This window comes from Streptomyces sp. NPDC055140 (genome assembly GCF_053607285.1).
Window position 1 is genome coordinate 1 of sequence record NZ_JBSGTG010000008.1, and the last position, 222,517, is coordinate 222,517.

The 222,517-nt window shown below is 70.8% G+C and carries 221 protein-coding genes, 1 tRNA gene, 1 rRNA gene, 2 pseudogenes and 1 riboswitch (1 of these 226 cut by a window edge); of the genes and pseudogenes, 114 read left to right on the top strand and 111 right to left on the bottom strand.

Annotated features, from left to right (window positions below):
* Nucleotides 1-86 (top strand): 5S ribosomal RNA (rrf, locus tag ACWFR4_RS17020); the annotation flags it as partial.
* Between the two features lie 77 nt (nt 87-163).
* On the opposite strand, the gene ACWFR4_RS17025 is transcribed toward rrf, so the two are convergent.
* Genes ACWFR4_RS17025 through ACWFR4_RS17040 form a run of 4 tightly spaced genes read right to left on the bottom strand, consistent with a single transcriptional unit; the run spans nt 164 to nt 3,809 of the window.
* Nucleotides 164-826 (bottom strand): response regulator, encoded by a 663-nt coding sequence (locus ACWFR4_RS17025; RefSeq protein WP_453464442.1) that lies wholly within the window; start codon nt 824-826, stop codon nt 164-166.
* Nucleotides 823-2,073 carry a sensor histidine kinase gene (locus ACWFR4_RS17030; RefSeq protein WP_453653089.1) on the bottom strand — a complete coding sequence of 417 codons (1,251 nt, stop codon included), beginning with the start codon at nt 2,071-2,073 and terminating at the stop codon, nt 823-825. Before ACWFR4_RS17030 ends, ACWFR4_RS17025 begins: the two co-directional genes overlap by 4 nt.
* A 36-nt stretch (nt 2,074-2,109) precedes the next feature.
* Nucleotides 2,110-2,883: an ABC transporter permease gene (locus tag ACWFR4_RS17035; RefSeq protein ID WP_453653091.1), complete on the bottom strand. Its 774-nt coding sequence runs from the start codon at nt 2,881-2,883 to the stop codon at nt 2,110-2,112.
* Nucleotides 2,880-3,809 (bottom strand): ABC transporter ATP-binding protein, encoded by a 930-nt coding sequence (locus ACWFR4_RS17040; protein WP_453653093.1) that lies wholly within the window; start codon nt 3,807-3,809, stop codon nt 2,880-2,882. Before ACWFR4_RS17040 ends, ACWFR4_RS17035 begins: the two co-directional genes overlap by 4 nt.
* A gap of 104 nt (nt 3,810-3,913) precedes the next feature.
* Here ACWFR4_RS17040 and ACWFR4_RS17045 point away from each other — a divergent pair, with 104 nt between their 5' ends.
* Nucleotides 3,914-4,471: a GNAT family N-acetyltransferase gene (locus tag ACWFR4_RS17045; protein WP_453464430.1), complete on the top strand. Its 558-nt coding sequence runs from the start codon at nt 3,914-3,916 to the stop codon at nt 4,469-4,471.
* A 6-nt stretch (nt 4,472-4,477) separates the two neighbouring features.
* On the opposite strand, the gene ACWFR4_RS17050 is transcribed toward ACWFR4_RS17045, so the two are convergent.
* The 9 genes from ACWFR4_RS17050 to ACWFR4_RS17090 form a co-directional block, all read right to left on the bottom strand.
* Nucleotides 4,478-6,001: a TraM recognition domain-containing protein gene (locus ACWFR4_RS17050; protein WP_453464445.1), complete on the bottom strand. Its 1,524-nt coding sequence runs from the start codon at nt 5,999-6,001 to the stop codon at nt 4,478-4,480.
* An 86-nt stretch (nt 6,002-6,087) separates the two neighbouring features.
* Nucleotides 6,088-7,518: an ATP-binding protein gene (locus tag ACWFR4_RS17055; RefSeq protein WP_453464427.1), complete on the bottom strand. Its 1,431-nt coding sequence runs from the start codon at nt 7,516-7,518 to the stop codon at nt 6,088-6,090.
* Between the two features lie 15 nt (nt 7,519-7,533).
* The gene (locus tag ACWFR4_RS17060; protein WP_453653095.1) at nt 7,534-9,093 is read right to left on the bottom strand and encodes an SCO6880 family protein; all 1,560 of its coding nucleotides are present in this window, start codon (nt 9,091-9,093) and stop codon (nt 7,534-7,536) included.
* The gene (locus ACWFR4_RS17065) at nt 9,090-10,445 is read right to left on the bottom strand and encodes a hypothetical protein (protein ID WP_453653097.1); all 1,356 of its coding nucleotides are present in this window, start codon (nt 10,443-10,445) and stop codon (nt 9,090-9,092) included. Before ACWFR4_RS17065 ends, ACWFR4_RS17060 begins: the two co-directional genes overlap by 4 nt.
* Nucleotides 10,435-11,247 (bottom strand): hypothetical protein, encoded by an 813-nt coding sequence (locus ACWFR4_RS17070; protein WP_453653099.1) that lies wholly within the window; start codon nt 11,245-11,247, stop codon nt 10,435-10,437. Before ACWFR4_RS17070 ends, ACWFR4_RS17065 begins: the two co-directional genes overlap by 11 nt.
* Before the next feature lie 143 nt (nt 11,248-11,390).
* Nucleotides 11,391-11,699 carry a hypothetical protein gene (locus ACWFR4_RS17075; RefSeq protein WP_116512240.1) on the bottom strand — a complete coding sequence of 103 codons (309 nt, stop codon included), beginning with the start codon at nt 11,697-11,699 and terminating at the stop codon, nt 11,391-11,393.
* A gap of 374 nt (nt 11,700-12,073) precedes the next feature.
* Nucleotides 12,074-12,298 carry a DUF397 domain-containing protein gene (locus tag ACWFR4_RS17080; protein ID WP_453653101.1) on the bottom strand — a complete coding sequence of 75 codons (225 nt, stop codon included), beginning with the start codon at nt 12,296-12,298 and terminating at the stop codon, nt 12,074-12,076.
* A complete protein-coding gene (locus tag ACWFR4_RS17085) occupies nt 12,291-12,476 on the bottom strand; it encodes a DUF397 domain-containing protein (RefSeq protein ID WP_453464412.1) in 186 nt (61 codons plus the stop codon). Before ACWFR4_RS17085 ends, ACWFR4_RS17080 begins: the two co-directional genes overlap by 8 nt.
* A gap of 11 nt (nt 12,477-12,487) precedes the next feature.
* On the bottom strand, nt 12,488-13,339 hold the full coding sequence (locus tag ACWFR4_RS17090; RefSeq protein ID WP_453464410.1) for a helix-turn-helix domain-containing protein: 852 nt from the start codon (nt 13,337-13,339) through the stop codon (nt 12,488-12,490).
* A gap of 176 nt (nt 13,340-13,515) precedes the next feature.
* On the opposite strand from ACWFR4_RS17090, the gene ACWFR4_RS17095 reads away from it, so the two are divergent.
* The 3 genes from ACWFR4_RS17095 (at nt 13,516) to ACWFR4_RS17105 (ending at nt 15,991) form a co-directional block, all read left to right on the top strand.
* Nucleotides 13,516-13,977 carry an ATP-binding protein gene (locus tag ACWFR4_RS17095; RefSeq protein ID WP_453653103.1) on the top strand — a complete coding sequence of 154 codons (462 nt, stop codon included), beginning with the start codon at nt 13,516-13,518 and terminating at the stop codon, nt 13,975-13,977.
* Nucleotides 13,978-14,013: 36 nt separating this feature from the next.
* Nucleotides 14,014-15,036 (top strand): C40 family peptidase, encoded by a 1,023-nt coding sequence (locus tag ACWFR4_RS17100; RefSeq protein ID WP_453464405.1) that lies wholly within the window; start codon nt 14,014-14,016, stop codon nt 15,034-15,036.
* A 235-nt stretch (nt 15,037-15,271) separates the two neighbouring features.
* Nucleotides 15,272-15,991, top strand: coding sequence for a phosphatase PAP2 family protein (locus ACWFR4_RS17105; protein ID WP_453653105.1), 720 nt, complete (start codon nt 15,272-15,274; stop codon nt 15,989-15,991).
* A 354-nt stretch (nt 15,992-16,345) separates the two neighbouring features.
* On the opposite strand, the gene ACWFR4_RS17110 is transcribed toward ACWFR4_RS17105, so the two are convergent.
* Nucleotides 16,346-17,914: an FAD-binding oxidoreductase gene (locus ACWFR4_RS17110; protein WP_453653107.1), complete on the bottom strand. Its 1,569-nt coding sequence runs from the start codon at nt 17,912-17,914 to the stop codon at nt 16,346-16,348.
* A gap of 326 nt (nt 17,915-18,240) precedes the next feature.
* Between ACWFR4_RS17110 and ACWFR4_RS17115 the strand changes: the two genes are divergently transcribed.
* Together ACWFR4_RS17115 and ACWFR4_RS17120 are read left to right on the top strand one after the other, a co-directional pair.
* Nucleotides 18,241-19,098: a hypothetical protein gene (locus ACWFR4_RS17115; protein ID WP_453464397.1), complete on the top strand. Its 858-nt coding sequence runs from the start codon at nt 18,241-18,243 to the stop codon at nt 19,096-19,098.
* Nucleotides 19,099-19,189: 91 nt separating this feature from the next.
* Nucleotides 19,190-19,381 carry a hypothetical protein gene (locus ACWFR4_RS17120; RefSeq protein ID WP_453464394.1) on the top strand — a complete coding sequence of 64 codons (192 nt, stop codon included), beginning with the start codon at nt 19,190-19,192 and terminating at the stop codon, nt 19,379-19,381.
* Between the two features lie 89 nt (nt 19,382-19,470).
* On the opposite strand, the gene ACWFR4_RS17125 is transcribed toward ACWFR4_RS17120, so the two are convergent.
* Complete coding sequence (locus ACWFR4_RS17125; RefSeq protein ID WP_453464392.1) at nt 19,471-19,821, bottom strand: metal-sensitive transcriptional regulator; 351 nt, start codon at nt 19,819-19,821, stop codon at nt 19,471-19,473.
* Nucleotides 19,822-20,009: 188 nt separating this feature from the next.
* On the opposite strand from ACWFR4_RS17125, the gene ACWFR4_RS17130 reads away from it, so the two are divergent.
* Nucleotides 20,010-20,630 (top strand): DUF47 domain-containing protein, encoded by a 621-nt coding sequence (locus ACWFR4_RS17130; RefSeq protein ID WP_453464390.1) that lies wholly within the window; start codon nt 20,010-20,012, stop codon nt 20,628-20,630.
* 9 nt (nt 20,631-20,639) lie between these two features.
* On the top strand, nt 20,640-21,638 hold the full coding sequence (locus tag ACWFR4_RS17135; RefSeq protein WP_453464387.1) for an anion permease: 999 nt from the start codon (nt 20,640-20,642) through the stop codon (nt 21,636-21,638).
* 107 nt (nt 21,639-21,745) lie between these two features.
* On the opposite strand, the gene pstB is transcribed toward ACWFR4_RS17135, so the two are convergent.
* The 12 genes from pstB to mshD all read right to left on the bottom strand — a co-directional run bounded on the left by pstB (nt 21,746) and on the right by mshD (nt 34,401).
* Complete coding sequence (gene pstB / locus ACWFR4_RS17140; RefSeq protein ID WP_453464382.1) at nt 21,746-22,522, bottom strand: phosphate ABC transporter ATP-binding protein PstB; 777 nt, start codon at nt 22,520-22,522, stop codon at nt 21,746-21,748.
* Between the two features lie 37 nt (nt 22,523-22,559).
* Nucleotides 22,560-23,630 (bottom strand): phosphate ABC transporter permease PstA, encoded by a 1,071-nt coding sequence (gene pstA / locus ACWFR4_RS17145; RefSeq protein ID WP_453464377.1) that lies wholly within the window; start codon nt 23,628-23,630, stop codon nt 22,560-22,562.
* Nucleotides 23,627-24,634, bottom strand: coding sequence for a phosphate ABC transporter permease subunit PstC (gene pstC, locus ACWFR4_RS17150; protein WP_326712289.1), 1,008 nt, complete (start codon nt 24,632-24,634; stop codon nt 23,627-23,629). The genes pstA and pstC overlap by 4 nt, the downstream gene beginning before the upstream one ends.
* 99 nt (nt 24,635-24,733) lie before the next feature.
* Nucleotides 24,734-25,864: a phosphate ABC transporter substrate-binding protein PstS gene (gene pstS, locus ACWFR4_RS17155; RefSeq protein ID WP_453469634.1), complete on the bottom strand. Its 1,131-nt coding sequence runs from the start codon at nt 25,862-25,864 to the stop codon at nt 24,734-24,736.
* Between the two features lie 238 nt (nt 25,865-26,102).
* Complete coding sequence (locus ACWFR4_RS17160; protein ID WP_453469633.1) at nt 26,103-26,564, bottom strand: NUDIX hydrolase; 462 nt, start codon at nt 26,562-26,564, stop codon at nt 26,103-26,105.
* Nucleotides 26,561-27,628, bottom strand: a complete 1,068-nt coding sequence (locus tag ACWFR4_RS17165; protein WP_453653109.1) for a CHAD domain-containing protein — start codon at nt 27,626-27,628, stop codon at nt 26,561-26,563. The genes ACWFR4_RS17160 and ACWFR4_RS17165 overlap by 4 nt, the downstream gene beginning before the upstream one ends.
* On the bottom strand, nt 27,609-29,981 hold the full coding sequence (locus tag ACWFR4_RS17170; protein WP_453466800.1) for an RNA degradosome polyphosphate kinase: 2,373 nt from the start codon (nt 29,979-29,981) through the stop codon (nt 27,609-27,611). Before ACWFR4_RS17170 ends, ACWFR4_RS17165 begins: the two co-directional genes overlap by 20 nt.
* Nucleotides 29,982-30,115: 134 nt before the next feature.
* Nucleotides 30,116-31,060: an ABC transporter permease gene (locus tag ACWFR4_RS17175; protein ID WP_453466802.1), complete on the bottom strand. Its 945-nt coding sequence runs from the start codon at nt 31,058-31,060 to the stop codon at nt 30,116-30,118.
* On the bottom strand, nt 31,057-32,052 hold the full coding sequence (locus ACWFR4_RS17180) for a hypothetical protein (protein WP_453466804.1): 996 nt from the start codon (nt 32,050-32,052) through the stop codon (nt 31,057-31,059). The genes ACWFR4_RS17175 and ACWFR4_RS17180 overlap by 4 nt, the downstream gene beginning before the upstream one ends.
* Nucleotides 32,049-32,969 carry an ABC transporter ATP-binding protein gene (locus ACWFR4_RS17185; protein ID WP_453466806.1) on the bottom strand — a complete coding sequence of 307 codons (921 nt, stop codon included), beginning with the start codon at nt 32,967-32,969 and terminating at the stop codon, nt 32,049-32,051. Before ACWFR4_RS17185 ends, ACWFR4_RS17180 begins: the two co-directional genes overlap by 4 nt.
* Nucleotides 32,966-33,352 carry a GntR family transcriptional regulator gene (locus ACWFR4_RS17190; protein ID WP_266569342.1) on the bottom strand — a complete coding sequence of 129 codons (387 nt, stop codon included), beginning with the start codon at nt 33,350-33,352 and terminating at the stop codon, nt 32,966-32,968. Before ACWFR4_RS17190 ends, ACWFR4_RS17185 begins: the two co-directional genes overlap by 4 nt.
* 116 nt (nt 33,353-33,468) lie before the next feature.
* Nucleotides 33,469-34,401: a mycothiol synthase gene (mshD, locus tag ACWFR4_RS17195; protein WP_453466808.1), complete on the bottom strand. Its 933-nt coding sequence runs from the start codon at nt 34,399-34,401 to the stop codon at nt 33,469-33,471.
* Between the two features lie 173 nt (nt 34,402-34,574).
* On the opposite strand from mshD, the gene ACWFR4_RS17200 reads away from it, so the two are divergent.
* Both ACWFR4_RS17200 and ACWFR4_RS17205 read left to right on the top strand, forming a co-directional pair.
* On the top strand, nt 34,575-36,386 hold the full coding sequence (locus ACWFR4_RS17200; RefSeq protein ID WP_453466810.1) for a bifunctional metallophosphatase/5'-nucleotidase: 1,812 nt from the start codon (nt 34,575-34,577) through the stop codon (nt 36,384-36,386).
* A 90-nt stretch (nt 36,387-36,476) separates the two neighbouring features.
* Entirely contained in the window at nt 36,477-37,742 is a 1,266-nt protein-coding gene (locus ACWFR4_RS17205) for an LmeA family phospholipid-binding protein (RefSeq protein WP_453466812.1), read from the top strand.
* 6 nt (nt 37,743-37,748) lie between these two features.
* On the opposite strand, the gene ACWFR4_RS17210 is transcribed toward ACWFR4_RS17205, so the two are convergent.
* The 3 genes from ACWFR4_RS17210 to ACWFR4_RS17220 all read right to left on the bottom strand — a co-directional run bounded on the left by ACWFR4_RS17210 (nt 37,749) and on the right by ACWFR4_RS17220 (nt 41,107).
* On the bottom strand, nt 37,749-39,179 hold the full coding sequence (locus ACWFR4_RS17210; protein ID WP_453653111.1) for a HAMP domain-containing sensor histidine kinase: 1,431 nt from the start codon (nt 39,177-39,179) through the stop codon (nt 37,749-37,751).
* Complete coding sequence (locus ACWFR4_RS17215) at nt 39,176-39,910, bottom strand: response regulator transcription factor (RefSeq protein WP_453653113.1); 735 nt, start codon at nt 39,908-39,910, stop codon at nt 39,176-39,178. Before ACWFR4_RS17215 ends, ACWFR4_RS17210 begins: the two co-directional genes overlap by 4 nt.
* Before the next feature lie 99 nt (nt 39,911-40,009).
* Entirely contained in the window at nt 40,010-41,107 is a 1,098-nt protein-coding gene (locus ACWFR4_RS17220) for a S1C family serine protease (RefSeq protein ID WP_453466816.1), read from the bottom strand.
* Between the two features lie 343 nt (nt 41,108-41,450).
* On the opposite strand from ACWFR4_RS17220, the gene ACWFR4_RS17225 reads away from it, so the two are divergent.
* Nucleotides 41,451-43,205, top strand: a complete 1,755-nt coding sequence (locus ACWFR4_RS17225) for a trypsin-like serine protease (RefSeq protein WP_453653115.1) — start codon at nt 41,451-41,453, stop codon at nt 43,203-43,205.
* Between the two features lie 64 nt (nt 43,206-43,269).
* Here ACWFR4_RS17225 and ACWFR4_RS17230 read toward each other — a convergent pair whose 3' ends face one another.
* Nucleotides 43,270-44,292: a LacI family DNA-binding transcriptional regulator gene (locus ACWFR4_RS17230; protein ID WP_453469027.1), complete on the bottom strand. Its 1,023-nt coding sequence runs from the start codon at nt 44,290-44,292 to the stop codon at nt 43,270-43,272.
* A 23-nt stretch (nt 44,293-44,315) separates the two neighbouring features.
* Nucleotides 44,316-45,188, bottom strand: coding sequence for a winged helix-turn-helix transcriptional regulator (locus ACWFR4_RS17235; RefSeq protein ID WP_453653117.1), 873 nt, complete (start codon nt 45,186-45,188; stop codon nt 44,316-44,318).
* 247 nt (nt 45,189-45,435) lie between these two features.
* Here ACWFR4_RS17235 and ACWFR4_RS17240 point away from each other — a divergent pair, with 247 nt between their 5' ends.
* The 11 genes from ACWFR4_RS17240 (at nt 45,436) to ACWFR4_RS17290 (ending at nt 53,375) form a co-directional block, all read left to right on the top strand.
* Nucleotides 45,436-46,269 (top strand): alpha/beta hydrolase, encoded by an 834-nt coding sequence (locus ACWFR4_RS17240; protein WP_453469030.1) that lies wholly within the window; start codon nt 45,436-45,438, stop codon nt 46,267-46,269.
* Between the two features lie 36 nt (nt 46,270-46,305).
* A complete protein-coding gene (locus ACWFR4_RS17245; protein WP_453469031.1) occupies nt 46,306-46,560 on the top strand; it encodes a MoaD/ThiS family protein in 255 nt (84 codons plus the stop codon).
* A gap of 5 nt (nt 46,561-46,565) precedes the next feature.
* The gene (locus ACWFR4_RS17250; RefSeq protein WP_453653119.1) at nt 46,566-47,789 is read left to right on the top strand and encodes a hypothetical protein; all 1,224 of its coding nucleotides are present in this window, start codon (nt 46,566-46,568) and stop codon (nt 47,787-47,789) included.
* A gap of 125 nt (nt 47,790-47,914) precedes the next feature.
* Nucleotides 47,915-48,643, top strand: a complete 729-nt coding sequence (locus ACWFR4_RS17255) for an LmeA family phospholipid-binding protein (protein WP_453468762.1) — start codon at nt 47,915-47,917, stop codon at nt 48,641-48,643.
* A gap of 191 nt (nt 48,644-48,834) precedes the next feature.
* Entirely contained in the window at nt 48,835-48,915 is an 81-nt protein-coding gene (locus ACWFR4_RS17260) for a putative leader peptide (protein ID WP_351257108.1), read from the top strand.
* 145 nt (nt 48,916-49,060) lie between these two features.
* On the top strand, nt 49,061-49,900 hold the full coding sequence (locus ACWFR4_RS17265; protein WP_453468761.1) for a sulfurtransferase: 840 nt from the start codon (nt 49,061-49,063) through the stop codon (nt 49,898-49,900).
* Nucleotides 49,901-49,947: 47 nt separating this feature from the next.
* Nucleotides 49,948-50,235 carry a DUF1416 domain-containing protein gene (locus tag ACWFR4_RS17270; RefSeq protein ID WP_100595620.1) on the top strand — a complete coding sequence of 96 codons (288 nt, stop codon included), beginning with the start codon at nt 49,948-49,950 and terminating at the stop codon, nt 50,233-50,235.
* Between the two features lie 228 nt (nt 50,236-50,463).
* Nucleotides 50,464-50,847, top strand: coding sequence for a hypothetical protein (locus ACWFR4_RS17275; protein ID WP_453468760.1), 384 nt, complete (start codon nt 50,464-50,466; stop codon nt 50,845-50,847).
* Nucleotides 50,848-50,861: 14 nt separating this feature from the next.
* Nucleotides 50,862-52,433: a peptidoglycan-binding protein gene (locus tag ACWFR4_RS17280; protein ID WP_453653121.1), complete on the top strand. Its 1,572-nt coding sequence runs from the start codon at nt 50,862-50,864 to the stop codon at nt 52,431-52,433.
* A 31-nt stretch (nt 52,434-52,464) separates the two neighbouring features.
* On the top strand, nt 52,465-52,935 hold the full coding sequence (locus ACWFR4_RS17285) for a protease inhibitor I42 family protein (RefSeq protein ID WP_453468758.1): 471 nt from the start codon (nt 52,465-52,467) through the stop codon (nt 52,933-52,935).
* A 29-nt stretch (nt 52,936-52,964) separates the two neighbouring features.
* Complete coding sequence (locus ACWFR4_RS17290) at nt 52,965-53,375, top strand: hypothetical protein (RefSeq protein ID WP_453468757.1); 411 nt, start codon at nt 52,965-52,967, stop codon at nt 53,373-53,375.
* A 77-nt stretch (nt 53,376-53,452) separates the two neighbouring features.
* On the opposite strand, the gene ACWFR4_RS17295 is transcribed toward ACWFR4_RS17290, so the two are convergent.
* Both ACWFR4_RS17295 and ACWFR4_RS17300 read right to left on the bottom strand, forming a co-directional pair.
* Nucleotides 53,453-53,728, bottom strand: coding sequence for a DUF3099 domain-containing protein (locus tag ACWFR4_RS17295; RefSeq protein WP_453468756.1), 276 nt, complete (start codon nt 53,726-53,728; stop codon nt 53,453-53,455).
* A 25-nt stretch (nt 53,729-53,753) separates the two neighbouring features.
* Nucleotides 53,754-54,116, bottom strand: a complete 363-nt coding sequence (locus ACWFR4_RS17300; RefSeq protein WP_382609702.1) for a DsrE family protein — start codon at nt 54,114-54,116, stop codon at nt 53,754-53,756.
* Between the two features lie 102 nt (nt 54,117-54,218).
* Here ACWFR4_RS17300 and ACWFR4_RS17305 point away from each other — a divergent pair, with 102 nt between their 5' ends.
* The 6 genes from ACWFR4_RS17305 (at nt 54,219) to ygfZ (ending at nt 59,029) form a co-directional block, all read left to right on the top strand.
* Nucleotides 54,219-54,965 carry a hypothetical protein gene (locus ACWFR4_RS17305; protein ID WP_453653122.1) on the top strand — a complete coding sequence of 249 codons (747 nt, stop codon included), beginning with the start codon at nt 54,219-54,221 and terminating at the stop codon, nt 54,963-54,965.
* Entirely contained in the window at nt 54,962-55,777 is an 816-nt protein-coding gene (locus ACWFR4_RS17310; RefSeq protein WP_453653124.1) for a hypothetical protein, read from the top strand. Before ACWFR4_RS17305 ends, ACWFR4_RS17310 begins: the two co-directional genes overlap by 4 nt.
* The gene (locus ACWFR4_RS17315) at nt 55,774-56,712 is read left to right on the top strand and encodes a hypothetical protein (RefSeq protein ID WP_453653126.1); all 939 of its coding nucleotides are present in this window, start codon (nt 55,774-55,776) and stop codon (nt 56,710-56,712) included. The genes ACWFR4_RS17310 and ACWFR4_RS17315 overlap by 4 nt, the downstream gene beginning before the upstream one ends.
* A 232-nt stretch (nt 56,713-56,944) precedes the next feature.
* Nucleotides 56,945-57,517, top strand: coding sequence for an FABP family protein (locus ACWFR4_RS17320; protein WP_266671960.1), 573 nt, complete (start codon nt 56,945-56,947; stop codon nt 57,515-57,517).
* A 35-nt stretch (nt 57,518-57,552) separates the two neighbouring features.
* Complete coding sequence (locus tag ACWFR4_RS17325; RefSeq protein WP_453459156.1) at nt 57,553-58,029, top strand: Fur family transcriptional regulator; 477 nt, start codon at nt 57,553-57,555, stop codon at nt 58,027-58,029.
* A 34-nt stretch (nt 58,030-58,063) separates the two neighbouring features.
* Nucleotides 58,064-59,029, top strand: coding sequence for a CAF17-like 4Fe-4S cluster assembly/insertion protein YgfZ (gene ygfZ, locus ACWFR4_RS17330; protein WP_453459159.1), 966 nt, complete (start codon nt 58,064-58,066; stop codon nt 59,027-59,029).
* An 11-nt stretch (nt 59,030-59,040) separates the two neighbouring features.
* Here ygfZ and dtd read toward each other — a convergent pair whose 3' ends face one another.
* Complete coding sequence (gene dtd, locus ACWFR4_RS17335; RefSeq protein ID WP_453459162.1) at nt 59,041-59,478, bottom strand: D-aminoacyl-tRNA deacylase; 438 nt, start codon at nt 59,476-59,478, stop codon at nt 59,041-59,043.
* Nucleotides 59,479-59,617: 139 nt separating this feature from the next.
* Between dtd and ACWFR4_RS17340 the strand changes: the two genes are divergently transcribed.
* The 3 genes from ACWFR4_RS17340 to ACWFR4_RS17350 all read left to right on the top strand — a co-directional run bounded on the left by ACWFR4_RS17340 (nt 59,618) and on the right by ACWFR4_RS17350 (nt 62,615).
* On the top strand, nt 59,618-60,238 hold the full coding sequence (locus tag ACWFR4_RS17340; protein ID WP_453459165.1) for an RsiG family protein: 621 nt from the start codon (nt 59,618-59,620) through the stop codon (nt 60,236-60,238).
* Nucleotides 60,239-60,322: 84 nt separating this feature from the next.
* Nucleotides 60,323-61,285 carry an asparaginase gene (locus ACWFR4_RS17345; RefSeq protein WP_453459168.1) on the top strand — a complete coding sequence of 321 codons (963 nt, stop codon included), beginning with the start codon at nt 60,323-60,325 and terminating at the stop codon, nt 61,283-61,285.
* A 76-nt stretch (nt 61,286-61,361) separates the two neighbouring features.
* Nucleotides 61,362-62,615 (top strand): GNAT family N-acetyltransferase, encoded by a 1,254-nt coding sequence (locus tag ACWFR4_RS17350; RefSeq protein ID WP_453653128.1) that lies wholly within the window; start codon nt 61,362-61,364, stop codon nt 62,613-62,615.
* Between the two features lie 132 nt (nt 62,616-62,747).
* Here the strand turns inward: ACWFR4_RS17350 and ACWFR4_RS17355 are convergent, their stop codons facing one another.
* Nucleotides 62,748-62,933, bottom strand: a complete 186-nt coding sequence (locus ACWFR4_RS17355; RefSeq protein WP_100595631.1) for a hypothetical protein — start codon at nt 62,931-62,933, stop codon at nt 62,748-62,750.
* A gap of 175 nt (nt 62,934-63,108) precedes the next feature.
* Here ACWFR4_RS17355 and ACWFR4_RS17360 point away from each other — a divergent pair, with 175 nt between their 5' ends.
* Entirely contained in the window at nt 63,109-63,999 is an 891-nt protein-coding gene (locus ACWFR4_RS17360) for a winged helix-turn-helix domain-containing protein (protein ID WP_453653130.1), read from the top strand.
* Nucleotides 64,000-64,024: 25 nt separating this feature from the next.
* Here the strand turns inward: ACWFR4_RS17360 and ACWFR4_RS17365 are convergent, their stop codons facing one another.
* The gene (locus ACWFR4_RS17365) at nt 64,025-64,213 is read right to left on the bottom strand and encodes a hypothetical protein (protein WP_453459177.1); all 189 of its coding nucleotides are present in this window, start codon (nt 64,211-64,213) and stop codon (nt 64,025-64,027) included.
* A gap of 126 nt (nt 64,214-64,339) precedes the next feature.
* Here ACWFR4_RS17365 and ACWFR4_RS17370 point away from each other — a divergent pair, with 126 nt between their 5' ends.
* The gene (locus ACWFR4_RS17370; protein ID WP_453459180.1) at nt 64,340-65,218 is read left to right on the top strand and encodes a GntR family transcriptional regulator; all 879 of its coding nucleotides are present in this window, start codon (nt 64,340-64,342) and stop codon (nt 65,216-65,218) included.
* Nucleotides 65,218-65,958, top strand: a complete 741-nt coding sequence (locus ACWFR4_RS17375; RefSeq protein WP_453653132.1) for an HAD family hydrolase — start codon at nt 65,218-65,220, stop codon at nt 65,956-65,958. Before ACWFR4_RS17370 ends, ACWFR4_RS17375 begins: the two co-directional genes overlap by 1 nt.
* 13 nt (nt 65,959-65,971) lie before the next feature.
* Here the strand turns inward: ACWFR4_RS17375 and ACWFR4_RS17380 are convergent, their stop codons facing one another.
* A complete protein-coding gene (locus tag ACWFR4_RS17380; protein WP_453653134.1) occupies nt 65,972-66,154 on the bottom strand; it encodes a hypothetical protein in 183 nt (60 codons plus the stop codon).
* Between the two features lie 171 nt (nt 66,155-66,325).
* Here ACWFR4_RS17380 and ACWFR4_RS17385 point away from each other — a divergent pair, with 171 nt between their 5' ends.
* From ACWFR4_RS17385 to ACWFR4_RS17405, 5 genes are all read left to right on the top strand, one after another.
* Nucleotides 66,326-67,198 carry a GntR family transcriptional regulator gene (locus ACWFR4_RS17385; RefSeq protein ID WP_453653136.1) on the top strand — a complete coding sequence of 291 codons (873 nt, stop codon included), beginning with the start codon at nt 66,326-66,328 and terminating at the stop codon, nt 67,196-67,198.
* Between the two features lie 120 nt (nt 67,199-67,318).
* A complete protein-coding gene (locus ACWFR4_RS17390; RefSeq protein ID WP_453653138.1) occupies nt 67,319-69,565 on the top strand; it encodes an aminoglycoside phosphotransferase family protein in 2,247 nt (748 codons plus the stop codon).
* A gap of 120 nt (nt 69,566-69,685) precedes the next feature.
* Nucleotides 69,686-70,489 (top strand): hypothetical protein, encoded by an 804-nt coding sequence (locus ACWFR4_RS17395; RefSeq protein ID WP_453653140.1) that lies wholly within the window; start codon nt 69,686-69,688, stop codon nt 70,487-70,489.
* A gap of 29 nt (nt 70,490-70,518) precedes the next feature.
* Nucleotides 70,519-71,160, top strand: a complete 642-nt coding sequence (locus ACWFR4_RS17400) for a TetR family transcriptional regulator (RefSeq protein ID WP_453459194.1) — start codon at nt 70,519-70,521, stop codon at nt 71,158-71,160.
* Between the two features lie 32 nt (nt 71,161-71,192).
* Nucleotides 71,193-71,378 (top strand): hypothetical protein, encoded by a 186-nt coding sequence (locus ACWFR4_RS17405; RefSeq protein ID WP_453653363.1) that lies wholly within the window; start codon nt 71,193-71,195, stop codon nt 71,376-71,378.
* Between the two features lie 9 nt (nt 71,379-71,387).
* Here ACWFR4_RS17405 and ACWFR4_RS17410 read toward each other — a convergent pair whose 3' ends face one another.
* The 4 genes from ACWFR4_RS17410 to ACWFR4_RS17425 form a co-directional block, all read right to left on the bottom strand.
* Nucleotides 71,388-71,852: a TIGR03618 family F420-dependent PPOX class oxidoreductase gene (locus ACWFR4_RS17410; protein ID WP_453459197.1), complete on the bottom strand. Its 465-nt coding sequence runs from the start codon at nt 71,850-71,852 to the stop codon at nt 71,388-71,390.
* A 74-nt stretch (nt 71,853-71,926) separates the two neighbouring features.
* Entirely contained in the window at nt 71,927-73,375 is a 1,449-nt protein-coding gene (locus ACWFR4_RS17415) for an MFS transporter (protein WP_453653142.1), read from the bottom strand.
* A gap of 135 nt (nt 73,376-73,510) precedes the next feature.
* The gene (locus ACWFR4_RS17420) at nt 73,511-73,996 is read right to left on the bottom strand and encodes a MarR family winged helix-turn-helix transcriptional regulator (RefSeq protein WP_453459203.1); all 486 of its coding nucleotides are present in this window, start codon (nt 73,994-73,996) and stop codon (nt 73,511-73,513) included.
* 81 nt (nt 73,997-74,077) lie between these two features.
* Nucleotides 74,078-74,848: an SDR family oxidoreductase gene (locus ACWFR4_RS17425; RefSeq protein WP_453653144.1), complete on the bottom strand. Its 771-nt coding sequence runs from the start codon at nt 74,846-74,848 to the stop codon at nt 74,078-74,080.
* Between the two features lie 104 nt (nt 74,849-74,952).
* Between ACWFR4_RS17425 and ACWFR4_RS17430 the strand changes: the two genes are divergently transcribed.
* From ACWFR4_RS17430 to ACWFR4_RS17450, 5 genes are all read left to right on the top strand, one after another.
* Nucleotides 74,953-75,912 carry a sigma-70 family RNA polymerase sigma factor gene (locus ACWFR4_RS17430; protein WP_453459208.1) on the top strand — a complete coding sequence of 320 codons (960 nt, stop codon included), beginning with the start codon at nt 74,953-74,955 and terminating at the stop codon, nt 75,910-75,912.
* A gap of 71 nt (nt 75,913-75,983) precedes the next feature.
* Nucleotides 75,984-76,448, top strand: a complete 465-nt coding sequence (locus ACWFR4_RS17435; protein WP_376538934.1) for a helix-turn-helix transcriptional regulator — start codon at nt 75,984-75,986, stop codon at nt 76,446-76,448.
* Between the two features lie 85 nt (nt 76,449-76,533).
* Nucleotides 76,534-76,962: a helix-turn-helix domain-containing protein gene (locus ACWFR4_RS17440; protein ID WP_453459211.1), complete on the top strand. Its 429-nt coding sequence runs from the start codon at nt 76,534-76,536 to the stop codon at nt 76,960-76,962.
* Between the two features lie 28 nt (nt 76,963-76,990).
* Nucleotides 76,991-77,587, top strand: coding sequence for a hypothetical protein (locus ACWFR4_RS17445; RefSeq protein ID WP_453459214.1), 597 nt, complete (start codon nt 76,991-76,993; stop codon nt 77,585-77,587).
* 128 nt (nt 77,588-77,715) lie between these two features.
* Entirely contained in the window at nt 77,716-78,057 is a 342-nt protein-coding gene (locus ACWFR4_RS17450; protein ID WP_116512297.1) for a DUF2516 family protein, read from the top strand.
* 46 nt (nt 78,058-78,103) lie between these two features.
* Here ACWFR4_RS17450 and ACWFR4_RS17455 read toward each other — a convergent pair whose 3' ends face one another.
* The 3 genes from ACWFR4_RS17455 to ACWFR4_RS17465 form a co-directional block, all read right to left on the bottom strand.
* A complete protein-coding gene (locus tag ACWFR4_RS17455; RefSeq protein ID WP_453653146.1) occupies nt 78,104-79,402 on the bottom strand; it encodes a PP2C family protein-serine/threonine phosphatase in 1,299 nt (432 codons plus the stop codon).
* A gap of 272 nt (nt 79,403-79,674) precedes the next feature.
* The gene (locus ACWFR4_RS17460; RefSeq protein ID WP_453653148.1) at nt 79,675-80,736 is read right to left on the bottom strand and encodes an NlpC/P60 family protein; all 1,062 of its coding nucleotides are present in this window, start codon (nt 80,734-80,736) and stop codon (nt 79,675-79,677) included.
* A 222-nt stretch (nt 80,737-80,958) separates the two neighbouring features.
* Entirely contained in the window at nt 80,959-81,753 is a 795-nt protein-coding gene (locus tag ACWFR4_RS17465) for a class I SAM-dependent methyltransferase (RefSeq protein ID WP_453653150.1), read from the bottom strand.
* Nucleotides 81,754-81,940: 187 nt separating this feature from the next.
* On the opposite strand from ACWFR4_RS17465, the gene mshA reads away from it, so the two are divergent.
* The 3 genes from mshA (at nt 81,941) to ACWFR4_RS17480 (ending at nt 85,606) form a co-directional block, all read left to right on the top strand.
* Complete coding sequence (gene mshA, locus ACWFR4_RS17470; protein ID WP_453459225.1) at nt 81,941-83,290, top strand: D-inositol-3-phosphate glycosyltransferase; 1,350 nt, start codon at nt 81,941-81,943, stop codon at nt 83,288-83,290.
* Nucleotides 83,283-83,792 (top strand): YbjN domain-containing protein, encoded by a 510-nt coding sequence (locus ACWFR4_RS17475; protein ID WP_453653152.1) that lies wholly within the window; start codon nt 83,283-83,285, stop codon nt 83,790-83,792. The genes mshA and ACWFR4_RS17475 overlap by 8 nt, the downstream gene beginning before the upstream one ends.
* A 140-nt stretch (nt 83,793-83,932) precedes the next feature.
* Nucleotides 83,933-85,606: a glycoside hydrolase family 55 protein gene (locus tag ACWFR4_RS17480; protein WP_453653154.1), complete on the top strand. Its 1,674-nt coding sequence runs from the start codon at nt 83,933-83,935 to the stop codon at nt 85,604-85,606.
* A gap of 3 nt (nt 85,607-85,609) precedes the next feature.
* On the opposite strand, the gene ACWFR4_RS17485 is transcribed toward ACWFR4_RS17480, so the two are convergent.
* Entirely contained in the window at nt 85,610-86,884 is a 1,275-nt protein-coding gene (locus tag ACWFR4_RS17485; RefSeq protein WP_453459231.1) for an MDR family MFS transporter, read from the bottom strand.
* Between the two features lie 210 nt (nt 86,885-87,094).
* Here ACWFR4_RS17485 and ACWFR4_RS17490 point away from each other — a divergent pair, with 210 nt between their 5' ends.
* The gene (locus ACWFR4_RS17490) at nt 87,095-87,856 is read left to right on the top strand and encodes a phosphoglyceromutase (protein ID WP_116512303.1); all 762 of its coding nucleotides are present in this window, start codon (nt 87,095-87,097) and stop codon (nt 87,854-87,856) included.
* A 445-nt stretch (nt 87,857-88,301) separates the two neighbouring features.
* Here the strand turns inward: ACWFR4_RS17490 and ACWFR4_RS17495 are convergent, their stop codons facing one another.
* Nucleotides 88,302-88,508: a hypothetical protein gene (locus tag ACWFR4_RS17495; protein WP_327577971.1), complete on the bottom strand. Its 207-nt coding sequence runs from the start codon at nt 88,506-88,508 to the stop codon at nt 88,302-88,304.
* A 198-nt stretch (nt 88,509-88,706) separates the two neighbouring features.
* On the opposite strand from ACWFR4_RS17495, the gene ACWFR4_RS17500 reads away from it, so the two are divergent.
* Nucleotides 88,707-88,958, top strand: coding sequence for a YozE family protein (locus tag ACWFR4_RS17500; protein ID WP_453459233.1), 252 nt, complete (start codon nt 88,707-88,709; stop codon nt 88,956-88,958).
* 94 nt (nt 88,959-89,052) lie between these two features.
* The gene (locus ACWFR4_RS17505; RefSeq protein WP_453653156.1) at nt 89,053-90,006 is read left to right on the top strand and encodes a magnesium transporter CorA family protein; all 954 of its coding nucleotides are present in this window, start codon (nt 89,053-89,055) and stop codon (nt 90,004-90,006) included.
* Nucleotides 90,007-90,094: 88 nt separating this feature from the next.
* Here ACWFR4_RS17505 and ACWFR4_RS17510 read toward each other — a convergent pair whose 3' ends face one another.
* The 5 genes from ACWFR4_RS17510 to ACWFR4_RS17530 form a co-directional block, all read right to left on the bottom strand.
* Nucleotides 90,095-91,378, bottom strand: coding sequence for a serine hydrolase domain-containing protein (locus ACWFR4_RS17510; RefSeq protein ID WP_453653158.1), 1,284 nt, complete (start codon nt 91,376-91,378; stop codon nt 90,095-90,097).
* A 196-nt stretch (nt 91,379-91,574) separates the two neighbouring features.
* Nucleotides 91,575-92,111: a hypothetical protein gene (locus ACWFR4_RS17515; protein ID WP_453459242.1), complete on the bottom strand. Its 537-nt coding sequence runs from the start codon at nt 92,109-92,111 to the stop codon at nt 91,575-91,577.
* Nucleotides 92,112-92,128: 17 nt separating this feature from the next.
* Complete coding sequence (locus ACWFR4_RS17520) at nt 92,129-93,559, bottom strand: hypothetical protein (RefSeq protein ID WP_453459245.1); 1,431 nt, start codon at nt 93,557-93,559, stop codon at nt 92,129-92,131.
* Between the two features lie 38 nt (nt 93,560-93,597).
* Complete coding sequence (locus ACWFR4_RS17525; protein WP_383001840.1) at nt 93,598-94,059, bottom strand: hypothetical protein; 462 nt, start codon at nt 94,057-94,059, stop codon at nt 93,598-93,600.
* Between the two features lie 252 nt (nt 94,060-94,311).
* Nucleotides 94,312-95,745, bottom strand: coding sequence for a purine-cytosine permease family protein (locus ACWFR4_RS17530; RefSeq protein WP_453459248.1), 1,434 nt, complete (start codon nt 95,743-95,745; stop codon nt 94,312-94,314).
* A gap of 169 nt (nt 95,746-95,914) precedes the next feature.
* Here ACWFR4_RS17530 and ACWFR4_RS17535 point away from each other — a divergent pair, with 169 nt between their 5' ends.
* Complete coding sequence (locus ACWFR4_RS17535; protein ID WP_453459250.1) at nt 95,915-96,823, top strand: LysR family transcriptional regulator; 909 nt, start codon at nt 95,915-95,917, stop codon at nt 96,821-96,823.
* Between the two features lie 367 nt (nt 96,824-97,190).
* Here ACWFR4_RS17535 and ACWFR4_RS17540 read toward each other — a convergent pair whose 3' ends face one another.
* Nucleotides 97,191-97,805, bottom strand: a complete 615-nt coding sequence (locus ACWFR4_RS17540; RefSeq protein WP_453653160.1) for a TetR/AcrR family transcriptional regulator — start codon at nt 97,803-97,805, stop codon at nt 97,191-97,193.
* A gap of 115 nt (nt 97,806-97,920) precedes the next feature.
* Between ACWFR4_RS17540 and ACWFR4_RS17545 the strand changes: the two genes are divergently transcribed.
* The 4 genes from ACWFR4_RS17545 (at nt 97,921) to ACWFR4_RS17560 (ending at nt 102,668) form a co-directional block, all read left to right on the top strand.
* Entirely contained in the window at nt 97,921-99,384 is a 1,464-nt protein-coding gene (locus ACWFR4_RS17545) for an aldehyde dehydrogenase (RefSeq protein WP_453653162.1), read from the top strand.
* A gap of 83 nt (nt 99,385-99,467) precedes the next feature.
* Entirely contained in the window at nt 99,468-100,820 is a 1,353-nt protein-coding gene (locus ACWFR4_RS17550) for an aminotransferase family protein (protein WP_453653164.1), read from the top strand.
* 86 nt (nt 100,821-100,906) lie between these two features.
* Nucleotides 100,907-102,448, top strand: coding sequence for an APC family permease (locus ACWFR4_RS17555; RefSeq protein WP_453653166.1), 1,542 nt, complete (start codon nt 100,907-100,909; stop codon nt 102,446-102,448).
* Nucleotides 102,449-102,509: 61 nt separating this feature from the next.
* Complete coding sequence (locus ACWFR4_RS17560; RefSeq protein WP_326712359.1) at nt 102,510-102,668, top strand: hypothetical protein; 159 nt, start codon at nt 102,510-102,512, stop codon at nt 102,666-102,668.
* Nucleotides 102,669-102,746: 78 nt separating this feature from the next.
* Here the strand turns inward: ACWFR4_RS17560 and phoU are convergent, their stop codons facing one another.
* Entirely contained in the window at nt 102,747-103,430 is a 684-nt protein-coding gene (gene phoU, locus ACWFR4_RS17565) for a phosphate signaling complex protein PhoU (protein ID WP_100595662.1), read from the bottom strand.
* A 189-nt stretch (nt 103,431-103,619) separates the two neighbouring features.
* Between phoU and ACWFR4_RS17570 the strand changes: the two genes are divergently transcribed.
* Both ACWFR4_RS17570 and ACWFR4_RS17575 read left to right on the top strand, forming a co-directional pair.
* Nucleotides 103,620-104,897 (top strand): sensor histidine kinase, encoded by a 1,278-nt coding sequence (locus ACWFR4_RS17570; protein WP_453469406.1) that lies wholly within the window; start codon nt 103,620-103,622, stop codon nt 104,895-104,897.
* On the top strand, nt 104,894-105,574 hold the full coding sequence (locus ACWFR4_RS17575; protein ID WP_018527980.1) for a response regulator transcription factor: 681 nt from the start codon (nt 104,894-104,896) through the stop codon (nt 105,572-105,574). The genes ACWFR4_RS17570 and ACWFR4_RS17575 overlap by 4 nt, the downstream gene beginning before the upstream one ends.
* Nucleotides 105,575-105,667: 93 nt before the next feature.
* Here ACWFR4_RS17575 and ACWFR4_RS17580 read toward each other — a convergent pair whose 3' ends face one another.
* On the bottom strand, nt 105,668-106,312 hold the full coding sequence (locus ACWFR4_RS17580) for a DUF461 domain-containing protein (protein WP_453468478.1): 645 nt from the start codon (nt 106,310-106,312) through the stop codon (nt 105,668-105,670).
* Between the two features lie 676 nt (nt 106,313-106,988).
* Here ACWFR4_RS17580 and ACWFR4_RS17585 point away from each other — a divergent pair.
* The 7 genes from ACWFR4_RS17585 to ACWFR4_RS17615 all read left to right on the top strand — a co-directional run bounded on the left by ACWFR4_RS17585 (nt 106,989) and on the right by ACWFR4_RS17615 (nt 113,749).
* Nucleotides 106,989-107,471 carry a CarD family transcriptional regulator gene (locus ACWFR4_RS17585; RefSeq protein WP_003953493.1) on the top strand — a complete coding sequence of 161 codons (483 nt, stop codon included), beginning with the start codon at nt 106,989-106,991 and terminating at the stop codon, nt 107,469-107,471.
* Between the two features lie 292 nt (nt 107,472-107,763).
* Entirely contained in the window at nt 107,764-108,507 is a 744-nt protein-coding gene (gene ispD, locus ACWFR4_RS17590; protein ID WP_453468477.1) for a 2-C-methyl-D-erythritol 4-phosphate cytidylyltransferase, read from the top strand.
* The gene (gene ispF / locus ACWFR4_RS17595) at nt 108,497-108,991 is read left to right on the top strand and encodes a 2-C-methyl-D-erythritol 2,4-cyclodiphosphate synthase (protein ID WP_405480223.1); all 495 of its coding nucleotides are present in this window, start codon (nt 108,497-108,499) and stop codon (nt 108,989-108,991) included. The genes ispD and ispF overlap by 11 nt, the downstream gene beginning before the upstream one ends.
* A 75-nt stretch (nt 108,992-109,066) precedes the next feature.
* Nucleotides 109,067-109,471, top strand: coding sequence for a PPOX class F420-dependent oxidoreductase (locus ACWFR4_RS17600; RefSeq protein WP_227295574.1), 405 nt, complete (start codon nt 109,067-109,069; stop codon nt 109,469-109,471).
* 105 nt (nt 109,472-109,576) lie between these two features.
* Nucleotides 109,577-110,977: a cysteine--tRNA ligase gene (gene cysS / locus ACWFR4_RS17605; RefSeq protein ID WP_453468476.1), complete on the top strand. Its 1,401-nt coding sequence runs from the start codon at nt 109,577-109,579 to the stop codon at nt 110,975-110,977.
* An 85-nt stretch (nt 110,978-111,062) separates the two neighbouring features.
* The gene (gene rlmB / locus ACWFR4_RS17610; protein ID WP_453468475.1) at nt 111,063-112,007 is read left to right on the top strand and encodes a 23S rRNA (guanosine(2251)-2'-O)-methyltransferase RlmB; all 945 of its coding nucleotides are present in this window, start codon (nt 111,063-111,065) and stop codon (nt 112,005-112,007) included.
* Between the two features lie 92 nt (nt 112,008-112,099).
* Nucleotides 112,100-113,749, top strand: a complete 1,650-nt coding sequence (locus tag ACWFR4_RS17615) for a DoxX family membrane protein (RefSeq protein ID WP_453468479.1) — start codon at nt 112,100-112,102, stop codon at nt 113,747-113,749.
* A 76-nt stretch (nt 113,750-113,825) separates the two neighbouring features.
* Here ACWFR4_RS17615 and ACWFR4_RS17620 read toward each other — a convergent pair whose 3' ends face one another.
* From ACWFR4_RS17620 to ACWFR4_RS17630, 3 genes are all read right to left on the bottom strand, one after another.
* On the bottom strand, nt 113,826-114,578 hold the full coding sequence (locus ACWFR4_RS17620) for a nucleotidyltransferase family protein (RefSeq protein ID WP_453469402.1): 753 nt from the start codon (nt 114,576-114,578) through the stop codon (nt 113,826-113,828).
* A gap of 44 nt (nt 114,579-114,622) precedes the next feature.
* Nucleotides 114,623-115,078 (bottom strand): hypothetical protein, encoded by a 456-nt coding sequence (locus tag ACWFR4_RS17625; RefSeq protein WP_453469403.1) that lies wholly within the window; start codon nt 115,076-115,078, stop codon nt 114,623-114,625.
* Nucleotides 115,079-115,303: 225 nt separating this feature from the next.
* On the bottom strand, nt 115,304-116,443 hold the full coding sequence (locus ACWFR4_RS17630) for an ABC transporter ATP-binding protein (RefSeq protein WP_453469404.1): 1,140 nt from the start codon (nt 116,441-116,443) through the stop codon (nt 115,304-115,306).
* Nucleotides 116,444-116,662: 219 nt separating this feature from the next.
* Here ACWFR4_RS17630 and ACWFR4_RS17635 point away from each other — a divergent pair.
* A tRNA-Thr gene (locus ACWFR4_RS17635) sits at nt 116,663-116,740 on the top strand.
* Between the two features lie 45 nt (nt 116,741-116,785).
* On the opposite strand, the pseudogene ACWFR4_RS17640 reads toward ACWFR4_RS17635, so the two are convergent.
* A pseudogene (locus tag ACWFR4_RS17640) lies at nt 116,786-117,187 on the bottom strand (tyrosine-type recombinase/integrase); the annotation flags it as partial.
* Nucleotides 117,188-117,195: 8 nt separating this feature from the next.
* Between ACWFR4_RS17640 and ACWFR4_RS17645 the strand changes: the two are divergent.
* From ACWFR4_RS17645 to ACWFR4_RS17655, 3 genes are all read left to right on the top strand, one after another.
* Entirely contained in the window at nt 117,196-117,582 is a 387-nt protein-coding gene (locus tag ACWFR4_RS17645; protein ID WP_453469564.1) for a UTRA domain-containing protein, read from the top strand.
* A 1,103-nt stretch (nt 117,583-118,685) separates the two neighbouring features.
* Nucleotides 118,686-120,113: a PA14 domain-containing protein gene (locus ACWFR4_RS17650; protein WP_453653168.1), complete on the top strand. Its 1,428-nt coding sequence runs from the start codon at nt 118,686-118,688 to the stop codon at nt 120,111-120,113.
* Between the two features lie 572 nt (nt 120,114-120,685).
* Complete coding sequence (locus tag ACWFR4_RS17655; RefSeq protein ID WP_453468792.1) at nt 120,686-120,853, top strand: BBE domain-containing protein; 168 nt, start codon at nt 120,686-120,688, stop codon at nt 120,851-120,853.
* A 424-nt stretch (nt 120,854-121,277) separates the two neighbouring features.
* Here ACWFR4_RS17655 and ACWFR4_RS17660 read toward each other — a convergent pair whose 3' ends face one another.
* Together ACWFR4_RS17660 and ACWFR4_RS17665 are read right to left on the bottom strand one after the other, a co-directional pair.
* Nucleotides 121,278-121,694 carry a YeeE/YedE thiosulfate transporter family protein gene (locus tag ACWFR4_RS17660; RefSeq protein WP_327245234.1) on the bottom strand — a complete coding sequence of 139 codons (417 nt, stop codon included), beginning with the start codon at nt 121,692-121,694 and terminating at the stop codon, nt 121,278-121,280.
* Complete coding sequence (locus tag ACWFR4_RS17665) at nt 121,694-122,350, bottom strand: YeeE/YedE family protein (RefSeq protein ID WP_453653353.1); 657 nt, start codon at nt 122,348-122,350, stop codon at nt 121,694-121,696. The genes ACWFR4_RS17660 and ACWFR4_RS17665 overlap by 1 nt, the downstream gene beginning before the upstream one ends.
* A gap of 2,263 nt (nt 122,351-124,613) precedes the next feature.
* Here ACWFR4_RS17665 and ACWFR4_RS17670 point away from each other — a divergent pair.
* The 3 genes and pseudogenes from ACWFR4_RS17670 to ACWFR4_RS17680 all read left to right on the top strand — a co-directional run.
* A pseudogene (locus tag ACWFR4_RS17670) lies at nt 124,614-124,754 on the top strand (TetR family transcriptional regulator); the annotation flags it as partial.
* Nucleotides 124,755-124,859: 105 nt separating this feature from the next.
* A complete protein-coding gene (locus ACWFR4_RS17675) occupies nt 124,860-125,459 on the top strand; it encodes an RNA polymerase sigma factor (RefSeq protein WP_453468136.1) in 600 nt (199 codons plus the stop codon).
* On the top strand, nt 125,456-126,430 hold the full coding sequence (locus ACWFR4_RS17680) for a CU044_5270 family protein (protein ID WP_453653170.1): 975 nt from the start codon (nt 125,456-125,458) through the stop codon (nt 126,428-126,430). The genes ACWFR4_RS17675 and ACWFR4_RS17680 overlap by 4 nt, the downstream gene beginning before the upstream one ends.
* Nucleotides 126,431-126,594: 164 nt before the next feature.
* Here ACWFR4_RS17680 and ACWFR4_RS17685 read toward each other — a convergent pair whose 3' ends face one another.
* On the bottom strand, nt 126,595-128,016 hold the full coding sequence (locus ACWFR4_RS17685) for an NAD(P)/FAD-dependent oxidoreductase (RefSeq protein WP_453653172.1): 1,422 nt from the start codon (nt 128,014-128,016) through the stop codon (nt 126,595-126,597).
* 11 nt (nt 128,017-128,027) lie between these two features.
* Nucleotides 128,028-128,759, bottom strand: a complete 732-nt coding sequence (locus ACWFR4_RS17690; protein WP_453467476.1) for a rhomboid-like protein — start codon at nt 128,757-128,759, stop codon at nt 128,028-128,030.
* Nucleotides 128,760-128,785: 26 nt separating this feature from the next.
* Between ACWFR4_RS17690 and ACWFR4_RS17695 the strand changes: the two genes are divergently transcribed.
* Entirely contained in the window at nt 128,786-129,667 is an 882-nt protein-coding gene (locus ACWFR4_RS17695; protein ID WP_453467478.1) for an aminoglycoside phosphotransferase family protein, read from the top strand.
* Between the two features lie 100 nt (nt 129,668-129,767).
* Complete coding sequence (locus ACWFR4_RS17700) at nt 129,768-130,241, top strand: N-acetyltransferase family protein (RefSeq protein ID WP_453653174.1); 474 nt, start codon at nt 129,768-129,770, stop codon at nt 130,239-130,241.
* A gap of 24 nt (nt 130,242-130,265) precedes the next feature.
* Here the strand turns inward: ACWFR4_RS17700 and ACWFR4_RS17705 are convergent, their stop codons facing one another.
* Both ACWFR4_RS17705 and ACWFR4_RS17710 read right to left on the bottom strand, forming a co-directional pair.
* Nucleotides 130,266-131,270, bottom strand: coding sequence for a zinc-binding dehydrogenase (locus tag ACWFR4_RS17705; protein WP_453653176.1), 1,005 nt, complete (start codon nt 131,268-131,270; stop codon nt 130,266-130,268).
* Between the two features lie 89 nt (nt 131,271-131,359).
* Nucleotides 131,360-132,535, bottom strand: a complete 1,176-nt coding sequence (locus ACWFR4_RS17710) for an FAD-dependent oxidoreductase (protein WP_453653178.1) — start codon at nt 132,533-132,535, stop codon at nt 131,360-131,362.
* Nucleotides 132,536-132,677: 142 nt separating this feature from the next.
* Between ACWFR4_RS17710 and ACWFR4_RS17715 the strand changes: the two genes are divergently transcribed.
* The gene (locus ACWFR4_RS17715) at nt 132,678-133,379 is read left to right on the top strand and encodes a pentapeptide repeat-containing protein (protein ID WP_405480241.1); all 702 of its coding nucleotides are present in this window, start codon (nt 132,678-132,680) and stop codon (nt 133,377-133,379) included.
* Between the two features lie 25 nt (nt 133,380-133,404).
* Here the strand turns inward: ACWFR4_RS17715 and ACWFR4_RS17720 are convergent, their stop codons facing one another.
* From ACWFR4_RS17720 to ACWFR4_RS17730, 3 genes are all read right to left on the bottom strand, one after another.
* A complete protein-coding gene (locus ACWFR4_RS17720) occupies nt 133,405-133,914 on the bottom strand; it encodes a hypothetical protein (RefSeq protein WP_227295543.1) in 510 nt (169 codons plus the stop codon).
* A gap of 121 nt (nt 133,915-134,035) precedes the next feature.
* Nucleotides 134,036-134,677 (bottom strand): response regulator, encoded by a 642-nt coding sequence (locus ACWFR4_RS17725; RefSeq protein WP_453653180.1) that lies wholly within the window; start codon nt 134,675-134,677, stop codon nt 134,036-134,038.
* Nucleotides 134,674-135,807: a sensor histidine kinase gene (locus ACWFR4_RS17730; RefSeq protein ID WP_453653355.1), complete on the bottom strand. Its 1,134-nt coding sequence runs from the start codon at nt 135,805-135,807 to the stop codon at nt 134,674-134,676. The genes ACWFR4_RS17725 and ACWFR4_RS17730 overlap by 4 nt, the downstream gene beginning before the upstream one ends.
* A 285-nt stretch (nt 135,808-136,092) precedes the next feature.
* Between ACWFR4_RS17730 and ACWFR4_RS17735 the strand changes: the two genes are divergently transcribed.
* Nucleotides 136,093-136,647, top strand: coding sequence for a GlcG/HbpS family heme-binding protein (locus tag ACWFR4_RS17735; protein WP_453653182.1), 555 nt, complete (start codon nt 136,093-136,095; stop codon nt 136,645-136,647).
* A 134-nt stretch (nt 136,648-136,781) separates the two neighbouring features.
* Nucleotides 136,782-138,170: a M1 family metallopeptidase gene (locus tag ACWFR4_RS17740; RefSeq protein WP_453653184.1), complete on the top strand. Its 1,389-nt coding sequence runs from the start codon at nt 136,782-136,784 to the stop codon at nt 138,168-138,170.
* A gap of 38 nt (nt 138,171-138,208) precedes the next feature.
* Here the strand turns inward: ACWFR4_RS17740 and ACWFR4_RS17745 are convergent, their stop codons facing one another.
* Together ACWFR4_RS17745 and ACWFR4_RS17750 are read right to left on the bottom strand one after the other, a co-directional pair.
* On the bottom strand, nt 138,209-139,780 hold the full coding sequence (locus tag ACWFR4_RS17745; RefSeq protein WP_453653357.1) for a M4 family metallopeptidase: 1,572 nt from the start codon (nt 139,778-139,780) through the stop codon (nt 138,209-138,211).
* A 595-nt stretch (nt 139,781-140,375) separates the two neighbouring features.
* On the bottom strand, nt 140,376-140,951 hold the full coding sequence (locus ACWFR4_RS17750; protein ID WP_266562876.1) for a TerD family protein: 576 nt from the start codon (nt 140,949-140,951) through the stop codon (nt 140,376-140,378).
* A 180-nt stretch (nt 140,952-141,131) separates the two neighbouring features.
* Here ACWFR4_RS17750 and arfB point away from each other — a divergent pair, with 180 nt between their 5' ends.
* Nucleotides 141,132-141,569: an alternative ribosome rescue aminoacyl-tRNA hydrolase ArfB gene (arfB, locus tag ACWFR4_RS17755; protein ID WP_383086342.1), complete on the top strand. Its 438-nt coding sequence runs from the start codon at nt 141,132-141,134 to the stop codon at nt 141,567-141,569.
* A 28-nt stretch (nt 141,570-141,597) separates the two neighbouring features.
* Here the strand turns inward: arfB and ACWFR4_RS17760 are convergent, their stop codons facing one another.
* The gene (locus tag ACWFR4_RS17760) at nt 141,598-142,152 is read right to left on the bottom strand and encodes a flavin reductase family protein (RefSeq protein WP_453455923.1); all 555 of its coding nucleotides are present in this window, start codon (nt 142,150-142,152) and stop codon (nt 141,598-141,600) included.
* A 426-nt stretch (nt 142,153-142,578) separates the two neighbouring features.
* On the opposite strand from ACWFR4_RS17760, the gene cdgB reads away from it, so the two are divergent.
* Together cdgB and ACWFR4_RS17770 are read left to right on the top strand one after the other, a co-directional pair.
* Nucleotides 142,579-144,291: a diguanylate cyclase CdgB gene (cdgB, locus tag ACWFR4_RS17765; protein WP_453455912.1), complete on the top strand. Its 1,713-nt coding sequence runs from the start codon at nt 142,579-142,581 to the stop codon at nt 144,289-144,291.
* 98 nt (nt 144,292-144,389) lie between these two features.
* Nucleotides 144,390-145,349 (top strand): carbohydrate-binding protein, encoded by a 960-nt coding sequence (locus tag ACWFR4_RS17770; protein ID WP_453653186.1) that lies wholly within the window; start codon nt 144,390-144,392, stop codon nt 145,347-145,349.
* Between the two features lie 50 nt (nt 145,350-145,399).
* Here the strand turns inward: ACWFR4_RS17770 and ACWFR4_RS17775 are convergent, their stop codons facing one another.
* The 3 genes from ACWFR4_RS17775 to ACWFR4_RS17785 form a co-directional block, all read right to left on the bottom strand.
* Nucleotides 145,400-146,332 (bottom strand): 1-phosphofructokinase family hexose kinase, encoded by a 933-nt coding sequence (locus tag ACWFR4_RS17775; RefSeq protein ID WP_453455906.1) that lies wholly within the window; start codon nt 146,330-146,332, stop codon nt 145,400-145,402.
* A gap of 84 nt (nt 146,333-146,416) precedes the next feature.
* On the bottom strand, nt 146,417-147,562 hold the full coding sequence (gene nagA, locus ACWFR4_RS17780; RefSeq protein ID WP_453455903.1) for an N-acetylglucosamine-6-phosphate deacetylase: 1,146 nt from the start codon (nt 147,560-147,562) through the stop codon (nt 146,417-146,419).
* Entirely contained in the window at nt 147,562-148,509 is a 948-nt protein-coding gene (locus tag ACWFR4_RS17785) for an ROK family protein (RefSeq protein WP_453455901.1), read from the bottom strand. Before ACWFR4_RS17785 ends, nagA begins: the two co-directional genes overlap by 1 nt.
* A 208-nt stretch (nt 148,510-148,717) precedes the next feature.
* On the opposite strand from ACWFR4_RS17785, the gene ACWFR4_RS17790 reads away from it, so the two are divergent.
* From ACWFR4_RS17790 to otsB, 3 genes are all read left to right on the top strand, one after another.
* Nucleotides 148,718-149,980 carry an ABC transporter substrate-binding protein gene (locus ACWFR4_RS17790; protein ID WP_453455898.1) on the top strand — a complete coding sequence of 421 codons (1,263 nt, stop codon included), beginning with the start codon at nt 148,718-148,720 and terminating at the stop codon, nt 149,978-149,980.
* Nucleotides 149,981-150,068: 88 nt separating this feature from the next.
* The gene (locus ACWFR4_RS17795) at nt 150,069-150,287 is read left to right on the top strand and encodes a DUF3263 domain-containing protein (RefSeq protein WP_453455920.1); all 219 of its coding nucleotides are present in this window, start codon (nt 150,069-150,071) and stop codon (nt 150,285-150,287) included.
* Between the two features lie 47 nt (nt 150,288-150,334).
* Complete coding sequence (gene otsB, locus ACWFR4_RS17800; protein ID WP_453653188.1) at nt 150,335-151,189, top strand: trehalose-phosphatase; 855 nt, start codon at nt 150,335-150,337, stop codon at nt 151,187-151,189.
* Between the two features lie 9 nt (nt 151,190-151,198).
* Here otsB and ACWFR4_RS17805 read toward each other — a convergent pair whose 3' ends face one another.
* From ACWFR4_RS17805 to ACWFR4_RS17815, 3 genes are all read right to left on the bottom strand, one after another.
* Nucleotides 151,199-152,596, bottom strand: coding sequence for an alpha,alpha-trehalose-phosphate synthase (UDP-forming) (locus ACWFR4_RS17805; RefSeq protein ID WP_453653190.1), 1,398 nt, complete (start codon nt 152,594-152,596; stop codon nt 151,199-151,201).
* 110 nt (nt 152,597-152,706) lie between these two features.
* A complete protein-coding gene (locus ACWFR4_RS17810; protein WP_453653192.1) occupies nt 152,707-153,465 on the bottom strand; it encodes a hypothetical protein in 759 nt (252 codons plus the stop codon).
* A 37-nt stretch (nt 153,466-153,502) separates the two neighbouring features.
* On the bottom strand, nt 153,503-154,450 hold the full coding sequence (locus tag ACWFR4_RS17815) for a glucosyl-3-phosphoglycerate synthase (RefSeq protein WP_382761323.1): 948 nt from the start codon (nt 154,448-154,450) through the stop codon (nt 153,503-153,505).
* A 180-nt stretch (nt 154,451-154,630) separates the two neighbouring features.
* Nucleotides 154,631-154,762, top strand: a riboswitch (SAM riboswitch).
* 17 nt (nt 154,763-154,779) lie between these two features.
* Here ACWFR4_RS17815 and thrC point away from each other — a divergent pair.
* The 5 genes from thrC to ACWFR4_RS17840 all read left to right on the top strand — a co-directional run bounded on the left by thrC (nt 154,780) and on the right by ACWFR4_RS17840 (nt 159,854).
* The gene (gene thrC / locus ACWFR4_RS17820) at nt 154,780-156,066 is read left to right on the top strand and encodes a threonine synthase (RefSeq protein WP_227295520.1); all 1,287 of its coding nucleotides are present in this window, start codon (nt 154,780-154,782) and stop codon (nt 156,064-156,066) included.
* Between the two features lie 47 nt (nt 156,067-156,113).
* The gene (locus ACWFR4_RS17825; RefSeq protein WP_116512354.1) at nt 156,114-156,389 is read left to right on the top strand and encodes a MoaD/ThiS family protein; all 276 of its coding nucleotides are present in this window, start codon (nt 156,114-156,116) and stop codon (nt 156,387-156,389) included.
* Between the two features lie 451 nt (nt 156,390-156,840).
* Nucleotides 156,841-157,044 carry a cold-shock protein gene (locus ACWFR4_RS17830; protein ID WP_005315736.1) on the top strand — a complete coding sequence of 68 codons (204 nt, stop codon included), beginning with the start codon at nt 156,841-156,843 and terminating at the stop codon, nt 157,042-157,044.
* A gap of 319 nt (nt 157,045-157,363) precedes the next feature.
* On the top strand, nt 157,364-158,989 hold the full coding sequence (gene groL / locus ACWFR4_RS17835; RefSeq protein WP_100595711.1) for a chaperonin GroEL: 1,626 nt from the start codon (nt 157,364-157,366) through the stop codon (nt 158,987-158,989).
* 154 nt (nt 158,990-159,143) lie between these two features.
* Complete coding sequence (locus ACWFR4_RS17840) at nt 159,144-159,854, top strand: DUF6215 domain-containing protein (RefSeq protein ID WP_453455885.1); 711 nt, start codon at nt 159,144-159,146, stop codon at nt 159,852-159,854.
* A gap of 37 nt (nt 159,855-159,891) precedes the next feature.
* Here the strand turns inward: ACWFR4_RS17840 and ACWFR4_RS17845 are convergent, their stop codons facing one another.
* Complete coding sequence (locus ACWFR4_RS17845) at nt 159,892-160,188, bottom strand: hypothetical protein (protein WP_453455882.1); 297 nt, start codon at nt 160,186-160,188, stop codon at nt 159,892-159,894.
* Nucleotides 160,189-160,506: 318 nt separating this feature from the next.
* Between ACWFR4_RS17845 and ACWFR4_RS17850 the strand changes: the two genes are divergently transcribed.
* The gene (locus ACWFR4_RS17850) at nt 160,507-160,800 is read left to right on the top strand and encodes a hypothetical protein (protein WP_453455879.1); all 294 of its coding nucleotides are present in this window, start codon (nt 160,507-160,509) and stop codon (nt 160,798-160,800) included.
* A gap of 22 nt (nt 160,801-160,822) precedes the next feature.
* Here the strand turns inward: ACWFR4_RS17850 and ACWFR4_RS17855 are convergent, their stop codons facing one another.
* The 3 genes from ACWFR4_RS17855 to ACWFR4_RS17865 form a co-directional block, all read right to left on the bottom strand.
* A complete protein-coding gene (locus ACWFR4_RS17855; protein ID WP_453455877.1) occupies nt 160,823-161,059 on the bottom strand; it encodes a hypothetical protein in 237 nt (78 codons plus the stop codon).
* Between the two features lie 84 nt (nt 161,060-161,143).
* The gene (locus ACWFR4_RS17860) at nt 161,144-161,353 is read right to left on the bottom strand and encodes a DUF397 domain-containing protein (protein WP_453455874.1); all 210 of its coding nucleotides are present in this window, start codon (nt 161,351-161,353) and stop codon (nt 161,144-161,146) included.
* Nucleotides 161,328-162,173, bottom strand: a complete 846-nt coding sequence (locus ACWFR4_RS17865; protein ID WP_453455871.1) for a helix-turn-helix domain-containing protein — start codon at nt 162,171-162,173, stop codon at nt 161,328-161,330. Before ACWFR4_RS17865 ends, ACWFR4_RS17860 begins: the two co-directional genes overlap by 26 nt.
* 41 nt (nt 162,174-162,214) lie before the next feature.
* Here ACWFR4_RS17865 and ACWFR4_RS17870 point away from each other — a divergent pair, with 41 nt between their 5' ends.
* Both ACWFR4_RS17870 and ACWFR4_RS17875 read left to right on the top strand, forming a co-directional pair.
* Nucleotides 162,215-162,508, top strand: a complete 294-nt coding sequence (locus tag ACWFR4_RS17870; protein ID WP_453455868.1) for a hypothetical protein — start codon at nt 162,215-162,217, stop codon at nt 162,506-162,508.
* Nucleotides 162,505-162,708 (top strand): hypothetical protein, encoded by a 204-nt coding sequence (locus tag ACWFR4_RS17875; protein ID WP_453455926.1) that lies wholly within the window; start codon nt 162,505-162,507, stop codon nt 162,706-162,708. The genes ACWFR4_RS17870 and ACWFR4_RS17875 overlap by 4 nt, the downstream gene beginning before the upstream one ends.
* On the opposite strand, the gene ACWFR4_RS17880 is transcribed toward ACWFR4_RS17875, so the two are convergent.
* A complete protein-coding gene (locus tag ACWFR4_RS17880) occupies nt 162,709-163,218 on the bottom strand; it encodes a MarR family winged helix-turn-helix transcriptional regulator (protein WP_453455866.1) in 510 nt (169 codons plus the stop codon).
* Between the two features lie 146 nt (nt 163,219-163,364).
* On the opposite strand from ACWFR4_RS17880, the gene ACWFR4_RS17885 reads away from it, so the two are divergent.
* On the top strand, nt 163,365-163,895 hold the full coding sequence (locus tag ACWFR4_RS17885) for a YceI family protein (RefSeq protein WP_453455864.1): 531 nt from the start codon (nt 163,365-163,367) through the stop codon (nt 163,893-163,895).
* A 49-nt stretch (nt 163,896-163,944) separates the two neighbouring features.
* On the opposite strand, the gene ACWFR4_RS17890 is transcribed toward ACWFR4_RS17885, so the two are convergent.
* From ACWFR4_RS17890 to ACWFR4_RS17900, 3 genes are all read right to left on the bottom strand, one after another.
* On the bottom strand, nt 163,945-165,456 hold the full coding sequence (locus ACWFR4_RS17890; protein WP_453455861.1) for a PTS transporter subunit EIIC: 1,512 nt from the start codon (nt 165,454-165,456) through the stop codon (nt 163,945-163,947).
* Nucleotides 165,457-165,548: 92 nt separating this feature from the next.
* Nucleotides 165,549-166,502, bottom strand: a complete 954-nt coding sequence (gene murQ / locus ACWFR4_RS17895) for an N-acetylmuramic acid 6-phosphate etherase (protein WP_453455858.1) — start codon at nt 166,500-166,502, stop codon at nt 165,549-165,551.
* A gap of 59 nt (nt 166,503-166,561) precedes the next feature.
* Nucleotides 166,562-167,482 carry a MurR/RpiR family transcriptional regulator gene (locus ACWFR4_RS17900; protein ID WP_116512367.1) on the bottom strand — a complete coding sequence of 307 codons (921 nt, stop codon included), beginning with the start codon at nt 167,480-167,482 and terminating at the stop codon, nt 166,562-166,564.
* Between the two features lie 124 nt (nt 167,483-167,606).
* Between ACWFR4_RS17900 and ACWFR4_RS17905 the strand changes: the two genes are divergently transcribed.
* A complete protein-coding gene (locus ACWFR4_RS17905; protein ID WP_453455856.1) occupies nt 167,607-167,975 on the top strand; it encodes a hypothetical protein in 369 nt (122 codons plus the stop codon).
* Nucleotides 167,972-168,247 (top strand): DUF4031 domain-containing protein, encoded by a 276-nt coding sequence (locus ACWFR4_RS17910; RefSeq protein ID WP_453455853.1) that lies wholly within the window; start codon nt 167,972-167,974, stop codon nt 168,245-168,247. Before ACWFR4_RS17905 ends, ACWFR4_RS17910 begins: the two co-directional genes overlap by 4 nt.
* Here the strand turns inward: ACWFR4_RS17910 and ACWFR4_RS17915 are convergent.
* The 4 genes from ACWFR4_RS17915 to ACWFR4_RS17930 all read right to left on the bottom strand — a co-directional run bounded on the left by ACWFR4_RS17915 (nt 168,195) and on the right by ACWFR4_RS17930 (nt 170,952).
* Complete coding sequence (locus ACWFR4_RS17915; protein WP_453455917.1) at nt 168,195-169,430, bottom strand: Cmx/CmrA family chloramphenicol efflux MFS transporter; 1,236 nt, start codon at nt 169,428-169,430, stop codon at nt 168,195-168,197. The two genes, ACWFR4_RS17910 and ACWFR4_RS17915, sit on opposite strands and share 53 nt — an antisense overlap.
* A 97-nt stretch (nt 169,431-169,527) precedes the next feature.
* Complete coding sequence (locus ACWFR4_RS17920) at nt 169,528-170,028, bottom strand: GNAT family N-acetyltransferase (protein WP_453455851.1); 501 nt, start codon at nt 170,026-170,028, stop codon at nt 169,528-169,530.
* Nucleotides 170,029-170,059: 31 nt separating this feature from the next.
* A complete protein-coding gene (locus tag ACWFR4_RS17925; RefSeq protein WP_453653195.1) occupies nt 170,060-170,710 on the bottom strand; it encodes an HD domain-containing protein in 651 nt (216 codons plus the stop codon).
* 50 nt (nt 170,711-170,760) lie between these two features.
* Nucleotides 170,761-170,952, bottom strand: coding sequence for a hypothetical protein (locus tag ACWFR4_RS17930; RefSeq protein WP_116512371.1), 192 nt, complete (start codon nt 170,950-170,952; stop codon nt 170,761-170,763).
* 259 nt (nt 170,953-171,211) lie between these two features.
* On the opposite strand from ACWFR4_RS17930, the gene ACWFR4_RS17935 reads away from it, so the two are divergent.
* On the top strand, nt 171,212-173,257 hold the full coding sequence (locus tag ACWFR4_RS17935; protein WP_453455846.1) for a HelD family protein: 2,046 nt from the start codon (nt 171,212-171,214) through the stop codon (nt 173,255-173,257).
* Nucleotides 173,258-173,262: 5 nt separating this feature from the next.
* Here ACWFR4_RS17935 and ACWFR4_RS17940 read toward each other — a convergent pair whose 3' ends face one another.
* Together ACWFR4_RS17940 and ACWFR4_RS17945 are read right to left on the bottom strand one after the other, a co-directional pair.
* The gene (locus ACWFR4_RS17940; protein ID WP_453653197.1) at nt 173,263-173,958 is read right to left on the bottom strand and encodes a copper homeostasis protein CutC; all 696 of its coding nucleotides are present in this window, start codon (nt 173,956-173,958) and stop codon (nt 173,263-173,265) included.
* Nucleotides 173,959-174,093: 135 nt separating this feature from the next.
* Nucleotides 174,094-175,041 (bottom strand): hypothetical protein, encoded by a 948-nt coding sequence (locus ACWFR4_RS17945; protein WP_453653199.1) that lies wholly within the window; start codon nt 175,039-175,041, stop codon nt 174,094-174,096.
* A 181-nt stretch (nt 175,042-175,222) separates the two neighbouring features.
* On the opposite strand from ACWFR4_RS17945, the gene ACWFR4_RS17950 reads away from it, so the two are divergent.
* Nucleotides 175,223-177,499, top strand: coding sequence for a heavy metal translocating P-type ATPase (locus tag ACWFR4_RS17950; RefSeq protein WP_453653201.1), 2,277 nt, complete (start codon nt 175,223-175,225; stop codon nt 177,497-177,499).
* A 56-nt stretch (nt 177,500-177,555) separates the two neighbouring features.
* Here ACWFR4_RS17950 and ACWFR4_RS17955 read toward each other — a convergent pair whose 3' ends face one another.
* Nucleotides 177,556-179,208, bottom strand: coding sequence for a DNA repair helicase XPB (locus ACWFR4_RS17955; RefSeq protein ID WP_453653203.1), 1,653 nt, complete (start codon nt 179,206-179,208; stop codon nt 177,556-177,558).
* A gap of 118 nt (nt 179,209-179,326) precedes the next feature.
* Nucleotides 179,327-181,852 carry a helicase C-terminal domain-containing protein gene (locus ACWFR4_RS17960; protein WP_453455831.1) on the bottom strand — a complete coding sequence of 842 codons (2,526 nt, stop codon included), beginning with the start codon at nt 181,850-181,852 and terminating at the stop codon, nt 179,327-179,329.
* 141 nt (nt 181,853-181,993) lie between these two features.
* Between ACWFR4_RS17960 and ACWFR4_RS17965 the strand changes: the two genes are divergently transcribed.
* Nucleotides 181,994-183,001, top strand: a complete 1,008-nt coding sequence (locus ACWFR4_RS17965) for a hypothetical protein (protein ID WP_453653205.1) — start codon at nt 181,994-181,996, stop codon at nt 182,999-183,001.
* 12 nt (nt 183,002-183,013) lie between these two features.
* Here ACWFR4_RS17965 and ACWFR4_RS17970 read toward each other — a convergent pair whose 3' ends face one another.
* From ACWFR4_RS17970 to ACWFR4_RS17985, 4 genes are read right to left on the bottom strand one after another with little or no spacing between them, the layout of a single operon-like run.
* Nucleotides 183,014-183,991: an ABC transporter substrate-binding protein gene (locus ACWFR4_RS17970; protein ID WP_453653207.1), complete on the bottom strand. Its 978-nt coding sequence runs from the start codon at nt 183,989-183,991 to the stop codon at nt 183,014-183,016.
* Nucleotides 183,988-184,827 (bottom strand): ABC transporter ATP-binding protein, encoded by an 840-nt coding sequence (locus tag ACWFR4_RS17975; RefSeq protein WP_453653209.1) that lies wholly within the window; start codon nt 184,825-184,827, stop codon nt 183,988-183,990. The genes ACWFR4_RS17970 and ACWFR4_RS17975 overlap by 4 nt, the downstream gene beginning before the upstream one ends.
* Nucleotides 184,824-185,885: a FecCD family ABC transporter permease gene (locus tag ACWFR4_RS17980; RefSeq protein ID WP_453653211.1), complete on the bottom strand. Its 1,062-nt coding sequence runs from the start codon at nt 185,883-185,885 to the stop codon at nt 184,824-184,826. The genes ACWFR4_RS17975 and ACWFR4_RS17980 overlap by 4 nt, the downstream gene beginning before the upstream one ends.
* The gene (locus ACWFR4_RS17985) at nt 185,882-186,898 is read right to left on the bottom strand and encodes a FecCD family ABC transporter permease (RefSeq protein WP_453455818.1); all 1,017 of its coding nucleotides are present in this window, start codon (nt 186,896-186,898) and stop codon (nt 185,882-185,884) included. The genes ACWFR4_RS17980 and ACWFR4_RS17985 overlap by 4 nt, the downstream gene beginning before the upstream one ends.
* Nucleotides 186,899-186,963: 65 nt before the next feature.
* Here ACWFR4_RS17985 and ACWFR4_RS17990 point away from each other — a divergent pair, with 65 nt between their 5' ends.
* The gene (locus ACWFR4_RS17990; RefSeq protein ID WP_453455815.1) at nt 186,964-187,611 is read left to right on the top strand and encodes an HAD family hydrolase; all 648 of its coding nucleotides are present in this window, start codon (nt 186,964-186,966) and stop codon (nt 187,609-187,611) included.
* Here ACWFR4_RS17990 and ACWFR4_RS17995 read toward each other — a convergent pair.
* Nucleotides 187,590-187,838, bottom strand: coding sequence for a hypothetical protein (locus ACWFR4_RS17995; protein ID WP_453653213.1), 249 nt, complete (start codon nt 187,836-187,838; stop codon nt 187,590-187,592). The genes ACWFR4_RS17990 and ACWFR4_RS17995 overlap by 22 nt on opposite strands.
* A 187-nt stretch (nt 187,839-188,025) precedes the next feature.
* On the opposite strand from ACWFR4_RS17995, the gene ACWFR4_RS18000 reads away from it, so the two are divergent.
* Nucleotides 188,026-188,409: a cold-shock protein gene (locus ACWFR4_RS18000; protein WP_116512381.1), complete on the top strand. Its 384-nt coding sequence runs from the start codon at nt 188,026-188,028 to the stop codon at nt 188,407-188,409.
* Between the two features lie 6 nt (nt 188,410-188,415).
* On the opposite strand, the gene ACWFR4_RS18005 is transcribed toward ACWFR4_RS18000, so the two are convergent.
* From ACWFR4_RS18005 to ACWFR4_RS18020, 4 genes are all read right to left on the bottom strand, one after another.
* Complete coding sequence (locus ACWFR4_RS18005; protein ID WP_453455810.1) at nt 188,416-189,273, bottom strand: 1,4-dihydroxy-6-naphthoate synthase; 858 nt, start codon at nt 189,271-189,273, stop codon at nt 188,416-188,418.
* A complete protein-coding gene (locus ACWFR4_RS18010) occupies nt 189,270-189,977 on the bottom strand; it encodes a futalosine hydrolase (RefSeq protein WP_453455808.1) in 708 nt (235 codons plus the stop codon). Before ACWFR4_RS18010 ends, ACWFR4_RS18005 begins: the two co-directional genes overlap by 4 nt.
* Nucleotides 189,947-190,423 (bottom strand): DUF2771 domain-containing protein, encoded by a 477-nt coding sequence (locus tag ACWFR4_RS18015; RefSeq protein ID WP_453653215.1) that lies wholly within the window; start codon nt 190,421-190,423, stop codon nt 189,947-189,949. Before ACWFR4_RS18015 ends, ACWFR4_RS18010 begins: the two co-directional genes overlap by 31 nt.
* 102 nt (nt 190,424-190,525) lie before the next feature.
* Complete coding sequence (locus ACWFR4_RS18020; RefSeq protein WP_453653217.1) at nt 190,526-191,923, bottom strand: MFS transporter; 1,398 nt, start codon at nt 191,921-191,923, stop codon at nt 190,526-190,528.
* Between the two features lie 334 nt (nt 191,924-192,257).
* Between ACWFR4_RS18020 and ACWFR4_RS18025 the strand changes: the two genes are divergently transcribed.
* The 3 genes from ACWFR4_RS18025 to ACWFR4_RS18035 all read left to right on the top strand — a co-directional run bounded on the left by ACWFR4_RS18025 (nt 192,258) and on the right by ACWFR4_RS18035 (nt 197,530).
* The gene (locus ACWFR4_RS18025) at nt 192,258-193,181 is read left to right on the top strand and encodes a DUF3027 domain-containing protein (RefSeq protein ID WP_453455802.1); all 924 of its coding nucleotides are present in this window, start codon (nt 192,258-192,260) and stop codon (nt 193,179-193,181) included.
* Between the two features lie 86 nt (nt 193,182-193,267).
* Nucleotides 193,268-196,414: a sacsin N-terminal ATP-binding-like domain-containing protein gene (locus ACWFR4_RS18030; RefSeq protein ID WP_453653359.1), complete on the top strand. Its 3,147-nt coding sequence runs from the start codon at nt 193,268-193,270 to the stop codon at nt 196,412-196,414.
* Between the two features lie 186 nt (nt 196,415-196,600).
* Entirely contained in the window at nt 196,601-197,530 is a 930-nt protein-coding gene (locus ACWFR4_RS18035; RefSeq protein ID WP_453653219.1) for a hypothetical protein, read from the top strand.
* 5 nt (nt 197,531-197,535) lie between these two features.
* Here the strand turns inward: ACWFR4_RS18035 and ACWFR4_RS18040 are convergent, their stop codons facing one another.
* Complete coding sequence (locus tag ACWFR4_RS18040; RefSeq protein WP_453653221.1) at nt 197,536-199,935, bottom strand: HAD-IC family P-type ATPase; 2,400 nt, start codon at nt 199,933-199,935, stop codon at nt 197,536-197,538.
* Nucleotides 199,936-200,057: 122 nt separating this feature from the next.
* A complete protein-coding gene (locus ACWFR4_RS18045) occupies nt 200,058-200,324 on the bottom strand; it encodes a DUF2530 domain-containing protein (protein WP_227295457.1) in 267 nt (88 codons plus the stop codon).
* 191 nt (nt 200,325-200,515) lie between these two features.
* Between ACWFR4_RS18045 and ACWFR4_RS18050 the strand changes: the two genes are divergently transcribed.
* A complete protein-coding gene (locus ACWFR4_RS18050) occupies nt 200,516-201,961 on the top strand; it encodes an NCS2 family permease (protein ID WP_453653223.1) in 1,446 nt (481 codons plus the stop codon).
* 55 nt (nt 201,962-202,016) lie between these two features.
* Here ACWFR4_RS18050 and ACWFR4_RS18055 read toward each other — a convergent pair whose 3' ends face one another.
* Entirely contained in the window at nt 202,017-202,199 is a 183-nt protein-coding gene (locus tag ACWFR4_RS18055; protein ID WP_376539104.1) for a ribbon-helix-helix protein, CopG family, read from the bottom strand.
* A gap of 154 nt (nt 202,200-202,353) precedes the next feature.
* On the opposite strand from ACWFR4_RS18055, the gene ACWFR4_RS18060 reads away from it, so the two are divergent.
* Both ACWFR4_RS18060 and ACWFR4_RS18065 read left to right on the top strand, forming a co-directional pair.
* Nucleotides 202,354-202,791: a MarR family winged helix-turn-helix transcriptional regulator gene (locus ACWFR4_RS18060; protein ID WP_453455792.1), complete on the top strand. Its 438-nt coding sequence runs from the start codon at nt 202,354-202,356 to the stop codon at nt 202,789-202,791.
* A gap of 69 nt (nt 202,792-202,860) precedes the next feature.
* Nucleotides 202,861-204,204 (top strand): MFS transporter, encoded by a 1,344-nt coding sequence (locus ACWFR4_RS18065; RefSeq protein ID WP_453455789.1) that lies wholly within the window; start codon nt 202,861-202,863, stop codon nt 204,202-204,204.
* Nucleotides 204,205-204,221: 17 nt separating this feature from the next.
* Here ACWFR4_RS18065 and ACWFR4_RS18070 read toward each other — a convergent pair whose 3' ends face one another.
* Nucleotides 204,222-204,719 (bottom strand): GNAT family N-acetyltransferase, encoded by a 498-nt coding sequence (locus tag ACWFR4_RS18070; protein ID WP_453653225.1) that lies wholly within the window; start codon nt 204,717-204,719, stop codon nt 204,222-204,224.
* A gap of 17 nt (nt 204,720-204,736) precedes the next feature.
* Between ACWFR4_RS18070 and thpR the strand changes: the two genes are divergently transcribed.
* A complete protein-coding gene (gene thpR, locus ACWFR4_RS18075) occupies nt 204,737-205,315 on the top strand; it encodes an RNA 2',3'-cyclic phosphodiesterase (RefSeq protein ID WP_453653227.1) in 579 nt (192 codons plus the stop codon).
* A gap of 161 nt (nt 205,316-205,476) precedes the next feature.
* Here thpR and ACWFR4_RS18080 read toward each other — a convergent pair whose 3' ends face one another.
* Both ACWFR4_RS18080 and ACWFR4_RS18085 read right to left on the bottom strand, forming a co-directional pair.
* Nucleotides 205,477-206,472, bottom strand: coding sequence for an aldo/keto reductase (locus tag ACWFR4_RS18080; RefSeq protein ID WP_453455781.1), 996 nt, complete (start codon nt 206,470-206,472; stop codon nt 205,477-205,479).
* Nucleotides 206,473-206,502: 30 nt separating this feature from the next.
* Nucleotides 206,503-207,195: an SGNH/GDSL hydrolase family protein gene (locus ACWFR4_RS18085; RefSeq protein ID WP_453455779.1), complete on the bottom strand. Its 693-nt coding sequence runs from the start codon at nt 207,193-207,195 to the stop codon at nt 206,503-206,505.
* Between the two features lie 70 nt (nt 207,196-207,265).
* On the opposite strand from ACWFR4_RS18085, the gene ACWFR4_RS18090 reads away from it, so the two are divergent.
* Entirely contained in the window at nt 207,266-208,240 is a 975-nt protein-coding gene (locus tag ACWFR4_RS18090) for a WD40 repeat domain-containing protein (RefSeq protein ID WP_453653229.1), read from the top strand.
* Nucleotides 208,241-208,379: 139 nt separating this feature from the next.
* Here the strand turns inward: ACWFR4_RS18090 and serC are convergent, their stop codons facing one another.
* Nucleotides 208,380-209,498 carry a phosphoserine transaminase gene (serC, locus tag ACWFR4_RS18095; protein WP_100595761.1) on the bottom strand — a complete coding sequence of 373 codons (1,119 nt, stop codon included), beginning with the start codon at nt 209,496-209,498 and terminating at the stop codon, nt 208,380-208,382.
* 138 nt (nt 209,499-209,636) lie between these two features.
* Complete coding sequence (locus ACWFR4_RS18100) at nt 209,637-210,848, bottom strand: cytochrome P450 family protein (protein ID WP_453653231.1); 1,212 nt, start codon at nt 210,846-210,848, stop codon at nt 209,637-209,639.
* Nucleotides 210,849-210,909: 61 nt separating this feature from the next.
* Here ACWFR4_RS18100 and ACWFR4_RS18105 point away from each other — a divergent pair, with 61 nt between their 5' ends.
* Nucleotides 210,910-213,855 (top strand): FAD-binding and (Fe-S)-binding domain-containing protein, encoded by a 2,946-nt coding sequence (locus ACWFR4_RS18105; RefSeq protein WP_453653233.1) that lies wholly within the window; start codon nt 210,910-210,912, stop codon nt 213,853-213,855.
* Here ACWFR4_RS18105 and ACWFR4_RS18110 read toward each other — a convergent pair.
* The gene (locus tag ACWFR4_RS18110) at nt 213,845-214,774 is read right to left on the bottom strand and encodes a LysR family transcriptional regulator (RefSeq protein ID WP_453455770.1); all 930 of its coding nucleotides are present in this window, start codon (nt 214,772-214,774) and stop codon (nt 213,845-213,847) included. The two genes, ACWFR4_RS18105 and ACWFR4_RS18110, sit on opposite strands and share 11 nt — an antisense overlap.
* Before the next feature lie 177 nt (nt 214,775-214,951).
* Here ACWFR4_RS18110 and ACWFR4_RS18115 point away from each other — a divergent pair, with 177 nt between their 5' ends.
* The 6 genes from ACWFR4_RS18115 to ACWFR4_RS18140 all read left to right on the top strand — a co-directional run.
* Nucleotides 214,952-215,962 carry an EamA family transporter gene (locus ACWFR4_RS18115; protein WP_453653235.1) on the top strand — a complete coding sequence of 337 codons (1,011 nt, stop codon included), beginning with the start codon at nt 214,952-214,954 and terminating at the stop codon, nt 215,960-215,962.
* A gap of 259 nt (nt 215,963-216,221) precedes the next feature.
* The gene (locus ACWFR4_RS18120) at nt 216,222-217,016 is read left to right on the top strand and encodes a TIGR03084 family metal-binding protein (RefSeq protein WP_453467669.1); all 795 of its coding nucleotides are present in this window, start codon (nt 216,222-216,224) and stop codon (nt 217,014-217,016) included.
* Nucleotides 217,013-218,761, top strand: a complete 1,749-nt coding sequence (locus ACWFR4_RS18125) for an acyclic terpene utilization AtuA family protein (RefSeq protein WP_453653237.1) — start codon at nt 217,013-217,015, stop codon at nt 218,759-218,761. Before ACWFR4_RS18120 ends, ACWFR4_RS18125 begins: the two co-directional genes overlap by 4 nt.
* Complete coding sequence (locus tag ACWFR4_RS18130; RefSeq protein WP_453653239.1) at nt 218,758-220,356, top strand: acyl-CoA carboxylase subunit beta; 1,599 nt, start codon at nt 218,758-218,760, stop codon at nt 220,354-220,356. Before ACWFR4_RS18125 ends, ACWFR4_RS18130 begins: the two co-directional genes overlap by 4 nt.
* A gap of 17 nt (nt 220,357-220,373) precedes the next feature.
* Nucleotides 220,374-222,233: an acetyl/propionyl/methylcrotonyl-CoA carboxylase subunit alpha gene (locus ACWFR4_RS18135; RefSeq protein ID WP_453653361.1), complete on the top strand. Its 1,860-nt coding sequence runs from the start codon at nt 220,374-220,376 to the stop codon at nt 222,231-222,233.
* A protein-coding gene (locus ACWFR4_RS18140) for an acyl-CoA dehydrogenase family protein (RefSeq protein WP_453467663.1) crosses the window boundary here: on the top strand, nt 222,230-222,517 show its start. It continues 882 nt past the right edge of the window; only the first 288 of its 1,170 coding nucleotides appear in the window; it begins with the start codon at nt 222,230-222,232; its stop codon lies off the right edge, out of view. The genes ACWFR4_RS18135 and ACWFR4_RS18140 overlap by 4 nt, the downstream gene beginning before the upstream one ends.

The following is a 222,517-nucleotide window of genomic DNA, read 5'->3' on the forward strand; positions in this document are numbered from 1 at the left end:
GTTACATTCCGAACCCGGAAGCTAAGCCTCACAGCGCCGATGGTACTGCAGGGGGGACCCTGTGGGAGAGTAGGACGCCGCCGAACTATTTTTGATAAAAAGCCTCATTCCCCGAGTGAAAACTCGGGGAATGAGGCTTTTTTGCGTTCAGGCACTTTCGGATTCACGCCGGCTCCACCAGCTTCGCGTCGTACGCCACAATCACCGCCTGCACCCGGTCCCTGGCCCCCGTCTTCGCCAGAATGCGGCTCACATGCGTCTTCACCGTCGATTCGGCGAGATGCAGGCGTGCGGCGATCTCCGAATTCGTCCAGCCCTGGGCGATGACCGTGAGGATCTCGCGCTCCCGGTCCGTGAGGGCGGCGATCCGGGGGTCGGGGTCCTGGAGCGCGTGTGTGGCCGGCAAGTGCTGTACGTATGCGTCGAGGAGACGGCGCGTCAGGCTCGGGGCGACCACCGCGTCGCCTGTCGCCACCGCGCGGATCCCGGAGAGGAGCTCCTCCGGCAGCGCGTCCTTGACGAGGAATCCGGACGCTCCCGCCCGCAGGCCGTCGTACGCGTACTCGTCGAGGTCGAAGGTGGTGAGGATCAGGACCCGGGTGCGGTCGCCGGACGCGACGATGCGGCGTGTGGCCTCGATGCCGTCGAGGCCCGGCATGCGGATGTCCATCAGGACTACGTCCGGGTGGAGGCGCGCCGCGAGGCGGACCGCCTCGGCGCCGTCGCCCACCTCACCGGCGACCGTCAGGTCGTCCTGGCTCTCCAGCAGCATGCGGAAACCGAAGCGCTGCATGGGCTGGTCGTCGACGATGAGCACGCTGGTCACGGAGAGGGTTCCTTCGGGAGGTGGAGATGGACGCGCCAGCCGCCCGGGGGCGTGGGCAGCGGGCCTGCCTCAAGTGTGCCGTCGTAGAGGGAAGTTCGCTCGCGCATGCCGGTCAGGCCGCGGCCCGCGCCCGGCTCCGGCGGCGGGCCTCCGCGGCCCGTGTCCGTGACGCTGACGCGTACCCCGTCGTCCCCGTATGTGACGTCGACGGCCGCGGCGGCTCCCGGACCGGCGTGCTTGAGCGTGTTGGTGAGCGCCTCCTGAACGACCCGGTACACCGTCAGTTCCTTTCCGGGGGCGAGGGAGTCGGGGTGGCCGCGCAGCGCGATGCGTACGGGTAGGCCCGCCGCGCGGACCCCGTCGACGAGCCGGTCCAGGTCCGTGAGCGCCGGCTGGGGTGCCAACTCGGCTGTGGGCGCGGCCTCTTCGCGGAGTACGTCGAGGAGGCGGCGCAGTTCCGCGAGGGCCTGGCGGCTCGTCGTCGCGATGGCCTCCAGCGCCTGTCCTGCGCGTTCGGGGTTCTTGGCCGCCGCGTAGGAGCCGCCGTCGGCGAGGCCCGTGATGACAGAGAGGTTGTGGCCGATGATGTCGTGCATCTCGCGGGCGATGCGGGTGCGTTCCGCCGCCGCGGCGAGCTGGGACTGCTGGTCGCGCTCGACTTCGAGTCGGCGGGCGCGCTCGACGAGGGACGACGTGTACTCCTGGCGGCTGCGGACCGCGATGCCGAGCAGCGCCACCAGGGTGATCGCCCACACCTGCGGGACGATCTGCTGGTCCCAACTGCCCTTCGGATAGCGGACGACGCCCACGACGACCGGCACCAGCGTCAGCGCGCAGGCGGCTGCAAGGAGCTTCAGCGGGCGGCGCAGCGCGACGTTGAACACGACGATGAGCTGGACCAGGGCCGCCTGGAGCAGAGCACCCGTCCAGCTGTTGACGACCCCGGCCGTCACCATCAGCGCGAGTGCCGACATCGGGCGCGTGCGGCGCCACAGCAGGGGCACCGTCAGCGTGAGGCTCAGGCACAGGACCAGCGGGCCCGATACGTCGGTGTTGTGGGCGATGTTGCGCCAGCCGCCGCCCGTGTAGTCGACGAGGGCGGCGATCACGAAGAAGCCCGTCAGGACCAGGTCCCAGCCGAGCGGGCGGCGCCGGTCGAAGGCGCGCACCCGCTCGGTGACCCGCTGGACGTAAGCGGTGAGGGGGAAGGGGGCTCGCTCGGGCCCCTGGGTCCTGTCGTCCGTCACCGGTTCATCCTCGTACGGGAAAGGGTTGCGCGGGGGTCATACGTCGCGGCGCCTGAGGAGCAGGGCCGCGGCTGTGAGGACCGCGGCGGCCCACAGGGTCAGGGAGAGGAGGCCCGTCGCGGGGGAGACGGCGCCGGCGAGGTGGGTGGCGGAGCCGAGGGATTCGGCGGACTGGGTCGGGAAGTGGTTCACGGCACTGTCCACGGCGTCGTACGGGAGCATGCCGAGGATCTCGGGGAGGATCAGGACAGCGCCGACGAAGGCGCCGATGGCGGCCGGGACCGAGCGGAGCACGGCGCCGAGGCCGAGGGCGATCAGGCTCATCAAGGTGACCCCGGCGGCGTTGCCCGCGAGGGCGCCGAGGACACCCGGGTCGGTGAGCGAGGTCGCCTTGTCGCCGCCGGAGAGCCAGATCTGCGCGACGAGGAACGTGATCACGTTCGTCAGGAAGCCCAGGGTGAACGCGACGGCCGCGGACACGCCGGCCTTGGACCACAGGACGGGCACCCGGCGCGGGACCGCCGTCAGTGAGGCGCGGATCATGCCCGTCGAGTACTCGCTCGCCGTGACCAGGATGCCGAGGACGGCGATGCAGAGCTGCGAGAGCTGGGTGCCGAGGAGGACGAAGACGACCGTGTCGATCTCGGAGTCGTCGCCGTCGTACGTCGAGCCCATGGTGATGCCGACGGCGAGCACGAGGGCGCTCGCGACGGCGAGGGTGATCCATGTGGAGCGCAGGGTCCAGAACTTGTGCCACTCGGAGCGCAGCACGCGGGGCGTGGTGACGCGGTAGGGGACTGCGGTGGTCATGCTGCTGCTCCCGTCATGGCGGTGGCTTGGTACTCGACCGAGTCGTGGGTGAGGTCCATGAACGCCTGCTCCAGCGAGGCGGTCTGCGGGGTGAGTTCGAAGAGCGGGATGCCGTGCGTCGCGGCCGTGCGGCCGATGTGCGGGGCGTCGGTGCCGCGGACGTGCAGGGTGTCGGGGGACTCGCCGGCGACCTCGACGCCGGTCGCGCCGGACAGGAGCTCGCGCAGGCGTACGGCTTCGGGCGTGACGACCTTGACGTAGGCCGCGCCTGATTCGCGTACGAGGTCGGAGACGGTGGTGTCGGCGAGGAGGCGGCCACGGCCGATGATGACGAGGTGGTCCGCGGTCAGGGCCATCTCGCTCATCAGGTGCGAGGACACGAGGACCGTACGGCCTTCCGCGGCAAGGGACTTGAGGAGGTTGCGGACCCACAGGACACCCTCCGGGTCGAGGCCGTTGACCGGCTCGTCCAGGATGACGGTGGCCGGATCGGCGATGAGCGCGGCCGCGATGCCGAGGCGCTGGCCCATGCCGAGGGAGAAGCCCTTCACGCGCTTTCCCGCGACGTCGGTGAGGCCGGTGAGAGCCAGGACGTGGTCGACGCGGGAGCGCGGCACTCCGTGCGTGTGGGCGAGCGCCATGAGGTGGTGGAACGCGGTGCGGCCCGGGTGGATCGAGCGGGCCTCCAGGAGGGCGCCGACCTCATGGAGGGGTGCGGCATGGGCGGCGTAGGCGCGGCCGCCGACGGTCGCGTGGCCCGCGGTGGGGGCGTCGAGGCCGAGGAGCATGCGCATGGTCGTGGACTTGCCGGCGCCGTTCGGGCCGAGGAAGCCGGTGACGGTGCCCGGGTCGACCGTGAAGGTGAGGTCCTGGACGACGGTCTTGTCGCCGTAGCGTTTGGTGAGTCCGTGTGCCCTGATCGTCATGCTCCGAAGGTAGGGAGAGGGGCGGGGGCGGGGCGTCCGACCGCGGTCCGGAGCTGCCGAAATGCTGTAGTACCCCGGTACGACGGTCCCGTAGGGTCCGCCCCATGGAGCCTGCCGAGAAGTACGTCGTGCGTCGCGTCCGGTCGGAGGAGTGGGAGGCGGTGCGGGAGATCCGGCTCGCCGCCCTGCGCGATCCGGCGGCGCCGATCGCCTTCCTGGAGACGTACGAGACCGCGCTCGCGAGGCCCGAGGAGTTCTGGCGCGAGCGGGCCGGACGGTTCGAACTCGACGGTTCCGGACATCAGTTCGTCGCCGAGGGGACGGACGGCCGGTGGTGGGGGTCCGTGACCGTGCGGGTGGAGGAGGCCGGGGCGCCGCTCGCGTTCGGCGACACGAGCGAGGTGCGGCAGGCGCATCTCGTCGGCGTGTACGTGCGGCCCGAGCACCGGGGGAGCGGCGTGACCGAGGCGCTGTTCCTGGCGGCCGTGGAGTGGGCGCGCTCGCTGGAGGGACTGGAGCGGGTGCGGCTGTACGTGCACCAGGACAACGCACGGGCGCAGGCGTTCTACCGGCGGTTCGGCTTCGGCCGCAGCGGGGCGAGCGTGGCGGTGCCGGGCGACCCGTCGAAGGTCGAGTACGAGATGGTGCTGGAGCACCGGTAACAGGCGTTAGGCGACCGGGAGGTCGGCGTCCGGCCAGCGGGCCCGGCCCTGCTCCCGGGACCGGAGGAGGGCCAGGGTCGGCAGACCCCGGTCCGCTCCGGTGGACAGCAGCTCCGGAAGCTGGGGAAGCGGAGCCACCGCGGCGACGTCGTCGAGGACGAGCGTCATTGGTGGGTCGAGCCGACCGGCAGATGACCGTTCGGCCATGCGCCGGCCGTGCTCGACCACGCTTGAGGCGAGGGCCGTGAGGAGGGGCATCGCGCCCGGGTCCGCCTTGGGATCCTCGATGGCTTCACCCACCACATAAAGCGTGCCCCCTTCGTTCACGAAGGAATCCAGGGTGAGCGCATCAGTTCGGTTTGGGGTGCACGCCTCGCGGATGTGGACGGAGAACAGAGAGGACAGGGCGCGGGCTGTCAACTCCTGTGCCATGTCCCGGCGTTCGGGGTGCGAGGTGAGCGCGGCCTCCAGCTCGCCCGCGGAGCCGGCCGCCGCCTTCGGACCCGTACGCAGGATGCGTACGGCCTCCTGGACCTGGGTGCCCTGCGCCCAGCGGTGCACGTGCCGGAACGGCTTCGCGTCGACGGCGGCGGCGTGCAGAAAGCTCCGCAGCAGCGTCTCCGCCGTGTCGGCGGTGGCCGTGTCCAGTTTGGCGGTGGGCCGGATCGGGGCGAGGAGGGCGGCAGCCCGGGACGCGGCCGTGGGCTTGTCCTCGCAGCCCTGCGCCGGGTTCCAGTGGAGGCGGGCCGGGGTGTCGCACAGGTGGGTGGGGTCGTAGACGAGGACGGGGCCGAGCTTCGACCGGGCGTCCTTGGTCTCCGCCCAGACACTCGCCGACGACGTGACGACGAGGACGGGACCCTCGGCGTCCCTGATGGCCTGAATGGCCCGGGGAGCGCGGGTCTCGGCGGGCCCGAGGACGACGGGACCGCGGGGGGCGGGAACGGTCGTGGGGGCGGCCGGGGCGGCGGGACTCTCGTGACGCTCCTGCTTCTCCTGCTTCTCGTGGTTCTCATGGGGCTCCGGCCCGGCTGCCGGGACCTCGGAGACCGTGGCCCGGGGTGCGGGGGCGGCCACGGGCGCCGGCTCGGCCGAAGGAGCAGCGGCCGCCTCCGTCCGGCCCCGACGCCGTACGGCCCGCCACCGCGCCACCGTCCCCGCGACGAACACCGTGAGCACGATCAGTACAAGCACCTGACCGATGAACAGGCCCCAGAACAGCCCGTACCCGGAGAGCTGTCCGTCCGGGGTGTCCGGCCACGCGCTCGGCAGGTCGTGCGGGCGGCCGATGAGGGAGCGCATCGCCACCGGCGTGTGGCGGATCGTCACGCCGTCCGGCCAGGCGCCCTTGGAGAACAGGCCCGACAGGCCCGTCGCCGTCCACACCATGACGGTCATGCCGAGCAGGAACGCGAGCACGCCGAGGAGCAGCCCGTCGGGAACGCCGCGTTCCCGTTCCCGCGGGGCGGGGCCACCCCGGCCCCGGTCCCCGTACCTGTCGTCCTGCTCGTAGGCGTCGTGCCGCCGCATGCCGCTCTCGCTCTCGCCGAGCCCCACCGGTAACTTCCCAGGCCCCAGACCTCAGGCCTCAGGCCGCAGATCTCAGGCCTCCGGCCTCAGGCCACCGTCGACTCCGAAGAGTCCTTCAGCCGGTCGTTCAGGTGCTGTTCCACGAAGGCGGCCGCCCGCTCCTCCGCCTCCAGGTCGGCGGCGCGCATGGCGTCGTCGTCGCCGAGCGTCTCGGCGGAGGACTCCGTCATGGCGCGGTCGGTGAAGACCAGGGGCCGTTCCGTCTCGGTGATGAGGTGCTTCACGACCTGGACGTTCCCGTTCACGTCCCAGACCGCGATACCCGGCGTCAGCGAGGGGATGATCTCCACGGCCCATCGTGGCAGGCCGAGTACGAGACCGGTGGCCCGTGCCTCGTCGGCCTTCTGGGCGTAGATGGTCCTGGTCGAGGCCATCTTCAGGATCGCGGCCGCCTCCTTGGCCGCGGCCCCGTCGACCACGTCACTGAGGTGGTGGACGACCGCCACGAACGACAGACCGAGGCGCCGGCCGAACTTCAGGAGCCGCTGGAACAGCTGCGCCACGAAGGGCGAGTTGATGATGTGCCACGCCTCCTCCACCAGGAAGATGCGCTTCTTGCGGTCCGGCCGGATCCAGGTGTGCTCCAGCCACACACCCACGATCGCCATCAGAATCGGCATCGCGATGGAGTTGCGGTCGATGTGGGAGAGGTCGAAGACGATCAGCGGGGCGTCGAGGTCGATACCGACCGTCGTCGGACCGTCGAACATGCCGCGCAGGTCACCGTCCACGAGACGGTCGATGACGAGGGCGACATCAAGTCCCCACGCCCGTACGTCGTCTATGGCCACGTTCATCGCTTCCGCCGACTCGGGTTCCGGGTGGCGGAGCTGCTCGACGATGTCGGTCAGGACGGGCTGGCGCTCGACGATGGTCTCGTTGACGTAGGCGTGCGCGACCTTGAGGGCGAAGCCCGAGCGCTCGTCGAGGCCGTGCCCCATGGCGACCTCGATGATCGTCCGGAGCAGGGCGAGCTGCCCGGTCGTCGTGATCGCCGGGTCGAGCGGATTGAGCCGGATCCCCATGTCCAGAGCGGCCGTCGGGTCCAGCCGGATGGGAGTTATACCCAGCTCCTCGGCGATGAGGTTCCATTCGCCGACCCCGTCCTCACCCTGCGCGTCGAGGACGACGACCTGGCGGTCCTTGAACCTCAGCTGCCGCAGGACGTACGTCTTCTCCAGCGCGGACTTGCCGTTGCCGGACTCGCCGAGAACCAGCCAGTGCGGGGCGGGCAGCTGCTGCCCGTACAGCTGGAACGGGTCGTAGATATAGCCCTTGCCGGAGTACACCTCGCGGCCGATGATGACGCCCGAGTCACCGAGGCCGGGGGCGGCCGTCGGCAGGTAGACCGCCTGGGCCTGCCCCGTCGACGTACGGACCGGAAGCCGGGTCGTCTCCACCTTCCCGAACAGGAAGGAGGTGAAGGCGTCCGTGGCCATGGACAGCGGATCCCGCATCTCAGAGCCCTGCCTCTACCGTCGGATGCCGGTCGCGAACGGCAATGTGTTGACGAAGGCCCTGTGGTGCTCGCGGTCGCACCACTCCAGCTTCAGATAGGACTTGCCGGCGGAGGCACGGATCGTGCGCTTGTCGCGCGCGAGGCTCTCCGGCGAGCGGGAGGAGACGGTGATGTAGCCGACGAGGTTGACCCCGGCCGCGCCGCTCGCGAGGTCCTCGCCGCGCTGGTCGAGGCGGGTGTTGGCGGCGACGTCGCGCGGGTCGACCGTCCGGTTCATCTTGGCGGCGCGGCTGGCCTCGGCCTCGTCGTTCGTCTTCTCCGTGAGCATCCGCTCGATGGCGACCTCGGTGGGTTCCAGGTCCATCGTGACGGCCACGGTGCGGATGACGTCGGGGGTGTGGACGAGCAGCGGGGCCAGGAAGTTCACGCCGACCGGCGTCATCGGCCACTCCTTCACCCAGGCGGTGGCGTGGCACCAGGGCGCGCGCGTCGACGACTCGCGCGTCTTGGCCTGGAGATAGGTCGGCTCCATCGCGTCGAGTTCAGCCGGCCAGGCATTGCGCTTGGTCATGGCCTGAATGTGGTCGATCGGATGATCCGGGTCGTACATGGAGTGCACGAGCGAGGCGAGCCGCCCCTGCCCGAGCGGCTGCCGCACCCGGATGTCGGCCTCCTGGAGGCGCGAGCAGATGTCGGTCAGCTCGCGCGCCATGACAACCGCGAGCCCGGCGTCCCGGTCGACCTTGCGGCCGCTGTGAGGACGGGCCGCGCGGGCCATGGCGTGCGCCTCGGCGGCCAGCTCGCGGGTGTAGTGCATGCAGGCCACGAGATAGGCACGGTGCTGCTCGCTGCTCGTCGACACCATCGACTGGAGCTGGTTGTACGACTGCTGCAGCCAGCCCGGCGTCCGGTCGTCCCCGCGCACGGCGACGTCCTTGGCGTGCGCGTCGGGGTCGGCCGGGAGCGTACGGGCGAGCACCTGGAGCCGCGTGACGAAGCCGTCCCCATTGGCGACGTGCTTCAGGAGCGTCCCGAACCGGTCGACCAGCGCCTCCTGGTCCTCACTGTCCCGCAGCCCGACGCCGGGCCCCTCGATCTCGATCGCGGCCGTGACCGTCCGCCGGTCGGCGTGCAGCAGCACGGCGATCTCGTCCGGCCCGAACGGCGCGGCCAGCCACGTCAGCCGGCCGATCCCGGGCGGCGGCCCGATCTCCACCTCGCGCCCGTCCAGCCGCACCCCCGCGTCCATGGCCCGCGAACGGTACGTCGTACCCCTCTTGAGCTGGCGCTTGTAACTGCGGTTGATCTCGAACCACTTGTAGAAGGTGCGGTGCTTGTACGGGATGTAGACGGCCGCGAGCGCGATCAGCGGGAAGCCCAGGAGCAGCATGATGCGCAGGGACAGGGCGGGGACGAGGAGCCCGCACATCATGCCCAGGAAAGCGCCCCCGATGATGAGGGCGATCTCGCCGGTCTCGCGGTTCTTGCCGACGATGGCGTTCGGCCGGGCACGGCCGATCAGATACGTACGGCGGGGCGTGACCGGTGGGGACACATGGGACTGGGTCGTCAACGCCCTGCACCTCCTTGCCGATTGCTGTTGCCGGTGTTCCCGCCGCTACGCGTATTGCGCGCGTGCGGCGTGTTCGTGGGACTCGTACGGGGCGGAGGTGCGGCGGAGGGGACAGATCCGCCGCCACCGCCACTGCCCCCGGAGGAGGGGCGTGTGCTGTGTGCGGCCACGCCTCCCGACACGGGGTTCGCGGGGCGGGCCTGGGACTGGCCGCCACCGCTGCCGCCGCCACCGTCCGCGCGGGCGCTGTGCGTCTTGATGCCCTGCGAGACGAGTGCGGCGGGCGAACTGATGACTGCGGCCGCCTTGCTCTCGGCGCCGCGCATGATGCGGTTGTTACGGCCGTTGGCGATCTCGTCGCCGAAGCCGGGTACGAAGCGGTAGATCATGCCGCTGGCGAAGATCGCGAGCAGCACGATGGCGAGACCGGAGACGACGGCGGCCAGCGAGTCGGGTCCTTCCGACCCCGACAACGCACCCGCGAGCCCCAGTACGATCACGATCACCGGCTTCACCAGGATCACCGCGATCATGACGCCCGCCCACCGGCGGACATGCCCCCACAGGTTCTTGTCGACGAGCCCCGCGTAGACCACGACCCCGAGCAGCGCGCCCACGTACAGCAGCACGGCCCGCAGATACAGCTCCAGGTACAGCACGCCCGCGGCGAGGATCGACACGAGCGAGACGACGATCAGCATGATCGGCCCGCCCCCTATGTCGTCGCCCTTCTTCAGCGCACCGGAGAACGTCCCGAAGAACGCGTCCGTCTGATCCCCCGTCGCCTTCGCCAGCACATCCGAGACACCGTCCGTCGCGGATACGACGGTGTAGAGGATCAGCGGCGTGAACGCGGACGCGATGACCGTGAGCCAGAGGAATCCGATGGCCTCGGAGAGGGCGGTACCGAGGGGGACACCCCGGACGGCCCTCTTGGCCACGGCGAGCAGCCACAGCAGCAACGTGAGAATCGCCGACGCCGCGAACACGATGGCGTACTGCTGGAGGAACTTCGGGTTGGTGAAGTCGACGTTGGCGGTCTCCTTGATGGACTTGCTGAGCATGTCCACGGTCCAGGAAGCGGCGTCGGCACAGCCCTTGGCGAGGGAGGCGAGGGGGTCCAGGGGGTTGGTGGTGCCGGGGGGTGTGAGGGGGGAGTCGCCGCCGGATCCGGATCCGCCTCCGTGGTTCTGTTCGCAATATTTCCTGGCCGGTTGGGTAATCAGGCTGCAGGAGTCGTCCTTCTTGGGATCGGGGTCGGCGACAGCCCGAGTGGCCAAAAGGACCGCACTGGTCTGTGCCGCCGCCAGGATGGCGGTGATTTTCAGGGCGCGGCGTGGGCTACCGGGCATAGGTGAACCCTCCGTACTCCTCAATGGTCTTGCTGATGTCGTCGGAGGTGGAGGTCCGTTCGTCGCCCGGGACAGGTGTCGGGCCGCTCTTCTGCGAGTCCGCCGTGATCTTCCAGTCCCCGTTGGTCCACTGAAGATCGAACGTCCAGGTCTGCCAGGTGGAAGTGACGGGGTTTGTCGAGCCGGCTCCAGAGATGCCGAGAAGCCCCATGTACCAGACGGAGACCTTGGCGCTGTCCCCGCTGTGCTCGAGCACCTTGGAGCCAACGGGGATGGTGCGGGACACGAACGTGCTCCCTTGCGGCGGATTTCCGTCCGCGTCGAGCCCTAGGTTCTTGAGGAAGGCCGTGGAATAGGCCCCATCCATGGGGACCTTGAGCTTGGAGGCAGCTGAAGGCGTGTAGATGCCGTCGACGATGGAGTGCCGAGACGCAACCTTGAACATGCCATCGCCACCCAACAGCACCGCATAATTCGCCGCAGCGCTCTGCGCCCCCTGCTCGTCATGGGCGAACCCCGACGCGACCGCCTTCGTCCCCGTAGGGGCCGTCGCGGAAGCCCCCGGCTTCTTTCCGCCGCCGCCCCCCGAAGAGGACTCGTCCCCACCGCGGTTCGCGAAGGCGATCGCCGCGACGAGGAGGACCACCACTCCGACCACCGTGATGAGGCTGCGCGACGAAGAGCGGGCAGGTCTGCGCGCAGCGCCCCCGTACACGTCGCCCTGACTCCCGTCGGGCAGGCGCGTGCGGGTCTGACCTGTGCCGCCGTAGAGGTCGTCGTCGTTGCCGTCGCCCGGACTCATCCCGCGTACGCCCCCTCAGGCTCGTGCTGAACCGCCACGTACGACGGTAGCCGCGCTGCTTTCCGCGCGGGCGCGGTGTGGTGACTCGACATCAGGGAGTTGCAACCTCAGTGCAGATGAGACCGGAGCGGGCGGAACAGGGGCTAGATCGCCATGCCGTACACGATGGTGAAGAGCGTGCCGAGCGAACCGATGATGAAGACGCCGGTCAGGCCCGCGATGATGAGGCCCTTGCCCTGTTCGGCGCTGAACGTGTCGCGCAGGGCCGTCGCGCCGATCCGTTGCTTGGCCGCGCCCCAGATGGCGATGCCCAGGCACAGCAGGATCGCCACCGCCATCACGACCTCGACCATCACCTGTGCTTCCTTGCCCAGGTTCTGGAATGGTCCCCAGTCGGGGGCGATCCCGCCGATGATGGTGTCGATGTTGCCCTTGCCGGCTGCCAGCAGCATGTGTAACTCACCGCCCCATGTGGGTAGTTCTGTCGCCCCCGCCGCAGCGCAGAGGTCAGGCCCATTCTTGCCCAGATTGCCGTGGATGCCTGCCGACTTGGCGCCATTCCTTGGCCGAGTTCGTACGCCGGCACGTGTTTGCGTATACGAGCCGGCGTATGGTCACTCTGTGTATCACGGAGAGTCACCTGGGGCAATGAACGTCCGGTCTGCGCCGTGACCTGCTGAGTGACGATTCGTTGGCCACTTTTCCGCTGCGCGGCGCCTGCGGATTGTGGGGTGACTGGCGGATTCGGGCCGGGCTCGGCGGGGCCGCCCGCTTCTGACCTGCGGTCACCGAGCGCTCCTGGTGCCCGAATCCGCCAGTCCCGTGGCTACGGGCTCTGGTGGTCGGCGTCCTCGACGAAGTGGTCGAACTCGCCCGCCTGGACGCCGAGCACGAAGGCGTCCCACTTCCTCTGCGTAGTCGTGACGACGGTCTCGGGGGCGGAGGTCTCGCGCAGATGCACGAGGCCGTCCGGGCCGAAAGCGATCTCGATCCAGGGGCCAGGCCCGTCGGCCCCTTCGGGGGCGGCCCGCTCCCAGCGCAGGTCAGACATGAGGCTTCGCCTTGAGCGCCTGGAGGAGGGCGGCGAAGGCGCTGGGGGCGGTGCTGAGTATCGCTCTGCTGGGGTCGGCGCTCTCGGTGACGTGCACTGCGCCGGTGTCCTTGGCGACGTGCACGCAGGAGTTGCCCTGGGCGCAGTAGGACGACTTCTGCCATGTGAGCTGAGGCATCTTGGGCTCCTTCACAGGTCCTGGATGACGTCATGGATGAAGTCCTGGGACTTCGCGGGGGAGAGTGCCGTGGATTCCATGCGGTCGAGAAGCACGCGGTACTTGTCGAGCTGGGCCTCGGCATCGAGGAAGACGGGGCCGTGGGACTGGTCGAGATTCACGGTGTCGAGCTGCGGCACCGCGCCGGCGGAGAAGTAGATCGACTGCCCAGATCCGGGAAACGTTCCGGCGGCGAACGGGATCACGTGAACCGCGATGTGTTCCCGCTCTGTCATGTCGAGGAGATGCTTCAGCTGCGCGCGAGTCACGGCGGAACCGCCGAACCGCATGCGTAGCGCGGCCTCGTGAATGATCGCTTGATGCGGTGTCGGCGGGTCGCGGAAGAGTACGGCCTGCCGCTTGACCCGGAACGAGATGCGGTGCTCGACGTCGGACGGCGGCAGCTGCGGGACGTCCTGGCGGAAGATCTCGCGGGCGTAGTCCGTGGTCTGGAAGAGGCCAGGGATGTGCACGGTCACTGCGGTGCGCAGGAGTGTGGAGTGGTGCTCAACCTCGGCGAGGTCGAGCAGTATGGCGGGCAGGATGTCCCGGTACTCCTCCCACCAGCCGCGTCTGCGGTCGCCCGTCATGCCGACGATGCCTTCGATCAAGTCCTTGTCCGCGCAGTCATACTGACCGGCCATCATGCGGACCCGGTCGCTGCTCACGCCGAGGCGGCCGGTCTCCATGTTGCTGACCTGGGCCTGCTTGAGGCCGAGGAGGCGGGCGGCCTCCGTCGAGGAATGTCCCGCGCGTTCCCGCAGTCTGCGCAGCTCGGCGCCGACCCGTAGCTGACGTGCCGTCGGACTGGTCCTCACGGGCATGCCCGTCGCTCCTCTGTACCGCGAGTCACCCACACAGGTGGATGTTCAAGTTATTGAACAGATTCGGATGAAGAATATATCCATCGGCGCTAGCTTGAATGTCCCCGGAAGAACCCCGCTCGACGGAGCGGCATCGTCACTGGGCACCCAACTCCCCACGCCAACCGGAGACTTCCATGGCCACGGTAACCCCGCCCCCCTGGACCTACGCCCTCCATCTGCCCCACGACCCCCGTGCCCCCGGCATCGCTCGCGCCGCCCTGCGCGTCATCCTCGACGCGCACGGGCTCGCCGACCTCCGTGACGACGCCGAGCTGCTCGCCTCCGAACTCCTCACCAACGCCCACCTCCACACCACCGGCGCGTACGGTCTGCGTCTCGCGCCCCGTTCGCCCGGCGGGGTCCGCGTGTCCGTGTGGGACTCCAGCCCCGAGATCCCTCCCGGGTTCCACGCGGGAGGGATCTCGGCAGGCGCGGCGGAATCCGGTCGCGGGCTGCACCTCGTGCGGGCCTGCGCCGACGCCTGGGGCGCGTACTCGCTCGGTACGACCCGTCGAGGCAAGCTGCTGTGGGCCGAGTGCCGAAACGAGCCAACCGGATCGACTCCCCTCGTATCGACACACCCGCATCTAAACTGACGCGGTGGACTTCGGGGCGGCGAGGGGCGGTTGACGGTGCGTAAGGCGTGGGTCGTCGGGGGAGCGCTCGCCGCCGGGGGGACCGGGTTCGTGACGCTGCTCGTCGTCGGTACGTACATGGCCGCCGGCAGTCTCGCGAGCGGGGTCGGCAAGGGGGCCGTGGGGCTCGCCAAGGGCGCCGTGCCCAGCGCGTACCAGTCGATCGTGCAGGAGTGGGGGAACCTCTGCCCCGCGATCAATCCGGCGCTGCTCGCCGCGCAGCTGTATCAGGAGAGCGGGTTCAACCCGAACGCGAAGAGCCCGGCGAAGGCGCTCGGGATAGCGCAGTTCATCCCGGGGACGTGGGCCGCGCACGGGGTCGACGGGGACGGGGACGGGGACCGGGACATCTGGGATCCGAAGGACGCCATTCCGTCCGCGGCCTCGTACGACTGCTCGCTCGCGAAGTACGTGAAGGACGCGCCGGGCAATCAGACCGAGAACATGCTCGCCGCGTACAACGCGGGCGCGTACGCCGTCATCAAGTACGGGGGTGTGCCGCCGTACCGCGAGACGCAGAACTACGTGAAGACGATCACGAACCTGGAGAAGAGCTTCGCGCGGCCGGTCGGCCGGGTGCAGCCCTCGCAGCAGGCGGCGGGTGCCATCTACTACGCGCAGAAGAAGCTCGGGACCGAGTATCTGTGGGGCGGGAACGGGACCGCCGATCAGGGCGGCCGGTTCGACTGCTCGGGGCTGACGCTCGCCGCGTACCGGGAGGTCGGGATCGAGCTGCCGCGTGTCGCGAACGACCAGTACAACGCCGGGCCGCATCCCAAGCGGGACGAGCTGCTGCCGGGGGATCTCGTTTTCTTCTCGGACGATCTCACCGACAGCCGTGCGATCCGGCACGTCGGGATCTACGTGGGCGGCGGCTACATGATCGACGCGCCGCGTCCGGGTGCCGTGATCCGGTTCGACCCGGTCGACACACCCGACTATTTCGGGGCGACGCGGGTGACCGAAGATGGTGCGAAAGCCGTGCCGAGCGAGAGGCCGGACGGAAACCCCGAAGTGTGACGCGGCCGGAACTCTCCGTCAGAGCCCTGCCCTGAGCTGCGGCTTCGTGTCTCTCTTCGATAACGTCTGCGTGATCATTCGGTGGATTGTGGAACGAAGGAGAGGGGACCGTGCGTTCCTTTTCCTGAGCCGATCGCGGATCGACGAAGACCGCGGATCTATGACCACGGGGGTGGACGAGCGGCGCACGACTGTGTGCGCCCACTGAGCAGCAAGACGAAGGGGCCGCGGCGAGATGGCTGGACTGGCTGGACTCTCGGCACTCGGGGCCTCCGGGTCCAATCCCGACGTCGGTCTGCTCTACGACATCAACGGCCTGGCGAAGGACGCCCCCGGCTGGGTCGACAGCGCCATGGCGTTCGTCGGTGAGTACGGGCTGCTGCTCGCGCTCGTGCTGCTCACGCTGTGGTGCTGGTGGGGGGTGCGGAAGCGGGACTCGCTCGACGACGCCGCCTCGTCCGTCGCCTCCGTCGTGTGGGCGCCGCTCGCCGCCGGGATCGCTGTCCTGGTGAACGTGCCGATCCGCAGTTTCGTCGAACGGCCCAGGCCCTTCACGGACCACGACGGGCTCGACGTCCTGGTCAGCGGCAAGTCGGACTTCTCCTTCGTCAGCGATCACGCGACGCTCGCCATGGCCATCGGAGCCGGCCTCTTCGTCGCCCACCGAAAGTTCGGGCTCATCGGCCTGGGGCTCGCGGTGCTCGAAGGGTTCTGCCGGGTCTTCATGGGCGTGCACTACCCGACGGACGTCGTCGGCGGATTCGCCCTCGGCACGGCGGTGGCGCTGCTCCTGTCGCCGCTCGCGTCCGCGCTGCTCACCCCGCTGGCGCGCGCCGTCGGCCGGACGACGCGGCTGCGGTGGCTGGTGTGGTCGCCTAGCCGTGCCTCGTCGGCTCGGGAGACGGTGGAGATTCCTGAGGCGCGTGAGTCGGAAGAGCGGGATCTGGCCGCTTAGCCTCTTCGGCTGCCCGTCGGGACAGGAGCACGGTGCCGCCGGCGGCGGCGGCGAGCGCCACGGCGCCGGACGTGACCGCGAGGGGGCCCGAAGCGGGGTGGTCCGAGTCGTCGTCGGTGACGGCGGCGGTCGTGACGCCCAGGGCGAACGCGGCGGCGGCGATCGCGAAGACGGCGGCTATGCGGGGTATCCGGGGCTTGTTCATGGTTCCAGCGGAACGCTGCGCTTTGCTTTGGGCCAGTTGAGGGCGTGTTGGGTGGGCCGTATGTGTGGGCTTACCGCTGGAACGGGTGTGCGTTCGCGCAGTTCCCGGCGCCCGTTACGGGGCCCGGTGGGGGCGCGGAGGACGAGGGCTCAGAGTGCCTGCGGGAACGTGAAGAAGCGGTTCGGGTCGTACTGCTTCTTGACCGTCGTCAGGCGCGCGGCCGCGTCGCCGTAGTACGCCTTGCGCCAGTCCGTCAGCGTCGGGTCCGTGTAGTTCTGGTACGCCGCCCCCGACGCGTACGGGCGCATCGCCGCGTGGGTGGAATCGAGCCAGCCGCGGGCCGTGGAGCCGGCCGTTCCGGCCCGCCAGGACACGATGTACTGCGCGAGCATCCGGGAACGCCGGTGCACGAACGCGGTGGCGGTCGGGTCGACGCGGTTGATCGCCCCGCCGAGCGCGATCAGCGCGATGCTGCCGGCGCCCGAGGTGACGTTCTCCATCTTGGCGAACATGGCGCGGATGCCGGCCGAGGAGATGGAGCGGTCGAAGAAGTCCGAGCGGGCCGCGTACGTCTCGCGCCCCAGTGCTCCCTGCGTGCTGCGCCCCGGGGTCGTGCCCGGCAGATGGCACATCGTGTCCTCGGCGAACGCCGAGCAGCCCGCGTACACCTCCATCGACTCCTCGTAGGAGCGTCGCTTGAGCAAGACGTGCGACGCGGGGCCGGGGCCGCCGGGGCCGTCGGCGAGGCGGTCGACGGCGTTCTGGAGCTCGCGGTAGGTGCCGAGGGAGAACGCGGCGATCGAGATGGTCGGCCGGCCGCCCACCGCGTTGGCTATGTGGCAGGACGACCAGATCTCGTCGGGCTGCGAGGGGCCCCACTCCTGCCAGGCCTTGAGGACGGCCGTGGCCTTCGACCAGGGCCAGGTCATGTACGCGGAGACGGCCTGCGGGGCGGGGTGCGTGCGGAAGCGGAGCTCGGTGACCACGCCGAAGTTGCCGTTGCCCGCGCCGCGCAGGGCCCAGAACAGGTCCTTGTTCTCGCTCTTGTTCGCGACGACCTGCTTGCCGTCCGCCGTGATCAGCGTGGCCTGGGTGAGGCTGTCGCAGGTCAGGCCGTAGGCGCGGGAGACGACGCCGTGGCCCCCGCCGAGGGTGAGGCCGGAGACGCCGACGGTGGGGCAGGAGCCGGCCGGGACGGTGACGCCCTTCGCGGCGAGCGCGCGGTACACGTCGATGAGCTTGGCGCCCGCCCCCACCACGGCCTCGCTCCCGGAGGCCCTGATCGCGGAGAGCTTGGACACGTCGAGGATCAGGCGGCCGTCGCCGGACGACCAGCCCGCGTACGAGTGGCCGCCGTTGCGGATCGAGACGGGGACGTGGTGGGCCCGCGCGTAGGCGAGCGTGGTGCGGATGTCGTCGGGGTGGGCGACGTAGGCGACGGCGGTCGGCTTCAGGCTGTCGAAGCGGGTGTTGTAGAGCTGGCGCGCGGCCGCCCACTTGGCCTGGCCGGGGGTGACGAGGGTGCCGTCGAGGTCCTTGGCGAGTGCCCTGAGGTTCGCCGCGGCGGAGGCGCTCGCGCTGGTGGTGCGGATCGGCGCGCTGGTCGTCGCGCTGGGCGTGGTCCGCCCGCCGGCCCCCGCCGCGCCGGTGCTGCATGCCGTGGCCGCGCCTGCTGTGACGGTGGCCGCGCCGACTGCGATGAACGTACGCCGATCCATGGACGCCTCCCGTTGGTTCCCGGGGTACGAGACGTCTTTGGGAAGCGCGGGGTTCCACGCCGGGGGGTTCAGGGGCGGGCCGTGTGCTCCTCGGCGTCGGTTCTCGCCTTCGAGCGGGCTCTGCGGGAAGGGCCGCGCCAGCCGCATGTGCAGCGGGCCAGGCAGAAGCGGCCTTGTTCGGCCGTGGTCGTTCGGTGGGTCCCGGGGAGTTCGGACTGCTCTTGTGCCACAGCCCAACGGTACGCGTGACGGGTGCAGGCAACCGTCGTTATCCGGTCGACAGCGGGGCCGCGGACGCTCGGACAGGGCTTGGGGGCAGACAGGCGATGGTGCAGCACGGACGCGCAGCACGGGCGGTCGCGGCGGCCGCGGCGGTCGGACTGATGGGCCTCGCCTCCGGCTGTTCGGCCGCCGCGGAGGCGGACAACGAGAGCCCGGCCGAGTCCGCCGCCGCCGTGCACGACGCGGCCGACCGCCTGGTCAGGGAGGGCAGTTCCAAGGCCCGTACGTCCATGGAGATGGCGAGCGGCGGGACCCGCGTCACGATCAGGGGCGAGGGCGTATACGACTACCGGGCGTGTGTCGGGCAGCTGAAGGTCGTGCTTCCGCAGGATCCTTCCGGCGCCGAGGAACACCGGCCCATCACCGAACTCCTCGCGCCCGGAGCCCTGTACATGAAGAACCGGGGCGCGGGGGTGCCCGCCGACAAGTGGGTGCGGGTCGACACGGCCACCATGTCGGACGGGAACCTGGTCACGGGCGGGGCCACGGATCCGTTGGCCGCCGCCGAACTGCTGCGGGGCGCGCGCAAGGTGACGTACGTGGGGGAGAGCGAGCTCGCCGGGACGAAGGTCAGGCACTACCGCGGGACCGTCGACATGGCGGCCGCCGCCCGCGCCGCCTCCCCGGCCAGCCGGCCGTCGCTGGCGGCCGCGGCGAAAGGGTTCGCCAAGGACCAGGTGCCGTTCGACGTGTACCTCGACGACGAGGGCCGGATCAGGAAGGTGCGCCTCCGGTTCAGCTTCGTGAATACGAAGGTGACGGCTGCGGTGAAGGGGAAGGGCGGGAGGAGGGAGGTCGTCGATGTGGCGTCCACCACTCTTCTCTACGGCTTCGGGATTTCGGCGAATATCGAACTTCCCGACACAAAGGACATCTTCGCCGGGAAGATTGCCGAGAACTAGCCGTCCGGAAATGGTCCGTCCGTGCCATGCGCAGCACGTAGGCCGCTCCCTACTCTAGGAAGTCGGCTACGGCTTACGGCTGGAAGAGGTGATGAACGTGGCTCCGGTGGGCGGCACGGCGGTTCATGACCACGTCGCCCTCGCCGAGATCGAGCTGTGCGGTGAATTGATCATCGCGGCGTCGGCCGCGGATGGGGACCGGCTCAGTGCGGACCGTATCGACGAGGTGCTGAGGGTCGCCGAGGAGCGGTGGCCCCGGGACGAGGGGTCCGGGGAGTCCTGAACCTGTGAGGGGCGAGCCGGGGCCGGCGCGCCCCGGCTCCGGGTCACGTATCTCACAGGGCAGGGCGCGCGGTGCGCGTCCCGGGCGTCTCAGGTGCGCAGCATCCGCGCGATCGCCTTCGTCGCCTCCTCGACCTTCGCGTCGATCTCGTCGCCGCCCTTGACCGCCGCGTCGGCGACGCAGTGCCGCAGGTGCTCCTCGAGGAGCTGGAGCGCGAAGGACTGGAGGGCCTTGGTGGAAGCGGAGACCTGCGTGAGTATGTCGATGCAGTAGACGTCCTCGTCGACCATGCGCTGCAGGCCCCGGATCTGGCCCTCGATGCGGCGCAGGCGCTTGAGGTGCTCGGCCTTCTGATGGTGGTACCCGTGGATTCCACGGTCGTGGTCCGTCACGTTCTCACTGTCGTGGTCGGTCACGATCTCGGTCGCTTCCGTGGTCATCGCGTCCTCCCGTTGTATACCCCTAGTGGGTATATGGTACCGAATTTCGAGAGGGTCCGACGGGTTCGCGGGACCCCGTGCCGATCACAGTGCCTGATGGGCGACACTGGGGTATTGCCGGTTAGCCGTGGCCGGATGATGCGCCTAGCATCAGCCTGACCGAATCCAAAGCACCCCGAGGACCCCACGTGCGCTTTCGTCTGACCCCCAGGGAGACGAGCTTCTACGACATGTTTGCCGCATCCGCGGACAACATCGTCACGGGCTCGAAACTCCTGATGGAACTGCTCGGGGCGGATTCCTCCGCCCGGGCCGAGATCGCGGAGCGGATGCGGGCAGCGGAACACGCCGGTGACGATGCCACCCACGCGATTTTCCACCAGCTGAACTCCTCGTTCATCACGCCCTTCGACCGCGAGGACATCTACAAACTCGCATCGTCCCTCGACGACATCATGGACTTCATGGAGGAGGCCGTCGACCTCGTCGTCCTCTACCAGGTCGAAGAGCTGCCCAAGGGTGTGGAGCAGCAGATCGAGGTCCTGGCGCGCGCGGCCGAGCTGACCGCCGAGGCCATGCCGAACCTGCGGACGATGGACAACCTCACCGAGTACTGGATCGAGGTCAACCGCCTCGAGAACCAGGCCGACCAGATCCACCGCAAGCTGCTCGCGCAGCTCTTCAACGGCAAGTACGACGCCATGGAGGTGCTGAAGCTCAAGCAGATCGTGGATGTGCTCGAAGAGGCGGCAGATGCGTTCGAGCACGTGGCGAACACGGTGGAGACCATCGCCGTCAAGGAGTCCTGAGGCCTTCTCATGGACACCTTCGCACTGATCGTGACCATTGGCGTCGCGCTCGGATTCACGTATACGAACGGCTTTCACGACTCGGCGAACGCCATCGCCACGTCGGTCTCCACGCGTGCGCTGACGCCCCGCGCGGCACTCGCGATGGCCGCGGTGATGAACCTCGCCGGTGCCTTCATGGGCAGCGGCGTCGCCAAGACGGTGAGTGAGGGGATCATCGCCACGCCCGAGGGCAGCAAGGGGATGGGCATCCTCTTCGCCGCGCTCGTCGGTGCGATCATCTGGAACCTGGTCACCTGGTACTTCGGCCTGCCGTCCTCGTCCTCGCACGCGCTGTTCGGCGGCATGGTCGGCGCGGCGCTCGCCGGCGGGACGGCCGTCCACTGGACCGGCGTGCTCGACAAGATCGTCATCCCGATGCTCAGCTCGCCGGTGATCGGTCTGATCGTCGGCTATCTCGTCATGTGCGCGATCCTGTGGCTGTTCCGGCGGTCCAACCCGCACAAGGCCAAGCGCGGCTTCCGTATCGCGCAGACGGTGTCGGCGGCCGGCATGGCGCTCGGCCACGGTCTGCAGGACGCGCAGAAGACGATGGGCGTCGTGGTGATGGCCCTGGTCATCTCCGGGCACGAGACCTACAGCGATCCGATCCCGGTCTGGGTCAAGCTCGTCTGCGCGCTGATGCTGTCCCTCGGTACGTACGCGGGTGGCTGGCGCATCATGCGCACCCTCGGCCGCAAGATCATCGAGCTGGACCCGCCGCAGGGTTTCGCGGCGGAGACGACCGGCGCGTCGATCATGTTCGGCTCGGCGTTCCTGTTCCACGCGCCGATCTCGACGACGCACGTCATCACCTCGGCGATCATGGGCGTGGGTGCGACCAAGCGCGTCAAGGCGGTGCGCTGGGGCGTCGCCAAGAACATCGTCCTCGGCTGGTTCATCACCATGCCGGCCGCCGCGCTGGTCGCGGCGGCGAGCTACTGGATCGTGAATCTCGCGTTCGGCTAGCAAGGCGCGTAGGACACGAAAAGAGGGCCCGCCCCCCGGGAGCCAGGGGGCGGGCCCTTTGCCTTGCGGTGGCACCGCCATGCAGCACCGCAAGGAGCAGGTGGTGTCTAGCCGAAGCGGCCCGAGATGTAGTCCTCGGTGGCCTGGACCGACGGGTTGGAGAAGATCCGCTCGGTCTCGTCGATCTCGACGAGCTTGCCGGGCTGGCCGACCGCGGACAGGTTGAAGAACGCCGTGCGGTCCGAGACGCGGGCCGCCTGCTGCATGTTGTGCGTCACGATGACGATCGTGAAGCGCTCCTTGAGCTCGCCGATCAGGTCCTCGATGGCGAGGGTCGAGATCGGGTCGAGGGCCGAGCAGGGCTCGTCCATGAGGAGCACCTGGGGCTCGACCGCGATGGCGCGGGCGATGCACAGACGCTGCTGCTGGCCGCCGGAGAGGCCGGAGCCGGGCTTGTTGAGGCGGTCCTTGACCTCGTTCCAGAGGTTGGCGCCCTTGAGGGACTTCTCGACGACGTCGGCGAGCTCGCTCTTCTTGTACGAGCCGTTCAGGCGCAGGCCCGCCGCCACGTTGTCGAAGATCGACATGGTGGGGAACGGGTTCGGGCGCTGGAACACCATGCCGACCGTGCGGCGCACCGCGACCGGGTCGACGTGGGTGCCGTAGAGGTCCTCGTCGTCCAGGAGCACCTTGCCCTCGACGCGGCCACCGGGGGTGACCTCGTGCATGCGGTTCAGGGTGCGCAGGAAGGTGGACTTGCCGCAGCCGGACGGGCCGATGAAGGCCGTCACGGAGCGGGGCTCCACGGTCATCGAGATGTCTTCGATCGCCTTGTGGGAGCCGTAGTAGGCGGTCAGTCCGCTTACGTCGATTCGCTTGGCCATAACTAACTCACTACTTCCGGGTCGCTGATAGGTCGCGTCAGCGACCGGTCTTCGGGGCCTTCCAGCGGGCGATGCCGCGGGCCACCAGGTTGAGGATCATGATGAAGGCGATGAGGACGAGAGCCGCCGCCCATGCACGGTCGTACGCCGCCGGGCTGCCGCCGCTGTTCTGGTACTGCTGGTAGATGTACAGCGGCAGCGAGGACTGGGGGCCCTGGAACGGGTCCGTGTTGATGAGCGGATTGCCCCAGACCAGCAGCAGTACGGGCGCGGTCTCACCGGCGATACGGGCGATGGCCAGCATCACACCGGTCGTGATGCCGCCGATCGACGTCGGCAGGACGACCTTGAGGATCGTGCGCCACTTCGGTACGCCGAGCGCGAGGGAGGCCTCGCGCAGCTCGTTCGGGACGAGCTTGAGCATTTCCTCGGTGGAGCGGACGACGACCGGGATCATCAGGATGGACAGGGCCATCGACCCGGCGAAGCCGGAGTAGCTGAAGCCGAGGATCAGGATCCAGAAGCTGAGGATGAACAGGCCCGCGACGATCGACGGGATGCCCGTCATGACGTCGACGAAGAAGGTGACCGCCTTCGCGAGCTTGCCCCGGCCGTACTCGACCAGGTAGATCGCGGTGAGCAGGCCGATCGGCACGGAGATCAGGGTGGCGAGGCCGACCTGCTCCAGGGTGCCGATGATGGCGTGGTAGATGCCGCCGCCCGGCTCGTAGTCGGTGACGACGCCCATCGAGTGCGTCAGGAAGAAGACGTCGAGGACCTTCACGCCGCGTGAGACGGTCTCCCAGATCAGGGAGACCAGCGGGATCACGGCGAGGATGAACGCGACCCAGACGACGCTGGTCGCGACGCGGTCCTTGGCCTGGCGCTTGCCCTCGACGGCGGTGGCGATGCCGAACGTGCCGAGCACGAACAGGACCGCGGCGATCAGACCCCACTGGATCTGGCTGTCGAGTCCGGCGCCCAGGCCGATCGCGCAGCCGATCGCGACGGAGCCGACGGCGATGGCGTACGGGGACCAGCGCGGCAGGCGCGCGGCGCTCAGCGAGTTGGTGCCGGGGGCCGGCGGGGTGATCGTTGCGTTGCTCATGCGTTGGCCCCCGAGTACTCCTTGCGGCGGGCGATGATCGCGCGGGCCGCGCCGTTCACGACCAGCGTGATGATGAACAGGACCAGACCGGAGGCGATGAGCGCGTCACGGCCCTGCTCGGTGGCCTCGCTGAACTTCGCGGCGATGTTCTGCGCGAAGGTGCCGCCGCCCGGGTCGAGCAGGCTGGCGTTGATCTCGAAGCTGGGGGAGAGGACCGTCGCGACGGCCATGGTCTCGCCGAGCGCGCGGCCGAGGCCGAGCATCGAGGCGGAGATGACGCCGGAGCGGCCGAAGGGGATCACCGACATGCGGATGACCTCCCAGCGGGTGGCGCCGAGCGCGAGTGCGGCCTCCTGGTGCATCAGGGGCGCCTGCCGGAAGACCTCACGGCTGACGTTCGTGATGATCGGGAGGATCATGATCGCGAGCAGGATGCCGACGGCGAGGAGGGTGCGCGGGGCGCCGCCCTGCCACTCGAAGATGCCGGTCCAGCCGAAGTAGTCGTCGAGCCAGCTGTAGAAGCCGGTGAGGTGCGGCACCAGGAAGAGGGCGCCCCACAGGCCGTACACGATGGACGGTACGGCGGCGAGCAGGTCGACGACGTACGCGATCGCGCCGCCGATCTTCTTCGGTGCGTAGTGCGTGATGAACAGCGCGATGCCGACGGCGACCGGGACGGCGATCGCCATGGCGATGACCGAGGAGACGATCGTGCCGAAGGCGAGGACCGCGATGCCGAAGACCGGCGGGGTCGCGTTGGCGTTCCACTCGAAGGTCGTGAGGAAGTTGCCGTCGTTCTTGGACAGCACCATCGAGGCGCGGTAGGTGAGGAAGGCCGCGATGGCGGCCATGATCACCAGAAGCAGGATGCCGGAGCCGCGCGAGAGACCGAGGAAGATCCGGTCACCGGGGCGGGTGGCGCCGCGGGCCCCGCGCTTGTCGAGCGAGGGCGTCGGCGGATCGGTGGGGGCGGGTGGAGCAGTCGTCTTCGTGGATATATCCATGGGGTTCTCCGGTCTGCGGAGCCGCGGTCGGGCGGCTCCAGGCGGCGGTGCACCGGACGGTGCGGCCCACCCCCGATGGGGGACGGGCCGCACGCTGGGTCAGCTCAGGCTCGCGATGGTGTCGCGGACCTTGGTGTTGATCTCGGAGGGGATCGGCGCGTAGCCGAGGGCCGCCAGGGAGTCCTGGCCGTCCTGACTCGCGACGTAGGTGAGGAAGGACTTGGTGGCCTTGAAGGTGTCGGCCTTGTTGCCCTTGTCGCAGACGATCTCGTAGGTGACGAGGGTGATCGGGTAGGCGCCGTCGGCCTTCGTCGCGTAGTTCAGCTCGAGGGCGAGGTCCTTGCCGGTGCCCACGGTCTTGGCCTCGGAGATCGCCTTGGTGGCGTTCTCGACGGTGGCCTTGACCGGCGCGGAGGCGCCCGTGTCGAGGTCGACCGACTTGATGCCGTCCTTGGCGTAGGAGAGCTCGAAGTAGGAGATCGCGCCGGCGGTCTGCTTGACCTGCTGGGCGAGGCCGGAGGAGCCCTGCGCCGACTGGCCGCCCTTGGCCTGCCAGGCCTTGCCGCCCGAGTACTTCCAGTCCGCCGGGGAGGCGGCCTTGAGGTACTTGGTGAAGTTGTCCGTGGTGCCGGACTCGTCCGAGCGGTGGAACGCCTGGATCTTGGTCTTGGGCAGCTTCGCCTTGGGGTTCAGCTTGGCGATGGCCGCGTCGTCCCAGGTGCTGATCTTGCCGTCGAAGATCTGGGCGAGGGTCTTGGCGTCCAGGACCAGGTTGTCGACACCCGGGACGTTGTAACCGACCGCGATCGGGCCGCCGACCATCGGGAGGTCGATGCCCTGGCCGCCGGAGCAGACCTTCTTGGAGGCGGCGACCTCTTCGGGCTTCAGCGCGGAGTCCGAGCCGGCGAAGGCGACCTGGCCCTGGGTGAACGCCGTGACACCGGCGCCCGAACCCTCGGGCTTGTAGTTGATCTGAACGCCCTTGCACTCGGCGGTGTACGCCTTGACCCAGGCCTGAATGGCGTTGGCCTGCGCGGAGGAACCGTTGGCGAGGAGCTGGCCCTTGGCGTCGTCGCACTTGATGCTGCCGGCCTTGGCGGTCGGGCCGCTGCTCGAACCGCCGTTGGCGCTCGTGTCGTCCGAGCCGCACGCCGTGAGGGCCAGGGCGCCGGAGACGGCGATGGCGCCGAGGGAAAGGGCGCGGAGCCGGTTCTTGCGCTGAAGCTTCACTTTCGGATGTTCCTTCCAGGAGCCGCCGGTCGGTGATCCGGGACGGCGTGCGAAGTCTGTTCGTTCCAGGTAGGCGGTGCGGTGTTCGCCCGTGTGAGCGACTCGCACCGTGTAAGGCCGAAATTAGGCAGGACAGGTGAAGCGACCGAAGGGCATGAGTGAACGGAGGGTGAACCTCGGCGGTCGGTGCGGTGAGGCACTGTGTGACGTTTCGTGATGATGCGAGTACGCGCTGCGACTATGCCAGGTGGAGGGCGCTCAGCAGCGCGTCGACGAGCGTCTTGTCGCGGGGCTGGGTCAGACGGTGGCGGGCCGCGGTCGGGGAGAGCCAGGCGACACGGTCGACCTCGCGGTTCGGCGTGAAACCGCCGTCCGTCGCCTCGGCGGCCCAGTAGTCGACGCGCTTGGGGCGGCCGCCTGCGACATAGCGGGTGGTGGGGAGGCGGGCGCCGGGAGCGCACTGGAAGCCGGTCTCCTCCTCGACCTCGCGCAGCGCGCCCGCGAGGGCCTCCTCGCCGCGCTTCAGCTTGCCCTTGGGGTGCGACCAGTCGTCGTACTTGGGCCGGTGCACGAGGCAGATCTCGACCGGGGCCTCCCCTGCTCGGTCGAAGTCGAGAGCTTGGGGAACATCGTCGTACGAGGAGCGGCGCCACAGGACACAGCCGGCGGCGTGGATGACGTCGTTGTCGGCGTTGCTCATGTGGTGCGGACCGTCTCCTTCAGCCAGGCCCGCTGGAACGCGAAACGGGCCGCTTCCACTTCGTGGCGCTGGTCGGCGTGCAGGACGCCGAGCGCGTAGGCCGTCGCCGGGGCGATGCGCGGGGTGCGGGCCGCGTGGGCGGCGGCCGCCGCGGCCTCGGCGGCGTCCCGGTGCCGGTCGAGCGCGGCGGCCGCCTCGGTCTCCGCGTCGGCCGGCCCGCCGCCGGTGCCGGGTCCGCACGGCACGACCTCCTGGGAGTAGCGGTGCAGCCGCAGCAGGAGGCGTACGTGGTGCCAGGGGGCGTCCTGGGACGGGGGTGCCGTGTCGGCGGTGAGGCCCTGGACGAGGGCCTCCGCGTTGTAGGGGTGGCCCGCCCGGTGGAGGGGCAGCGCGGCGACGGCCTCGGCGAGGCGGGACTCGGCGGAGGCGGCCAGCGCGTCGAGGTCGGCCGTGGTGGCGCGCAGCGGGACCTCGCTGGCGAGTACGGCGACGTTGTCGGCGACCGCGTGGAAGCGGGACGAGCCGAGTGCTTGCAGCGCCGTGGAGTGGGCTCTGGTCCGGGCGAGGGTGAGCTGGCGCTCCAGCAGGGCGCCCGCCTTTGCCGCGCCCACGGTCAGGTTCCCCGACGCCGTGTTCTCGGTCCGCTGCAGCTGGGCCGTGCCCACCCGCCCGGGGGGAGCCGCGGGGTTCTGGGCCGGTACCGCGTGTGCGCCGGAGAGCCGGTGCAGCGCCGACAGCAGCCGCTCCAGGCGGCCCGCGTACGCGTGCTCCTGCGCCAACGTGCCCGAGAGCCATGCCAGTTCGGGGCGCAGCGCGTCGGACCACTCGGGGTCGAGCAGGGGACGGAACGTGTGCAGGGTGCCGCTGATGCGGCGGGCCGAGCGGCGCAGGGCGCGCGCCGCTCCGGCCGCCTCCTCGGCGGTTCCCCCGGACGCGGAGCCACCGCTCTCGCGGTGCTGCCGCAGGGAGCGCAGGAACTCCGTGGCCTGCTCGCGCAGATAAGCCGCGACGACCTCGCCCGCGGAACCCTCCGCTCCCGTCGTCTCAAGGTGTTGCTGTGCCACGCCGGCGCCTCCGGGCGTCTATGAGCATCTCCTGTACGTTCCGCAGGGGCCGGCCCTCCGCGTCCTTGGCGTGCCGGACCCAGTTCCCGTCCGGTCCCAGATGCCAGGAGGCGGTGGTGTCGGACATGCCCGTCTCCAGGAGCCGGTTCAGGGCGCCGCGGTGAGCCGGGTCGGAGACCCTGACCAGGGCCTCGATGCGGCGGTCGAGGTTGCGGTGCATCATGTCCGCGCTGCCGAACCAGACCTCTGGCTCGCCGCCGTTGCCGAAGGCGAAGACCCGGGAGTGCTCCAGGAAGCGGCCGAGCACGGACCGTACGCGGATGTTCTCCGACAGGCCCGCGACGCCCGGTCGCACGGCGCAGATGCCGCGGACCCACACGTCGACGGGCACACCGGCCTGAGCCGCCCGGTACATCGCGTCGATGACGGCCTCGTCGACCATCGAGTTGACCTTGAAGCGGACGTAGGCGGGGCGGCCGGCGCGGTGGTGCAGGACCTCGTTGTCGATCCTCGAGATGAGGCCGTCGCGCAGGGACTTGGGGGCGACGAGGAGACGGCGGTACGTCTCGCGGCGCGAGTAGCCCGACAGCCGGTTGAAGAGGTCGGAGAGGTCGGCGCCCACCTGCGAGTCGGCGGTGAGCAGGCCCAGGTCCTCGTAGAGGCGGGCCGTCTTCGGGTGGTAGTTGCCCGTGCCGACGTGGCAGTAACGGCGCAGGGTGTCGCCCTCCTGGCGCACCACGAGCGACAGCTTGCAGTGCGTCTTGAGGCCGACGAGGCCGTACACGACATGGCAGCCGGCCTCTTCCAGCTTGCGCGCCCACTTGATGTTGGCCTGCTCGTCGAAGCGGGCCTTGATCTCGACGAGGACGAGGACCTGCTTGCCGGACTCCGCGGCGTCTATCAGCGCGTCGACGATCGGCGAGTCGCCCGAGGTCCGGTACAGCGTCTGCTTGATGGCGAGGACGTCCGGGTCGGAGGCGGCCTGCTCCAGGAACGCCTGCACGGACGTGGAGAACGAGTCGTACGGGTGGTGGAGCAGCACGTCCCGCTCGCGCAGGGCGGCGAAGATGTCGGGCGCGGACGAGGACTCGACCTCGGCCAGGTCGCGGTGGGTGCCCGCGATGAACTTGGGGTACTTCAGCTCGGGCCGGTCGAGGCCGGAGATGCCGAAGAGGCCCGTGAGGTCCAGGGGGCCCGGCAGCGGGTACACCTCGGACTCGCTGATCTTCAGCTCGCGCACGAGGAGGTCGAGGACGTACCGGTCGATGGTCTCCTCGACCTCGAGCCGCACCGGCGGCCCGAAGCGGCGCCGCATGAGCTCCTTCTCCAGCGCCTTGAGGAGGTTCTCCGCGTCGTCCTCCTCGACCTCCAGGTCCTCGTTCCGGGTCAGCCGGAACATGTGGTGCTCCAGGACCTCCATGCCGGGGAACAGCTCGCCCAGGTGCTTGGGCGCCGAGATGACGTCCTCGATGGGGACGTAGCGCTGCGGGGAGGCCTCCAGGAAGCGGGAGAGCAGCGGCGGCACCTTGACGCGCGCGAAGTGGCGGTGCCCGGAGACCGGGTTGCGCACGACGACGGCGAGGTTCAGGGACAGGCCGGAGATGTAGGGGAACGGGTGCGCCGGGTCCACGGCCAGTGGGGTGAGCACGGGGAAGATCTGCTGCTTGAACAGCGTGAAGAGCCGGGACTGCTCCTTGTCGGTGAGCTCCTCCCAGCGCACCAGGTGGATGCCCTCGTCGGCGAGCGCGGGAGCGACGTCCTCCTGGTAGCAGGCGGCGTGCCGGGCCATGAGCTCGCGCGAGCGGTTCCAGATCAGCTCGAGGACTTCGCGGGGCTGGAGCCCTGAGGCCGAACGGGTGGCGACGCCCGTCGCGATACGCCGCTTGAGTCCGGCCACGCGGACCATGAAGAACTCGTCCAGGTTGGACGCGAAGATCGCCAGGAAGTTCGCGCGCTCCAGGAGCGGGGTGTCGGGGTCCTCGGCCAGTTCGAGTACGCGCTCGTTGAACGCGAGCCAGCTGCGCTCCCGGTCGAGGAAACGGCCCTGGGGCAGCTCGGCGCTGTAGTCCTCGAACTCGTCGGGGTCGGCGTCGATGTCGGAGGTGAGCTCGGGGAGCTCGGGTTCGAAGTCACCGCCTGCGACCGTGTGCGGGCGGTGCGCGGCTATCGAGCCGACGGACGGCTGCGCTTGCCGGTCGGAGGCCTGGTCCTCGGCGTTCTGCTGGCTCATGGACCCATTCTTCCGCGCCCGGACCACGATGGGCGCGTCGGAGAGCGCGGGCGTGAGGCGGAGTCTCCCGTTCGGGGAGTGCTCCGCCGGGGCCCCGGCGGGGTCGGGCGCGGCGGGCTGCATTCTGTGAGGGTGGCAAGCCCGTCTGAATGGTTGGTTACGGCGACATGACGTGCGGGGCATGGCGGGGCGTCCCGCAGAGGTCTGCGGGGACGTCCCGGCCGTACGAAACGATCACGCCGGGCGGTACCGGGCGATCATGCCGTGCGGCGGCGCAACAGGGTGAAGGCCGCGGCCGCCACCAATGCCGTCAGGGCGAGGAGGATTCCCGTTTCGACGAGTTGGAGCTGCCAGAAGTGGGAGGCGGGCTGGAATTCGCGGTAGAAGCCCGTGATGTTGTGCTGGGCCAGGCAGCTCTTGTCACTGACGCACAGGGGGTCGGCGATGCGGGCGCCGCTCGCGGTGACCGCTCCCTCGTCGAGGAAGAGGCCGGTGAAGCCCCGGTAGCCCTGGTGGACGTCGCCCGTGACGGTGGAGGTGGTCCAGAGACGGCCGCGGATCTCGCCGAGAGCGGTGATCACGATGCCGGTGAGGGCGAGCGAGACGCAGGCCGAGGTGATCACGCGCCGGGAGATGAACGCCACCAGCGCGCCGAGTGCCAGGCCGAGCAGCGGGAGCGCGACGGCGGTCGTGCCGAGGGAGCCGTAGACGCCGTCGGTGAACCACTGGTTCTCGGGAAGGCCGCTCGCCCCCGAGGCGACCAGGCGGCGCAGCGCCACGAGGACGCTGGTGCCCACGACGAGGAACGCGGCGGGCGCGGCGAGCTTCGCCGCCAGCCAGCGGGCCGGGGAGACGGACTGCGTCCAGGCGAGGGCGGCCGTGCCGCGCTCCAGCTCGCGGCCGATGAGCGTCCCGCCCGCGAAGGCGGCGGCGATCGCGGGCACGATCGTGATCAGGCTCGTGGTGAGCCCGAGCAGGTTGGTGTATGTGCCCGCGCCCGGCCCCGTGGCGGTGCAGGCGTTCATGACGCCCGCGACGCACTTGCCGGCGATGTGCCACCCGGAGCCGCCCGGACCCAACAGCCACAGCAGCAGCGCCCCGGTCAGCGCGACGTACGCGGCCCACAGCCACAGGGCGAGCCGGTGCAGCCGCAGCACCGTCCAGGTCAGGCCGGTCGAGGGGGCGAGGACGGCGGCGCTCATGCGGCGGTCTCCTTCTTCGGCTGGTATCTGCGCAGGACGAGGAACGCGCCGACGACGGCGAGCGCGGTCAGGGCGAGCAGGATGCCCGTCTCCGTGAGCTGGCGGGGCCAGTAGTCGGGGGAGTGGAGGTAGGCGCGGGTGAAGCCGGTGATGTCGTGCCGGTCGAGGCACTTCTGGCTCAGATAGCAGCCGGGGTCGGGGACCTTGGCGCCCGAGGACGTGATCGCCTTGCTGTACACGGGCAGTTCGGGCTGGAGGCGTGAGAACGGCGAGTGCTGGAACGGCCAGTTGTTGCCGCGCATCGCGCCGGCCAGGAACTGCACGGCACCGGCGGCCACGAGGGCGGGCAGCGTGCGGCGCAGGACCAGCGCGGCCAGCACGCCGACGGCGAGGCCGAACAGGGCGGTCGCGACGGTGGCGGGGCCGATGGAGAAGGAGAACGAGCGGGGGCCGATGCCCGCGACCAGCAGATGGTTGTGCGCGTTCCATACGAGCCGGTACAGGACGACGATCAGGCCCGTGCCGACGGCGACGAACACCGCGGGCACGGCCAGTTTCGCGGTGAGCCAGCGGGCGGGGGACACCGACTGGGTCCAGGCCAGCCTGGCCGTCCCCAGCTCCAGTTCGCGTGCGATCAGCGGTCCGGCGGCGAACACGGCGATGGCGAGCGAGGCCAGGGAGATCAGCGTGCCGGGCTGGTAGAAGAGGGAGTCGAACGAGCCGCTGAACGGCAGGAACATGCCCATGCCGGCGAACGCGTTCTCCTGCGCCCCGCTGTAGCCGAACGTGTCGAACGCCTTCTGTGCCGCGTCCGCGCCCGGGCCCCACAGCCACAGCAGCAGGCCCGCCGTGATGGCGACGTAGGCGGTCCACACCCACAGCGCGGTGCGGTGCAGCCGCAGCACGGTCCATACGAGGCCGTCGGGGCCGGGCAGGCGGCGCCGGGCGTGGCTCTCGGCGGGACGTTCGAGGGTCGGGGTCGTGGAGGTCACGCCGTCACCGCCACGGCGGACGCGGCCGTGCCCGGGGTGATCAGGGCCGGGGCGCCGGGGTTGCGCAGATGGGCGAGGATCAGCTCCTCCATGGACGGCTCCTGCGCCTCCCAGGCGCTGTCGAGCGGTCCGTCACGTCGGATCAGGGCGGTCAGTCCCCGGCCGGCGGCGCGGGACTCGACCACGGTGTGCGGGGCGAGGTCGGCGGCCGTGCCGCGCCCGGTGACCAGGCTGTGCGCGGCCGTCAGGTCGTCGATACCGCCGCCGAGCCGGATGCGGCCGGCGCCCAGGAGCAGCAAGTGGTCGCAGGCGTCGGCCAGTTCGGCGACGATGTGCGACGACATCAGGACGGTGGTGCCGTGTTCGGCGGCGTCCGCCATCAGCGTGCCCATCAGCTCGTGGCGGGCCAGCGGGTCGAGGTCCGCCATCGGCTCGTCGAGGAGCATCAGCTGGGGGCGCTTGCCGAGCGCGAGGGCGAGCGCGACGCGGGTGCGCTGTCCGCCGGAGAGCGAGCGGACCCGGGCCGCGGGGTCGAGGTCGCCCTGCTCGACGATCCTGTCGGCGTACGCGGCGTCCCAGCGGCCGGGGTTCAGCTCGGCGCCCATGCGCAGGGTGTCCGCGATGGACAGCTGGGGGTAGAGCGGCTTGTCCTGCGAGAGGTAGGCGACACGGTCGCGGTGCACGCCGGGGGCGGCGCCGAGGACGGTGAGGTGTCCGGAGGTGGGACGCAGGAGCCCGGCCGCGATCGCGAGGAGGGTGGACTTCCCCGCCCCGTTGGGCCCGACCAGGGCGCTGATCCGCCCGGCGGGCAGCCGGAAGGAGCACACGTCGAGGGCGGCGTGGCCGTGGCGGCCGTAGCGCTTGCCGAGCCCTGTCGCCTCGATGGCGACGGCCGGGGTGGTGCTGGTGGAACTCACTGATCCCCCTTCGGGAAGTTTTCGTCCAGTACGGCGCCGAACAGGGCGGCCGCGTCCTCGCGGTCGAGGCCCGCGGCGCGGGCCCGCCGGGCCCAGTCCGCGAGTTCGGCCCGCAGCGGCGAGTCGGCCGGGGCCGCGCCGAGCGTCCTGCGAACGAAGGTGCCGAGACCTCTGCGGGCCTCGACCAGGCCCTCGCGCTCCAGTTCGCGGTACGCCTTGAGCACGGTGTTCGGGTTGATCGCGGTGGCTTCGACGACCTCGCGGGCCGTGGGCAGCTTGTCTCCGGGCTCCAGCAGTCCGAGGCGCAGGGCCTGCTGGGTCTGCTGGACGATCTGGAGATAGGTGGCGACGCCGCTGCGCCGGTCGATCCGGTACTCGACCACGTTCCTCAACACCACCCTTTCACTAATCAAGTAGTGAAAGGGTGGTGCAAGAGAGGGGCAGTGTCAAGTGACGACTGCCCCTCGGGTGCCTGCCGGCCGCTTTCCGCTCCTGCGGACTACGACTCCGTGCGGTACATCAGGTCCGTCTCGTGGGTGACGAAGCCGAGGCGCTCGTAGACCGTGACCGCCGGCTTGTTGTCGGCGTCCACGTAGAGCATCGCCGTGGGCATGCCCGACGCCTCCAGATGCCGCAGGCCCACCGCCGTGAGCGCCTTGCCGAGGCCGCCGCCCTGGTTGCCCGGCGCGACCCCGACGACGTACACCTCGCCGAGCTGTTCCTCGGCGTGGACCTTGGTCCAGTGGAAGCCGATGACCTCGCCGTCGCTCTCCCGGACGGCGAGGAAGAAGCCGGCCGGGTCGAACCACGGCTCGGCCTTGCGGTCGTCCAGGTCGCGCTGGTTCAGCGAGCCCTGCTCGGGGTGGTGGGCGAACGCCGCCGCGTTCACCGCGAGCCAGGCCGCGTCGTCCTCGCCGGGCACGAAGGTGCGGATGACGACGCCCGCGGGCAGCACCGGCTCGGCGAGCGCGGGGCCCTCGGCCAACGGGCGCCGCATCTGCCGCAGTTCGCGGAACAGGGTCAGGCCGAGGACCTGCGCGAGGTGCCGGGCCGCCGAGTGGCCGCCGTGCGCCCAGACCCGCAGCCGCTTGCCGGACGCGCCGAGCAGCGCCGAGCCGAGCGCCCGCCCGTGCCCGTGCCCGCGGTGAGCGGGGTGCACGACGAGCTCGGCGGCCGGCGCCTCGATCGGGTCGGTGTCCTCCAGCTGGCCGTACCCGATCAGCTTGCCGTCGATGGTCAGCAGGAAGTGGCGCACGCCCTCCCTGGGGCCGCCGCGCAGCTGCAGCCTGCCCTGCTCCGACACCGCCTGCTGCCCGTCGGCACGGGCGGCGTCCGAGAGGATCTCCAGGACGGCTTCCGCCTGGTCGGGAGTGAGGGCGGTGAGCGTCTCGATCTGGCGGTCGGGGGCGGTGGGCATGGCATCGCTGGTCATGGACAAGAGGGTACGGCGACAGGCCCGCGCCGGGCTTCCTGCCAGGTGATGGCAATCAGCTCGTAACCGGCAAACACCTGTCGTGCTACGCGCGTTGACCTTAGGCTGCCGACTTGGTCACGACACACCGCCGGCACCTCCGTCGCACAGCACCCACACAGGGGGACGTACCCATGACTCCGCTGACACCGCACAGGACCAGACGCCGCGCCGCATCGCGGATACTCGCCGCGGCGGCCGGGTTCGCCACCGTCGGCGCGCTCGTCGCGGCGCTGCCCGCGAACGCCACGCAGGACCGGCACCACGGGGGCAAGGGCGGCCGCACGGTCGACGTGCAGCTGCTCTCCTTCAACGACTTCCACGGCAACCTGGAGCCGCCGGCCGGCTCGTCGGGCCAGGTCACGGAGAACCTGCCGGACGGCACCACGAGGAAGGTCGACGCGGGCGGCGTCGAGTACCTCGCCACGTCCCTGCGGACCGCCAGGAAGAACCACCCGTACAGCGTCACCGCCGCGGCCGGCGACCTGATCGGGGCCAGCCCGCTGCTGTCGGGACTCTTCCACGACGAGCCCACCGTCGAGGCGATGAACAAGCTCGACCTGGACGTCACGAGCGTCGGCAACCACGAGTTCGACGAGGGCGCCACGGAGCTGGCGCGCATGCAGAACGGCGGCTGCCACCCCAAGGACGGCTGTTTCGAGGACGGCAAGAAGTTCAAGGGCGCCGACTACCCCTACCTCGCCGCTAATGTGACGAACGAGAAGACCGGCAAGCCGATCCTCGCCCCCTACTGGGTGTGGAAGCACAACGGCGTCAAGATCGGGTTCATCGGCGTGACCCTTGAGGGCACCCCCGACATCGTCTCCGCGGAGGGCGTCAAGGGCCTGAAGTTCCACGACGAGATCGAGACCGTCAACAAGTACGCCAAGATCCTCGACCGGCAGGGCGTGAAGTCGATCGTCACGCTCATCCACGAGGGCGGCGTGCCGGCCTCCGGCTCGTACAACTACGACTGCGACTCCCCGAGCGGCGGCGCCGGCATCTCGGGCCCGATCGTCGACATCGCCAAGGGCATCTCGCCGAAGGTCGACGCCCTGGTCACCGGGCACACGCACAACGCGTACGTCTGCACGATCCCGGACCCGTCCGGCAAGCCCCGCATGGTCACTTCGGCGTCCTCGTACGGGAAGCTCTACACGGACACGACGCTGACGTACGACCGTCGCACCAAGGACATCGTGCGTACGTCGGTGAAGTCGGCCAACCACGTGGTGAGCCGCACGCAGCCGAAGGCCGCGGACATGACCGCGCTCATCGGCCGCTGGAACAAGCTCGCCGCGCCCGTCGCCAACCAGCCCGTCGGGTACATCTCGGCGGACATCCCGGGCCGCGGCGCCGCTTCGCCGGAGGAGCCGCTCGGTGATCTGATCGCGGACGCCCAGCTCGCGCACGCCAAGACCCTCGACCCGAAGACCTCGCTGGCCCTGATGAACCCCGGCGGCGTGCGCTCCGACCTCGTGTACAAGGCGAGCGGCAGTGAGGGCGACGGCGTCGTCACCTACGGCGAGGGCTTCACCGTGCAGCCCTTCAGCAACACCGTGAACCTGGCCGACCTGACCGGCGCGCAGGTCATCGCCGCGCTCCAGCAGCAGGTCAGCGGTTCCAACGAGGCCTCGCCGAAGATCCTCCAGCCGTCGGCGGGCCTGACGTACACGCTCGACATGACGAAGACGGGTGCGGCCCGGGTCCTCGTCGACTCCATCAAGCTGAACGGCGCCGCGATCGACCCGGCGGCGACGTACCGCGTCGCGATGAACTCGTTCCTCGCGGGCGGCGGCGACGGCTTCGCGGCGCTCGGCCAGGGCAAGAACCCGCTGGTCGGCAGCGACGACCTGAAGGCGTTCAACGACTACCTGACGGCCAACTCGTCGGCCGCGTCACCGATCGCGCCCCCGAAGGCGGACCGGATCACGATCGTGAAGTGACGTATCGCACGGCCGGGTTGGGGATCTAAACCGTCCCTTACTGGGAGTAATGCTTAGCGGTGGGGTCGGGACGTGTGGTGAAATCTCACGATGCGTTCCCCCCACCGCATAGCCACGTTCACGTCCGAGTCCGCCGAACTGTCTGATGTACGCACGGAGGAATCCGTTCCATCGGGCACCGTGCCGCACAACCCGTACGACGAGCTGGGCGCCCTCGCGGACCATCCGCTCGACGAGTTCCTGCACGAGGAAGACCCCGAGGCGGGGCCGGACGACCAGCCCTGGTCCAGGCCCAACCACCGTCGCGGCAGCCGCCGCCGCAACCGGTTCGCCGGGCTGCCGCTCGCCACGAAGGCCGTCGTCGGGATCCTCGTCCTCGCCGCCTTCGTCACCCTCGCCGACCGCTGGGCCCTCCTCTACGCCGAGCACCGCGCCGCGGACCGGCTCAAGGACCAGCTGCACCTGAGCGCCGCGCCCGAGGTCGACATCGAGGGCTTCCCGTTCCTCACTCAGCTCGCCGACCGGCGCCTGGACGAGGTGAGGGTCACCGTCCCCGACGTCGCCGCGAGCCGCGTCTCCCTCGCCAAGGTCTCCGCGACCATCCGCGACGTACGCATCGACGGCGACGGGCCCACCGATGTGCGCGGCGCCCGCATCGGCGGCATGACCGGCGAGGTCCTGCTCACCTTCGACGACCTGAACCGTGAACTCGGCGCCTCCCAGGTCACGTTCAGCGGACAGGGCCGCGACCGGGTCCTCGCGCGCGGCACACTGCCCGTCGCGGGACACGACCTGAAGGTGCGCGCCGACGCCACGATCCGGCGCATCGGCGACACCGGCATCGCCACCGACATCGGCGGCATGCGCCTCGACATCGGCGACCTCGCCACGTACCGGCCCGGCACGCGTCCCTCCGAAGGACTGCACCTCAGCCGCCGCTCCGTGGCGCGCCTCGCGACCGAGACCGCGAAGGCGAAGGCGCTGCTGTCCGTGCCGTCCCTCGTGCGCCGGCTCGGCGTGCCCGACTCGGCCGTGCGCGCGGCGCTGCGCAGCGACCGGCGCCTGAGCGAACTCACCGGATCGCCGCGCTTCGTGCACCAGCTGATGTCCCTGAACCTGGTCGACCTCGCGCTCGCGCACCCGGCGCTCCTGAAGAAGTTCGGCCTCGACCCGGCGCTGCTCCAGGGCCTCACCCGGCTCACCCGCCCCGAACTCGCCGACCGCCTCTCGCTGGCGTTCCGGCTGCCGAAACTGCCGGGCGCGGGCACGGGCGAGGTCCGGCTGAGTGACGTGCGGGTCGAGAAGGACGGGATCCGGGTCGGCCTGACGGGGGAGGGCCTCGGCTTCGGGCGGTAGGTCGCCCTAGGCCCCTTCGGGGACCTCCGGCGGGGGCGTGGGCGCGCCCGGCAGCTGCACCGTCGCGACCGTGCCGCCGCCCTCCGCGGCCCCGAGCTCGACGGTCCCGCCGTAGTTCTCCACCGTGCGGGCCACGATCGACAGGCCGAGGCCCGACCCCGGCAGCGCCCGCGCCGTCGGCGAACGCCAGAACCGGTCGAAGACGTACGGGAGTTCATCGGCCGGGATGCCGGGACCGTGATCGCGCACGGTCAGCCGGCCGCGCATGAGGTGGACCTCGAGGGTTCCTTCCGGCGGGCTGAACTTGACGGCGTTGTCGAGCAGATTGACGATCGCGCGCTCCAGGGCGGCGGGCTCGGCCCGCACGTACCAGGGGGCGAGCCCGGACGTGATGGTCAGCTCGGGTCCGCGCAGCCGGGCCCGCTCGATCGCGGTGCGGACCGTGTCGTGCAGCGAGACGACCTTGAGCGGGCCGTCCCCGCCGGCCAGCCCCGTACGTGACAGCTCCTGCAAGTCCCCGATGAGCGCGGCCAGTTCGGTCATCTGGGCCTTGAGCGAGGCCATCAGCGCCTTGCGGTCGTCCGGCGGGATCGCCCGGCCCGTCTCGTCGCTGCGGGTGAGCAGCTCGATGTTGGTGCGCATCGAGGTGAGGGGCGTACGCAGCTCGTGCCCGGCGTCGGCGATGAGCTGCTGCTGGAGGTCACGCGACGAGGCGAGCGAGGCGGTCATGGAGTTGAAGGACGCGGACAGCCGCGCGATCTCGTCGTCGCCCTCCACGGGGATGCGGACGGTGAGGTCTTCGGTACGGGCCACGTGCTCGACGGTGTCGGTGAGTTCGTCGACGGGGCGCAGCCCTGTGCGGGCCACCCAGAGGCCGGCGGCGCCTGCGCCGACTACTCCGATTCCGGAGACCAGGAGAAGCACCCAGGCGAGTGTGGTCAGGGGCTTGGTGACCTCGCTGGTGGGGGTGGCGAGGGAGACGGCCACGTCTGGGACCCGGTTGTTGTCGCCGGCCACAACGGGGAGCGTCAGGACGCGCATCGGTTCGCCGGCCTTGTCCGCTGTGGTGTGCAGCGCGTCGTCGCTCGTGCCTCGCGCGACGGCGAGGTCAATCGCCTGCACCGGGATCTGCGCCGCGTCCGGCGTGGTGCACACCCGGCCGTTGGTGTAGATGACCTGCACGGTCGGGCCCTGGAAGTGGATGAGCCCGGGGACGCGCTGGTTGCAGTTGTTGGCGATGAAGTTGACCTGCTCGCTGCTCACTGAACGGCTCTGGCTGCGCAGGGTGCTGTCCAGCTGGCCGTAGAGCTGACCCTTCACGATGAACCAGCACGTCGTCGCCACCGCCACCGCCGCGACCGCGACCGCCGTCGCGACCAGCAGGGCGAGCCGCGACCGCAGCGGCAGGGCGCGGAACCGCCGCACGAGCCCGATCACTCGCTACCCCCGGCCCGCAGCACATACCCCACACCCCGCACCGTATGAACCAGCCTCGGCTCGCCGCCCGCCTCCGTCTTCCGCCGCAGATACATCACATACACGTCCAGGGAGTTGGAGCTGGGCTCGAAGTCGAAGCCCCACACCGCCTTGAGGATCTGCTCGCGGGTGAGGACCTGACGTGGGTGGGCCAGGAACATCTCCAGGAGCGTGAACTCCGTGCGGGTCAGTTCGACGGTGCGCGCGCCGCGCGTGACCTCGCGGGTCGCGAGGTCCATCCGCAGGTCCGCGAAGGACAGGACGTCACCCGCGTCGTCCGCCGGGCCCGCCGCGGAGGCGTAGGCGCTGCGCCGCAGCAGAGCCCGTACCCGCGCGAACAGTTCGTCCAGTTCGAAGGGCTTGACCAGGTAGTCGTCGGCGCCCGCGTCGAGCCCGGTCACGCGGTCACCGACGGTGTCGCGGGCCGTGAGCATGAGGATCGGGGTGCGGGAACCGCCCGCCCGCAGCCGCCGGGCGGCCGTGAGGCCGTCCATGCGCGGCATCTGGATGTCGAGGACGACCAGGTCGGGCTGGTACACGGCCGCCTTTTCCAGCGCGTCCGCGCCGTCGACCGCGACCTCCGTGCCGTACCCCTCGAAGGCGAGGCTGCGCCGCAGCGCCTCGCGGACGGCGGGTTCGTCGTCGACGATGAGAATGCGCTGGGGTTCGCGGTCGCCTTCGGCGGGGCTCATGGGCGGGATTCCTCGGGGGTGCGGACGGTGGTGGGGGGCGGTATCAGCCTCGCACGGTGGCGCTGCGGGTGGGCGCGGCGCGGCGGTGCGCGGCCGGGGTCAGCTGCCGGAGGCGCCCCCGCTGCGCAGCGAGTCGAGGTCGGCCTTGACGGTGTTGACGGGGATGGCGAAGCCGAGTCCGACGCTGCCCGCGCTCGACGATCCCGACCCGCTGTCCGAACTGGCCGAGTACATCGCGGAGTTGATGCCGATGATGTTGCCGTTCATGTCGATGAGGGCACCGCCGGAGTTGCCGGGGTTGAGGGACGCGTCGGTCTGGATGGCCTTGTACGTCGTCTTGGACGAGCCCGTGTCGCCGTTGAACTGCTGCCCGCCGAACTCGAACGGCCACCGGCCTTCGCTGCCGCCGTCCTGTTGCTGCTGCTGTTCCTCGTCCGTGGAGACGGTGACGTCGCGGTCGAGCGCCGAGACGATGCCGCTGGTGACGGTGCCGGTCAGGCCCTCGGGGGAGCCGATGGCGACGACCTCGTCGCCGACCTTGACGTTGTCGGAGTCGCCGAGGGACGCGGTCTTGAGGCCGGACGCGTTCTTCAGCTTGATGAGGGCGAGGTCCTTCTTGGCGTCGGTGCCGACGACCTCGGCGGTGTAGGTCTTGCCGTCGCTCGTCCGCACCTTGACCGTCGAGGCGCCGGAGACGACGTGGTTGTTGGTGACGATCTCGCCGTCGCTCGTGATGACGACGCCGGAGCCGGTGGAGCTGCCCGCGTTCGAGGTGGCGCTGATCTCCACGATGGCGGGGCTGACGGCCTCGGCGACACCGGAGACGGTGCCCTTCCGGCTGGTGGGCACGACGCTCGTGCCGGCGGAGGCGGACGTGGACTGCTTGCCGGTCAGCTCCTGGAAGGCGTAGGCGGTGCCGCCGCCGACGGCCGCGGCGGCGATGGCGACCGCGGCGAGCAGCCCGAGCGGACCCCTGACCCGACGCCGGCGCGCGGGCGCGGGCGGCGCGGGGGAGCCCTCCGGCGTGGGGGCGGGCCACATCGCCGAACCCGGGGCGGCGTTCACCGGCTGCGGCGGGTCGTACGCGGGCGGGGGCGGAAAGGCGCCGCCCGCCTCGGGGGTCCCCGGATACGAGGACTGCGAGTGCTGCTGCTGGCCCTGGGGGTACTCGCCGCTTCGGCGGAAGCTCTCGGTCATGGCAGCAAGCCTGAACCGCGTTCATGAGAGCCACCTGAGCGTGCCCTGAGAGTCCCGCGAGAACCCTGTTTGCCCGAAATAAAGTCGCCGCCGGAAAACGGCGGGTTGACTGAGGGTGAGGTGCGGGAGGGCGCCGGAACAACTCTCACCTGCCTGCTGTGAAGGCCGTGTGTCGAGGGGCCCGCGGGATCTACGATCCCTGCGCCGGAGGGGGGTCTGCGGTGGTGCCTGGGTCCGAGCCTGAATCCGATGTCTTGTCCGCTCGGTGTCCGGTACCTGCCGTGGTGCGCGCCGTATGCCTCTTCTCGGGCCCTGAAGCCACTCTTCACACCAGGAGCCCTGAGTGATACCTGCCCTGCGCGACCGCTGGAGACGCCCCGTCACGGCGCTGTCCACGGCCGCTCTCGCGCTGGCGCTGAGCTGCGCCGGCGCCCTCGTGGCGCACCCCGCCACCGCGGCCGACGATCCGCCCGGACTGCCCGACGCGAGCATCGCCCGCACCGCGAATCCGGCCCCTTCCGCCTCCGACGCCGAACTGCGCAAGCGGGTCGTCGAGGCCGCTAAGACCCGGGCGACCCCGGAGACGAAGCCCAAGAAGACGCCGTTCATCATCGGCGGCACCGAGACGTCGATCTCCTCCGCGCCGTGGATGGTCCAGCTCTCGTACTACGACCCCGCGTCCGGCGACGGCTACTTCTGCGGCGGCACCCTCGTCGCCCCGAACAAGGTCCTCACCGCGGCCCACTGCGTCGCCGGTCTGGACTGGGTGGACAACGGCGCGGTCGTGGCCGGCGCCACCGGCCTGCTCGACAGCGCCAACGGCACCGTCGCGGGCGTCTGGCGCCAGTGGAACCACCCGCGGTACAACGACGCGACCATCCAGAACGACATCGCGGTCCTCACCCTGGACCGTCCGCTGGAGGACCAGTGGACGAAGCTGGTCCAGAGCAACGACACCGCGTCCTACAAGCCCGGCACCTCCGCCACCGTCTACGGCTGGGGCCTGACCTCGGGCGCGCAGGACGCCGACCTGTCGGCGACCCTGCGCAAGGTGACCCTGCCGCTGGTCTCCGACTCCACCTGCAACACCGCGATGCAGTCCGTCCTCGGCGAGGACGACTTCGTCGAGGGCTCGATGTTCTGCGCGGGCACCCCGGCGACGGGCACCGACGAGGGCACCAAGAGCACCTGCAGCGGTGACTCCGGCGGTCCGGTGGTCGTCGGCGGCCGCGTCGTCGGCGTCGTCTCGTGGGGCGTCTCCGGCTGCACCGCGAAGGGCGCCTACCCCGTCTTCACCAAGGTGTCCTCGTACGTCTGGGCGGCCCAGCCGCGCATCGACGACACGGACCTGAGCTTCGACGGCCGGGCCGACCTGCTGGCGCGCACCCCCTCCGGGGGCCTGTTCGAGCAGGACAGCAAGGGCACGTCGCTCGCCTCGCGCGCCTACCAGAGCGCCGGCTGGCAGACCGCGAGCTGGGCCCTCCAGGCCGACCTGGACCGGGACTTCTTCCAGGACCTGATCATGCGCGACAGCACCGACGGCAAGCTGTACCGCAGCTACTACAACCACGCGTCGGACGCCTTCGAGTGGATGCAGATCACCTCGGTGTGGGGCGGCTACAAGTCGTACGCCATCCCCGGCGACATGACCGGTGACTCCCGCCCCGACCTGGTGGCGGTGGACGCCGACGGCTCGACGTACCTCTACCCGGGCAAGGGCAACGGCGAGTTCTACGGCAAGGTCAAGGTCGTCGACAAGGCCTGGAAGGGCGTCAAGATCTTCGGTCACGGAGACCTGACCGGCGACGGCAAGGCCGACCTCCTGGTCCGCAACAGCTCCGGCGTCCTGTACCTCTACCGGGGCACGCAGGTCGAGAAGACCCCGTTCGCCGCGCGCATCCAGGCGCGTACGGGCTGGAACTTCACCTCGTACGTGACGAGCGGCGACGTGACCGGCGACGGCATCGCCGACGTCATGGCCCGCGACTCGGGCGGCACGCTCTGGCTCTACCCGGGCACCAACAAGGCGTCCGCCGACGTCTTCGGCGCCCGCAAGAGCCTGGGCACGGGGTTCAACCAGTACAACCTGATGTTCTGAGCGACCCGGAACACAGCACGCGCGCCGGTCCGGTGTTCCGGGCCGGCGCGCGTGCTGTGCGAGGTCAGGGGCAGCCGCAGGACTGGCGGACGACCAGCCGCGAGGGGAACACCTTCAGGCGCTCGCGCCGGGAACCGGCGACGCGCAGCGAGTCGTCGAGGACGAGGTCGACGGCGGACCGCGCCATCGCCGAGCGGTCGGACGCGACCGTCGTCAGCGGCGGATCCGTCAGACCCGCCTCCTTCACGTCGTCGAACCCGGCGACGGCCAGCTCGCCCGGCACCTCGATCCGCAGCTCGCGCGCGGCCCGCAGGATGCCGAAGGCCTGGTCGTCCGTGGAGCAGAAGATCGCCGGCGGCCGCTGGGGCCCGGCGAGCAGCTCGAGTCCGATCTTGTACGCGTCGTAGCGGTTGTACGGCGCCTCGAACAGCCGTCCCTCGGTGGAGAGTCCCGCCTCGTGCATGGCCCGGCGCCAGCCCTCGACGTGGTCGGAGACCGGGTCGCCGACGGACGGCGTCTCGGCGGTGCCGCCGACACAGGCGACGTACGGGTGACCGTGCTCGAGCAGATGGCGGGTGGCGAGCTGGGCGCCGCCGATGTCGTCGATGACGACGGCGACGTCGTCGATCGCCTCGGGGCGCTCGTGCAGCAGGACCACGCGCGCGTCCCACGCCTCGATCTCGGCCGCGGCCCGATCGTTCAGGCCGTGGCTGACGAGGATGAGGCCGGAGACCCGCATGCCGAGGAAGGCGCGCAGATAGTGGACCTCGCGCTCCTCGACGTAGTCGGAGTTGCCGACGAGGACCATCTTTCCGCGCTCGGACGCCGCCTGTTCGACGGCGTGCGCCATCTCCGCGAAGAACGGCTGGCGTGCGTCCGGCACGATCATGCCTATGAGGTCGGTCCGCCGCGACGCCATGGCCTGGGCGACCCGGTCGGGCCGGTACCCCAGTTCCTTGATCGCGGCGAGTACACGCTCGCGCGTGGCCGGGGCAACCGGCCTAGGTCCGTTGTTGATGACGTAGCTCACGACCGCGGTCGAAGTACCCGCCAGTCGCGCCACATCATCCCGAGTCACCTTGGCCACGCGCGGAGTCTACGCGGATGGACCTACCGCTGGGCAGGGCGTCCGGCGGCGGCCTGATGAGCGCCCGCCCGGGGCTGCTCGGCCGGCTCCCGCACGGCACGGGAATCCGCCGCGGAGTCCGTGGTGTCGGCGTGTGCCGTGTGCTCCGCCGGTGCCGCGTGCTCCGCGTGGTCCGGCCTCGGAGTCGCCGCCTTGGCCTTCGCCCCGTCCGCCGCCCGCTCGACCTTCTCCGGCGTCACGAAGCGGTAGCCGACGTTGCGCACGGTGCCGATCAGCGACTCGTGCTCGGGCCCGAGCTTCGCGCGCAGGCGCCGCACGTGGACGTCCACGGTGCGGGTGCCGCCGAAGTAGTCGTAGCCCCACACCTCCTGGAGCAGCTGGGCGCGCGTGAAGACGCGGCCCGGATGCTGCGCGAGGTACTTGAGGAGCTCGAACTCCTTGAAGGTCAGGTCGAGGACCCGCCCCTTCAGCTTCGCGCTGTAGGTGGCCTCGTCGACCGACAGGTCGCCGTTGCGGATCTCCATGGGGGAGTCGTCGGTGACGATCTGCTGGCGGCCCATCGCGAGGCGCAGCCGCGCCTCGACCTCGGCCGGTCCCGCCGTGTCGAGAAGTACGTCGTCGATACCCCAGTCGGCGGTGACGGCCGTGAGGCCGCCCTCCGTCACGACGAGGACCAGCGGACAGCCGGGCCCTGTGGAGCGGAGAAGCTGGCACAGGCTGCGTACCTGCGGGAGGTCGCGGCGCCCGTCGATGAGGATGACGTCGGCACCGGGGGTGTCGACGAGAGCCGGGCCCTCGGCGGGGGCGACCCGCACGTTGTGCAGCAGCAGGCCGAGAGCGGGGAGCACCTCCGTCGACGGCTGAAGGGCATTCGTGAGGAGCAGCAATGAACTCATCGCGGCCCACCTGCCTGGGTCGTCCTACGGTCGTGCACGGTTCGCTCGCCCATAACGTCGGTTCCTCCTCGGTCCCTGCGAGGACGTTTACGGCACTGCTTCGTACTGCTTGTTCGTGGTGCTTCGGGCCCCGCGCCCCGGGGCCCTGTGCGCCTCGCGGCCGGCGTTCGTATACAACGCGGTCCGAAAGCACAAAAGGACCCGGGGGCTTCGCTGCCCGGATCCTCTGCCTAGGAGAATAGCCCACATGAGTTCCGGTCCGGCAGGTCAAGACGCACGATCTTCTGTGCAGCCGATCACTGCCCGCTCACGGCGTGTGATGCTGCGCACTCGGGACGGGGTTCCGATCGAGGCCACCCACGACCCTGGGCCGGGCCCCGCCGGCGGCCCGGTGATCGTGGTCGCGCACGGGTTCACGGGCGATCTGGAACGGCCGCACGTCCGGCGTGCGGCGGGGGTGTTCGCGCAGCGTGCCGCCGTGGTCACGTTCTCGTTCCGCGGGCACGGGCGGTCGGGCGGGCGGTCCACCGTCGGCGACCGGGAGGTACTCGACCTGGTGGCCGCAGTGGAGTGGGCGAGGTCACTCGGGCACGGACAAGTGGTGACCGTCGGCTTCTCGATGGGCGGTTCCGTCGTCCTGCGGCACGCCGCGTTGCACAGGGGGCGCACGGAAGCGCGCTCCGACGCCGTGGTCGCGGTGAGTGCCCCGGCCCGCTGGTACTACCGCGGGACCGCGCCTATGCGGCGGCTGCACTGGCTGGTGACGCGGCCCGCCGGACGGATCGTGGGCCGTGTCGGACTCCGCACCCGCATTCACCCGCACGAGTGGGACCCCGTGCCGCTCTCGCCGGTCGAGTCCGTTCCGCTGATCGCGCCGACGCCGCTCCTGATCGTGCACGGCGACCGGGATCCGTACTTCCCCCTCGACCACCCGCGGATGCTCGCCGCGGCCGCGTCCGGCGGGGCCGAGCTGTGGCTGGAACCGGGCATGGGGCACGCCGAGCACGCGGCGGACGACGGGCTCCTCGCGCGGATCGGCGACTGGGCCACGGCATCATGGACGACGGCAACCGCCGAATAGACCGCATGGACAGACCGCATGGGAGGAACGCCGCACATGGCCAACGGGACCATCCGCTACTGGGCCGCGGCCAAGGCGGCCGCCGGTGTCGCCGAGGAGCCGTACGAGGCCGAGACGCTGGCCGACGCGCTGGAGAGCGCGCGTGCGCGACACCCCGGAGACCTGGTGCGCGTCCTGCAGCGTTCCTCGTTCCTGATCGACGGCGATCCCGTCGGCAAGCGCGGGCATGAGACGGTACGGCTTGCCGAGGGCGGCACGGTCGAGGTGCTCCCGCCGTTCGCAGGAGGGTGACCGCGATGAGTAACGAGCCGTACGAAGACGAGTACGGGCAGCAGCAGCCGCCCCAGCAGACCCAGCAGTGGCAGGGCCAGACCTGGGACACCCAGGTCCAGTCGACGTACCCGCAACCCCAGGGATTCGAGCCCGGCCAGACCCCGTACGGGCAGGGCCCGGTGAACCAGACCGGCGGCGACCAGCAGGCGTACGGAGAGCAGCAGGCGTACGGCGGTGACCAGCAGGGTTACGGCTACGGGCAGGTGCCGTACGGGCAGGGGCCGGCGGTGCAGACGCCGGGCGGGCAGACCACGCCGCCGCCCGCGCATGCCGCGTACGGCGAACCTGCCGCGTACGGGCAGGCCCCCCACACCCCCGGTGTCGACCAGCAGACGCAGGTCTTCGGGACGGTGGCGGCGGCCCAGCCGCTGCCCGTCGCCGAGCCGGAGGGCGCCGCTTACGGGCCCGCCACCGTCACCGGCAACCCCCGTGTCACCGACGCGCAGCGCGCCCGTGCCGAGGGGCGGTCGCCGATCATGGAGCCGGGGATGCAGCCCGCCGCGCTGACCGCGCTGCTCGGGCTGCTCCTCGCGGGCGGCGCCGCGGTGGGCCAGTACGCGCTGCTCGTCCCGCTCGTGCTGCTCCAGGCCGTCACGGCCGCCGGCTGGTTCCGGCTCAACGGCATGTGGCCGGCCCGGCAGGGCATCGCGCTCGCCTTCGCGGGCGGCCTCGCCGCCGACGCCGCGCTGCTCGTCACCGGCCGGCAGAACGCGCCCGCCGCGATCCTCGGCACCCTCGGTGTCTGGGTCCTGCTCACCCTCGTCCTCCAGCTCCGCAGCCACGCGGCACCGGACGAGCGCATGTACGGCCTGATGGCGACGGTCGCCTCGGCGGCGCTGGCCATCGTCGCGACCGGACACCTGGCGGCCGACCCGGACGCCGTGACCGTCGGCGCCGTGGCCGTCGCCGTCGCCGTCCTCGCACGGGCGCTCCCGCTGCCCACGCCCGCCTCCGTGGTCGTCGCGCTGCTCGCCGCCGCGGGTGCCGGAATCGCGGCCGGCGGTATGACGGACATGGGGTCCAAGGGCGCGCTCCTCGGCCTCGGCGCCGGTGTCTGCGCGCTGATCGGCCACCGCGTCGCGAGTTACGACTATCCGTCCCGCTTCGTGCACATGACGGCGGGCGTGGCCCTGCCGCTCGCCGCCGCGGCCCCGGCCGTCTACCTGCTCGGGCGGGTCGTGGGCTGAACGTCCGGCGGGCGTACGGCCTGTCACAGCTGATCGACAAGAATCGGGCCGGGCCCCCTTTGCGGGGCCCGGCCCGTACTCTCGCGATCAGGAACTGTCGTCCAGGTAGGGGGAAAAACCGGGCCATGCGTGCTCTGCGGATACTTCTGATCGTCGTTGTGATCCTGGGTGGCCTGTTCGTCATCGCCGACCGGGTCGCGGTGAACTACGCGGAGGGCGAGGCGGCCGACCGCGTGCGCGCCGGCGAGGGCCTGGCCGAGAACCCCGATGTGTCGATCAAGGGCTTCCCCTTCCTGACCCAGGTCGCGGGCGGCACGCTGGACGACGTGGAGATCGGCATCAAGGACTACGACGCGAAGAGCGGCGGCGAGTCGATCCGGATCGCCGATCTGAACGCCGAGATGCACGGCGTGGAGTTCAACAGCAGCTTCAGCTCCGCCACCGCCGACTCGGCCACCGGTACCGCCCGCATCTCCTACGCCGAGCTGCTCAAGGCCGTCAGGAAGCAGGACGCCGCCCAGGTCGCCCCGGGCGTGACGGCGCAGATCGAAGGCCTCTCCTACGGCGGCGGCGACAAGGTCAAGGTCACGGTCACCGTGCACACGCCGTTGGGCACCCTGCACCCCACCGTCCTCAGCTCGATCAAGGTCACCGACGGCAAGGTCTCGGCGCGTGCCGACAGCCTGCCCAAGGCCGGCGCGCTCGACCTGGCCGAGGGCCGGATCCGCGCCGTCACCGACTTCCGGCAGGCGATCGACGATCTGCCGGCCGGGATCAAGCTGGACCGGGTCGAGGCGGTCAAGGACGGCGTCGAGATCTCGGTGAAGGGTTCGAAACTAGACCTCGTCGGGTAGGCCCCGGGAAACGGCGCGTCCGCACTGCGAGACGGCGCCGTCCGCACAGCAGTGATCGGCGGAGCCGCAGCGGCCCCGGAGCCTGAGGAAAGAGGCCCCGGGGCCGCACTCGTCTCGCATCGCGGACGATCGTGTCTCACGATGCGACACGCCGGTGACACGGCCGCCTGTGCCTACCTACGATCGGTGGCATGAAGCGACAGGCGGATCTCACGAAGCGGCGGGCAGTAGACCTGTGCCGCGTCGCCGCCATGCTCTGTCGCACCGCCTGAGCGGGACGGCAACTCCCGCTTCCCCAGGCCCCTTTGAGGCCTCCCCCCGCGCGCGCCGAATGCCGTCCCTGTCCGCATACAGGGACCGTGCCCGCACCGCACCCGCACTCCCGCACCCCGCCGTAACTGCCCCGGAGGAGAAAAAATGAGCCGCAGCGACGTCCTGGTAGACGCCGACTGGGTCGAGGCGAACCTCGACAACCCGAAGGTCGTCATCGTCGAGGTCGACGAGGACGCTTCGGCGTACGACAAGAACCACATCAAGAACGCCGTCAAGGTCGACTGGCAGCAGGACCTCCAGGACCCGGTCCGCCGCGACTTCATCGACCAGGCCGGCTTCGAGAAGCTCCTGTCCGCGCGCGGCATCGCCAACGACGACACGGTCGTCCTCTACGGCGGCAACAACAACTGGTTCGCGTCCTACGCCTACTGGTACTTCAAGCTCTACGGCCACGGCAGCGTCAAGCTCCTCGACGGCGGCCGCAAGAAGTGGGAGCTCGACTCGCGCGACCTCGTCGCCGAGATCGTCCAGCGCCCCGCCACCGAGTACAAGGCCAAGGCCCAGGACACCTCGATCCGCGCCTTCCGTGACGACGTCATCGCCTCGATCGGCAGCCTGAACCTCGTCGACGTGCGCTCCCCCGACGAGTTCTCCGGCAAGCTCCTCGCGCCGGCGCACCTCCCGCAGGAGCAGTCGCAGCGTCCGGGCCACGTCCCGTCCGCGCGCAACATCCCGTGGTCGAAGAACGCCAACGACGACGGCACGTTCAAGTCGGACGACGAGCTCAAGGCCCTCTACGAGGACGAGCAGGTCGACCTGGCCAAGGACACCATCGCGTACTGCCGCATCGGTGAGCGCTCGGCCCTGACGTGGTTCGTCCTGCACGAGCTGCTCGGCCAGGCCAACGTCAAGAACTACGACGGCTCGTGGACCGAGTACGGCTCCCTCGTCGGTGTGCCGATCGAGCTCGGCGCCAACAAGTAACCCTCCCGGACCTCAGACAGACCTGACCGACCTTTTTGGAGAAACACATGTGTGGAGCGAAGGCCGGCGGCCCCGACGCCTCGACGATCAAGCCCGGTGAGACCACCATCCAGGGCCAGGTGACCCGCGACGGTGAGCCCGTCACCGGTTACGTGCGCCTGCTGGACTCGACCGGCGAGTTCACGGCCGAGGTCCCCACCTCGGCGACGGGCCAGTTCCGTTTCTACGCGGCCGAGGGCACGTGGACGCTGCGCGCCCTGGTCCCCGGCGGCTCGGCGGACCGCACGGTCGTCGCCCAGACCGGTGGTCTCTCCGAGGTCGCCATCGCCGTCTGACGCGGCTCGCCGTGTGACGGCGGCGCAGATACGGCCGAGGGGCCGCACCTCCGGGGGTTGGACGCCTACGGAATCGAGGTGCGGTCCCTCGGCTTTGTGCCGAGCCCGCGCTGAAAGGCGTGTACATGGCGGCATTCTGCTAGTTTCTTGAAGGCTGTGACCTGACCCAACTTCCGTGTGCGGAAGGCGCGTCGAGGTCGTGGACTCAAGAAAACCGGGGGACCAGCCATGACCTCTCCGGAGGGCTACCAGGTCGGGCACAAGGGCATGTCGGGCCAGGCCGGCGAACTCGACGGCGCAGGCCGCGACGTCGGCAAGATCGGCAAGGCCGTCGCCAGCACGATGTGCTATTCGCAGGACGCGCTCGGCGGCTCCGACACCGCGCCCGCGTTCAACACGTTCGCGGCCGCCTGGGAGGCCGAGACCAAGGTCCTCGAAGCGGCCCTGCACGAACTCGCGGACAAGGTCCGCCTCTCCAGCCGCGCGTACTCCGGCTCCGACATCGGCGTACGCAACGGGGCGAAGTCCGTATCCGTCGGCTCGGCGGCCGAGGAGCGCGTCAGCACGATGCCGGCCCACGCCGAGCGCCCGTCCGCGCTGTCCGGCTACTGACGGGGCCCGCGACCGTGACGGAATCCACGAACGACCGCAGGCAGAAGCTCAACGGCCTGCGCGACAGGATCTCTTCGGCAGGCAGCAAGAACGACCTGATCGACGCGATCGACGACGCCCTCGGCGTCTCGGGTCCGGTGGGCGAGCCGAAGGTGATCGAGGCCCTCGGCAAGCGCTACACCGGCCAGACCGACGAGGCCGACGCCGTGAGCGACCGGATCGACAAGATCGCCCGCAAGGGCCTGCCGCAGGTCTGGGTCGGCGACACGAGTGTCCTCGCCTCCGACGTGGTGGGCGCCGCCTCCCGCGACGCCCAGCAGATGATCGAGGCGTTCCAGGGCGGCGGCAAGGCCCTGATCGCGCTGTCCGACGCGCTGGAGACCGCGCAGACCCTCGACGGCACGGGGCGCGGCAAGCTTCGCGACGCCCGCGGCATGCTCGGGGGCAAGGACGGCTGGTTCGACGACTGGCACGAGGACGACGACGAGGAAGCCCTCCGTCTGAAGGCCCGCTCGCTGGCCTCCCACGGCGTCGACGACCTGCACAAGGCGGCCGCCGACGCCGACGACGCCGCCCGTGTCGCGGCCCGCGACCTCAACAAGTTCGCCGCCGAGGCCCGCGCCGGCCAGATGGACACCGACGAACTGACCGCCGCCGACCGGCTCGCCCTCGCCGACACCGCCAACCCGGGCGGCGATCCCGAGCTGAACGAGATCCTCAGCGCCAACGACCTCGAACGCTCCGGCCGCGCCATGGAGAACATGCCGCCGGCCGAACGGGCCAGTATGGAACGGCTGTTGGCGAACGCGTCGAGCCCGCAGGAGAAGGCGTACCTCATGAAGGCCCTCGCCTCGGGCCACGACGTCGGCGAGGTCGAGAAGTTCGGCGGGAAGATCCACGGCAAGGACGCGGCGTGGCTCTCGGAGCACCTGACGCCGGTCACCACGAATTCCGTCGCCTCCGGCAAGGAACAGCAGGATTTCCGTGGCGAGCTCTGGGACCAGGACGACGAGACCTGCGTCCCGTCCTCGACGGTCACCGCCCGCGCCCTCGTCGACCCGGTGTACGCCCTCGAACTCACCGGCGGCCCCGACGGCACCGACGACGACCCGGATCACTTCCGCAAGCGCCTGCACGACGAGCAGTTCCGGATGAACGACGAGGGCGACGGCGAGATGGACGGCTGGTGGTGGGACCGACACCCGGCCGGCATGGATTCCGACGGGCAGGAGGAGATCTCCAACAAGGAGCTCGGCCCGCACACCGGCGACAAATACGACCAGAAGGAGATGGACGGCGCCGACGACCGGCGCGGCGTCCTGCCCGACATCGAGAAGTCCGTCGCCGACGGCAAGCCCGTGCCCATCAACATCACGCGCGTCGACGAGAACGGCGACCGCCACGGCCACAGCCTGATGATCATCGGTCAGGAGGACGGCAAGCTGCAGGTCTACAACCCGTGGGGCACCACGTCCTGGATCAGCGAGGACGATTTCATCAACGGTGATCTCGAGTCCGTCGTCGACGACCGCTACTCCAAGACTCACCACGGCGACGTCAACCGCGTCTACATCCAGCAGGACTGAACCCACCGTGCGAATGCGAAACACCCTGAGAATGCGAAACATTGTGCGTACCGCGGCCGCTTCGGCCGCCGCCCTCGTCACCCTTTCCGGATGCGGCGGCTCCACCGGGCCCACCGCCTTCGGGCCGGGCGAACGGAGCGTCTCCGTCGACAAGGGCGACACCTTCACGCTCGAGGTCCCGGCCAGCCCCGCCCTCGGCCAGAACTGGTACTTGGCGAGCCCGCACCCCGACAAGGGCGTCGTCACGTACCAGGGCCGGCGCGAGGAGGAAGACGGGGGCGACGAGGACCTCATCGGCAGCGGTGACGGTGCCCAGTTCTTCGACTTCAAGGCGCGCGCGGCCGGCAGGACGACGGTGAAGCTGCTGTTCTGCCCGCACGGCCTGTGCGGGAGCGCCGCGGAGGTGAGCGCGAGCCCGGTCCCGACCGCCACGCACACGGCGGCCCCGACGAGGTCGGACGACCAGGTCGCCTACTACGTCTACACGATCACCGTCCGCTGACCTGCACGGGAACGGAACGACGGAACGGAATGACCATGGTCCACGACCGCTCCCCGCGCACCGACGACGAGGTGCTCGCCGCCACCGACGTCTCGACGCTGCTGCGCCACGGCCTCACCCGCGACACCTTCCGCACCGCGCTCTTCGGCGACGGTGCGATCGCCGCCGCCGTCACCCTCGACCGGCTCGGCGTGCTGCCGCGCTCGGTGACGTACGTGGCGAAGATCGTCCGGGCCGGCGGCCTCGCGTACGCGGCCGCGCTGCCCGAGCCGCTGCCGTCAGGTGAGGCGTCCGCCTGCCTGCGGGACTGGCTGGAGACGGCGGCGCAGGTGGCCGAGGCGCCGGGTGACGAGACGCGCGCGGCGCGGTGGCTGGAGACGGTCGCGGAGATCCTCGCGATGCGGCGCGCCGGCCGGGACGAGGGGGCCGAGAGCTCCTAGGGGCCTCGGGGTTCTTACGGGTCCCAGGGCTCCTAGGGGCGTAGGGGTCTTACAGGTCCTAGGGCTCGTTGGGTGGCCTAGCGGTCGTACGGGTCCTGGGGGCGCTTCTTCCCGTCCAGCTCGTCCCACCACTCGTCGGACTTCGCGTCACCGGAGGGGTCGTCCCACCAGCGGTCATCGGGGCCCCGGCGGTTGGCGACGATCGCCGCGACGGGCGGAATCACCATCGCGACGACACACATCGCCACGGCGGCCGGCACCGACCAGAGGCGCACGACGGCCCAGGCCAGGACGAACAGGCCGATGCAGAGCCCCATCATGGCGAAGTACAGGTGACGACGCCGCGAGTACATGCTTCAAGCGTAGGTCCGCGTCGCGTCAATAGACGAGCGCCTGCGTCCCGTCCGTCATCGCCTCCTGCACGAAGACCTGCGCGCCGGCGATCCGGACGCCCTCGACGACGTCCTTCTCCGTGATCTCGCGGCGGGCCGCGCACTGGGTGCACAGCGTGATCCGCCCGGCCGCCAGGATCGACTCGATCAGGTCGGGCAGCGGCGCGGCGTGCGGCAGCTCGAACTCGGCGGCGCGGCCCGGCAGCGCGAACCACGACGACTCACCGGTCAGCCAGAGCGAGACCTCCACGCCGCTGGCCACGGCCACCGCCGCGACCGTGAAGGCCTGCGAGCAGCGTTCGGGGGCATCGGCCCCCGCGGTCACCTTGATCACGAGCTTGTTTGCCATGGCTGAATCGTAATCAACTCCCGTACAACCAGGGATGTTGCCTGTGGGTCTCCTGTGCGCGCGGATACGGAATCCGCGCTTCGAGTTCCGTGGGGGGACCCGTTGGATGACGAACGAATACCGCAGGTGGCGCCGGAGCCGTCCGTGCCCGTGGCGCCGGTGCGGCCGCGGCGCCGCGGCCGCACCACCCTGCTGATCGCCTGCGCCGCCCTGCTCGGCGCCGTCGCGGGCGTGTGCACCGGCTACGTCGTGCAGGCGGACCGGAAGCCGACCGCGCTGCCGCCGCTGTCCCTGACGACGGTCGCGCAGGCGAAGGGCGAGGGGCCCGAGGTCGCGCCCCGGGCCCAGGACGGCGATCTGCGCAAGCTCCTCGTGCCCAGGCCCGCCGGGACGCAGAAGGCGGACGCGCGGCAGGGCTGGATGAACCAGTACGCCTTCGCGAACCGCTTCAAAGATCCGCGCTGGATGTTCGGGCAGCTCGCCGAAAGCGGCTTCCGCCGGGCCACGGTCGAGGCTTGGCGGCGCGGTCAGTCCACGACGGAGGTCCAGCTCATCCAGTTCCGGGACGAAACCGCCTCCGGCTCGCGCAGGTTCCTGGACGGTCAGCAGAGCTACATGCGCGACAGCGACTGGGCGGGCAACGAGGGGGTGCCGCTCACCGGCAGCGGCAACGGCCGCGTCTACGTCTACGACAAGCCGCACACCGAGGCCGGCTACCTCCCGATGTACCAGGCCAGGGTGCTCGCCGCCCGCGGCAACATCGTCATGGACATCCGGCTGTACGACACCAGGCCGATCCCCGAGAAGACCGTGATGTCTCTCGCGAAGCGCCAGTTGGAGCGACTGTGAGCGACCTGGACACACAGCTTCCCGAACCGGGGTCCACCCCGGATCCCGCCCCCGTCGCGGGGGTTGCGGCCCGCCGCTGGCCCGCCGTGGCCGTGGCCTGCGCCGTCGTGCTCGCCGTCGGGGCCGGCACCGGCCTCACCGTCACGAAGGTGAACGCCGCCGACCGCTCGGCGCCCACCAAGGTGTGGGCGAAGCCGAAGGAGCAGAAGCAGGCGAAGCCCGGCCAGGCCAGGACCCAGGGGCTCAGCGCCCGGCTGCTCCCGCTCCCCAAGGCCTACCGGCCGGGCCCGGACATCGACGAGTACGGCAACGACAAGGTCATCACCGGCAAGGAAGCCACCGCCCGCCTCAAGAAGGGCGCGCGCGGCCTGCCCTCCCGGCAGCGCGAGGAGCAGGGCAGGGCGATCGACAAGCTGAAGCTCCGGGGCATGGCCATGCGCAGCTACCAGCTGAGCGGCTACATGGGATGGACTGACGAGCACAACAAGTCCCTCGTCGTCGACATGCAGCTCGCCCAGATGCAGAACCGCAGAGCCGGGCGTCAGCTCAAGGAGTTCCGCAGCGAGTTCCTGCGCTCGGTCGGCGTGTTCCCCAAGGGGCCGAAGGTCAAGGGCCATCGCAACGCCGACTGTTTCCTCGCGCCCAAGGACAGCAAGGGCAAGCTCGAAATGGTCCTCTGCAGCGCGTACGAGGACGACGTCCTGGTCACCGTCACCGGTTACGGCCCCAAGCCGCTCAACACCACCGAGGTCGCCGACCTGCTCGCCCGGCAGCTCGACCGTCTGACGTCGCAGGGAGGGCAGCTCGTATGAGCGAGACAACACTGCAGCCGGCCGAAGAGCCGCAGCAGGCCGGGACACTGCAGCCGGCCGAGGAGCCGCAGCAGCAGGACGTCGTGGCCGCGGACGTTCCGCAGCAGCAGGACCCCGTTGCCGCCGGTTCCCCGCAGCAGCCGGGTCGCGGCCCTGCCGAGGAGGCCCCGCCCGCCCCCAGGGACCGGCGCGTCCTGCGCGCCGTTCTGCGCTGGACCGCCGCCGTCGTCGTCTTCGGCGTGATCGGCGCGGCCACCGCGTACGGCGTCACCGAGCAGAAGCGCACCGACCTGCCGGGCCTGGCCACCGAGAGCGACGGCCGCTGGACCTATCCGGCGATCGAGAAGCCCCCGCTGCCCGACGGCTCCCCGGCCCCCTTCGCCGACGGCAACGACAGCGAGACCCACTACGCCGATCTGCGCAAGCTGGTCCTGCCCCTGCCCCGGGGCGCCACGCCGGACACGGCACTGGCCGGGAAGGACGGGTGGCTGCCCACGTCCGTGTACCTCGACGCGTACGAGAAGGAGGCGCGCCGGGACCTGGGGCAGCAACTCAAGGACGACGGGCTGCGGCAGATCGCGGCCCGCGGCTGGACCACGCCCGACGGAACGCATACGCGGATCTACGCGCTGCGCTTCACCTCGGCGGCCTTCACACGGATCGTCCACGCCGACCTGACGGACAACGTGGCCTCCCCGGCGGACGCGCCGTACGCCGACGAGGAGTACGGCGGCTGGGCGGAGAAGGTCAACGTCCAGTACACGAAGCGGAACGTCTTCACGGAGGCGAAGCCGTACGGGAGGACGGCCGTGCGATACGCCTACATCGAGGCCGGTGACGTCATCGCCCTGGTGATCCAGTCCGGGAAAGCCGCCCTGCCGCCCCGGATCACCTTCCAGCAGACCGTCGTCCTGCAGAGCCAGCTCCTCGGCTGACCGCCGCACCCCGCTTGGGTGACCTCATCGAGAGAGCCGGGCCCCACCCGACTAAAGTGGGGCCCGGCTCTGTACCGACCACCGCTCACCGAGGAGCACCCCGTGCTTGAGGCCTTCTTCTCCGCTCTGCTCATTCTGGTCTGCGTCGGCGTTCTCGCGTTCGCCGGGCTGACCGTGAAGAAGCTGTACCAGGGCCAGCGCTGACCCCCACCAGAGAGACGCTTCACAGACCATGATCGAGATTCCGTCCGACCTGCACCCCGACCTCGTCCCCCTGGTGTTCCTCCTCGGTAACTGGGCGGGCGCGGGTGTCACCGACTTCCCCGGCGCCGAGAAGGCGAACTTCGGGCAGGAGGCCTCCTTCACCCACGACGGGCGGGACTTCCTCGAGTACCACTCGCACACCTGGATCCTCGACTCCGAGGGCAACAAGGTGAAGCCCCTGGAGTCCGAGTCCGGGTACTGGCGGATCGACAAGGACCGCAAGGTCGAGGTCGTCATGGTCCGTGACGACGGCGTCGTCGAGGTCTGGTACGGCGAGCTCGCCGACAAGAAGCCGCAGATCGACCTGGTCACGGACGCCGTCGCGCGCACCGCGGCAGCCGGCCCGTACACCGGTGGCAAGCGGCTCTACGGCTATGTGAAGAGCGACCTGATGTGGGTCGGCGAGAAGCAGACCCCCGAGGTCGAGCTGCGCCCCTACATGTCGGCCCAGCTGAAGAAGGTCGTCTCCCCGGACGACGTGGCCGAGATGGCCCGCAACCTTCCGGACCTGCCCGACGACGGCATCGCTTTCTTCAAGTAGTCCTGAAGTCGTCTCGTAGACCTACACTCGGCGGTGTGGTGAGCACCGACTGGAAGAGCGACCTGCGGCAGCGCGGCTACCGGCTGACGCCTCAGCGTCAGCTGGTCCTCGAGGCCGTCGACACCCTCGAGCACGCGACCCCCGACGACATCCTCTGCGAAGTGCGCAAGACGGCGTCGGGGATCAACATCTCGACGGTCTACCGCACCCTCGAACTGCTCGAGGAGCTGGGGCTCGTCAGCCATGCCCACCTCGGGCACGGGGCGCCGACCTACCACCTCGCGGACCGGCACCACCACATCCACCTGGTGTGCCGGGACTGTACGAACGTGATCGAGGCCGACGTCGGTGTCGCCGCCGAGTTCACGGCGAAGCTGCGGGACACCTTCGGTTTCGACACGGACCTCAAGCACTTCGCGATCTTCGGCCGCTGCGCCGACTGCTCCGAGCGGGACGGCCAGGACGCCAAGGAGCAAGAGGGCCGGCAGAAATCCGCGGCTCCGCAGGAATAAGCGCGTCCGTGTGCTCGTCGTAGTGTCTGTGAACATGAAGAGCCCCCTCCTGTCCCTGCCCGGCGCCGTTCCCGCCGAGGGCGTGGACGAAGGCGTCGCCGCGCACTACGGCGACCTGTTCCGCGAGCAGCGCACCCTCGCCGACGGCAACGGCCTCGTCGACCTCTCCCACCGCGGCGTCATCACCGTCACCGGCGACGACCGGCTCGCGTGGCTGCATCTGCTCCTCACGCAGCACGTCAGCGACCTCCCGGCCGGCCAGGCCACCGAGGCGCTCGTCCTCTCCGCGCACGGCCACGTCGAGCACGCCCTCTACATCGTCGACGACGGCACCACCACGTGGGCGCACGTCGAGCCCGGCACTCAGGAGGCGCTGATCGCCTACCTGGAGTCCATGAAGTTCTTCTACCGGGTCGAAGTCGCCGACCGCACCGAGGAGTTCGCCCTCGTCCAGCTGCCGGCCGGTTCGATCGCGCCGGTCCCGGACGGTGTCGCGGTGCGTGAGACGGCGTACGGCCGCGACGTGTTCCTGCCGCGCGCCGACCTGGAGGCGTACGCGGAGCAGAACGGGCCCGCGATCGGGCTCCTCGCCCACGAGGCGCTGCGCGTGGAGAACCACCGGCCGCGCCTCGGCTTCGAGACCGACCACCGCACCATCCCGCACGAGCTCGGCTGGATCGGCTCCGCCGTGCACCTCCAGAAGGGCTGCTACCGCGGCCAGGAGACCGTCGCCCGCGTGCAGAACCTCGGCAAGCCCCCGCGCCGCCTCGTCTTCCTGCACCTGGACGGCAGCGATGTGCACCTGCCCCCGCACGGCGCCCCGGTCCGCCTCGCGTCCGACGGCCCCGAGGGCCGCAAGCTGGGCTTCGTGACGACGTCCGTACGCCACCACGAACTCGGCCCGATCGCGCTCGCCCTGGTGAAGCGGAACGTGCCGGTGGACGCGGACCTCATCGTGGACACGACCGCGGCCGCGCAGGAAGTCGTCGTCGAGCCCTAGCCACGCCGTGGCTACATCTCCAGAAGCACCGTGAACGGGCCGTCGTTCGTCAGGGACACCCGCATCTGCGCCCCGAACCGGCCCGTCGCCACGGTCGCCCCCAGAGCCCGCAGCTGCGCCACGACCTCGTCGACCAGCGGCTCGGCCACCGGCCCGGGCGCCGCGGCGTTCCAGGTGGGGCGGCGGCCCTTACGGGCGTCCCCGTAGAGCGTGAACTGGCTGATCACCAGGAGCGGGGCGTCGATGTCGCTGCACGACTTCTCGTCGGCGAGCATCCGTACGGACCAGAGTTTGCGGGCCAGTTGGGCGGCCTTCTCCTTGGTGTCCTCGTGAGTGACCCCCACGAGGACGCACAGCCCCTCGCCCTTGATCTCGCCCACGGTCTTCGTCTGGTTGTCCTCGTCCACGACGACGCTCGCGCCGTCCACCCTCTGCACCACTGCACGCATACGGACCATCATGCCGTGTCCCGAACCGCCCATCCGGGGCGGATTAGGGGCACTCGTGCACAGAGCGGCCACTCGGAGTGGCACGATGCTCCCACGCGGTGCACCGCGTCGGTCCGGTCGAGGGGACGGTAGGGACGCAATGAGCCACACATCGAGCATCGGGCAGCCTCCAGGGGCCCCCGTTTCGTTGACGCACGCCAGTCGCATCACCGGTACGAACCGCCTCAGCACGGCGCGCCCGCCCACGCAGCGGGTCGGCAGCCCCGAGCTGCCACAGGCGCCCGCGCACGACCTGTCCGCGCTGCGGCTTCCCGAGCTGCGGACACTGCGTCGCGACGCCCAGCAGGACGAGGCCGACCTCAGCTACGTGCGCCGGCTGCTGCAGGGCCGTATCGACATCCTGCGGGCCGAGGTCGCCCGCCGCAGGGACCCCGAGGCGCCGGTCGTGGACCGGCTCTCCGAGATCCTCACCGACAAGGCCGCCCGGCACCGCTCCTCCGCCCGCCACGTGACCCTCGGCACGCCCCGCAGCGAGGAGTACCGGGGCCTCGCCGCCGAGATGCTCGCCGAGGTCGAGCTGTCGGACCTGGACGCCCGAACGGACGATGAGCTGCACACGGCGATGGGCCGCCTCGTACGCTACGAGCAGCAGGTCTCGCGCCGCCGTCACCTGCTCCAGTCGACGGCCGACGATTGCAGCGCCGAGATCGCCCGCAGGTACCGTGAAGGCGAAGCACAAGTAGACGACCTGCTCGCGTGACGCGGCCGCACCGGTGACCCCGGTGGCCCGCTGCGGGGCGGGTCTGTCCATGGCCCGCCATGGACCCGCCCCGGAAGGCCACCGATGTCCCCCTCCTCCGCCGCCGCCATACCCCCGGTCCTCGCCGAGGTCGTCCGTTCCGGCTTCGTCGAGGGCCATCACCGAGGCAGTCTGGTCGTGCTCGCCGCGGACGGGACCGTGGAGCTCGCCCTGGGGGACGTGACCGCTCCCGTCTTCCCCCGCTCGTCGAACAAGCCGATGCAGGCGGCGGGCGTGCTGCGCGCGGGCCTCGACCTGTCGGGCGAGCGGCTCGCGCTCGCGGCCGCGAGCCACTCCGGTGAGACCTTCCACCGCGATCTCGTCCAGAAGATGCTGTCCGAGCACGAGCTGACCCCGGCCGAGCTCCAGTGCCCGCCCGACCTGCCCCTCGACCCCGTCGAGACCGAGACGTACCTGGCGGCGGGCGCCGTACGGAACCGGGTCACGATGAACTGCTCCGGCAAGCACGCGGCGATGCTGGCCGCCTGCGACGTGAACGGCTGGCCGAAGGACTCCTACCTGCACCCGGAGCACCCGCTCCAGAAGCTCATCCACGAGGTCGTGGAGGAGGCCGCCGGCGAGCCCGTCGCCGCGGTCGGTACGGACGGCTGCGGGGCGCCCCTGATGGCGATCAGCCTCACCGGCCTCGCCCGCGCCTTCCGACACTTCGTGCTCGCCCCCGAGGGCTCGGCGGAGCGCCGGGTCGCCGACGCGATGCGCACGCACCCCGAGTACGTCGCCGGTACGCGCCGCCCCGACACCTGGCTGATGCGCGAGGTGCCCGGTGTCCTGTCGAAGATGGGCGCGGAGGCGGTCCAGGCCGTGGCGCTCCCGGACGGACGGGCGCTCGCCTTCAAGATCGACGACGGCGCGACGCGCGCGCTCGGCCCGGTCCTGGCCCGCGCGCTGCGGATGCTGGGCGTGGACGGCCAGGTCGTGGCCCGCATCGGCGAGGCGCCGCTGCACGGCGGCGGGGGCGTCGTGGGGGAGATCCGCGCGGTGTTCTAGGCCCTGCCGGCACCCGGGGCGGAGCCACGCGATAATCGGGTGGCCCCACCCCGCGGACCCCGCTTAGCGTGACGGGATGACCCGTGACGACATCGACGTACGGCCGATCACAGATGACGAGTTTGCCGACTGGTCCCGCGCGCTGAACACCGGCTTCCTGCGGAGCACCCCCGACTCGCGGGAAACCCTCGACAAACGCAGGGAACAGGGCCGCAGCTCACGGATCCTGGGCGCGTTCGACGGCGGGCGCTGCATCGCCACGTTCCGCTCGTTCCCGCAGGAGCTCACCGTGCCGGGCGGCGCGGCCGTCCCCGCCGACGCGATCTCGAACGTCACGGTCAGCGCCACGCATCGCCGGCGCGGCCTCCTGAGCCGGATGATGGCGAGCGACCTCGCCGACGCGAAGGCCCGCGGTGACGTCGTCGCGACGCTCATCGCCGCCGAGTACCCGATCTACGGCCGGTTCGGCTTCGGACCCGCCACGTCGCTCACCGAGTGGGCGGTGGACGTGCCGCGCGCCGGTCTCGACCCGCGCCGGCCGGTCCCGGACGACGGGGGCCGTATCGATCTCGTCGACGGCGAGGACGTCCGCAAGACGGGCCCGGAACTGCACGAGCGGCTGCGCGCGAGCCGGCCGGGAGCCGTCGACCGCGACGGGTTCTGGTGGCGCCGCAACACCGGACTCCTCGAAACCCCCGAAGAGCCCTGGAAAGAGCCCTTCTACGCGGTCTACCGCGCGCCGAACGGCGAGGCCGAGGGCCTGATCGTCTACGCCGTCGACGACAACTGGGGCGACACCAAGCAGCCGCACAACACGGCGACCGTGCGCGACCTGATCGCCGTCACCCCGGCCGCCGAGCGCGCGCTGTGGCACTACGTCTGCTCGGTCGACTGGATCGCGACCGTCCGCACGGGCCACCGGGCCCCGGACGACCTGCTGCCGCACCTGCTGCCCGACCCGCGCGCGGCCCGCGTCGTCACGCACGCGGACTGGCTGTGGGTGCGGATCCTGGATGTCGTACGGGCCCTGGAGGCGCGTACGTATGCGGGAACGGGATCGCTGGTCCTCGAGGTCGGTGACGCGGCCGGCCTCTCCGGGGGCCGCTACCGGCTGGACGCGGAGCCCGGGGGTGCGGTGTGCGCGCCGACCTCGGAGGAACCCGAACTCACGCTGGACGTGAGCGAGTTGGGGACGCTGTGGCTGGGCGACGAGTCCGCGGTGCGGCTCGTCGCGCTCGGCCGCGTCAGGGAGGAGAGGGCGGGCGCCGCCGCCATTGCCGACGCCCTGCTGCGTACGTCCAGGCGCCCGTGGTGCCCGGACATCTTCTGAGGCGCACTTGCCTAGGTGCGTCGGCGTGCGTCTTCTGAACCGTGCTGTGGCGCTGTGGCGCTGTGGTGCTCCGGCGCGCTGTGACGCCATGGCGTGACCGGGCTCCCGGCTCCCCTCCGGAAGGGAGCCCGGTCAGCCGCTCTGGGCCAGCAGCATCACGAGGATCACGGCCCCGATGCCGCTGATGAGGTTGTTCTTGGCCTTGAGGCCGATGGAGAGCGCGACGAACGCGATGATGCCCATCGGCCCGTACTTCCACTGGATCAGCTGCTCGAACCCGATGGCGAGGGCTGCTACGGCGATGGCGATGAACGGCATGTCTGGTCCCCCTTCAGTTCGGGAGCGATGACCAACCGGGCCAACCCTTGAGGATGTCCGACCATATGGCTCAAGTTGGCAACCAACTCCACTGAACTTATCTCCGCCAAACGCCGACTCATAACCACCTTTCCATCAACTCCCCAAAGATGGCGGGAAGTTGTAGGGTTCCTTTGTGGGTCCGGAACATGCCGCGGTCGACGGTCACCGGGAGCCGCCGGCGACGTATCGCCAGGTGGCCGACGAGCTGCGCACCCGGATCAGGGCGGGCCGGCTGCGGCCGGGCGAGCGTCTGCCGACCCAGGCCCGCCTCGCCGACGAGTTCGGCGTCGAGCGCGCCGCCGTGCGCCAGGCCCTGCGCATCCTGCGCTCGGAACGCCTGCTCGCCGATGTGTCCAAGGGGACCCCGGCCACCGTCGCGCAGCACACGGGCCCCGCCTTCACCGGACCCGGAGCGCCGCCCCAGCCCACGATGGTGGGGCTCGGCCCGCGGGTCACCGCCGCGTTCGGCGCCCGGCACGTCCAGATCGACGCCCTGTGTCTGACCGCGGTCTCGCTGACGCTCGCGATGGGTGAGCCGCTCCGCCAGATCCACGCCGGCCGTTCGAATCCGGCCAAGGTCGACGTCCGCATCCTGCTGCCGAGCCGCGACATCGACCTCGCGTTCCCGACGCGGGTGGGCGCGGCGGACGCCCGGCTCAAGCGGAACTGGCTGGCGCAGCGCAACGCGCAGGGGCAGGTCCTGCGCCACAACCTCCTCGCCCTGCGCTCCACGCACGGGATCGACGTCCACGTCACGTTCAGGGCGCTGCCGTTCACGCCACCGATCAAGCTCTATCTGCTCAACGGCAGCGAGGCGCTGTTCGCGTACTACACACTGACCAGGCGGGGCGAGCAGATCGACCAGGAGTACCTGGAGACGTACGGGGTGCAGGGCACGCGGTCGGTGCTCTTCCCGTTCGAACAGGGACGGGGGCTGCGGGAGACGACGTTCGTCGAGCAGTCCCACCTATGGTTCGACAGCCTCTGGAACACGATCAGTTCGGACCTGACGCTCACGCCGTGAGGGCGCGCGGACCCGCGGGCCGGCGTCAGAGCGCGGGTCCGGCGAGCATCAGGGCCAGGAGTACGGCCCCGATGGAGCTGCAGGTGGGGCTCTTCGTCTTGACGCCGATCGTGAGGAGCAGCAGGCCGGCGATCCCGACGGGACCGTAGCGCCACTGGACCAGCTGCTCGAAAGTGATCACGAACACCGCGGAGAAGAAGGTGAGGACGGGCATGGTGGTTCCTCCTTCGACCATCTTGCTCCAAGTTGGCAACCAACTACTATGAAGTTGTCCCCACTTGGTCAAGGTAAATAAACAACTCTTCAACAACTCCCGCCAAGTGGTGGTTAGTTGTAGCGTTTGGTTGTGACTCAGGAGAGCGTTGCAGTGAACGGCAGCAGAAGGTCCTCACCCCAGGAGATCGCCGACGTCCTGCGGGAGCGCATCAAGGCGGGTGAGCTCCGCGCGGGCGAGCGGCTGCCGACACAGGCGGAGCTGGCCGAGGAGTTCGGCGTGGAACGCGGCGCCGTACGGCAGGCCCTGCGCTCCCTCCAGGAGGACGGCCTGCTCAGCAACGTGAGCAAGGGCAGCCCGCCGAGGATCGCCGAGCAGACCCCGGCCCGCGACGAGCCGCAGCGCACGATGGTCGGCCTGGCCCCGCGCCTGTCCGAGGCGTTCGCGTCTCCGCAGGTGCGGATCGACGCCGTCTGCCTCACCGCGGAGACCCTGATGCTGGCGCTCGGCGAGCCGCTGCGCTTCATCCACGAGGGCCGAATCCGCCCCGACTCGGTCGACGTGCGCATCCTGCTGCCGGGCAGGGACATCAATCTCGCCTTCCCGGTATCGGCCACGGAGGAGGGCGACGCCGCACTCGTCCACAAGCGCTGGCTCGACCAGCGCAATGCGCAGGGGCAGGTCCTGCGCCACAATCTGCGCTCGCTGCGGTCCTCGCACGGCATCGACGTACGGGTCACGTTCCGCGCGCTGCCCTTCACCCCGCCGGTCAAGCTCTACCTGCTCAACGGGAACGAGGCGCTCCTCTCGTACTACCTGGTCACGCGGCGCGAGGAGGAGATCGAGAGCGGCACGCTCGACATGTACGACACGCTCGGCACGGAGTCACTGCTGTTCTCTTTCGAGAAGCGGGCAGGGCAGCGGGACACGGCGTTCGTGGAGGAATCGCAGAAGTGGTTCGACGCCCTCTGGGAAACCATCACCACGGACCTGACACTCTCCTAGTGACTTCTGATGCAACAAAGCAGACTGTTCCGGTGGCTGAAGCGACGGAATCACTTCGGGAACTGATCAAAAGGGCGCGCTTCGTGCTCTTCGACTTCGACGGGCCGATCTGTCGGCTCTTCGCGGGGCACTCGGCTGAGCGGGTGGCCGTCGAACAGGTGCGGTGGCTCGAGGAACGTGGTCTGCACGGTCTGCTCACCGAGGAGGAGCGCGCGGAACCGGACCCGCACGCCGTCCTGCGCGCCGTCGACCGCCGGCGCCCCGGCAGCGACCTGGTCGTCGAACTGGAGGAGCGCCTCACCCAGCAGGAGCTCACGGCGGTGGCCTCGGCATGGCCCACGCAGTACGCCGACCCGCTGATCAGGACGTGGTACGCGGTGGGAGCCCACCTGGCCGTCACGACCAACAACTCCCCGGCGGTGGCGTCCCGTTACCTGGCCATGCGCGGCCTCACGACCTGCTTCGCCCCGCACGTCTACGGCCGAACCCAGGACCTCCATCTCCTCAAGCCCCACCCGCACTGCGTGCAACGCGCCCTCGGCGCCCTGGGCGCGACCCCCGAAGCGTCCCTGATGATCGGAGACACCCCCTCGGACTTCGAGGCGGCAACCGCGGCCGGCATCGCGTTCCTCGGCTACGCGCGCAACGAACGCAAGGCGAAGGTGCTGAGGGAGGCGGGGGCGGAGACGGTGGTGTCGTCCCTGGAGCCGCTGCTGGGGGTGCTGCGGGAGCGGGGGTGACCGCCGGGCGCCCTCAGGCCTGCATCGTCAGCAGTACGAGCAGGATGGCGCCGACGGCGAGCCACCTCTCGCTGCGCATCCGGATGCTCGCGGTGATCAGGACCAGCGCGAAGAGCCCGAAGGCCCCGCAGCGCCACTGGACGAGCTGCTCGAAGCCGAGGACCACCAGGGTCGACAGCAACTGAATGATGACCATGTTCCCACCCCTTGGCATGTGTCTCAAAGCGATCAACTATCCGTCCAATTGGACTGGTTGACTTGAATTGGATTTCCCCTGGCTGAATGATCGGGTAACCAACCGCCCGTATTGGGCGGTAAGTTGACTGGATTCGGTTTGCTCGCGGGCTGAAAGAGGTACGGTCGCCTCATGGTCGGTGGGCGGGGACGTGACGGCGGCGGCAGGGAGACCTGGCGCGTCGCCGAAGAGCTGCGTGCCCGGTTGGCCGATGGCACCTACCCGGTCGGGAGTCTGATTCCGCCGCAGCGTGAGCTGGCGGACCGGTTCCGCGTCTCGCGGGACACCGTGCAGCGGGCGCTCAGGGAACTCGCCGGCGAGGGCTGGATCGAGTCACGCCAGGGCAGTGGGTCCCGCGTACTCAAGAACCAGCGCATCCAGTCGTATACGGCGAAGGCGTCCCACGAGGGCCGCGTGTCGCTCGGACCGCTCATCAGCGAGGCGTTCGAGCGGTCCGAGGTCACCCTCGACGTCTACACGCTCACTTCGGAGTCGCTCGACACGCACATCAGGGTTCAGGCCGAGCGGATCCGCTCGGGCGAGATCGCCCCGGAGAAGGTCGAGATCCGAATCCTGCTGCCGTCCGAATACCTCAAGCTGCCCTATCCACAGGTCAAGGACGATCCGGACGATCTGCGTCTGCGGGAGCGTCTGCTGGGCATCGCCCGACGGCACACCGCGTCCATCCGGCGGGAGCTTCGTCAGCTGCGGGTGGAGGGCCTTGTTCCCGTGGCGGAATTCCAGGTCCGCCACGTCCCTCTGACGCCGGCCTTCAAGCTCTACCTGCTCAACGGGGGCGAGGCGCTGCACGGTCCGTACGAAGTGATCGAGCGTCCCATCGTGCTGGACAGCGGCGAGGAAATACCGGCTCTCGATGTCCTGGGCCTGGGGGCGACGCTCACGCACTACGTGAGGGACGGCGATCCCAACTCCCGCGGATCCGTCTTCGTGGAGAGCATGGGGGCCTGGTTCGATTCCGTCTGGAACCTGATCGCCGAACGCTGAAGCGCGCTGTCGGTCGAACGTGATGACGGCCGTGTCCCCGATTGGCCCACGGTTTGACGGACTCGAGTCGTGGGGGTCTCGCGCGGCCATTAGGGTGTGCACAATTTCCACCGGCTTCGCATGACTATCCAGGAGTGGCCCGTGGGCGGTTCGCCTGCGCCCTGTCCCCCCGTCTTCGCGGCTGCGACGGACTCTGCGTACATCAGCCTCATCACCCGTGCCAAGAAGCAGGGGGATCTCGTACGGGGGCACCACAATCAGAACTGGGTGGGGCAGCCCGTCGAGGGCGAGCGCAGGATCCTGGGCTGCGCGCAAGGTGAGTACGTGATCGTGCGGGAGCCGATCGAGGACGCGCTGCCCGTGGTCATCAGGACCTGGCAGGACGAGGCGGCCATCCTCGACGCGGTGCGCGGGGCGCTGCCCCATGTGCCCAAGTGTCTGTTCAGGCGGCAGGGCACGACCGTGCTCAGTTTTGTGGAGGGCTTGCCGCTGTCCAGCGTCTGCCCCAGCGGCACCAAGGTCGACGGGGCCGTGGTCAGCGCCCTGGCGGAGATGCTCGCCGACATGACGCAGGTCAAGCGGAGCGCGCTGCCCGCACTGTCGCAGCACTGGCCACGGAAGAACCAGGGCAGGACGTCGTACCTGAGAGCCCTGGTGCTCGCCGCGGAGGAGCAGATCAGGCGGCCCAATTGGGCTGCTTTTGGCGGCCTGTTCGCCCAGCTGGGGGTGGGCGAGCGCGCCTTGACGGACTACGCGGAGCGACTGCCGACGCTCATTAGCCGCCCGTTCAGTCTGCTCCACACCGATCTGCACCGCGACAACGTGATCCTCCCCTACGGCGACGGCCCGCCTCTGATCTGCGTCGACTGGGAGCTCGCCTCTTACGGCGACCCGTTGCACGACCTCGCCACCCACCTGGTGCGGATGCGGTACCCGGACGCCCAGTGGCGGGCGGTGCAGGACGCGTGGCGGAAGGCGATGCTGCAACGGCGCCCCGACGCCGTGAACGGCTTCGAGCAGGATCTCGATCACTACGTGGACTTCGAGCGGGCCCAGTCCGTCTATCCGGACGTGATGCGGGCAGCGAACTCGCTTCTCGGCCATTACGGCCAGGCGGATCTGGACGCCGCGGCGCGCGAGGTGTACCGGGCCCTGGCGACCGCGAGGGATCCGCTGAAGCTCACGAGCGTGCCGGACGAGCCCACGATCACGAAGATCCTCTACCGCTGGCAGAAGTCGCGGGGCGGGCAGCACGCCGTCGACCGGGACACGGCCCAGTTCTTCTGGGTGCGCGACGACCGGGACCGGCCGCACCCCGACTTCCCCGATCAGGCGGTGACACGAGCCCTGTACGCGGAGGGTGCCGCGCCCGCGGACCAGGTGTTCAAGGGGACGGCCAACCTGAGCACGGTCGTGAAGGTGAATGGTTTCCCCCACCGCGTCATGGTGCGGCGCAAGGCGAGTTCGGTCAGCCCGCTGGAGCGGCGCTTTCTCGACGAGTACGACGTCCTGCGGGCGATCGAGGAGGCCGGCCGGGGCGTGTGTGCTCCGCGGGCGCTGGCCCGGGGCATCAGTGAGCTCGGGGACGAGTTCACCATCCATACCTACGAGGGGCCGGCGGGCCGGCGCGGCAGACCGGCCCACCCCGTGGACGGGCTGACCCCGCGGGAGGCCGACGACCTGGTGGACCAGCTCTGCGAGCTGACGCAGGTCGACCATTCCTCGTTGAGCGGGGACGGACCCGCCCAGGATTTCAGTCATCTCCTGAGGGCGGAGATGCGTCGGCTCGTACGGGAACTCCCGCGCAGCACCAAGGAATTCGGCAGGCAGCTCGGCCTGCCCGACCACGCCTTCCTGGACGACCTGCTGACGATGAGCCCGCTGGCCCCGCGTACGTCTGTCCTCCTGCACGGCGACCTCAACCCGTGGAACCTCGTGCGCCGCGAGGACGGCGGACTCGTCCTCATCGACTGGGAGATGGCGATGGTCGGGGACCCCCTGTACGACCTGATCCGCCACATGCATCTGACGCCGACGACTCCTGAGATCCAGGACCGCATGTTCGCGCGCTGGAGCCGTCAACTGCCCGACGAGTACACCAAGGGCTGGGAGGACGACAGGCGCTTCTACCGCCGCTTGGAGACTGTCCGCTCCGCCTATGTGGACCTGGACCGCCTCGTGTCCAAGGCCAGCCTCGACGCCCCCAACGTCCGTCGGGCGGTCGACTCGTACGCGATGACGCTCAACGCGGCCACGGCGAAACTGGGGCTGCGGATGCGGCACGTGGCGAATCCCTATCTTGTCCGTGCCCTGACAAGAGGGGACCATGGCGGCTCAAGGACAGCCGGGCCTCTGACAGGTGTGTGACGTCCGCCAGCCGCCCGCCTTGGGGAGGGGGGACTGCGCATGTCCAGCAGAGACGGACAGTCCAGAGGGAGCGTGGGTCGGCGCCTCAGGCAGTTCCAGGCCCGTTTCGAGCCGTGGGTCATGCGTGTCGTACTCCTGGGAATCTTCGCCACCGGCTTGATCGCCCAGTTCGTGAAGCCGGTGGGGGACGCTCTGGAGGGCAAGGCGACTCTCGGCGGGGCTCTGCTCAGCCTGGTGGCGTATGTCCTCTACGACGCGTTGAAAGAGCTCACCTCGTCAGTCAGACTGCCGGCGCGCGGCATGGTGAACTCGCGGGACCTCGGCGGCTACGTGAGCGAGGCGTTCCGTGCCAGGAAGGTCGAGATCAGCTTTCTCGGCTACACGGGGGAGACGCTCTACAACGAGCTCTACCACCGGCTTGAGGGACTGATGGAGGACTCCGGACTGACCAGGCGTGTCACCGTCAGGGTGCTGGTCCCGGATTTCGGGCAGCCGATGACGGTGCCGTCGCGGGTGGGGGAGAGCGGAGCGCCGGTGGACGATCCGGAGTTCCGCAGACGTCTGGAACGGAAGATTCAGGAGTACGACCAGATTCTGGCGGGCCTCGCCGCACGCCTCACCGGCGCGGGCCGGATGACGGTCCAGTGCGAGTACCGGGTCTATTCCGGCATCCCGCGGGACAAGATCTGCATCTTCAACCGGGAGCAGGTGCTGCACGGTCTCTACGACGTGATGGCTCGCACGGTGCTGAACAGCTCCGACCCCGAGTTCTACGACCCCAAGGGCTACAACACGGACCTCAACGTCTGGACCCGTGAAGGTGGGAGCGCGGATGACACGGCGATCGCCACTTGGATCAAGCACTTCGACGATCTGTGGAGTCTGGCGGCGGCGCCCGCCTGGCGAAGGGCACCCGCGGATTGAGGGCCCCCGCACTGCGTACGCTTCCCGGCATGAGTGGCGACACCGGCGAAATGGGCCTCCGCGAGCGGAAGAAGCGGCGGATGTATCAGGCGATCTCCGAGGCGGCCATCGGGCTGTTTCTGGAGAAGGGGTTCGACAAGGTGTCCGTCGCCGAGGTCGCGGCCGCCGTCGAGATCTCCAAGCCGACCCTGTTCCGGTACTTCCCCACCAAGGAGGACCTGGTCCTGCACCGGTTCGCCGATCACGAGGACGAGGCCGCACGCGTCGTCGCCGGGCGGGGCGAGGGCGTGACGCCGCTCGCCGCGCTGCGGGCGCACTTTCTCGACGGGCTCGAGCGGCGCGACCCGGTGACCGGGCTGAACGACCACCCCGCGGTGCTCGCCTTTCACCGACTGCTCTACGGCACCCCTTCACTGGTCGCGCGGGCCTACGGCTATCAGGAGCGGTCGGAGAAGATCCTGGCCGGCGCGCTCGGCGAGGGGCCCGGGGCGCGGCTCGCGGCCGGGCAGATCGTGGCCGTACAGCGGGTTCTCGCCATGGAGAACTGGCGGCGGATTGCCGCGGGGGAGAGCGCCGACGAGGTGTGGCCGGATGCTGTGGACGCTGCTGAGCTGGGGTTTCGGCAGTTGGAGGGCGGGCTCGGGACGCTCAGGCATTTTGAGGGTTATTAAAAAATATTACTCGGTTACGTCATTCTCGTTCGGTGACCGATTCCGCCGATCTCCGTGCCCTCGTCCAGGAACGCACCCACCACGACCTCTGCCGCGCCGCCGTGGCCGAGGAGGCCGAGCGCCGCGGCCTGCACCGGCTGTACGTCGTCCTGACCCGCGCCGTGTCCCGCCTCGACGTCGTGCACAGCCGGCCGCTGCCGTTCGCTGCGGCGCCCTGAGCCGCCCGCTCACTTCGGGATGTCGAGCGCCGTTCCGTAGAGCCGGGTCACCCGGAGCCTGATCACCACGCGGCTCTCCTCGACCTGTCGGCCGAGGAACTCCGCCTCCTGCGCGGGGTCGTCGAACCCCGGTGTCATGGCGAGGAGTTCGCGCCCGACGGCGTCTCCGGGCGCGGCCGTCACGTCCGACACCTCGGCCTCGCCCTCGGCGACGGCGAACGACCACATGTCGGGGCCGGTGACGTGCAGCGCGGCATGCGGATCGCTCCGCAGCTGACGGGTCTTGAGGCGGTCGGCCGTGGTGGAGACGCGCAGGACGCGCTCGCCGGGACTCCAGTGGTAGAGCACGGTGGACAGGTGCGGGTGCCCGGTGCGCCGGACGCTCGCCAGTGTTCCGAACCGGCCGCGGGACAGCAGCAGGTGGAGCTCATCGTCGGTGAGGACCCGGGGCGCGGGACCGCTCTTCGCTGCCATGACAACTCCATCGGGATCGAGTTCGAGCTGGTGTGTGAAGTGGCTGGTGTGGGACGCGGGACAGGGGATGTTGGTCAGGCTGTCGTCGCACGGGGGCCGCGCAGCACCCCGTACGCGATCACGAACGCGGCGACGAGCAGACCCGTACCGACCGTGAAGGCCAGGTGGTAGCCGCTGGTGAGGGCCTCGGCGCGGGTGCCGCCCTGTGCGGTGAGCGAGCGGGTGCGGGACGCGGCGAGCGTGGAGAGCACGGCGACGCCGACGGCCATGCCGATCTGCTGGGTGGTGTTGAAGAGACCGGAGGCGAGTCCGGCGTCGGCCTCGCTCGCCCCGGACATGCCGAGCGAGGTCAGCGCGGGCAGGGCGAGGCCGAAACCTGCCGCGAGGAGCATCACCGGGAGGATGTCGGTGGCGTAGTGCGCGTGCACGGGGACCCGGGCGAGGAGTCCGAGTACGCCGACGAGGAGCGCGATCCCGGTGAGCAGCACGTTCCGTTCGCCGAAGCGGGTGTTGAGACGGGCCGAGACGCCGAGGGAGACCGCGCCGATGACGGCGGCGGCGGGGAGCATGGCGAGGCCGGTCTCCGCGGCGCCGTAGCCGAGGACTTGCTGGAGGTAGAGCGCGACCAGGATCTGGAAGGAGAACAGCGCGGCCACCATCAGCATCTGGACCAGGTTCGCCCCGGCGACGCTGCGCGAGCGCAGGATCCGCAGCGGCATGAGCGGCGTACGGGCCCTTGCCTGCCGGACGAAGAACCCGGCGAGCAGGAGCGCGGCGACGGCCCCGGTCCCGAGCGTGCGCGCCGAAGTCCAGCCGTACTCCTCGACCTTGACGACGGAGTAGATCCCGAGCATCAGGCCGCCGGTGACGAGCAGTGCGCCGGCCGTGTCGGCACCCGCCCTGAGCCCGAGGCCTCGGTCGCGGGGCAGGGCGGGCACGGCGACCGCGAGGGCCGCGAGCCCGATGGGCAGGTTGATGAAGAAGATCCAGTGCCAGCTGAGGCCGTCGGTGAGCAGGCCGCCCAGGACCTGCCCTATCGAGGCCCCGGCGGCGCCGGTGAAGCTGAACACGGCGATGGCCCTGGCGCGTTCGCGGGGTTCGGTGAACAGCGTGACGAGGATGCCGAGGCTGACGGCGGACGCCAGTGCGCTGCCGACGCCCTGGAGGAACCGCGCGGCGATCAGGACCGCGGGGCTCGTGGCCACGCCCGCCAGGAGCGACGCCGCGGTGAAGACCGCCGTGCCCACGAGGAACAGCCGCTTGCGTCCGACGAGGTCGCCGAGCCGCCCGGCGAGCAGCAGCAGGCTGCCGAACGCGATCAGGTAGGCGTTGACGACCCAGCTGAGGCCGGCCGGGGTGAACCCCAGATCGCTCTGGATGGCCGGCATCGCCACGGTCACGATGCTGCCGTCGAGGACCGTCATCAGCATCCCCGTGGCCAGGACGCCGAGGGCCGGCCACCTGGAGCGCTGGGGGGCGAGGAGTGCCGGAAGGGCGCGGAGTGGTGCGGAAACGGCAGGCATCTGCGGTCATCTCCTGTCAAAGGGCCACTGCGGGAGCCGCTGCGGGCCAACAGGAATGACCGTAGCAGATAGTTTTGTTGCAGACTATCTTTTACGGGCGCATGTGTGGATGGAGTAGGTGGGCAGGGTGGGTGGCTAGTGCCGGCGCGCCCTCCGGGGTGCCGGGTGCGGGCTCTCGGGCGGGGTGGCCAGGTGGCCGTCGACCAGGCGGTTCAGCGCGCGCAGCAGAACCTCGCGCTCTGTCTCGGGGAGTGAGCCGAGCGCCTCTTCGTGGACGCGGTCGGCGATCGCCTGGCTCTCCACGGCGACCTGAGCACCCTTCTCCGTGACCGCGATGATCCGCGCCCGCCGGTCCCGCGCGGACGGGCGCCGCTCGGCGAGGCCCGCCTTCTCCAGGGCGTCGACCGTCACCACCATCGTGGTCTTGTCCATGTCGCCGATCTCCGCGAGCTGCGCCTGGGTGCGCTCCTCCTCCAGGGCGTGCACCAGTACGCAGTGCATCCGGGCCGTGAGGCCGATCTCGGAGAGGGCCGCCGCCATCTGCGTACGCAGCACATGACTGGTGCGGTCGAGCAGGAAGGAGAGGTCCGGTTCGGTGCGGGCGGGCGCCATGGAGGTCATGAGTGCCAGGGTAGCCAATTTGATCCGTTACGGATTATCTGCAACTTGGCGCACCCCTGGGCGCACGTCCGGTGCACCCCGTCACCCGCCGACCCGCTCGCCGACGAACGCCTCCCACGTCCGCTCGCCCCTGGCCGCACCCGCGCGCGCCAGATTCTCCCCGGCCCGGTACGCGCGGCCCGCCTTCCCGGGGATGCGGACCGGCAGCTTCGGCCTGCGCCTGCCCTTGGCCTGGAGGTAGCCGGCGCTCAGTTCGGCCATCCCGTACACCTTGGGGCCGGCCAGGTCCGGGACCGGGCCGGCCGGCTCGCCGAGTGCCAGCTCCACCAGGCGGGCGGCCACGTCGCGCGAGTCGACCGGTTCGAAGCGGAGCCCGCCCGGGACCGGGAGCACCGGCAGCTTCGTCATCTTCTCGACCACGCCGAGGACGAGGTCGTTGAACTGGGCGGCCCGCAGCGTCGTGAACGGTATGCCGGACTCGGCGACGGCCCGCTCGGCCGCCAGCTTGTTCTTGAGCCAGGTCACCGGGACCGTGTCCGCGCCGGTCACCGAGATGTAGACGAGGTGCTTCACCCCGGCCTGCCGCGCCGCCCGCACCAGGTTCCGGGTCGCCACGTGGTCGCCCTTGGGGCCGCCCGCGAGGTGGAGGACGATCTCGGTCCCCGTCAGCGCCGTCCGCAGTCCCGGGTCCTCCTCGTCGAGCAGGTCGGCACTCACGTACTCGACGCCGTCGGCGGACTCGCGGCCGTGCCGGCTGAGCACGCGGACCGGCCGGCCGGCCTTGCGCAGCAGGGGGACGACGTGGCCGCCCAGCGTGCCCGTGCCGCCGGTGACCAGGATCGGTGCAGTCATGGCTACTCCCGTTGGTTGCGCGGACCGGGGCTTCGCGCCCCGTCCGGGTCGGTAGGTTCTCGACGTCTGCTTCTTTGACCCGCGCCGAGCGAGGAATGTGACCGATGGACGAGAACGCATCGCTGGCCGAGCGTTTCGAGAAGGACCGGACCCGGCTGCGCGCGGTGGCCTACCGGATGCTCGGCTCGGTGACCGAGGCGGACGACGCCGTGCAGGAGACCTGGCTGCGCCTCAGCCGCACGGCCGACGCGCACGCGCATCACGAGGACGGGGAGGAGCGGGGAGACGGGGGCGCGCCGACCGGCATCGAGAACCTCACCGGCTGGCTGACCACGGTCGTGTCGCGCGTGTGCCTCAATATGCTGCGCGCCCGCGAGAACCGCCGCGAGGACCCCCTCGACGCGTACGTCCCCGACCCGGGCGCCGCCCCGGAGGACGGGCGTGACCCCGAGGAGGAGGCGCTGCTCGCCGATTCGGTCGGCGTCGCCCTCCTCGTCGTACTCGACACGCTGACCCCCGCCGAGCGGCTCGCCTTCGTGCTGCACGACATGTTCGCCGTGCCGTTCGACGAGATCGGGCCACTGATCGAGCGGACCCCGGCCGCGACCAGGCAGCTCGCCAGCCGCGCCCGCCGCCGGGTCAGGGGCGTCGCCCCGGCGTCCGGCGTCGATCTGCCGCGCAGGCGCCAGGTCGTCGAGGCGTTTTTGGCCGCCACGCGCGGCGGGAACTTCGACGCGCTGGTCGCCCTGCTCCACCCGGACGTGGTGCTCCATGCGGACCGTACGGTCGTCCCGACCCCCGAGCCCGTCGTGGTCCGTGGCGCCACCACGGTGGCCCGCGGCGCGATGGCAGCCACAGGCCGCGCCCTGTTCACCGGTCCCGCGCTGATCGACGGCTCGCCCGGCCTGGTGATGGCGCCCGGCGGCCGCCTGTTCCTGGTGCTCGTCTTCACGCTCACCGGCGGCCTGATCACGGGCATCGACGTGTTCGCGGAACCGGAGCGCCTGCGCCACCTGGCCATCACCGTCCTCGACGGTGATCCGAGCGATCCGTACGGGAAATAGGGCTGTACGAGGAACGGAGGCTTGCGGCGAGTGGCCGGACGCAGGCACGGGCCCGGCCGTACGCTGGCAGCGTGACGCTCGATGACCTCGTAAGGCTGCGCCGGGCCCGGGACATGATGGACCGCGACTACGCGCAGCCCCTCGACGTCCCGGCCCTTGCGCGTGCAGCGCACATGTCGCCCGGGCACTTCTCCCGCAGCTTCCGGGCGGCCTTCGGTGAAACCCCGTACAGCTATCTGATGACCCGCCGTGTCGAGCGGGCCAAGGCGCTGCTGCGGCGGGGCGATCTGAGCGTGACGGAGGTCTGCTTCGAGGTCGGCTGTACGTCGCTGGGGTCGTTCAGCTCGCGTTTCACCGAGCTGGTCGGCGAGACCCCGAGCGCGTACCGGGCCCGCAGCCACGAGCCGGGCGCGGTCATACCCGCGTGCGTGGCCAAGATCCTCACCCGCCCCGTCAGGAACGGACCGGCCGGGGGCGGGCGCGTCATCGACGCCCAAGTCCTCGACGGAGAACCGGAAACGGGCCCTCGCGCGTAGGCCTCACGCCGCCTTCCGGGTGGCGTGGCGCACTTTTGCAAGCAGTCGCTTGCAATAGTTAGCATCGGCGAGGCACTATCGGAGCATGGCATCGCTCAACGTCGGCAATCTCGGTGAGTACCTGCGCGAGCAGCGCCGCAGTGCGCAGCTCTCGCTCAGGCAGCTCGCCGATGCCGCCGGGGTGTCCAATCCGTATCTGAGCCAGATCGAGCGCGGTCTTCGCAAGCCGAGCGCGGAGGTCCTCCAGCAGGTGGCCAAGGCCCTGCGGATCTCCGCGGAGACGCTGTACGTGCGGGCCGGGATCCTCGATGCGGAGCGGGAGCGGGAAGAGGTGGAGACGCGCGCCGTCATCCTCGCCGACCTCTCGCTCAACGAGCGCCAGAAACAAGTGCTGTTGCAGATCTACGAGTCCTTCAGGAAAGAGAACGGGACCGAGGTACAGCACGACCGTCAGGAACACCCCGCCGACGGCCCCCGCACGGCCGGGAGCAGCGGTGCCGAACCCTCAAGCTGAAGCCGATGTGATCCGGGAGGACCACGCCATGGCCATCACCGACGACCTGCGCAAGACCCTCAGCAACCCGACCCCCCTCTACTTCGCCGCCGGCACGGCCGAGCTCGCCTATCAGCAGGCGAAGAAGGTGCCCGGCATCGTGGAGCAGCTGCGCGCCGAGGCCCCGGCCCGGTTCGAGGCCGTGCGCAACACCGACCCGAAGGACGTCCAGGAGAAGGCGGCCGGCCGCGCCAAGGAGGCCCAGGCGGCCATCCAGGCCAAGGTCACCGAGGTGCTCGGCACGCTCGACACCGACCTGAAGAAGATCGGCGAGTCCGCGCAGGACCTCGCGCTGCGCGGTGTCGGCGTCGCCGCCGAGTACGCCGTCAAGGCCCGCGAGACGTACGAGAAGGTCGCCGAGCACGGCGAGGAGACCGTGCGGGCCTGGCGCGGTGAGGCGGCCGACGAGATCCTCGAGGTCGCCGAGGCCGTCGAGCCCGACGCGGAGCCCGACGCCGTGGCCGACGACCGGGCCGCCGCGAAGCCCGGGCCGGTCGACGCGTCCGCCAAGAAGCCGGTGGCCGTGAAGAAGGCCCCGGCCAAGAAGACGACGACCGTGAAGAAGACCGCGCCCTCCTCCAAGTAGCGGCACGGCGGAGTGAACAAAGCGGTACGGAGCGTACCGAGGGGCGGGCCGGGCACTTACCGAGTGCCCGGCCCGTTCACCGGGTACGGTGACCGCGTAGGACTGACCTGACTCGGGTGGTGGGCGTTGTGCTGATGTCGGCTTTCGGCGGCTTGATGTGGCTGCTCTACACCGCCATGCTCGTGCTCGCGGTGGTTGCTCTGGTGATGGCCGCGTTCTCGCGTGAGGACGCGTTCCGCGCGGCGGACAAGCAGAACAAGATGTTCTGGCTGATCATCCTCGGCATCGCAGTCGCGGTGAATCTGCTCGTCCCGATGCTGTTCCTCCAGCTCGCGGGGCTCGTCGCGACGATCGTCTTCTTCGTGGACGTGCGGCCCGCGCTCCAGCAGGTGTCGGGCGGCGGCCGGGGCCGCCGTGGCGGCGGCTCCAGCAGTGACGGTCCGTACGGGCCGTACAACGGCGGGCGCTGAGCCCTCCGGCTCCCGGGGGCGCGGTCGCCCCCCCCCGGATCAGGGGCTAGTTCCCCCGGTCCAGGAGGACGACTGCCACGTCGTCCGTGAGGTCGCCGCCGTTGAGGTCGCGGGCCTCGTTCACCGTCGCGTCGATGAGTTCCTCGCCGCGCAGCCCCTCCGTGAGCCTGCGGCGCACCATGTCCACCATGCCGTCCTGGCCCAGGCGCTGCTTGCCGTCGCCGACCCGTCCCTCGATCAGGCCGTCCGTGTAGAGCATCAGGCTCCACGTCGGGCCGAGCTCGACCTGACGGCGCGGCCAGCGGGCGCGCGGCAGCAGACCGAGCGCCGGGCCGTTGTCCTCGTACGGGAGCAGCTCGGCGCGCCGCCCCGGGCGCGCTATCAGCGGCGACGGGTGGCCCGCCAGGCACAGGCCCGCGCGGCGGCCGTCGGGGGAGATGTCGACCGTGCACAGCGTCGCGAAGATCTCGTCGTCCGCCCGCTCGTGTTCGAGGACCTGCTGGAGCGTGGAGAGCAGTTCGTCGCCGCACAGGCCGGCGAACGTCAACGCCCGCCAGGCGATGCGCAGTTCGACGCCGAGCGCCGCCTCGTCGGGGCCGTGCCCGCAGACGTCGCCGATCATGGCGTGCACCGTGCCGTCGGGCGTGCGGACGGCGTCGTAGAAGTCGCCGCCGAGCAGCGCCCGGGAGCGGCCGGGGCGGTAGCGGGCCGAGAAGCGCAGCGGGGAGCCGTCCAGGAGCGGCGTCGGGAGGAGGCCGCGCTCCAGGCGGGCGTTCTCCTGGGCGCGCAGCCGGGACTCGGCGAGCTTGCGCTGGGCGACGTCGGCGCGCCTGCGCTCGACGGCGTAGCGCACGGCACGGCCCAGCAGGCGGCCGTCCAGCTCGTCGCGGAACAGATAGTCCTGGGCGCCGACGCGCACGGCCTCGGCGCCGCGCTCCGCGTCGCCGGACGCGGTGAGGGCGAGGACGGCGTGCCGCGGCGCGAGGCGCAGGACATGCCGGAGCGTCTCCAGCTCGTCGGCGTCCGTGGCCGCGCCGGGCGCGGGCAGGGCGAGGTCGAGCAGGATGCAGTGGACGTCGTCGGTGAGGAGCCGCTCGGCCTCGGTGAGGTTGCGGGCGGTACGGACGCGGATCGGCTTGCCCGCCGAGTCGGTCAGTTCGGGCACGCTGAGGGAGGCGGTGGGGTCGTCCTCGATGACGAGGAGCGTCAGAGGGCCACCTCCGCCGCTCTGGGCACCGGAGGCCGTGGGCTGCCGGGGCAGCGTGACGGGCGGTGTCGGCACTGTCGGAGCCTGACCACCTTCCACGGCCAGGATAGCTCTCTGCCGCGGTACGGGTACGGGCATCGCTCGGTTCCTTCCCTCCCCCCGAGGGCGTGGTGGAGCGAAGGATCGTCGCACCACAGACGGTGGACCTTAGCGGTAGGCGGCGTCGCAACGGAATGGTGAGAGGCAAACCGCCACTGTCATATGCCGCATCAGCTAACGGAATTGGGCACGCCAAAGGGCCCATCGGCGGATTCGGGGATGACGAAGGTCACGTCGGTCCACTGCAACCGGAGGCGTCGGAGTGCGGTGGGTCACGTGGCCCAGCTCACGACGACGCCGCCCGCAGCCCTTTACGCGTCGGGGCGGACGACTCCGAGGATCGCCATCGAGCCCGCGCCCGCGACCGTGACGTTCCGCCCGGGGCGCGGCGCGTGCACGATGGCGCCGTCCCCTATGTACATCCCGACGTGGCTGGCGTCGTCGTGGTAGATGATCAGGTCGCCGGGGCGCATGTCCTTGATGTCGATGTGCTTGAGCTGCTTCCACTGCTCCTGCGAGGTCCGCGGGATCGGCCGTCCCGCCGCCGACCACGCCTGCGAGGTCAGGCCCGAGCAGTCGTAGGAGCCGGGACCCTCGGCGCCCCACACGTACGGCTTGCCGAGCTGGCCGGTGGCGAACGCGACCGCCTTCTTGCCCGGTGCCGACGCGCTGCCCTTGATGTCCTTCAGGACCCCCGAGCTGAGCCAGGCCGTCTGCCGCTTGTACTCGGCCTGCTGCTCCAGCTTCTTCAGCCGCTCCCGCTCCTCCTTCTCGAGCTGCGACTCGAGCTTCTCGGCGGCCGCGATCCTGCTCTTGATCTTCTTCTTCGCCCGGGCCTTCTCCTTGCGGCCGGCCTCGAGCTTCTTCCAGTTCCGCGTGGCGTCCTGGGCGTACGTCTGCAGGTCCTCCTGCGTCCGGGTCATCTCGCCCATGAGCCCCTTGGTGGCGTGCTGCCCCTGCCGCATCCGGTCCGCGCCGTCCAGGAACCGCGAGGGGTCGTCCGAGAGCATCAGCTGCGCCTCCGGCGGCATCCCGCCGTCGCGGTACTGCTGGCGGGCCGCGGCGCCCGCGCGGGACTTCAGCCGGTCCAGCTTCTTCTGGCCGGCGACGATGTCCTTGGCCAGCCGGACGATCTGTCCCGATTGCTTCTCGGCCTTCTCCTCGGCCGCGTTGTACGCCTCCGTGGCGACGGCCGCGTCGTGGTAGAGCTCGTCGAGCTTGGCGCGGACCTGCTCAAGGTCCGTGCTTCTGTCGGACGTCGACGGCGGCGCGGGCCGCGCGGGACTTGCGTACGCGGCGCCTGGCGCCGTCAGTACGGTCAACGCGCCGACCAGCGCCACGGCCGCCATGACTGTCGTGCTCCGCCTGCTCATCGCGCTCCGCCCCCAAGCCGTGAAGACTCACCAAAACTGATTTACCGTCAGTAACTTACGGATGCCCCGGGGATGGTGCCACGCCGGCGCCGAATGTGACAGAGCCGGGCAACAACTCCCTATCCGCTCCCGGTCCGCCCCATCGGTCCCGCACGTCCCTGCCCCGCACCGTCTGACGTACGGCCCCCGGAGATCGTTCCCTCGGGTCCGGACACGCCTTCGTCAGTCCCGAGGAGCCAACGCCCCCCAGGCGACCGTCACTTCCCCCTGCCGCCAGCGGGCAGGCCGGTCGAGCACCGGCCAGTCCGCGCTCAGCGCCCGTGCCGTCCGGATCCACCGCTGCCGCGCCCCGTACGAGGCGTAGGGGGCGGCCGCCGCCCAGGCGCGGTCGAAGTCGCGCAGGAACGAGTGGACCGGCTCGCCCGGCACGTTGCGGTGGATCAGCGCCTTGGGGAGGCGCTCGGCGAGGTCGGAGGGGCGGTCGAGGGAGCCGAGGCGGGTCGCGAAGGTGACCGTGCGGGGGCCCTCGGGTCCGAGCGCCACCCACACGTGGCGGCGGCCGATCTCGTCGCAGGTCCCCTCGACCAGGAGCCCGCCGGGCGCGAGCCGTGCGGTCAGCCGCCGCCATACGTCGGCGACCTGGTCCTCGTCGTACTGGCGCAGCACGTTCGCGGCCCTGATCAGGAGCGGGTCGTGGGGGAGGGGCACCTCGAAGCCGCCGTGGCGGAAGGTGAGGCCGTCCCGTTCGTAGGGGAGGGCGGCGGCGACCCGGGCCGGCTCGATCTCGATGCCCACCACGCGCGCGCGTGGCGCCACGGTGCGCAGTCGGTGCAGCAGCTCGACCGCGGTCCAGGGCGCCGCTCCGTAGCCGAGGTCGACGGCGACGGGGTGGTCGGCGCGGCGCAGGGCGGCGCCGTGCGTGGCCGCGATCCAGCGGTCCATGCGGCGCAGGCGATTGGGGTTGGTCGTCCCGCGTGTGACCGTTCCCACGGGGCGGGACGGGGGGCGCGGGTTCATGGGTACGAGGGTATGCGCCCGCCCAGGTGCCCCAGGGTTGAGTCCCCGACGGTAATGATTCGGCAAAACGGAAATGGAGCGGAGACCTCCGGTGTTGGAGGGGCTGAAGGAGGGTTCGTGCCCGGGCTCCGCGCCCGCGGCTCCGCGCCCTCCGACGAGTCGTGCCCGCAGCAAGGAGGACCGCCACGTGAGCCAGTACGTGTCCAGGCTCCGCCGTTCCGGGGCCTCGTCCCCGCGGCTCAGGTTCCCCGGCGCGCACCGCAGACCGCGTCGCGTGGCCATGCTGAGCGTGCACACGTCACCGCTCCACCAGCCCGGCACGGGCGACGCGGGCGGCATGAACGTCTACATCGTCGAGCTAGCCAAGCGCCTCGCCGCGATCAACATCGAGGTCGAGATCTTCACGCGCGCCACGACCGGCGCGCTGCCCCCCTCTGTCGAGCTGGCGCCCGGCGTCCTGGTCCGGCACGTGGACGCGGGCCCGTACGAGGGTCTCGCCAAGGAGGAGCTGCCGGCCCAGCTGTGCGCCTTCACGCACGGCGTGATGCAGGCGTGGGCGGGCCACCGGCCGGGCTACTACGACCTCGTCCACTCGCACTACTGGCTCTCCGGTCACGTCGGCTGGCTGGCCGCCGAGCGCTGGGGCGTCCCCCTCGTGCACGCCATGCACACCATGGCCAAGGTCAAGAACGCCGCGCTCGCCGAGGGCGACACCCCCGAGCCCGCCGCGCGCGTCATCGGCGAGACCCAGATCGTCCGCGCCGCCGACCGCCTCATCGCGAACACCGCGGAGGAGGCCGACGAGCTCGTACGCCACTACGAGGCGGACGCCGGCAAGGTCGCCGTCGTCCACCCCGGCGTGAACCTGGACCGCTTCCGTCCCGCCGACGGCCGCGCCGCCGCCCGGCACCGCCTCGGCCTGCCGCAGGACGCCCTCATCCCGCTCTTCGCGGGCCGTATCCAGCCCCTCAAGGCGCCGGACATCCTGCTCAGGGCCGTCGCCGTCCTCCTCGACGAGCGGCCCGAGCTGCGCTCGAGGATGGTCGTGCCGGTGGTGGGCGGCCCCAGCGGCAGCGGTCTGGCCAAGCCGGAGGGGCTGCAGAAGCTCGCCGCCAAGCTCGGCATCGCGGACGTCGTCCGCTTCCGCCCGCCGGTCGGGCAGGACCAGCTCGCGGACTGGTTCCGCGCGGCCTCCGTCCTCGTCATGCCGTCGTACAGCGAGTCCTTCGGGCTCGTCGCCATAGAGGCGCAGGCGGCCGGTACGCCGGTGATCGCGGCCGCGGTCGGCGGTCTGCCCGTCGCCGTGCGCGACGAGACGACCGGCTTCCTGGTCCCGGGCCACGACCCGGCGGCGTACGCGCGCAGGCTGGGCGAGTTCGCCGACCGTCCACAGCTTGTGGACAGCATGGGCGCCGCCGCCGCGGCGCACGCGCAGGGCTTCGGCTGGGACACCGCGGCCTCCGAGACGGCCGATGTGTACACGGCGGCCACCTACGAGCACCGCCACCCCCGTCACGTACCCTCGCTGCATGGCTGACAGCACCAAGGCCGGCGCGGCGGCGGTCATCGAGCAGGTCCTCACCGAGGCCGAGCTCGAGTGGGAGAGCCCCGAGCCCGGCTCGTCGTACGTCGTGAAGCTGCCCGGGACGCGCAAGCTGTCGACGACGCTCTCGCTGCTCGTCGGCAAGCACTCGCTCTCGCTGAACGCGTTCGTGATCCGGCACCCGGACGAGAACGAGCAGGGCGTCCACCGCTGGCTCCTCGAGCGCAACCTCCGTCTGTACGGCGTGAGTTACGCGGTCGACCAGCTCGGCGACATCTACCTCACCGGCAAGCTGCCCCTCGCGGCCGTCACCCCGGACGAGGTCGACCGCCTCCTCGGCTCGGTCCTGGAGGCCGCGGACGGCGCGTTCAACACGCTCCTGGAGCTCGGTTTCGCGAGCGCGATCCGTCGCGAGTACGCCTGGAGGGTGTCGCGCGGAGAGTCCACGCGCAACCTCGACGCGTTCACGAATCTGACCCAGCGCCCCGCCAAGTAGCGCCCCTCTCCTGCCGGTTGACTGTTGCACGACCCCTTCCGCCGCAGGGGTCGTCGTGGCATGCTCGCGGCCGACGCGGACATGAACGACGTTCACATCTTTGAACGTCCTCGAACTGAATCGTGCGGAGGGTGGCGACGGTGGAGAACCTCAGTCGACGCGGGTTGTTGGGCAGCGCGATAGCGGTGGCGGCCGTGACGGTGACGGGAACCGGCGCGCGGGCCGCCACGGCACAGGCCGGTGAAGTCCCGCCCATCTGGCGCGAGTTCACCCGCACCCCTTATACGCACCCGCAGATCCCGTACGTCGGGCGGGCCGGATACCGCGCGGGCCGGCAAGACTTCGCCCGCCCCCGCGCCGTCGCCGACGTCGTCCGTGACTACGGCGCGCGCCCCGACGGCTCGGCCGACGCCGCCCCCGCGATCAACCGTGCCCTCGCCGACGCCGGACGGGCCGGCGGGGGCACGGTCCACCTGCCCCCGGGCACGTACCGCATCGACGACCTCATCCGCATCGGCCACTCCGGCGTCGTCCTGCGCGGCGCGGGCAGCACCCGCACCAAGCTGTACGCGACCCGCAGCCTCACCGAACTCGTCGGCGTCTACGGCTCCCGCTACGGCGGCGACAAGTCCAGCTGGTCCTGGGCGGGCGGCCTGATCTGGCTCTGCCCCGAGGACCGCTTCCGCACCCTCACCGACGCGATCAGGGCGAGGGCCTGGCCCTTCGAGGGCTGGACGGGCAACAAGCGCGACGAGTGGGACACGCTGACGGCGGTCGGGCCCGCCACCCGCGGCTCCTGGTCGGTGACGGTCGCGGACGCGTCCCGCCTCTCCCGCGGCGACCTGGTCCTCCTGCGGCTCGCCGACGACCCCGGCCACACCCTCCTCGAACACATGGCGGGCGGCGGCCCGGGCCCCGAGGCGTACTTCTGGGACGACAAGACCAAGCTGACCTCGTACGTGCCGTACGAATGGCCCGTCCGGATCGCCTCCGTGCACGGCCGCCGCGTCACCTTCGAACGCCCGCTCCCCCTCGACGTACGCCCCGAGTGGGACCCCCGGCTGACCACGCACGTCGGCGCCCTGACCGGTTCGGGCGTCGAGGCGTTGACCCTCGAAGCCGTCGAGACCCCGCAGTCGCAGCACCTTCTCGACAAGGGCTACAACGGCGTGGCGTTCCAGTGCGCGTACGACTGCTGGGCCGACGACGTCACCGTGCGCCACGTCGACAACGGCTTCGGCCTGGTCGCCGCGTCCGCGTGCACGCTGCGCCGCACGCGCGTCGCGGGCCGCGGCTCGCACCACCCCTACTTCTGCCGTGAGGGCTCCCACGACAACCTCGTCGAGTCGTTCACGATCGAGCAGCGCACCGTCCCCGCCCCCGCGGGCACACAGCTGCACGGCATCAACGTCGAGGGCCTGTCGTCGTACAACGTGTGGTCGCGCGGGGAGATGGAGATGGGCACGTTCGACTCGCACCGGGGCATGCCCTTCGCGAACGTGCGCACGGACATCGTCGTGAACAACAACGGCCGCCACGGCGGCGACGCGTCGGCGGGACCGCTCTTCGGGGCGCGCTTCACTCACTGGAACATCCGCGTCACGAACCAGCGCGCCGGTCTGATGCGCCTCGACGGACTAGCGCCGTACAGCGCGACCGTCGCCGTCAACACGGTCCGCGAGTTCGACCAGACCGACGTCCCGGACTTCACCGGGGACCTGCATGCGCGGCTCGAGCTGTACGGCGACGGGGTGTCGGACACGGTCCGGCCGCGGAACCTGTACGACGCGCAGCGGTCGTCGCTCGGTCGGTGAACGTCAGGCGGTGAGCTCGGGCTCGGCCGCGGTCTTTTCGGGGCTGGGGACGGGAGTGACGGGCTGCTCCTCCGCGGGCAGCCCCCGCATCAGGATCCAGTACCCGGCCGCCGCGGCCGTCCCGACCGCCGCGCAGCCCGCCCACAGCCAGTTCGCCCCGAACCGGTCGATCGTGATGCCCGAAGCCAGCGGCGCGACCAGCGCCGCCACCGACCACGACATCGAGTACATGCCCTGGTAGCGGCCGCGTCCGTGGGTCGGGGCGAGCCGGGCCACCAGGCCGGACTGGGTGGGCGCGTTGACCATCTCGCCGAGCGTCCACACGACGACGATCAGGGCGTAGGCGGCCATCGACCCGGCGAACGCGGTGAGCGCGAAGCCGTAGCCGATGAGGAGGGAGGAGACCGTCAGGAGCCGGCCCGCGTCGCGCTTCTCGATGAAGCGGGTCAGCGGGATCTGCAGCGCCACGATGACGATGCCGTTGACGGCGGCGACGAGCCCGACGTCCGAACTGCTCAGCCCCGCCTGCCCCATGACGATGGGCAGCCCGGACGAGGACTGCGTGAAGACGACGGAGATGAGGAACGACAGCCCCACCATCAGCATGTACCGGCCGTCGCGCAGGACGGTCAGCATGGTCACGTCGGCGACGGGCGCCGCGTCGGGCTTCGGCTCGGCGCGCTCGGGCCGTGACTCGGGCACCTTCACGAACACCAGGACCGCGCAGGCCAGCGTCATCGCGGCCTCGACGAGGAAGCCGGCGGTGTAGCTGACGGAGACGAGGAAACCGGCGTAGGCGGAGGAGACGGCGAAGCCGAGGTTGATGGCCCAGTAGTTGAGGGAGAAGGCCCGCACGCGGTCCTTCGGCGCGACGAGGTCGGCCATCATCGCCTGCACGGCGGGACGCGACGCGTTCGAGGCGACGCCGAGCAGGAAGCCGGTCACCGCGATCCCGGCGGGGTCGCGCACGAAGGCGAGGACGGCGACGGTCGCGGCGGTCGCGAGCTGCGCGGCGAGGAGGGTGGGGCGGCGCCCGATCCGGTCCGCGAGCACCCCGCCGAGCAGCGACGCGATCATGCCGCCGAGCCCGATGAGCGCGGCGACCAGACCCGCGTACGACGCGGAGAAGTGGCGCTCGGTGGTCAGGTACAGCGCCATGAACGTGAGGACGAAGCCGCCCAGGCGGTTGATCAGGGTGCTGGTCCACAGCCACCAGAACTGGCGCGGCAGACCGGACACACTCTCGTGTGCGACCCGTCTGAGTGCGGTGACGGACATCGGGACGGGTCCCCCTGGGGTGCGTACGGCGTGGGTGCGGCCTGATGGGCCTGTAAGTGGCGCCGGCCAAGTCCGTAACTTACGCGGGGGAGGGCGGCCGCAGCCACTCGATTGACGGTGGCCGTCAATCGTCGGCGGGACCCGCCTCCGTACCGTCCGGCCCGTGGCCGGGCGCGCAGGGCGCCGGAGGCTTGGATTAGGCTCGGAGCCATGGCCGACGCACCGTACAAGCTGATCCTCCTCCGCCACGGCGAGAGCGAATGGAACGCGAAGAACCTGTTCACCGGTTGGGTGGACGTCAACCTCAACGAGAAGGGCGAGAAGGAGGCAGTCCGCGGCGGTGAGCTGCTCAAGGACGCAGGCCTGCTCCCCGACGTCGTCCACACCTCGCTCCAGAAGCGCGCGATCCGCACGGCCCAGCTGTCGCTGGAGGCCGCGGACCGCCACTGGATCCCCGTCCACCGCTCCTGGCGCCTGAACGAGCGGCACTACGGTGCGCTCCAGGGCAAGGACAAGGCGCAGACGCTGGCCGAGTTCGGCGAGGAGCAGTTCATGCTCTGGCGCCGCTCGTACGACACCCCGCCGCCGCCGCTGGCCCGCGACGCGGAGTACTCCCAGTTCGACGACGCGCGCTACGCGTCCCTCCCGCCGGAGCTGCGCCCGCAGACGGAGTGCCTCAAGGACGTCGTCGTCCGCATGCTCCCGTACTGGTTCGACGACATCGTCCCGGACCTCCTGGACGGCAAGACGGTCCTGGTCGCGGCCCACGGCAACAGCCTGCGCGCCCTGGTCAAGCACCTCGACGGCATCTCCGACGCCGACATCGCGGGCCTGAACATCCCGACGGGCATCCCGCTGTCCTACGAGCTCGACGCGGACTTCAAGCCCCTGAACCCGGGCGGCACGTACCTGGACCCGGACGCGGCCGCGGCGGCGATCGAGGCGGTCAAGAACCAGGGCAAGAAGAAGTAGCTTTCACGATCATGCCCCTGAGCTGCGTATACGGCGCGGCTCGGGGGCGTTTTCGTGTCCTGGGCCCTCGCTGGGCCCTCAGCCCCTCGGGTTCTGCGGTCGCAGCGCCCGCCCGAGAGCCTTCCGCGCGCGGTCCCGGCTGCTGGGCCATGTGGGTTCGGCCTCGTAGACGTGCTTCGACGACAGAGCCGTCGGGGTGCCTTGGGAGTCCCAGTACTCCGTAGCCAGTTCATCGAACTCTTCAAGCTTCTGACGCATCCGGACACGGGCAGCGTAGAGCGGCACGAGGGGAGCGAGTGGTGTTCTTCAGGCGCCTGCAGTCGTCCGGCGCGAGCTCATGTCTCGCAAGCAACAAGAGCACGGCCTGCAAGTTTTGGCGCGCGAGCGAAGCGGGCTGCGCGCCGGACTGCCCCGCGGCGCGTGGCTGCGGGGCGCCTTGTGGGGTTCAGTCGATCGTCTCCCCGTTGTGCATACCGCCCTTGCAGAGGTTGTCCGCCAGATCGGCCATTCCGCCGCCCTGCTTGCACTGAGAAGGGGTGACGTAGGTTGCGGCACCCTGTGCGGGTGCGGTGGCGCTGGCGGCGCCTGTGAGGCCGAGTCCGGCGAGGGCTGCCGTGGCGATGACGGCGGGGAGGATTCGTCGAATGCGCATTTGGTTCCCCTTTCACGGATTGTCCCGGTTGGGGCACTAATCAGCTTAATCGCCATGTGGACGGCACGTCATGTTGCGCCATTCGGGACAGTGCTGTCGGGTGCGGGGTCGGTGACGCGACCCGTCGGACAGGCCCTGACACGGTGCGCGGCGACCGCCGGGAGCTGCCCACGAACGCGGCGGCGGAAGGATGCGGTCATGCCCAAGCCGGCAAGTTTCACTGCCTGGTTGAAGACCCACACCGATCAACACAGCGCCATCGGGGATCTCGCTCGGGATGTCTCCGCTGATCCCGACTGGCCCTCGCGCAAGGGGCGGCAGGGTCGGCTTGACTACCTGGAGGAGGAGTGCGGCGCCGTCAGGGCAGCTATTGAGGCACTCGACCGTGCATGGGATCAGTACGAGGCGTACATCTCGTCACCCGTCCGGTCCGCACGGTGCGGCACATGACTGTGTCCGAGTGCGGAGCTGCCGGACCGCACTCACGCTGGGACCCTCGGAGTCGTAACCAACGGTGAGGGCCATGATCGTAACGATGGTGTCGATGCCAGAGGTGACCGTCACCCGTACGGACGTGTCCGAGGCACGTGAGCGCCTCGCCACGGCCCGCTTTCTGATCGTCGACATCGAGCTGCCGGAAGAAGCGCCGGCGGATGGCGAGGCTGTGGCCCGTCAGCTCGGCCTGGAGGCTGACGACCTGGACTGGTTCGGCAGGAAGGACGAGCCCGCGCGGGCCGATTTCCTGGGGGAGAAGGCCGGCTTCGTCGTGCCCGTGATCCACGACGACCGGGTCGCCTACATCCACGCGCTGGTGACCGAGCAGTTCCTGGTCACCGTTCACCGTGGCCAGGCGGGCCTGGCGTCCAACATCTCCGCGCAGCTCCGGCACGAGAGGCCCCCCGACGTCGTGGCCGTGCTCTTCCTGCTGCTCCAGGAGGCGCTGGCGACCTTCCGCCGGGCCGCCGTGCAGGACCTGCTGCTGACGGAGGAACTCGAGGACGACATGTTCCAGCAACGGCGCCCCGAGCAGGTCTACCGCCTGTCGAAGCTGCGACGGCGCTCCGCCCTCCTGCACCACTCGCTGCTTCCCTACCTTCAGGTGGTGGACGAGGTCTTCACGCGCCGGATGTTGAACCCCAACTTCCCGGAGGGGCGGCAAAGACTCGCCCAGGAGTTCCAGCACGCGGCGAGGCTGGTCCTGGCGCATATCGAGTCCCTCCAGGATGCCTCCCGTCGTGCTTTCGCCAGCTACTCCTCCCTCGCCGCGGGCGAGCAGAACGGCGTGATCAACCGGCTGGCCATCGTGTCGACGATCTTCCTGCCGCTGACGTTCCTGAGCGGATTCTTCGGCATGAACTTCACCTACCTGACCGACGAACTGGAGAGCAGGGTCGTCTTCTGGCTGCTCGCCGTGGGGCTTCAGGTGGCCGTCCTGTTCGTGGCCTTCTACGTACTGCACCGCACCCGCATCTGGCGGCGGCTGCGGGACGAGGACTAGGGCAAGGACGAGGGCTGGGACTGGGGCTGGGACCGGCCGGGGGACCGGCCGGCCGATCACATGAACTGGGCCGGGGATTGAGGGTCCGTCACCGCGCCGCAGGCTGGGCCGGCAGGTTGAAGACGTTGTCCGGAGAGATGATCTTGGTGATCGCCTGGCCGAAGAGGGTGCTCGGCTCCGAGTTGTCGTGGTTGATGTCCGTGTTCAGGACCACCACGAGCGTCGCCTTGGCGGACGGCAGGTAGATCGTCAGGGACTCGTAGCCCGGCAGGGAGCCGTTGTGGCCTATCCAGCCCTGGACGTTGAAGATGCCGAGGCCGTAACCCGCGCCCGGGATCGTGGTCTTCGGGGTGATGAGGCGCTGCTTCTGCGCGGCGGGGCTGATCATCGCGTCACCGTTGGGGAACTTGCCCGTGGCGACCGTGGGTGCCCAGATGCGCAGGTCGTTCAGCGTGGAGATCATCGCGCCTGCCGCCCAGCCCCAGGACGGGTTCCAGTCGGCCGTGTCCTCGATCTTCCCGCTCGCGGTCTGGTTCGAGTAGCCCTGCGAGTGCGGCTCCGGGAACTCGTTGCCGGTCGGGAACAGCGTCTGCTTCATGCCGGCCGGGGTGAGGATGTTGTCCTGGATGTAGTCGTGGAGCGGCCGGCCGCTCTCCTTCTCGACCACGAGGCCGAGCAGGATGAGGTTGGTGTTGGAGTAGTAGAACTGCTTGCCCGGCTCGAACAGCACGGGGTGCTTGAACGAGTAGTCGAGCAGCTGCTGCGGGGTGAACGGCCGCTCCGGATTCGACGTCAGCGCCTTGTAGAAGTCTTCGTCCGCCGAGTAGTTGAAGAGTCCGCTGCGCATCTCGGCGAGCTGACGGATCGTGATCTTGTCCCCGTTGGGGACGCCGTCGATGTACTTCCCGATCGGGTCGTCGAGGCCGACCTTCTTCTCGTCGACCAGTTGCAGTATCGACGTGACGGTGAAGGTCTTGGTCTCGCTGCCGATACGGATGTGCAGGTCGGGCGACATCTTCTGGCCTGTGCTCTTGTCGGCGACGCCGAAGGACTTCACGTACTCGCCCTTGTCCGGCGTCCACACACCGACGGTCACGCCCGGAACGTTCGCCTCATCCATGACCTTCTGCACGGCGGCGTCGAGCTCCTTCTCCACGGCGGGAGTGAGCTTCTGAACCTGGCCCGGGGTTGCCGACCCGGAATCGGACGGCGAGGGCGGGTCGGTGGCGCGGATGACGGAGGTGGAGCTGGAGCCGGCGGAAACGGAGGCCGGCGTGGCGGACGCGGACCCACCCGCTATCGGCACCGCGAGCGTTCCCACCGCTACGGCGGTCACAGCCCCCCTGCGCAATCCCCCGGTCGAATGCATCATGAGCTGATTCCAACCATGTGAGGAAGAACCCACAGGAAGAACCCAGACCATCGTAGGGCGGGGCCCCACGCACCGCCTCTCCAGTCACCACAGCCGCCGCAGCCACTGGGGTCAGCGCGGTCACCGCCTCTCCAGCAGCCCCTGTTCAACGCCACCACCGCGCGGCCCGAAATGCCGCTCGGCGGACCCGGCCTCGTCAGTCGACCCCACGCAGATAGACCTGGCTGGTCTGGGCATCGAGGGGATGCACCGTCACCTCAAGGGAGTTCAGCTCGCCGGCACAGGGCGCGCACACGGGTCCGCTGCGGACGTCGGCAAGCGTCTCCGGCTCCTTGAGCCCGAGGTGTGCGAACGGCGTCATGGGCTTCACCGACTGCTGCAAGGGCTTCGCGCGGTGGGTGAGTTCCTGCTCGGGGGCGAGCCGGTCCACGAACGCGTCCACGCGCGCTGTCGGCACCGTGAAGGCCAGAAGAAGCCCATCGTCCTGGAACCCGTTCTGGTACGCGGCACGCCGGTCCCTGGCTTCGGCAGGGATCCGCACGTGCATCAGCTCACCGATCGCCGCGGGGGTCACTCCCGCCTTCCAGGCCGGGACTTGTCCGCGCGTATCCGCGTCCGCGTCACGTCCGGTGCCGGTCCTGGTGCCGACACCGGAGCCGCCCGAGCAAGCCGTGAGCAGGGCGAGGGCCGCGAGGCACAGCGCACCGGCGGACGCTCCCCGCACCGGCACCATCGATCCGGTCCCCGCCCTCACCGGGCGTCCCCGTTGCGCCCGAGGTCCGTACGGGTACCGTCCCGTCCGGGATCGGCCGGGTCAGGGAGCTTTGCGGGGGCCGACCCCAGGTCGTAGTGCTGCACCGAACCGCTGCCTCGCATATCGAATTCTCTGGCCAGACCCGTCGTGTGCAGGCGTGCCATGTCCGCGTCCGTCACTTCGGTCGGGCCGATCGGGGTGGACTTTCCCGGGTCCCAGTTGTACCGGTCCCAGACGTTGACCTGGTAGTCGAGCGACACCTTGGGCTTTCCGTCCGCACCGGGGGTGACGGTCACGGCTCCGGTTGTGTTCGTCGTCGCGCTGCCCACCGCCAGATACCAGTTGCGGTCACTGTGGGTGTAGCCCTGGGGTGGCGTCTCCACCGGGATGGTGACGGGCTTTCCACCGGATTTCTCGAAGGCAGCCAGCGCCTGCTGTTTCCACTGTTCCTGCTGACCCGCGATGGTGCCCTGCGAGGCCAGGCGCAGGGATTCGTCGTCCGTGAGCATCCGGTCGACATCCAGGTCGATGGGGGTGCCCAGCCCCCGAAGATAGTGATCCATGTTCCGCGCGGCGTCGGTGTTCCCGATGAAGTCCCCCGCGTTCGCCATGCCTTCGGCCTGGAGCTGGATCCAGTAGTCGTGCATGCCGGGGTCCTCGACGTCGTAAGGACCCGCTCCGTCGTCGGACGCCCCGCGCTTGACCGTGGGGGTCAGCAGACCGGCGGACAACAGGTCGTCCTTGTGGCGGGCCCACAACTGCGCCCGCGCCTCCGGGCTCAGGGACTCCCAGAGCCGGCGGAGCTCCGCGCGCTGCTTCGGATCGGCGTCATCGCCCAGTTCGGCGAGCTTCTCCGCGCGCGGCATCATGTCCTCGTCGAGCGAGGTGTACGTGGCGTGGCCCGCGTTGAAGGCATCGGTGCCGTGGCTCTTCTGCAGGGCGCGCACCAGGGCCGCGTCGACCTCGGAGGCGTGCGCGACGAGCCCGGTGACGGTGTCCGCGTACCACTGCATGATGTCGATCTTCTTCTGGCCGTCCGGCTTCTCGTCGACCTTGCACACAGCCTCCATCACCTTGACCGTGCCGTTCTTCTCGTCGATGACGATGAACTCTTCCTTGCGCGCCGCCTCGGTCAGGCGCTTGGCGCGGTTCTGCAGCGACTCCAGTTCACCGTGGGCGTCCTCGACGACACTCCAGATGCTCTTGGCCTCCGCGTGCAGGTCCGAGATCTCCTTCGTGGTCTTGTCCACGAACTCCCGGGTCACGTCGGCGTTCAGGCCCGCCCAGTGCGCTTTGTCGGACTTGGCCTTGAGCCCGTCGCGGGCGTCACCGGAGAGGGTCTGCAGGTGGTCCATCGCCTGCTTCCAGTCGGTCACCGCGGTGCCGAGCTTGCCGAGGTCGACCTCGATCAGATCTGTGTAGTTCATGCGCCGCACGCCCCCGTTCCGTACATGGCAAGAGACTTCTACTTGAAGTAGCCGTTGAGGCTGGAGACGGAGACGGCGGAGCCGTCCCGGTTGCGCACTTCCGCGGCGATCTTCGCGTCGTCGTGGCTGTGCAGTCTCTTCGAGTAGTCGAGGTGGTTGGAGATGTGAGCACAGGCCTGGAGCACGGACTTCACCTGACTCGTCCACAGCTCCACCGTGGTCTCGAGCTCGCCGCCGGCCCCGAAGTGATGGCTCTTCAGCTCGGCAGCGGCCTGCATGGTGGTACCTGACCCGTGCTCGTCCGCGCCGGCACCCGCGATGTCGACCTGCTTGCCCAGCCGGGTGTGCAGCGAGAACGCCTCGTGCCCGACGGCCCCGAGATCGTCCTGCCGCACGATGAGATCTCCGCCCCCGGCGGGAGGCGCCTGGTTGAGCTGCATACCGGCGCCCCGTCGCTGGGCGGCCTCTCCCTTGAGCTGCTCCCACTCGTCCCATGCCATCGATGAATTCGCCTTCCCCCGAGAGCTGTTGGCCAGATGCGTGGCCTCAGCCTGTCAGACACTGTTCGGGGCGACAGCGGTTGCGTGAACGGCATGGTCCCGGACAAACGGATGGGCCCTGTCATTCGACAAGGCCCATCCAACCAACGGATTACTGCGCGCAGTGGCTGCGCCCCGGGCGCCGTGCGTCGTTGAGCTGACGTTGTCGCCCGACGAGGCGTTGTTCGTGGTGCGCCGCTGGGCAAGCCGCGGTCACGCCGTCGCAGAAGCGGACTCCGTCGCCGCCGTCTCCGCCTCCGTCACCGCGGTCCCGCCCCGCATCGCCACCCGGCGCGCCCACACGTAGTACACGGGCGCCGTCACCGCCAGGCCCACGAGCCATGACAGGTCCGCGCCGCCGAGCGGGGCGACCAGTGGGCCCGTGTACAGCGACGTGGCGACGAAGGGGAGTTGGACCGCGATGCCGATCGCGTACGAGGTCAGGGCCACCGGGTTGAAGCGGCCGTAGCGCCCGCCGTCGGGCGCGAAGAGGTCGCCGAGCGCGTAGCGGCCGCGGTGGACGAGGTAGAAGTCGATGAGGTTGATCGCCGTCCAGGGGACGAGGACGACGAGCAGGACCAGGACGAGGTTCACGAAGCTGGAGACGAAGTCGCTGGACAGCGCCGTCGCGATGAGCAGCGCGCCCACGAGGACCACCGCGGAGACGACGCCGCGGGCCCTCTGGCGCGGGGTCCACGCGGGGCGGAACGTCTGGCAGATGGTGATCAGGGACAGCACCGCGCCGTAGAGGTTGAGCGCGTTGTGGTTGATGACCGAGAAGAGGAAGAGGAGCAGCACGACCGGGCCGAAACCGCCCGCCGCGCTGTCGAAGCCCGCCACCGTGTCGTCCGTGCCGGGCGACGCGAGGCCGATCACCGTGCCCGCGAGGAACGGCAGAGTCGAGCCGAGACACGAACCCCAGTACGTGGCCCAGAAGGTCGACGCCGTACGGACGGTGCGCGGCAGGTAGCGCGAGTAGTCGGAGACGTACGGGGCGAAGGCCAGCTGCCACAGGGCGCTCAGGGACACCGTCGCGAGCCAGCCCGCGAACGTGAAGGAGCCCGCGGAGAAGAAGCCGTCGGGCAGGCCGCGCGCGACCACTACGGCGAGGCCGACCAGGATGCCCGCCCCGAGCACCCACGTCGCGATCTTGTTGAGGGTGTGGATGAGGCGGTAGCCGACCCAGCAGATCAGTGCCGAGCCGAGCGCCCCCAGCACGATGCCCGCGTCGATCGGCACGGCGGGCGCGAGGCCGTGCAGCGACTTGCCCGCCAGGATGATGTTCGAGGCGAAGAAGCCTATGTACATCGCGGCCGCCACGACCACGATGAGCAGCGCGCCCACGCTGCCGAACTGCGCCCGGCTCTGGATCATCTGCGGGACGCCGAGCTGCGGGCCCTGCGCCGAGTGCAGCGCCATGAAGACGGCGCCGACGAGCTGGCCCACCAGGATCGCTGCGACGCTCGACCAGAACGACTGGTGGAAGACCTGGACGCCCATGGCGCCGGTGACCAGCGGCAGCGGCGCGATGTTCGTGCCGAACCACATGGTGAACAGGTCACGGACGCGGCCGTGGCGCTCGTTCTCGGGGACGTGGTCGATGGTGTGCTGCTCGACGGCCGGGGTCGCCTCGGGTGTGGCGGGCATACGGACTCCCTGTCCGGAAAACGAGGGGGTGGGCGGGGGTGTTCGGGCGTGCGGGTTGGGTGGGGAGTCTCGCCACCCTTGCAATCCCCGGTCAAACATCGATTTCCCGGGAGTTACATCTGTTTTCGAGATGCAGACACCTCGCAGGCGCCCGGGGCACAATCCCGCCATGGCCAAGGACGCGAACTTCACCCTCGTGCAGCTGAGGTACTTCCTCGCCGCCGCCGAGCTCGGCAGCATGACCGCCGCCGCGCACCGCATCAACGTCTCGCAGTCCGCGGTCTCCACCGCTGTGCACCACCTGGAGCGCGAGCTCGGCGTGCAGCTCCTGATCCGCCGGCACGCGAAGGGCCTGGAGCTGACGGCCGCGGGGGAGCGGTTCCTGCACGAGCTGCGCGGCTTCCTCACCCACGCCGACGAACTCGCCGAATCGGCCAGGAGCCTGGGCGCCGACCTCGTGGGCGAGCTGGCGGTGGGCTGCTTCCAGACGCTCGCCCCGTTCTATCTGCCGCGCCTGCTGCGGGAGTTCGGCGAGCGCCAGCCCGCCGTGCGCGTCGAGGTCGTCGAGGGCGACATCCCGGCCGTGCAGGAGAGCCTGCGCACGGGCGCCTGCGAACTGGCACTGCTCTACGACATGGATCTCGACGCCGACATCGAGTGTGAGGTCCTCGCGATGGCCCCGCCCTACGCCCTGGTCCCCGAGGGCCACCGGCTCGCGGGCGGCGGCCGGGCCCGCCTCGCGGACCTCGCGGACGAGCCGATGATCCTGCTCGACCTGCCCGCCAGCCGCGACTACTTCCGCTCCGTCGCCGCCAAGGCCGGCGTCGAGCCGCGCATCAGCCACCGCACGAGGAGCTACGAGACCGTGCGCGCCCTGGTCGCCGCCGGATACGGCTGGTCGCTGCTCAACCAGCGGCCGGCGCACGATCGCACATACGACGGTTCGAGCATCGTCGCCCTGCCGCTCGCCGACCCGCTGCCCGCGCTCCCCGTCGTCCTGGCGAAGCTGCGCGGGGTCCGGCTGACGGGCCGCGCACAGGCGTTCGCGACGGCGTGCCGGGAGGCGCTCAGGTCCTGAGAGCCCAGCTCAGGGCGGCACATTCGGGAACTATCTCCAAAGCAGATCCAGTAACACGAAAAGATCTGTTGTACGGATGCATGCTCCCCCTCGCATAGTGGTCGCACCACCGCCCACTCGCTCCGAGGGAGGCCGCTCAACTCCCATAAGGAGTACGGCGCATGATCGGCACCGGAGACCGGTACCGCGAGTCTTCTGCGACGCGGCGCACGACCTGGCGACCCGGGACTCGATGACGTGCAAGGACGAGTCGACCGGTGAGGTCGACGCGATCCAGCAGAAGCCGCCGCGCACCCGCGAGGACTGGGACGCGAAGCGGGCGGCGACGGAATCCCGCCCGTACTCGGAGTTCCGCAACGGCGCCGGCTCACAGCTCCGAGCAGCCGGTGACCGTCCGCGCGTAGCCGAGGAGCAGGCGCCGGGCGACGTCCGGCGTCAGCTCGGCGTTGCGGCTGACGATGTGCAGCCCATAGCCGTCCTCCAGTGCGACGAGGTTGCGCGCGAGGTCGGAGACGGGCGCGGTGAGCGTGAACTCCCCGACAGCCGCGCCGACTTCGAGAGCGGTCGCGTACAGGGCGACCTCGCGTGCGAAGAGCGACGCCATCAAAGTCGCGTGCCCGGAGCTGCGGTCGGCGCGCCGGTGCAGCTCGAAGAGCAGTCCGTGCACGGCGTCGCCCGAGCCGCCCGGCAGCCCGCTGCCCACGAGGGCCCGTAGTCGTGCGGCGGCCCCGGTCGCCCCGTCCACGGCCCCCTGCCGCGCGGCCAGATAGCGCTCCACGGCGCCCCGGTGCACTTCGAGGACCAGCTCGTCCATCTCCGGGTAGTAATACAGAACCGACCCCGCCGACATGCCCGCCTCGGCGGCGATGTCCTTGATGCGCAGCCCCTCCAGGCCCCGCTCGGAGATGGCGCGTCCCGCCGCGTCGACGAGGGCCTCGCGGCGCGCCGTCTGGTTCTTCGGTCTCCCAGGCTTGTTCCCCATGGGTTAATTCTCTGTTACCCGGTTCGAATAAATCAAGTTCCTTGCGTTCAGGGCATTGACGACCCGGCACCTCATTGTTTGAATCCAATCTCAAAGAAGTAGAGGGAGCCGCCGTATGAACACCTACGCAGACTGGCAGCGCCGAGCAGCCGAACTGACGCCACGCACCGGGGCGTTCATCAACGGCACATGGACCGGGGCGCAGTCCCGGGCCACCTTCCCCACCGTCAACCCGGCCACCGGCAAGGTCACGGCACACGTCACCCGGGGCGAAGGGCCCGAGATCGACGCGGCGGTCCGCGCGGCCCGCACGTCCTTCGACGACGGCCGCTGGTCCCGCACCGACCCGGCGGCCCGCAAGCGCGTCCTGCTCAGGCTCGCCGACCTGATCACCGCCGACGCGCAGGAGCTGGCCCTCCTCGACACCCTCGACATGGGCAAGCCGATCGCGGAGTCGTACGGCACGGACGTGCCCGGTGCGGCCGGCGTCTTCGCCTGGTACGCGGAGGCCGCGGACAAGCTGTACGACGAGATCGCGCCGACACCCCCGGGCCACCTGGCGACGGTCCGCCGCGCACCGCTGGGTGTGGTGGGCGCCGTGGTCCCGTGGAACTTCCCCCTGGACCTGGCGAGTTGGAAGCTGGCGCCGGCCCTCGCGGCGGGCAACAGCGTCGTACTCAAACCGGCGGAACAGTCCCCGCTGTCGGCCCTGCGCCTGGCCGAACTGGCAGCGGAGGCGGGTCTCCCCGACGGCGTGCTGAATGTCGTCCCCGGCATGGGTGACACGGCGGGCCGGGCCCTCGGCCTGCACAAGGACGTCGACACCCTGGTCTTCACGGGCTCGACGAAGGTCGCCCGCCTCTTCCTGTCCTACGCCGCCGAGTCGAACATGAAGCAGGTCTGGCCGGAGGCGGGCGGCAAGAGCCCGAACGTGGTCTTCGCCGACGCGGACCTGGATGCGGCGGCAGAGCGTGCGGCCTGGGGATTCGCGTACAACGCCGGCCAGGTGTGCTCGGCCAACACCCGTCTGCTGGTGGAGCGTTCGATCGCCGAGGAGTTCACGGCCCGCGTCGCGGAACACGCGGCACGCTTCGTGCCGGGCGACCCCCTGGACCCCGACACGAACCTCGGCCCGCTCGTGGACGAAGCCCAGGCCATCCGGGTCCTCGGCGCGATCGAGGCATCGGACGGCAAGGTGATCACGGGCGGCACGCGCGAGGGCGCCTACCTCACCCCCACGATCGTCACCGGCCTGCGCCCCGACGCACCTCTGGCGAGCGAGGAACTCTTCGGCCCGGTCCTGACGGTCCACGCCTTCACCACGGAGGCAGAGGCGATACGGACCGCCAACGACTCCCCGTACGGCCTGGCAGCCTCGCTGTGGACGAGGGACCTGGCCCGTGCCCACCGCGTGGCGGACGCCCTGCACGCCGGGACGGTCTCGGTGAACACGGTCGACGCGCTGAGCCCGCTCACGCCGTTCGGCGGCTTCAAGCAGTCGGGCCACGGCAGGGACCTGTCGCTCCACTCCCTCGACAAGTACACGGGCCTGAAGACGACGTGGATCACGTACGCGTGAACCCGGACGCGCAACCGGGCCCGACGGCGACCGCCCGGACGGCTCCCCGACCCTCCACACGACCTCCCGAAGGGACGAACACCATGACCCTCACCCCCGCACAGCAGCTCGCCGCCACGGACCGGGCGCACATCATCCACCCCTACCTCCCCGGCACCGCCGAGGAGCGCGTGGTGATGACGGAGGGCAAGGGCTGCCGCCTCACCGACGCGGAAGGCCGCAGCTACCTCGACGCGACCGGCGGGCTCTGGCTCGCCCAGGTCGGCCACGGCCGCAAGGAGATCGCGGACGTCGCGCACGCACAGATGCAGCAGCTCGAATACTTCACGAGCTTCTGGGAGTTCTCGAACGACAAGGCGATCCAGCTGGCCGAACGCCTCGCCACGCTGGCCCCCGACAACCTCGACCACGTCTACTTCACGTCGGGCGGCTCGGAGGGCAACGAGGCGGCCATCAAGATGGCCCGCTACTACCACCACCGCCGGGGCGAGGGCTCCCGCACCTGGATCCTGGCCCGAGACAAGGCGTACCACGGCATCGGCTACGGCGGCGGCTCGGCCACCGGGTTCCCGGTCTACCACGAGGGCTTCGCCCCGATGATGCCGCACGTCAGCCACCTGACGCCCCCGTGGCCGTACCGCACGGAGCTCTACGGCGACGCCGACCCCACCGACTTCCTGATCGCCGAACTGGAGGGCCGCATCGCGGAGATCGGCGCCTCCAACATCGCGGCGATGATCGGCGAACCCATCATGGGCGTGGGCGGCATGCTGGTCCCGCCGGCGGACTACTGGCCACGCGTACGCGAGGTCCTCGACCGCCACGGCATCCTCCTCATCTTCGACGAGGTGGTGACGGCGTACGGTCGCGTGGGCGAATGGTTCGCGGCCCAGCACTTCGACGTGAAGCCGGACATCATCACGACGGCGAAGGGCATCACGTCGGGCTACACACCGCTCGGCGCACTCCTGGTCTCCGACGAGGTGACCGAGGCGCTGCTCCAGGACCACGGCTTCCCGATGGGCTACACGTACAACGGGCACCCGGTGGCGGCGGCGGTGGCGCTCGCGAACCTCGACATCATCGAGCGGGAGAACCTCCTGTCGCGCGCCGTCACGATGGGCGAGTACCTCCACAACCAGCTCACCGACGCGCTGGGCGACCTGCCGATCGTCGGCGAGATCCGCTCGGTCGGCATGATGCTGGCGGTGGAGCTGGTCGCGGACCGCGAGACCCGCACCCCCCTCCCCATGAACCCGGCCCGCATGCCGCACGACGTGATCCGCAAGGAGACGGGCGTCATCGTCCGCGACTCGGCCCACAGCCTGGTCCTGTCCCCGCCGCTGATCATGACGGAGCAGGAGGCGAAGGAGGCGGCGACGGCGATGCGCTCGGTCCTCGAACGTACGACACCGGCGGGCGACATCACCAAGTAGCCCCCGGGGCCCTGTCCCACGAACCACCGAGCGCCCCCAAGCCACCCGCACCGTCCCACCCGTCCCCAGCTCACGAGGACACAGACGTGCCCGACCACAAAGAACAAGCAGCACCTCCACCCAGCACGACCACCCCCGCGGACCCGGAAAGCACCCCCACCTCCACCCCCAACCTCCACAGAAGCCTCCGCCGCTTCGACATCACGGCGATGGCGGTGGCCGCGGTGATCTCCTTCGACACGGTGGGCCAGATCGCGACGGGCGGCGGAGAGGCGGTGACGTGGACGGCGGTCATCGCGGTCGCGTTCCTCATCCCGTACGCGCTGCTCTTCGCGGAGACCGGCGCGGCCTTCCCTCAGGAGGGCGGCCCCTACGTCTGGGTGAAGCTGGCCTTCGGCCGGCTGACGGCGGCGATCACGACGCTCTTCTACTGGGTGACGAACCCGATCTGGCTGGGCGGCTCGCTCGTGTTCATCGCGGCCCAGACCTGGGACGGCTTCGTGTTCCGCCTGGGCCAGGGCACGTTCGCGGACTACGCGTTCAAGACGGTGTTCATCTGGACGGCGATCCTCACCGCGGTGGTCTCGCTGCGCAAAGGCAAATGGATCACCACGGCGGGCGCGGCGGCCAAGGTCCTCGCGCTCACCGTGTTCACGGCGACGGCAGTGGCGTACGGACTGGAGCACGGCTTCCAGGGCCTGACAGGAACGGCGGACCACATCACCGCCACCTTCACCCCCACGACGGCCGGCTTCCTGGCGCTCGTCCCGGTACTCCTCTTCGCGTACGTGGGCTTCGAGGCCCCGAACGCGGCGGGCGAGGAGATGCACAACCCGCAACGCGACGTCCCCGCAGCCCTAGGCCGCTCCGCGGCGATCGCGGCGGCCTGCTACCTGCTCCCCGTCCTGGCGATCCTCTCCGTGGTCCCGCCCGGCAAGGTGACCGGCATCGGCGGCTTCATGGAGGGCGCCCGGACCATCTTCACGATCTACGGAGGCGCAAGCGGCGCACTCCTGAAGGCGACCGCGCTCCTCTTCGTCTTCGCGCTCCTCACCCAGGGAAGCGCCTGGATGATCGTCAGCGACCGGATGCAGGCGATGGCGGCGGCGGACGGCGGCTTCTTCAGCCGCAAGCTGGGCGCGTTCCACCCGACGCTGGGCACACCGGTGCGCACGAACCTGCTGTCGGGGACGATCGCGACGGTGTTCATGGTGGCGGCGATGCGGCTCGCGGACGGCGACGCGGCGGCGGTGTTCTCGGTCGTCCTGACCGTCGCGGTGACGACGCTGCTGCTCTCGTACCTGACGGTGATCCCGGCCCTGGCGGTCCTGCGTCTGCGCCACAGGGACGTACCGCGCCCGTACCAAGTCCCGTTCGGGACAAAGGGATTCATGATCTGCGTGGCGCTGGTGTACGCGTGGATCCTGACCGGCTCATGGACGGCCCTGTTCCCGGGCACGCTGGAGGCACTGCTCGGCATCACATACGACTTCCACGACACGTGGGGGGTGTCGCGGACGACGTTCGAGGCATTCACGCTGGGCACGGTGGTCGCCCTGCTGCTCATCGGCACCATCGGTCACACGGTGGCCGGAAAGGCGAACACCCGCGCGCGTGTGCGCCGTTGACGCGCCCGCCGGGCTGGGCATGAACTGGGGGACAGGCAGTTCGCCCCGAGGAGGGAACACCATGGCCGAGTCCCCCACCCCCGAAGCCGTCGCAGAGCAGCCCACGGAAGTCGCGCAGCCGCACCGGCTGGTCCTGCTAGGCGCCTGCGGCTGCGGCTCGGGCTGCGGCTGCGGCTGTCAGTCGGGCGCGCCGTGCCAGTGCGGCGGCTGCACGGGCTGACATGACGGAACATGACGGGGCCCCGCACCACACAGGTGCGGGGCCCCGTCCGACAGGTCACCCCGAGAGGGGCCCGGCTCAGCTGCCGTCGACCGGCTGCGGCTGAGGCGCCTGGATCTCGTCGGCGTGCTCACCGGTCACGAGATACACCACACGCTTGGCCACGGAGACCGCGTGATCGGCGAAGCGCTCGTAGTACCGGCCCAGCAGGGTCACGTCCACGGCGGTCTCGATGCCGTGCTTCCACCGGTCGTCCATCAGGTGCTGGAACAGCGTCCGGTGCAGCTGGTCCATCTCGTCGTCGTCCTGCTCCAGCTGGAGCGCGAGGTCGACGTCCTTGGTGATGATGACCTCGGCGGACTTCGCCATGAGCCGCTGCGCGAGCTGCCCCATCTCCAGGACGGTCGCGTGCAGGTCGTGCGGAACGGCCTGGTCCGGGAACCGCAGCCGGGCGAGCTTGGCGACGTGCTGCGCCAGGTCGCCGCTGCGCTCCAGGTCCGCGCTCATCCGGAGCGAGGTCACGACGATCCGCAGATCCGTGGCGACGGGCTGCTGGCGCGCGAGCAGGGCTATCGCCCTCGCCTCCAGGTCATGCTGCAGATCGTCGACCTTCTGGTCCCCGGCGATGACACTCTCGGCCAGCTTCAGGTCGGCGTCGAGCATGGCCGTGGTGGCGCGCCCGATCGCCGACCCGACAAGGCGGGCCATCTCGACCAGGCCCTCGCCGATCGAGTCAAGTTCTTCGTGGTACGCGTCACGCATACAACTGTCCCTCTCACTCACTGCGTGGGGCTGCTGTGCCCCACGCTCCCACGTTCGGCCCTGTACGCGTCCGTTTCCGTCACCTCAAATGAATCACCCCTGTACCCAAGGTGAACTCTGGGCGACGAGTGTTCGAGGTACCACTCGGACGGCTGTGGGCAGCGCTTACGAGGCGCATAACCTGGGGGCATGGACGTGAACGCGGCGGTCGCCGCAGCGGCAGCGATCGCCGGGGTATGTACCGGCGTGATCGCCATGCTGGCGTTTCGCTGGAGCGAACGCGACCAGAAACGCCCCACCCGTACTTCCCTGCACACGGACCCGGTCCTTCCGCCCGGCGTCGACACCGTCCTCTCCGTACTGCGCTCCTCCGCCGTCGTCCTGGACGAGGCGGACAGCGTGGTCAAGGCCAGCTCGGCGGCGTACGCCCTCGGCCTGGTCAGAGGCGGCAAGCTGGCCGTGGAGCCGATGCTCCTCATGGCCAGGGACACCCGCCGTGACGGAGAGATACGACAGGTCGAGCTCGACCTGCCCCGCCGCGGCACCGGCCGCGGGGACGCCCTCGCGGTCTCCGCACGGGTGGCCCCGCTCGGCTCCCGCCTGGTCCTGCTCCTCGTGGAGGACCTGACGGAGGCCCGCCGCATCGAGGCGGTCCGCCGCGACTTCGTGGCGAACGTCAGCCACGAACTGAAGACCCCGGTCGGCGCGCTCAGCCTCCTCTCCGAGGCGGTCATGGACGCGTCCGACGACCCGGAGGCGGTGGAGCGCTTCGCTGGCAGGATGCAGATCGAGGCGACCCGCCTGACGAACCTGGTCCAGGAGATCATCGACCTGTCCCGGGTGCAGAACGACGACCCATTGGAGGACGCCGAGCCGGTCCGCGTCGACGAACTCGTCGCCGAGGCGATCGACCGCTGCCGCCACCAGGCCGGCACGAAGCAGATCACCATGGCCGCGGGAGGCACCGCGGACCTCCAGATCTGGGGCAACCGCGGCCAGCTCGCCGCGGCTCTCGGCAACCTCGTCGAGAACGCCGTCAACTACAGCCCGGCCCGAACCCGCGTGGGCATAGCCGCGCGCCGGGTCAGCGCACCCGGCGGAGACCTCATAGAAGTGGCGGTCACCGACCAGGGCCTCGGCATCTCCGACAAGGACAAGGAGCGCGTCTTCGAGCGCTTCTACCGAGTCGACCCGGCCCGCTCCCGGGCCACCGGCGGCACCGGCCTCGGCCTCGCCATCGTCAAGCATGTGGCTGCCTCGCACGGCGGGGAAGTCACCGTATGGAGCTCCGAAGGCCAGGGCTCCACGTTCACCCTGCGGCTGCCGGAGGCAGGCGCGACCCGCGACCGCGGCCCAGGACACGTAGGCGGCGACGCATACGGACACCACGACGGCAACGACGCCGCCGGGCCCGACGAGACAACCGCATACGATCCCATTCCTGCCGCCCCGGAGGTCCTTCCGTGACCCGAGTGCTCGTCGTCGAGGATGAGGAATCCTTCTCCGACGCCCTGTCGTACATGCTCCGCAAGGAGGGTTTCGAGGTCGCCATCGCGGCCACCGGCCCCGACGGACTCGACGAGTTCGAGCGCAACGGCGCCGACCTCGTCCTGCTCGACCTGATGCTGCCGGGCCTGCCCGGCACCGAGGTCTGCCGCCAGCTGCGCGGCCGGTCCAACGTCCCCGTCATCATGGTGACCGCCAAGGACAGCGAGATCGACAAGGTCGTGGGCCTCGAGATAGGAGCCGACGACTACGTCACCAAGCCCTTCTCGTCCCGCGAGCTGGTCGCCCGCATCCGCGCGGTCCTGCGCCGCCGGGGCGAGCCCGAGGAGGTCGCCCCGCAGGCACTGGAGGCCGGCCCGGTCCGCATGGACGTGGACCGCCACGTCGTCACGGTCTCCGGGTCCAAGGTCGACCTGCCCCTCAAGGAGTTCGACCTCCTGGAGATGCTCCTGCGCAACGCGGGCCGCGTCCTGACCCGCATGCAGCTGATCGACCGCGTCTGGGGCGCGGACTACGTGGGCGACACCAAGACCCTGGACGTCCACGTCAAGCGCCTGCGCGCCAAGATCGAGCCGGACCCGGGTGCCCCGCGCTACCTGGTGACGGTGCGTGGCCTGGGTTACAAGTTCGAGCCGTAGACCGCCGGGTCACGGCGGTGGCCCAGCCACGGAACGGCGAAGGGCGGGATCCCCACCGGGGGTCCAGCCCTTCGCCGTTGTGTACGTACGTGATCAGTGCCCGGCGGCGGGGCTGCCCGAGGCCGACTCGGACGGCGAGGCGGAGCCGGACGGGGTGGCCGACCCGGAGGGCGTCGCGGAGCCGGACGCGGACTCCGACGGCTCCGTGCTCGGCACGGCCGGGATCTCGCTCGGCCCCCACTTCTTGAAGTAGCTCTCGGCCGGCACGACGAACGACTGGATCTTGACGGCGCCCGTGGTGCTGAACGTGAAGGTCAGCGCCTGCACGTCACCGTCGAGGTCGGCGGTGCGGCTGTTGGGCAGCTGCGCGGACGCGTTGCCCTTCCCGCCGAGCACGAGGGAGCCGCCGGCCGGGATCGTCACGGTCTTATTGCCGTCGGCGGCCGACAGCTCGGCCTTCTTGCCGACGCCGTCGAGCGCGATCGAGTCGAGGGTCTGGGCCTTGGAGCCATTGTTGAAGAGCGTCGCGGTCACGACGGCCGGACCCGTGGACTTCAGGTCGGGCTGCGTGATCACGGTGGCGTTCTGGATCCGGATGTCCCCGACGGAGGTCTCCGCGTTGTCCGGCTTGACCTCCAGCGTCTGGGCGTTGTTTCCGGCGCCGCACGCGGCGAGCGAGGCGATCGAGAACGCGAGGGCGGCGGCGGCGAGGGTGCCGCGTCGAAGGCTGCTGCTCACGGCGGCGGCAACTCCTTGAACGTGGGCGGTAAGGGTCTGGACGCCCTGGACGGGTGTAAAGCCGCCCTAAGGGTCTGTCAGCGGGCTTAGGTTACCGAGCCGTTCGCGGGCCGCTGCACCCGACCCGCCCCTAGGGGGTTTCGGATGGATCTCGGCACCGGCCGATCCCCCGCTCCGGCTGCGGCGCGCGCGGCCCGCCCCACCCGCGATCACACCCCTGCCGACCCCCTCGGCCCCTCTCACCTCACCAAACGTGACAGGCCGCATTGGCCTCCCGTTCAGCATTCACATAAGGGCCGCGGGGCCGCTCCTGCGGATTTCCGGTAAGGAATGCATGGCGGTACGGAAAATTGATCACCCGCCACGGTGATCAATTCCCGATTCGGGTCGCACGCGCCTCCGAGTCACCGAACGGAGTAGCGGAAGTGCAACGCTTCGAACCACGCAAACCAGGACGTTCAACCCCCTGCGGGCTCTTCCGGGTAGGTGTAACGTGCGCGTTTCGTCTCCGCCGAAGAGCCGCTCCGACCTGCGAATACCCCCTTCCGCAGGCCCTCCGCAGCACGTTCCGGTTGTGGTTGTCAAGCCCCGAGATATGCCCTGACCTGCGAAAACGCCATTCAGAAGACGCCGTTTCCGTGTTACCCTGGATAGCCACGGAAGGGGTACCTGTCACATGACGTTCAAGGTTGGCGACACCGTGGTCTATCCCCATCACGGGGCCGCGCTGATCGAGGCTATCGAAACTCGCCAGATCAAAGGCGTGGACAAGACCTACTTGGTGCTGAAGGTCGCGCAGGGTGACCTGACGGTGCGTGTGCCAGCGGACAATGCGGAGTTCGTCGGCGTACGTGATGTGGTCGGTCAGGACGGTCTCGACCGGGTCTTCGAGGTGCTTCGCGCGCCGTACGCCGAAGAGCCCACGAACTGGTCGCGCCGCTACAAGGCAAATCTCGAGAAGCTCGCCTCCGGCGATGTCATCAAGGTCGCGGAAGTCGTCCGTGACCTGTGGCGTCGGGAGCGTGAGCGCGGACTGTCCGCAGGTGAGAAGCGCATGCTCGCCAAGGCACGGCAGATCCTGGTGAGCGAGCTCGCGCTCGCTGAGAACACGAACGAAGACAAGGCCGAGGCCCTGCTCGACGAGGTTCTCGCGTCCTGACGCGTGCCCTGACCGGCACGCGGCTGCGACAAGAATCCCGGGCGAGAGCCCAGGCGCATGAATAATGCCGCGGTGCCCGCTGACCCTGATGGTGTCGCCGGGCGCTGCGGCATGTTCGTACCCGCACTCTGTGCCTACTCGTGGTGCCTTACCCGCTTGACTCAGTGGGTGTGCCGGGCCCGGGCAGCTGGCTCGACCGGATGTCACGGAAGGGGTCCGGTCAAGGCGTCGCGCCCGGCACTGGTGTTGGCCATACCCACCTCGGTCGAGCACACAAACCTGAACGGAAGCGATGTCTGACGAAACGCGGCCCTCGCGCACCGCGGCCGTGATTCCGGCCGCCGGCCGGGGCGTACGCCTCGGCCCTGGCGCCCCCAAAGCACTCCGCGCGCTCAACGGCACCCCGATGCTCATCCACGCCGTCCGGGCGATGGCCGCCTCGCGGTCCGTCTCCCTCGTCGTCGTGGTCGCCCCGCCCGACGAGGCGTCCGCCGCCGAGGTGAAGACCCTCCTCGCCGACCACGCGCTGCCCGAGCGGACCGACTTCGTCGTCGTCCCCGGCGGCGAGACCCGCCAGGAGTCCGTGAAGCTCGGCCTCGACGCCCTGCCGCCCGGCATCGACGTCGTCCTCGTCCACGACGCGGCCCGCCCCCTGGTGCCCGTCGACACGGTCGACGGCGTCATCGAAGCCGTACGCGAAGGGGCCCCCGCCGTCGTTCCCGCGCTGCCCCTCGCCGACACCGTCAAGCAGGTCGAGGCCCGCACCGACGGCGGCCCCGAACTCGTCGTAGCGACGCCCGAGCGGGCCCGGCTGCGTGCCGTGCAGACCCCACAGGGCTTCGACCGCGCGACGCTCGTGCGCGCCCACGAGACTGTCACCGACAACGTGACGGACGACGCCAGCATGGTCGAGCAGCTCGGCGAACCGGTCGTCGTCGTGCCCGGGCACGAGGAGGCCTTCAAGGTGACCCGCCCCCTCGACCTCCTGCTCGCCGAAGCCGTACTCGCCCGCAGGAGGGCCAACGATGGGTTCTGAGCTGCCGGTCATGCCCCTCGTCGGCATCGGAACCGACATCCACGCCTTCGAAGAGGGCCGCGAGCTGTGGTGCGCCGGCCTGAAGTGGGAGGGCGAGGGCCCCGGTCTCGCCGGGCACTCCGACGCCGATGTCGTCGCGCACGCCGCGTGCAACGCGCTGTTCTCCGCCGCCGGGCTCGGTGACCTCGGCGCCCACTTCGGCACCGGCCGCCCCGAGTGGTCCGGCGCGTCCGGGCTCACCCTGCTGACCGAGGCCGCCCGCATCGTGCGCGAGGCGGGCTTCACCATCGGCAACGTCGCCGTACAGGTCATCGGTCCCCGGCCGAAGATCGGGAAGCGGCGCGAGGAGGCGCAGAAGGTGTTGTCGGACGCCGCCGGCGCCCCCGTCTCCGTCTCCGGCGCCACCACCGACGGCCTGGGCTTCCCCGGCCGCGGCGACGGCCTCGCGGCGATCGCCACGGCACTGGTCGTCAGGACGGGCTGAAATACCGCTCCGGGGGCGGATGTTGGCGCAGTATCGGGTACTCGTACAGGCATCCCCCTCAAGGAGTGAGGCTCCATGTCCGCCCAGCTGTCCGACGAGCTCAAGGCGTTGCTCGACACCCCCGTCTTCATCACCGTCGCCACCATCCAGCCCGACGGGAGCCCGCAGGTGTCGCCTGTCTGGGTGAAGCGGGACGGGGACGACGTGCTGTTCTCCACGACCGTCGACCGGCGCAAGGAGAAGAACCTGCGCCGCGACCCCCGCGTCACCGTCGTCGTGCAGCCCACCGACAACCCCTACGCGTACGCCGAGATCCGCGGCACCGCCGACCTCACCACCGAGGGCGGCCAGGAGCTCATCGACGAGCTGTCGCTCAAGTACACGGGCAAGCAGTACGCCGACTTCAACCCCCGCTCCGCCGACGACGCCGAGCGCGTCGTCGTGCGCATCACACCCCGCAAGGTCGTCGGCCGGATCTGAACTGCGGCCTGGCACACGCGCCTGACACACGTCACAACGTCACGGTTGCGCCCCGTGTCCCCAAGGGGTCGCGGGGCACTGCCTCGGGCCCACTACCCTGGAGGCGTGACTATTCGCCTGCACGACACCAGCGCCCGGAAGATCCGTGACTTCGTCCCGCTGACGCCGGGTTGTGTCTCGATCTACCTCTGTGGCGCGACCGTGCAGGCCGCTCCGCACATCGGGCACATCCGGTCCGGCCTCAACTTCGACATCATGCGCCGCTGGTTCACGTACCGCGGCTACGAAGTGACGTTCGTGCGGAACGTCACCGACATCGACGACAAGATCATCAAGAAGGCCGCCGAACAGGGCAGGCCCTGGTGGTCGATCGGGTACGAGAACGAGCGCGCGTTCAACGACGGCTACACCGCCCTCGGCTGCCTGCCGCCCACCTACGAGCCGCGCGCCACCGGTCATGTCACCGAGATGGTCGAGATGATGCGCGGCCTCATCGAGCGCGGCCACGCCTACGAGGCGGACGGGAACGTCTACTTCGACGTGCGTTCCTTCCCCGGCTACCTGGAGCTGTCGAACCAGGACCTCGACGACCTGCGCCAGCCGTCCGGCGACGGCGAGACCGGCAAGCGCGACCCGCGCGACTTCGCCATGTGGAAGGCCGTCAAGCCCGGGGAGCCCAGTTGGGAGACCCCGTGGGGCCGCGGCCGGCCCGGCTGGCACCTGGAGTGCTCGGCGATGGCCCACAAGTACCTGGGTACCGCCTTCGACATCCACGGCGGCGGCATCGACCTGATCTTCCCGCACCACGAGAACGAGATCGCCCAGGCCAAGGCCTTCGGCGACGAGTTCGCCAAGTACTGGGTGCACAACTCGTGGGTCACCATGAGCGGCGAGAAGATGTCGAAGTCCCTGGGCAACTCGGTCCTCGTGTCCGAGATGGTCAAGGACTGGCGTCCGATCGTGCTGCGCTACTACCTCGGCACCCCGCACTACCGCTCGACCATCGAGTACAGCGAGGAGGCCCTGCGCGACGCCGAGTCCGCGTTCGCGCGGATCGAGGGCTTCGTGCAGCGCGTCGTCGAGAAGGCCGGGGGCGTCGTCGCCCCCGCCGACGAGGTGCCGCCCGCCTTCGCCGAGGCCATGGACGACGACCTCGGCGTGCCGCAGGCGCTCGCGATCATCCACACCACCGTCCGCCAGGGCAACAGCGCCCTCGCCGCCGACGACAAGGAAGCCGCCGTCGCCCGCCTCGCCGAGGTACGCGCGATGCTCGGCGTCCTCGGTCTGGACCCGCTCGACCCGCACTGGGCCGGCGAGACCGACCGCGGCGAGGACCTGCACGGCGCCGTCGACACCCTCGTACGGCTCGTCCTGGAGCAGCGCGAGTCCGCTCGCGCCCGCAAGGACTGGGCCACCGCCGACGCCATCCGCGACCAGCTCGGCCAGTCCGGGCTCGTCATCGAGGACAGCCCGACCGGGCCGCGCTGGACGCTCGGCCCGCGCTGACGACCTGCGCGAATGTGCCGCTCGGGCCTCCGGGCGGCACACTTCATATACGTACGCACATACGCATCACACAGACAGGTAGATCATGGCCGCGAACAACCGCCGCATGTCCGGCAAGAAGGGCGCGCAGGTCGGCAGTGGCGGCCAGCGACGCCGGGGACTCGAAGGCAAGGGCCCCACGCCGCCCGCCGAGGCGCGCAAGGGACACAAGAAGAACCGCATCGCGGGCGCGAAGGCCAAGCAGGCCACCCGCCGCCCCGCGACGCTGAAGAGCCGTGGCGGCAAGGGCACGTCCGAGATGGTCGTCGGACGCAACTCCGTCGTCGAGGCGCTGCGCGAGGGCGTGCCCGCCTCGATGCTCTACGTCCAGCAGTTCATCGACAACGACGAGCGGGTGCGCGAGGCGCTCCAGCTCGCCGGTGAGCGCGGCGGCATCCACCTGATGGAGGCCCCCCGCCCCGAGCTGGACCGCATGACGAACGGCCTCAACCACCAGGGCCTCGTCCTCCAGGTCCCGCCGTACGAGTACGCGTACCCGGAGGACCTCGCCGCCGCCGCGTACGACCAGGGCCAGGACCCGCTGATCGTCGCGCTGGACGGCGTCACCGACCCGCGCAACCTGGGCGCCGTCGTGCGTTCCGTCTCCGCGTTCGGCGGCCACGGCGTCGTCGTGCCCGAGCGGCGCGCGGCCGGCATGACCGCCGGTGCCTGGAAGACGTCAGCGGGCGCCGCAGCCCGTACGCCCGTCGCCCGCGCCACGAACCTGACGCGCGCTCTCGAGGGCTACAAGAAGGCGGGCATCGCCATCGTCGGTCTCGCGGCCGACGGCGAGCACACCGTCGGTGACCTCGAAGCCCTCGGCGGGCCCGTCGTCATCGTCGTCGGCAGCGAGGGCAAGGGCCTGTCCCGCCTCGTCGGCGAAACCTGTGACTACCGCGTGCGGATCCCGATGCCGGGCGGCACCGAATCCCTCAACGCCGGTGTCGCGGCGGGCGTCGTCCTGTACGAGGCCGCGCGCCGCCGGTCCTGAGCCGGGTGTCCGGGCCGCGATCTTGACGCGGTCCGGACATTTGCACGCGCTCAAGGCAGTGTCCTAAACACACATCACTCGGTTAGATGAGTGTGGACACCAGAACACCCCGCACACCTACGGGGGACCGCTCGCCCGGATTCGGCCCCGGATTCGATTCCGGATTCGACGACGGCCCCGCGCTGAGCATGGTGAAGGTGCCGTGCGATCCCGCGCAGGTCGTCGTCAATCACGCGAGCTTCCGCGTGCAGCTGCCCAGGGCGCAGCAGACGCAGTCCCCCCGCATCGACCGGCACCTGGGCTCGCTGGACCAGACCGCCCGCATCCCCGTCGTCGGCGCGGCCGCCGCGCGCCGCCGCGCCCCGGTCGTCTGGAGCGGCCGGTCCGCGCCCGGCGACCCCGGGGCGACCGGTCTCCTCCAGGCGGCCCGCAGAGCAGGCGAGAGCACGCTGCCCCGGCACGACTTCCAGGGCGGGGAGGGCGGCGGCACCCAGGTCATGCCGCGCATCGACCTCGACAGCGACCTCAGGGACGACGCCACCGGCGAACTGCCCGCGGTCACCGCGCGGGGCACCCGCCTCCTCCCGCAGATGCGCCAGTCCGGCAGCGCCTTCGAAGAGCCGCCGTACGAGGAACCCCCGTACGACGAGGGCGAGTTCGGCGACGACGAGTACGGCGACGAGGACGAGCGGAACGCCTCCCGGCGGCACGGCGCCGACCCGGTGCGGCACGCGTACTACCCCGGCCGCCGGATGAACCTCGGTGTGGTCCTCCTCCCGCTGCGCGTCTTCCTCGGCTTCATCTCCATGTACGCCGGCATGGGCAAGCTCTGCGACCCCGTCTACTTCGACGGCGGCGACCGCGGCTCCATGGTCAAGTGGCTCAACTCGCTGCACCCGTGGGCCCTCGCCGAACCCCTGCGCGACTTCGCCCTCCAGCACCCCGTCGGCGCCGGGCTGTGCATCGCCTTCCTCCAGGTCGTCGTCGGCGTGCTCACCGTGCTCGGCCTCTGGCAGCGCGTCGCGGCCGTCTTCGGCGTACTGCTCTCGGCCGCCCTCATCGTCACCGTCAGCTGGAAGACGGTGCCCGCCTACGACGCGCCCGACATCATCTACCTGGCCGCCTGGTCCCCGCTGATCATCGCGGGCGCGCCCGTCTACTCCATCGACGGACGCCTCGCGGGCGGCGCCTGGCGCCGGCTCGGCCCGCGCGCCGAACTGTGGGAGCTGCGGCGGTACGTGCTGCGCCGCGGCACCGTCGTGACGACCGTCGTCGTCGGCCTGACCCTGCTCATCGGCTCGCTGCTCGGCGGCGCCGTGCGCGACGCGGGCCGCGTCACCGCCCCCGGTCCCGGCGAGGCCCCGCGCAACGAACTGCCCGGCTCCCCGCTCCCGTCGGAGCCCGGTCGTAAGCAGCACCGCTCGCAGAGCCCGTCGGCGTCCAACACACCTACGCAGGGCGCCACTTCGGCGAAGCCGTCCGGAGCCGCGAGCTCACCGGGATCCGCCCCGGCGACGGGCACCGCCAGCGGCGCGGGCCAGCCCAGCCAGACGCAGGGCACCGGCCAGGCGCCCCCGCAGTCGGCCCCGCCGGCCCAGCAGCAGCCTCCGGCGTCCAGCAGCGGGCCCACCTCCAGCGGCGGTACGGGCACGAGCGGCGGCACCGGTACCGGTGGTGGCACCGGCGGTTCCGGCGGCGGGGACGAGCCGGGGGGCCTCCTCGGCGGAGTGCTCGGCGGCTGACCACACCCCGTAGAAATCTGAAGGGGCCCGCACACGCTGTGTGTGCGGGCCCCTTCCCGTATCGGGAGCGACGGGCTCAACGCCCCGGCGCGGCCAGCTCCTTGGCGGCCTCGGTGAGGTCCTTCGCCGTGTCGATGGCCCTCCAGTACGCGCCCTGCGGGATCGGGAACCCGGCCAGACGCTTGGCGCGGGCCAGGCGCGGGAACGTGGTGCGCTCGTGGTCACCGCGGTCCGGGAGCAGGCCCGTGAAGTCGGGGGAGAAGACGTAGACGCCCGCGTTGATCAGATACGGGGACGGCGGGGCCTCGACGAAGTCCGTGATGTGGCCGAACGCGTCGGTCTCCACAGCGCCCCACGGGATGCGGGGGCGGGCCAGGGCGAGGGTGGCGGTGGCGTCGCGCTCGGCGTGGAAGTCCGCCATCTCGCGCAGCGAGAACCGGGTCCAGATGTCGCCGTTCGTCGCGTACCAGGGCCGGTCGGGGTGCGGCAGGTGCGCGGCGGCGTACTTGAGGCCGCCGCCACGGCCGAGAGGTTCCTTCTCGACCACCGTGGTGACGTGCAGGGGGAGTTCGGCGCCGTCGAGCCACTCCTGGAGCACCTCGGCGAGATGCCCGCAGGAGACGACCGCGTCCGTCACGCCCTCTTCGGCGAGCCAGGCAAGCTGATGGCCGATGATCGGGGTCCCGGTGCCGGGGATCTCGACCATCGGCTTGGGCCGGTCGTCGGTGTAGGGCCGCAGGCGCGAGCCCTGGCCGCCGGCCAGGACGACGGCCTGTGTGGGGTGGTGCTGGCTGTGCGGCTGCGGGTCCTGGGCCTGGGCGCTCGTCATGCCCGCACTGTACGTCGGCCCCTTCCCGGCCGGCCGTGAGGGCGTCAGCCGCGCGCTCCCGTGGCGACGCCCGTGGCGAACGCGGTGTCGCAGACGGGGCGGGCGAAGGACTGGGCGCGGGAGGGGCCGTAGGCCTGCACGGCGGCGCGGCCCAGGGCGCGGGCGATGGAGACGCAGTGCTTGGCGAGGGACGGCCGCTCGTGCATCTCCTGCTGGAGGTGGGTGAGGGCGATACCGGGGTCCTTGTCCTGGAGCTCGAGCAGCAGCTTGTCGCGCAGGACGTCCTGGGGGGCACGCGACTTGGCGCGCGCCGAGACGTTCTGCGAGGAAGCGGTGAGGATCGAGTCCGCTGAACTGCCGGACCAGTTCACTCGGGTGACCGCGAGTGTGCCGGAGAGCACCAGCATCACCGGCAGGACGAGAGCGAGGGTGCGGCCGACGCGGCGGGCGGGGCCCCGGCCTCGGCGCGGCTTCTGGGTGTAGTTGGCGGAGTGCGTCACGCGAGTGAGCGTAGCGGTCGGTGATGATTTGGCGACATTTAGTCACTCGGTCGAGGGATGGGTAATCCGGTTTTGATTCACGCGTGTTGACGCGCAGGGGTCGAAATGGCGGATGTGCCGGGGTATTTGTCGACAACGCGGCGTGCGCGGTGGGTGGGCGAGCGGCCGGAAAGCGGAGGAGCCCCGCACCGAAGTGCGGGGCTCCACAGCGGAACAGGCAGGGTGTCAGTCGGTGAGGCGCTCACCGGTCGACGAGGAGAAGACGTGGGTCTCGCCCGGACGCGGCACGACGTGGAGCTGGGTGCCCTTCTCGGGGACCCGGCGGCCGTTGACCCGGACGACGAGGTCCTTGGCCTCGCCACCGACCTGCGCGGTGCCGTAGACGTAGCCGTCGGCGCCGAGTTCCTCGACGACGTTCACCGAGACGGCGAGGCCCGCGGGGGCGTCCTCGGTGTCCTTGGAGAGGGACTTCGCGGCCTCGCCGCCGCCCGCCTCGACGATGTCGAAGTGCTCCGGGCGGACGCCGACCGTGACGGTGCGGTCGCCGGCGTCGGCGGCGGCCTTCAGCGCCTCGCGGTTCACCGGCACGACCGAGTTGCCGAACTTCACGCCGCCGTCGGTGATCGGGACCTCGACCAGGTTCATGGCGGGGGAGCCGATGAAGCCGGCGACGAAGAGGTTGGCCGGGCGGTCGTACATGTTGCGCGGCGAGTCGACCTGCTGGAGGAGGCCGTCCTTGAGGACCGCCACGCGGTCGCCCATGGTCATGGCCTCGACCTGGTCGTGCGTGACGTACACGGTGGTGGTGCCGAGGCGGCGCTGGAGCGACGCGATCTGCGTACGGGTCGAGACGCGGAGCTTGGCGTCGAGGTTCGACAGCGGCTCGTCCATGAGGAAGACCTGGGGCTCACGCACGATGGCGCGGCCCATCGCGACGCGCTGGCGCTGACCGCCGGAGAGGGCCTTCGGCTTGCGGTCCAGGTAGTCCGTGAGGTCGAGGATCTTCGCGGCCTCTTCGACCTTCTGGCGGATCTCGGTCTTGTTCACGCCGGCGATCTTGAGGGCGAAGCCCATGTTGTCGGCGACCGACATGTGCGGGTAGAGCGCGTAGTTCTGGAACACCATGGCGATGTCCCGGTCCTTGGGCGGCAGGTGGGTCACGTCGCGGTCGCCGATGCGGATCGCTCCGCCGTTCACGTCCTCGAGACCCGCGAGCATGCGCAGGGAGGTCGACTTGCCGCAGCCGGACGGGCCGACGAGGACGAGGAACTCGCCGTCCTCGATCTCGATGTCAAGGCCGTCGACGGCCGGCTTGGTGGAGCCCGGGTAGATCCGGGTCGCCTTGTCGAACGAAACAGTAGCCATGGCTGTGAAGCCCCCTTCACCGGCAGGAACGTGCCGGACGATCCGAGTAAAGGTGGTGATCCGCTGCGGCTGATGCCGCAGTGGTTTAGTCCACACGGGTGAACTGTTTCTGGACGGTACATGTCGGGTGTCGGGTCTGTCAGTAGTCAAAGCGAAGTGACCTTCGACGAAATATTCGACGGAGTGCCGTCCGTCGTTGGTTACACTGCTCGGGCTGCTGCCTCCTTAGCTCAGTCCGGCCAGAGCAACGCACTTGTAATGCGTAGGTCGTCGGTTCGAATCCGACAGGGGGCTCCACCGGAAACCCCAGCTCAGACACCGTCTGAGCTGGGGTTTTTGCTTTTACTGGATACGGCGGCGACGTCGTGCACGGGCCGCGTGGCGGTCCCCAGTCTCAGTTCTAGTCTCAGTCGCGGGCCTAGCCGTCTGTTCCGGGGCGGGCAGGAAGGCGTCTCCCATGCGGCGCATGGCGTCCTTCGAGAGGTGAGACCTGCCCTTCACGCAGCGCCGTGTCTGGCTGATCTGGGTGTGTCGGAGGATTTCCATGATGGTCGGCATGTCCACGCCCAGCTCGTTCAGGATCGTTCCGGCGGTATGGCGGCTTCCGTCGTAGAGGCGGCGGTCACCGATGCCGGTCTCGGCCAGTAGCTCCTTGAACTCTCCCCAGTCGTCGCGCGGATCGATGGGGCGTCCGTCGGGGTGGGTGAACACGGCCTGGTGCTCCTGCCAGAGTTCGCCGGCCGCCTAAGCATGTGTACGCCGCGCTGGGTCTACCTGAGGCCGGGCTGGCTGTAGCGCGCAAGCGTGTGCGATACATCGACAACCGGCCCTATGCGCTCGCGGACTCCTACTTTCCGCAGGAACTCGTGTCGGGCACCCCGCTGATGGAGCCCCGGGACGTATCGGCACCCGGCGGCGTGCTCGCATCCATCGGCCTCGTTCAAGCGAAGTACCGCGATGAGATCGCCGTACGGATGCCGACCCTCAAGGAAGCCGAGTTGCTGGCGCTGCCGGCGGCGACGCCAGTTGCCGAGCACACCCGGACCGGTTACGACGCGGACGGGAAACCTCTCCGCTGCATGGTCACGATCCTCCCGGGAGACAGGCACAAGATTCTCTATGAAGTCGATGCCGACTGAGTACCTTCGCCCTGCCGCAGCAGAGGACGTCCCCGCGCTCATGGCGCTGAGGACGGAAGCTGAACAGTGGCTGCATGTGAAGGGCACGGACCAGTGGAATGACCGCGAGGCTGGCGCGAGAGCCATCAGCAGCAAGGAGGACGAGTAGTTGGATCATGTAGCTGAAGCTGGCAACGATCATGAACGTGTTCATGCGCAGGTTAATCGGCACAGGAGCCGATGCGGCGACTGCTGCTGACTCCCTCGCACGGACTCTTCTGGAAGCTCGGTTGGAAATGGCCGAGATGATCACCTGCGCGAGGACCACTGCGGAAGCCAAGCCGATCAGTGCTCCCCAGAATGCTTCGTGGTAGGTAGCTGGCATACGGCCGATGATGCAGGAGGCAGGATTTGCCTCGCTGAGCTTCCCGGAGATGCGTTCGTGGACGTTCGGTATGGCGCCTGACCTGCAGCGCGAACCGACTACCGGATGCCCCTGGACCCCTGTGGAACAAGCCCGGACAGTTTGTAATGCGTCCCGGTACTTGCGCGATAGAACTTTCCCTACTTCATCAAGGCCCGCGCACGGCGCGGGCGCGCGCCGCTCGACGGCGCGGCCTGCCTCTGTCTTCGCCCCGGCTGGCCGCGCCAAGCGGCGCGCTACGGGTTGCGGGCAGAAGCGAGGAAGTCACCGCGGGCCAAAGACATGCCTCCGGCGGGGGCGCTCAGACTCCGGGATGGTCGGGGCGCCGTTCGCGTGCCGGCCGGTTCGTGGTGAGCGTTGGGGGCTCCCATCCCGACCACCTTCGACCCAGGCAGAGTCGAGCAGTCGCGGCCCATGGCGTCCAGGCCGTTCGTACAGTGGCGCGCTCCACCTTGACGCCCTGAACCACGCCCGCTCCACGGTGTGTGGGTCGAAGGCGGACGGGATGGGAGCTGGTGAGGGTGGTGGGTGGAGCGAGTCGACCCAGTGCCGACGGGGCGAAGCAACAAGGCCCGAATCAACCAGCAGCGTCGTGATCGCCTCTGGGCCCCTTCACGTCATCGGGCGCGCCGTGCAACCTTCCTCCCACCTCACGAGTCTCCACGCCGTACGTCCTGCCCTCACAGCGCGAAAGGTCCCCGTGCGCCAGAAGAGTCTCCTCGCCGCCCGGACCGGTGGTGCCATGTCCGCCGTCGTCCTCGGTAGCCTGCTCGCCGCCGCCCCGCAGGCGGCAGCCGCCGACGTCACCTGCTCGACCAACGTCTACAAGCGGACGTTCTACAAGAACACCTCGTTCTCCGGCTCCCCGGTGAGGACTGACTGCGACAGCACCATCAGCCAGAGCTGGTCCGGCAGTCCGGTCTCCGGCGTGCCGTCGAACAACTTCGGTGTCCGCTGGTCGGTAACCCGCGACTTCGGCTCCGGCGGCCCCTTCACGTTCACCGCCTCCGCCACCGACGGCGTCCGCGTCTACCTGGACGGCGTCCGCCAGATCGACATGTGGCACGGCACCGGTGACACCGCCCGCTCCACGAGCCTCAACCTCACCGTTTCGTCCGGCAAGCACACCATCCGCGTCGACTACGCGAACTGGTCAGGCGCCGCGAAGGTCGCGTACACGTACACGCCCCGGATTTCGGCCACGTACGACAAGACGAAGCCACTCGCCCCCACCGGCGCGAAGACCGCCTACAACACCACGACCCGCAAGACGACCGTCTCCTGGTCCGCCAACAAGGAGATGGACCTGGCAAGTTACTCCCTCTATCGGCGGTCCGTCGGCTCCAGCACCTGGACGAAGGTCACCACGACCACCGCCCGCAGCCACACCGACCCCCTCGTGAACCCCGACGACCGCACGCCCTACTACTACGAGGTTCGCGCCAAGGACAAGGCGGGCAACACCTCGTCGGGCAGCACGGACACCATCGTCCGTCCCCTGCCCGTCGTCACCTCCCTGACCGGCACCTACGACAAGGCGACCGGCAAGGTCACCCTGAAGTGGCCCCTCAACACCGAGCCGCACTTCGACCACTACACGGTCCTGAGCAACGACAAGGTGGACGGCTACTGGGTCTGGGTCCCGCTCGGCACCACCAAGGGCAACACCTGGACCACCGGCCCCGTCACCGCCGACGGCGAGTGGGGCCACTACCGCGTCCTCGTCACCAACGACGGCGGCACCACCACCTACAACCCGGGCTCGCTCGACGCCACCGCCACCAATGAGCTCTGGCTCGACATCCCCGACGGCATCGCCCCCGCCTACGCCCCCGACCTGACCCTGGGCTCCTGCGCGAGCGGCATCCAGGCGACCGCCACCGACTACGCGCCGGCCCCGATCCGCGACTTCACCGGCTTCGAGATCGAGCGCCGCGAGGCGGGGACGGACACCTGGTCGGTCGTCCTGCACCAGGGTTACGACCCGCGCTTCGCCGCCACGGCCACCGTCTGCGACCCGCTGCCCGCCGACGGGCGCAGCTATGAGTACCGGGCCCGTACCTACGACGCGGCCGGGAACTACTCGCCGTACAGCGAGCTGCGTGCCATGACCGTGCCGGTCGGCTGACGGTCACGGGGAACACGTGACAGGGGGCGGACAGTGATCGATGCCTGGCGACTCATGAATGGCGACGTGGATAACGTGCGCGAAGCGGAAGCGACGGACCCGACGGGTCGGCGGTGGCCTCGCTACAAGTCAGGCGATGACGCAACCGTCGCGTTAGTGGTGACCTCGCGAGCGACAGTCGTCGCTTGCGCTGACATCCATGCGGACTTGGGCCAGTCTCAGTTCTAGTCTCGATTGCTGCTCAATCCGGTGCGGTACGCGCTCGTCCGTAGACGTTCGGTATGGCGCCTGACCTGCAGCGCGAACCGACTACCGGATGCCCCTGGACCCCTGTGGAACAAGCCCGGACAGCTTGTAATGGGTAGGTCGTCTGTTCGAATCTGACAGGGGGCTCCATCGGAAACCCCAGCTCAGACGTCGTCTGAGCTGGGGTTTTGCGTTCAGCGGATGCGGCGGCGGGCGCGAGCGCGGGCCGCGCGGCGGTCCCCAGTCTCAGTGAGAGCACCCGCTTGTTCTGACCGCTTGGACCAAGGGATAGCTTCGAGCAGGACGCGGTGCATCCCAAACCGGTTATGACGGTGGACGGCGCCTACGTCAACGTGCCGAACGTCGGCATGCAGGAGTGGGAGACCGCCTACTGGGGGAGACGCCACTTCGAGCGGCTGCGCGAGATCAAGGCGAAGTACGACCCCTGCAACGTCTTCCAGTACGAGCAGAGCATCCCGCCCGCGTCACGCTGATCGACAGTTCGCGTTTGGAGCTGTTCCGCTGACTCCAAGGCTGACATCAACGGCCCCGAACGACGGCGACACGCAACAACTACGTGTGGCACCAGCACACGAGGCAAGCCCCGCCCAGGTCGCGGGAAGATCGAACTCCTAAAGCGGGTGCCGCAGGTTCGAATCCTGCCGCAGGTACCCGGCGCCGTTGAGGAGGCCACCCGAAGGGGGAAGCGTGCTGATGCGCGCGGCACATGTTCTGACCCGTTGGTTCCGGACACCGAAGCGGTGTCCGGAACCGCTCGTCACGGCATGACCAGGGCTGGCTAGCAGCCGGGCTCCGCGCTGCCCAGTCCCTGGTGTGCATGGGCTGGCGCAGGCCGTCGGGGAGATCGTCAAAGCGAGAACCCCAACCTTCATGGCTCGAGTCGGTGAGCGTGCTTGGTTACAGCCCGCAGGAGCCGCGGTCGAGATGGAAGTATCGGGCGTTGGCCCAGCGGCACAGCCGGATACCGACGATGACGCCGACGATCGTGACCAGGGCAGGCAGGTATCCGCTGGCGACCTGGATGATCGGGATTGCAGGGCACCCACCTGAGATCGCCCAGCCTGTACCGAACAACACCGCGCCGGGGATCACGCCGGCGTGGATGCGCCCTGGGGTGCGGCGGACCCGCAGCAGAGCGAACGCGCACACGATGATCACCACAGCACCCGCGAACGAGAGGAACATGCGCAGGTCCTGGAAGGTGAACATGCGGTTCAACTCAGCGTAGTCACCGAAGCCGATGTTGGTGACGGTATAACCGAGGGCCAGTCCGGTGATGATGCTGGCCAGAAGAATCGCGCCCCGGGTGCGCATCAGATCACCTTCCACAGGAGGAACGACACCGCGACGGCGGTGCCGAAGAACACGGCAGTCGCGACAATGCTGACCGGGCGTAGCCGACCGCAGCCGCTGAGTCCGTGGCCGGAGCTGCACCCACCGGCCAGCCGAGTGCCGAAGCCGACCAGCACACCTCCCACGAACAGCACGGCGATCATGGTGATCGAATCGGCGGTGACCAGGTGCCGAAAAGCCGGGCCCATGTCGTAGCGGAGGTGGAACCGCCCGGAGGTGACCGCGGCGATGAATCCACCGAGGAAGATCGAGATCAGCAGGGCAGCCTGAGTGACCAGCGGGGCCGGGCGCAGGCTCGTGGCCGGCGGGCGCTCACTCGCTGCCGATTCGGCATCGGCTTCGAGCGGCTGCGACTTCCCGTACGGATCCTGCGGCACGGTAGACGCGCCGGTGCCAGTGCCGAAGTGCTCCGCTGTAGCTGCGGCAAGTGCCTCAGTGAGAGCTTGATCGTCTGTGAACTCCTCGTCCATCCGTTCGAGCTGGCGTTCGCGACGCCAGTGCATTACGCGATCCCAAGCGGCCGACACCCCGAGAGACCGATCGGTGATGAGGGTGTGGTTGATGGTGACCAGAGCGAGTCCGATAGCGCCCGCCCACCAGGGCCAGTAGGTACTCATGCGGGTCCTCTCATCCAACCGGCGAATCGAGCCCACCAACCGCGCTTCGAGCTGGGCGCTTGCCGCGTGTGTTGAGCGAGGTTGTCCGAAGGCCGGGCAACCTGTGAGGACGGTGACGGTTGGTGATGCCAGGCAGCTGATGGCGGAGGTGTTGCCCCGAACTGGGCCATGGCTTCCGGTGTTGCGGTTCCAGGTCCTGACTGCTCATGTGGCTGGGGCCAGGACGCGGTCTCCGGTGACGACGGAGCGGGCCGTGGCGGTGGGGGCTGTCGGGGGACCGCCATCGGGCTGGTGGCGCCGGATCGGTCCGCCTCGGCCGGGGCTTCGAGGTGCCGCGCGCGGGCTCCGTTGGGCAGCAGGCTGATCGGTACGCGCTCGCCGGTGAGTGACATCTGGTAGCGCGCACAGCCGAGCCATCGATCCGCGCTGTCGCAGTAGTGGTCGCGCCAACCTTGCAAGCTCGCCCTAAGTAGGGGGAAAAGGGGGCATCCTGCGGCGTGCGAGCAACTCACGTTGCTCCCTCCTGACCGGCGCACCACCCGTTCGGGGAGAGCGGTTGCCGTTCTCGGTTCCTGCCCTCGCTGGGCACGGTCGACGGTCTGAAAAGCAATGCGGTGACGGGCAGTGACAATAGGGCGCTATGCCTCCATTCATCGACCGCGCGCGATGCAACCATTGTTTCGGCGTCCCGAGCAACTCAGGGAATTTTCCCAAACGGATCACTGGGTACTACTTAGTGAGATATTCTCCGCGACGGATATGCGGTGCTTGCCTCTCATGTCCGGATATTTGGGCCCGTTGGCGAGACTATTTGGATCGTGATTCGACTTCGCGATCGCGGCCCGCACCGGCGCAAGCCAGCTGTTTATGGAGGGGAGTGTAAATCCTGGAGTTTCTTGTGGCGATCGCGTGAATATCGTGGATATCAAACGAAGAGCTAAGGGAGGGTAGTCATGTGTCAACGTGCTGCCTGTCGGACGTGCCGAAAGTTGACCTATGAGGGGTGCGGGAGGCATGTGGACCAAGTGCTCATGGGTGTGCCAACGGCTCAGCGGTGCATGTGTGAGCCCCCTGTGGAACGCAAGGGTGCACGCCCAGCGGAGGTGACGACTCGATCGGAATCGATGCCAGCCCGACAGGGCGGGCCGTCGCGACGCATGCATGCTCCTGGGTACACAGGGAGCCCACCGGGCCGATCGAGGGGCGGCTGGTGGGCTCGGCTCATTGATTGGGTGAAAAGCCCGGCATGAGGTAATCATCTGAGTGTTCTCGCTTTGGGTCCCATGAGTCCAAGGCGTTGGTTATTGGGCCATGAGAACCCGGATTTCAGAACTCCGGGGTGCCAAGTGACACCGAGTGTGGAGCCAGCACCTACACCCGCGTCTCGCGGCGAACGTCATAGGCGCTCCGCATGACAGCATGCGCTTCTTCTGATGACCTCATCCACTTTCTGCGCGCCCGGCGCACCGAAGAATGCCGGAGCGCGATGATGCTCCGGATGTAGAACTGACAGTCGCTTGTCGCCGGCGTGAATGCCGGGCAGGCTGTCGTGGACACGTGCGAGAGGGCCATTCTGGCCGCCGGTGCCCCCCGATGGCCTTGAGGGATTCGCCGATGACGGCAGCCCGGGTGCCACTGCCACGTGGACGCCCGGGCTGCCGCATGCGCGCAGGAGCGGGCCGGCACGGGGGGAACCAGCCCGCTCCTGCGGTTGGCGCCCGCGTACCTCCCCAGGAGAGCGAACGCCTCGACCCTCATGATCGGGTCACTCCTTCCAGCGCGCTGTGCCCCTGGAATGTCACTGGTGGCGAGGGACGGTCACCAATCCAGCTCTCTTGTGAATAGAGCGGCTCAAAGCCGTCACGACTCGTCCGCTAACCATGTGCGCTTCCTCATCCCCGGCAGGGCTGCCCGTAGCAGCTGGGCTCTGACCAACAGGCACTGATGGCTAGGGGAGTTCAGGCGATCCGTGTGCGCACCCGCCTACGGATCAGAAGATTGCCCTGGCGGGTGCGCTGAAGCAGGGGTGACTGCACGACTGGGCCAGTCTCAGTTCTAGTCTCGATTGCTGCCTGATCCGACGTGGTCTGCACTCGTCCACGAACGTCCGGCACGTCACTTGACCTGCGAGGCGAGCCCTTTCTCGGACACGCCCGGACCGCCGTGGAACAAGCCCGGACAGCTTGTAGTGCGTAGGTCGTCGGTTCGAATCCGACAGGGGGCTCCATCGGAAATCCCAGCTCAGGCATCGTCTGAGCTGGGATTTCTTGCCGAGCGCAGCGATCCCGTCACGGCACGGGCCCTGGTCCCGCTCATGGACGGGATCTCGCTGCTGGTGCTGCTCACGGGCGGGGTGTACGACGCCGGGTACGCACGGGAGATGCCGGCGCGGCTGATCCCGTAGGGTCGCGCCCGCTCCCTGAGAAAATCCTGTGCGGCCGTGAACTCTTCGCGGGGCAGCGGGGAACAACGGGTGACACGCTCGACCCCACCCGCTGACGGAGGACCCGTGACCGGACCACCGGAGCTCGACCCCGGCGACGAGCGCGACGGCCATGTCATCGCGCAGTCCCTGGAACATCCGGAGCTGTTCGCCCGGCTCTACGACCGGTACGCACCCGACATCCACCGGTACGCGGCCCGGCGCCTCGGCGACCACGCGGCGGACGACGTCACGGCCGACACGTTTTTGACCGCGTTCCGGGTGCGTGCCCGCTACGACGCCTCGCGGGCCAGTGCCCGGCCCTGGCTGTACGGGATCGCCGCGCACCTCATCGGCAAGCAGCGCCGGAAGGAAGTACGCGGTCTGCGGGCGCTGGCCAGGACCGGCCAGGACCCCGTCGCGGCCGGCTGGGTCGAGGACACCGCGGACCTGGTCGCCGACCGCGCCCCGCTCGCGGACGCGCTCGCCGCGCTGTCCGCCGCCGACCGGCATGTGCTGCTGCTCGTGGCCTGGGCCGACCTGACCTACCAGGAGGTCGCCGAGGCGCTCGGCATACCCGTCGGGACCGTGCGGTCCCGGCTCAACCGGGCCCGCCGCAAGGTACGGGCTGCGCTGGGTGCCGACCCGGCGTTTCTGGGCGAAGTGGCGGAGGTGGTCCGGCCGTGAACGTGGACGAGATGAAGGACGTACGCGAGTTCCGGGCCGGGGCGCCGAAGCCCGACCGGGCACGGCTCGCCGCGGGGCGGGATCGGCTGAGCAGCGCCGCGGGGCGTGGCCGGGGACGCAGGCTGCGGGCCGACTGGCGGCTCGCAGCGGTCGGGGCCGCCGCCGCGCTCACCGCGGTGGCCGTGCTGGCCTCCGGCCTCGGAGGGAGCGGCCACAGTGATGCGGAGCGCACGGTGCCGGCTGCGACGGTGCCGGGTTCGGTGAAGGAGCTGCTGGAGCGGGCCGCGTCCACCGTGGAGCAGGCCGATCCGCCGCCCACGCCGCACGCGGGCCAGTGGATCTACGAGAAGAAGCTCTCGGCCAGTCCCGGAATCTGGCCCAAGAGCAAGGCCGCCCAGCCCGAGCCGGAGCCGGAGCCCCACGAGCACTGGAAGCGGTACGCGGACCCGCGCTTCGAGAACGGCAAGGAGGGCGACGACCGCTCCATGCGCGAACGGCTCCGCTTCCTCGACGAGCTGCCGGACGACCCGGCCGCCGTGCTGAAGAAGGTCCGCGCCTACTACCCGTCCGGGAAGGGCAGCCCCGAGTCCGAGGGGGAACACGACATGGGTGCGCTGAGTGTGCTGTTCGCGTCCCAGCCCATGCCGCCGCAGGCGCTCGCCAAGCTGTACCGCGCGCTGGCCGCGGTCCCCGGCGTCGAGGTCACCGACCATCTCGTACGGGACCTCGCGGGCCGGGACGCCTTCGCGGTGGGGCACGACGAGAAGGGGCAGCAGGTCCGCCGCGAGATCCTGGTCGACCCGCGCACCTACCAGTACCTCGGCGACCGACAGATCGTCGTCAAGGACTACAAGCATACGTATCCGGGCGCCCCCGACACCCCTGACCGGCCCTGGAAGGCGGGCGACCTCATGTTCCAGAACGCGCTCCTGGCCACGGGAATCGTCGACCACAAGGGCGACCGCCCCTGACAACCGGCGAGGGCGCCGAGGCTGTTCGCATGTACGACGAGATTGCGCGCGTGCTCGACGGCATCAAGGCTCCACCGCCGGCGGACGCTCCTCCCCTACTAGTCGGGACGAAGGCCCAGGTCACGGGTGTGACCTGGGCCTTCGTCGTGCGTGTGGGGGGCTTGTCAGCCGCGGCCCGCCACCCGGTCCGCGGCTCGGGCCAGGCGGGAGGAGTCCGTCCTGTGCGTGGTGAGTTCGCGGTGGTCGGCGGCGTTGTAGGTGGCGTACATGCCGTGGACGCCCAGCCAGCGGAAGGGTTCCGGTTCCCACTTGCGGACCTTGTGGTTGACCCAGGGGAGGGTCGTGAGGTCGGTGGGGCCGGACTGGCCGGAGTCCTGCTGGACCAGGTCGCGCAGGGTGCGGGCGGCGAGGTTGGTGGTGGCGACGCCCGAGCCGACGTAGCCGCCCGCCCAGCCGAGGCCCGTCGCGCGGTCGAGGGTGACCGTGGCGCACCAGTCGCGGGGGACGCCGAGGACGCCGGACCAGGCGTGGGTCACGGCGACGCCCGCCAGCTGGGGGAAGAAGCGGGTCAGGAGCGCGGTGAGGGACTCGATGGTGGCGGGCTGGGTGCGGCCGTCGTTGTCGGTCCTCGAGCCGTAGCGGTACGGGACGCCCCGGCCACCGAGCGCGATGCGGCCGTCGGCGGTGCGCTGGGCGTACATGTAGGCGTGCGCCATGTCGCCGAGGGTCTCGCGGCCCTCCCAGCCGATGGACTCCCACTGCGCGTCGGTCAGCGGCTCCGTGGCGATCATGGAGGAGTTCATGGGGAGCCAGGTGCGGCGCTGGCCCTTGAGGGACGCGGTGAAGCCCTCGGTGCAGCGCAGGATGTAGGGCGCGCGGACCGTGCCGTACGGGGTGACGGCGTGCTTCGGCTTGATCTCCGTGACGGGCGTCGACTCGTGGATCGTGACGCCGAGCGCCTCGACGGCGGCGGCCAGGCCCTTGAGGAGCTTGACGGGGTGCAGGCGGGCGCCGTGCGGGGTCCAGGTCGAGCCGACGGCCCCCAAGACGCGGACGCGCTCGGCGGTCTCGCGGGCGCCGTGCAGGGTGCGGTCCTTCTCGCCGTACGCGAGTTCCGCCGCGTGGAAGGCCTTGAGGCGGGCCAACTGGGCGGGTGTGTAGGCGATTTCGAGTACGCCGCCCTGGTGGATGTCGGCGCCGATCTCCTCTTCGGCGGCCGCGCGGATCACCTCGGAGACGGTGTCGTTCATGGCTTCCTGGAGGCGGACGGCCGCGTCGTGGCCGTGCAGTTTCGCGTAGCGGTCGCGGCCGGCGATGCCGTTGTAGAGCCAGCCGCCGTTGCGCCCGGACGCGCCGTAGCCGCAGAACTTCTGCTCCAGGACCGTGATGCGGAGGAAGGGCGCGGCCTTCTTCAGGTAGTAGGCGGTCCACAGGCCCGTGTAGCCACCGCCGACGATGACGACGTCGGCGGACGCGTCCCCCGGCAGGGGCTCGCGGGCGGTGGGGATGCCGTCGTCCGCGTACCAGAACGATATGCCGCCGTTGACGGTGGCCTGGGCGCCGTGGGTGCCGTTCTTGCTGCTCATGGCCTCGGACGTTAGCGCTCCGCAGGGGGGTCCGGGCAGGGGGGACGGCTGCCTTCCTGGTTTTTCGGGTGATCGTTTCGCCGCGCTGTCCGGTCCCGCCGCCGCAGGAGCGTCAGTGGGTTCCAGGGTTCGCCCCGGTCACGTACGAGGGGGTGGCAGGCCAGGCCGATCAGGACCGAGACGAAGTGCCCCAGGTCGGTGAAGGTGCGGCCGGTGAGGAGCGGGCCGCCGTAGACGATCAGGACGACGGCCAGATAGACGTAGCGCCAGGGCGGGACGAGCCGGTACGTGAGGACGCCGACGACGCCCGCGAGCGCGTAACTCACCCCCACGTCAAGGGTGTCGACCGAAGAGGCGGGCGCGTGGCCGTGGCGGATCGCCCACAGCAGGGCGCCCTCGCTGATCAGGGTCGCGTGGACGTGCGCGGCCCCCACGACGGCCAGCCAGCGCCAGGTGTCGAGCCAGCGCTCGGCCTGCGCGTGGAACACCGTGTAGAGGACGGCGTACGGCCACCAGCGGCCGGCGTCGATCCAGAACAAGGAGGCGACGAAGACGCGGACCGGGTTGGTCGACAGCTCGTGCAGGTTCGTGGAGCGCTGGCGCAGGAACTCGTGCTCGAAGTGCGGGCCCATGTGGTGCATGGCGACCGTCGTGAAGAACAGGGCGGCCAGCCAGAGATAGGTGCCGGGGGCGTGCCGTACGTACGACCACACGGCGAGGGGGAAACGGGGCATGGACTGCATTCAGGCACGCGCATAGGGTCGTTCGGGTGATCGACATTCCGGACGGCCTGGTCGAGTCCCAGTACACCTACGCGGGTGAGCGCGGTCGCGCCTTCATCGCCGGGCTCCCGGCGCGCGTGGAGGAGTTCGTCGAACGCTGGGATCTGCGCGTCGACGGGCCCGCGATGCACGGCATGGCCGCCCTGGTCCTGCCCGTGGTGCGGGGCGACGGGACACCCGCCGCGGTCAAGTTCCAGATCCTCGACGAGGAGACCGAGGGCGAGCCGGTTGCGCTGCGCGTCTGGGACGGCGACGGCGCCGTCCGGCTCCTCGACCATGACGACGCCACGGGCACGATGCTCCTCGAACGGCTCGACTCCGGGCGGATGCTGGACTCCGTGGAGGACTCCCGGAAGGCCGTCCTCGTCATCGCCGAACTGCTCGCCCGGCTCACGTCCGGGCCCGCCCCGGAAGGGATGCGGCGGCTGTCCGACATCGCGGCCGACATGCTCGCCCAGGTGCCTTCGGCCCTCGCGGCCGTGCCAGGCCCGGCCGACCGCGCGCTGCTCGCGGACTGTGCGGCGGCCGTGCGCGAGGTCGCGGGCGAGGCGGGTGACCGGCTGCTGCACTGGGATCTGCATTTCGAGAACGTGCTGGCCGCCGAGCGGGAGCCGTGGCTCTCCATCGACCCGAAGCCGCTCGCGGGCGACCCGGGCTTCGACCTGAAGCCCGCCATCGACAACCGTTTCGACGCGGACGAGGTGGTGTGGCGGTTCGACGCGATGAGCGGGGTGCTCGGGCTCGACCGGGAGCGGGCGCGTGCCTGGACGCTCGGGCGGGTGCTTCAGGACTCCCTGTGGGAGATCGAGGACGGCCGGCCGCTGGCGCCGGACCATCTGGAGACGGCGCGCAGACTGCTCGGGCGGTGAGCGGGCCCGTGCGGGGCGCGCTGAGGTGAGTGGTCGGCCCGAGGCGAGTGGTCGGCCGCCCCGTGCGGGCCGCCCCGTGGTGACTGGTTAGCCTGCCGTCATGATTCGTACCGCCACGCCCGCCGATGTCCCCGTCATCCACGCCATGGTCCGTGAACTCGCCGACTACGAGAAGGCGCTGCACGAGGCGCGGGCCACCGAGGAGCAGCTGCGCGAGGCGCTGTTCGGGGAGCGGCCCGCCGCGTTCGCCCACATCGCCGAGGACGACACGACGGGCGAGTCCGTCGGCTTCTGCCTGTGGTTCCTGAACTTCTCCACCTGGCGCGGTGTGCACGGGATCTACCTGGAGGACCTGTACGTACGGCCCGAGGTGCGCGGCGGCGGCCACGGCAAGGCGCTGCTGACCGAGCTGGCGCGGATCTGTGTCGAGCGCGGTTACGAGCGCCTGGAGTGGTCGGTCCTCGACTGGAACGAGCCGTCGATCAACTTCTACAAGGCGCTCGGCGCGGCGCCGCAGGACGAGTGGACGGTGTACCGGCTGACGGACGAGGCGCTGGCCCGGCTCGGGTCGTAGCGCGCCCGGGGACCCAGGCTCGGGTCAGGGGATCAGGACCACCTTGCCGATCGTGTCGCGGTTCTCCAGGGCGCGGTGCGCCGCGGCAGCCTCGGCGAGCGGGAAGCGGGTCACCGCGGGACGCAGGCGGCCCGCCTCGGCCTCCCCCAGCGCGGCCAGCTCCAGCGTGCGGACCGGGTTGTCGCCGCCCGCGCGCCGCATCATCGGCGGGCCGAGCACCTGTTCCTGGCTGATGCCGCGCCGGGTGAGTTCGTCCGCGGAGAAGGTGAGGGGCTCGCCGTCGTGCAGGCCCTTGCCCGACCAGCCGAAGACGACGTGGACGCCGCCGGGGCCGAGCAGGTCGACGGCGGCCAGGCCCGCGTCGCCGCCCACCCCGTCGAAGACGACGGTCGCCGGGCGGCCGCTGAGGAACCAGCGGACCTGTTCAGGCCAGTCCTGGGCGGTGTAGTCGACGGCCAGGTCGGCGCCGTTCGCGCGGACGCGGGCCACTTTCCCGGGGCCGCCCGCGAGGCCGACGACGGTGGCGCCCGCGTGCTTCGCGTACTGGACGAGCAGGGTGCCGATGCCTCCCGCCGCGGCCGGGATCACGGCCACCGACGCGGGGCCGAGCGGGGCGAACTGCAGGATCCCCATCGCCGTACGGCCCGTGCCGATCAGGGCGACGGCCTCGGCGAAGTCCAGGCCGGGCGGGAGTTCGTGCAGGCGGGCCGCGTCGATCACGGTGAGCTCGGCGTAGCCTCCGGGGGCGAATCCGAGGTGGCCGACGACGCGCTTGCCGAGCCAGGACGCGTCGGTGCCCTCGCCGAGCGATTCGACGGTGCCGGCGACCTCGCGGCCGGGGACGGTGGGCAGCGCGGGCGGCTCGGGCGCGGGGCCCTTCATGCCCTCGCGCAGGGCGGTGTCCAGGAGGTGCACGCCGGCCGCAGCCACGGCGATCCGGACCTGGCCGGGGCCGGGCAGAGGGTCGCCGGTCTTCTCGTAGGTGAGGTTCTCGGCGGGGCCGAAGGCGTGCAGTCGTACGGCGTGCATGGTGGGCTCCCTTGGGCGTGCGGCCTCTTGGCGGCTCAGGTGTGCCCACCACCTTTCAACCTCAAGCGGACTTGAGGTCAAGTGCGGCGTCAGGCCGCGCGGATCCCCGGCCGGGACGCGGTGAGCGCGAGCGTGGTCGCCTCGATGGCGCTGTTGAACGACACCTCGGAGAGCACGCCAGGCGCCGCGACCTGGTCACCCACCAGATACACGCCGTCCCCGCGGTCGATCGCGGGCCGGTCCCGCCAGGTCGTGCCGGGCAGGTCGACCGCCCCCGTTCGTCCGTTCGCGAGCGCGTCCCTGCGCCAGGTCACGCGGTCGCGCCAGCCGGAAAATCCCAGGTCGAGCAGGCGTTCGGCGCGTGCCGTGCCGTCGGCCTTCGACTCGTGCGGCGCTACGGGGATGTGGCCCTGGACGAGCTGCTGCCCGTGCGGCGCCAGACTCCGGTCCTGGGCCGTGAACCGCTCCAGCCAGGCCGGGAAGTCGAGCCCGGACACGATGAAGGCGTCGCCGCGGCGGGTGCGCACGGCCAGGTCGATCAGAGTCGTACGGCCGCTGTCCCACGTCAGCGACGAGTCCCCGAGGAGGCGGCGCGCCGAGTCGAGGGACGTCGCCACGATCACCGGCCCGCCGCCCGTGGGCACGGAGTCGACGCGGGACAGCGTCTCCACGCGCACGCCCAGATTCCAGGCGCGGGCCGCCATCCGGTCGATCACGGACGCCCAGCCGCCGCGCGGATAGTGCGCCTCCGGCGGCACCTTCGCGGCGCGGCGCAGGCGCTCCTGGACGAAGGCCGCGGAGAGGGAGCCCGGGTCGTGGTGGAAGAGCGCAACGGACGTGTAATGGGCGGCCGCGCGGGCCCCCTCCTCGCCGACGTGGCGCGTCGCCCACGTCATGAAGTCCACGTCCACGGGCGCGTGTTCGGACCGGTGGCGAAGGAGGCGCAGAAGGGCCAGCGGAGGGGTGCGGCGCAGGGTTCCGCGGTGGTGGAAGCGCAGGCGGGAGCCCTCGACGGGCGGGATCGGGGCGAGGGGGCCGAGCAGGTCGCGCTGCTTCAGCCAGGTCCAGTGCGGGCCGCCGCTGTAGAGGGCGTGCGGTCCGTCGTGCGTGCGGTACGGGCCATCGGCGGTGCGGGCGCGGCCGCCGAGGGTGTGGTGCGACTCGTGGAGCGTGACGCTCGCTCCGGCCTCGGCGGCGGTGACGGCCGCGGTGAGGCCGGCGAATCCGCCGCCGATGACGGTGAGGTCGGGGGTGGTCGTTGCCATGCCGCTGTTCCCCTTCGGGTTGGCTGTGCCTGTGCCTGTGGCTGTGCCTTCACGACGGCTGTGCGCGGCGGAATGTGACATGTGCGGGAGGGGGGAAGGGCGGCGGTCACCGATTGTCAGTGGCGGCGGGCAGCATGGGGGCATGGCGGAGAAACGAGTGGTGAGGCCGGCGAAGGCGTCGTCGGCGAAACCGGCGGCGGTGAAGAAGGCGCGGCGGCCCGAGGTGCGGCTGCCCCCGCTGGCGCCCTGGACCGGCGGCGAGCTCGAGCCGGACGGGGACTACGACGGGGTGGAGTTCACGGCGGCCGACTTCACCGGGCAGGACGGCGGGGGCGCCCGCTTCATGGACTGCGCGCTCGAAGGGTGCGGGCTCGACGAGACGCGGCTGACCCGCGCCCGGATCCTCGATTCCACGCTGACGGGGATACGGGGTGTGGGCACGGACCTCGCGGAGGCGACCCTGCGGGACGTCGAGGTGGTGGACGCCCGGCTCGGCGGGGTCCAGCTGCACGGGAGCGTGCTGGAGCGGGTCGTGGTGCGCGGCGGGAAGATCGAGTACCTGAATCTGCGCAAGGCGCGCCTGAAGGACGTCGTCTTCGACGGATGCGTGCTGGTGGAGCCGGACTTCGGGGGCGCGCGTCTGGACCGGGTGGAGTTCCAGGGCTGCGTGGTGCGGGGTGCGGACTTCACGGGCGCCGTGATGGCGGACGTGGATCTGCGGGGCGTGGCCGAGCTGGGGATCGCGCGCGGCGTGGACCGGCTGGCCGGGGCCGTGATCAGCCCGGCCCAGCTCTTCGACCTGGCACCGGCGTTCGCGGCGCAGATCGGGGTGCGGGTGGAGTAGGGGGCGGCCGATCGAGAGGTGGGGGCTAGCGCTCGTCCGGGACGCGGGGGAAGCGGGCCTGGAGGTCCCAGATCGCCGGGTTGTCCGCCAGGTCCTCGTGCATGTCGGTGAGGTCGGCGATCACGTCGTGCAGGAAGTCGCGGGCCTCACGGCGCAGCTCGGTGTGGGAGAACGTCAGGGGCGGCTCGTCGGCCTCCATCCAGTCGGCCTCGATGTCGACCCACCCGAAGCGGCGCTCGAAGAGCATCCGGTCCGTCGACTCGGTGAAGTCGAGCTCGGCGTACTGCGGCCTCGACGCGCGGCTGCCGCGCGGGTCACGGTCCAGCTGCTCGACGATGTCGCACAGCGCCCATGCGAAGTCCAGCACCGGAACCCATCCCCAGGCTGTGGACAGCTCCCGGTCGGCCTTGGTGTCGGCGAGGTAGACGTCGCCGGCGAACAGGTCGTGCCGCAGCGCGTGGACGTCCGCGCGACGGAAGTCCGTCTGCGGAGGGTCGGGGAAGCGGCGGGAGAGGGCGTAGCCGATGTCGAGCACGTTAGTGATGGTGTCACGGTCGGGAGGGGGTGCCGTTCACGGGCGGGAAAGGGTGCGGGCCCGGCTGTCACGGGCACCGCAGCCGTCACGCCACACAGGCGTCCCGGCGGTCGGCACGCGCTCAGCCCAGCAGCCGCTGTTCCTTCGCCACCGCCACCGCGCCCGCCCGGGTGTCCACGCCGAGCTTGTCGTAGATCCGGCCCAGGTGGGTCTTCACCGTGGCCTCGCTGATGAACAGGGCGCGGGCGATGTCCCGGTTGCCCAGGCCCTGGGCGAGCTGGCCGAGGATGTCCCGCTCGCGGTCCGTGAGGGACGGGCGCGGGCTGCGCATGCGGGCCATGACGCGGCTCGCGACCGGCGGGGACAGCGTCGTACGGCCCTCGGCGGCGGCCTGGATCGCGGCGAACAGCTCCTCGGGACGCTCCGCCTTGAGGAGGTATCCCGTGGCGCCGGCCTCGATGGCCCGGGTGATGTCGGCGTCCGTGTCGTACGTGGTCAGGACCAGGACGTGCGGGTGCGGGCCTGCCTCGGTTGGCGCGGTCGTGATCCGCCGCGTCGCTTCCACGCCGTCGATGCCCTCGCCCAGCTGAAGGTCCATGAGGACGACGTCCGGCGTCAGCTTCGCGGCGAGCGCCACCGCCTCGTCGCCCGTGCCGGCCTCGCCCACGACCTCGATGCCGGGTGCGCTGCCGAGCAGGGCGAGCAGTCCCGCGCGCACCACCACGTGGTCGTCGCACACCAGCAGTCGTACGGGGTCACTCATGAGGCCTCCAGCGGAATCGCCACCGACAGCACCGTGCCCTCGCCCGGCGCCGACTCGATCGTCAGCGTGCCACCCAGCTGCCGCGTGCGCGCCCGGATCGCCGGAAGGCCGTGCCCGCGCACGCCCGCCTCCCGCGGGGGCTCGGGTGTGAAGCCGCGGCCGTTGTCCGCGATGTCGAGGACGACCTGGTCGCCGAGGTGCGTCAGTGTGATCGCGGCGGCTGTCGCGTCCGCGTGCTCCCGTACGTTCGCCAGGGCGCCCTGCGTGATCCTCAACAGCGCGGACTCGACCCGGTCGGGCAGCGGGGCCGGGGCGCCCTCCGCGTGGAAGCGGACCGCGAGCCCCGCCTCCGACTCCCGCGCCGCCAGCGTGCGCAGAGCCTCGTCCAGGCCGCCGCCCGCGAGGTCCGCCGGCGCCAGGTCGTGCACGAACCGGCGTGCTTCCGCGAGGCCCCGCTCGGTCACCGACTCCGCGGTCCGCACATGGGCGCGGGCCCGCTCGGGGTCGGCGTCCCACAGCCGGTCCGCCGCCTGGAGCAGCATCTGCTGGCTGGAAAGGGACTGGGCGAGCGTGTCGTGGATCTCCATCGACAGGCGCTGGCGCTCGGCGAGCGTCCCCTCGCGGCGCTCCGTCGCGGCGAGTTCCCTGCGGGTGCGCACCAGGTCGTCGATCAGGGCGCGCTGGCGTTCCGCCTGGCGCTCCATGTGGACGAAGACGGCGGTCGCCAGGGCCGCGACGGCCGGCGGCGCGAGCAGCAGGTTCGGGTCGAAGTCCCCCGCGAGGCGCAGCTGTGCCCCGACGACGAACACCGTGAGTACGCCGATCAGGACGAGCGCGGCGCGGGCGGGCAGGGTGCGCAGGCCCGTGTAGAAGAGCGGGACCGCGCACCAGGCGAAGCTCGGCGCGAGGACGACGAGGACCACCCACACGGCGACGACCAGGGCCAGCCAGGTGAGGCGGCGCGGGGTGGGGCGGGCGCCGCGGCCCGGGCCGAGCGCGGGGCCGAGCACGTACAGCGCGGCCAGGACCACGGACAGCGCGATGATCCACGGGGTGCGGGCCTCGCCCGGGTGGCGCAGCAGGAACCGTGCGAGGGCTCCGCCGAGCAGCAGGAAGAACGTGGTGTGCATCACCGCGGCCAGCCAGCGGGCGTCCGGATCCCGCGTCCCGTGTGCCACGCCCGTACCCCTCTCCGCTTCCGCCAGCGCGCTGCTGAACTGGTCAAACACCCCCATTGTGGCCTGCTCGGGCGGTACGCGGGTCAGCCGATCGGCTGACCCGGACGTCAGCCGAGCCGCGCTCCGGTCGCAGCCGGTACGTCGACGGTGCGGCCCGGTTTCCGGCCTGAGGATCGATACCAGAGCGACTCACCGGCCGCCTCTGACCGACCCGACCGCCTCCAAGGAGCACCCGTCATGAAGAAGATCTCGAAGCGCGCCCGTGTCCTGACCGGTGGCGCCGTCCTCGCCGGCGTCGTCGCCGGTACCTTCGGGGCGGTCTCGGCCAGCGCGTCCGCCCCGGCCGCCGCCCCCGCCGCCGTGACCGCGGACGCCCCGGCCAAGAACCTCACCCAGTCCACGCACCTGACCACGGCCGCCGCCACGAAGGCCGCGCAGGCCGCCCTCGACGCCGCGAAGAAGGAGAACCAGCGCGTCTCCGTCGCCGTCGTCGACCGCAACGGCAACACGATCGTCACCCTCCGCGGCGACGGCGCCGGCCCGCAGTCGTACGAGTCCGCCGTGAAGAAGGCGTACACCGCGGTGTCCTGGAACGCGCCGACGTCCGAGCTCGCCAAGCGCCTCGAGCAGGCCCCGAACCTGAAGGACATCCCGGGCACCCTGTTCCTCGCGGGCGGCGCGCCCGTCGCGGCGAACGGCGCCCCGGTCGCGGGCATCGGCGTCGCGGGTGCGCCCTCGGGCGACCTGGACGAGAAGTTCGCGCAGGCCGGTGTTGTTGCGCTGAACCGCTAGGGCCTCTCGTTCGGATCAGACCCCGCTCCCTGACCCAGCCCGATCCGAACGCCCTAGTCGCCATACCCCCACCGACGTGGAGGCGTCCGCCGACCGGCAGGCGCCTCCACGTCGTTCGCCCCTACGATCATTCAGTGCCCCGTAGCCCACGATCCGCCCCCGCCGCCCTCGCCCTCGTCCTGGCCCTCGGCGCCTGTTCCGCCGCCGGTGTGCACAGCACGCCGGGTGCCGCGGGCGTGCGGGACCCGTACTTTCCGAAGCTGGGCAACGGCGGCTACGACGCCACGCACTACACCCTCACCCTCACCCTCGACGCCGACCGGCACCGTCTGACGGGCACCGCCGACATCACCGCGAAGGCCACCCAGGACCTCAGCGCGTTCAACCTCGACCTCAAGGGCCTGACCGTCGAACGCGTCACCGTCGAGGGGAAGAAGGCCACGTTCGAGCGGGCCGGGCACGAGCTGACGATCCGGCCGGCCGAGGCGCCGCGGAAGGGCTCCGAGTTCCGCACGGTCGTGCGGTACTCCGGGAAGCCCGTGACCATCACCGACCCGGACGGCTCCGAGGAGGGCTGGCTCCCCACGGAGGACGGGGCCCTCGCGCTCGGCGAGCCCACCGGCTCCATGGCCTGGTTCCCCGGGAACAATCACCCCTCCGACAAGGCGACGTACGACATTCATGTGACCGTCCCCAAGGGCCTGACGGCCGTGTCCAACGGGGAGTTGACGAAGGAGCGGACGGCCGGCGGGCGGACGACGTTCGACTGGCACGTCCCGCAGCCCATGGCCAGTTACCTGGCGATGCTGGCGATCGGGAAGTTCGAGACCAAGGCCTACAAGACGCCCGACGGGCTGCCCGTGTACACCGCCGTGGACCCGGTCGAGGCGGCCGCGAGCGCCAAGGTCCTGGGCAGGCTCCCGGACGTCATGGCCTGGGAGTCGAAGACCTTCGGCCCCTACCCCTTCTCCTCCACCGGCGCCGTCGTCGACCGGGAGAACGACGCCGGGTACGCGCTGGAGACCCAGAACCGGCCCGTCTTCCCGGGCACCCCCCCGCTGTCCACGCTCGTCCACGAGATGGCCCACGAGTGGTACGGGGACTCCGTCACGCCGAAGTCCTGGCGGGACATGTGGCTCAACGAGGGCTTCGCGACCTACGCCGAATGGCTCTGGCAGGAGCAGCACGGTGGCGACAGCGCGCAGGACACGTTCGACCGCTACTACGCGAAGGGCAGTGGGAACGCGATCTGGGCCTTCCCGCCCGCCAAGCCGTCCGGGGCCGCGAACATCTCGGCCCCGCCCGTCTACGAGCGCGGCGCGATGGTGCTGCACAAGATCCGCGAGACGGTCGGGGACGCCAAGTTCTTCGAGCTGCTCAAGGGCTGGCCCGCCGCGCACCGTTACGGCAACGCGGACACCGCCGACTTCACCGCGTACGTGGAGAAGCAGAACCCGGGCAAGGATCTGGGGCCTGTGTGGGACGACTGGCTGTACGGAAAGGGAAAGCCGGACCACCCGTAATTCCGGATGGCCCGGCCGAACCTTCCCTCGAGTGAGGGCTACTTCACGTTCACCGCGGTCCAGGTCGCCGCGACGGCCTGCTGTTCGGCGCTGTTCGCGCCGTACAGGTCGCTCGCTGCCTGGAGTGTGGCGGTGCGGGCGGCCGCGTAGTTCGTCGTCGACGTCATGTACGTCGAGAGGGCCTTATACCAGATCTGCTCGGCCTTGGCCCGGCCGATGCCGGTGAGCGTGGAGTTGTTGGAGGTCGGGGAGTTGTACGAGACCCCGTTGATGGTCTTCGCGCCGCTGCCCTCGCTCAGGAGGTAGAAGAAGTGGTTGGCGACGCCCGACGAGTAGTGCACGTCGAGGCGGCCGACCGTCTTGGACCAGTAGTCGGCGGAGCCGCCGTCCTTGCTGGGCTTGTCCATGTAACGCAGCGGGGTGCCGTTGCCGTTGATGTCGATCTTCTCGCCGATGAGGTAGTCGCCGACGTCGCTGCTGTTGTTCGCGAAGAACTCCACCGACGTGCCGAAGATGTCGGACGTCGCCTCGTTCAGGCCGCCCGACTCACGGCTGTAGTTGAGGCCCGCGGTGGACGCGGTCAGGCCGTGGCTCATCTCGTGGCCGGCCACGTCGAGCGCCGTGAGCGGGTGCTGGTTGCTCTGCCCGTCGCCGTACGTCATGCAGAAGCAGGCGTCCGACCAGAAGGCGTTGACGTAGGCGTTGCCGTAGTGGACGCGGGAGTACGCGGCCTTGCCGTCGCCCGCGATGCCGTTCCGGTTGAACGCGCTCTTGTAGTAGTCCCACGTCTCGGCCGCGCCGTACGCGGCGTCGACCGCGGCGGTCTGCCGGTTCGTCACCGTCCCGTCGCCCCACTGGTCGTCGGCGTCGTGGAAGAGCGTGCCCGTGCCGGACGTCCCGCCGTTCAGGTCGTACGTCTTGTGGCCGCCGCGCCCGCCGTCGGCGAGGTCGAACCCGCCGCCGGCCGATGCGGTGCTGCCGACCGTGACCGTGCCGCTGTACTCGCTGGTGCCGGTGCCGTTCTCGATGCCCTCGTACGAGTACAGCTTCTTGCCGGTGGCGGCGTCGGTGACGACGTGCAGCTCGCTCGGTGTCCCGTCGGCCTGGGTGCCGGTCACGACCGTCTCGTACGCGAGGACCGGCGTGCCGGTGGCGGCCCAGACGACCTTGCGGACGTTCTTCGCGGCGGCGCTCTTGGCGTCCGAGGCGGCGAGGGCCGACTTCCTGGCGGCGGTGGGAGCGAGGGAGGCGTCCGTCGACGCCACGGATATCGCCCCCTTGTGCGCCTTGGAGACGCCCTTGAGGTCGCCGTTCTTCGCGGTGTGCGTGACGAGGTCGCCGCCGAGTACGGGCAGGCCGTCGTAGGTGCGCTCGTAGCGGGTGTGGGTCGTGCCGTTCGCGTCCCTGACGACATCGCGGGCGACGAGCTTCTCCGCGCCGCTGAGCCCGAGTTGGCGGGCGGCCGCCGGGGCGTCGGCCTGTGCGTCCTTGAGGGCCGTGGCCCGCTGGGACGCGCTGAGCGGCAGGGCGGTGGCCCCGGCGGTGCGGTCGCTTGCGGTGTGGCCGGCGGCGGTTGCCGCGGTGCCGCTCTGCAGAGCCAGGACGACCATGGCGGCCGATGCCGCGAGCGCGGTGGCTCGTGCGGCGGTCCTGCGGCCGGTGGTGCGGGGAGCGGGGGAGCGGTGTGTCACTCGGACTCCTTATGTGTCCAACGACCCGTGGGTGGTGACCCGTCGGGGTGGGGGGCGCGGGGAGAGAGTGACACCGAGCGCACTTTGTTTGACAGAGCGCCGTCAAAGATTTGCCAGTTCGTGTCCGAATGCGGGTGGCGGCTGTCCGTTATTTGCCGCTTGACAGGGAAGTGCTGGCCGGCATGCGTCGGTTGAGGGCGACGAGGGCGACGAGGGCGACGAGGGCGACGAGGGCGACGAGGGCGACGAGGGCGACGAGGGCGACGAGGGCGACGAGGGCGACGAGGGCTATGAGGGAGCGGGGGCGTTGAGGGCGGTGAGGAAGCTGAGGAGCTGTCAGCCGTGAGGCGGGGAATGGGGGCGGGGCGCGCGGGCACGCAGAAGGGCCCCGGCCGGATCTCCCCGGCCGGGGCCCTTCAACCGCCGTGCTGCGGGCGTCAGACGGCCATGACATCCATGGCGGCCATGCCGGTCACGCCGGCCGTGCCCGCGTCCCGCGCGAAAGTGTCCGCGATCAGACGTTCACGCCGAAGTCCTGCGCGATGCCGACGAGGCCCGACGCGTAACCCTGGCCCACCGCGCGGAACTTCCACTCCGCGCCGTTGCGGTACAGCTCGCCGAAGACCATGGCGGTCTCGGTGGCGGCGTCCTCGGAGAGGTCGTAGCGGGCGATCTCGGTGCCGCCGGCCTGGTTGACGATGCGGATGAACGCGTTGCGCACCTGGCCGAAGTTCTGCGAGCGGTTCTCCGCGTCGTAGATCGAGACCGGGAAGACGATCTTGTCGACGTCGGCCGGGAGGCCCGCCAGATTGACGTTGATCTGCTCGTCGTCGCCCTCGCCCTGGCCCGTGACGTTGTCACCGGTGTGGACGATGGTCTGGTCCGGCGTCGCCTTGTTGTTGAAGAAGACGAAGTGGCCGTCCGAGTAGACCTTGCCCTGCGGGTTCACCGCGATCGCGGAGGCGTCGAGGTCGAAGTCGGTGCCGGTGGTGGTGCGGACGTCCCAGCCGAGGCCCACGGTGACGGCGGTCAGGCCCGGAGCCTCCTTGGTGAGCGAGACGTTGCCACCCTTGGACAGGCTTACAGCCATTGTCGGGAGTCCTTCCCTCGTTAGCGATGCGTGCGCTTCGTAGACGAAGCTACTCGTACCCCTATGAACGCCAAGGGGGGATCCAGGGTTCCAGGTGTCTTTACTTTCTTTACCCACTTTCCCCGGGATGGGTGCGGCGCCGGGAAAAGGGGGTGACGTGGCGCGTGTCCAGGCGCGACCATGGAACCCATGTCCGGTCCTTACTTCATCCGCGGCTCGGTGGTCCTTCCGGAGGCCGAGCTTCTCTGGCGATTCTCCCGGTCGTCCGGGCCGGGCGGCCAGCACGTGAACACCAGCGACTCCCAGGTCGAGCTCCGCTTCGACCTCGCCGGCACGGAGGCGCTGCCCGAGGTGTGGAAGGCGCGGGCCCTGGAGCGGCTCGCCTCCCGCCTCGTCGACGGCGTCATCTCCGTGCGGTCCTCGGAGCACCGCTCCCAGTGGCGCAACCGCGAGACCGCCGCCGTACGCCTCGCATCCCTCCTCGCCGAGGCCACCGCCCCGCCGCCCAAGCCGCGCCGCGCGACCCGCATCCCCCGGGGGATCAACGAGCGCCGCCTGCGCAACAAGAAGGCACGGTCGGACACGAAGCGCGGCCGGTCGGGGCGGGGCTGGGACTGAGCGGCCTCACGGCGGCCGGGCGGGGGCTTCACCCCAACTGCCGGTACTTCCCCTTGAAGTAGGCCAGCGGTCCGCCGTCGGCGCTGGGCAGCGAGGCCGTGAGCACCCGGCCGATCACCAGCGTGTGGTCCCCGGCCGGCACCCGCTGCTCCGTGCGGCACTCCAGCGTCGCGAGCGAGCCGCCCACCAGGGGCGCGCCCGACACCTCGCCGCGTACGTACGGGATGTCCTCGAAGAGCAGACGGTCGCTGATGCGGCCCTTCATCGCGAAGCGGCCCGCGATGTGGCGCTGGCTCTCGGAGAGCACGGACACCGCCCACAGGGGCTGCTCGTCGAGCAGGTCGTCCATGCGGGAGCCGTTGCGCAGGCTGACGAGGACGAGCGGCGGGTCGAGCGAGACCGACAGGAATGCCGTCGCCGTCATGCCGGCGTCCTCGCCCAGGGGGGCCGACGGGTCGTCCGGGTCGAGCGGCATCTCGCGCGCGGTCACCAGGACCACGCCCGCGGCCAGTCGGGACATGGCGGCGCGGAACTCGTCGTTGCTCACCCCCTCAGCATGCCCGGCCGAGGCGGGCGCGGGGATGAAAGCGGCCGTGGGGGTTGAGGGGGTTGAGGGGGTCGTGCGGGTGGTGGGGGAGAGCGGGGGATTCTTCAGCGGCGGGGGAGTCTTCAGCACGTCTCGACGCTAGCTTCGGTGCCGTGCCCGCCACATCGGGCCTTGGGCCGAGGACGGTCCTAGGACCTGTGGTGGGTGTTGTCCGAATATGGCGGTGTTCGGGGGTGTTCTCCGTTCAGGAAGTGCAGGGGGCGTGCGCCGGAGCACCCCTCAACCCTTCATCTCCTCTTGTGACTTGAGTCACAGGAGCCATATTTTGTTGACCCTGTGTACCGGGTGGACAGCTCGCTGTGATTCAGTGGCGGAGACACTGCAAGAAGAGCGTGCACACGCACGTGCGGAATCGGCGATCAGAATTCTGGAGTGCTGTCGAGGTCTCGGGGAGAGCTGAGCATGGAGACCGAGTCGGAGCCGTACGTCCGTCTTGCGACCCTGCGGCAGCTTCACCAGGTGATGGCGGACATGAACACCGCCCGCAGCCTGGCCGACACCCTGCAGACGGTCTCCGACGGAGTCGTGAACGGCCTCGGATTCGAGCTGGCCTGCGTCAATCTCGTACGCCCCGACGGTGACCTCGTCGTCGCCGCCTTCTCCGGCGACTCCTCCGCCGAAGCCCTCATCACCGGCCGGGTCGGCTCCCGCACCTCCTGGGACCGCCGCCTGTCCATGGGCGAGGCCTGGGGCGACCTGCGGTTCATCCCGCACACCGAGGGCTGGGTCCTCGACGATGACGACGTACCGCAGTGGTTCACCGACGGGCCGCCGCCCCGCTTCGAGGACGAGTGGCACCCCGCGGACCGCCTCTTCGCCCCGATGTACGCCACCGGCAGCTCCGGCGGCGAACTTCTCGGCGTGATCTCCGCGGACCGCCCGCGCAACGGCAGGCGCCCCGGCGCCTGGGGCCGCGAGGCCCTGCAGATGTACGCCTTCCAGGCCGCCATCGCCATCAGCAACGCCCGGCTGCGCGCCAACATGCAGCGCGCCCTCGTCCGGCTCGAACGCGAGCAGCAGGCCCTGCGCGCCAGCGAGGAGTCCTTCCGCCAGGCCTTCGAGTACGCGCCGAGCGGCATGGCCATCGCCGAGATGGGCGGCGACCAGCACGGGCGGCTCCTGCGCACGAACGACGCCCTGTGCCGGCTGCTCAGCCGCCCCGCGTCCGCCATGCGCCGCTACTCGTTCTCCGACCTCGTCCACCCCGAGGACATCGGCACGCTGCTGCGCACCTCCGCCGAGGGCGGCCGCGCCGAGCTGCGCCTCGGACGGCGCGACGGCACCTACGTCTGGGTGTCCCTGCGGAACTCGGTGGTGGCCGACGCCGCCGACGGGCCGCGCTTCCTGCTCACCCACGTCGAGGACATCGAGGAGCGCAAGCGCCGCGAGCTGCACCTCGCGCACCGCGCGTCCCACGACTCCCTCACCGGCCTGCCGAACTCGGCGGAGCTGCGGTCCCGCCTCTCGTCCCGCCTGTGCCGCCGCCCCCAGCTGCCCGAGCCGAGCGCCGTGGACTCCCTGGACGCGGCGTACGGGGACCGCACCGGCAGCTCGTACGACACGAACGGGCACGGGTTCGACTTCGCGGGGGCCGCCGCTGCCGCCGCGGCCGGACAGCAGAACGGCGGGTCCGGGCCCTCCGGCGGGATCTACGACGACTATGGCTTCGATCACCACGTCCACATCGTCGCGCCCGAGGGGGAAACCGACGACGGCACGAAGGGCCTGGCGGTCCTCTTCTGCGACCTGGACGGCTTCAAGTCGATCAACGACCGGTTCGGGCACCACACCGGAGACGTCGTTCTGATCGAGGTCGCACGACGTCTGACCAGCGGTGTCCGTGACGGGGACACCGTCGCGAGGCTCGGCGGCGACGAGTTCGTCGTGCTCGCCGACGGGCTCGGCCGGGCCGATGCACAGGACCTCGCCGTCCGTCTGCGGAACGCCATCATTCCGCCCATCCGGGTCGACGGAAGGGCGGTCCGTGTGGGCGCCAGTTTCGGCATCGGATGGGCGCACTGCGGGATGACGGCCGACGAGGTGTTGAAATCCGCTGACCAGCGGATGTACATCGAGAAACGGTCGCGTGCCAAGCAGCACCGACGGGCCGGATGATCTGCTTCCGCAGGTATCGGTGAGGTCAACGCCACCCCTTCGGACCACTCCCAGCGGGTACGCTCGCCGGGTAAGCGATACGTAGGGAGTGATCAGGGATGGCGCCCGCTGACAACGGCGCGAGCACGCCCGAGGACGATGATCCGTTCGGCTATCTGTACGCCGACGGACAGGCGGCCGGGGCGACACCGCCCAGCGGGGGCGGCGGCTACGGCTATCCGGGTCCCCGGTCCTACCACCAGGTCAGGCCGGTCGGTGAGCGGCAGTACGGGCAGCAGCCTCAGCCGACTGCCGCGTACGGGCAGGCGCCTCAGCAGCAGCCCCAGGCCTACGCGCAGCCGAACGCGCACTACTCGGCCCCCGAGACGCTGCCCGGCGGCGCACCGACCACGGTGACGCCCACGCAGCACGGCGGTGGCGGCGGCCGCGGACGCGGGCCCAACACCAAGGGTCTGCTGATCGGCGCGCTCGCCGTCGTGGCGGCCGTGGTCATCGGCATCGGCGTCGCGGTCCTAGGCGGCGACTCGAACGACGACGCGAAGGGCGGCGACGCGGGCGGGCAGCCGTCCGGCGGATCCCAGTCGGTCCAGCCGAGCCAGACGGCGTCCAAGAACGCCGACAAGCCGGTCGACCTCCCGAAGACGGACGCCAAGGCGCTGAAGCTCGAGGGCGGCACGGTCACCGCGTCGGACGTCCAGGGCGCCGAGGCCGACGGCGGCACCTATGTGGCCGGCTTCAACCAGGTGGGCGCCAAGCTCACCTGGACGGTCGGCGGCATCCCGAAGGACGGCGCGTACAGCCTGCGCGTCAAGTACGGGGTGCCCGGCAAGGACGCCAACGCGACCATCACGGTCAACGGCAAGGTGCAGACCCGCCCGCTCAACATGGAGAACTTCTCCCACGCCAAGGAAGGCGACTGGGAGAAGGGGTGGACGAAGACCTGGTCCGTCGTCCAGCTCAGCAAGGGCACGAACGCGATCACGATCTCGTGCGAGCAGGGCAACCAGTGCGACGCCAACTTCGACCAGATGTCGCTCGTCAAGGGCACCAACGGCTGAGCGACACAGCCGGCGACACAGGCAGGGCGGCAGCGGCCGGGGCGGGAGCCCTAGGCCGCTGTCGTCGTCTGTTGGGTCACCGCGACCCGGCCGAGCAGTTCCTCGTACGCCGCGCGGTCGAACTCCCCGGCCACCGGGGCCAGTACCGTCGCCGCGGACAGGGCGACCGCGCGGGCCAGGCGGTCCGGCCACGGCAGGTCTTCCACGTAGCCCGAGAGCAGGCCGGCGACCGCCGAGTCGCCGGCGCCCGTCGGGTTGCCCTTCACGCGGTCCGGGGCGGGGGCGCGCCAGCTGCCGTCCGGGGTGACCGCGAGGAGGCCCTCAGGGCCCAGTGAGGCGACCACGGAGTGCGCGCCGCGGCGGCGGGCGTCACGGGTGGCGCGCAGCGGCTCGTGGGAGCCGGTGAGCTCGGCGAGCTCGTCGGAGTTCGGCTTGATGATGTCGGGGCGGGCCGCGAGCCCCCGGCGCAGCGGTTCCCCGGACGAGTCGAGCAGTACGGGCACGGACGCGGCGCGGGCCGCGCGGACCAGCTGGGCGTACGCGCCGACGGGGACGCCCGGCGGGAGGCTGCCGCACAGGGCCACCGCGGACGCGGACGTGAGGAGCTTCTCGTAGGCCTCGGTGAACGCGGACCACTCGGCGGGGGCGACGAGCGGGCCCGGCTCGTTGAGCTGGGTCGTGTCGCCTGACGCGCCGTCGACGACGGCGATGGTGCGGCGGGTGGCGCCCGAGACCGGGACGAGCGCGTCCCGGATGCCGGGGGAGTCCACGAGCTGTTCCCTCAGGGCGCGGCCCGTGCCGCCGCCGGCGAAGCCGGTGACGGTCACGTCGTGGCCGAGCGCGGCGAGCACGCGCGCGACGTTGAGGCCCTTGCCGCCGGGGCGTTCGGTGACCTTGGTGACGCGGTGCGACGCGTGCGGGTGCAGCGCCGGCACGTCGTAGGTGATGTCCAGCGCGGCGTTCAGTGTGACCGTGAGGATCACGAGACCCCAGCCCACCCCTCAGTTCGGAACTACCTTCAGTAACGCGGTCTGATCATGCCAAAGACCGGGCGGTAGGCCCAGACCTCACGCGAGCCGGGGTTCCACGATCCACCGGCCCTTGCGCATGACGCCCTTGAGCTCGAAGTCCTCGTCGAGAACCACGAGGTCGGCGTCCTTGCCGGGCTCCAGCGAGCCCACCCTGTCGTCCACGCCGAGGAGGCGGGCCGGGTTGGCGGAGATCGCGCGGACGACGTCCTCGACGGGCAGCTTGTCGATGGTGGCGGCGCGCTTGAACGCGCGGTCCAGGGTGAGCGTCGAGCCGGCGATGGAGTTGCCCTCGACGAGCCGCGCGACGCTGTCCTTCACCTCGACCTCCAGGGTGCCGAGCATGTAGCGGCCGTCGCCGAAACCCGCCGCGTCCATGGCGTCGGTGATGAACGCGACGCGCCCGCTGCCCACGTGGCGGAACGCCAGCTCCAGGGCGGCCGGGTGCAGATGCGTGCCGTCGTTGATGAGTTCGACGGTGATCCGCTCGTCCTCCAGGAGCGCCGCGATGGGTCCCGGGGCGCGGTGGCCGATGGCCGGCATGGCGTTGTAGAGGTGCGTGGCGACGGTGGCACCCGCGTCGATCGCCTCGACGGTCTGCTCGTACGTGGCGTCGGTGTGGCCGATCGCGGCGATCACGCCGTGCTCGGCGAGGAGGCGCACGGAGTCGATGCCGCCGGGGAGTTCGGGGGCGAGGGTGAGCATCTTGGCCCGGCCGCGCGCCGCGTCGAGCAGCTTGCGGACCTCGGCCGGGTCGGGGTCGCGCAGGAGCGTTTCGTCATGGGCGCCCTTGCGGCACGGGGAGATGAACGGGCCCTCGAAGTGGATGCCCGCGATCTCGCCCTGCTCGGCCAGCTCGGACAGCAGGCCCGCGCGCTGGGTGAGGAAGTCCGTCTCGCCGGTGACGAAGGACGCGACGACCGTCGTGGTGCCGTGCAGGCGGTGCGTGCGGACGCCCTTGAGGATGTCGTCGATCGATCCCGAGGTGAAGGAAGCCCCGCCTCCGCCATGGTTGTGCATGTCGACGAAGCCGGGCACGACCCAGTGGCCGGTGAGATCGGTGGAGGGGGCGCCGGCCGGCGCGCTGCCGGCGATCCTCGCGCCGTCCACGATCACGCGTCCGTTCTCGACGACGCCGGCCGGCAGGACGACGCGGGCGCCGGAGAGAACATTCAGAGCGGCCATCAGGCGACTACCTCCGTGGAATCGGTGGACAGGGCGAGCAGGTCCCAGGCGAGCAGGCCCGCGCCCAGGCAGCCGGCGGTGTCCCCGAGGGCCGCCGGGACGATCGTGGGCAGCTTCTGGAACGTCACGCGTTCCTCGACGGCGGCCCGCAGTGGTGTGAACAAGGTTTCCCCCGCCTCGGCCAGACCGCCACCGATGATCAGGGTGCGCGGGTCCAGCAGAGTGAGCGCCGTGACGAGCCCGTCGGCGAGCGCCTCCACGGCCTCCAGCCAGACCTGCCGCGCCCTGGGGTCACCGGACTCGACGGCCTTGGCGCAGTCCGCGGCGTCCGCCTCCGGGTCGCCGGTGGCCTCGGCCCAGGCGAGCGAGACCGCCGAGGCGGACGCGTAGCGCTCCAGGCAGCCGCGCTGGCCGCAGCTGCAGTCCGTGCCGCCGGGGCGTACGACGATGTGGCCGATCTCGCCGGCCGAGCCGTGCGCGCCGGGTTCGATGCGGCCGCCGATGCCGATGGCGCCGGCGATGCCCGTGCCGAGCGGTACGAACAGGAAGCGGTCCGCGCCCTTGCCCGCGCCGAGCCGGCCCTCGCCGAGGCCGCCGGTGCGCACGTCGTGGCCGAGGGCGACGGGGATGCCGTCGAGCCGCTCACTCAGCAGTCTGCGCATCGGCACGTCGCGCCAGCCGAGGTTCGACGCGTACAGGGCGATGCCGTGCTCGTCGTCGACGATGCCGGGCACCGCGACGCCGGCCGCGGCGGCCGGCTCCCCGAGGTGCTCCTCGCCGTACGCGCGCAGGTCGGCGGCGAAGCCGAGTATGGTCTCGACGACCGCGTCGGGCCCGCGCTCGCGGCCGGTGGCGCGCCGCGTCTGGTGGAGCAGGGTGCCGTCGGCCCCGACCAGCGCGGCCTTCATTCCGGTGCCGCCCACATCGAGGGCGATGACATGTCTCACGGGGACAGTCTCGCGCCTTGACCCTCGAGAGGTCTAGTCCACTTGCATGGATCTTGCGTCGATGTGTACGGATGATGCGTTTCCGCTTTCCCGGCGAAGGCCCGTTGCGAGTGCGAAACCCGTGTGGTGTAGACCTTATGGCCGGGCCTCGTGAGCATTCCGGGTCCGAAATCCTGACGAGCGACATCAAGAGGGTGGGAAACCGGCTGTGCAGCGGCGCATGACAGGTCTGACGGCGGCGGTGGCCGCGCTCGGCATGGCGGCGACGCTGGCCGCCTGCGGGGGCCCGGGCTCCGACGACGTGACCCTGAAGCTGGTGGCCGCCGACTACGGCGACTCCCCGGCGAACAGCTCCCAGAAGTACTGGGACAAGCTGTCCGCCGCCTTCGAGAAGAAGAACCCCGGCATCAAGGTCGACGTCAGCGTCTACTCCTGGAGCGACGTCGACGCCAAGGTCAAGAAGATGGTCGCGGACGGCCACGCGCCGGACATGGCGCAGATCGGCGCGTACTCCGACTACGCCGCGAGCGGCAAGCTCTACAGCGCGAACGACCTGCTCTCCATCCCCGTGCAGTCCGACTTCCTGCCGCAGCTCGCCGACGCCGGTGAGGTCTCCCGCGTCCAGTACGGCATGCCCTTCGCGTCCTCCACGCGGCTGCTGTTCTACAACAAGACCCTCTTCGACAAGGCTGGCCTGACCCCGCCGCAGACCTGGGCCCAGCTCCAGGCCGACGCCAAGGCTCTCAAGGCGCGCGGCGTGAAGATCCCCTACGCGCTGCCGCTGGGCCCCGAAGAGGCGCAGGCCGAGACCATGATGTGGATGCTGAGCGGCGGCTCCGGTTACACCGACGACGTCGGCACCTACAGCCTCGACTCCCCGCAGAACGTCAAGACCTTCGAGTGGCTGAAGAACGACCTGGTCGGCCAGGGGCTCACCGGCCCGACGCCGCCCGCCAAGCTCGACCGCGCGCAGGCCTTCGCGGCCTTCACGCGCGGTGACGTCGGCATGCTCAACGGGCACCCGACGCTGATGCAGATGGCCGCCAAGAAGGGCGTGAAGTTCGGCATGGTGCCGATGCCCGGCATCAACGGCAGGGCCCGGTCGACCATGGGCGTCGCCGACTGGATGATGGCGTTCCGGCAGAACGGCCACAAGGACCAGATCGGCAAGTTCCTCGACTACGTCTACAGCGAGAAGAACGTCCTCGACTTCTCCCGCGAGTACGACCTCCTGCCGGTCACCAATTCCGCGTCGGACACGATGGCCGACGACAAGCGCGACCAGAAGCTCTGGAAGTTCCTCGGCGAACTGCAGAACTCGGAGCTCTACCCCGTCGGCAAGACGTCCTGGGCCCAGGTCAGCGCCGGAGTCAAGCGCGAGATCGGCTCGACCGTCGGCCCCAACGGCAACCCGGGTGCCACCCTCGGCCGGCTGGAGCGGGCGGCCGACGCGGCGGAGAACGCGGAGTAGCGTCGCTGCCGTGAGCGAACCGCCGTACGCAGAGTCAGAGCCAGAGCCCGGATCCCAGCCCGAGTCCGCCGAGGAGACGTCCGGCGCCCTGTCCTCCCGTGAGCAGGGCGTCCTCGCCCTGGAGCGGCGCGGGTGGGCGTCGGCCGGGGCCAAGGAGCGCGCCGTGCGCGAGGAGCTGGGGCTCGCCCCGGTGCGCTACTACCAGCTGCTCAACGCGCTCCTCGACGACCAGAGGGCCCTCGCCCACGACCCGGTCACCGTCAACCGGCTGCGCCGGGTACGGGACGCGCGCCGCGAGGAACGCTGACCCGCACGCCAGGCGTACGGTCCGCCTCCCGCGGATAGGCTCGGCGCATGGGCAGCCCTCAGCACGACCTGCCGTCGCCTGTGACCTCCGCCGGGCGTGACGGCCTCGACGCACTCCTCTCGGACCCCGCGCGGGCCGTGATCGCGCTCGACTTCGACGGCACGCTCGCGCCGATCGTGCCCGACCCCGAACAGGCCCGCGCCCACCCGGGTGCCGTCCACGCGCTCGCCGCGCTGGCACCGCAGGTCGCCTCCGTCGCCGTGATCACCGGCCGACCCGCGGGCGTCGCCGTGCGCCACGGCGGCTTCGCGGGCATCGCGGGCCTCGAACACCTCGTGGTCCTCGGCCACTACGGCGCCGAGCGCTGGGACGCCGTCACCGGCACGGTCCACGCCCCCGCCCCGCACCCCGGTGTCGCGGCCGTCCGCGCCGAACTGCCCGGTGTCCTGGAGTCCGTGGGCGCCTGGCGCGGCACGTGGATCGAGGAGAAGGGCCGTGCCGTCGCCGTCCACACGCGCCGCGCGGCCGACCCGCAGGCGGCGTTCGAGGCGCTGCGCGCGCCCCTGTCCGACCTCGCGGCCCGGCACGGCCTGATCGTCGAGCCCGGCCGCCTCGTCCTGGAACTGCGGCCGCCCGGCACGGACAAGGGCGCCGCGCTCAGTGCGTACGTACGGGAAGTGGGCGCGACGTCGGTCCTCTACGGGGGCGACGACCTCGGCGACCTGCCCGCGTTCGCCGCCGTCGACGAGCTTCGCAAGGACGGGGTGCCGGGCCTGCTGGTGTGCAGCGGCAGCTCGGAGGTCACGGAGCTGGCGGAACGGGCGGACGTGGTGGTGGACGGGCCGGAGGGAGTGGTGGGGCTGCTGTCGGGCCTGGCCCGGGCGATGAGCTCCCGGACCTGACCCCCCGGTCTAGCCCCGCAGCGCGTTGAGCTGGTCGAGGAACCACCGGGCGGGCGGCAGCGCGGTCGCCGCGGCCGCGAGCCGCTTCGTGCGCTCGGCGCGCTCCCCGTCGCCCATGAGCAGCGCGGTGTGCAGGGCTTCGGCGGTCGCCGACACGTCGTACGGGTTCACCACGAGCGCGTCGTCGCCCAGCTCCTCGTACGCCCCCGCCTCCCGCGACAGGACCAGCGCGCAGCCCTCGTCGGAGACGACCGGGACCTCCTTGGCGACGAGGTTCATGCCGTCCCTGATCGGGTTGACCAGCGCCACGTCGGCCAGCCGGTACGCGGCCAGGGAGCGGGCGAAGTCGTCCTTCACATGGAGCACGACCGGGGTCCAACTCTCGCTACCGAAGCGGGAGTTGATCTCCTCGGCGACCCGGGACACCTCGTCGGTGTACTCCCGGTAGACCGCGAGGTCCTGGCGTGACGGGTACGCGAAGGCGACGTGCACCACCCGCTCGCGCCACTCGTGGTGCTCGTCGAGGAGGAGCCCGTACGCGCGCAGGCCGCGCACGATGTTCTTCGACAGCTCCGTGCGGTCCACACGGACGATCACCTTGCGGTCCGGGCCGCCGATCTGCTCCCGCAGCGCGGCGAGACGCTCCTCGACGTCGGGGCGGCGCGAGCGCTCCCGCAGGAAGTCCGCGTCCGCGCCCAGGCCGTGCACCCCGATCTCCGTACCGAACGTGCCGCCCACCACGGCCTCGCAGCACGCCGTGAACGTGTCCGCCCAGCGCCGCGTCAGGAACCCGAGCCGGTCCGCGCCCAGCATTCCCCGCAGCAGCTGCCCGGCGATGTCGTCAGGCAGCATCCGGAAGTAGTCGACCGGCGCCCACGGGGTGTGCGAGAAGTGTCCGATGCGCAGGTCGCCGCGCAGCTCCCGCAGCATCCCCGGCACGAGCGCCAGGTGGTAGTCCTGCACGACGACCGCGGCACCCGGCGCGGCCTCCGCGGCCAGCGCCTCGGCGAACGCCCGGTTGTAGGCCTCGTACGACGCCCACCGCGCACGGAACTGTGGCCCGAAGACCGGCTCCAGGGGCGTCTGGTAGAGCATGTGGTGGACGAACCAGAGGACCGAGTTCGCGATGCCGTTGTACGCGTCGGCGTACACCTCGCGGTCGATGTCGAGCATCCGCACGCCCGGCTCCCCGACACCGCGCCGCACCGCCTCGCGGTCGCCTTCGCCGAGAGCCGCGCACACCCACATCGCGCTCGCGCCGTCCGGGTCCTGTCCGATCGCGGAGAGCCCGGAGACGAGCCCGCCCCCGCCGCGCCGCGCGTCGAGCGTCCCGTCGGCCCCGAGCTCGTACGAGACCGGACCGCGGTTGGACGCGACGAGGATCTGTGCACCCTGCGTGGAAGCCATACGGGCAAACGTAGCCCGGCTCGTAAACGCTCAAACGTACGGCCGGACTCCGTGGGAGCCCGGCCGTATACGATCCGCCGTTCGCCTGCCGCGACGGTTACCCGCGCGGGTCAGTCACGCCGGCTGCGCGCCGCTGCCACCGCGAGGACGCCGAGCCCGAACAGGGCCGCCGCGAGACCGCTGTACAGGAGCATGTCCGAGTCACCGGTGTCGGCCAGCTCGCTGCCGTGCGACCGGTGCGAGTCCTGAGGTGGGGCCGGGCGGGCCTGCTCCCGTCTGGCGGTGACGACCGACGTGCACGGGTCGCCCCCGCCGTGCCGGGCCTTCGGGCAGTTGGTGCGCGGCACGACGGCCGTCACGGTGATCACGGTGGCCTCGCCCGCCGTGCAGGACGCCTTCACGCGTTGCGTGATGACGACCTTGCCGTGGGCCGCGACGTCACCCTTCCAGACGTACACGGACCCCCGCTTCGTGACGCTCCCGGCGGAGGCGACCGGGGCAGAGCCCGCCGTCACGGGCCACTCGACGGTGGCGCCGGTGCGCTTCCTGGCCGAGAAGTCGGTGATCGTGACGGTGTTCCCGGTCTCCTCGCACGGCGGCACGGCGGGCCGCTCCGGGACGTTCGTGATGCGCAGGGCGGGCGGCGCCGGGGGCTGCGGCTTCTCGATCTTGACCGTGTTGCCGATGGTCACGAAGTCGCCGTACAGCGATTCGTCGTAGCGCTTGGTGAACGGCGCGACCACGTCCGCCGGGACGGGGGCCGCGGCGCCGAGCGCCGTCAGTGCGGTGGCCGTGGCGACGAGCGCCCCGGCGGTGCGGGTCGCGGCTGCGCGCAGCCGTCGCTCACCCGAAACTTGTCTGAGCCACATAAAGGGCAATGTAGGCAAAACATACGATTGCCCTCGGCTACGCCACGCGGCGCTCCGCGTACTCGGTGATTTCGGTCATCGGAGGGCGTTCCTCGGTGTCCACGTCGTGCGTGCGCGGCTCGAATCCCTGTTCCCCGCGCTCGAACTGGGTGAGCACCGGACGCACGAGGTGCCCACGTGCGAGCCGCAGCTGCGCGGTGCGGTAGATCGCCGCGGCCATCCGCCCGAGCGCCTGCCCGTCCTGGTGCCGGTGCTTGCGCACCCCGACGTCGACCTGCCCGAGCGCGTCCAGGCCCACCGTGTGCAGCGCGTCGACGAGAAGACCGAGCTCAACTCCATAACCGACGGGGAACGGCAGGCGCTCCAGGAGCGATCTGCGGGCCGCGTACTCGCCGCCGAGCGGCTGCACGAACCCCGCAAGCAGCGGCCAGTGCAGATTGAGGACCGGGCGCGCCACCAGCTCCGTGACCCGGCCCCCCTGGCCCGCGGCGGACCCGAGCGGGCGGTCGTACATCGCCTTCACGAAGTCCACGCCGGGATCCGTGAGCAGCGGGCCCACGATCCCCGAGACGAAGTCCGCGGAGAACTCCTTCAGGTCCGCGTCGACGAAACAGACGATGTCGCCGCCCGTCACGAGCAGCGAGCGCCACAGCACCTCGCCCTTGCCGGGCACGGCCGGGATCCTCGGCAGGATCGAGTCCCGGTGCACGACGCGCGCCCCGGCGGCCCGCGCGACCTCGGCCGTACGGTCCGTCGAGCCCGAGTCGATCACCACCAACTCGTCGACCAGCGGCACCCGCTCCGTCATCAGGGCGCGCCGGATCTCGGCGACGATCTCGCCGACCGTCTCCTCCTCGTTCAGCGCGGGCAGTACCACGCTCACCGAGGTGCCCGATGCGCGCTTCGCGGCGATCAGCTGAGGGAGCGGGCGGTCCGACACCGACCAGGAACGCCTGCTCAGCCAGCGCTCAACTTCTTCCAGCACGGTGCGCGGCTCCTCACTGTCTGAACTGTCTGATCACGAACTGTGATCCATCTCGCGGTTCGGACGACTATCTCAAGCGTCCAGGCCTTCGGTTACAGTCTTGAACAACGCCGGTGACCATCGCATGTCGGGGTCGCCGCCGCGCTTGAGTGATCAAGTGCCAGCTCAACAACCGAATAGCGCTCATCCAGAGGGACAGAGGGATACGGCCCGTTGAAGTCCCGGCAACCCTCCCGCCGACCTTGTCGAGGTCCAGGTGGGGAAGGTGCCAATTCCGTCTCGTGGCGAGATGCGCCGCGAGGAAGATGAGGAGAAAGGGCCTCGCCATCATGGCTGCGCAGACTGTCGCCACCACCACTTCTGTTGATCTCGGACCCGCCTCGGCGCTTTCCTGCCGCGAGTGCGGCACCAGCTTCCCGCTCGGACCGATCTTCGCCTGTGCCGAGTGTTTCGGGCCGCTCGAAGTCTCCTACGACCTCCCGGTCGGCGACCCCGAGTCGCTGCGCAAGGAGATCGAGGCCGGCCCCGCCAACATCTGGCGCTACGCCCCTCTCCTGCCCGTCCCGGCCGACGTCGCCGAGAAGCCGAACCTGAACCCCGGCTGGACCAAGCTCGTCAAGGCCGACAACCTCGCCCGTGAACTCGGCGTCGAGCAGGGCAAGTTGTTCGTCAAGGACGACTCCGGCAACCCCACGCACTCCTTCAAGGACCGCGTCGTCGCCCAGGCCATCGAGGCCGCCCGCGCCTTCGGCTTCACCACCCTGTCCTGCTCCTCCACCGGCAACCTCGCCGGCGCCGTCGGCGCCGCCGCGGCCCGCGCCGGCTTCCGCTCCTGCGTGTTCATCCCGCACGACCTGGAGCAGGGCAAGGTCGTCATGGCCGCGGTCTACGGCGGCGAACTCGTCGGCATCGAGGGCAACTACGACGATGTCAACCGCTTCTGCTCCGAGCTCATCGGCGACCCGCTCGGCGAGGGCTGGGGCTTCGTCAACGTCAACCTGCGCCCGTATTACGGCGAGGGCTCCAAGACGCTTGCGTACGAGATCTGCGAGCAGCTCGGCTGGCGGCTCCCGGACCAGCTGGTCATCCCGATCGCGTCCGGCTCCCAGTTCACGAAGATCGACAAGGGCCTCCAGGAGCTGATCAAGCTCGGCCTCGTCGAGGACAAGCCGTACAAGCTCTTCGGCGCCCAGGCCGAGGGCTGCTCGCCGGTGTCCGTCGCCTACAAGGGCGGTCACGACGTCGTGCGGCCGCAGAAGCCGAACACGATCGCCAAGTCCCTGGCCATCGGCAACCCGGCCGACGGCCCGTACGTCCTCGACATCGCCCGCCGCACCGGCGGCGCCGTGGAGGACGTCAACGACGAGCAGGTCGTCGAGGCGATCAAGCTCCTGGCGCAGACCGAGGGCATCTTCGCGGAGACCGCGGGCGGTGTGACGGTCGGCGTGACGAAGAAGCTGATCGAGGCCGGCCTGATCGACCCGACGCTCACCACCGTCGTCCTCAACACCGGCGACGGCCTCAAGACCCTCGACGCGGTCGCCGAGACGTCCCAGGCGACCGCCACCATCCGCCCGAGCCTGGACGCGTTCCGCGACGCGGGCCTCGCCCACTGAAGACCCGCGCACTCCCGCGACCCCCGCACGGAAAGGCTGCAGCCCCCATGAGCGTCAACGTCCGCATCCCCACCATCCTGCGCACCTACACCGGCGGCAAGGCCGAGGTCGCCGCCGAGGGCGCGACCCTCTCCGAGGTGATCGCCGACCTGGAGAAGAACCACACGGGCATCGCGGCCCGCGTCCTGGACGACCAGGGCAAGCTGCGCCGCTTCGTGAACGTGTACGTCAACGACGACGACGTTCGCTTCGAGCAGGGCCTGGAGACGGCGACGCCGGAAGGCGCGGGCGTCTCGATCATCCCGGCCGTCGCCGGAGGCTGACCATCGGGCACAGTGCCGGCGGCTGATCGCCCGGCCTTGCAAGGCCACACAGAGTCACCTGAATTGCCCCCTCCGCGAGAGAAACGGAGGGGGCAATTCTGCATGGTTGAGCGCGGTAGAGTTGGGAAGCGAGCTTCGCGCCTGTGCCTAGCGCATATATGAAGTCGGCCGCCGTCCGACAAGAAGCAGCCAAAGTGCCCAGCCCTTATCGGGTGTTCGTGGCATTTGTCGGGCCCGAGTTGCCCCGGAATCCAGTGACTGCGCCGCTTATTACCGCTCTGCCGCGCCCAGAATTCTCGTCCGATTGACCTGTTGCAGAGGGCAGTTGGGCAGATACATTCAGCCGCGGTCGACGCGTTCCGGCGCACACCTCCAACCAATGGGGCGTGAGGTCTGACCCGGGTCCGCGAAGTGCGGGCCTGTGCAAGGGCCAGTAATAGGGGAGTTAGTCATGGCTCAGGGCACCGTCAAGTGGTTCAACGCGGAGAAGGGGTACGGCTTCATCGCGGTCGACGGTGGTGCGGATGTATTCGTCCACTACAGCGCCATCCAGATGGACGGATACCGCACCCTTGAAGAGGGTCAGCGAGTCGAATTCGAGATCTCGCAGGGCCAGAAGGGTCCGCAGGCGGACATGGTCAAGCTCGCCGTCTGATCTCGGCGCGATCGGCCACCGACACACTCACGCCGAGAGGCCCGTACCCCGCGAGGGGTGCGGGCCTCTCGTGCGTGCACGCGCGGCCCGTGCGGGCCGTCCGCGGGGACCGCGCGTCTGCCGGAGGCGCTTGCACTCTCCTAGGCCGAGTGCTAATCATTGCGTTAGCACTCTGAAGGTGAGAGTGACAGAACTTGGATCGGGTCGGTGAGGCTCGCAGGCCGGGTGGGGCAAGGAACCACACGGCACGCAGGCCGTCCGTCGCGGGCACCAGCACGGTCCGTTTGCGTTTCCACCCCGTCCGGGAGGACCACTTCACATGGCCAAGATCATCGCGTTCGACGAGGAGGCACGGCGCGGCCTCGAGCGCGGCATGAACCAGCTCGCCGACGCCGTCAAGGTGACCCTGGGCCCCAAGGGTCGCAACGTCGTCCTCGAGAAGAAGTGGGGCGCCCCCACGATCACCAACGATGGTGTGTCCATCGCCAAGGAGATCGAGCTCGAGGACCCGTACGAGAAGATCGGCGCCGAGCTGGTCAAGGAGGTCGCGAAGAAGACGGACGACGTCGCCGGTGACGGCACGACGACCGCGACCGTCCTCGCTCAGGCGCTCGTCAAGGAAGGCCTGCGCAACGTCGCGGCCGGCGCCAACCCGATGGCCCTCAAGCGTGGCATCGAGAAGGCCGTCGAGGCCGTCTCCGCCGCCCTGCTCGAGCAGGCCAAGGACGTGGAGACCAAGGAGCAGATCGCTTCGACGGCCTCCATCTCCGCCGCCGACACCCAGATCGGCGAGCTCATCGCCGAGGCGATGGACAAGGTCGGCAAGGAAGGCGTCATCACCGTCGAGGAGTCGCAGACCTTCGGGCTCGAGCTTGAGCTCACCGAGGGCATGCGCTTCGACAAGGGCTACATCTCGGCGTACTTCGCCACCGACATGGAGCGCATGGAGTCGTCGCTCGACGACCCGTACATCCTGATCGTCAACTCGAAGATCGGCAACGTGAAGGACCTCCTTCCGCTGCTCGAGAAGGTCATGCAGTCCGGCAAGCCGCTGCTGATCATCGCCGAGGACGTCGAGGGCGAGGCCCTGTCGACCCTGGTCGTCAACAAGATCCGTGGCACCTTCAAGTCCGTCGCCGTCAAGGCCCCGGGCTTCGGTGACCGCCGCAAGGCCATGCTCGGCGACATCGCCATCCTCACCGGTGGCACCGTCATCTCCGAGGAGGTCGGCCTCAAGCTGGAGAACGCCGGTCTCGACCTGCTCGGCCGCGCCCGCAAGGTCGTCATCACCAAGGACGAGACGACGATCGTCGACGGCGCCGGTGACAGCGACCAGGTCCAGGGTCGCGTCAACCAGATCCGTGCCGAGATCGAGAACTCGGACAGCGACTACGACCGCGAGAAGCTGCAGGAGCGCCTGGCGAAGCTCGCCGGCGGTGTTGCGGTCATCAAGGCCGGTGCCGCGACCGAGGTCGAGCTCAAGGAGCGCAAGCACCGCATCGAGGACGCCGTTCGCAACGCGAAGGCGGCCGTCGAGGAGGGCATCGTCGCCGGTGGTGGCGTGGCCCTGCTCCAGGCCTCCGCGGTCTTCGAGAAGCTCGAGCTCGACGGTGACGAGGCGACCGGCGCCAACGCCGTGAAGCTCGCGCTCGAGGCCCCGCTCAAGCAGATCGCCGTCAACGGTGGTCTCGAGGGTGGCGTCGTCGTGGAGAAGGTCCGCAACCTTCCCATCGGCCACGGCCTGAACGCCGCGACCGGCGAGTACGTCGACATGATCGCCGAGGGCATCCTCGACCCGGCGAAGGTCACGCGTTCCGCGCTGCAGAACGCCGCGTCGATCGCCGCGCTGTTCCTCACCACCGAGGCCGTCATCGCCGACAAGCCGGAGAAGGCCGCCGCGGGCGGCGCTCCGGGCGGCATGCCGGGCGGTGACATGGACTTCTGAGCCTGACGGTTCAGCCTGTCCTTTCCGAGGGCGGCACTCCTCTTCACGAGGGGTGCCGCCCTCGGGCGTTCCCCGGTCGGTTTTCCTTGTCCGCCCGGTGATCACGGGTTAGGGTCCCCGGGCATATGTCAGGGGATCGGGGCAGGTGGGGGACATGGCCGACAGTGACGACGTGCCCGAGAAGGGCATGAACGCGTGGGGACAGGCGATATCGGCCGTGGCGCTGGTGGCCGCGCTCGCCATCGGGTTCTGGGTGATCGCGAAGACGGACGCCGAGAGCAGCGACGAGCCGAAGCCGGCGACCTGCTCGGGCGGGGAGGCCGAGAAGGGCGCGAAGGCCGGTAAGACGGCGGGGCAGGTCTCCGGCGAGCAACTGTGCGGAGTGCTCAACCGGCGGGACCTCGCCGAACTGCTCGGCACGCCGACGGAGATCGCGAAGTCCGCGTCGGGTAGCGGGAGTTCGGTCAAGACGGCCGGTGGGCGCGAGATCTCCACGCCCTCGGCGCGGGTCGAGTTCGAGACGTACACCGTGACGCTGGAGGGCACCTACGACGGCCATCCGGTCGCCGACACCGCCGGCCTCTTCGGGGACACGCAGGAGCGGCGGACGTTCCTGGGCCGCCGGGCGGTTCTCTACTCGGACCGCACCATCAGGATCAGGTTCCGCCTCGACGGCAGCGATTCGAGCAGCGCTCCCGGGGTCCCGGCCCGTGTTCTGTCCGTGGCGCAGGACGCGAAGGACAAGGGTGGCTCCTTCGAGCTGACGCTGTGGCGCTCGGACGGCGCGGTGCCGGACGACACGGTGCTGTTCCAGGTCGCCGGGAAGGTGCTGCCGAGGATCCCGGGGTGGGCGCCCGCCAAGTGACGGCCCGCGTCCCGCGACAAGATCCGCCGGGCAGGCCCTAGCCGCGCTGAACGGGCGACTCCTGGTAGCTGGTCCAGGCCTCCCGGCCGGCCTGGGCCGCGCTCTGGGCGGCGGTCTGCGCCTGGTGGAAGGCCCGGGACGCCATCTCGGTGGGCGGCACCTCCCAGCTGCCGGTCCAGTTGCGGCCCGCGCGGGCCAGTTCGTAGACGAGTACGCCGACGCCCGCGGTGGCGACGAGCATCCCGGCGCCTGCCAGCAGGGCGCCGACGGCAAGCCGCCGCTGGTCGGGGCGGAACTCGGTCCAGGAAATCTTCGAGAACGTGCTCTCAGCCATAAATTCAGGATGAGGGACGGCGGGGCGGGTCGCATGCGGAGAGAGTGTCCGCAGGGCGATCAGCCCAGCATGAGGCCGTCGAACTCGGGCACGGGGAGGTCTGCCCGGCGTCGGGAACCGCCACCCGGACCGGCTTGACGTGCTGCGACAGCGACAGCGTGACGGTCATGCGGACCCCGCCCAGGTCAGGTCCGTCCGGGCGCGGACGATGCGGCCCTCGCCGTCGATCCAGGGTGCGGCCTGTGAAGGTGGTTGCGGCTTGAACGATGTCGCGGGGCATCGGGGCTCGCGGACGGTGCTCCGGGGTGACCTGACGCGGTGTCGTTCGTTGCGCCGGGCATGACGATGAACATGCCCGTGCGGGCTCTGGTGGCAGGGGTGTTGGCGGCTTCGGCGGTGGTGGCGGTGTTCGCCCCGGGCGCGTACGCCGCCGATCCGGAGCCGCCGCACCAGACGGTGATCATGTCGAACGAGGAGGCGGAGGCGGCCGGCCTGGTGTCACCCGGGTTCGCACCGGCCCCGTGCTACGAGCCCGGGGTCTACTACTTCGGGAGCCCTGCGCCGCCGGCACCGTCCGGATCCGCACCCGGCTGGTGCGGCCTGCGGCTCTGACCCGCCCCTCGCGGGCGGGATGTCAGCGGGTGCGCATCGCCGTACGGATGCGTCCCGCATAGGTGCGGACCGTCTCCGGGGTGAGGGTCAGCGGGGGTGCGGGCCGGGCGGGCCGGGGTTCGCCCAGGCACAGGCGGCAGCGGCCTCCGGTCAGCGCTTCCGGTCGTTCCGGGGCGGCGCAGGTCGCGCACTCCAGGACCCGTAGCGGCGGGCGGGGCGCCGGTTCGGGCGGGAGCTTGTCGACGAGGCGGCGCCGCACCAGGGCGGCCGGGAGGGTGGGTTGAAACCCTCCTCCCCATCCTTGAAAGCAGGGCTCGGGGCTGAGGCTTCGGGCGGGGTCCGGTCAGTGTCGGCGCAGGTCGTCGATGAACGCGGTCCAGGCCTCCGCCCGGAGCACGAGCTTCGGGCCGTCGGGGTTCTTGGAGTCGCGGACGGGGACCAGCCCGGGGTGGTCGTGGGTGACTTCGAGGCAGTCGCCGCCGCTGCCGCCGCTGTACGAGGACTTGTACCAGGTGGTCGAGGTGACGTCAGGCTCCGGATGCGTGATCTTCATGCGTGTAATCCTCCGCCACTGCTGCGATCAGGGCCAGCGATTGTCTCGGAGTGAGTGCATCGGCCCTGAGTAGATCGTAGGACAGCTGGTGGCGGGCGACTGTTGCCAGATCATCGGTCAACTGCCCCATGCTGGAAGCCTCGACGAAGGAGAGCGGCGGTGCGTCCCTGAAGTACATGAGCTTGAGCGAACCCTCCAAAGCGGCGTGTGCCCCCGCTGAGAATGGCACCACCTGAACGATCACCCGGCGCCTGCCGATCAGAGCGGCGATATGGCGTAGGGCCTCGGCCATCACCGCAGGTCCGCCGACTTCCCGTCGCAGGGCGGCCTCATCCAGAACTGCCCACAACAAGGGCTTTGTTGGATTGTCGAGGAGGCGGGTGCGCTCCATCCGGGCCGCCACCAGTTTGTCGATCGCCTCTTCCGGAGCCGTGGGCTGGTAGGCCAGGAAGACCGCGCGGGCGTAAGCCGGTGTTTGCAGCAGGCCGGGGAGCAGCAGCGACTCGTACTGCCTGATCTCGATCGCGATGGCCTCCGCCTCGGCCGCCTCCGCGAAGTGCTCGGGGTGCTTCGACTCGTTTGCCTTCACGCAGTGCCGGACGAAGAAACCGGCCGCCCCCAGCGCCTCGTCCAGCCGTTCCGCCATGTCCGGCAGGATCCTGCGCGTACCCGCCTCCATCTGGCCGACGTACGACCCGCTCACGAACAGCAGCTCACCCAGGGCCTGTTGGGTCAGGCCCGCCCGCTCTCTCGCGTGGCGGAGTTCCTCGCCGACCATGACGCGGCGGGAGGCGGGGTCGAGATCCTTCGGTCCGGTCACGTGCATCGACTCCCAGGGCAACAAAGGGGTTTGTTGGGCCGGTGGCTCTGGAAAGCGTAGAGCCGGCCCCGTCACGCTGGGTGGTGAAGGCGGAACTTGGCGTGAAGGAGCGGGCGATGGCGGTGCGGGACGCGGAGCGGCTGCGAGTGGTCGAGGAGACCATCGCGCAACTGCGGTCCGAACTCGGGGTGTTGGGCGTGCTGCTGCCGTCCCTGCGGGTCGACCCCGTGTCGGCGGCGGGGGAGGTCGGTTATCCGCTGGTGGACCTGGGATGCGTGAACCTCGATACGGCGATGCGGCTGGTCGCCGTACTGCACGACAGGCGCGGCGCGTGAACATCGGCGCGTACGTGATCGACGTACGGGACGGACGCGTCGGGCAGGTCATGGGGCGCGAGGGCGGTTACGTGCAGTTGCGGCCGCCCGGCGGCGGGCGCGAGTGGGACTGTCCGCCGGAGGCGGTGGACCAGGCGCCCGTCGCGGAGGAGCTGAGGGCGCGGGTGAGGGTGGTGAACCGGGAGGGGCGACTGCCCTGATCAGCTACGCGCCTCTTCAGGCGCGGGGATGAGGCTGTGCAGTGCCTCCTGCTGGGCGGCGCCGACGAACTGGGTGATGGCGTCGGTGACCGTGGTGGCCAGGGCGGCCGAGGCCTGTCGCAGGAGGGTGCGGGCCTTGTCGGTGAGGGCGACCTCGACGCCGCGCCTGTCGCCGCAGGCCGAGGCGCGGGTGACGAGTCCGGCGCGCTGGAGCAGGGCCACCTGGTAGGTGAGGCGGGTCTTGGGGCGGCCGAGCAGGTCGGCTATGCGGGTCATGCGGACGCCGCCTTCCGTGGACTCGCCCTTCTCCTCCGCGAGCAGGCACAGGATGAGGAACTCGTCGTGGGAGACGCCGAGTTGCTCCTTGACGACGGAGCGCAGCCGCTGTTCCACGCCTCCCGTGGCCGCGAGCAGCAGCATCCACGCGCGCAGCTCGGGCGGCAGCAGGCCGGCGCCGCCGCTCGGACAGCCGGACGGGCTCTCGTCGGGTTCTGCCGCGTCGTCGCTCATGGGGTCCGAGTTTACCGGTTGTCCAAATTTGCCCTACCGGTTGTGCAAATTTGGATCAGTGGCTACCTTGAGATGCGCGAGTGGTCCAAATTTGGATTAATCAAGCTCAGTGATCCGTGCTCAGTGATCAGCAATCGGGAGAAGTCATGACCGTCGCCGTGGAAACGGGGCAGTGGCAGCTCGACGCCGACGCCTCCACCGTCGCGCTCAAGCACCGCACCATGTGGGGGCTCGTCACCGTAAAGGGCGCCTTCGGTGTCGTCGGCGGGGGCGGTGAGGTCGGGCCGGACGGGACCGTCACCGGGGCCGTGACCCTGGGCGTCGCCTCGCTCGACACCAAGAACGCCAAGCGCGACACCCATCTGCGCTCGGCGGACTTCTTCGACGTCGAGAAGCACCCCGAGATCACCTTCGAGGTGCGGGGTGTCGAGACCGGTGCGGACGCCGCGGCGCAGGTGGACGGTCAGCTGACCGTGCGCGGTGTCGGCAGGCCGGTGTCCGTACCGGTGCGGCTGACCCGGGAGGGCGCGGACGCGGTCACGCTGGCGGCCGAATTCACCGTGGACCGGGCGGAGTTCGGCATGGAGTGGAACCAGCTGGGGATGCTGCGCGGGCTGACCGCCGTCGCCGGGTCGCTCCGTTTCACGCGAGTGCTGGGCGGCGTACAGGAAAGCTGAGAGCCGGGGCCCGTGCGGGCCCCGGCTCAGAGGGAGAGCGAGTGGTCGGTCAGACCTTCGCGGGTTCCTTCGGCTCCGTCGTGCCCGCGAGGGCCGGGGCCGGGGACTCGCCCGCGGCGGCCTGCGTGTCCACGTTCAGATCCACCAGCATCTGCTTGCTGAAGCCGAAGAAGTACGTCGCCACGAAGCCCACGATGTAGCCGACCAGCAGGCCCGCGCCGTAGATCGCGACCGTCGTGCCGAGGCCCTTGTTGCCGTCGAGGAGGGGGAACAGCGCCCAGCCCGAGGGGCCGATCGCCGTGGAGCCGACCTTGTCGCCGATCATCGAGAAGAAGCCGACGAACGCGCCGCCCGCCGCGCCGCCCACGCACGCCGTGATGAAGGGGCGGCCGAGGGGGAGCGAGACGCCGTAGATCAGAGGTTCGCCGACGCCGAGGAAGCCTGCGGGGAGCGCGGACTTGATCGTCGTACGGATCGACTTGTTGTGCTTGAGGCGCTTGAACACCGCGATCGCACAGCCGACCTGGCCCGCGCCCGCCATCGCCAGGACGGGAAGCAGGACGGTGTAGCCCTGCTGCTCGATGAGCGTGGTGTGGATGGGGATGAGGGCCTGGTGCAGCCCCAGCATGACCAGGGGCAGGAACAGGCCGCCGAGGACCAGGCCCGCGAAGGCGCCCGTGTTGTCGAGGAGCCAGTTCGCCGCGGTGCCGATGCCCGTGGAGATCTCACCCGCCACGAACATCAGGCCGAAGATCGTGACCAGGCCGGAGACCAGGACGGTGAGGGTGGGCGTGACCAGCACGTCCACCGCCTCCGGGACCCACTTCCTGCACCACTTCTCGATGTACGTCGCGAGGACCGCGGCGCCCAGCGCGCCCAGCACGCCGCCCTGGCCGGGCGACAGCTTCTGGCCGAACGCCTCGATGTTCGCGACGCCCGCGTACACGATGATCGCCGCGACCGCGCCGCCGAGGATCGGCGTGCCGCCGAACTCCTTCGCCGTGTTGTAGCCGACGAACACCGCGATCAGCGCCATGAAGCCGGAGGCGATGGCGGCCAGGGCGGGGGTGACGCCCGGCAGCCAGTGCAGGTTGATCAGCAGGCCGTTGATGCCGGCGATGATGCCGCAGCCGATCAGCGCCGGGATCAGCGGCACGAAGATGTTCGCGATCCGGCGCAGGAACAGCTTGAACGGCGTCGCGTTCTTCGCCTTGCGGGACGCCCTCAACTCGGCGCCCTGGGCGGCGAGTGCGTCCGCGGTGACCGCGTGCGGCTCGGGGGTGGCGGCGGGTGTGGCGGCCTTCCCCTCCTCGACCAGGGTCTCGAACTCCGGGGTGACCCGGGCGACCTTTCCCGGTCCGAGGACGATCTGGTACGTCTCGTCGTCGACCACGCCCATGACGTCGGGCAGCGACTTCAGCGCGTCCTCGTCGACGAGCGCGCGGTCGGCCAGGCCGAGACGGAGCCGGGTCATGCAGTGGGCTACGGACGTGATGTTCGATGCGCCGCCGACGAGAGGAAGGATCGCGGCGGCCGTGGCGCGGTTCTTTGAGTCAGCCATGGGTCGTGGTGCCTTGCTGTGCGTGGTGCGTGGGGGGTGGAGCAATACGGGACTGCTGGACTACGGGACTGCTGGACTACGGGTCTGCGGGACTACGCGGTCGTGGCCGAGGCCTGGAGCGCGGCGCGCAGATGACCCTTGCTGTCGGTCAGGAGGCGGGCGGCCGTCGGGCCGTCGACCGAGCCGAGGATCACGAGGATGGCGTTCTTCACCTCCCCGTCCGTCGCGGCGAGTGCGGCCTCGATGTCGGCGTCGTCCGCACCGGTGGCCAGGGCGACGATCCGGCGGGAGCGGGCGCGCAGTTTCTCGTTCGAGGCGCGTACGTCCACCATCAGGTTCCCGTACGTCTTGCCGAGCCGGATCATGGTGATCGTCGACAGCATGTTGAGGACGAGCTTCTGGGCCGTGCCCGCCTTCAGCCGGGTGGAACCGGTGAGGAGCTCGGGGCCGACGACGACCTCGATGCCGTGGTCCGCGGCCGCCGCGAGCGCGCTGTCCGCGTTGCAGGACAGGCCGATCGTGAGGGCGCCCCGGCCGCGCGCGTGCTCGACGGCGCCGATCGCGTACGGGGTGCGGCCCGAGGCCGAGATGCCGACCACGACGTCGTCCGCCGTCAGACCCAGTGCGTCCAGGTCCTCGGCCGCGAGCTCCCTGGAGTCCTCGGCGCCCTCGACCGCCTTGATCATGGCGCTCGGGCCGCCCGCGATCAGACCGACGACCTCGCTCGGGTCGGTGTTGAACGTGGGCGGGCACTCGGACGCGTCCAGGACGCCGAGCCGGCCCGCCGTGCCCGCGCCCGCGTAGACGAGGCGGCCGCCGCGGGCCATCCGCTCGGCCGTGCCGTCGATCGCGGCGGCGATCTGCGGGAGCTGCTCGGCGACGGCGGTGGGGACGCTCGCGTCCTCGCCGTTCATGATCCGCGCGATCTCCGGCGTCGACAGCTGGTCGATCTCGGAGAGCTCCGGGCGGAACGCCTCCGTGGTGAGCGTGGCGAGCTGGGCGCGCAGTTCGCTGTAGTTGTCGGCGGCGTCGGTCGTGGAGGTCATGACGTGTGCGGCTCTTTCCGGTGCGGCAGTGGGGCGGGGGAAGGGCGGGGGTGCGTCGCCTAGCGGGAGCCGCGCGGCGTGTGACGGTGCGCGAGCGCCTCGTACGACGCCGACAGGGCGGGGGCCGCCGTCTCGTACGTACGCTGCGCGACGCCCACGAACAGGCAGTCCACGACGAGCAGCTGGCTCGTGCGGGACGACATCGCGGCCGGCCGCAGCTCGCTCTCGCGCGCCGTGGACGTGGTCAATATGTGGTCGGCGTACTGCGAGACCGGGCCGTCGGGGCGCCCGGTGATCGCGATCGTGGCCGCCCCGTGCTCGAAGGCGACGCGCAGCGGTTCGATCACGTCGCCGGTCGATCCGGAGTGCGTGATGGCGATGGCGACATCCTTGGCGCGCAGCTGCACGGCGTTGGTGATCGCCAGGTGCGGGTCGCCGTGGGCGTGGGCGATCAGCCCGATGCGCAGGAGCTTCTGAGCGAGGTCCTGGCCGACGAGGCTGGACGCGCCGATGCCGTAGATGTCGATGCGGCGGGCGCCCGCCAGCGCGTTCACGGCCGCGCCGAGCTGCACGGTGTCGAGGCCGGCCGCGGTGTCGGCGAGGGTCTGCTGCTCGTCGTACGCGAGCTTCGCGACGACGTCGGCGATGGGGTCGTCGACCGCTATGTCCGCGGTGACGGCGGGGGCGCGGCCCGACTGCTGCTGGGCGGCGAGCCCGGCGAGGGCGAGGCGCAGGTCCCGGTATCCGGGGTAGCCGAGGAGGCGGGCGGTACGGACCACCGTCGCCTCGCTGGTGCCGGTGAGCTCGGCCAGGCCGGTGACCGTGAGGGCCGCGCAGCCGGCCGGGTCGCCGGCGACGGCTTCGGCGACCCGCTGCATGGAGCGGGTCATCGACGGCGCGAGGGTCCGCACCTTGGCCGCGAGGGCGGCCGGGGCGGGCGGCGCGTCGCCTGCGAAAATTTCCTTCACGTTGCTGGTCACATTTGAAAGATATTTTCAGGGGGGTGAGACGTCAAGAGTCCTTCGGCTGTGCCGTACGGCACGTCACTCCGGGTCCTTCGGGCGTTCCGAGGGGCCCGTACGCCGAGGGAGAATAATGGGCTGCATGGACCACATCAGCCCCGTCGAACAGGCACTGCACGCGGCCCGCGCCCTCGTACTCGCCGACCTCGGCTCCGGCGAGGTCGCCCACGCCGACGTCGTCTCCCTGGTCGAGGACTCCATAGTGCACCGGCGCTGGTGGGTCGAGCAGTGGCCGGAGGGGGTCGACTTCGTCGCCGGGCTCGTCGCACAGGACGTCCAGGACGGACTCCTCGAACGCTTCGGCCGCTGGCCCCTGTGCCCGGTGTGCGGCTCCGGCGAACCCCACGCCCTCGATGTGGAACCGGAGTTGGGCCCCGACCCGCACTGGGTGTGCAGCGAGGCGGGCGTGGTCGTGGCGCCCGTGGGGTCCCTCGGTACCGTCGCGCGATGACTGTCTACATCGATCCGCCGACCTGGCCCGGCCACGGGCGCATGTGGTCCCACGTGGTCAGCGACGTCTCCTTCGACGAGCTCCATCTCTTCGCCGAGCGGCTCGGCGTCCCGCCCCGCGCCTTCGAGCGCGACCACTACGACCTGCCGTCGCACCGCTACGAGGACGCGGTGCGGGCCGGGGCCGTGAAGGTCGGCTCGAAGGAGCTGGTGCGCAGGCTCACCGAGGCGGGACTGCGGAGGCCGAAGGGGCGTCCTGCAGTGGGGAGTTGAGGTCCTTGGGGCCGGACGACGCCACGAGCTTCGTGGCCGATCCGCGGTGCAGGCGCAGTGACGCCGCCGTCGCGCCGATCGCCGTCACCGTCATCGCCGCGCCCGCCCACGCCGTCGCCGGGTAGCCGAGCCCCGCGTCGATCACCGTGCCGCCGAGCCACGGCCCGCCCGTGTTGCCCAGGTTGAACGCCGCCGTCGTCGTCGCCCCGGCGAGCGTGGGGGCCGCGCCCGCCACGTTGAACATGCGGGCGTTCAGCGCCGGCGCCGTGTAGAACGCCGAGAAGCCCAGCAGGAACGACAGCACCACCGCCGCCGTCGCGAACCCGCCGAGCAGCGCCAGTGCCACCAGGAACACCGTGGACGCCGCGATGCCGCTCAGCAGCACCCCGAACAGATGCGCGTCGGCGACCCGGCCCCCGACCGTCGTGCCGACCAGCGCGCCGACACCGAAGAGCGCGAGGACCGTCGGGACCCAGCCCTCGTCCAGGCCCGCCACATCCGTGAGCAGCGGCGACAGATAGCTGAACGCGCAGAACACGCCGCCCGCCGCCAGCGCCGTCACCGTGATCGACAGCCAGACCTGGCTGTCCCGGTAGATCGCCAGCTCGCGCCGCGGCCGCGGCCTCTGCGCCGGGAGCGGGATCCGCGGGATCAGCGTCACCACCCCCACCAGCGCGATCGCCGACGCCACGCCCACCGCCCAGAACGCCGCCCGCCAGCCCAGACCGTCACCGAGGAACGCGCCCGCCGGAACACCCAGCACGTTCGCGATCGACAGCCCGCCGATCATCACCGCCATGGCCCGCGCCCGCTGTGTCACCGGCACCATCGCGATGGCCACCGCCGCGCCCACGGCCCAGAACCCGGCGCAGGCCAGCGCACTCACGATCCGCGACGCGAACAGGACCGTGTACGTCGGCGCCAGCGCGCCCGCGACCTGGCCCAGGCCGAACACCGAGATCAGCGCGATGAGTGTGGTGCGGCGCGGCAGGCGCAGCGTCGCCACGGCGAGCAGCGGCGCACCCACCACCATGCCGATCGCGAACGCCGATATCAGCAGGCCCGCCTGCGGGATCGTGACGTCCATGTCGTCGGCGATCGCGGGCAGGATGCCGGACAGCATGAACTCGGACGTGCCCAGAGCGAACACCGCGAGGCCCAGGATGTAGACGGCCGGCGGCATGCGGGTGGGAGCGCCCGCGGGGGTGTCTTCGGCAGTGTCTTCGGGAGCTTTTCGAGCGGAGTCAGGCATGACGTGACACAACGCGACGCAGCGTTGCTTAAATTCCCGACAGTTCGTAGGCGCAGAGGTCCGTCGTCGTCGCAATCCGCACGAAACCGGCGCGCTCCAATACCCGTTGGGACAGCCCGTTGTCCAGGTCCGTGTTCGCCGTCACCGCTGTGACGCCCGGCTGCGACAGCGCCCACGCGGCTATCGCGGTCACCGCCTCCGTCGCGTAGCCCCGGCCGCGCGCCCCCTCCGTCACGTCGTAACCGATCTCCACGCGGCCCTCCTCGTCCGGCGCGCTGTGGAAGCCGATCCCGCCCACCGCGCGTTCGTCCTCGGCCCGCACGATCGCGTACGTTCCCCAGCCCTTGCGGTACGTGCCCGCCGCGTGCGCCTTCACCGTGATCCCCGAGCCGGTCCGGGTCCCGTCCGGTGCGTCGCCGTCCAGCCAGGCGAAGCCGCCTGACCCGCTGTCCGCGTGCAGGTCCCTGGCCGACTCCAGGGACAGCTCGTGCAGGCGTACGCGCGCGGCCGTGATGGTGAGGAGTGTCATGGGCCGAGGATGCGACAACCGCGCGCGCCGATCAACCGGTTTGCGGAGTCAGCAGGGCCAGCTCGGCCGTGAGGTTCTCGCGGGCCCGCTCCTCCCAGTGCGCCGCGCCGTACGGGGTGCGGAACAGGTGGGGCAGGGCGAGGAGTTGGCGCAGAACCGCGGCGCGGCCCTCGCGGAACGGTTCGTCCGGTACGAAGCCGTACTCCTCCCGGACCGCCGCCGCGTAGGCCGCGTACGCGTCCGGGGACGCCGCCAGGATCGCCAGGTCCGCGTCGCACAGGACCTCGCCGTTGTGGTCGTCCTCGTCCGGGTCGTGCGTCACCGTGAGCATGACCAGGCGGCTCACCTCGTCGATCTGCCGCTCCGTCAGGCCCGCTTCCGCCAGGGCCCGTTCCGCGAGACGCGCCGAGCGCTCCTCGTTCGTCGAGCGCTCGGGGAGATACACCGCGTCGTGGAACCAGGCCGCGAGGCGGACCAGGGCCGGGTCGTCGGCGTGGTCCTCCAGTGCGTCGATGCGGTCCAGGACCGCCTTGAGGTGCGTCGTCGTGTGGTAGCGGCGCTGTGGCTCCGACCAGCGGGCCAGGAGGTTGTCCGCGTAGGCCTCCGGGGTGGTGGGGGTGGCTGTCGTGGGCTGCGCCGTGGCGAGTGTGTCCGCCCAGGCTTTCCTCAGGTCGTCCCGCATGCGGCGACCCTAGACCCTGTCGCCGGGCCCTGTCGGCAGGCCCTGGCGCCCTATCCCGGGGGTGGCTCGTACGCGGCTGATCGCTTCTGCACGCCGGCCTCCTCGTCGTACTCGCCCAGAAGGATCACGCCGAGCGCCGTGGTCACGATGACCTTGGCCGCTCGCAGGACGTTTCCGAGGCGGTGGGGGTGGTGGGTTTCCGTGGCTGCGGTGGCACCGTGAGTGAAGGTCATGGTTGTCATGCCTCCATGGTGGAATACGGGCATTCCGTGCACATCGGTCCGGAGTCGTAGGTTGCGGCGGCGGGGTGCGTCCTGGGGGTGACTCCGTCCCCTAGGGCCCTCCATGGCTCCCTGGGGAAATAAATGTGTTGGTCGTGTGTCGGGGCGGGAGTAAGGTGGTCCGCCTTGCCCGCCTCCCTCCGTGGAGCGCCGCCGCCCGGACGGAAACCGGCCGGCCGCCGTGTGTAACCGAACCCCCCGGAGCCCGGAGGCATAGCCCGTGTCCCTCGACGACCCGCTCTCCCGCGAGCGCGCCCACCTCACGTCGTCCCGTGCCGCCCTGCGCGCCATGCGCGAGGACGTGGAATCCCTCGACATCGCCGACGTCACCGCGAACTGGGTGAACGCCGCCGTTCTGCAGCGCCAGATCGACGACCGGATCAAGGCCCTGGCCGATCTGTCGCACACCCCCTTGTTCTTCGGGCGGCTCGACTACCTGCACGCCCCCGGCGCCGACCAGGCCGAAGGGGCCGAGGGGGAGCGGTTCTACATCGGGCGGCGGCATGTTCATGACGCGGTGGGCGATCCGATGGTCATCGACTGGCGCGCCCCCGTCTCGCAGCCCTTCTACCGCGCCTCGAAGAAGGACCCGATGGACGTCGGGCTGCGGCGGCGGTTCGGTTACACGGGCGGGGATCTCACCGCGTACGAGGACGAGCGGCTGTCCGACCCCGCCGAGGACGAGGTCGTGAGCGCGCTGCTCCAGGCCGAGATCGAGCGGCCCCGCGTCGGACCGATGCGCGACATCGTCGCCACCATCCAGCCCGAGCAGGACGAGATCGTGCGCAGCGGGCTCTCGGGGTCCGTGTGCGTCCAGGGAGGGCCCGGGACCGGGAAGACCGCCGTCGGCCTCCACCGTGTCGCCTACCTGCTCTACGCCCACCGCGAGCGGCTGGCTCGGACCGGGACCCTCGTCATCGGGCCGAACCGGTCCTTCCTCCACTACATCGAGCAAGTCCTCCCTGCTCTGGGCGAGTTGGAGGTCAAGCAGGCCACGGTCGACGACCTCGTCGCCCATGTGGAGGTGCGAGGAGCCGACAGTGCGGACGCCGCCGTGGTCAAGGGTGACGTGCGGATGGCCGAGGTGCTGCGGCGGGCCGTGCGCTCGCACATCACGCTGCCGGTGGAGCCCGTGGTGGTCGTGCGCGGGTCCCGGCGCTGGCGCGTGCCCGCCTATGAACTCGAGGAGATCGTGCGGGAGTTGATGGCTCGGGACATGCGGTACGGCGCCGCCCGCGACGCCCTTCCGCAGCGCATCGCCCACGCCGTTCTCGTACAGATGGAGCGGTCGGGCGAAGCCCCCGACGACCGCGTGCAGGACTCCGTGGCCAGGAACGCGGCCGTCAAGGCCGCCGTGAAGGTCCTGTGGCCCGCCGTCGATCCCGCGAAGCTCGTGCTGCGGCTGCTGTCCGACACCGAGTTCCTCGCCGAGCACGCGGAGGGTCTGCTCAGCGAGGACGAGCAGAAGTGCGTGCTGTGGGAGCGGCCGGCGCGCAGCGTGCGGGCCGCCAAGTGGTCCTCGGCCGACGCCGTGCTGATCGACGAGGTCACCGACCTCGTCGCCCGTACGCACTCCCTCGGGCATGTGGTGCTCGACGAGGCGCAGGACCTCTCGCCCATGCAGTACCGGGCCGTCGGGCGGCGCTGCACCACCGGGTCCGCCACCGTCCTCGGTGACCTCGCGCAGGGCACGACGCCCTGGGCCACGCGCAGCTGGGCCGAGGCGCTGCGGCATCTGGGCAAGGAGGAGGCCGTGGTCGAGGAGCTGACCGTCGGATTCCGCGTGCCGCGCGACGTCATCGCGTACGCGTCCCGGCTGCTGCCCCACATCGCGCCCGGCCTCGCGCCCGTCTCTTCCGTCCGTGAGAACCCCGGCGCCTTCGAGGTCCGGGAGGCGGCGAACGGGGCCGAAGACGTGGTCGCCGCGTGCGCGGAGGCGCTGGAGCGGGAGGGGTCCGTGGGCCTCATCGCCGCCGACGCCCGCATCCCGGCCCTGGCCGCGGCCCTCGCCGACGCCGGGCTCACCTACCTGGGCCCCGGCGAGGAGACCACCGCGCAGACCCGCCTCACCCTCGTGCCGGCCTCGCTCGCGAAGGGCCTCGAATACGACTACGTGGTCCTCGACGAGCCCGCCGCCGTGGTCGACGGCGAACCCGACGAGCGGACCGGACTGCGTCGCCTGTACGTGGCGCTGACCCGAGCCGTCTCCGGGTTGGTCGTGGTCCACGCCGCGGAGCTGCCGGAGCAGCTCGGGGGAGCGCTGTAGGGGCCCTACAGCCCCGCGTCGACCGCTTCCCGCCACGTGCGGACCGCGTCCGTCGACACCGGGGCCGTCCAGCCGTGGGGGCGGGCCGCGCCGCCGATGTGGAAGGCGTCGATGCCCGCCGCTTTCAGGCGCGGCAGATGGTCGAGGCGGAGGCCGCCGCCGACCAGGATCCGCTGTTCGTAACCCGGTTCGCCCGAGCGGGCCGCCTCCGCCGCCAGGACGTCGAGCCCGGCGTCCACGCCGTCCGGCGAACCGGCCGTCAGATACGTGTCGAGGCCCGGCGCGTGCGCGAGCTGCTTGCGCAGGGCGTCGCGGTCCGCGGCCCGGTCGATCGCGCGGTGGAAGGTCCAGCGGCAGCCGTCCAGCTCCGCCGTGATCCGTTCGACCGCCGCGAGGTCGGGGCCGCCCGCCGGGTCGAGGAAGCCGAGCACGAACTCGTCGGCCCCCTCCGCGCGCAGCCCGCGCGCGGTCTCGGCCAGCGCGTCCAGGTCGCCCGCCGCAAAACCGTCCGTGAGCCGGATCATGACCCGCAGCGAGATGCCGACGGCCGCGCGGATCCGGCCGAACGTCTCGCGCGACGGGGTGAGCCCGTCCGCCGCCATGTCGGTGACCAGCTCAAGCCGGTCGGCCCCTCCTGCCTGGGCCGCGACGGCGTCCTCGGCGCCGAGCGCGATCACCTCCAGGACTGCACGCTTGCTCATGGGACCCCTTTGTCGGTTACGAAGGCGGGTGCGGATGCGGTGGCGGCCGGGCCCCCGGGCCCGTTGTCACAACAGGTCCTAGAGGTCTAGTCCAATAGGTCAGCCTACGCGCAGACGGCCCGCGCCGACAGGTGATCAGTGGCCGTGCTCCTTCGGATGATCACCTGCGCTCCGCCCGGCGTGCACCGTGAATTCCGCCGTCCGCACGGTGCCGTTGTGCTTGAAGTCCAGGAAGAGGCGGTACGTCCCGTTGCTGGGCGCCGTCGCAGTGAACGACACCTCCGGCCCCGGCCCGCCCTTGTTCGGGTGCACGTGGAGGTACGCGAGGTCGCCGGAGCGCAGGGCGACCAGGTGCCCGTACGAGCCGAGGTAGGGCTGGAGGTCGGTGACCGGCTTCCCGTTCCTCGCGACGCTCAGGGTCAGCTCGCTCGCCGATCCCGCGCCGAGGCCGCCGCCCAGCCGCACCTCGTAGCCGTCGCCGGCGTCGGCGGTCCGGGAGGCCGCCGGAAGGTCCCGGGGTGCGTACTCTCCGTCGACCGCCAGGTCCGCCCCGAGGGTGAGGCCCTCCTTCTCCGCCTGCGGGGTGAAGTCGGCGAAGACGCGGTAACCGCCCGCCTTCGGCAGCTCGACCGGCGTCTTCCAGGTGCCGTCGGCCGCGCGGGCCGGATGCAGATGGCGGTAGACCGTGAGGTCCCGCGAGGCCACGATCAGGTGCAGCTGCTTGCCGTGCTCCGTCCTGTACGCGGTGACCTTGCGGCCCGTTTCGTCCTTGGTGACCGCGAAACTCAGCTCGGTGCGCTCGCCGGCGGCCGCGATGTGCCGGGTCCGCAGGTCGAGCGTGTAGCCGCGCTCGGAGATCTGCAGCCCGTCCGGGACGGCGGCGGCCCCGGCGGCCGATGTGCCGTGGCCGGCGTGCCCGTCCTGGGTTTCCTCCGCTTCCTTCGCATGTCCTCCCTTCGTGTGCCCTGCCGTCCTCTGTTCGCCCGCGGCGACGGGGTCCACGCCCCTGCCCACCCCGTACGCGGTGCCGAAGGTCGCGGCGACGGCGGCTGCGAAGGCGGTGATCTTCAGTCCGGTCTTCATGACGGCTCCTGGTGTGCGGACGGTGTCGATGCTCGGTGGCTGATAGCTCGACCATACCCCTGGGGGGTATGAAGTCAAGCGGTGGGAACGCTTGCGTCAGATACCCCCTATGGGTATAGATTGGATCTCGTGAGCGATACCCACCCCGGGTACCGGAGCAGACCGCAACCGAGGAGGCCTCATGTCGGCGCATCCAGCCGCCACCGCGCCCTCCGCCGCCCCGGCGGCAGAGGTGGAACTCGCCATCGGCGGCATGACCTGTGCCTCGTGCGCCGCCCGGATCGAGAAGAAGCTGAACCGCATGGACGGCGTGGAGGCGACCGTCAACTACGCGACGGAGAAGGCGAAGGTCGCCTTCGCCGACGGGGTGGCGGTGGCCGACCTGATCGCCACGGTCGAGGCCACCGGGTACACGGCCCAGGAGCCGCCCCGGACCGTCGGGGAAAAGGCGGAGGAAGCGGAGTCGGACGCGGCGGCCGACCCGCTCGCGCCGCTCCGGCAGCGACTGGTCACCGCCGTCGTGCTCGCCGTGCCCGTCGTGGCGATGGCGATGATCCCCGCCCTCCAGTTCGAGTACTGGCAGTGGCTGTCCCTCACGCTCACGGCGCCCGTCGTGACGTACGCGGCCTGGCCCTTCCACAAGGCCGCCTTCACCAACGCGCGGCACGGCGCCGCGACCATGGACACCCTCATCTCCGTCGGCACGTCGGCCGCGTTCCTCTGGTCGGTGTGGGCGCTCTTCTTCGGAACCGCCGGCACGCCCGGCATGACGCACGCCTTCGAGCTGACCATCGCCCGCAGCGACGGTGCCGGGAACATCTACCTGGAGGCCGCCGCCGGAGTCACCGCCTTCATCCTCGCCGGGCGTTACTTCGAGGCCAGGTCCAAGCGGAAGGCCGGTGCGGCACTCAAGGCGCTGCTCGAACTCGGCGCCAAGAACGTCACGCTGGTGCGCGCGGACAGACGTGAAGAGAACGTCCCCGTAAGCGAGTTGAAGGTCGGTGGCCGGTTCCTCGTGCGGCCCGGCGAGAAGATCGCCACCGACGGGGCCGTGGTCGAGGGCGCGTCCGCCGTGGACGCCTCGACGCTGACCGGCGAGTCCGTGCCCGTGGAGGTCGCCGTCGGGGACGCCGTCACCGGCGCGACGCTGAACGTCGGCGGACGCCTCGTCGTCGAGGCCACCCGCGTCGGCGCCGACACCCAACTCGCCCGTATGGCACGCCTCGTGGAGGACGCGCAGAACGGCAAGGCGGCGGCGCAGCGCCTCGCCGACAGGATCTCCGCCGTGTTCGTGCCGGTCGTCATCGGGCTCGCGCTGGCCACGCTCGGGTTCTGGCTCGGCAACGGCGCCGGGATCACCGCCGCCTTCACCGCGGCCGTCGCCGTCCTCATCATCGCCTGCCCCTGCGCCCTGGGCCTCGCCACACCGACGGCGCTGATGGTCGGCACGGGGCGCGGCGCGCAGCTCGGCATCCTCATCAAGGGCCCCGAGGTCCTGGAGACCACGCGCGCGGTCGACACGATCGTCCTGGACAAGACCGGAACGGTCACGACCGGCCGGATGACGCTGCTCGCCACGCACGTGGCGGACGGCACGGACACGGGTGAAGTCCTGCGTGTCGCGGGGGCGTTGGAGCACTCCTCGGAGCACCCGATCGCGAGGGCGATCGCCGACGGGGCCCGCGAGAAGGTGGGCGAGCTCGGCGTCGTCGAGGACTTCGCCAACCTTCCCGGGCTCGGCGTGCAGGGCATCGTGGACGGCCACGCCGTACTCGTCGGCCGCGTGAAGCTGTTGGGCGAGTGGGAGATCCGGCTGCCGGCGGAGCTGGAGCGGGCCGGGGCGGAGGCCGAGGCGGCGGGGCGTACGGCCGTCGCGGTGGCCTGGGACGGGGAGGCCAGGGCCGTCCTCGAAGTCGCGGACGCGGTGAAGGAGACCAGCGCGGAGGCGGTACGGCGACTGCGGGGCCTGGGCCTGACGCCCATCCTCCTCACCGGCGACAACGAAGCCGTGGCGCGCTCGGTGGCCGCCGAGGTGGGCATCGACGAGGTGATCGCGGAGGTCATGCCGCAGGACAAGGTCGACGTGGTCAAGAGGCTTCAGGGCGAAGGGCGTTCCGTGGCCATGGTCGGCGACGGCGTCAACGACGCGGCGGCCCTGGCGCAGGCCGACCTGGGGCTCGCGATGGGTACGGGCACGGACGCGGCGATAGAGGCCGGCGACCTGACGCTGGTCCGCGGCGACCTGAGGGCGGCGGCCGACGCGATCCGCCTGTCCCGGCGGACGCTGGGGACCATCCGCACCAACCTGTTCTGGGCGTTCGCCTACAACGTCGGCGCGCTGCCGCTGGCCGCGGCGGGCCTGCTGAACCCGATGATCGCGGGCGCGGCGATGGCGTTCTCATCGGTGTTCGTCGTGGGCAACAGCCTGCGGCTGAGGAACTTCAGGCCGCAGGCGTAGGAGCAAGCAAGCAGGGCCCGTCCCCACACGGTGGACGGGCCCTCACCCTTGACCGTTCAGCTGCCCTGCCCGCCCGCGAGGAGTTCGTCGGCGTCGATGATGCGGTACGCGTAGCCCTGCTCGGCGAGGAAGCGCTGGCGGTGGGCCGCGAAGTCCTGGTCGATGGTGTCGCGGGCGACGACGGAGTAGAAGCGGGCCTCGTGCCCGTCGGCCTTCGGGCGCAGGACCCGGCCGAGGCGCTGGGCCTCCTCCTGCCGGGACCCGAAGGTGCCGGACACCTGGATCGCGACCGTGGCCTCGGGCAGGTCGATGGAGAAGTTGGCGACCTTGGACACGACGAGGACGGAGATCTCGCCGTTGCGGAACGCGTCGAAGAGCTTCTCGCGCTGGGCGTTGCTGGTCTCGCCCTTGATTACAGGGGCGTCCAGATGCTCGCCGAGCTCGTCGAGCTGGTCGATGTACTGCCCGATGACGAGGGTCTGCTCGCCCTGGTGCTTACGCACGAGGGCCTCCGTCACCTTCCGCTTGGTCGCCGTCGTGGCGCAGAAGCGGTACTTCTCCTCGGCCTCCGCGGTCGCGTAGGCGAGCCGCTCGCTGTCGGTGAGATTGACGCGCACCTCGACACAGTCGGCGGGGGCGATGTAGCCCTGGGCCTCGATCTCCTTCCACGGAGCGTCGAAGCGCTTGGGCCCGATCAGCGAGAAGACGTCCGACTCGCGCCCGTCCTCACGCACCAGCGTCGCGGTGAGGCCGAGGCGCCGCCGGGCCTGGAGGTCGGCGGTGAACTTGAAGACGGGCGCGGGCAGCAGATGCACCTCGTCATAGATCACGAGCCCCCAGTCGCGGGAGTCGAAGAGCTCCAGATGCGGATAGATGCCCTTCCGCTTCGTGGTCAGGACCTGATACGTGGCGATGGTGACGGGCCGGATCTCCTTCTTCGTCCCGCTGTACTCGCCGATCTCGTCCTCGGTCAGGCTCGTCCGCTTGACCAGCTCGTGCTTCCACTGCCGGGCCGAGACCGTGTTGGTGACGAGGATGAGCGTCGTCGCCTTGGCCTCGGCCATCGCGCCGGCGCCCACGAGCGTCTTACCGGCGCCGCAGGGCAGCACGACCACGCCGGACCCGCCGTGCCAGAAGCCCTCGACGGCCTGCTTCTGGTACGGGCGCAGCGCCCAGCCGTCCTCCGCGAGATCGATCTGGTGCGCCTCGCCGTCCACGTAACCGGCGAGGTCCTCGGCGGGCCAGCCCAGCTTGAGGAGCGTCTGCTTGATCTGGCCGCGCTCCGAGGGATGCACGGCGACGGAGTCGGCGTCGATGCGGGTGCCGACCAGCGGGGCCACGCGCTTGGAGCGGAGGATCTCCTCGAGCACCGGCCGGTCCGTGGTGGTCAGGACGAGGCCGTGCGCCGGGTGCTTGGACAGCGTGAGACGCCCGTACCGGTCCATGGTCTCGGCGATGTCGACCAGGAGCGCGTGCGGGACGGGGTAGCGGCTGTACTCGACGAGGGCGTCCACGACCTGCTCGGCGTCGTGGCCGGCGGCCCGCGCGTTCCACAGCCCCAGCGGCGTCAGCCGGTAGGTGTGGATGTGCTCCGGGGCGCGCTCCAGCTCGGCGAAGGGCGCGATGGCGCGACGGCAGGCGTCGGCCTGTTCGTGGTCGACCTCCAGGAGCAGCGTCTTGTCACTCTGGACGATGAGCGGTCCGTTCACGTCTATCCCTTCCACCGCGCTCCGCGAGGCGCGGGGCCAAACGTCCAGTGTGCCGCATGGCGCGTACGAACCGCGTACGGTCGGTCGCCGCCGGGACGTGGGGGCACGGACCCCGGCGTCAGGCCTCGGCCTCCAGCTCGGCCACCCCGGTCACCCGGTGCAGCGGATACGTCCGGACCTCGTCCGCGGTGTGGTCGTACGCGGTGACGAAGCCGCCCTCCACCCGGATCGGGGCGATGACGCGCTGGCTGGCGGAGCCCTCCGCGTTCACATAGCCGATCCACACGGCCTCACCGGTCAGGACGGCCGCCTGCATCGTGGCCAGTGTGTCCGCCGCGCTGGTGCGGGGAAGCGCCCCGCTCTGCTCGCCCGGCGCGTGCTTGCGCGGGGTCGTGGAGGCGACGTCACCCGCGCGGATCGCGCGCACGGCGGCGGTCAGGAGCGTGCCGTCCGGAACCGGCGGCCCCTCCGGGACGGGCTCGGGGGCGCTGCGCGGCGGAGTGCGGTGGGCGTGGGCGCGGGTGATCAGCACATCGCCCTCGGGACTCTCCGCGGCGGGCGCGAACCCCATCTGACGCAGGCCCTCCAGGAGCGCCGCGGGATCGGCCTGCGCGGCGAGGACGGTCGGCGCGAGCCGTCGCAGGCGCAGGCCGGCCGAGCGCTTGTCGGCGAGGATCTCGCCCAGGAGCAGGTCGTCGTCGCAGCGCACATATGCGGAGGCCGCACCGATGCGCAGATGCCCGTGCTTACGGGCCACGTCGTCGATGAGGTACGCGAGGGGCTGAGGCACGGGCGTACGGGAGTGCGTGTTCAGGAAGTCGTGCAGGTCGGAGGCTGTGCGCCCGGAGTCGAGGGCGCGCCGTACGGACCCGGGCGTGAACCGGAAGACGGTCGCCCCGCCCTTGGACTCGACGTCGGCGAGGACGGAGAGCGCCTCGGCGAGCGGCCGTTCCAGAGGGCCGGGGGCGACGGCGGTCAGGTCGGCCTGAAGAAGGACATGGTCCAGCGGCTCGGGCAGCAGCGGCGCGAGCAGAGCGACAGCGGCCGCCTCCGCCCAAGTGGCAGCACCGCCCCCGCCGTCAAGAAGCGTCCGCCCGTGCTCGGACAGGGCACCCCGCCCGGTGACGCCGAGCAGCTCCGCCTCCGTGAGGGTCCACCGGGCGATGCGGGCGCGCAGGTCGTCGGAGTCACCGGCGTCGTCGGAGGCGGCGGCGGCGCCGCGCAGGGGCCGCTCCCAGCGGAGCCGGGCGAGCAGGGTCCCGGGGTCCGGGGAGGCGCCCTCGGGGAGCTCGGAGAGGAGCGCGAGCACGCGGCGGCGGACCTCGGGAGCGGCGGAGCGGTCGAGGTGCGGCCCGAGCGCGGAGAAGGTGCGCCCGGCGGCGGCCACGGCGACGGCGCCGTCGCGCCCGCCGATCAGGCCGGACGTGCGGGTGGCGGGGAGCCAGGCGGCGACGAGCCGGACCCAGCGCTCGGCGGCGGGCTGCTCCAGCCAGTTGTCGTAGGCGGGCGTCGCTGCGTACTGCTCGTCGGCCTCGCCGTCGGAGGCGATGAGCCCGGCGGCGTAGGCGAGTTCGACCCAGAACGCGGCGAGGGGCTCGGTGGTGTCGAGGGCGGCGGCGGTGCGCTTGAGGTCCCGCACGCTGAGCCCGCCGGCCCGGAGGACGGTGGGCCCGCCCTCGTCCCAGTCCTTGAGGAGTTCCTCGACGGTGGCGAGCGCGGTGTAGGCCTGCCCGGCGGCGGTCGCGTTCACGACGGCGGCCCGGTGGGTGGCGGCCGGGTCGACGGCGGGAGGCACGGGTTCCAGGGCGCGGTGGGCGCGTCCGCCGCGCAGATGGAGGGCGGCCTCGCGGGGCAGGACGACGGTTCCGGGAGCCGTGGGCAGCAGGAGGCCGCGGTCGAGGAGCCAGCGCAGATGGGCGGCGGGTTCGGCGGTGACCTGGCCGTAGGGCGGGCCCCAGACGAGCCGGGAGAGGACCTCGACGGCGTCCGCGGGCGCTTCGTCGAGGAGGGCCGACATGCGGGGCCGCTCGGTGAAGAGCGCGGTCAGCGAGGCGACGGCGGAGACCGGGTCGTGCGTGGAGGGAAGGCCCGCGGCCGTCACGATCTCCTGGACGCGGCCGGGGGACATGCCCGCGGTGGCCTCGGCGACCGTCGGGCCCAGACCCGTCGGGGAGGGCCGCTGGGGCGCGGGGGCGAGCAGCTCACGGGCGGTGCGCACGAGGCGGAGCCGGTCGTCGGGCCCCCAGATCAGGGCCTGTTCGCGCAGGGCGGCGACGGCGTGCGGCAGGGCCGCGGAGACCGTACGGGCGTCCACGCCCGCGTCGTCCCCTTCGTCGCCGGCGAGCAGGGCCAGGAGCGTGCCGTACGTGGTGGGTTCCGGGGCGACGGCCAGGGCTTCCGCGGTCTGGAGCGTGAAGCGGTCCAGGTGTTCGAGCGCGCGGATCACGGAGGCGCGGGTGCCCGCGCGGCTGGCCAGCTGGGTGAGGTCGCTCGGGACGGGGTTGAGCAGATCGGGGCGGGCGCGCAGGAGTGCGCCGAGGGAGGCGTCGTCGCGGGCGCGCAACGCCTCGGCGAGGGACCGGGGGGCCGTACTCCCCGCCCCGCTCCCGTCCTCGGCGGCGCGGTCCGGCTCGTGAGTGCTCATCCGGGCCACGGTAGCGCCTGACCGGCCCGGCGGGCGGCGGCCCCGCTGGGCCCGGAAGAGGCCCCCGGTGCCGGGCCGGGCACGGTAACGTCGTAAAACGGGTGAACGAACCGTCAACACCACCACCCCGGAGGGGACTTCGTGGGGATCGAGAGCGATCAGCTCGTCTTCGACTATCTGAGCCGGGTCGGCGACCTGGCCCAGCAGCGTCAGTTGCCCTCCGGCACCAGGATGCGTCTGGTGTCGGAGCTGCGCAACGAGATCGAGGCGCGGCGCGCGAAGACGACGGTGGACAGTCCGGCGGCGGTGCGCCGGATCCTGGAACGCCTCGGCTCGCCGGACGAGGTGGTCATGGGCGCGGGCCGCGGTCCGGCGCAGCCGGAGGGGCCGCGGGCGGCGGTGCCCGTGCAGCGGTCGAAGGAGCAGCGGCCCAAGGAGCCGCGCCCGAAGGGCTTGCGGCGGATCGTGCCGGGCCCGCGCGCGGAGCCGCAGGAGGACGAGGAGCCGTGGGACGCGCCGTCGCCGCCGCACCTGGCGGGGACGGACGAGCTGGGGGAGCCGGGTTCGGAGCCGGACTGGTGGCGGGTGGACAGCAGCCCGTTCGGAGTCGCGGACAGTGTGCCGGGGTTCGTGGGTGGCGTGGAGATCCCGGAGATACTCAGGCCGCCGGGCAAGGACGACCCGCGACTGCCCAGGGCACGCAGGGCCGAGGCCGACACGGAGGAAGAACTCCCGGACAGCGAACCGGAGACGGGAACGGAGAAGGGCACGGAGAGGGCGTCCGGAGGGCGCCGCCTCCCGTCCTTGCCCGGCTGGTCGAACCCGCTGCTGCTGCTCGCCGCCGTGCTCCTGGTCGCCGGCGCGGTCATGGGCAACTGGTTCGCGCTGGGCCTCGGCTGGATCATCGCGTACGCGTCGCGGCGGCTGAGCGAGGGCGAGTCGAAGGTGGCCGTGCTGTGGCTGCCGGGGCTTGCGGTGACGGCCGGGCTCGTGTGGCTGTGGGGCCGTAACACCGGGCGGTGGGGCGAGCCGATCGCGGACGGGCGGATGAGCGACGCGATCGGTACGACGTGGCCGTGGGTGGTGCGGGGTGCGGCCGTCGCCTCCGCGCTCTTCGTGGTGTGGAGATCGCAGCGGCAACGGCCGTAAGGGAGGAGCCTGTTACGCGGTCAGGTCCTTCTGGAACTCGTCGAGGATCTGGTGTGCGGCGGTGTAGCCGATGCCCGCGATCCACAGGTTGTCGTCGACCTCGAAGACCTTGCCGTCCTTGGACGCCTTGAGGCTCTTCCACAGGCCGCTCTTCATCGTCCCGGTCGCCTTGGCCTTGCCCGGGTCGCCGTAGGTCGAGGTGAAGACGACGTCCGCGTCGGCGAGGTCGATCTTCTCGGGGCTCACGTCGTACGAGAACCCGTCCTTGGCCTTGTCGGTGATGGCGGGGCGGCCCACGCCGAGGTCGCCGAGGATCGAGCCGATGTAGTTCTGCTTCCCGTAGATGCGGATGTCGGCGCCTTCGACGAAGCGGACGAAGTTGATGTCCGTCGCGGCGGCCTTCTCCTTGCCGCCGATCGCGGTGGTCACCTTCGAGACGTGCGCGTCGTAGTCGGCGACGACCTTCTTCGCCTCGGCCTTCCGGCCGAGCGCGTCGGCGTGGACCTGGAAGTTCTCCTTCCAGGTGGTGCCGGTGGACTCCGTCATCACGGTCGGGGCGATGGCGCTGAGCTGCTTGTAGCGCGCGCCGTCGCGGACCTTGCTGGTGAGGATGAGGTCGGGCTTGAGGGCGGCGACGGCCTCCAGGTCGGGGTTGGCGATCTCGCCGACCTCCTTGATGCCCTTCACCTCGTCTCCGGGCAGGTAGGAGGGGAAGCCCTCCTCCGTCGCCGCGTGGGTCGCGCCGACGGGCTTCACGCCGAGGGTGAGCGCGGAGTCGAGCTCGCCGGTGTCCAGGACGACGACGCGGGTGGGGTGTTCGGGCACCTTCACGTCACCCATCGCCGTACTGACGGTGTGCGTCTTCGCGGATGTCGAGGCGGCGGCGTCGGAGCCGGAGTCCCCGTCGGACGAGCCGCAGGCGGTCAGGGCCAGGGCGCCGGTCAGGGCGAGCGCTCCGGCGGTCAGGGCGGGGCGGGCGCTGCGGGTCATGAAGCTGCCTCTCGGGAAAGGGAGCCGGACGGGGCGCCGGGCCGGGCGCCGGCCTGCCAGGGCGCGCCGGGGACGATCAGCGGGGAGCCGGTCACCGGGTCGGGGACGACCACGCAGTCCAGGCCGAACACCTCCCGTACGAGATCGGCCGTGACGACCTCGGCGGGCGGGCCCTCGGCGACGATGCGGCCGGACTTCATGGCGACGAGATGGTCGGCGTAGCGCGCCGCCTGGTTGAGGTCGTGCAGGACGAGGACGACGGTGCGGTCCTTGTCGTGGTTCAACTGGCGCACGAGGTCGAGGACTTCGACCTGGTGAGCGATGTCGAGATACGTCGTCGGCTCGTCCAGGAGCAGCAGTTCGGTCTCCTGCGCGAGCGCCATGGCGATCCAGACGCGCTGGCGCTGGCCGCCGGAGAGCTCGTCGACGGAGCGGTCGGCGAGGGCCGCGACGTCGGTGCGTTCCATGGCCTCGGTGACGGCGCGCTCGTCGGCGTCGGACCACTGCTGCCACCAGTGCTGGTGGGGCTGGCGGCCGCGGGCCACGAGGTCGGCGACGGTGATCGCCTCGGGCGCCACGGGCGTCTGCGGCAGCAGCCCGATCTGCTGGGCGATCTTCTTGGTGGGCAGCTTGGTGAGGGCTTCGCCGTCGAGGAGCACGGAGCCGCTCCTCGGCTTGAGGAGCCGGCCGAGAGCGCGCAGCGTGGTCGACTTGCCGCAGGCGTTGGGTCCGACGATGACGGTGACGCGGCCGTCGGGGACGACGAGGTCGAGGTCGTGGACGACGGTGCGGTCCTCGTAGGCGAGGGTGAGCGCCCTGGTGCTGAGCCGGGTCACCGGTTTCCTCCCGTGCGGCTGCGGATGATGAGCCAGATCAGGTACGGCGCCCCGACGGCGGCCGTGAGGACACCCACCGGGAGTTCGGTGGGGGAGAACAGGCGCCGGGCCAGCAGGTCGGCCACGACGACGATGAACGCGCCCAGGAGCGCCGAGCACAGGAGCGGGATCTGGGCGGTGCGGGTCACGCGGCGGGCGATCTGCGGGGCCAGGAGCGCGACGAAGTCGACGGGTCCGGCGGCGCCGGTCGCGACGGACGCGAGGACGACGCCGAGCAGCACGAGGCCGAGGCGTACGCGGCCGAGGCGTACGCCGAGCGCGGTCGCCGTGTCGTCGTCCAGGGAGACGGTGCGCTGGGCGCGCGCGGCCCAGGCGACGAACGGGACGAGGACGAGGAGGGTCCAGCCGAGCGGGGCGGCCTCCGCCCAGCCGCGGCCGTTGAGGGAGCCCGTCATCCAGATCTGGGCCTGCTGGGCCACGAGGTAGTCGCCCTTCGTCATGAACAGCGTCGTCACCGACCGCAGCGCGATGGCGAAGCCGATGCCGATGAGGACGAAGCGCGTCGCGTGCAGTCCGCCGAGCCAGGCGAAGGCGTACACGAGGAGCGCGGCGAGGAGGCCGCCGAGTACGGAGAGGTAGGGCAGGACCGCGTACGACGTGACGCCGAACGTCATGGCGCCGACGGTGAGCGCGCTCGCGCCCTGGCTGATGCCGATGATGTCGGGGGACGCCAGCGGGTTGCGGGCGACGGTCTGGATGAGCGCGCCCGCGACGCCGAACGCGGCGCCGACGAGGAGCCCGACGACCATGCGGGGGGCGCGCAGCGTGCCGACGACGAGTTCGTCCGGGGACGGCCGGCCGATGATGACCTTGAGGACTTCGGCGGGGGCGATGAAGGACTCGCCGACGCAGAGATAGGCGAGGCAGGCGGCCGCGAGAAGGACCACGAGGGAAGCGGCGGCGACGGCGGCCCTGCGGTGCAGGAGGAAGGCGGCGCCGCCCGCCCGGACGACGGAGTACCCGGCGGGGCGGACCCGGGGCGCGGTGGTCGTACTCATGCGGGGACCGCCTTGCGCCGGACCAGGGTGACGAGGAACGGGACGCCGATCAGCGCGGTCATCACGCCCGCGGGCACCTCGCTCGGCGGGAAGACGACGCGGCCCACGGTGTCGGAGACGAGAAGCATGACGGGGCCGATGAGGGCCGCCATCGGCAGGACCCAGCGGTGGTCGCTGCCCACGACGGCCCGGGCTATGTGCGGAACGGCCAGGCCGATGAAGGCGATCGGTCCCGCGGCGGCCACGCCGACGCCGGTGAGGACGGTCGCGCCGAGGCCGCCGACGATCCGTACGGTCGCGACCCGCTGCCCGAGTCCCTTGGCGACGTCCTCGCCGAGCGCGAGCGCGTCGAGGCCGCGGGCGACGGACAGCACGAGGAGTACGCCGACGACGAGGAACGGCCAGATCTGGCCCACGATGTGGGCGTCCCGGCCGGACAGCGAGCCCACCTGCCAGAACCTGAACTCGTCCATGGCGGACGCCTTCGTGGTGAGGACGGCCGTGGTGACGGAGACCAGGAGCGCGTTGATCGCGGCGCCCCCGAGCGCGAGTTTCACCGGCGTCGCGCCGCCGCGCCCGCTGGAGGCGATGGCGTAGACGGCGACGGAGGCGAGCGCCGCGCCCGCGAACGCGAACCAGACGTAGCCGGTGAGCGTGTGGATGCCGGCGAAGGCGATCGCGAGGACGACGCCGACGGACGCGCCCTGGCTGATGCCGAGGATTCCGGGGTCGGCGATGGGGTTGCGGGTGATGCCCTGCAGGACGGTCCCGGCGAGGGCGAGCGCGGCGCCGACCATCAGGCCGACGAGCGTGCGCGGCAGCCGCAGGCCCCTGACGACCTCGGCGTCGTCGCTGTGGCCGCCGTGCACGAGCGCGTCGAGGACCGCGGACGGGGCGATCGCGCGGGCGCCCACGGCGAGGCTGAGCAGGACCGCGAGAACGAGGGCCACGAGCGCGGCCGCCGTCCAGACGATGCGTCGCCGCGCGGCGGGGGCGGCTGAGATCTGACCCATGGACCAATCCGAGGTTGGTAAGGCTTAGCTAAGCGGCAATCGTACGCCCAGGCACAATGGCCCTCATGGGTGCATACGAGAGCGCGAACGGATCAGCCGCGGGACCGACGGTCGGCTTCGACCTCGACATGACGCTGATCGACTCACGGCCGGGGATCAGGGACACCTGGCTGGAACTCGCCGACCGTACGGGCGCGCAGCTCGACGCCGATCTCATCGTGACCCGGCTCGGCCCGCCGCTGGAGCAGGAACTCGCGTACTGGTTCCCCGAGGAGCGGATCCCGGAGATGGCCGACCTGTACCGGGAGCTCTACCCGGCGCACGCCATCACCGGGACGTACGCGATGGCGGGCGTGCACGAGGCCGTCGCCGCGGTGCACGCGGCGGGCGGCAGGGCGATCGTCGTCACGGCGAAGTACGAGCCCAACGCGAAGCTCCACCTCGAACACCTGGACATCGCCGCCGACGAGGTCATCGGCAACCTGTGGGCCGAGGGCAAGGCGACCGCGCTGCGCGAGCACGGCGCGTCCGTGTACGTCGGTGACCACACCGGTGACGTGCGCGGCGCCCGCACCGCCGACGCGCTGTCCGTGGCGGTCACGACGGGGCCGTGCGACGCGACGGAGCTGCGCGAGGCCGGCGCGGACGTCGTGCTCGCGGATCTGACGGAGTTCCCCGCCTGGCTGGAGCGCTACGTCGCCGAGCGGGCCTGACGGCGCTGCACGGCGATCCCGCGCAGCACTCCGGCCGCGGAGATCAGGAAGCCGACGCCCATCAGCATGCACACCGCGTAGGCGATGGGCGGGAACGGGTCGGTTCCGAGGAACAGGGGGGCCATCGTGGCCAGGGTGGCCAGGGCTCCGACGATGAAGACGATGCCGCCGGCCTTGACGAGGCGGTCGCCGGGGCCGGCGGAATTCGCTTGGGTTTTGTCACGCACCCGACCAGGGTAGTTCCCAGCGCGAAGGAACAATCCGGGTTCCTCGGGCCGTCTTGTCACGGGCTCCTGGGCCATTAGCCTGGTGCCGGCGGGTCGGGCGGCCCGCTGCAGTGCTATCCAGAGCCGTTTCCAGCGCCGTTCTTCATCGCACGAAACGGCATGACGAGTACGAGGACGAGGACTTCACGTGCCTACCGGCAAGGTCAAGTGGTTCAACAGCGAGAAGGGCTTCGGCTTTCTCTCCCGCGACGACGGCGGCGACGTCTTCGTGCATTCCTCCGTACTCCCGGCCGGCGTGGACGCTCTCAAGCCGGGCCAGCGTGTCGAGTTCGGCGTCGTCGCGGGACAGCGCGGCGACCAGGCGCTCTCCGTGACCATCCTCGACCCGACCCCGTCCGTGGCAGCGGCACAGCGCCGCAAGCCGGACGAACTCGCATCGATCGTCCAGGACTTGACGACGCTCCTCGAGAACATCACGCCGATGCTGGAAAAGGGCCGCTACCCGGACAAGGCCTCCGGCGCGAAGATCGCGGGCCTGCTGCGAGCGGTGGCCGACCAACTGGACGTCTGACCGCCTCTACGGGAACGACAGGGCGCCCGGGCCGAGGGCGGGCACGATTCCTTCGGCGGCCGCGCGCGTCAGGAGACCGCGGATCGCCGCGTAGCCGTTCTCGCCCAGGTCGGCCGTGAACTCGTTGACGTACAGGCCGATGTGCTGGTCCGCCACCGACGGGTCCATCTCCTGGGCGTGCTCCTGGACGTAGGGGCGGGAGGCCTCCGGGTCGTCCCAGGCCATGCGCACCGATGTGCGGACCGCCTCGGCGAGTCGGCGCAGCCGGTCCTCGCCCAGGCTCCGCTTCGCGATGATCGCGCCGAGCGGGATGGGCAGCCCGGTCGTGTTCTCCCAGTGCTCGCCCATGTCGGCGAGGGAGTGCAGGCCGTAGTTCTGGTACGTGAAGCGGGCCTCGTGGATGACGAGTCCGGCGTCGACCTTGCCGTCCCGCACGGCGGGCATGATCTCGTCGAACGGCATCACGACGACCTCGCCGACGCCCCCGGGCACGACGTCCGCGGTCCAGAGGCGGAACAGCAGGTACGCCGTCGACTTCTCACTGGGGACGGCGACCGTCTTCCCGGTCAGGTCGACTCCCGGCTCGCGCGTGAGCACGAGCGGGCCGCAGCCCCGGCCCAGCGCGCCGCCGCAGGGCAGCAGCGCGTAGTCGTCGAGGACGTACGGCAGGACGGCGTACGACACCTTCAGCACGTCGAATTCGGGGGAGCGGCGCTCGGCGACGCCGTTCGTGATGTCGATGTCGGCGAAGGTCACGTCGAGGGCGGGTGCCCCGGGGACGCGGCCGTGGGCCCACGCGTCGAAGACGAAGGTGTCGTTCGGGCAGGGCGAGAAGGCGATCCTGAGATCTTCGGGGTGCGTCATGTGCGGTTCCAACTCTCCAGTACGGGCGCGGACTTCCCGAACGCTTCGGTGAGCGCCGCGAGTGCGTCGCCGATGCGCCAGGCCGCGCGGTCGCGGGGGCCGACGGCGTTGGAGACCGCGCGGATCTCCAGGACGGGCACGCCGTGCGCGGCGGCCGCCTCGGCGACCCCGAAGCCCTCCATCGCCTCGGCGGCGGCGCCGGGGTGACGGCCCAGCAGCTCGGCGGCGCGGGCCGAGGTGCCGGTCACGGTGGAGACGGTCAGGACGGTGCCGGTGAGCGCGCCGGTGGCCGCGGCGACGTCCCGTACGAGGGAGGGCGGCGGGAGGTGCGTGACCGTGCCGAAGCCGAGTTCGGTGACGGGCAGGAAGCCGTCGGGGGTCTCGGCGCCCAGATCGGCGGCGGTCAGCGCGTCGGCGACGACGACGGAGCCGATGGGCGCGTCCGGCTGGAATCCGCCGCCGATCCCGGCGGAGACGACCAGCCGGTACGGCCGCCCCGACAGGGCGGCGGTGGTGAGGGCGGTGGCGGTACCGGCCGCCGCGGCGGCGGGCCCGACGCCCACCGCGACGACATCGACGGCAGGGTGCGCGGTGCCCGCCTCGGACAGGCCCCTGGCCACCGCGTCCCGCTCCGCGGGGACGGCGGTGGCGATCAGGACCCGCCCGCGCTCCGTCAGGCGTCCTTCTTGAGCTTGAACGACCACAGGCCGGTCGCGTTCGAGCCGCTGCCCTCGACGATGGAGACCGTCGTGGAGCTGCCCGTGGCGCCGTACTGCTGGTTGAAGAACACGCTGCCCGGGACGGTGCGGTACGTCTTGTGGCTGGAGTCGGTCAGCGCCTGACCGTTCATCAGCAGGGTCCAGCCCTTGTCCGCGATCTTCGGGTCGACGCCGAAGCGGACCGTCGCGTCGGGGTCGACCTTGATGGACTTGATGTCCTTGTCCTTGAGGCAGTCCTTCAGCGCGGAGGCGTCCAGCGCCTTGCCGTCGTTGTAGCAGGCAGCTTCCGACGTCACCGTGGAGCGGCCGACCGTGATGGTCGCCAGCGGCGTCGGCTTGTCGCAGGCCGAGAGGACGAGCAGCCCGGCAGCGACGGCGCCGGCGGCTGCCACGGTGCGGCGGTTGCGCACGGTGAAACGCAGGGAGGTCATGCGGGCAGGCTATCTGGCGGCCCGCACACACTCGCCATGCGGGTACGGCGTGCCGCATGCTCACGCCATCCGAGGTGGATCTCCAGCTCTCCCGGCCGTCCCTCACGCCACGCGGCTGCGTGCCTGGCCACCGTGGCGCGCGGCGGCCAGCAGGCCCCGTACGGTCGTCAGCCAGCCCGTTCCGACGATCGCCGCGGCGACGCCGAGGCCCAGTGCTCCGTTCAGGGGCAGTGCGATGCCGATGGCGCCGCCGAGGACCCACGCCATCTGGAGGAGGGTCTCGGAGCGGGCGAACGCGGAGTTGCGGACCTCTTCCGGGACGTCGCGCTGGATCAGGGCGTCCAGGGACAGCTTGGAGAGGGCCTGCGCGAACCCGGCGACGGCCGCCAGGCACGCCGTGAGGGCAGCACTGAAGAACAGCGTGGCCGTGATCGCCACGCCCAGGACCGCCGCCACCACCGTCACGATGATGATCTCAGGCGCCCGCGATTTGAGCCACGCCCCGACGGCCGTGCCCAGCGCGTTGCCCGCGCCCGCCGAGATGCCGACGATGCTGAGCGACACGGCGGCGCTCTGCCCCGGCATGGGGTGCTCGCGCAGCAGGAACGCCAGGAAGAAGATCAGGAAGCCGGAGAGGCAGCGCTGCGAGGCGTTGACGAACAGCGCGTGCGTCACGGCCGGGCCGACCGTGCGCAGACCGGGGCGCTTCTGCTTCGTCGTCTCCTTGTGCGGGCCGTGCAGATGCTGCTCGTCGGCCGCGAGGAGCGCCTTCCCCTCGCCCTTCGCGGAGTCCACCTTGTGCGGCAGCTGGAAGGACAGGACCATCCCCGAAATGAAGATCACGAACGCGCCGTAGAGGGGCCAGCGCGGCCCGAGCATCTGGAGCCCCGCGCCGACCGGCGCGGCCACACCGGTGGCGAGGAGCCCGCCCAGCGTCACCCGCGAATTGGCCTTGACCAGGGAGAAGCGGGGTGGCAGCAGGCGCGGCACGACGGCGCTGCGGACCACGCCGTACGCCTTGGACGCCACCAGGACGCCCAGTGCCGCCGGGTACAGCTGCACGCCGCCGCTGATCACCGCCCCGGACAGGACGATCGCGAGCAGCGCCCGCGCCAGCATCGAAGCGGCCATCGCGGCGCGCCGCCCGTGCGGCAGCCGGTCCAGGAGCGGCCCGACGACGGGCGCGAGGAGGGTGAAGGGCGCCATCGTGATGCCGAGGTACAGGGCGACGCGCCCGCGCGCCTCGTCCGTCGGCACCGAGAAGAACACCGTGGACGCGAGCGCGATGGTGATCATGACGTCGCCGGCGCCGTTCACCGCGTGCAGTTCGATCAGTTTTCCGAGACCCGACTCGCCCGCGCCGTGCGCGTGGGTCGCTTTGCGGATTCCGCGCGCCGTGCCGGTGAACGGCAGGTGCAGGGCGCGCCCGAGCCCGCGGACCGCCCTGCGTACCGGGCCCGATCCGCCTGCTGCGCGCGACGACGACCTTGCGGAAGTCACTCAGCCATAGTGCCCCCGGAGGTGGTGACTAGTGCCGATATCGGCGGAGTGGGTCGCCGGTACGGCCCTCCGGAACCGCTCCGTCGCGTGGTGCAGGACACAGCTACTTGTACGTCGGTGTGGGCGCACGGGCCGGGAGAAGGTAGCGTGCGTAACGCGCCTGCGGCAGCTGTGCTCGGCCGCGCGCCTCTCGGTCATCCCGCAGAATGGGTGACGTAGGTGCGCCCGAGCACGTTCGGGCGCGGACGTCGACGCGGCCCCCCGGTCCGCTCCGTCCGTACCCCCGCGCAAGGGTGGCGCACTCGTGAGACGGCGTAGGAGAGAAGCGATACCTGTGAGCGCAGCGACAACGCGAAGCCGCACCCCTGACCGTCTGTGCGCCGAGGCGGTAGGCCTCGCGCGGACCGCGGCCGAGGAGGCCGCCGCGCCAGGAGTCGTGGGCGAGCACGTCGACGTGGTCGTCGAGGGCGACCGGGTCGTCACGCATCTCTTCGAGTGCAATGAGTTCGGCTACCGCGGCTGGCGGTGGGCCGTGACGGTCGCGCGGGCCTCCCGCGCCAAGGTCGTCACGCTCGACGAGACGGTTCTGCTGCCCGGCCCCGACGCGCTCCTTGCCCCTGAGTGGGTGCCGTGGAGCGAGCGGCTGCGGCCCGGCGACATGGGCCCTGGAGACCTGCTGCCGACCGACGCCGAGGATCTTCGGCTCGAGCCCGGCTATTCGGGTGAGGACGCCCCGCCGCCGAACTCCGCGGTGTCCGAGGAGATGGCCGAACTCGCCGAGGCGGAGGACGCCGAGCTGACGGTGGGACCGCCCGCGGAACTGCCCGTCGTGCCCGAGCGCGGCTCCATCGCGTCGGTCGCCGAGGAGCTCGGCATGCGGCGCGCCCGGGTTCTGTCCCGGTACGGCCTCCATGTCGCGGCCGACCGCTGGGACGAGGCGTTCGGGGCGAAGACCCAGATGGCGCAGGCGGCCCCCGCCACCTGCGTGTCCTGCGGATTCCTGGCCCGGATCGGCGGCTCGCTCGGCCAGGCCTTCGGCGTCTGCGCCAACGAGTTCTCCCCGGCGGACGGCCGGGTCGTCTCCCTCGCGTACGGCTGCGGGGGGCACTCCGAGGCGGCCGTCATGCCGAAGCCTCCCCGGCCGGCTCCCCACGTGATCGACGAGACGCGCGTGGACCCCTTCCCGCTGCGCCCGGCGGCGGACTCGGGCTCGGTCCCGACGGTCCCGGACGGTACGGAGGACCTGGGGCACTCGTAGCCCTCGCAGCTCTCCTCACGCCCGCGCGGTAGCGTCTGCGTCGCCAGGGTTGGCCTGGGTGAACAGAGGGAGACCACACCGTGAGCGTGAGCAAGATCGTGCGCCCGGCAGCCGAGGGGATGGACCCGTTCGGGACGGCCCGTCTGCGGCGTGGGGTTCTCGACGCCTGGGCCGGCAGCCCGGCCCGCTTCCGTGAGGACGCCAACGCCGAGGAGGACCTCGCTCTCGGCGGCTACCGCGACCGTCTCGTCGTCGAGCTCGCCCAGAACGCCGCCGACGCGGCCGCCCGCGCAGGTGTCCCCGGCCGTTTTTCCCTGACCCTGCGCGACGGCGTGCTCGTCGCCGCGAACACCGGCGCGCCGCTGGACGCCGCCGGTGTCGAGTCGCTGTCCACGCTGCGGGCCTCCGCCAAGCGCGAGCAGGGCGACGGTGCGGTGGGCCGGTTCGGCGTCGGGTTCGCCGCCGTCCTCGCCGTGACCGACGAGCCCGCGGTCGTCGGCCGCACGGGCGGGGTGCGCTGGTCGCTCGCCGAGGCGCGCGGCCTCGCCGCCGACACGGCGCGGCACAGCCCCGGCCTCGGCGACGAACTGCGCCGCCGGGACGGCCATGTGCCGCTGCTCAGGCTCCCGTTCGCCGCGGAGGGCTCGGCCCCGGACCCGTACGAGACCGTCGTGATCCTGCCGCTGCGCGACGCCGCGGCGGAGGCGCTCGCGGCGCGGCTCATCGACGCCATCGACGACACGCTCCTCCTCGCCCTGCCCGGTCTCGACGAGGTCGTCGTGGAGACCGCGTCGGGGACGCGCATCCTGCGCCGCAGGACCGACGGGCCGTACGTGGCGGTGGACGACGAGCGCGAGGACGCCGCGTCCGGCGGGCGCGAGAGCGTCACGACCCGCTGGCGTGTCCTCGTCCGCAACGGCCCGCTCGAAGCCGCACTCCTCGCCGACCGGCCCCTCGAAGAGCGCCTCCGCCCGCACTGGTCCGTGACCTGGGCCGTGCCGGTGGACACGGACGGAGCCCCCGAGCCGCCCCGCAGCGCGCCCGTGCTCCACGCGCCGACCCCCAGCGACGAGCCGCTCGGCGTGCCCGCGCTGCTCATCGCCTCGTTCCCCCTCGACACGACCCGGCGGCACGCCGCCCCCGGGCCGCTCACCGACTTCCTGGTGGAGCGCGCCGCCGACGCATACGCCGAACTCCTCGCCGGATGGCGCCCGGTGAGCACCGCCGTCCTCGGCCTGGTGCCGGGCCCGCTCGGCCGGGGCGAGCTGGACGGCAGCCTGCGCGGGGCGATCCTGGCCCGGCTGCCGCGCACCGCGTTCCTGCCGCCCGCGCTGCCACGCACGAAGGACGACGCCGACGGACTGCCCGAGACGCTGCGGCCGCGCGAGGCCGAGGTCGTCGAGGGCGCCGGCGCCGAGACCGTGCAGGTCCTCGCCGAGGTACTGCCGAGCCTGCTGCCCGCCGGGCTCGAACGCCGCGTCGAGCTGCGGACCCTGGAGGTCGCCCGGGTCCCGCTGACGGAGGCCATCGACCGGCTCGCCGGTCTGGAGAAGGAGCCGGGCTGGTGGCGGCGCCTTTACGACAGCCTCGCGGGCGTCGACCCGGACCGGCTCACCGGGCTCCCGGTGCCGCTGGCGGGTGGGCGTACGACGATCGGGCCGCGGCAGGTGCTGCTGCCCATGCCGGACGCGACACCGGGTGAGACGCTCGCCCGGCTCGGCCTCAAGGTCGCCCACGTGGACGCCGCGCACCCGCTGCTCGAAAAGCTGGGCGCGCTGCCCGCGACGCCCCGCGCCGTCCTGACGACGCCTCAGGTGCGGGCGGCCGTCGCCGGTTCGCTCGACGACGACGCCTGGTCCCTCGACGACGACGGCCCGGTCGGCGTGGACGAGCTGGCCGAGCTGGTCCTCACCCTCGTACGGGACGCGAACCTGGAGCCCGGGGACGAGCCGTGGCTGGGCGCGCTCGCGCTGCCCGACGACGAGGGTGAGCTGGCGCCCGCCGGTGAACTCCTGCTGCCCGGCAGCCCGTTCGCGCAGGTCGTCCGCGAGGGCGAACTCGCCATGGTGGACGGTGACCTCGCCGAGCGGTGGGGAGAGCAGCCCCTCGCCGCGTGCGGCGTCCTCGCCGGGTTCGCCCTGGTCCGCGCCGCCGACGTGGTCCTCGACCCGGACGAACTCGACCCGCGCGACAGCGACTTCGCGGAGCCGGACGACGCGGGCCTGCTCGACGCGGTCGACGTGTGGTGCGAGGACGTACTCGACCGGCTGCCCGACACCCCCGTGCCGCCCGTCGCCACCGAACTCGTCGCCGTACGCGACCTGGACCTCGTCGACGACGACCGCTGGCCCCAGGCCCTCGCCCTGCTCTCCCGCCCGCCGCTGCGCGACGCCCTCACCCAGCCCGTACGGGTCCTGCTGCCCGACGGCACGCACGAGATCGTCCGCCCGTACACGGCCTGGTGGCTGCGCGACCACCCCGTCCTCGACGGCCGCAGGCCGGCCGGCCTGCGCTCGGCGGGCGGCGACCCGCTGCTCGCCGGGCTCTACGATCCGGCGGACGCGACCGGGTTCGAGGACGAGCAGGTGCTGCGCGCGCTCGGCGTGCGCACGTCGGTCGCCGCGCTCCTCGACGAGCCCGGCGGCGCGGCCGAGCTCCTCGACCGGCTCGCCGACCCGGACCGCGAGGTCGGCGCGGCCCAACTCCACGCCCTGTACGGGGCGCTGGCCGATCTCGACCCGGAGCAGGTGACCCTGCCCGACGAGCTGCGGGCCGTGGTGGACGGTGAGGTCAGGGTCGTGGACGCGGCCGACGCCGTCGTCGCGGACGCGCCCGATCTGCTGCCCCTGACCGCGGGGCTGGCCCTGCTGCCGGTGAGTCCGGGGCGGGCCGCGGACCTGGCGGACCTGTTCCAGGTGCGACGGCTGAGCGCGACCGCGGACGCCGAGGTCACACAGGAGGGCGCCGAACATCCGGTGCCGGAGTCCGTACGGACCCTGCTCGGACCGGCGACCCCGCAGACGTACGTCGAGCACGAGGAGCTGTCCGTCGCCGGGGCGGAGGTCGACTGGCGGCGCACGTCCGACGGCACGGTCCACGCCTCGACCCTGGAGGGCGTGGCGGCGGGCCTGGCATGGGCGGCGGGCCAGTGGCCGCGCCGCTTCGAGGTCGCGGCCCTGCTGGAGGACCCGACCCGCACAACGGAGTTGGCCCGGGACCGCTGGTTCGACTGAGTGCGCTTCAGGGGCACGGGCGAGTGCGGACGGGCAAAGGTAAAGGTGATCACAAGAGTTCACCGCCCGTACAACCAGTCACTCCAGTCGCATGTCTGATCTTGCGAGCCAACAGGCTCCTAGATCACTTGGGTCCCGCGTGACGGCATCAGCACCGCGGGACCCCTTCTCCAACTTGGGGAACACATGCGCATACGTGCCACCATGGCCGCCGCGACGGTGACCGGCTCTCTCGCCCTGGCCGCTTTCGCCGTGCCGGCCGCGCAGGCCACCGACCAGCCGAGCCTGGCGCAGGCTCACCAGGTCGCCCAGAAGGCTGCGGGGCACTCGGCTCCGCAGGCCCGTTCGCTGACCGCCACCGAGGCCGGCGACCCATACGTGATGGACGCCACCTTCTCGAACATCAAGGTGAACAGCGGTAAGTCCGCCATCGTTGTCGGCACCACCAACACGGTGCACGTCTCGTACAGCTTCACCTTCACCCACGGCTCGGACGTGGACCCGACGGCCGACGACTTCGTCCCGGGCGTCGACCTCTACCGCACCGACGGGGGGAACGCCCTGTTCGGAGACGCCCCGGCGACCTGCACGGCCGCCTCGTCGACTGTCGCGAACTGCAAGGGCAGCATCGACATCAACCCGCAGGAGGGGCTGACCAACGTCGACGCCGGAGCCAAATGGACCGGCGAGGCGTTCGCCGTTGCGTACAACGGCCAGGACCCGGACAGCCCCAGCGACCCGAGCAAGATCGGCACCGCGTACCAGGACGCCGTGTCGTCGAACGCCCTGCAGCGCTACTCCAAGCTCACCGTCAACGCGTCCCCCGAGCCCGTGAAGAAGGGCGGCACGCTCACCATCACGGGTGCCCTGACCCGCGCGAACTGGGACACCCACAAGTACGCCGGCTACACCAGCCAGTCGGTGAAGCTGCAGTTCCGCAAGACGAGCTCCTCGACGTACCCGACGACGTACCTGAAGTCGGTCACGTCGTCCTCGACCGGCTCGCTGAAGACCACGTCCACGGCCACGTACGACGGCTACTGGCGCTACAACTTCCTCGGCACCTCCACCACCCCGGCCGTCAAGGCCACGGGTGACTTCGTCGACGTGCAGTAGAAGTCCTAGACGGGAAAGCGGCGGTCGACCCAGCGCCACAGGAATTCCAGGGCGACCGCCGCCACCGCCGCGATGCCGACCGCCGTCCACGGCATCGACGCGCCCACCAGCTTCAGCGCGAAGAAGTCCTGGAGCCACGGCACCACGAGGACGAGCAGGAACGCCGCGCCCATCGCGGCCACCAGGCACACCCGCCACCACGTGTAGGGCCGCGCGATGATGGCGAGGACCCACATCGAGACGAGGAACAGCGTCAGCGTCGCCGAACTCGTCTCGGCGTCGAGCGCGGCGGAGCCCGTGTAGTAGTGCCGGGCGATCATGTACGTCACGAAGGTGGCGGTCCCGGCGACGACGCCACCCGGGATCGCGTACCGCATCACGCGCTTCACGAACTGCGGTTTGGCCCGCTCCTTGTTGGGCGCGAGCGCCAGGAAGAACGCGGGGATGCCGATCGTCAGCGTCGACAGCAGCGTCAGATGCCGCGGCAGGAACGGGTACTCGATCTGGAAGCAGACCACGAGTACGGCGAGCAGCACCGAGTAGACCGTCTTGACCAGGAACAGGGACGCGACGCGCGTGATGTTCCCGATGACGCGGCGGCCCTCGGCGACGACCGACGGCAGCGTGGAGAAGCTGTTGTTGAGGAGCACGATCTGCGCGACGGCGCGGGTCGCCTCCGAGCCAGAGCCCATGGAGACGCCGATGTCGGCGTCCTTGAGGGCGAGCACGTCGTTCACGCCGTCGCCCGTCATCGCGACCGTGTGCCCGTGGGACTGGAGCGCGCCGACCATGTCGCGCTTCTGCTGCGGGGTGACGCGGCCGAACACGGTGTTCTCGTCGAGGGCCTTGGCCATCCCGGCCTGGTCGGCGGGGAGCGTGCGGGCGTCGACCGTGTCCTGCGCGCCCGTGAGGCCCAGCTTCCCGGCGACGGCGCCCACCGACACCGCGTTGTCCCCGGAGATGACCTTCGCGTGGACGCCCTGGTCGGCGAAGTACCGCAGCGTGTCCGCCGCGTCGGGCCGCAGCCGCTGCTCCATGGCGACCAGGGCGACGGCCTCGGCACCCTTCTTGACCGCCCGGTCGTCGAGGTCGCCGCGGGCGCGGGCGAGCAGCAGGACGCGCAGGCCCCGGTGGTTGAGCTCTTCGGTCTCGGCGAGCACCGGGTGCCCGGCCGGCAGGAGAACGTCGGGCGCGCCGAGCAGCCACGCGCTGGTGGTGCCGTCGCCCTCGCTGAACGCGGCGCCGCTGTACTTGCGGGCGGAGGAGAAGGGCAGCGACTCGGTGCAGCGCCACTCCTCGCTGTCGGGGTAGGCGTCGATGATCGCCTGGAGCGAGGCGTTGGGCCGCGGGTCGGACTCGCCGAGCGCGCCGAGGACCTTGCGTACGTAGCCCTCGTCGGCGCCGCCGAGCGGACGCAGCTCGGTGACGTCCATGCCGCCCTCGGTGAGGGTTCCCGTCTTGTCGAGGCAGACGGTGTCGACGCGGGCGAGGCCCTCGATGGCGGGGAGTTCCTGGACGAGGCACTGCTTGCGGCCGAGGCGGATCACGCCGATCGCGAAGGCGACGGAGGTGAGCAGGACGAGCCCCTCGGGGACCATCGGCACGATGCCGCCGACGGTCCGCGCGACGGAGTCCTTGAAGTCGTTCTCCTTGACCACGAGCTGGCTGATGACGAGGCCGATCGCGGTCGGGATCATCATCCAGGTGACGTACTTGAGGATGGTGGAGATGCCGGTGCGCAGCTCGGAATGGACGAGGGTGAAGCGGCTGGCCTCCTCGGCGAGCTGCGCGGCGTAGGCCTCGCGGCCGACCTTCGTGGCGGTGAACGCGCCGCCGCCGGCGACGACGAAGCTGCCGGACATGACCTGGTCGCCGTGGTGCTTGACGACGGGGTCGGCCTCGCCGGTGAGCAGGGACTCGTCGATCTCGAGCCCGTCGGCCTCGGCGCACACGCCGTCCACGACGATCTTGTCGCCCGGCCCGATCTCGATCAGATCGCCGAGGACGATGGCGGAGGTGGAGATCTCGGTGGCCTGTCCGTCGCGCCGGACCGTCGGTTTCGCCTCGCCGATGACGGCGAGTGAGTCGAGGGTCTTCTTGGCGCGCAGCTCCTGGATGATGCCGATGCCGGTGTTCGCGAGGATGACGTAGCCGAAGAGGCTGTCCTGGAACGGCGCGACGAACAGCATGACCACCCAGAGGACGCCGATGATCGCGTTGAACCGTGTGAAGACGTTCGCGCGGATGATCTCGGTGGTGGAGCGGGAGCTGCGGACCGGTATGTCGTTGACCTCGCCGCGCGCGACGCGCTCGGCCACCTCGCCGGTGGTGAGCCCCCTCGCCCGCTGGGGGATCGGCACCGGGTGGACCGGGTCCAGCTCGGCGCCCGCGTCGATGTGCGTCATGCAAACGACAGTACGGGCGGATTTGCGGCTTCACCCCTCGGGTGCGCCAAAGATCCGACCCGGGGAGGACGTGGAGGGGCGAGGGCCGGTCCCGTGGTTGTACGCGGGCGGCGCGCCGGCCGCTACTCGGGTGCCGGGCCCGCTTCGGCGGCGGCGCGCTTGAGCGCCGCGTCGCGCCCCCGTACGTACCAGATGCCGATGAGTCCGAGTCCGGCGCCGGCCAGGCAGGTCCACACCCACCAGGTGTGGCCGTGGTCGTCGAACCAGCCGTAGAACGGCAGCTGCACCAGGAAGAGGACGAACCACAGGATCGTGCCGCCCGTGATGGTGGCGACCACGGGCCCTTCAAGGGGCTCGGGTGCCTCGTGCTTGGGGGTCCACTTCTCCATGGGCACAGCTTACGAGGAGCACGAAACGACGTCTTCAGTCACCCCGGAACCCTTATGGGTCAAGGGTCTACGCGCGGAGATAGCGAATTCTTGCTCATATGTTCATACTGAAACGGCCTGAGTCTGGCCACTTCTGTTCGTAGAAAACGCCAAACGGCGCCCCCGCCAGCACACCGATCCAGAGGTCATTCATGTCCAGCTCGGCCCCCGCCCCGGTCGATGTCATCGAACCGCCGACGGCCCCCAAGAGCGGCCTCGACCGCTTCTTCAAGATCTCCGAGCGGGGCTCGTCGGTCAGCCGGGAGATCCGTGGCGGCTTCGCCACCTTCTTCGCGATGGCCTACATCATCGTGCTGAACCCGATCATTCTCGGCAGCGCGAAGGACATGTACGGGCACCAGCTCGACAACGGCCAGCTGGTCACCGCGACCGCGCTCACCGCCGCCTTCACGACCCTGCTCATGGGTGTCATCGGCAACGTCCCGATCGCGCTCGCCGCCGGCCTCGGCGTGAACACGGTCGTCGCCCTCCAGCTCGCGCCCCGTATGTCGTGGCCCGACGCGATGGGCATGGTCGTCCTCGCGGGCTTCGTCGTGATGCTCCTGGTGGCGACCGGTCTGCGCGAGCGCGTCATGAACGCCGTGCCGCTCGGCCTGCGCAAGGGCATCGCGATCGGTATCGGCCTGTTCATCATGCTGATCGGCCTGGTCGACTCGGGCTTCGTCTCGCGCATCCCGGACGCCGCGCACACCACGGTGCCGCTCCAGCTCGGCAGCGACGGTCACCTCAACGGCTGGCCCGTCCTCGTCTTCGTGCTCGGCGTGCTGCTCACCCTCGCGCTGATCGTGCGCAAGGTGCCGGGCGCCATCCTGATCTCCATCGTCGTCATGACGCTCGTCGCGGTGTTCATCGACGCGGTCGCCAACGTCCCGAGCTGGGGCCTGACGACGCCCAAGTGGCCCGGCAATCCGGTCGAGATGCCGGACTTCGGTCTGGTCGGCCAGGTCAGCCTGTTCGGCGGCTTCGACAAGGTCGGCCTGCTGACCGGCATCCTCTTCGTCTTCACCGTGCTGCTGTCGTGCTTCTTCGACGCGATGGGCACGATCATGGGCGTCAGCGACGAGGCCAAGCTGACCGACAAGGACGGTCAGATGCCCGGCATGAACAAGGTCCTCTTCATCGACGGCATCGCCGTCGCCGCGGGTGGCGCCTCGTCCTCGTCGGCCACCACCTGCTTCGTGGAGTCCACCGCCGGTGTCGGCGAGGGCGCCCGCACCGGTTTCGCCAACGTGATCACCGGCGGTCTCTTCGCCGTCGCGCTGTTCCTCACGCCGATCGCCACGATGGTCCCGTCCCAGGCCGCCACGCCCGCGCTGCTCGCGGTGGGCTTCCTGATCCTGTCGGGGTCGATCGGGGCCATCGACTGGAGCGACTACACGATCGCCATCCCGGCCTTCGTGACGATGCTGATGATGCCGTTCACGTACTCGATCACCAACGGCATCGGGATGGGCTTCATCAGCTTCACCGTGCTGCGGGTCGCTGCGGGCCGCGCCCGTTCGGTGCCGGTCGCGATGTACATCGTCGCGGGGGTCTTCGCCTTCTACTACCTGATGCCGGCGCTGGGTCTGACCTGAGCGCCCTGAAGGGGCGCGGGAAACCGCGCACCCGGCTCCTGGCGGCCCGCAGGTCTCACGCGGCCCCGTAGAAAGCCTCTGTCTTCTCGACGGACGTCGCGAAACGTTCGTCGAAGTCGTCTCGAATGAGCGTCCGGACCACATAGTCCTGGACGCTCATTCCTCTTTTGGCGGCGTGGGTCTTGAGCCGCTCGAGCAGCTCACCGTCTATCCGCAGGCTGAGCACTGTCGATCCCATGCGCAACAGGGTCGCGGCCCTCTGTCCGCCCGTGTGTCACTTTTCGTGGCCACGTCACTCATATGGGTGACGGAGGGGGTCTCGAAGGATTCAGTGGGCGGAGTCAAGGGAATCCGAGTGGTCTTTAGAAAGAGTAATGAGTTAAGCTAAGGACATGCCGGACCTCTCCCAGGGCGACGACGCAGCCGCAGTGAACGCCTTGCGCTCAGCGGTGATGCGCCTGTCGCGCCGACTCAAGCACCAGCGGGTCGACGAGTCGCTGAGCCCCACAGAAATGTCGGTGCTCGGCACCCTCGCCCGCTGCGGCAGCGCGACTCCGGGCGAACTCGCCCGCAAGGAGCACGTGCAGCCGCCGTCGATGACCCGCATCGTCGCGCTGCTCGAGGCCAAGGGGCTCGTCCGGCTGGAGCCGCATCCCGAGGACCGGCGACAGAAGGTCGTCACCTCCACCGAGCAGGCCGAGGCCATGCTCGAAGAGAGCCGCCGCAAGCGCAACGCGTGGCTGGCCTCGCTCGTGGAGAACCTGGACGAGGACGAGTGGGCCAAGATCCGCGCCGCCGCCCCCGTCCTGGAGAAGCTCGCCCACCTGTAAGCCCCTGTGCCATGCCCTTCGGGGCGTCGTCGACCTGCCGTTCACGGCCGCCAAGGAGGCGAACCCGCATTGAGTACGGGACCCGGAGCAGACTCCGCCCCCGCACCAACCGCCCTCGACAAGACCGACCGCCCCCGCAAGAGCTCGATGTTCAGCTCGCTGAAGATCCGTAACTACCGGCTCTTCGCGACCGGGGCCGTCGTTTCCAACACCGGCACCTGGATGGCCCGCATCACCCAGGACTGGCTGGTGCTCAGCATCACCGGCTCCTCGGCGGCCGTCGGTATCACCACCGCCATGCAGTTCCTGCCGATGCTCCTGTTCGGCCTCTACGGCGGCGTCATAGCCGACCGCTTCGCCAAGCGGAACCTCCTGTTCGTCACCCAGGGCGCCATGAGCCTGTCCGGGCTCTTCCTCGCCGCGCTCACCCTCACCGGGAACGTCCAGGTCTGGCACGTCTACCTCGCGGCCTTCTTCACCGGCCTCGTCACCGTCGTCGACAACCCGACCCGCCAGTCCTTCGTCTCCGAGATGGTCGGCCCCGACCAGGTCCGCAACGCGGTCAGCCTGAACTCGGCGAACTTCCAGTCGGCACGCCTGATCGGTCCCGCGGTCGCGAGTGGACTCACCGCTGCCGTCGGTCCGGGCTGGGCGTTCCTGGCCAACGGACTCTCCTTCCTCGCCCCGCTCACCAGCCTCTGCCTGATGCGCACCCGCGAGCTGCACCACACCCCGCGCGCCCCGCGCGGCAAGGGCCAGCTGCGCGAGGGCCTCGACTACGTCTCCAAGCACCCCGAGCTGATCTGGCCGATCGTCCTCGTCGGCTTCGTCGGCACCTTCGGCTTCAACTTCCCGATCTGGCTGAGCGCCTACGCCGACGACGTCTTCCACGGCGGGGTCGGCATGTACGGCGTGTTCAACACGCTCATGGCCCTCGGTTCGCTGGCCGGTGCGCTGCTCGCCGCGCGGCGCCGCTCGACCCGGCTGCGCGTCCTCGCGGGAGCCGCGGTCGGCTTCGGTGTCCTGGAGGTCGTGGCCGCGTTCGCGCCCGACGTCTGGGTCTTCGCGCCGCTGATCGTGCTGCTCGGCATCCTCGGCCTCACGGTCAACGTGACCGCGAACTCGTCCGTCCAGATGGCCACCGACCCCGAGATGAGGGGCCGCGTCATGTCCCTGTTCATGATGGTGTTCACGGGCGGTACGCCGCTCGGAGGGCCCCTGTTCGGCTGGATAGCCGACCAGTACGGGGTCCGGATCAGCTTCGCCCTCGGCGGCCTCGTGTGCGCCACGGCCGCGGTCGGCGTCGCACTGATGCTGGCCCGCGCCGCGAACCTGCGGCTCAAGTTCGACCTGCGCCGCGGACAGCAGCACGTGCAGTTCGTACCGCGCGAGCAGCTGGCCACGGCGGCGTGAGCCGAGGGGCCTGACCGTCAGACGCGCCGGGCCAGGACCTGGCCCGGCCAGACGCCGTCGGGCCCGATGAACGCCTCGGTGCGGACGAAGCCGTTCGCCTCGTAGAACGCGACGAGCTTGCCGTCATCGCCCGCGTAGCAGTCGACGCGCAGGAGCGGGATGCCCGCCCTGCGCGTCTCCTGTACGGCGTGGGCGAGCAGCGCGGCGCCGGCCCCGCTGCCGTGCCGGGCCGCGAGCAGATGGACGTAGCGCTCGGGTTCACCGGCCGGCTCCACGTACGAGCCGGGTCCCTCGGAGAGCGTGAGCGTGCCGACCGGGGTGCCGTCGATCTCCGCGATCCACGGCACGCCCTTGGCCACGTACTCCTCGACCATCGCCACGGCCCGCGGACGTTCCGACCAAGGCCTCTCGCCCCACTGACCCGTGCGCCGCTGTGACACCAGCCACTCCATGGCCCCGTCGAACAGGCCGACTATCGCCGGGATATCCGCTGTGCTGCCCTTTCTGATCTCCATACGTGGACACTAGCCCGGTGAGACTTTTCGCAGCAGTGCTGCCGCCGGACGAGGCGCTGGCCGAACTGGGACGCGCCGTCGGCCAGTTGAAGGGGGCCCGCGGCCTCGAAGGGGCCGAGGACCTGAGGTGGGCCGGCCGCCCCGGCTGGCACTTCACGCTGGCCTTCTACGGCGAGGTGCCCGACGAGACCGTGCCCGAGCTGTCGCGGCGCCTGGAACGGGCGGCGGCCCGCACCGCGCCCTTCCCGCTCGCCCTGCGCGGCGGCGGGCACTTCGGGGACCGGGCCCTGTGGGTGGGCGCGGCCGGTGACGTGGCGGCGCTGCGGCGGCTCGCCGAGCGGGCCGGGGCCGCGGCCCGCAAGGCCGGCCTCGACACGGAGGACCACCGCCACTACCGGCCGCACCTCACGCTGGCCCGCGGCTCCGGCGCCGTCCACCTCACGCCGTACGCGGCCGCCCTCGACACCTTCACCGGCGAACAGTGGACGGTCTGCGAGCTGGCACTCGTCCGCAGTCGGCTGCCGACGTCCGGGGTGCGCGGCGAGCGGCCCCGCTACGAGAAGGTCGGCGGCTGGCCTCTTTCGGCCACGGGTTAATCTCGAAGCGTGGACCCGAAGAGCCGTAACCGGATCATGGCCGTTGTGCTGGTACTGATGTTCGCCGTCGTCGCAGTGGCGGCCGCGGTCGGAAAGTGACCGCGGCCGCGCCGCGCCGTCGGCGCAGCCGCACTGCTACCAGGCCTCGCGAGGCCCCGGCTCTACCAGGCGAACGCCTCCGGTGAAGGCCCCGGGCCCGGGAAGATCTCGTCCAGGCCCGTGAGGACCTCCTCGCTCAGTTCCAGCTCGACCGCGCGCAGCGCCGAGTCGAGCTGCTCCGAGGTACGCGGGCCGACGATGGGCCCGGTGACGCCGGGACGGGTCAGCAGCCAGGCCAGCGCCGCCTCGCCAGGTGCGAGACCGTGCTTGTCGAGCAGGTCCTCGTAGGCCTGGAGCTGGGCGCGCGTCTCCGGGTTCGCGAGCGCGTCCGCGGCCCGGCCGCTCGCGCGACGCCCGCCCTCGACCTCCTTCTTGATGACCCCGCCCAGCAGACCGCCGTGCAGCGGCGACCAAGGGATGACCCCGAGGCCGTACTCCTGCGCGGCCGGGATGACCTCCATCTCGGCGCGGCGCTCCGCGAGGTTGTAGAGGCACTGCTCGCTGACGAGACCGAGCCTGCCGCGCGCGGCCGCCTTCTCGTTGGCCTGGGCGATCTTGTAGCCGGGGAAGTTGGACGATCCGGCGTACAGGATCTTGCCCTGCTGGATCAGGACGTCGACGGCCTGCCAGATCTCCTCGAAGGGGGTCTCGCGGTCGACGTGGTGGAACTGGTAGATGTCGATGTAGTCCGTCCCCAGCCGCTTGAGGCTGGCCTCGACGGCGCGGCGGATGTTGACCGCGGAGAGCTTGTCGTGGTTGGGCCAGGGCGAATCGGTGCCCGCACCGGCCATGTTGCCGTAGACCTTCGTGGCCAGGACCGTCTTGTCCCGTCGGTCGCCGCCCTGGGCGAACCAGCTGCCGATGATCTCCTCGGTACGGCCCTTGTTCTCGCCCCAGCCGTAGACGTTGGCGGTGTCGAAGTAGTTGATCCCCGAGGCCAGCGCCGTGTCCATGATCGCGTGGCTGTCGGCCTCGTCGGTCTGCGGACCGAAGTTCATCGTGCCGAGAACGAGCCGGCTGACCTTGAGTCCTGTGCGTCCGAGCTGCGTGTACTTCATGAGTCCCCAGCCAACGGCGTGGAGTGGACTCTAGGCAAGGCCCCCGGGCCGGGCGTTCAGCGGACCCCACGCCTGCCGCATCGCACGCGCGAACGTGTCCGCGAGCTTGCGCTCACCGCTCGCGTTCGGGTGCGTGCCGTCGTACGTGTCCACGTGGATGTCGTACGACTCCGGCACCGACGCGAGGAGCAGGGGAGAGCGGCCCGAGTCGAGGTCGGCGACCGCCTTCGCGAGGAGCGTGTTGAAGTGGGCGACCTCCGCGGCGAACGGCGCGTCCGTCTCGGCGCGCACGTTCGGGATGACCGGCAGCAGGACCATCCGCACCCGTGGGTTCGCGGCGCGGGCCCCGGCGACGAAGCGGCGCATGTTCTGCGCGGTCTGCTCCGCGTTCGTGTAGAAGCCGAGATCGATCAGGCCGAGCGAGATGAGCAGGACGTCGGTGCGGGCGAGCGCGACCGCCTCCTCGATGACGGGCGCCATGTGCAGCCAGCCCTCGCCCCAGCCCGAGAGGTGGGCGCGCGGGAAAGCGGGGTCCGCGTCCGCGTAGTCGTGCGACACCGCGGCGTTCGCCGTCTTGTCGTAGAGCGTCTCGCGCGGCCCGGCGATCTCGAACGTGCCGTCGCCGTACGCGGCCCGCAGATGCTGCCACATCCGGTAACGCCAGGTGAGTTCGCCCGCGCTGCCTATCGTCATCGAGTCGCCGACGAATGTGAACCTGAGCATCCGCTCATCATCGCGGATCGCGGACGGGCGGAGTGTGTGACGCTGAGCACGCCCTGGCAAGCTGGGGGGCATGCGTTCGTTTCTGGGTGCGGCCGGAGCCGCCGTCGTTCTCGCGTTCGGTGCCACCGCTCCCGCCGTGGCGGACGACCCCGGAAGCGACGGGTTCACCATCAAGGACCCCCGCATCACCGAGTCCAGCGGCCTCGCCGCGTCCCGGATCCACCCGGGCATCTACTGGACCCACAACGACAGCAGCGACGGCGCGTACCTGTACGCGATCGACGGCAGGACCGGCGAAACCGTCGCCACCCTCACCCTGACCGGCGTCGGCGCCCCGCGCGACGTCGAGGCCATCTCCATCGGCCCCGACAACAACCTCTACGTCGGCGACATCGGCGACAACCTCGGCGGCAAGTGGTCCCACGTGTGGATCTACAAGCTGCCGGAGCCGAAGGAACTGCGCGACCAGACCGTGCGGGCGACGCAGTTCACCGTGCAGTACGCGGACGGGCCCCGCAACGCAGAGGCGCTGATGGTCCATCCGAAGACCGGACGCGTCTACATCGCAGAGAAGAACGAGGACGGCGGCGGCCTCTACGAGGGCCCCCAGAACCTGTCCGCGTCGGGCACGAACGTCTTCCGTCGCGTCTCCGGCATCGACCTGTGGGTGACGGACGGCGCGTTCTCGCCCGACGGCAAGCACCTCGCCCTGCGCGGCTACTTCGGCGGGGTCTCGTACGCCTGGAAGGACGGCAGGCCCGAGCGTGAGGGGCAGTTGAACGTGCCGATGCAGCCGCAGGGCGAGTCCGTCACGTACACCCTCGACGGGAAGACGCTGCTCTACGGGAGCGAGGGCCGCGGCAGTTCGGTGGAGCCCGTGCAGGTCGGCGGCGTGTCCGGCGACGACTCGAAGTCGCCCTCGAGGAGCGGTGATTCGGGCGACGGGCGCATCGAAACGGGCCTCAGCGCGAGCGCGGTCGGGCTCGTCGCCGCGGTCATCGCCGTCTTCGGGATCGGGCGGCTGCTGAGGCGGCCGAAGAAGTAGCGCACCGGGGCGGCCGGCCTGTCACTCGCCGATCGTCACGCGCCGAAGGCCACTCCTCGAGGACCCGTACCTCGTGGTGTACGCCGATGGGGCGCCCGGCGGAAGTGCCGGGCGCCCCATCCACGTAGAACCGGTGCGACTAGAGCTTTTCGATCACGTAGTCGATGCACTTCGTCAGTGCCTCGACGTCCGCCGGGTCGATCGCCGGGAACATCGCGACGCGCAGCTGGTTGCGGCCCAGCTTGCGGTACGGCTCCGTGTCGACGATGCCGTTGGCGCGCAGCACCTTGGCGACCGCGGCCGCGTCGATCTCGTCCGAGAAGTCGATCGTGCCGATGACCTGCGAACGCTTCGCCGCGTCCGTGACGAACGGCGTCGCGTACTTCGAGTCCTCGGCCCAGCTGTACAGGCGCGTCGAGGAGTCCTTGGTGCGGGCCGTCGTCCAGGCCAGACCGCCCTGGCTGTTCATCCACTCCAGCTGCTCACCGAGCAGGAACAGCGTCGCGAGCGCCGGGGTGTTGTACGTCTGGTTCTTGCGGGAGTTGTCGATCGCCGTCGGCAGCGAGAAGAACTCCGGGATGTGGCGGCCCGACGCGTGGATGCGCTCGGCGCGCTCCAGGGCGGCCGGCGAGAACGCCGCCAGCCACAGGCCGCCGTCCGACGCGAACGACTTCTGCGGGGCGAAGTAGTAGACGTCCGTCTCGGCGATGTCGACGGGCAGACCGCCGGCGCCGGAGGTCGCGTCCACCAGGACGAGGGCGCCCTCGTCGGCACCCGCCACGCGCTTGATCGGGGCGGCGACACCGGTGGAGGTCTCGTTGTGCGTGAGGCCGTACACGTCGACGCCCGCCTCGGCCTGCGGCTCGGGGTGCGTGCCGGGCTCGGAGGCGATGACGGTCGGCTCGGCCAGCCACGGGGCCAGCTTCGAGGCCTTCGCGAACTTGGACGAGAACTCGCCGAAGTTCAGGTGCTGCGACTTGTTCTCGATCAGGCCGTGCGTCGCCACGTCCCAGAAGGCGGTGGAGCCGCCGTTGCCCAGGATCACCTCGTAGCCCTCAGGGAGCTGGAAGAGGTCCTTGACCCCTTCGCGCACCCGGCCGACCAGGTTCTTGACCGGGGCCTGGCGATGGGAGGTGCCGAGCAGGGACGTGCCGGTGGCGGCCAGGGCGTCCAGCGCCTCCGTGCGCACCTTGGAGGGGCCCGCGCCGAAACGTCCGTCGGCGGGCTTGATGTCAGCGGGAATCTGGATCTCAGCCACGGGGCGAGCCTAGCGGCTCGCGGGAGTCTGGAATCACCGTGTCCGCCCGGTGAGACTCACGGTCCCGCCACAGGGCTCCGCCCCGGGCCCCGCTCCTCAAACGCCGGAGGGGCTGGAATGGCGTCCCGGCGCTTCGAGTCAGCCGAACAGCCGTACCGGCAACTCGAACAGGTCGTTCTGGGTCACCACCGGCTTGTGGCGCAGGGCCGTGGGCGGGACGGCGAGGGTGAGCTCGGGAAAGCGGGCGTACAGCGCGGGCAGCGCCACCGCCGCCTCCAGGCGGGAGAGCGCCGCGCCCGGGCACACGTGCGGGCCGTGGCCGAACGAGATGTGACGGTTCGGGGAGTCGCGTGTGATGTCGAAGTCACCCGCGCTGGGGCCATGAGCGGCCTCGTCCCGGCCGATCGCCCCGTACGACACGATCAGCGCGTCGCCCTTCGCGATCACCTTGTCGCCGACCGGGACGTCCTCGGCGGCGAAGCGGATCAGGACGTGCGACGTCGGTGTGGAGTGGCGCAGCGTCTCCTCGACCACGGCCTCCCACGGCACCTCGCCGGAGAGGACCTGTGCGAGCTGCCCGGGGTGGGTGGACAGGTTCACCACGGCGTTGACGATCAGCGAGATCGTCGTCTCGTGGCCCGCCGCGACCATGAGCTGGAGCGTGGAGACGATCTCCTCGTCGGTGAGCCGGTCGCCGTCGTCGCCCGCCGCCAGGATCAGCGCGCTCGTCAGGTCGTCGCCGGGATCGGCGCGCCGGGACGCGACCGTGGCCGCCATGATCCCGGCCAGCTCCGTCAGCGTCGCGACGACCTCCGCCGGCGGGGTCTGCGTCGAGAAGAACTTCTCGAACAGGACCTTCAGGCGGGGCAGCACCGAGTCGTCGATGCCCATCAGGTCGGCGATCACGTACATGGGGAGGGGGTAGGCGAACGCGGCCTTGAGGTCGACGGTGGTGCCGTCCTTGGGCAGGGCGTCCAGGAGTTCCCCGGTGCGCCGCGCGATCCGGTCGCGCATCAGCTCCACCCGGCGGGGCGTGAGGGCCTGCGCGACGAGCGCGCGCAGTCTGCGGTGGTCCTCGCCGTCGACCGTCAGCATGGAACGACCCGGGTTGGCGAGGCCGATGAGCGGCCAGTCGGCCGGGATCTCGCCGCGCCGCCACGCGTCCCACACCTCGATGTCCTTCACCAGGCGCCGGTCCGTGAGGAGTTGACGTGCCTCCGCGTGGTGCGTGACGGCCCATACGGGTACGCCGCCCGGCAGCTCGGCCTCGGCGAGGGGGCCCGCGGCGCGCAGTGCGGCGCTCTCGGCGTCAAGGTCGGTGACGAACGGGTCGAGGGCTATGCGAGGCATGGGAGTTGCTCCTGTCGTGGCGAACTGTTGTCGTTCCCGGGGGAGATGCATGCTGGGAGGCATGGCTGCCAGCGTGGGAAACCAGGACCGGGAAGGTATCGCGAGGGCGTTGCGCGGCGTCGTGCGCGGGGAGGTCGACTTCTCCGCGGCCGCGCGGGCCCTGATGACCATGGACGCGTCGAACTACCGGAGAGTTCCCGTCGGCGTCGTGGCGCCGCGCGACGCCGATGACGTGACGGCCGTGCTCGCGGTCTGCCGGGAGCACGGGGTGCCGGTCGTGGCGCGCGGGGGCGGTACGTCGATCGCGGGGCAGGCGACCGGGACGGGCGTCGTCATGGACTTCACGCGGCACATGAACCGGATTGTGGACGTTGATCCGGACACGCGAACTGCCGTGGTGCAGCCGGGAGTTGTGCTCGACCGGCTTCAGGAAGCGGGCGCGCCGCACGGTCTGCGGTTCGGGCCCGACCCGTCCACGCACAGTCGGTGCACGCTCGGCGGGATGATCGGGAACAACTCGTGCGGGTCGCATTCGGTGGCCTATGGAACGACAGCTGACAATATCTGTTCTCTGTCATCTGTCATCTGTCAATCCAACGGTGATATTCGTCAGCGCACCCTGGCCCGCGGCTGGCAAGGCGCCCCCGACGCCCTCCGCCCGCTGATCGAGGGCGAGTTGGCGCTCCTGCGCACCGGATTCCCCGACCTGCCCCGCCGTATCTCCGGGTACGCCGCCGACGCCCTCCTTCCCGAGAACGGTGTCGACCTCGCCCGTTTCCTCTGCGGCACCGAAGGCACCCTCGGCATCGTCACCGAGGCGACCGTCCGGCTCGTCGAGTCGCCACGCGCGCGTGCCCTCGGGGTACTCGCCTACGCCGACGAGAGCGCCGCCGCCGAGGCCGCCGCGGGGCTCCTGCCGCACGGGCCGCTCACCGTGGAGGGCATGGCCGCCGACCTCGTACGGGAACAGGCCGGCCTGCCGAAGGGCGGCGCCTGGCTGTTCGTCGAGACCGGCGGCGACACCCCGGCACAGGCGCGCGCGCATGCCGAGGCGATCGTGCGGGCCGCGGCCGACGGCACGACGGACTCCCTCATCGTCGACGACCCCGCGGGCCAGCGCGCCCTGTGGCGCATCCGCGAGGACGCCTCCGGCACCGCGACCCGCATGCCCGACGGCACCGAGGCGTGGCCCGGCTGGGAGGACTGCGCCGTGCCGCCCGCCCGCCTCGGCCCGTATCTGCGGGACTTCCGGGGGCTCCTGTCGCAGCACGGCCTGCGCGGTACCCCGTACGGGCACTTCGGCGACGGCTGCATCCACGTACGCATCGACTTCGACCTGCTCGGCGAGACCGGCGTGCGGCGCTTCCGGCACTTCTCCGAGGATCTCGCCGAACTCGTCGTCGCGCACGGCGGATCGCTGTCCGGGGAGCACGGCGACGGGCTGGCCCGCGCCGAACTCCTGCCGAAGATGTACGGGCCCGAGCTGGTGGACCTCTTCGGGCGGATCAAGGACGTGTGGGACCCGGAGGGCCTCCTCAATCCCGGGGTCCTCGTGCGCCCCGCCCGCCTCGACGAGAACCTGCGCTTCGCCGTGCTGCCGCGCGGCCCCGTCGACGTCGAGTTCGCCTACCCGCACGACGGCGGCGATTTCTCCGCCGCCGTACGCCGCTGCGTGGGCGTCGCCAAGTGCCGTACGGAATCGGCCCCTTCAGGTGGTGTCATGTGCCCGTCGTTCCGGGTGACCGGCGAGGAGGCGCACTCCACGCGCGGGCGCGCGCGTCTGCTGCACGAGATGCTCGCCGGTGAGGTGGTCACGGACGGCTGGCAGTCCACGGAGGTACGGGACGCGCTCGACCTGTGCCTGTCGTGCAAGGGGTGCCGTACGGACTGTCCGGTCGGCGTCGACATGGCCACGTACAAGGCGGAGTTCCTGCACCACCACTACGAAGGCCGCAGGCGGCCCGCGGCGCACTACTCCATGGGGTGGCTGCCGCGCTGGCTGCGTCTCGTGCAGCACGCGCGAGCGGCGGGCGTCGTCAACACCCTCGCGCGGGTGGGGCCGTTGGCCGCTCTCGGCAAGCGGCTCGGCGGGATCGCCTCGGAGCGGAGGATTCCGCGGGTGGCCCCCGAGACGTTCAGCGCGTGGTGGCGGCGGGATCTGCGGCGAAGGGTGCAAGTGGCCCGGCGGGGTGGTGCGGCACGGTTCGGCGGCGACGGGCCCGAGGTGGTCCTGTGGCCGGACACGTTCACGGAGCACCTCGCGCCGCAGGTCGGACGGGCCGCCGTGCGGGCCCTCGAAGAGGCGGGGCTCTCCGTCCTGCTGCCCCCGACGCGTGTCTTCGACTACAGGCCGGACGGGCTCGCGGCGGTCGTCGGGCTCCTCCCGTCGCGCCGCGGCCGCGTCTGTTGCGGCCTCACCTACGTCTCCACGGGCCAGCTCGACCGCGCCCGCGCCGTCCTGCACCGCACCCTCGACCTGATGCGGCCGGTCATCGACTCGGGCCTGCCCGTCGTCGTCCTGGAGCCGAGCTGCGCCGCAGCGCTGCGCACCGATCTGCCGGAACTGCTGCCCGACGAACCCCGCGCCCGCCGCCTCGCCGACTCCGTACTGACATTTGCCGAGGCCCTGGAGCGGTTCGCCCCGCACTGGGACCCGCCCCGCGTCGACCGCCCCGCCGTCGGCCAGACCCACTGCCACCAGCACGCGGTCCTCGGCGACGCCGCCGAGCGACGCCTGCGCCAAAGGGCGGGCCTGGACGGCGAGTTGAGTGGCGGCTGCTGCGGCCTCGCGGGCAACTTCGGCTTCGAGGAGGGGCATTACGACGTGTCGGTGGCCTGCGCGGAGGAGCAGCTTCTGCCGGCCGTCCGCGCCGCCGACAGCGGGGCGGTGGTCCTCGCGGACGGCTTCTCGTGCCGCACGCAGCTGGAGCAGCTGGAGCGGGAAGGGGGCCGGCCGGGGCGGCACCTGGCGGAGGTCCTCGCGGAGGCGCTGGGGATCACTCCGTAGGGCGCGCTCCGTCGGACGGCACGACTTCATGGGCGAGTTCGACCAGGTCCCGTACGGCGGGGTGGCGTGGGCCGTCGCGCCAGGCGAGGGCGACGGGCAGGTCGGGGGCGTCGGTCAGCGGGACGTAGACGACGCCCGGGTGCGGGTGCATCCCGGGAGTGGCCGTCGTCGTGACGCCCACCGCGCGGTCGGCCGCGATGGCCGCGAGCCAGTCGTCCGTGTTCGCCACGGTGATCGTCGCGGTGGGGCGGGCGGCGGGCGGCCAGAGGTCGAGGGCGGTGGTGCCGGAGACGGTGTTCACGGCGATGGTGTGGCCGGAGAGGTCGGCGAGAGTGAGCGCGCTGCGCGCGGCGAGGGGGCTGTCGGACGGTACGGCCGCGACCCGGCTCTCCGTGTGCAGGAGCTCGGTGACCAGGCCCGGCGCGTCCACGGGCCCGCGCAGCAGCGCGACGTCGACGGCGCCGCGGGTCAGTCCGGCCGTGCGGTCGTCGATGCGCAGGAGTTCGAGCGGCACGTCCGGGTACCGCTCACGCCAGCGCCGCAGCAGGGGCGTGGTGTACGGGCCCGCCGCCGACCAGGCGTGCCCGAGCCGCAGCGGGCGCCGCACGGCGCGGACGGAGTCCAGGGCGTCCTCGAACGCGGCGACGGCGGCCGCCGCGCTCTCCTGGAAGGCGCGCCCTTCGGAGGTCAGGGCGAGGTGGTGGGTGGAGCGGTCGACGAGCCGTACGCCGAGCGCGTCCTCGAGGGTCGCGAGGGTGCGCGAGACGGCGGGCTGGGTGAGGCGGAGTCGGGCGGCGGCGCGTGTGACGTTGCCCTCCTCGGCGATGGCGAGGAAGCAGCGCAGATGGCGCAGCTCCAGCGAGTGGAGGGCATACGGACCGCTCATGCCTGCGGAGCATAACGGGAGCACAGTCGGCATTTCACGGACCGCGCGCGGCGGTCTTAGCGTGGCAGGTGGGCTTGCGTCGCACCGGAAGTGCAGACGGTGGAACGTCAGCCGTAAAGGGGTCCACGATCATGACTTGGTGTACTACCTTGGACGGTGGAGTCCACCCTATTGAACTGTGGGGGTGGCGGTGAAGGGGAAGGCTCAGACGTGAACGTCTCACGGACCGACCGGGCGGCGACCGGCGCCGACGCGGCGGCCGCCGCGCTGGTGCAGCCGGCGGTGGCGGTGGTGCAGCCGGAGGTGGCAGGCGCTCCCGCCGCACCCGGGGGTGCGCCGAACGGCTCCCGCTGGGGCGCGCTCGGCCCGGTCGGACTCGTGCTCGGCGGCTGTGTGTCGGTGCAGTTCGGCGCGGCCGTCGCGGTCACCCTGATGCCGCGTGCCGGTGCGGTCGGCGTGGTCACCCTGCGGCTCGTGTTCGCCGCGATCGTGCTGCTCATCGTGTGCCGGCCGAAACTGCGCGGTCACTCGCGCGCCGACTGGGGCACCGTCGTCGCCTTCGGCGTCGCCATGGGCGGCATGAACATGCTCTTCTATCAGGCGGTGGAGCGGATCCCCCTGGGCCCGGCCGTCACCCTCGAGGTGCTCGGCCCGCTCGCCCTGTCGGTCTTCGCCTCCCGCCGCCTGGTCAACGCCATCTGGGCCGGCCTCGCGCTCTGCGGCGTCTTCCTCCTCGGTGGGGGCGGCTTCGGCGGACTCGACCTGGTCGGCGCGGCCTTCGCCGTCTCGGCGGGCGGCATGTGGGCGACGTACATCATCTTCAGCGCCCGTACGGGGCGCAGGTTCCCGCAGGCGGACGGGCTCGCCCTCGCGATGGCGGTCGCGGCCGTGCTCTGCCTGCCGCTCGGCATCGCGGAGTCCGGCTCGAAGCTCGTCGTGCCGACGACGCTGGTCCTCGGCGCGGCCGTCGCCGTCATGTCCTCGGTCCTCCCGTACACCCTCGAACTCCTCGCGCTGCGCCGCATGCCCGCGTCCACCTTCGCGGTCATGATGAGCCTCGAACCGGCCATCGCCGCGCTCGCCGGATTCCTCATCCTCGACCAGGCCATGTCCGCCCTCGGCGCCCTGGCGATCGCTCTGGTCATCGCGGCCAGCATCGGCGCGGTGCGCACACAGGTGGGCCGGGGGCGGGCGAAGATGCCCGAACCGGAGGCCAAGTAGGTGCCCGCGCCGGAGGACAAGAGAATGCCCGCGCCGGAGACCGAGTAGGCCGAAGCGGGCCGAAGTAGGCCGAGCGTCAGGCTGGTTGACGCTCGGGTGCGGCGGACGTCGGTGGAGGGCTGAGCAGAGCCCCCCGACGTCCGCCGCACCCGTTTTGTATCGCCTCCCCCTGGCCAATTTTCATACAAGCACGCTTGATTGTTTATCCGGGCACTGCCATGCTCCGGGGCACGCCGTCGTGCCCCGAGGGGAGCGCATCGTGTCCGACCCGTTGACCGTGCTCGAGGATCTGCGCAGTGAGAGCGCCGAACTCGACCGGATCGTCAGTGAACTGAGCGAGGACCGATGGGCCCTCGCCACGCCGGCGCCCGGCTGGAGCGTGGCCCACCAGATCGCGCATCTGGCCTGGACCGACCACTCCGCCCTGCTCGCCGTCACGGACGCCGACGCGTTCGCCGCCCTCGTCAGGGACGCCGTCGCCGCGCCCGACGCCTTCGTCGACGCCGGAGCGGAGGAGGGCGCCACGCTGCCGCCCGCCGAACTGCTCGCCCGCTGGCGCGCGGGCCGCGAGGAACTGCTCCGGGCCCTGGTCGCCGCCCCCGCGGGAACGCGTTTCCCCTGGTACGGGCCGCCCATGTCCGCAGCCTCCATGGCGACGGGACGCCTCATGGAGACCTGGGCCCACGGGCAGGACGTGGCCGACGCGCTGGGCGTCGAACGCAAGCCCAGCGACCGGCTGCGGCATGTGGCCCGCATCGGGATCCGGGCCCGCGACTTCGCCTTCGCCGTACGCGGGCTGACCCCGCCCGCCGAGGAGTTCCGCGTCGAACTGACCGCCCCCTCCGGCGACCTGTGGACGTACGGGCCCGAGGATGCGGCGCAGCGCGTGACGGGATCCGGGCTCGACTTCTGCCTGCTGGTGACGCAGCGGGCGCATCGCGACGACGTCGACGTACGGGCAGAAGGCGCCGACGCCGACCGGTGGCTGGACATCGCCCAGGCCTTCGCGGGACCGCCGGGACCGGGGCGTGAGGCGAAGGGGGCCGGGCGGTGACCGAGGACGTACTGCGCATAGGCAACGCCTCCGGCTTCTACGGCGACCGCTTCGACGCCCTGCGCGAGATGCTCGAAGACGGCCCCCTCGACGTCCTGACCGGCGACTACCTCGCCGAACTGACCATGCTCATCCTGGGCCGCGACCGCCTGAAGGACCCCGCGCGCGGCTACGCCCGCACGTTCCTGCGCCAGCTGGAGGAGACACTCGGCCTGGCGCTCGACCGGGGCGTGCGGATCGTCGCGAACGCGGGCGGGCTCAACCCGGCCGGACTCGCCGACGCCGTACGGGAGTTGGCGGGTCGGCTCGGCCTCCACGCACGCGTGGCGCATGTCGAGGGCGACGATCTCTCCCCGGGTGGGCGCTTCCCGGGCGCCCTCACCGCCAACGCCTACCTCGGCCGCGCCGGGATCACCGCCTGTCTCGCCGCCGGCGCCGACATCGTGGTCACCGGCCGCGTCACCGACGCCGCCCTGGTCACCGGGCCCGCGGCCTGGCGCTTCGGGTGGGAGCAGGACGCGTACGACCGGCTCGCGGGGGCCGTCGTCGCCGGGCACATCCTGGAGTGCGGGACCCAGGCGACGGGCGGCAACTACTCCCGCTTCGCCGGGCGGGCCCGCGACCTGCGGCGCCCCGGTTTCCCGCTCGCCGAACTCCACGCGGACGGCTCCTGCGTCATCACCAAGCACCCCGGCACGGGCGGGCTCGTGACCGTGGGGACGGTGACGGAACAGCTCCTCTACGAGACCGGCGGCGCCCGGTACGCCGGACCCGACGTGACGGCGAGGCTGGACACCGTACGGCTCACGCAGGAGGCCCCGGACCGCGTCCGCGTCGACGGCGTACGAGGCGAGGCCCCGCCCCCCACCCTCAAGGTCGGCCTCAACCGGCTCGGCGGCTTCCGTAACGAGGTCGTGTTCGTGCTGACCGGTCTCGACATCGAGGCCAAGGCGGCGCTCGTACGGCAGCAGATGGACGAGGCGTTCGACCGTGCCAAGTCCCGCCCCGCGCAGGTGACGTGGGAGCTGGCGCGCACGGATCGGGCGGACGCGGACACCGAGGAGACCGCGAGCGCGCTGCTGCGGCTCGTCGTCCGGGACGGCGACGCGGACGCGGTGGGCCGCACCCTCAGCAGCGCCGCGATCGAACTGGCCCTCGGCAGCTACCCCGGCTTCCATGTGACGGCCCCGCCGGGCAAGGGCGCGCCGTACGGGGTGTTCGAGGCGGCGTACGTGGACCGGGGCGAGGTCGGGCACGTCGCCGTGCTGCCGGACGGGGAGCGGAAGGTGATCACGTACGACGGTGCCACCCGAGCCCTCGCGGACGTGGCCGCACCGCCCCTGCCCGCACCTCTGCCACCCGGCTCCATCCGGCGCGCTCCCCTCGGCCTCGTCGCGGGCGCCCGCAGCGGCGACAAGGGCGGGGACGCGAATGTGGGGGTGTGGGTGGACGGAGACGGAGACGGGGACGGAGGCGGCAACGGGGGCGGGGTCGGCGATGGGGACCAGGCCTGGCGGTGGCTCGTCCATGAACTGACAGCTGACAGATTTCAGAATCTGATATCTGAAAGTCGTCATCTGACAGTTGTCCGGCACGTGCTGCCCAACCTCCGTGCCCTCAACTTCACCGTCACCGGCCTCCTCGGCCAGGGCGTCGCCTCCCGGCACCGATTCGATCCTCAGGCCAAGGGGCTCGGCGAGTGGCTGCGCTCCCGCCATCTGGACATACCGGAGGTCCTGCTGTGACCGTTCTCGCCTCGGCCCTGGACGTCGGCGGTGCCGACTTCGCCGCTCACCGCGAGGTCATGCTCGGCAAGCTCGGCGCGCTCGACGCCGAGCACGCCAAGGCGCTCGCGGGCGGTGGTGAGAAGTACGTCCAACGGCACCGCAAGCGCGGCAAGTTGCTCGCCCGCGAACGCATCGAGCTGCTGCTCGACCCCGACACTCCCTTCCTCGAACTCTCCCCCCTCGCGGCCTGGGGCAGCGACTACACCGTCGGTGCCTCCCTCGTCACGGGGATCGGGGTCGTCGAGGGCGTCGAGTGTCTGGTCACCGCGAACGATCCGACGGTGCGCGGCGGAGCCAGTAATCCGTGGTCCCTGAAGAAGGCCCTGCGTGCCAACGAGATCGCGTTCGCCAACCGGCTGCCCTGCATCAGTCTCGTCGAGTCAGGTGGCGCCGACCTGCCGTCCCAGAAGGAGATCTTCATCCCGGGCGGCGGTATCTTCCGCGACATCACGCGCCTCTCCGCCGCCGGGATCCCCACCGTCGCCGTCGTCTTCGGCAACTCCACCGCCGGTGGCGCCTACATCCCCGGCATGTCCGACCACGTGATCATGGTCAAGGAGCGGGCGAAGGTCTTCCTCGGCGGGCCGCCCCTGGTGAAGATGGCGACCGGCGAGGAGAGTGACGACGAGTCGCTCGGCGGTGCCGAGATGCACGCCCGTACGTCCGGGCTCGCCGACTACTTCGCGCTCGACGAGCGGGACGCGATCCGGCAGGCCCGCCGCGTCGTAGCCCGCCTCAACCACCGCAAGGCGTACGGGGATCCACAGCTTGTGGAGCCGCCCAAGTACGACAGCGACGAGCTCCTCGGCATCGTGCCCGGCGACCTCAAGGTCCCCTTCGATCCGCGCGAGGTCATCGCCCGGATCGTGGACGGCTCCGACTTCGACGAGTTCAAGCCGCTGTACGGGTCGAGCCTCACGACCGGCTGGGCGTCGCTGCACGGCTATCCGATCGGCATCCTCGCCAACGCGCAGGGGGTCCTGTTCAGCGAGGAGTCGCAGAAGGCCGCGCAGTTCATCCAGCTGGCCAACCAGCGCGACATCCCACTCCTGTTCCTGCACAACACCACCGGCTACATGGTCGGCAAGGAGTACGAGCAGGGCGGCATCATCAAGCACGGCTCTATGATGATCAACGCCGTCAGCAACAGCCGTGTGCCCCACCTGTCCGTCCTCATGGGCGCCTCCTACGGCGCCGGGCACTACGGGATGTGCGGGCGGGCCTTCGACCCCCGCTTCCTGTTCGCCTGGCCGAGCGCCAAGTCGGCCGTGATGGGGCCGCAGCAGCTCGCCGGCGTCCTGTCGATCGTTGCCCGCCAGTCCGCTGCTGCCAAGGGGAAGCCTTACGACGACGAGGCGGACGCCGCGTTGCGGGCCATGGTGGAGCAGCAGATCGAGTCCGAGTCCCTGCCGATGTTCCTTTCCGGGCGGCTGTACGACGACGGGGTCATCGACCCGCGCGACACCCGGACCGTGCTCGGCCTGTGCCTGTCCGCGATCCACACGGCGCCCGTGGAGGGCGCACGCGGTGGATTCGGCGTGTTCCGGATGTGAGGCCCATGACCACGCGAATGATCACCTCTGTACTCGTCGCCAACCGCGGCGAGATCGCCTGCCGCGTCTTCCGTACCTGCGCCGAGCTGGGCATCCGGACCGTCGCCGTGTACTCGGACGCCGACGAGGACGCCCTCCACGCGCGCGTGGCCGATGCCGCCGTACGGCTGCCCGGGGCGTCGCCCGCCGAGACGTACCTGCGCGGCGACCTGATCGTGAAGGCGGCACTGGCCGCGGGCGCGGACGCCGTGCACCCCGGGTACGGGTTCCTGTCCGAGAACGCCGAATTCGCGCGGGCCGTCGTCGACGCGGGCCTGACCTGGATCGGCCCGCCGCCCGAGGCGATCGAGGCCATGGCGTCCAAGACGCGCGCCAAGGAACTCATGGGCATCGAGCCTCTGAAGACCGGTGACATCACGGCGGGAGACCTGCCCATCCTCGTGAAGGCGGCGGCCGGTGGCGGCGGGCGCGGCATGCGCGTCGTACGTGAACTGGCCGATCTGGACGAGCAGTTGGCCGCCGCCGGCGCGGAGGCGCTGAGTGCCTTCGGGGACGGTGAGGTGTTCGTCGAGCCGTACATCGAGGGCGGTCGGCACGTCGAGGTGCAGGTCATGGCCGACGCGCACGGCACCGTGTGGGCGCTCGGCACCCGTGACTGCTCACTCCAGCGGCGCCATCAGAAGGTCATCGAGGAGGCGCCCGCACCCGGTCTCACACCTGAACTCGAGACGTCTCTAAGGGAGATGGCCGTGCGGGCCGCTCGCGCCACCGACTACCGGGGCGCCGGGACCGTCGAGTTCCTCGTCGCCGGCGGCAAGGCGCACTTCCTGGAGATGAACACCCGCCTCCAGGTCGAACACCCCGTCACCGAAGCCGTGTTCGGCGTCGACCTCGTTGCGTTGCAACTGCGCGTCGCCGAGGGCGAGCCCCTGGACGAGGAGCCGCCCGCCGCGCGAGGCCACGCGGTCGAGGCCCGTCTGTACGCGGAGGACCCGGCCGCCGACTGGGCGCCGCAGACCGGCACGCTGCACCGGCTGTCCGTCCCGGAGGCCGTACGTCTGGACACCGGGTTCACCGACGGCGACCCGATCGGGGTGCACTACGACGCGATGCTCGCCAAGGTCGTCGCGCTCGCGCCGACCCGCGCCGAGGCACTGCGCAAGCTGGCGGGCGCCCTGGAGCGGGCCGTCGTGCACGGCCCGGTCACCAACAGGGAGCTGCTCGTACGGTCGCTGCGGCACGACGAGTTCATCGCGGGCGGCGCGGACACCGGGTTCTACGACCGGCATCTGGCCGCGCTCACGGCGCCGAGCCCGGACCCGTACGCACCGCTCGCCGCGGCCCTCGCGGACGCGCACGGCCGGTCCCGGTTCGGCGGCTGGCGCAATGTGGCGTCGCTGCCGCAGGTCAAGCACTACCGCACCGAACCCGACGGGACCGAGTACGAGGTGCGCTACCGGCACACCCGCGACGGTCTGGCCGCGGACGGTGTACGCGTCGTGCGCGCGACGCCGGCGCTCGTCGTGCTCGAAGTGGACGGCGTGGTGCAGAAGTTCGACGTCGCGGTGCACGGGGAGCGCGTGTACGTGAACGGTGCCGCACTCACTGCCTTGCCCCGCCTCCCTGAGCCCGCCGCGCGCCAGGAGCCGGGATCCCTCCTCGCGCCCATGCCCGGCACCGTCGTCCGGCTCGCCGAAGGCCTCGCCGAGGGCGTCACGGTCGCCGCGGGACAGCCCCTCATCTGGCTGGAGGCGATGAAGATGGAGCACCGCATCACCGCTCCCGCCTCCGGCACGCTCACCGCCCTGCACGCCGCGCCCGGCCGCCAGGTCGAGGTCGGCGCCCTGCTCGCCGTCGTACAGGAGGATCAGTCATGAACGCTCCCGTCCTCGAATCCGAGGAGCACCGGGCCCTGCGCTCCGCCGTCGCCGCTCTCGGCAGCCGCTTCGGACGCGACTACATGACCCGTGTCGTCCGTGAGGAGGGCCACCCCGAGGAGCTTTGGGCGGAGGCCGCGAAGCTCGGGTACCTGGGCGTGAACCTGCCCGAGGAGCACGGCGGCGGGGGCGGCGGCATGTACGAACTGTCGCTGGTACTGGAGGAGTTGGGTGCCTCCGGCGCGCCCTTGCTGATGATGGTCGTGTCGCCCGCGATCTGCGGC

Coding starts and splice junctions, on each gene's coding strand:
- ACWFR4_RS17455 (WP_453653146.1), bottom strand. CDS start 79,402: ATGCCCGTACCCGTACCGCGGCAGAGAGCTATCCTGGCCGTGGAAGGT.
- ACWFR4_RS17085 (WP_453464412.1), bottom strand. CDS start 12,476: ATGCCTCAGCTCACATGGCAGAAGTCGTCCTACTGCGCCCAGGGCAAC.
- ACWFR4_RS17730 (WP_453653355.1), bottom strand. CDS start 135,807: ATGCACACCACGTTCTTCCTGCTGCTCGGCGGAGCCCTCGCACGGTTC.
- ACWFR4_RS17220 (WP_453466816.1), bottom strand. CDS start 41,107: ATGACCGAGAGCTTCCGCCGAAGCGGCGAGTACCCCCAGGGCCAGCAG.
- ACWFR4_RS17320 (WP_266671960.1), top strand. CDS start 56,945: ATGATCGAGATTCCGTCCGACCTGCACCCCGACCTCGTCCCCCTGGTG.
- ACWFR4_RS17940 (WP_453653197.1), bottom strand. CDS start 173,958: ATGAGCAAGCGTGCAGTCCTGGAGGTGATCGCGCTCGGCGCCGAGGAC.
- ACWFR4_RS17425 (WP_453653144.1), bottom strand. CDS start 74,848: ATGACTGCACCGATCCTGGTCACCGGCGGCACGGGCACGCTGGGCGGC.
- ACWFR4_RS17570 (WP_453469406.1), top strand. CDS start 103,620: ATGGACGTGAACGCGGCGGTCGCCGCAGCGGCAGCGATCGCCGGGGTA.
- ACWFR4_RS17105 (WP_453653105.1), top strand. CDS start 15,272: ATGGCTGGACTGGCTGGACTCTCGGCACTCGGGGCCTCCGGGTCCAAT.
- ACWFR4_RS18110 (WP_453455770.1), bottom strand. CDS start 214,774: ATGCCGACTGTGCTCCCGTTATGCTCCGCAGGCATGAGCGGTCCGTAT.
- ispF (WP_405480223.1), top strand. CDS start 108,497: ATGGGTTCTGAGCTGCCGGTCATGCCCCTCGTCGGCATCGGAACCGAC.
- ACWFR4_RS17885 (WP_453455864.1), top strand. CDS start 163,365: ATGACCGTCGCCGTGGAAACGGGGCAGTGGCAGCTCGACGCCGACGCC.
- ACWFR4_RS17270 (WP_100595620.1), top strand. CDS start 49,948: ATGTGTGGAGCGAAGGCCGGCGGCCCCGACGCCTCGACGATCAAGCCC.
- ACWFR4_RS18040 (WP_453653221.1), bottom strand. CDS start 199,935: ATGACGCACATCGACGCGGGCGCCGAGCTGGACCCGGTCCACCCGGTG.
- ACWFR4_RS17560 (WP_326712359.1), top strand. CDS start 102,510: ATGGCCGAGTCCCCCACCCCCGAAGCCGTCGCAGAGCAGCCCACGGAA.
- ACWFR4_RS17245 (WP_453469031.1), top strand. CDS start 46,306: ATGGCCAACGGGACCATCCGCTACTGGGCCGCGGCCAAGGCGGCCGCC.
- ACWFR4_RS17830 (WP_005315736.1), top strand. CDS start 156,841: ATGGCTCAGGGCACCGTCAAGTGGTTCAACGCGGAGAAGGGGTACGGC.
- ACWFR4_RS17630 (WP_453469404.1), bottom strand. CDS start 116,443: ATGGCTACTGTTTCGTTCGACAAGGCGACCCGGATCTACCCGGGCTCC.
- ACWFR4_RS17540 (WP_453653160.1), bottom strand. CDS start 97,805: ATGGGGAACAAGCCTGGGAGACCGAAGAACCAGACGGCGCGCCGCGAG.
- ACWFR4_RS17530 (WP_453459248.1), bottom strand. CDS start 95,745: ATGCCCGCCACACCCGAGGCGACCCCGGCCGTCGAGCAGCACACCATC.
- ACWFR4_RS17090 (WP_453464410.1), bottom strand. CDS start 13,339: ATGCCCGTGAGGACCAGTCCGACGGCACGTCAGCTACGGGTCGGCGCC.
- ACWFR4_RS18015 (WP_453653215.1), bottom strand. CDS start 190,423: ATGACCTCCCTGCGTTTCACCGTGCGCAACCGCCGCACCGTGGCAGCC.
- ACWFR4_RS18105 (WP_453653233.1), top strand. CDS start 210,910: ATGGCTGCCAGCGTGGGAAACCAGGACCGGGAAGGTATCGCGAGGGCG.
- ACWFR4_RS17045 (WP_453464430.1), top strand. CDS start 3,914: ATGGAGCCTGCCGAGAAGTACGTCGTGCGTCGCGTCCGGTCGGAGGAG.
- pstA (WP_453464377.1), bottom strand. CDS start 23,630: ATGAGCAACGCAACGATCACCCCGCCGGCCCCCGGCACCAACTCGCTG.
- ACWFR4_RS17705 (WP_453653176.1), bottom strand. CDS start 131,270: ATGCACGCCGTACGACTGCACGCCTTCGGCCCCGCCGAGAACCTCACC.
- ACWFR4_RS17700 (WP_453653174.1), top strand. CDS start 129,768: ATGATTCGTACCGCCACGCCCGCCGATGTCCCCGTCATCCACGCCATG.
- ACWFR4_RS17065 (WP_453653097.1), bottom strand. CDS start 10,445: ATGCCCGGTAGCCCACGCCGCGCCCTGAAAATCACCGCCATCCTGGCG.
- ACWFR4_RS17985 (WP_453455818.1), bottom strand. CDS start 186,898: ATGGGTCAGATCTCAGCCGCCCCCGCCGCGCGGCGACGCATCGTCTGG.
- ACWFR4_RS18100 (WP_453653231.1), bottom strand. CDS start 210,848: ATGCCTCGCATAGCCCTCGACCCGTTCGTCACCGACCTTGACGCCGAG.
- ACWFR4_RS17075 (WP_116512240.1), bottom strand. CDS start 11,699: ATGCTGCTGGCAGCCGGCAAGGGCAACATCGACACCATCATCGGCGGG.
- ACWFR4_RS18055 (WP_376539104.1), bottom strand. CDS start 202,199: ATGGGATCGACAGTGCTCAGCCTGCGGATAGACGGTGAGCTGCTCGAG.
- ACWFR4_RS17715 (WP_405480241.1), top strand. CDS start 132,678: ATGGCGGAGAAACGAGTGGTGAGGCCGGCGAAGGCGTCGTCGGCGAAA.
- ACWFR4_RS17890 (WP_453455861.1), bottom strand. CDS start 165,456: ATGGCTGACTCAAAGAACCGCGCCACGGCCGCCGCGATCCTTCCTCTC.
- ACWFR4_RS17685 (WP_453653172.1), bottom strand. CDS start 128,016: ATGAGCAGCAAGAACGGCACCCACGGCGCCCAGGCCACCGTCAACGGC.
- groL (WP_100595711.1), top strand. CDS start 157,364: ATGGCCAAGATCATCGCGTTCGACGAGGAGGCACGGCGCGGCCTCGAG.
- arfB (WP_383086342.1), top strand. CDS start 141,132: ATGGAACCCATGTCCGGTCCTTACTTCATCCGCGGCTCGGTGGTCCTT.
- pstC (WP_326712289.1), bottom strand. CDS start 24,634: ATGGATATATCCACGAAGACGACTGCTCCACCCGCCCCCACCGATCCG.
- ACWFR4_RS18060 (WP_453455792.1), top strand. CDS start 202,354: ATGCCGGACCTCTCCCAGGGCGACGACGCAGCCGCAGTGAACGCCTTG.
- ACWFR4_RS17125 (WP_453464392.1), bottom strand. CDS start 19,821: ATGACCACGGAAGCGACCGAGATCGTGACCGACCACGACAGTGAGAAC.
- ACWFR4_RS17355 (WP_100595631.1), bottom strand. CDS start 62,933: ATGCCGTTCATCGCCATCGCCGTAGCAGCCCTCGCCATCGGGTTCGAG.
- ACWFR4_RS17710 (WP_453653178.1), bottom strand. CDS start 132,535: ATGGCAACGACCACCCCCGACCTCACCGTCATCGGCGGCGGATTCGCC.
- ACWFR4_RS17295 (WP_453468756.1), bottom strand. CDS start 53,728: ATGTACTCGCGGCGTCGTCACCTGTACTTCGCCATGATGGGGCTCTGC.
- ACWFR4_RS17805 (WP_453653190.1), bottom strand. CDS start 152,596: ATGGCTTCCACGCAGGGTGCACAGATCCTCGTCGCGTCCAACCGCGGT.
- ACWFR4_RS17200 (WP_453466810.1), top strand. CDS start 34,575: ATGACTCCGCTGACACCGCACAGGACCAGACGCCGCGCCGCATCGCGG.
- ACWFR4_RS17390 (WP_453653138.1), top strand. CDS start 67,319: ATGACTATCCAGGAGTGGCCCGTGGGCGGTTCGCCTGCGCCCTGTCCC.
- ACWFR4_RS17365 (WP_453459177.1), bottom strand. CDS start 64,213: ATGCCCGTCCTCACCTTCTTCTCCGCGGTGTTCGTGATCACTTTCGAG.
- ACWFR4_RS17485 (WP_453459231.1), bottom strand. CDS start 86,884: ATGTCCGTCACCGCACTCAGACGGGTCGCACACGAGAGTGTGTCCGGT.
- ACWFR4_RS17445 (WP_453459214.1), top strand. CDS start 76,991: ATGGCCATCACCGACGACCTGCGCAAGACCCTCAGCAACCCGACCCCC.
- ACWFR4_RS17545 (WP_453653162.1), top strand. CDS start 97,921: ATGAACACCTACGCAGACTGGCAGCGCCGAGCAGCCGAACTGACGCCA.
- ACWFR4_RS17520 (WP_453459245.1), bottom strand. CDS start 93,559: ATGAACTACACAGATCTGATCGAGGTCGACCTCGGCAAGCTCGGCACC.
- ACWFR4_RS17260 (WP_351257108.1), top strand. CDS start 48,835: ATGAAGCGACAGGCGGATCTCACGAAGCGGCGGGCAGTAGACCTGTGC.
- dtd (WP_453459162.1), bottom strand. CDS start 59,478: ATGCGTGCAGTGGTGCAGAGGGTGGACGGCGCGAGCGTCGTCGTGGAC.
- ACWFR4_RS17825 (WP_116512354.1), top strand. CDS start 156,114: ATGAGCGTCAACGTCCGCATCCCCACCATCCTGCGCACCTACACCGGC.
- murQ (WP_453455858.1), bottom strand. CDS start 166,502: ATGACCTCCACGACCGACGCCGCCGACAACTACAGCGAACTGCGCGCC.
- ACWFR4_RS17255 (WP_453468762.1), top strand. CDS start 47,915: ATGCGTGCTCTGCGGATACTTCTGATCGTCGTTGTGATCCTGGGTGGC.
- ACWFR4_RS17465 (WP_453653150.1), bottom strand. CDS start 81,753: ATGAACCCGCGCCCCCCGTCCCGCCCCGTGGGAACGGTCACACGCGGG.
- ispD (WP_453468477.1), top strand. CDS start 107,764: ATGTCTGACGAAACGCGGCCCTCGCGCACCGCGGCCGTGATTCCGGCC.
- ACWFR4_RS17215 (WP_453653113.1), bottom strand. CDS start 39,910: ATGAGCCCCGCCGAAGGCGACCGCGAACCCCAGCGCATTCTCATCGTC.
- ACWFR4_RS17410 (WP_453459197.1), bottom strand. CDS start 71,852: ATGGCAGCGAAGAGCGGTCCCGCGCCCCGGGTCCTCACCGACGATGAG.
- ACWFR4_RS17055 (WP_453464427.1), bottom strand. CDS start 7,518: ATGCGGGATCCGCTGTCCATGGCCACGGACGCCTTCACCTCCTTCCTG.
- pstB (WP_453464382.1), bottom strand. CDS start 22,522: ATGGCCAAGCGAATCGACGTAAGCGGACTGACCGCCTACTACGGCTCC.
- ACWFR4_RS17690 (WP_453467476.1), bottom strand. CDS start 128,759: ATGCAGTCCATGCCCCGTTTCCCCCTCGCCGTGTGGTCGTACGTACGG.
- ACWFR4_RS18090 (WP_453653229.1), top strand. CDS start 207,266: ATGCGTTCGTTTCTGGGTGCGGCCGGAGCCGCCGTCGTTCTCGCGTTC.
- ACWFR4_RS18085 (WP_453455779.1), bottom strand. CDS start 207,195: ATGCTCAGGTTCACATTCGTCGGCGACTCGATGACGATAGGCAGCGCG.
- ACWFR4_RS17840 (WP_453455885.1), top strand. CDS start 159,144: ATGGCCGACAGTGACGACGTGCCCGAGAAGGGCATGAACGCGTGGGGA.
- ACWFR4_RS17745 (WP_453653357.1), bottom strand. CDS start 139,780: ATGGTCGTCCTGGCTCTGCAGAGCGGCACCGCGGCAACCGCCGCCGGC.
- ACWFR4_RS17235 (WP_453653117.1), bottom strand. CDS start 45,188: ATGAGTTCATTGCTGCTCCTCACGAATGCCCTTCAGCCGTCGACGGAG.
- ACWFR4_RS17120 (WP_453464394.1), top strand. CDS start 19,190: ATGAACGTGGCTCCGGTGGGCGGCACGGCGGTTCATGACCACGTCGCC.
- ACWFR4_RS17915 (WP_453455917.1), bottom strand. CDS start 169,430: ATGCCGCCGGCCGTCTACATCCTGGGCCTCGCGGTGTTCGCTCTGGGC.
- mshD (WP_453466808.1), bottom strand. CDS start 34,401: ATGACCAGCGATGCCATGCCCACCGCCCCCGACCGCCAGATCGAGACG.
- ACWFR4_RS17750 (WP_266562876.1), bottom strand. CDS start 140,951: ATGGCTGTAAGCCTGTCCAAGGGTGGCAACGTCTCGCTCACCAAGGAG.
- ACWFR4_RS17400 (WP_453459194.1), top strand. CDS start 70,519: ATGAGTGGCGACACCGGCGAAATGGGCCTCCGCGAGCGGAAGAAGCGG.
- ACWFR4_RS17110 (WP_453653107.1), bottom strand. CDS start 17,914: ATGGATCGGCGTACGTTCATCGCAGTCGGCGCGGCCACCGTCACAGCA.
- ACWFR4_RS18135 (WP_453653361.1), top strand. CDS start 220,374: ATGATCACCTCTGTACTCGTCGCCAACCGCGGCGAGATCGCCTGCCGC.
- ACWFR4_RS17585 (WP_003953493.1), top strand. CDS start 106,989: ATGACGTTCAAGGTTGGCGACACCGTGGTCTATCCCCATCACGGGGCC.
- ACWFR4_RS17725 (WP_453653180.1), bottom strand. CDS start 134,677: ATGAGTGACCCCGTACGACTGCTGGTGTGCGACGACCACGTGGTGGTG.
- ACWFR4_RS18050 (WP_453653223.1), top strand. CDS start 200,516: ATGTCCAGCTCGGCCCCCGCCCCGGTCGATGTCATCGAACCGCCGACG.
- ACWFR4_RS17240 (WP_453469030.1), top strand. CDS start 45,436: ATGAGTTCCGGTCCGGCAGGTCAAGACGCACGATCTTCTGTGCAGCCG.
- ACWFR4_RS17925 (WP_453653195.1), bottom strand. CDS start 170,710: ATGCGGGACGACCTGAGGAAAGCCTGGGCGGACACACTCGCCACGGCG.
- ACWFR4_RS17945 (WP_453653199.1), bottom strand. CDS start 175,041: ATGAAGACCGGACTGAAGATCACCGCCTTCGCAGCCGCCGTCGCCGCG.
- ACWFR4_RS18005 (WP_453455810.1), bottom strand. CDS start 189,273: ATGACGCACCCCGAAGATCTCAGGATCGCCTTCTCGCCCTGCCCGAAC.
- ACWFR4_RS17035 (WP_453653091.1), bottom strand. CDS start 2,883: ATGACCACCGCAGTCCCCTACCGCGTCACCACGCCCCGCGTGCTGCGC.
- ACWFR4_RS17665 (WP_453653353.1), bottom strand. CDS start 122,350: ATGAGTACCTACTGGCCCTGGTGGGCGGGCGCTATCGGACTCGCTCTG.
- ACWFR4_RS17620 (WP_453469402.1), bottom strand. CDS start 114,578: ATGACGAGCGCCCAGGCCCAGGACCCGCAGCCGCACAGCCAGCACCAC.
- ACWFR4_RS17990 (WP_453455815.1), top strand. CDS start 186,964: ATGGGTGCATACGAGAGCGCGAACGGATCAGCCGCGGGACCGACGGTC.
- ACWFR4_RS18070 (WP_453653225.1), bottom strand. CDS start 204,719: ATGGAGATCAGAAAGGGCAGCACAGCGGATATCCCGGCGATAGTCGGC.
- ACWFR4_RS17980 (WP_453653211.1), bottom strand. CDS start 185,885: ATGAGTACGACCACCGCGCCCCGGGTCCGCCCCGCCGGGTACTCCGTC.
- ACWFR4_RS17385 (WP_453653136.1), top strand. CDS start 66,326: ATGGTCGGTGGGCGGGGACGTGACGGCGGCGGCAGGGAGACCTGGCGC.
- ACWFR4_RS17490 (WP_116512303.1), top strand. CDS start 87,095: ATGGCCGACGCACCGTACAAGCTGATCCTCCTCCGCCACGGCGAGAGC.
- ACWFR4_RS17880 (WP_453455866.1), bottom strand. CDS start 163,218: ATGAGCGACGACGCGGCAGAACCCGACGAGAGCCCGTCCGGCTGTCCG.
- ACWFR4_RS17905 (WP_453455856.1), top strand. CDS start 167,607: ATGGACCACATCAGCCCCGTCGAACAGGCACTGCACGCGGCCCGCGCC.
- ACWFR4_RS17070 (WP_453653099.1), bottom strand. CDS start 11,247: ATGAGTCCGGGCGACGGCAACGACGACGACCTCTACGGCGGCACAGGT.
- ACWFR4_RS17515 (WP_453459242.1), bottom strand. CDS start 92,111: ATGGTGCCGGTGCGGGGAGCGTCCGCCGGTGCGCTGTGCCTCGCGGCC.
- ACWFR4_RS17845 (WP_453455882.1), bottom strand. CDS start 160,188: ATGGCTGAGAGCACGTTCTCGAAGATTTCCTGGACCGAGTTCCGCCCC.
- ACWFR4_RS17770 (WP_453653186.1), top strand. CDS start 144,390: ATGGCGCCCGCTGACAACGGCGCGAGCACGCCCGAGGACGATGATCCG.
- ACWFR4_RS17930 (WP_116512371.1), bottom strand. CDS start 170,952: ATGACAACCATGACCTTCACTCACGGTGCCACCGCAGCCACGGAAACC.
- ACWFR4_RS17910 (WP_453455853.1), top strand. CDS start 167,972: ATGACTGTCTACATCGATCCGCCGACCTGGCCCGGCCACGGGCGCATG.
- ACWFR4_RS17475 (WP_453653152.1), top strand. CDS start 83,283: ATGGCTGACAGCACCAAGGCCGGCGCGGCGGCGGTCATCGAGCAGGTC.
- ACWFR4_RS17300 (WP_382609702.1), bottom strand. CDS start 54,116: ATGGCAAACAAGCTCGTGATCAAGGTGACCGCGGGGGCCGATGCCCCC.
- ACWFR4_RS17495 (WP_327577971.1), bottom strand. CDS start 88,508: ATGCGCATTCGACGAATCCTCCCCGCCGTCATCGCCACGGCAGCCCTC.
- ACWFR4_RS17600 (WP_227295574.1), top strand. CDS start 109,067: ATGTCCGCCCAGCTGTCCGACGAGCTCAAGGCGTTGCTCGACACCCCC.
- ACWFR4_RS17345 (WP_453459168.1), top strand. CDS start 60,323: ATGTCCCCCTCCTCCGCCGCCGCCATACCCCCGGTCCTCGCCGAGGTC.
- ACWFR4_RS18045 (WP_227295457.1), bottom strand. CDS start 200,324: ATGGAGAAGTGGACCCCCAAGCACGAGGCACCCGAGCCCCTTGAAGGG.
- ACWFR4_RS17250 (WP_453653119.1), top strand. CDS start 46,566: ATGAGTAACGAGCCGTACGAAGACGAGTACGGGCAGCAGCAGCCGCCC.
- ACWFR4_RS17285 (WP_453468758.1), top strand. CDS start 52,465: ATGCGAAACATTGTGCGTACCGCGGCCGCTTCGGCCGCCGCCCTCGTC.
- phoU (WP_100595662.1), bottom strand. CDS start 103,430: ATGCGTGACGCGTACCACGAAGAACTTGACTCGATCGGCGAGGGCCTG.
- ACWFR4_RS18035 (WP_453653219.1), top strand. CDS start 196,601: ATGCGCATACGTGCCACCATGGCCGCCGCGACGGTGACCGGCTCTCTC.
- ACWFR4_RS17175 (WP_453466802.1), bottom strand. CDS start 31,060: ATGAGCGCCGCCGTCCTCGCCCCCTCGACCGGCCTGACCTGGACGGTG.
- ACWFR4_RS17290 (WP_453468757.1), top strand. CDS start 52,965: ATGACCATGGTCCACGACCGCTCCCCGCGCACCGACGACGAGGTGCTC.
- ACWFR4_RS17350 (WP_453653128.1), top strand. CDS start 61,362: ATGACCCGTGACGACATCGACGTACGGCCGATCACAGATGACGAGTTT.
- ACWFR4_RS17420 (WP_453459203.1), bottom strand. CDS start 73,996: ATGACCTCCATGGCGCCCGCCCGCACCGAACCGGACCTCTCCTTCCTG.
- ACWFR4_RS17735 (WP_453653182.1), top strand. CDS start 136,093: ATGAAGAAGATCTCGAAGCGCGCCCGTGTCCTGACCGGTGGCGCCGTC.
- ACWFR4_RS17135 (WP_453464387.1), top strand. CDS start 20,640: ATGGACACCTTCGCACTGATCGTGACCATTGGCGTCGCGCTCGGATTC.
- ACWFR4_RS17115 (WP_453464397.1), top strand. CDS start 18,241: ATGGTGCAGCACGGACGCGCAGCACGGGCGGTCGCGGCGGCCGCGGCG.
- ACWFR4_RS17415 (WP_453653142.1), bottom strand. CDS start 73,375: ATGCCTGCCGTTTCCGCACCACTCCGCGCCCTTCCGGCACTCCTCGCC.
- ACWFR4_RS17460 (WP_453653148.1), bottom strand. CDS start 80,736: ATGAGCAGGCGGAGCACGACAGTCATGGCGGCCGTGGCGCTGGTCGGC.
- ACWFR4_RS17265 (WP_453468761.1), top strand. CDS start 49,061: ATGAGCCGCAGCGACGTCCTGGTAGACGCCGACTGGGTCGAGGCGAAC.
- ACWFR4_RS17510 (WP_453653158.1), bottom strand. CDS start 91,378: ATGATGCATTCGACCGGGGGATTGCGCAGGGGGGCTGTGACCGCCGTA.
- ACWFR4_RS17505 (WP_453653156.1), top strand. CDS start 89,053: ATGCCAGAGGTGACCGTCACCCGTACGGACGTGTCCGAGGCACGTGAG.
- ACWFR4_RS18080 (WP_453455781.1), bottom strand. CDS start 206,472: ATGAAGTACACGCAGCTCGGACGCACAGGACTCAAGGTCAGCCGGCTC.
- ACWFR4_RS17920 (WP_453455851.1), bottom strand. CDS start 170,028: ATGACACTCCTCACCATCACGGCCGCGCGCGTACGCCTGCACGAGCTG.
- ACWFR4_RS17655 (WP_453468792.1), top strand. CDS start 120,686: ATGACGGTGGACGGCGCCTACGTCAACGTGCCGAACGTCGGCATGCAG.
- ygfZ (WP_453459159.1), top strand. CDS start 58,064: ATGAAGAGCCCCCTCCTGTCCCTGCCCGGCGCCGTTCCCGCCGAGGGC.
- ACWFR4_RS17860 (WP_453455874.1), bottom strand. CDS start 161,353: ATGAAGATCACGCATCCGGAGCCTGACGTCACCTCGACCACCTGGTAC.
- thrC (WP_227295520.1), top strand. CDS start 154,780: ATGGCTGCGCAGACTGTCGCCACCACCACTTCTGTTGATCTCGGACCC.
- cdgB (WP_453455912.1), top strand. CDS start 142,579: ATGGAGACCGAGTCGGAGCCGTACGTCCGTCTTGCGACCCTGCGGCAG.
- ACWFR4_RS17525 (WP_383001840.1), bottom strand. CDS start 94,059: ATGGCATGGGACGAGTGGGAGCAGCTCAAGGGAGAGGCCGCCCAGCGA.
- ACWFR4_RS17950 (WP_453653201.1), top strand. CDS start 175,223: ATGTCGGCGCATCCAGCCGCCACCGCGCCCTCCGCCGCCCCGGCGGCA.
- rlmB (WP_453468475.1), top strand. CDS start 111,063: ATGGCCGCGAACAACCGCCGCATGTCCGGCAAGAAGGGCGCGCAGGTC.
- ACWFR4_RS17040 (WP_453653093.1), bottom strand. CDS start 3,809: ATGACGATCAGGGCACACGGACTCACCAAACGCTACGGCGACAAGACC.
- otsB (WP_453653188.1), top strand. CDS start 150,335: ATGGGCAGCCCTCAGCACGACCTGCCGTCGCCTGTGACCTCCGCCGGG.
- ACWFR4_RS17380 (WP_453653134.1), bottom strand. CDS start 66,154: ATGGTCATCATTCAGTTGCTGTCGACCCTGGTGGTCCTCGGCTTCGAG.
- ACWFR4_RS17660 (WP_327245234.1), bottom strand. CDS start 121,694: ATGCGCACCCGGGGCGCGATTCTTCTGGCCAGCATCATCACCGGACTG.
- ACWFR4_RS17275 (WP_453468760.1), top strand. CDS start 50,464: ATGACCTCTCCGGAGGGCTACCAGGTCGGGCACAAGGGCATGTCGGGC.
- ACWFR4_RS17810 (WP_453653192.1), bottom strand. CDS start 153,465: ATGTGGCTCAGACAAGTTTCGGGTGAGCGACGGCTGCGCGCAGCCGCG.
- ACWFR4_RS17095 (WP_453653103.1), top strand. CDS start 13,516: ATGGCCACGGTAACCCCGCCCCCCTGGACCTACGCCCTCCATCTGCCC.
- ACWFR4_RS17550 (WP_453653164.1), top strand. CDS start 99,468: ATGACCCTCACCCCCGCACAGCAGCTCGCCGCCACGGACCGGGCGCAC.
- ACWFR4_RS17535 (WP_453459250.1), top strand. CDS start 95,915: ATGGCCAAGGACGCGAACTTCACCCTCGTGCAGCTGAGGTACTTCCTC.
- ACWFR4_RS17395 (WP_453653140.1), top strand. CDS start 69,686: ATGCGTGTCGTACTCCTGGGAATCTTCGCCACCGGCTTGATCGCCCAG.
- nagA (WP_453455903.1), bottom strand. CDS start 147,562: ATGGCCGCTCTGAATGTTCTCTCCGGCGCCCGCGTCGTCCTGCCGGCC.
- ACWFR4_RS17960 (WP_453455831.1), bottom strand. CDS start 181,852: ATGAGCACTCACGAGCCGGACCGCGCCGCCGAGGACGGGAGCGGGGCG.
- ACWFR4_RS17430 (WP_453459208.1), top strand. CDS start 74,953: ATGGACGAGAACGCATCGCTGGCCGAGCGTTTCGAGAAGGACCGGACC.
- ACWFR4_RS17205 (WP_453466812.1), top strand. CDS start 36,477: ATGCGTTCCCCCCACCGCATAGCCACGTTCACGTCCGAGTCCGCCGAA.
- ACWFR4_RS17050 (WP_453464445.1), bottom strand. CDS start 6,001: ATGCGGCGGCACGACGCCTACGAGCAGGACGACAGGTACGGGGACCGG.
- ACWFR4_RS17500 (WP_453459233.1), top strand. CDS start 88,707: ATGCCCAAGCCGGCAAGTTTCACTGCCTGGTTGAAGACCCACACCGAT.
- ACWFR4_RS17170 (WP_453466800.1), bottom strand. CDS start 29,981: ATGCAGCCCGCCGCGCCCGACCCCGCCGGGGCCCCGGCGGAGCACTCC.
- ACWFR4_RS17970 (WP_453653207.1), bottom strand. CDS start 183,991: ATGACCCGCAGCGCCCGCCCCGCCCTGACCGCCGGAGCGCTCGCCCTG.
- ACWFR4_RS17315 (WP_453653126.1), top strand. CDS start 55,774: ATGAGCGAGACAACACTGCAGCCGGCCGAAGAGCCGCAGCAGGCCGGG.
- ACWFR4_RS17440 (WP_453459211.1), top strand. CDS start 76,534: ATGGCATCGCTCAACGTCGGCAATCTCGGTGAGTACCTGCGCGAGCAG.
- ACWFR4_RS17340 (WP_453459165.1), top strand. CDS start 59,618: ATGAGCCACACATCGAGCATCGGGCAGCCTCCAGGGGCCCCCGTTTCG.
- ACWFR4_RS17080 (WP_453653101.1), bottom strand. CDS start 12,298: ATGTCTGACCTGCGCTGGGAGCGGGCCGCCCCCGAAGGGGCCGACGGG.
- ACWFR4_RS17160 (WP_453469633.1), bottom strand. CDS start 26,564: ATGAGCAACGCCGACAACGACGTCATCCACGCCGCCGGCTGTGTCCTG.